A 230,686-nucleotide genomic window follows, 5' to 3' on the forward strand; every position below is an offset into this window, starting at 1 on the left:
CCGTTGCCTATTGGGAGCGCATCGCCGACGTACACGGCCTGGACCTCACGGTCGTCAACCCCACCATCGACCCGGCCTTCGGGTTCATGACCTTGGACTCCGACGGCAAGATCCGCATGGATTGCTCTTCGCCGTCCGCGATGGCCTCTCTGGTCGACGCTGTTGTAGGCGCCGGTGGGGCTTCCTATGACATCGCTACTGGTAATGACGCCGATTCCGACCGCCATGGAATCGTCACCCCAGATGCAGGCCTGATGAACCCGAACCACTACCTCGCTGTCGCTATCGAGTATCTGTTTAGCCACCGCGAGAACTGGCCGCAGGATGCCGCCGTGGGTAAGACCCTGGTCAGCTCCTCCATGATCGACCGCGTGGTGGCCCGCATGGGGCGCAAGCTGATGGAGGTTCCGGTTGGGTTCAAGTGGTTCGTGCCGGGGCTGGTCAACGGATCCGTGGGCTTTGGTGGAGAAGAATCGGCAGGTGCTTCCTTCCTTCGCCACAACGGGCAGGTCTGGTCTACCGATAAGGACGGTATTATCGCTGACCTGTTGGCGTCCGAAATCAAGGCAACGACCGGCAAGAGCCCGTCGGAGCGCTATAAGGAGCTAGCCGCGGAGCTCGGCGCCCCGCAGTACAAGCGCATCGACGCACCGGCCGATCGTGAGCAGAAGGAGCGCCTGAAGAAGCTCAGCGCTGACGACGTGGAGGCTACAGAGCTGGCGGGTGAGAAGATCGAAGCGATCCTTACCGAGGCGCCGGGCAACGGTGCGGCCATCGGTGGGGTGAAGGTAACTACCGCAAATGCCTGGTTCGCCGCGCGCCCGAGTGGCACGGAGGACAAGTACAAGATCTACGCGGAGTCCTTCAACGGCGCTGAGCACCTGGACCAGGTGCTGGAGGAGGCGCAGGTTGTTGTGGACGGCGTGCTCGGATAGATCCCCGGCCGCCCCAAGCCATTCACGGCGGGGGTTTGGCGAACCCCCGCTAGCCGCCGTTAACAGCGCGGTTTACTGCAGGTAAGCGTATTATCACGGGGTCAATTCAGGGTTTTGCCAGACTTCTGCGATAGTGTCTTGCCTTAGTAGACACTTCATCATCTTGAAAGGAACGCTCAGTGAGCCAGAAGATCAAGGCCCCTAACGCTTCTAAAGGGGGCAATGGCTTCCTGTGGGGAATCATTGCGATCCTCGTCATCGCGGCCGTGGCCATCGGTTTTATCGTGTACAACAACCAGCAGCACAAGGTCGATAACATCAGCCTGCCTAATGACAAGGTGAAGGTGAAGATGACGGCCGAGGACGCTACCGTCACCTTGGAGTCTGAGGACGCTGGGGACGATGTGCCGGTCGTCGAGGTTTTCGAGGACTTTAGCTGCCACTACTGCGCGCAGCTGGAGACTGCCTCTAGCGCCGACGTGAAGCAGGCGCTGGAAGACGGCAAGCTGAAGGTGAAGTTCCGCTTCTTGAACTTCCTGGACCGTGGCGACGAGTCCGGCCCTTCCACTCGCGGAGCAGCTACCGCTTGGGCAGTAGCTAAGAGTGGCAATGTGGACGCATTCTGGAACATTCACCGTCTGATGATGGACGAGCAGTCCACTGTCACCCGCCAGTGGGACTGGGATGACCTCGCCAATGCTGCAGAGAAGATGGGTGCGGACGACGGAGTGGTCGACAATATCCGCAACGAGTCCGTCAAGGACGAGGGCGCGAAGATCTCTCGTACGAACAATAAAGAGGTCGAAAAGCGCGAGGGCAAGGTCTCCTCGCCGCTGCTGTACAAGGACGGCAAGCGGTTCGATCCGCCGGTGAACTCGGACGAGAGTCTGGGCTCCTGGGTCCCGGTTGCGCTGGAAGGAAAGTAAAACCTTACCCCCAGCGCCGACCTGGCGATTTGGAGAACTCAATTCCAGTGTTGTAGTTTTAAGTCCGTTCGCTTCGCAGGGATAACCCGCAATAGGGGATCTCTTGAGTAGCAACGGGGCTATGGCGCAGCTGGTAGCGCACCACACTGGCAGTGTGGGGGTCACGGGTTCGAATCCCGTTAGCTCCACAGAACAGACAACCCCAGCTTGGTTACGAGCTGGGGTTTTTCGCGTGCTACGCTTGATTCATTGCTTCCCTGTGCCACCGACTCACCCTGCGCCAGAAACAGATTGTTTGGGGGTGGGGTCGGGCGTGAGGGCGTCAGAAAAACAAAGAGAGTGAGCACATGAACGGTCTTGGGGCGACGAAGCGCTTCGGCTTCACCTTCCTGGTGTTGTCCACGGTCGGGCTGATTTTCTCCGCGCTGATTATGCACGACAAACTGCAGTTGGCGCTGAATCCCGACTTCCAGCCTGCCTGCACTATCAACGAGGTGATCTCGTGTACCGATGTGATGGCTTCGGATCAGGCGTCTGTGTTCGGATTCGCGAATCCATTCATCGGGCTAATCGGCTTCCCCGTGACGATGACCCTCGGCGTGATGTTGATCGTCGGCGCCAAGCTGCCTCGTTGGATGTGGTACTGCGTACTCGCCGGACTGGCGCTAGGTGTTGTGTTCGTGCATTGGCTGGCCTACGCCGCGATTTACCAGATTGGCGCGCTGTGCCCCTACTGCATGGTCGTGTGGGCGGCGACCCTGCCGATGTTCGTGATGACGTTGGTGCACTTCCTGCGCGAGCAGCGACGCGAAGCGGGAGAGGATGTCCCGCACTCTGCGCTGGGGATGCCACTGCTGGTTGTTATCGCCTGGTTCCTGGCGTTTACCGCGCTGATCTTGGATCAGTTCGTTTTCTAGCTAGTTCGCGCGCCACCAGCTTTCGTGCGGCGCTGCTACTGTGCGCGCCACCAGCTTTCGTGTGGCGCGACCGGCAGGTGCCGCTTGTGGCGCGAACGGAACCACAGCTTCTCGATGTGGTCTGCGACCTGCGGGTCGATGTCGGCCGCGCCGTTGGTGCTCTCTAGGTAATCGTCCAGCTGTGCATATGTCACCCCCAGTGCTGCCTCGTCGGGGAGTGCGGGGCGGTCTTCCTCCAGGTCAGCGGTGGGAACCTTCTGCCACGTGCTGTCCGGGGCACCGAGGTGCCGCAGCAGTGCCGCCCCCTGCCGCTTCGTGAGCCCAGCCAACGGCACCAGATCCGCCGCGCCGTCGCCGTGCTTGGTGTAGAAACCGGTGATTGCCTCCGCGGCGTGGTCCGTGCCGACGACCAGCCCACCTAGTTCCCCCGCCAACGCATACTGCGCGATCATGCGCTCGCGCGCTTTGATGTTGCCCTTGTTGAAGTCGCCAACCTGTGCGATGTTGAGGGCCTCGCTGGTCGCGCGCGCCGATGCGTCGGTTGCTTCCTTGATGTTTACGGTGACACCCATACTCGGCTCGATAAACTTCAGCGCCACCTGCGCGTCGTCCTCGTCTGCTTGAACTCCGTACGGCAGCCGCACGGCGCAGAAACGGTAGGGCTGTTCTTGCCCTGCCTGCCCAGTGTGGGCAGTCTGCTGGTTGAGGCGCTCGACGGCCAGCTGGCATAGCCTTCCGGCGAGAGTGGAGTCTTGGCCCCCCGAGATGCCCAGCACCAGGGTGCGCACGCCCGTGGTTTGCAGGTAGTCGGTAATGAACTGCACGCGGTGCTCGACTTCCGCGGCCGGGTCGATGGTGGGACGCACTCCCAGCTCTGCGACGATGCGTGCGTGCAACGGCCGCGCGCTGGTCGGTTGGCTGGGGGAGTTGTCGGCGGAGGTGGGGTTCTGGTTTGGCTGGTAGGCAGAAGAGCTCATGGGATTGATGCTAACCCGGTAGGTGGCGTGCGTGCTGGTTCCGCCCGGATGCGCCCCGGGTAGGCTGCTTGCACTCATTTGGTTTTGAGGGAGTGGGTGGGTAAACTCATCGTTTGTGTTTGTGCCGGGCGGCATAAACGGGTCTTAGCCTGTTAGCCTGTACTGCCTGGCGATGTAAGAAAGTCGATGAGGAAAGGAGCGCCCGATGAAGGTCCGCAAGTCCCTTCGGTCGCTGAAGAACAAGCCGGGCGCTCAGGTCGTTCGTCGCCGCGGTAAGGTCTACGTGATCAACAAGAAGGATCCCCGCTTCAAGGCTCGCCAGGGCTAAGAACCGCTTGGGTTCCACCTTCCCCCGCCTCCTTTTCGGTGTTGTTTACACCGTGGAGGCGGGGGATTTTTCGTGCAAAATCTGGGCTTTGAAATTACAAGCATGTTTTTCATGTGGCTAGATGTAGTGGTGGGAAAATCCGCCACCTGCGAATACGCAAGATGTAACTACTATATATTGTGCTCTGGCTTTTAACCTGCCCCAAAATGTTGTGTTTTAGCGGTTGTCTTACACGCTTGTGATGTGTAGTCTTAAGCAAGTCAATGAGGGGCACGGTTCGCCAGCGCCCTGCCTGACGAACGCTTGCTAAAACCAACACCGATAGCGCCCACAAACCAGGAGAATGACAGCCACCATGATCACCGTCTACACCAAGCCCGCATGTGTTCAGTGCAATGCCACCAAGAAGGCCCTCGACAAGGCTGGTCTGGAATACGAGCTTGTGGACATCAGCCTTGACGACGAGGCTCGTGACTACGTCATGGCGCTGGGCCACCTGCAGGCTCCCGTGGTCGTCGCTGGCGAGGATCACTGGTCCGGCTTCCGCCCGGATCGCATCCGCTCCCTGACCGCTAAGGCCGCTTAACCCTCGCGTGCCGTTCCGCCTTCACCCTCCCAGGTGGGAGCTATTTTTGCGCGTGCCACTGTCTGAATGAGGCTCAATGCTAATCACGTATTTTTCCTCCACGACGGAGAACACCCACCGCTTCGTGCGCAAGCTCGGGCTGCCTTCCTCTCGCATCCCATTGAAGCGTAATGACGCCCCACTGCTCGTCGACCAACCGCATGTATTGGTCGTACCGACATACGGCGGGGGAGCGGGGATGACGGGTGACTATTCTCGACCAGTTCCAAAGCAGGTGATCAAGTTCCTCAACGTGGAGCAAAACCGCAAGTGGCTGCGCGGGGTGATTGGCGCAGGGAACATCAACTTCGGGTCGGACTTCGCCAAGGCTGGCGAGGTGATCTCCGCCAAATGCCAGGTGCCGTACCTGTACCGCTTCGAACTGATGGGCACGGAGGAGGATGTCCACCGAGTGCGCGAGGGGCTAGCCGAGTTCGAGGCCTCTCTGCGGCACGAGGGCCGGTGGAACCTAGCGAGCTGACATGGCAAGTGTGAAGCGGAGAATAGAACAACTGCTTTGCACCCGCCCCGCACATGTCCGGGGCACTGATTAGAATCGAAACGAATGCACGAGCGCGCGGCATTGTACTTAGCGCGAGTTTTTGAGGAGAACACATACACATGACTGGCACCGAGCTTGGCAAGACCGTTCAGGAGCCCGTTGACCAGCGGGAGCAGCTGGATTATCACGCTCTGAACGCGATGTTGAACCTGTACAACGATGCAGGGGAGATCCAGTTCGACAAGGATCGCGAGGCTGCAAACCAGTACTTCCTGCAGCATGTCAACCAGAACACCGTTTACTTCCACGATCTGGAAGAAAAGGTTAAGTACCTGGTGGACAACGAGTACTACGACCCCGAGGTGCTGGATCAGTACGAGTTCAGCTTTGTGAAGTCCCTGTTTAAGCAGGCCTACGCGAAGAAGTTCCGCTTCCAGTCGTTCCTGGGTGCGTACAAGTACTACACCTCCTACACACTGAAGACCTTCGACGGTCGCCGTTACCTGGAGCGTTTCGAGGACCGCGTGTGCATGGTTGCATTGGGGCTGGCGGCGGGGGATACCGAGTTGGCGTCCAACCTGGTCGACGAGATCATGGACGGCCGCTTCCAGCCTGCAACGCCAACCTTCCTCAACATCGGCAAGAAGCAGCGCGGTGAGCCGGTTTCGTGCTTCCTGCTGCGCATCGAGGACAACATGGAGTCCATCGGCCGCTCCATCAACTCCGCGCTGCAGCTATCCAAGCGCGGCGGTGGCGTGGCTCTACTGCTGTCGAATGTGCGAGAAGCCGGCGCGCCAATTAAGCACATCGAGAACCAGTCCTCCGGCGTAATCCCCGTGATGAAGCTGCTGGAAGATGCCTTCAGCTACGCCAACCAGCTGGGCGCCCGCCAAGGTGCCGGTGCGGTTTACCTGCACGCTCACCACCCGGACATCCTGCGATTCCTGGATACCAAGCGCGAGAACGCGGATGAGAAGATCCGCATCAAGACCCTCTCGCTGGGCGTGGTGATTCCGGACATCACCTTCGAACTGGCCAAGCGCAACGACGACATGTACCTGTTCAGCCCGTACGACGTTGAGCGCGTGTACGGCAAGCCGTTCGCCGATGTCTCCGTCACCGAGCACTACGAGGAGATGGTGGAGGATCCGCGCATCCGCAAGTCCAAGATCAACGCGCGTGCATTCTTCCAGACTCTGGCGGAGATCCAGTTCGAGTCGGGCTACCCGTACATCATGTTTGAGGACACGGTGAACAAGGCCAACCCGATCGAGGGACGCATTACCCACTCCAACTTGTGCTCCGAGATTCTGCAGGTCTCCACCCCGTCGGAGTTCAATGCTGACCTGTCGTACAAGCAGATCGGTGACGATATTTCTTGCAACCTGGGCTCGATGAATATTGCGAAGGCGATGGATTCGGAGGACTTCTCCAAGACCATCGAGACCGCCATCCGTGGCCTGACCGCCGTGGCGGACCAGACCTCCATCGACTCCGTGCCTTCGGTGCGTCAGGGTAACGACAACTCCCACGCCATCGGCCTGGGCCAGATGAACCTGCACGGATTCCTGGGGCGTGAGCACATCCACTACGGTTCCGAAGAGGCGCTGGACTTCACCAACGCCTACTTTGCGACCGTGATGTATGAGGCGTTGAAGGCTTCCAACAAGATCGCCCAGGAGCGCGGGGAGAAGTTCCACAACTTCGAAAACTCCCAGTACGCCACCGGAGAGTTCTTCGACCGCTACGATCCGGCCGAGTTCGCCCCCAAGACGGAGCGCGTGCGCCAGATCTTCGGCAACTCCAGCATTCAGGTGCCCACCGCGCAGGATTGGCAGCAGTTGAAGGAAGCTGTGCAGGCCCACGGCCTGTACAACCGAAACCTGCAGGCTATCCCGCCGACGGGTTCGATCTCCTACATCAACAACTCCACGTCCTCGATTCACCCGATCGCCTCCAAGATTGAGATCCGCAAGGAGGGCAAGATTGGCCGCGTGTACTACCCGGCTCCGTACATGACGAACGAGAACCTGGAGTACTACGAGGACGCCTACGAGATCGGCTACGAAAAGATCATCGACACCTATGCTGTGGCCACGAAGTACGTGGACCAGGGCTTGTCGCTGACCCTGTTCTTCAAGGACACCGCCACCACGCGCGACATCAACCGCGCGCAGATCTACGCATGGCGTAAGGGGATCAAGACGATCTACTACATCCGCCTCCGCCAGACTGCGCTGACCGGCACGGAGGTCGAGGGCTGCGTAAGCTGCATGCTCTAAGTGGGGGAGTGGCTGGAAGGTAGCGGTCAGGCTAGTGGCCTGACCAGCCTCCAATGAATATGAAAAAGCCGACCGGGAAGGATTCCCGGCCGGCTTTTTGTCTTTGGCCGTTGAGTGGCGGCCTTTATTGGCTATTAGCGGTTACCCAGCTCCGCGTCGATGCGCAGCAGGCCGGAACCATCGTTGCCCACCAGCTTGATGCGGTCGATAATGGCGCTAACGGTAGCCTCCTCCTCGATCTGCTCCTCCAGGAAGAAGTTCAGCAGGTTGCGGGAATCAATGTCGCCAACCTCGTCAGCGGTCTTCACCAGCTCGCGGATCAGGGCGGAGACCTTACGCTCGTGCTCGAGGGAAGCCTCGAAGGCATCCAGTGGAGTGGAGATCTTCAGGGAAGGCATCTCTACAGTCTCGATATCCACGCGTGCGTCACGGTCCAGTAGGTGCTGCGCGAACTTCTGCGCGTGCTCGCGCTCCTCGTCTGCCTGTGCCTGCATCCAGCTGCTCATGCCGTCGAAGGAGAGGCGGTCCAGCTCATAAGCCAGCTGCGTGTAGACCAGTGCAGCCTGGTGCTCGGCGGTGACCTGTTCGTTCAATTGCTTTTGAAACTTCTCGTTGATTTCCATGCCGCTTAACGTACCCAGGGTTCATCCAATCGGCTAGCAAACGCAGGCTATCCTTATATTATCAATGCAGGTCAGAGCACATCGCTTAGTCGGTGAGCCTGTCTTTACTTAGGTTACCCTGTAAACCAATCCTGACATGCTCTTTAGTTGGTGACGCCCCCAGCTCCGGGCTGAAATCGGCTCCAGTGCGCACTGAGGGCGTCAATAAGAAAGACCCCCAAAATGGGTGTAGTGACCGGGGGGTAGGCGCGTCGTGGAAACGGGGTACGATGGGGCGAAGTGCACAAGCTGAGGGTCAGCGAGAAATCAGCACGTTTTGTGAAGAAGGAGACACGCAAGCGATGAGTGCGCACGCACCCCACACTCCCGTACACCGCGTCGACGGCGATCCGGTATCCGCCATCAACTGGAACAGCATTCCGGACGAAAAGGACCTGGAGGTGTGGGACCGCCTCACCGCCAACTTCTGGCTGCCAGAGAAGGTGCCGCTGTCCAACGACGTGCCCAGCTGGTCCACGCTAAATGACATGGAGAAGCAGGCCACCATGCGTGTGTTCACCGGCCTGACCATGCTGGATACGATTCAGGGCACAGTTGGTGCAGTAAAGCTGATCGAGGATGCTGCCACTCCGCATGAGGAAGCCGTCTTTACGAATATCTCCTTTATGGAGAGCGTTCACGCGAAGTCTTATTCCTCTATCTTTATGACGCTGGCCTCTACGCCTGAGATTAACGACGCCTTCCGTTGGTCCGAAGAGAACGAGAAGCTGCAAAACAAGGCAAAGATCATTCTCGACTTCTATGAGGGCGACGATCCGATGAAGAAGAAGATTGCCTCTGTGCTGCTGGAGAGCTTCCTCTTCTACTCCGGTTTCTACCTGCCGATGTACTGGTCTTCGCATGCGAAGCTGACCAACACCGCAGACATTATCCGCCTGATCATCCGCGATGAGTCTGTGCACGGTTACTACATTGGCTACAAGTACCAGCGCGCACTGGAAAACGAGACTCCGGAGCGCCAGGAGGAGCTGAAGGAGCACACCTTCGACCTGCTGCTGGAACTGTACGACAACGAAGCACAGTACACCGAGGACCTGTACGACGAGCTCGGCTGGACCGAGGACGTGAAGCGCTTCCTGCGCTACAACGCCAACAAGGCGCTGAACAACCTGGGATATGAGGGACTGTTCCCGGCTGACGAGACTCGCGTCTCCCCGGCGATCCTGTCCGCCTTGAACCCGGGTGGTGACGAGAACCACGACTTCTTCTCTGGATCTGGATCTTCCTACGTAATCGGCAAGGCTGAGAACACCGTCGATGACGACTGGGACTTCTAGATAGCACCCCCGAAAACGTGGAGTCTGCTAGCTGAGCACTGTGCACGGCTATTGAAATGCGCGTTAACGGGATACTATGTAAGCATTCTGCGTCTGTTCGGGTCGGTTGTTGACGAGGCCGACCCAGCGGGAACAGGGTAGAGGAAACATTCTTTTGGGTGACCGGCTCAAAGAATCCTGTGGGTTGCTTAAGGCTCGCAAGAGGAAAAGGGCAGGTCACGCGTAGTCAGGAGGAACTAATGACCGCAGTAGCGCCTAGGGAAAGCCATGAGGTTTCCCCGGCTCGGCCTGCGCCTTTCGGTGAGGCACCGCGTGGCAGCCTCGCATGGAAGATGCTGACCACGACCGACCACAAGCTCCTGGGCATCATGTACCTAATCATGTCCTTCACCTTCTTCATGATTGGTGGCTTGATGGCCCTGCTGATCCGTATCGAGCTCTTCGAGCCGGGTCAGCAATTCCTGTCCAACGAGCAGTTCAACCAGCTGTTCACAATGCACGGCACGATCATGCTGCTGCTGTACGGCTCCCCGATGGTGTTCGGTTTCGCGAACTACATCCTGCCGCTGCAGATCGGCGCGCCTGACGTGGCCTTCCCCCGTCTGAATGCCTTCGGCTTCTGGATGACCACCGCCGGTGGTGTCGTTATGCTGCTCGGCTTCCTGACCCCGGGTGGTGCTGCTGACTTCGGTTGGACCATGTACATGCCGCTGGCAGACGCTACGCACTCTCCGGGTGTGGGCTCTGAGCTGTGGATCCTGGGCGTCGGCGTTGGTGGTATCGGTACCATCGCTTCCGCTGTGAACATGATCACCACCATCCTGTGCCTGCGCGCACCGGGTATGACCATGTTCCGCATGCCGATCTTCACCTGGAACATCCTGGTTACCTCTCTGCTGGTTCTGCTGATCTTCCCGCTGCTGACCGCTGCAGCCCTGGGTGTCTTCTACGACCGCAAGCTGGGTGGCCACATCTACGACGCCGGCAACGGCGGCGCTATCCTGTGGCAGCACCTGTTCTGGTTCTTCGGCCACCCTGAGGTTTACGTCCTGGCACTGCCGTTCTTCGGCATCGTGTCCGAGGTCTTCCCGGTGTTCTCCCGCAAGCCGATGTTCGGCTACGTCGGCCTGGTGTTCGCAACCCTGTCGATTGCCGCGCTGTCCATGGCTGTGTGGGCGCACCACATGTTCGTGACCGGCGCTGTTATGCTGCCGTTCTTCTCCTTCATGACGTTCCTGATCGGTGTGCCGACCGGTATGAAGTTCTTCAACTGGCTGGGCACGATGTGGAAGGGCCGTTTGACCTTCGAGACTCCGATGACCTTCGCCATCGGCTTCTACGCCACCTTCCTCTTCGGTGGTCTGACCGGTGTCATGCTGGCATCCCCGGCGCTGGACTTCCAGGTCTCGGATTCCTACTTCGTGGTTGCTCACTTCCACTACACGCTGTTCGGTACCGTGACCTACGCCTCCTTCGCTGGCATCTACTTCTGGTTCCCGAAGATGACCGGTCGCATGCTGGACGAGAAGCTGGGCAAGATCCACTTCTGGCTGGTTACCATCGGCTTCCACACCACCTTCCTGGTGCAGCACTGGCTGGGCAACATGGGTATGCCACGTCGTTACGCTGATTACCTGCCGACGGATGGTTTCACCACCCTGAACCAGGTCTCCACGATTGGTGCCTGCATCCTGGCGATCTCCATGATTCCGTTCCTGTGGAACGTCTTTAAGTCCTACCGCTACGGCGAGGTCGTCACTGTTGATGACCCGTGGGGCTACGGAAACTCCCTGGAGTGGGCAACCTCTTGCCCGCCGCCGCGCCACAACTTCAACTCCATGCCTCGCATCCGCTCCGAGCGCCCGGCGTTCGAGCTGCACCACCCGCACATGGTCAAGCGCATGCGCGACGAGGCTCACGTTGGTCGCCACTTCTAAGCGCACTTTCTAGTGACGCCCCCTCACCCGGCCACTGCCCAGCGCAGTCGCTAGGTGCCTGGCGGCTGACCCGGTCTTAAAATCCACACCTCAACTACGCGAGGTGTGGATTTTTGCATTTGCGGGGGAACAGGGTCGGGAGCCCTGGCGGGGGAGCTGGGCGGGGAAGAGCTTGCATGCCGGCCGCCGGCCTGGCTGTGCCGAGGGGCGGCCCGCCGCGCCGGCAGTCGGCTGGTGGGGCCCGGATTTTCCCGGAATGTCGTTAGATCGGGAATCTGTTTAATAGGAGTTGTTCGCAATAAGTGAAAGTACAGGTCAGGAGCTTGTGGAAAATGCAGGGTCCGATTTTGCTTACACAGAATCCCGATTCAACGACATTAGGCCGATTGTGGGCGGCGCAAGACAAGGGGGGGAGGCAGCTGGGTGGTGGCCGTGGGTAGATAGCGACGGTGACCAGTAGGTAACGCGGGGGAACAGGAATGGGGGCTCCCGAGTTTCAGTTATCACTTCTTGCGGGGAAGTGGGACAATATAGCCCGTGACTACCTCTGATAACGCCAACAACTCCAACGCTTCCGCCGACCAGCCCGCTGCTGCCCAGCCCACCGCTGCCCAACCTGCTGCTGCCCAGCACGCAGCCGGCCCAGCCAATGACCCGCACTTCGAGACTGCGCTCGAGGACACGCTGCAGGAAGGCCTCGCCCCCAGCGTCATTACCGTTACCGGACCCGACCGTCCCGGTGTATCTGCGGCCTTTTTCCGCGTATTGTCCTCCTACGGGGTACAACTTCTCGACATTGAGCAGTCGGTCTTCCGGGGGAAGTTGTCGCTGGCCGCTCTAGTGGGCGTCGGACAGGAAGACCTTGAACCGCTAGGCGAGGGGCTCAAAGAAACCCTGGCTTCCTACGGCATGCGCGTCAGCGTCGAGGCAGACGATAACCTTTCCAGCACCCGTCCGCACTCCACGCACGTGATGGTTGTGCTCGGCCGTCCGCTGACCGCGACGCACATTTCCCGTATCGGCCAGACCCTGGCCGACTACGGTGCGAATATCGACACGATCACCGGCATCGCGGATTACCCGGTCACCGGCCTGGAGCTAAACCTGACTGTCGCCAACCCAGCACCCGGCGGCGGCGTGCCGCTGCGCAAAGCACTTGCGACCCTTACCTCAGAGGTTGGCGTGGACATCGCCATCGAGCGTGCGGGCCTGGCCCGCCGGGCAAAGCGTCTCATTTGCTTTGACGTAGACTCCACCCTCATCCAGCACGAGGTTATCGAAATGCTGGCGGCCTACGCCGGCCGTGAGGAAGAGGTTGCCGCCGTCACCGAGCGCGCCATGCGCGGCGAGCTGGACTTCGCCGAATCCCTGCACGAGCGTGTGAAGGCTCTCGCCGGCCTGGACGCTGCAGTAGTGGAGAAGGTCGCCCACGACATTCAATTGACCCCCGGCGCTCGTACCACCATCCGCACCCTGAAGCGCCTGGGCTACAAGGCTGGTGTTGTTTCTGGTGGATTCATCCAGGTCATCGAGCCACTTGCCCGCGAACTGGATCTCGACTTCGCCCGTGCGAATACTCTGGAGATTGTGGACGGCAAGCTCACCGGCCGCGTAATCGGCCCGGTCATCGACCGTCAGGCTAAGGCTGAAAGCCTCAAGGAGTTCGCTTGGTCCAACGGCATCCAGCTGAACCAGACTGTCGCCGTCGGTGACGGCGCAAACGACATCGATATGCTCTCGACGGCTGGTCTAGGCATCGCTTTCAACGCGAAGCCCGCTCTCAAGGAGATCGCGGACGCCTCTGTGAACTACCCCTTCCTGGACCAGGTGCTGTTCATTCTGGGCATTTCTCGCCACGAGATTGAGGACGCCGACCTCCGCGACGGCACCTACCGTCGAGTGCCGATCGCCGAAGACTAACTGGCGCGCCCCACCTCTTAGGCCCGCGCGCCTTAAATCGAGCGCTCGCGGTCGCGAAGCTCGCGGCGCAGGATCTTACCCGTGGAGGACTTCGGAATGCCCTGCACGAACTCAACGATGCGGATCTTCTTGTAGGGCGCCACGCGCTCGGCCACGAAGTCCATCACCTGCTGCTCGTTGAGGCTAGAACCCCGCTGGGCCACAACAAACGCCTTCGGTAGCTCTTCGCCATCGGAGGCGCGGTGCACGCCGATCACGGCTGCGTCGGCAATCTCCGGGTGGCTCAGCAGTACGGCCTCCAGCTCTGCGGGTGGAACCTGGTAGCCCTTGTACTTGATCAGCTCCTTCAGGCGATCCACGATGTGGACATTACCCTCCGGGTCACTGTTCGCTAGGTCTCCGGTGCGCAGCCAGCCGTCGCCCGGCAGCGCCTCGGCGGTCTGCTCTGGCTTGTTCAGGTAGCCGGCCATAATCTGCGGGCCGCGAACCCACAACTCGCCGACCTCGGATACGCCCTCGCTGGGCAGCGGGATTTCCTCCAGGGTCTCCGGGTCCACCAGCTTGCTCTCGGTGTTGGCGCAGGGCTTGCCGATGGAGCCGCGGTTGATGTCCTTGGAGACGTTCGCATGCGCCAGCGGAGAGGTCTCGGTCAGTCCATAGCCCTGCTGCACGTGGATTCCCAGGCGCTTCTCCAGCGCCAGGGCCAGATCCTCATCCAATGTCGCGGCACCACTGAACACTCCGCGCATGTTCGATAGGTCGTAATTATCCACCATCGGGTGCTTCGCCAGCTGTACGGCGATCGGCGGGGCGATCAGCGTGAAGTTCACCTCAAATTTCTGGTGGTGCTCCAGGAAACTCTGCAGCTCGAAGCGCGGCACCACAACCAGTTCTGCGCGCTGCGCCAGCGCCAGGTTCACTAGCGCGGTCAGACCATAGATGTGGAAGAACGGAAGTACCGCGTACACCGTATCGTCCCGGCGGAGCAGATCGATGTCCTGGCCCTGCTGCACATTGGACACCAGCTGGCGGTGCATCAGGCGCACTCCCTTTGGCAGGCCGGTGGTGCCGGAGGAGTAGGGGAGTACCGCTAGGTCCTCGTCCGGGTTGATCTCCACTGCGGGGGCTGTGCGGCGCTCCGCCATGATCTGTTGCATCCCCTTGGAAGTATCCAGGAATACGATGTTCTCTTCTGCGATGCCTGCATCCTTAGCACCCTGAGACGAGGCGTCACCAAGCGCAGCAACAGTAAGCAGCATCTTCGCGCCAGAGTCCTCAATCTGCGCAGTCACGGTCTCCGGTGTGGACAGCAACGAAATTGGCGAGGCAACAGCACCGATTCGCCACAGGCCGTAGGCAGCGACGATGAAATTCAACGAATTGGGTAGATGCAGTGCCACCACATCGCCCTTTTCGATGCCCTTGGCGGCCAGCCAGCCTGCGGTGGACTCGATGTAGTTCTGCAGCTGCGCGAAGGTTGTTTCGGAGCCGTCGGCGATGTCGATGACGGCGACGCGGTCTTCTTCTTCCGTGGTGAGATTGCCGAAGACGTAGTCGTAGAGACCCAGCGGGCTGAGTTCGATGTCCGGGCGATCGCTCTTGATGGGCATTGCGTCGGGCTCCTATCCGTTCGCGGTTGTTTTGCCTCCACTGTAGTCTGCATGAGCTACGCCTGACATTACTTTTTATGTTTTGCGTCCCTAAGCTCCCGGTGCTGCGAACCAGTGTTAGTTAACGGGCTATTCATTCCACCCTTTCTATTGAACTGCATAGCTAATCGGGCATAATCTCTTAAAGTAATTCTTCTATTACTCGCGGGAACCTTCGCCGCCTCGCGTGCATTACACAACTGTCCTGAAGCAGGTTTTAGTGGTTCATCTGCTTCAGTGCGTTCTTTGTTGTTTTGCGGATGCTGGCGGAAGGAGGTGAACGATGAGCACGAAGAGTGATTCGATCGAAAACGGAGGACACATGGCTGGCCCGTCCGCTGACACCCAAGCAGACGCACCAATTCTTCCCCCACTGGAGGAACTGTTCGGCAACGAAGCGCAGGATCTGGACGACTTGTTTAACGCAATGTTCGACGTTGCCGTTGATCCGAACACCGAGATGCCCGAGGGAGAACTGATTCCCGACCTCGATTCCTTCCCGGAGGAAATTGCGGAAGCCCCTTCGGCAGATGAGGCTTCACATGAGGTCGACCTAGCGGACCTCGATGATTCTGGTTCTTTGACTGGTGACGCCACCTCGGCGGAGGATCTCCCCACTGATGCTTCGGGCGATGCCGCGGATACCGGCGCGGCAGAGCACGAGGATCTGGACGAGCTGGAAGGCTCTGACGACCTGAATGACCTCGCGGACCCTGCTGCAGACCTCGCGGACCCTGCTGCGGATGTCGCGGACTACGGCGAGGATGATTATGGTCACGACTACGGCGATGATCACCCAGATGATCTGACTGACCTCAGCGGAATGTAAGGGGGAGTCAGAAGTGTCTAACGGATCTAACACCCCACGGAAAGAACTCACCCGCGAAGAAGAGCGCGACCTGCTGGCCAAAGCCCATAAGGGCGACCAGCAGGCTTTCGCGCGTCTAGCGCGCCAGGCATGGGGCCGGATGTTCTCGGTCTGCCTCTCCATCACGGGCAACCGTGCTGACGCGGAGGATGCGCTGCAGAATGCTTTGACCTCCGCGTGGAAGAACATTGAGAAGTTCGATGGGCGCGCCCGGTTCTCCACCTGGGCCTACCGTATTGCTTCCAATGCGGCGCTGCAGATCGTGCGCTCCCGCCGGGAAGTACCGGAAGAGGACGCGGGTGTGGACGAGATTGCACAAACCCCGGAAGTTGGCTCGCAGGTCACCTCGGCAATGGTCGTGCGTCAGGCGCTAGCGCAGCTGCCGGATGATTTCCGTGAAGTCATCGTCCTGCGAGAATACACGGGCATGAGTTACCAGGACATCGCCGCCCACCAGGGGATTCCCATTCAAACGGTGAAGTCCCGCATCAATCGCGCGCGTGCGAAGCTGAAGGCAGCACTGGTGGAAGCTGGCGTCACAAGTGCATAAAGAATAAGACCCAGCCCCACAGGGAAGAGTCCCACAGCAAAGAGCCCCACACCATCGAGCAGTTCGTTCTCCGCTCGGTGGGTGGGGCTCTAACTTGTGTCTAAAGGCGCAGGGGTTGTTGCTGAAGTTCTTTAGTCCTGCGGCATCAGGTTGTAGAACTTCAACATCTCGATGGCCTCTTCTTTGGTGCTTTCAGGCTTGCCGGTGGACAGAACGACGAACTTTTTGTCGGGGTACCACACCGTCACGTTCGGGCTGGCGAAGTTGGCGCTGGGGTAGAAGATGATCTCCGGCCAACCGTTGCCGGCTTCCTGGATAGTCTGGCCCTTGATGGAAGAGTTCTTTCCGTGGTCGTAGATCTTCTGTGCATCATCGCCAGACTGCGTGTAGCGGAAGTTGTTGTAGATGAACTCTTCCTTGTGGTCCTCTAGGGAGTCGCGGCTGGGCAGGCAGGAGTACATGTCGATATCCAAGCCATCGTAGGCAGCGCCGGTGAAACTTGCCTTATCTGGATCTGTGTCGCAGCTATCGATGCGGTTGTAGAAGCCCGTCGGAGCGTAGTCCTTGACCTCCGGGAATATGGAAGCCAGCGGCTTGTACATATCCGACTCGTAAGGCTCCCGCGACGGACTATAGGGACTGGCCTCGGTGAATGGCGGGTTTCCGCCACTGCCGTTGCCACCGCCACCGTTGCCGCCGCCACCGTTGTCATCGCCGCCGTTCAATGTGACGAAGCCGATGGCCACCACTACTGCGAGGACGGCAACGCAAGCCGTGACAATTACTGGGGTGTTGGACTTCTTCGGCTTCGAGGAGCTTGTTGCGTGGGGACTAGCGAAGTTGCTAGCACCGTATGCATTAGCTGAGCTGGGCACGAAGGCGGCAGTCTGCGGGGAAGCATTGTAGGATTGCGACCCCTGGTTCTGTCCCTGGCCCGCGCGCGGCATGCCGGGTGGAGTCGCCGGGCCGGTTTGGCCAGGCTGACCGGACCGACTTGCAGCGGAGGCTGCCCCGGCACCCAGACCAGCGCCGGCGGCACCGGCGGCACCAGCGGCAGCGGCACTGCCGGAACTTGCACCACCGGGGCGCGAACCTGCCCCTTGAGACCCGTTCAGGCCACCGGTGAATCCGCGCAGAGTTGCGGCCAGCGCACCGCGGCTCACCACAGTCTTCGGGTCGTCGAGCGTCATGACGGTGCCGACCTCACCCAGTCGGTCCTGCACGAACGGAATGCGCGACGATCCGCCGGTCATGTAGATCGGGGTCTTTGTGGAATCGACGCCCGCCTGCGTCAGCGCCGCGCGGGTCAGCTCAACTCCGCGCATGATCGACTGCTCAATAACGTTATTGAACTCATCGCGGGTGATCAGAAGGTCGGTTTCTCCGTGGGGAGTGGAGACGCTGATAGTGGCCGAAGACGTATCCGACAGGATTTCTTTGGCCTCCCGAATGCTGGATTCCAGCGCGTGCACCGTGGTGATGGGCGCGGAGCGAACGAAGTCCGCTAGGTCGGGGTCGTCGTGCTCCAGCTGATCCAAAACCCAGCGGTACAGCAAGTTATCGATGGTGCGCCCACCCAGGCTGTTATCGCCCTTGGCGGCCACGACCTCAAAGTTGCCGTCTCCCTTTGCACGCAGCACTGCGATATCCAGGGTGCCGCCACCGAAGTCGAACACTGCGACGTGCGAACCGGACTGCACGGACTGCTGAGAAGCATAGTGGATAGCAGCTGCGCGTGGCTCGGACAGTACACGTAGGTTCTGCTCTGGCACTCCAGCGGCGACGGCGCTACGCTTCAGCTGCTCTACGGAGTGCGCCGACCACGCTTCAGGGTGAGTCAGCGTAACCGTCTCGGGGTCATGGTTGGCGTGCTGTGCCTTACCGGAGCGCAGCACGGTGGCGATCACGGAACCGACGACCTTCGTCAACGGCAGGTTGCGGCCAGCCAGCTGCACTTCGTCGTGGTCGATGTAGCGCTTGGGGCTCAGCAGCAGCCGGGAGGGATCGCGGCGGCCACGGGCCAGGGCGGAATCGCCGTTGAGCAGCGTAGGCTCGTCGTCGCTGGCAGCGTGTGTGCCGTGCGGAGCATCTAGGAACACAGCCGAAGGCATGATGTTGGAGCGGTGTGTCAACGCAAGGGCGGAGATCGCCCTACCCATGGGGCTCTGGTGGGCGGCAGCCGTATTCGAGGTACCGAAGTCGACCGCCAGATGCCATGCGTTAGTCATTTAAAGTACAGCTCCTGACAAGACATAAGTATTTAATAGCGTTTAAGGCATAAGTAGCTTACACTCTAGCGGCTTGGTTGGCCTTTAGTGCGTAGCTTGGAGAGCCGATTGGAAAGAACCCAAGAGACGTTCGCGAGCTTCATCCTCTGCGGCGGACAGTGGGGACATCGACATTTGCTGCATCTCAGCGATTTTATCCTCCAACGCTTGGCGGATTTGCTCCACCGGAGTATCGCGCGGCAGGTTTACAGTCTCTGCCGGGTGCCCAGCCGTCACGGCGGAGCGCAGCAGCGGCAGCAAGCGCGAATCCGGGGTGGAGGCGTAGGTGTTGCGGTAGCTGCGGTATAGCATCACAAAGTGCATGCCCGGCTGCGCCAGTGTCACCGATTGCACCCAGCGCACGTGCTGCATGTCCGGATGGTTGGAGGCCAGGTCGTCCAGCACGTCCAGCATTCGGGCAGCGCGTTGCAGTACGGCGAAGTAGGTGATGTCGCCGGTCAGCAGGTGAACCAGTTCCGAGACCCCGGAAGTCTCCACCATCCACTTAACCAGCGCCGGCGCTCCGCCCTCGGCGGCGATGCGGCGCCCGGCAAACACACCGTATTCGCCCATGACGTCCAGCAGGTCATCGCGGATGTTGGCGCTGCACTCCGGCACGATCTCCCGCGGATCCTCCGCCTCCAACAAGTCCAGCAGGCCTTCGCGGTCCAGGTGCGCCAGTGCACTCAGGTTGCGGGCCACCTCGCCGGTGACCTTACCCGTTAGAGCGGATTCGGCCATCAAGCCGGAGAGTGGAATGGTGCGCTGCACAGTGCTCATCAGTCGCTTCTGAATACTCTCGGCGTGCTGGCGGGCGTGCTGCAATGGATCGATAGGGCCAAATGCGCCGGAGCCGAAAGAGTCCGCTCTGGAGAGGATGCCGACGGTATTTAGGGGCGTCATTCCCAATTGGGAGAGGAACTGCTTCTCGTCCTCGCGCGGGGCAGAGTCCGACAGGAAGACAAGGCAGTCGGCCCAACCGCTGGCACGACGAGTGTCCTTCTGGCCGTCGACGAGTACGCGACGGGTGCGCTCCTCGTTCTCGACGGTCAAGGTGGCAGTACCGGGGGTATCGATCAACGTGAGTTCCTGCAGGCGCCGGTTGGGCAGGAACTGGTCCACGAAGTCCACCTGGTTCACCGGCACGGTCAGGCTATTCAGCGGGCCATTGTTCAGCGGCACGCGGATGACTTGCCCGTCGGTGGTGTGGATCTCGGCGCGGGCGGGTGCACCGTTGTGGTACATGCTCACCGCCATGGTGCACTCCAGGGCGCCTGTCGCGGCAATGAGGTTCTCCGTTAGTGCGTTGACCAGGGTGGACTTTCCGGATTTCAGGCGGCCGACCACTGCCACGCGCGGTGGGCGGGTGACCATGAGGCGCAGCTGTTCTGCGTGCCTCGCCAGGTCCGGCGAACCCCCACTCAAGGCATCAACGGCCTGGGTAAGAAGTAGCGTCAGGTCAGAGACGCGCTGGCTCAAATGCGCCGAGGCTGACTGGATCTGATTTCCCTGCTCCATTTACATCCCCGCCTTCGCGTGTTCCGCCATGCTTGCTGCGCCACGCCGAGTGCGTTTCAGCGCCGCCAGGTGCCCATCCAGTTCTTCGATGGTCTGGTTCACGATCTCCAGGTTCTTCTTCAGCCTGTTGATGGTCTGTTTGCGCTGTGCCTCGGATTCGCGGGCGATCTTCTGTGCGGATTCGATCTTGGACTGCAGGTTGCGCTGCTCCTGGCGGATTGCGGAGCGGTGGCGCAGCAGGATTTCCGTCCTACCGGTGGTGATCGCAATGTCGATCATGCGATTGATGGAGGTGCGGGTGGTCGCAATAGTCTCGCGGAGCCAGATAAGTAGGTGTTGCTTGCCGTTGCGCATTGCTCGGTAGCCCATGTTCACGCCGATCCAAGCCGCTGCGGCCACAGGGGCGAAGGGGATTACTACAGTCAGGGCGCCCGCGCCGACAATGCCCATCGTGAGCATCGACGGATCCACCAACCCAGTAGTCTTCTTCTCCACGTCGTGGCTGAGGGCGCTCGGCGGAGCCAGTGCAGCGAAGATCTGTTGCTGTACCTGATCCACCATGTCCTGGCGCCCCTGGAACAGCTGTGCGGCACGGGCGGTTACCTCACTGACCATGGCCATCACCATCTGCTCCATGATCTGGCGCAGCTCGATCTCAATTTGGCTGGTGAACACCTGTGGCTTGCTGCGCAACACGCGCATGCCTTCGCCGTTGATGCGGTTAGTCCAGCGCGTCTTTACGTCCGTCAGCGCCTCGTCCATCGCCGCGGAGACCTTGTTGCGGCTCAACTGGATGTCGCGCATGAACAGCTGTTCCCACTCGCTGGTGGCATCGCGGAACGCCTCGAGCTTGCGCTTCTCTGCTTCGAGCTCGCCGACTGCATCGCTGGTCTTGTCGTAGAGCTTGATGTCCCGCTCGATATCGGTGGTGATCGTGTGCATCGTCGACTTGGCGATCTCCAGTGCGGTCACCGTGCCGAGGTTGCCCGGCGAGTTCACGTGGTCGATGATCTGTTGGCGCAGCTCGGCGATGCCGCATCGTTGCTCGATCTGTGCTCTTTTTTCTGGTGACGCCGATTCTGCCGCGTCTAATGCCCGCAACGAAGACACTCCAATGACCGGGATGTCCAAACCGAGGTGTTCTGCGATGAGGCGCTGGTCGTCGGCGACGATGGAGCGCCAGCGCCGCACGTTCTTGTCTGTTTTGGTGACGGCCACGATCACGCTGCCGACCTGCTCGCGAGCGCGACGGAGAATATCCATCTCCGGGGCGGTGATCGGGGTGGAGGCATCGCAAACCATGAGCAGCACGCCGGCATTGCGAGCCTCCGCCAGGGAGGCTGCAACTGCGTGCTCGTCCAGGCCGCCCACGCCCGGAGTGTCGATGATGGTCACCTTGCCCATGCCGGAGTAAGGAACCAGCAGCTCGGCGGCGCTGGGCAGAGAGGCTACTTCCTTGCTGTCCTTCGGCGCACGGTTGATGGCGTCCACGGCTTCTTGGGTGACCCAGTTCTTAAGATCCTCAGGCTCGATCGGGTCGTACTCCGTGCCCCGCACCAGGCGCGCCAGCACGGGTTGGTCCGGATCCTGGTCGGGTTCCGTGTGGATGCGGATGGGGGCGCTGGTGGCGGTGATGACGTCCACCGGCAGCAGGTCGCGCCGACCGACTAGAGCGTTGATGAGGGAGGACTTTCCACGCTTTACCTCGCCGATGATGACCACTGCGGAGGTGCGGTACTTCGCATTCACGAGGTTTTGCACGCGATCCGCGGCATCGTGCATTTTGTATTTTCTGGCGATGGTGGCCCCGCGTTCGACGCTTGCCTGGGGGGATCGGCCCGCAGCGTTGGGGTAGGGGGTCACGGTGGGTATCGCCTTTCTGTGTAGTGCCCGGTTAATGCGCGGCGAGCGCACGGTAGTGCTCGGTAGTGCGCGAATGCCATTCTAGTATGCCGATAAATAGGTTTTTCGGAAGTGCAGTGTGAACCTCGTGTGTGCTTTCACCCCCGGAACTGCTTTCGGGATTCAATTATCAGAAATGTCTTTTTACTAGGGAGTTTGTGGGTTTTGGGGCGAGGGGGCGTCCATAATAAATACCCCCAAGGAACAACTTGTAGGGGAGGGGCATTCAATAACTGACAGGCAGCCAGGAAGAGCCTGAAGGATACTAAGAAGAACACTGAAAGGGAGTACACAATGTCCAACGAGAACCTGAACAACGGAAACACCGGCAACAACAACGGCCTCACCACCAACGACAACGCGGGCGCCCAGGATCACTCCCTGGGTCGCTGGGACGTACTGGACGCAAACGGCAACATGGTCCAGGGCAACATCGTCGGCGCACAGGACACCAACGGCGACGGTAAGGAAGATGCATTCCAGGTAGATATCAACGGCGACGGACGCCCGGACGGCACGGTCTACGACAAGGATGGCGACAAGGTGACTGACCGCGCGGAGATGGACTACGACCAGGACGGCATCGTCGATACGGTCTACGAGGACATCGACCGAGACGGAGTGATCGACCACATGTCGGTAGACACCACCAACGACGGCAAGCTGGACACCAAGGCCACCGACTACGACGGCGACGGTGTGACCGACAACGTGAAGATCGACTCCAACGGTGACGGCAACCACGACGTGACCGCCTACGACTTCGATGGCGATGGCAAGGTCGATAGCGTTGCCTACGACACCGACGGCGATGGGATCTCCGACTACTCCGAGTTCGACCACGACGAAAACGGCGTTGTAGACGGCACCAGCGGCGAGGTTCCGCCGTCTGCAGCTCAGCAGGCGGTGGGTGAGGGCATCTGGGGTTCCCAGTCCCAGAACGCAGCACCCCAGAACGCTGCACCCCAGAACGCAGCACCCCAGACTGAGGCTCCGGCTGCTGCAGCCCCTGCAGCTGAGGCTCCGGCTGAGGACAAGCCACAGGACAAGCCAGAAGCGCGCACCGAGGACACTGAGGCCGCTGAGGGCAAGGCAGAGGCGCCGGCCGAAGCTCCGGCAGAAGAGGCAGCTCCGCAGGGCGGCACGGACGCAGACCTGCAGTCCGCAGGCGCAGGCAACGCAGCCCCGAACGGCGGCGAGTACGTGGACCTGGATGGCGACGGCCTGGCAGACGGTGTCGCTTATGACACCAATAACGACGGCCAGATCGACGCACTCGAGATCGACACCACCGGCGACAACCAGACGGACACCGTCTTCGTGGACACCGATGGCGACGGCCAGGTTGACGAGCGCCACGTGGATACCGACGCTGACGGCTTCACCGACGAGGCTCTGCTGGATACCGACTTCGACGGCATCGGCGACACCAAGGTGCACGACTACGACAACGACGGCGTGTACGAGTCCTCCGAGGAGACCTACACCGAGGACGTCGCTCCGACCTTCGACGACCTGCTGGGCGGAGCTGGCGACAGCGCAGCCGCTGGCAACGACGGCGCGGACCTGGCCTAAGGCCTAGCCCCCCGGCCTCAGGTCCGGGCCTTGCCCCCGGCCCTAAGCTTCAACCAGGCGACGCAGTGCACCCCGCACTGTGTCGCCATTTTCCGTGTACCAGAAGTCCGGCATCGAACGGCGAATGTAGCTGCCGTAGCGCTTCGTGGCCAGCCGCTGATCCAGCACCGCCACCACGCCCCGGTCGTCCACGGAACGCAGCAGGCGCCCCGCGCCCTGCGCCATCAGCAGCGCCGCGTGGTTCGCAGCCACCTCCATGAACCCGCTGCCGCCGCGCTGGTCGGCGGCCTCCTGCCGGGCTTGCTGCAGCGGGTCGTCGGGACGGGGGAAGGGGATGCGGTCGATGATCACCAGAGAAAGCGACTTGCCCGGCACGTCCACGCCTTGCCACAGCCCGAGGGTGCCGAAGAGGCAGGCGGACTGGTTCTTGCGGAACTTCTCCACCAGCGTGGACATGGAGTCTTCGCCCTGCAGCAGAATCTCGTAGGGCACCACCGTGCGCAGCTGCTCGGCCATGTCCTCGGCCGCGCGCCGGGAGCTGAATAGCCCCAGGGTGCGCCCGCCGGCGGCGTTGATCAGCCGGGCGGTTTCGTCCACGGAGGCGTCGCTGGCGCGATCCCGCCCGGGCGGGGGCAGATGCCGGGCGACGTAGAGGATGCCGTGGGTGCGCGCGTCGAAGGGCGTGCCGGCATCCAGCGTGGGGGTGCTCTTCGGCAGCCCCCAGCAGCTGAGCATGGAGGTGAACTTGCCGCCCAGCGCCAGCGTCGCCGAGGTCAGGATCACCGTGTTCCGGCCGAATAGTCGCTGGCGCAGCAGGTCGGCAACGCTCAAGGGGGCGACCCGTACCACGTGCTTCGGCGCGCGCGGACCGGAGTCTGCGGTGTACCAGATGACGTCCTCGCCGAGCAGGTCCTCGTCATCCGCACTGGTACCCTCACCCACGCGCGAAGCGTTGAGGATGCGCACGCACGTATCGTTGAGTTCTTCGGTGGCCACGATCACCGCCAGGCGCTCGGCGACCTTCTTTGAATCATTCGCAAACTCGGAGGCGGGTATGCCGCTGACCTGCCGGTTCGTCTTCCACGCTGCGTCCCTTAGAGCAGCGAGCGGCACCTGTAGTGCCTCGGGTACGCCGGTCCAGCGCCCCTCGATGCCGGTGCCGAAGCGGTCGTTGTTTCTGGACGCCGCCGCCTCCGCCTTCAACGCCTCCGTCCACCTGTCGCCTGCTTCGGCCAGCTCGTCCCCAGCAGCGTCTGCGCCGGAGACGGCCAGCTTCGCGGCGCGTTTGGCCAGCACGGCAATGGCGGTGGGGGATAGTTCTGCGGTGGCGACGGAGGTGATGCGATCCTCCAGCTCGTGGGCCTCGTCTACGATCACTGTGTCGTGCTCCGGCAAGACTGGGGCGTCCACAAGAGCATCGATGGCAAGCAGGGCATGGTTGGTGACGACAACGTCGGCGTCCGCGGCGTGGGCACGGGCGCGTTCGGCGAAGCACTGCTCGCCGAAGGGGCAGCGGGTAGCGCCGAGGCACTCGCGGGAGGACACGCTGACCTGGCGCCACGCGCGATCGCTGACGCCCTGGGGGAGGTTATCGCGGTCGCCGTCCTCGGTTTCGCCGGCCCATTCGTGTAGGCGGGCGACTTGGGCGCCGGTGGCGGAGAGTTGGGAGGGATCCAGGAGGGACTCTTCGGCCTCTTCCACGCCGCTTTCGGTCTGCGCGTTTTGCACCTTGTTGAGGCAGACGTAGTTGCCGCGGCCTTTTTGGATTGCGAACTCGAGGGGGCGGGGCAGCTCCGGTTCGAGGGCCTTGGCCAGGCGCGGTAGGTCGCGCTCCACCAGCTGGCGTTGCAGGGCGATGGTCGCGGTGGAGACGATGACGGGGTAGTCGGAATCCATGGCCGCGGCAATACTGGGGATCAGGTAGGCCAGGGATTTACCCGTGCCGGTGCCGGCCTGGACGGCCAGGTGGTGTTCTTTGTCAATGGCCTCGGCCACGGCCTTGGCCATCTTCTGTTGGCCGGGGCGCGGGGCACCGCCGAGGTCGTTGACGGCGAGGCTGAGGAGGTCGAGGACGTTGGAGCTCATACGAAACTGTGCGAACCTTTGCGAAACTTCTAGGCCTTAAATGCGGCTGATATGGCGCACCTGCAGGGCGGGCTCGTCGCGGGTGAGAGCCAGGCCTTCCCAGGGCAGGCAAACTAGCTGCTTGGCGCAGTGCTCGCGGGATTCCTCGAGGGTGGGCAGGCCGTCCACGAGCTCGCCGTCGCGCACCATGGGGATGGTCAGCTGGGTGCTTTTCAGCCCTTCGGCCTGGGGCAGTTCCGCACCCAAGGGGAAGGTGACTTCCTCGACGGCCGTGCCGGAGGGGCGGCTAAAGCGGGCGGCATCCTTCGCCCCGCCGAGGCTGGCCTTGCCTCGGGAACGCTTGGCGACGGGCACGCCGTCTACCTCCACGAGCTTGTAGACCAGCCCCGCGGTGGGCGCCCCGGAGCCGGTAACGACGGAGGTGCCCACGCCGAAGGAATCCACCGGCTCGCTGCGCAAGGCGGCGATGGAGAACTCGTCCATGTCGGAGGAGACCACGATCTTGGTGTTCTTTGCCCCCAAGGAATCCAGCTGGTCGCGCACCCGGCGGGTCAGCACGCCCAAATCGCCGGAGTCGATGCGCACGGCTCCCAGTTCCGTGCCGCCGGCGGCAACGGCGTTTTCCACGCCTTGAGTGATGTCGTAGGTATCCACCAACAGGGTGGTGTCTGTTCCCAGGGCGGCGATCTGAGCCTTGAAGGCTGCGAGCTCGTCGGGGGTGCCGTCCGGGCGGGTGTGCAGCAGGGTCCAGGCGTGGGCTGCGGTTCCGGAGGCCGGAATGCCGTAGCGCTGCGCGGCCTCCATGTTGGAGGTAGCGACGAACCCGGCCAGGTAGGCGGCCCGGGCGGAGGTGACGGCGGCGTATTCGTGGGTGCGGCGTGCACCCATGTCGATGATGGGACGGTCACCTGCGGCGGTGACCATGCGGGCGGCGGCACTAGCCACGGCGGAGTCCATGTTCAGGATCGAAAGGATCACCGTCTCCAGAATCACGCACTCGCCGAAGGTGCCCCGAACCGTCAGGACGGGGGAGTGGGGGAAGTACAGCTCGCCTTCGCGGTAGCCGTCGATTTGTCCGGAGAAGCGGAAGTTGCGCAGGTATTCCAGGGTTTCGTCCCGCAGGAAGTCGATGCGATCCAGCTGCTGGTCGGTAAATACGAAATCGCGCACGGCCTGCAGTACGCGGGCGGTGCCGGCGATCACACCGTAGCGGCGCTCGTTGGGCAGGCGGCGGGTGAACACCTCGAAGGTGCAGGCGCGGTCGACAGTGCCGTCGAGGATCGCGGCCTCGAGCATGGTGAGTTCGTATTTGTCCGTAAGAAGTGCGGAGGAGCGGGTGTTGTTTTCGTTCACCCGCTCCATGCTAGTCCACGCCCCACCACGGACCCGGCAGCGAAGATGGCCGATGTGGGTATTCTGGAAAGCATGACTTCCCCAGCCGCTCCCGCTGCCACCCCTGTAGCGGACAAACTGCCAGAAACACTGACGGAGCCCAACCTGCCGTGGATGTGCATCTGTTGGGATGATCCGGTGAACTTGATGAGCTACGTGACGTACGTCTTCCAAACCGTACTGGGCTATTCGCGCAAGCGCGCCACGGAGCTGATGATGCAGGTCCACACTGAGGGTAAGGCCGTGGTGAGCTCGGGTGAGCGCGACAAGGTTGAAGGGGATGTGAAGAAGCTGCAGACCGCCGGGCTATGGGCGACGATGCAGCGGGCGGACGGGTAGGCGTCAATAAAGAAAGAAGGAACGAACATGCAGCCGTGGACGAAGAAGAACAGCCTGCTGCGCGGGACTCGCTTTAATACGCAGCTGGAGCCGCTCGAGCGCGAGATGTTGGGGGATTCGGCGGTGGCCGTCTCCGACAAGCTGATGGAGCGCGCGCGGACCGCCCCGAAGGACGAGCTGGCGGAGATGACGGGCATGGCCAGCGGGCATGCCGATGCGCCGAAGGATCCGGGGCTGGCGCGGCTGCTGCCGAGCTTCTTCCGCGAGGGGGACGAGGAAGTCGACGGCGATGCGGCGCTGACTCGCCAGCTGAACGAGACGGACATCATCAAGACGAAGCTGACGAACCTGCGCTTTGTGGTGGACTACCTGGGGCCTAATGGTTCGGTGAATGTTTCGCTGACGCAGGACGAGGTTCACCCGTGGCTGAGCGCGATCAACGACATTCGCCTGTACCACTCCGCGCAGTACGAGGAGTTCAAGAAGGAGCTCCTCGAGGGGGATGAGAATTCCGACCAAGCGACGGCGGCGCAGAATTACCTGGATTGGTTGGGCTACCACCAGGACAGTCTTTTGTCGGCGATGATGGGTGAATAATGAGCATAGAGCTGTTCGGCTGCCAGCCGGGGCCTGCGAATTCTCTGGCCGACGTGGCGGGTATTGGCGTGGGGCACGCGGTGTGCGAGGACGGCGCGGGGGATTCGGGCGTGACCATGATCGTCGCCCCGAAATCCGCCACTGCCAGCGTGGACGTACGTGGTGGTGGGCCGGGCACACGCGAGACGGATCTTCTGGCGCCGCACAACACGGTGCAGTCCGTGCACGCTATTGGTCTGTGCGGTGGTTCTGCTTTTGGTCTTGACGCCCTCACGGGGGCAATGGCCGAACTGGAGAGTAGGAGGATCGGCTTCCCTGTGTTGGGGCCGGAACACCCGGATAAGTTGGTGCCGATCGTGCCGGGAGCCGTGATTTTTGATCTGCTGCTGGGGCGCTGGGATTCGCGGCCGGATGCGGCCACGGGAGCATCAGCGACGGCGGCGGCGCTGGATGCTGTGGTTGGAAACGAGGCAAGCTGCGCGGCTGAGCGGGGCGCTGCAAAGCAGAGGGGCTCAGGGCAGGCGGCGCTGAACGGCAACGTCGGCGCGGGGCTGGGAGCCTCGGCTGGCGCGCTGAAGGGTGGCTTTGGTCAGGCCAGCGTCGTATTCCCCGAAGGCACCCCGCTGGCTGGGGTGACTGTTGCCGTGGGCATTGTAGTGAACCCGCAGGGTGCGGTTTTCGATCCGGCAACCGGCCTGCCGTGGGGCCTCGCCGCCGAGCTGGACGGGGAGTTTGCCAGATACGGACTGGCCGATGGCCTGGTTGATGGTGAGCCGCTGGGGGCTGAGGGCGTCAATAGATTAAAGAGCAAGAACGTGCTCGGCACGAAGATCACGGCGGACATGCTGGCGCCGAAGCTCAACACGACGATCGGGGTGGTGGCGACCGACGCGCCGCTGACGAAGGCGCAGGCTAAGAGGCTGGCGCTGGCGGGGCATGACGGGATCGCACGGGCGATTCGGCCGGCGCACATGCCGATGGATGGGGACACGCTGTTTGCGATGGGGACAGGGGAACATGGTTCGGGGGCTACTGGAGTTGAGAGGGGCGTCGATGATATTGGCATGAGCCTGCTTTCGGCGGTCGCGGCTAACACGGTGGAGCGGGCGATTGTGCATGCTGTGCTGGCGGCGGAATCGGTTTTCGGTGTGCCGAGCTGGCGCGACGTAGTGAAGGAGATGTAGTGAAAGGTGAGGACCGTGGCTGAATCTTCTGAGGCTGTTGAGATAGGCGTTCGGGTGGAACAGGCAAACAATGCGCCGATCGGAGTGTTTGATTCGGGCGTGGGCGGGCTGACGGTGGCGCGCGCCATTGTGGATCAGCTGCCGCACGAGAACCTGGTGTATATCGGGGACACGGCCAATTCGCCCTATGGGGACAAGCCGCTGGCGCGGGTACGTGAGCTTTCGATTGGGATTGCGGACACCCTGGCGGAGCGTGGCTGCAAGATGATTGTGGTGGCGTGCAACTCTGCCTCGTCGGCGTTTATTCGCGATGCGCGGGAGAGGTATTCCATTCCGGTGGTTGAGGTGATCCTGCCTGCGGTGCGGCGCGCGGCGGCGGCAACCCGCAACGGCAAGATCGGTGTGATCGGCACCCAGGCGACGGTGAGCAGTAGGTCGTATCAGGATCTTTTCGCGGCGATTCCGGGGGTTGAGGCGTATGCGCAGGCCTGCCCGCAGTTCGTGCCCTTTGTGGAGCGTGGCATGACTAGCGGGCGGCAGCTGATGGGGTTGGCGGAGAACTATCTGGCGCCGTTGAAGGCCGAGGGGGTGGATACCGTGGTGCTCGGGTGCACACACTATCCGCTGCTGGCCGGGGTGGTGCAGCTGGTGATGGGGGAGGACGTCACGCTGATTAATAGCGCGGAGGAAACGGCGAAGACTGTATATCGCACGCTGGCGGAGCAGGATCTGCTGGCGGATGAAGATCCGGGGCGGGCGGTGGACCTTTCCTTCGAATCAACTGGCGACCCGCAGAGGTTCGCGAAGCTGGCTGGGAGGTTCCTGGGGCCGGCGATTAGCTCCGTGTCTCAGATTCCGGAGATGGTGCGCTAGCGTTTAATGTTTTCTTATGTGGGGTGCCCAGGGGGGTGTCCCTATGTTTTTGTCAAGCGTTAGGCCGATGTTGACGAGAACAGTCTTGGGAGTAGGTTCTTAGGCGTGCCTAGGAGCCGACCAGCGTGTGCTGGTCGGCTCCGTCTTTGGGCTTTATGCGGCGACGGGGCGTGGCGGGATCTCGCGGAAGAACTCCTTGTTTTTCAGCATCGCGTAGATGACATTGCATCGGCGTCGTGCCAGGCAGATGACTGCTGCGTTGTGGCGTTTTCCTTCAGCGCGTTTGCGTTCGTAATACTGCCGTGACGGTTCGTGGCTGCGGATAACCGCGAATGCGGAGTAGAACAAGGCATTTTTCAGTCGTTTATTGCCTGACCGTGCTGGGAACTCACCTCTGATCGACGAACCTGATCGTCTAGTGACGGGCGCTATTCCAGCATAAGCAGCTAAGTGGCCAGCACTATCGAAGTCGGAGCCATCACCGATCGCAAGAAGGATCTGCGCTGCGGTCTTGATGCCGACTCCGGGCATACTCATCAAGACCTCACAAAGAGGGAAATCAGCGAGCATCTCTTCAACCTGTTCAGCGATGGTGTTTCGTTGCTCTTTGAGGGCCTTGATGTTTGCAGCCAGTTGAGGAATTACTAACTCGGCGGCATCGCTTCCAGGCACGGTGACTGATTGAGCTTTCAGTGCTGCAAAAATGTCGTCTACCAGCGGGGTGGGGTCTTTACGTGTGTGCTTGATCATCCAGTTCAACACTCGTTGGTATCCGGCTCTTTTTAGCCCCTGCGGTCCCTTGTAATGAATCAATAAATCCAGGATCGGCGTGCGAGTCAGGGTGCTACCAGCAAAAACTCGTTCCAGGCTGGGATAGATCTGGGTGAGGATACTGCGAAGTCGATTGACCGTGCGAGTGCAATCGCGGGCGATGTCATCATCGAAGCCGGACAGCATCTTTAGGGCGGAAAGTACCTCATCATTGCGGTCGACGGCACGTAGCGTGTGGGGCATTGTGCGGGCGGTGTCAGCGATGATGAATGCGTCGCGTTTGTCTGTTTTTGCACGCCCCGGATAGAGATCTGCAGCTTTGCGCATCGCAAGACCTGGCAGGTATCCGACTTCGCAACCGCAGTCCCGGGCTACAGCAATTGGTAGTGCGCCGATGGTGTTGGGTTGGTCGACGATCACGAGCACGGTGCCAAGCTCCTGAAGCTGGTGAAAAACGCCTGCTAGTTCGGATTCGAGTTGGGGCAACGGTTTGTCGAAGACCTTGTTGCCATCACGGTCTAGGGCGCAGGCGTGGTGTTCAGATTTGCCGACGTCTAGGCCGAGGAATATGTCGATGGAATGCTCCGGAGACATGATGAGCTCCTAGAAAACGAGATGGGTATGGCGTTGATCCAGTCGCTGGCGTCATGACCTTCGTTGCAAGCACCCACGTTACAAAGAGACCTAGTTTGAAACTGGCCGTGTCCCTATCAGCTGTCATCGAAAGTCCTGGCACCCGGCGGCAACACCCCCCGGATTATGGAAACTACAGGGCAAGTAAGCCATACCGGGACCAGCGACTATCCCCATTATCAGGGACACTCACAAGGTAACGGGTGGTTCTTGTGGGACCATTTTTCTGGTTGAACTTGAACCGTTAGCGCGGTTAAACTATTTGCGTACTCTTAGGCTGTTTTTCACTTATTGAACTGAGTTTTAGTGAGTTTTCAGCCTTTAGTAAGCGCCTGGTCTGCTGGGGATCTGACAAGAGGTAGGCGCACTTTAGCTTCAGGAAGGACTGAGGGATGAACTCCTCTAAGAACAAGGTTTCACGGCGGAATGCCCGTACTGGCGTTGCTGCACTGTCCGCCATCACTCTCGCGCTGGGTTCACTCAGCATCTTTGCTCCCAATGATTTCGCGCCCGAGGCCACCGCAGCCACGTTCACTGGCGGTATCCGAGACAAGTCCGGCGCGGTGGAGAAGGACGCACAGAAGGCCTCCGACCTGCCGGCCGGTTCGTGTGTTGTCTCGGAGAACGCTCCGCAGGGCAGCCAGGCTGGTTTCAGCTGGAATACCTCTGAGCCGTCTGCGACCAGCCCCTCGAAAACTCGGTGGGGTCTGAGCGTCTCCTTTGATAACTCGAAGGATCGCACATTCGCCGATTGGTACTTCACCAATACGGGGAACCTTGGCGCACTCTTGGATACCGGCGAGGTGCCTTCCATGGAGGCCGGCCAGACCTTCCTTGACAAGAGCGTCACTCACAAGGCCGACGAAAGCATCGTCATTGATGGTGCTCGCGCACAACGAAACCTGAATCTCAACGCAGAGATGACCGAGGAGGAGGTCAAGCAGTTCGCTTCGGCCACTGCCGACAATCCCGTGCGCTACGCCTGGCAGAGCAATTACAAGAAGGACAATCCTTCGGGCCTGAGAGCCACGCAAGGTCCCAGCTTGGCATTCAGCGCTACTGTAAACCCGTGGCCGAGCGAGAACATCGAATGTAACCCGATCACGGTGTCGTGGGAGAACTTTGAGAAGCACGTTATCGTCCCTGGTGAGCAAACTAAGGTCGGTAAGGTCAACGTTCCTGCTGTGCAGAACGGCGGCACTGACGACTCTATGTCCCGCATGGTTGTGGAGGCCTACGACGGCAACGGCCAGTTCATCGGCACCACGGACCCGGCAGTCTCCGGCGGTACACAGAACCTGCGTATCGACGAAGATGGCAATATCTTCTTCACCTGGCCGGAGTACCGCGGTACTGACTTGGCGACCGACAAGAACGTCAGCTTCTCCGTTCTGGCGAAGCCGCGTACCGTTGACCAACTCCAGGCCGCTGCTCACCACAACACCGGCGGCGAAGACGGCAGTGCCTTCGACAGCTCCAACTCGCTGGATCGCTACAACAAGGCGAACGTCATCGACTCCAAGGCGTTCTCCCTGGACGACACCGAGTACCACTCTCCGAAGTACGACAAGACGGACGCGTCGATCATCTCCGGTGTCGACAGCGCTACCGGCCCACTTGCTACCGAGCCCCAGAAGGTCACCTTCACCCAGACCCCGGACCTGATCAAGGACCTGGCAAAGAAGAAGGGGGATAACGGCTACGAGGCCAAGGTTGAGCTGGATGAGAAGTACGTCTACGACGGCTGGACCGTCGAGATGGACGAGAACTACAACGTCACTGTCACCGCTCCGGAAAACCCGAAGCCGGGTAGCTTTGCGCGTCCGAAGATCACCGTCGAGTACTCCAACGGCTCTACCGATGAGCTTGAGCTGTTCGTGGTTGTTGACCCGAACAATACCCAGGTCACTGACCTGGTGCGTCCGGGCCTATCCAAGGGAAAGCTGAATGAGGACATCACCGCACAGGTGGGCACCAAGTCCATCATGAAGGGCCACAAGCCGGTTCACCCGGCCAAGTTCGAGGTCGACCCGTCCACTGTGCCGGACGGCTGGACCGTGACCGTTGATGAGACCGGCAAGGTCACCGCGAAGGCGGATGACACCGTGGCGCCGGGCAGTATCATCACTCCGAAGGTGAAGGCCACCTACCCGGATGGCACCACCGATGAGATCGAGACCCAGTTCCAGGCGATCGTCGATATCAAGATCCCGACCTACGACACGGTGGCGAACAAGCCGAACGCGAAGGTCAGCCTGACTCCCAAGCTTCCTGAGCGCGGCCTGAGCGGCAACACGAGCGATGAGGCCCCGAAGCGCTACACCTTCAAGGACGGTAAGACCGAGTACACCCACACGGATGATAGCGGCACGTGGACCGTCAAGATCGACGAGAACACTGGCAAGATCACCACGACGATTCCAAAGACCGCTCCTGAGGGCTACATCCTCGATATTCCGGTGCTCGCCTACTACGACAACGCTGACAAGCCGCAGGAGGTCAAGGGCACCGTCGTCGTGCTGAAGAGCAACGTCGCTCCCGTGTACGAGGTGCAGACCACCGGCCCGAACCAGGCCGTGAACCACAACGTTCAGGACGCCCCTAAGGATTCGAAGTTCTCGTTCGGCAAGGATGAGAACGACCAACCGATCACCGAGCAGGAAGTTGACGGCTGGAAGTATAAGGTTGACCCGAATACCGGTGTCGTCACTTCCACTCCGCCAGCAGATGCCAAGCCGGGTGACCAGAAGACTGTTACCGTCACCGTCGAAGCCCCGGACGGGTCGACTTCGGTGGTTCCCGTCACCACTGTGGTGAAGCTGACCAATAAATGGGAAGCGGAGCCCTCCTACCCGGTACAAACGGTATACCCGGGCGAGACCGCCACGCTGCCAGTCGCTCTCAACAAGCCGGAGAACATCAACGTCGCGAAGGACAACCCGTACAAGCTGGGTGAAGTCCCTGCCGGTTGGAAGGCCACCATTGATGACAATGGTCAGATCACCGCGACCGCGCCGGAGACCGCGAAGCCGGGCGACAAGATTGACGTTCCGGTCATCGTGACCTACGAGGACGGATCGAAGGACAACACGACCGCTACCGTGAACGTCATCGACGTCCCGAAGCGTGAGGTTCCGTTCAAGGTCGAGTACAAGTACGACGACACCATCCCTGCCGGCACCTACAAGGTTGAGACCACGGGTGTTCCTGGCGCGGAGAAGATGAAGAAGGACGGTACCTGGGAACGCACCAAGGAGCCGGTCAACGAGGTCGTCGTCGTCGGCACCAAGCCTGCCGAGAGCGCCAAGGACGTTACGTGGAAGGTGCCAATCCCGTACCCGACTGAGGTTCGCGAGAACCCGGACCTGAAACCTGGTGAAACCCGGGTTGTCCAGGAAGGTGAGAACGGCGAGAAGACCTACACCGCTAAGTTCACCGCCAAGGGCGACAAGGCCGAGGTAGTCGAGGAAGAGACCACTAAGGAACCGGTCAAGCGCATCGTCGAATATGGTCCGGGTCTGGCTCCGAGCGAGCTGGTGACCAAGACCGAGAAGCCGATTCCGTTCGAAACTGAGGTTGAGTTTGATCCCAACCTGCCGGCCGGCGAGAAGGTCGTCGACCAGAAGGGTGAGCTCGGTACTGAGGTGGTGACCTCTACGCAGAAGCTTGTCGACGGTAAGCCCTCCGGCGACCCGACTGTGACCACCGAGCGCACGAAGGAACCGACGACAGAGAAGATCCGCGTCGGAACCAAGACCACCGGTGAGAACACCGAGACCTACAAGGCTGAGGCACCGTACAAGGTCGTCGTAAAGTACGACCCGAATATGCCTGCTGGTGAGTCGAAGGTGACTACCAAGGGTGAGCCGGGTGAGAAGACGGTGACGGTTAAGCGCGACATCGTGAACTCCAAGCCGGGCGATCCCAAGATCACCCAAGAGATCACCAAGCAGCCTGTCGACGAAGTCATCACCGTTGGCACCAAGCCGTCTGAGGTCTCTGAGAAGGTTATGTGGACCGCTCAGGTTCCGTTCGATGTTGAGACCCGTCCGAACCCGGAGTTGAAGCCGGGTGAGATCAAGGTTGTTCAGAAGGGTGTGCCGGGTGAGAAGACCTACACCGCGGACTTCACCGCGAAGGGCGACCAGGCAACGGTGACCCCGGAGGAGAAGCAGACCAAGGCTCCTGTCAACGAGATCATTGAGTACGGCCCTGCGGCCGAGGACACTTCTGTGGTGACCAAGGTTGAGAAGCCGGTTCCGTTCGAGACCGAGATCGTCTTCGACGACACCCTCGCAGAGGGTGAGCAGGTTGTGGACCAGCAGGGTGAGCTGGGTACCGAGGTTGTCACCTCTACCCAGAAGATCAAGGACGGCAAGCCAGACGGCGAGCCGACCGTGACCACTGAGCAGACGAAGGCGCCGAAGAACGCTAAGATTCGCGTTGGCACTAAGACCACCGGTGAGACCACAAAGACAGTCGAGGCCCAGATTCCGTTCGGGGTGAAGATTGAGTTCGACCCGAACATGCCTGCTGGCTCCTCCGAAACTGTCACCGAAGGCAAGCCGGGCAAGAAGACGATCACTGTGACTCAGAAGGTCACTAACTCCCAGCCGGATGGTGAGGCCACCGTTGAGGAGAAGGTCATCGAAGAGCCAGTTGATCAGGTAATCAAGGTCGGTACAAAGCCATCGGAGGCTAACGAGAAGGTCACTTGGACTGCTGAGATTCCGTTCAAGGTCGTAACCCGTCCGAATCCGGAGTTGAAGCCGGGTGAGATCAGGGTCGTCCAGAAGGGCGTTCCGGGTGAGAAAACTTACACGGCTGACTTCACCGCTAAGGGCGACCAGGCAACGGTCACCCCTGAGGAGAAGCAGACCAAGGATCCAGTCGACGAGATCATCGAGTACGGCCCGGCAGCTAAGGACACCACTGTGGTGACCAAGGTTGAAAAGCCGGTTCCGTTCGAGACCGAGATCATCTTCGATGACACTCTGGCAGAGGGCGAGCAGGTTGTGGACCAGCGGGGCGAGCTTGGTACCGAGGTTGTGACCTCCACTCAGAAGATTGTGGACGGCAAGCCTTCAGGCGACCCGACCGTGACCACTGAGCGCACAAAGGAACCGGTTAAGCAGATCATCCGCGTCGGTACGAAGCCGGAAGAGACCAAGCCGGTTTCTACGAAGGTCGAGTGGACCGAGATGACCCCATTCGAGACCGAGATCCGCGTGAACCCTGAGCTGCAGCCTGGCGAAACCAAGGTTTTGCAGGAGGGTACGCCTGGTGAGATCAAGCACACAGTCAATGTGACTGTGAATAACGGTGAGGTAAGCAAGGAAGAGTCTTCTGAGGAGATCAGCAAGCCTTCGCCGCGCATCATCGAGGTTGGCCCGGCAGAGAACCAGACCGAGCTGACGGACAAGCACACCGAGGAGATTCCGTACGAGACCATTGTTGAGCCCGACCCGAACCTCGAAGCCGGCAAGGTTGAAGAGGATCAGCCTGGTGTCGTTGGTGAGAAGGAAGTTTCCAAGACCTGGAAGCTTGTAAACGGTGAGCCTGTTGGCGAGCCGGAGACCTCCGAGACGATCACGAAGGAAAAGCAGGATCGTAAGATCCGCGTCGGCACCAAGTGCAACTGCGAGACCCCTGAGGATCCGGATAACCCGGATAACCCCGGCAACCCGGACAACCCGGATAACCCCGACAACCCGGATAACCCCGACAACCCGGATAACCCCGACAACCCGGATAACCCCGACAACCCGGATAACCCGAAGGATCCGGAGAATCCGACCGACCCGGATAACCCGAACGACCCGGATAACCCGAAGGATCCGGAGAATCCGACCGACCCGGACAACCCGAAGGATCCGAACAAGCCTGGCGGTTCCACTGGTTCGGTGACCCCGAAGCCGAGCCTGCCTGGCATCATCGGTTCCCTAGGAATCGGCGGGGCCATCGTGGGTAGCGGATCTCACGGTTCCACCCCGAAGCCGGACTCCAAGCAGCCGGGTACCCCGGGCAATCCGGGCAACGCAGACAAGCCGGGCACCCCTGGCAAGTCCAGCACCCCGAGCCAGCCGGGCTCCAAGGGCGGCACGTCCACCGGCAGCTCCGCAAGCAGCGGAAGCTCCAGCTCTCAGAAGCAGGTTGATAGCCCGCGGATGAGCACCCTGGCCTCCACCGGCGCGAACGTGCTCGGCGTGTTCGCAGTCGGCCTGGCGCTGATCATCGGCGCCATCCCGCTGCTGCGCCGCCGCCGCGAAGAAGGCGAGGCCTAACCGCCACTAGCGTTCAGCGCTAGCGCCTAGCGGAACAGCCAGTCCCGGCTAGTACCGCGAACGAAAGGGCGACCACCAACACAACGGTGGTCGCCCTTTCGCACATTTGCCACCGCTTCGTGGCAGAATGACAACTTATGGAACTGGTAGTGCTGGGATGCTCCGGAAGCGTCGAAGGGCCCGATAGCGCCGCATCGGGATACATCGTCCGCGACACAACCACGGCCAACCCCGACCTCCTCCTCGACTGCGGCCCCGGCGTACTCAGCGCCATGCAACGCGCAGAGGACATCGACCCCTCCGCCTGCCACGTCGCCTTCAGTCACATGCACGCCGACCACTGCCTAGACTTCCCCTCGCTACTCGTCTGGCGCCGGTTCCACCCCACAGCCTCCTCCACTCAACGCCACCAACTACTCGGCCCCGCTATCGCCCACCGCCACCTCTCCGCCGCTGGCGCCGACGCACCCGAGCGCCCCGACGACTTCACCGACACCTTCGACATCAACGTCTATAAGGTAGGCGAGGGTCTTTTTGACGCCACCACGTACCCAGCCCACCCCATCGGCCCATTCACCCTCTACGCCGCCACCGCCGTACACCCCACAGAGGCCTACCTGCTGCGCGTGGAAGACAACGCAGGTAACTCCCTGGTGTACTCCGGGGACACCGCCTGGACCGACAACCTGGCCCACATCGCAGCGGGAGCAGACGTATTCCTCTGCGAAGCCACCTGGGGCGAAAATGCAGAAGGCCAGCCCAGCGGCATGCATATCTCCGGCGAAGACGCAGGCCGTGCAGCACAGGCAGCAGGCGTGGGCAAGCTCGTGCTCACCCACATCCCACCGTGGGGCGATGCAGACGCAGCGGTCCGCGGCGCCGCCCGCCACTACGACGGTGAGATCCTCGTCGCCCGCCCCGGCATGCGCATAACTGTCAGTTAGGCACTTAACCATCGTCTAGGCGCCACAGCGCCAGGAAACCGATTGCGCAAGCATCGGCGGGTAGCCCGTCCGGGGCGACTAGTAAACTTAAGCCCCATGACGGAAACAAACGTAGAAAACACCTCCAACGCAGGCAGCAACTTCACCCGCGCTGACGGGCGCGCCACCAACGAGCTGCGCCCGGTGCGCATCACCCGCGGGTTCACCAGCAACCCCGCAGGCAGCGTGCTGGTGGAATTCGGCAACACCCGCGTGATGTGCACCGCCAGCGTGGAAGAGGGCGTGCCACGCTTCAAGAAGGATTCCGGCGAAGGCTGGCTGACCGCTGAGTACGCGATGCTGCCGGCCTCCACTCACGAGCGCATGCCGCGCGAATCCATGAAGGGCAAGGTCAAAGGGCGTACCCAGGAGATCTCCCGCCTCGTCGGCCGCGCGCTGCGCGCCGCCGTGGACCTGAAGGAACTGGGGGAGAACACCGTCAACATCGACTGCGACGTTCTGCAGGCCGACGGCGGCACCCGCACCGCAGCCATCACCGGCGCCTACGTGGCTCTGGCTGATGCGCTGGCCGTGCTGCAAGCTAGGGGCGTCGTACCAGGGCAACCGCTACGAGCACCCGTCGCCGCAGTATCCGTGGGCATCATCGACGGCGTGCCGTGCCTCGACCTGCCGTATGAAGAAGACTCGCGGGCGGACGTGGACATGAACGTGGCGATGACGGCCGAGGGACGCTTTGTAGAAATCCAGGGAACCGGAGAGAACGCGGAGTTCACTCGCGAGGAACTAAACACCCTGCTGGATCTGGCCGAAGGCGGCCTGCGTGAGCTCATCGAAGCGCAGCGGGCGGCGCTGGCGCAGGAACTCTAGATCAGCAGAAGCAAACGCGACAAGAGAAGGGGAGTAGCACCGTGCGGGTACTGGTGGCATCAAGGAACAAGAAGAAGTTGGCGGAGCTGAACCGCATGCTCGAAGCGGCGAACGTGACCGGCATCGAGCTCGTCGGACTGGGGGACGTGCCGGAATACCCGGAGACCCCGGAGACCGGCGCGACGTTCGTGGACAACGCGCGGATTAAGACCAACGACGGCGTGCGCCACACTGGCCTGCCGACGATCGCCGATGATTCCGGGCTGGCCGTCGACGCGCTGAATGGCATGCCGGGTGTGCTGAGCGCCCGGTGGTCCGGCGGCCACGGCGACGACAAGGCCAATAACGACCTGTTGCTGGCGCAGATGGGGGACGTGCCGGACGAGCGGCGCGGGGCGCACTTCGTATCCTCCTGTGTGCTGCAGCTGCCCGCAGAAGTCGCGGCAGAACGCGGCATGGAGACCGAGTACGCAGTGGAAGGGCGTTGGTACGGCCGAGTACTGCACGCTGAGCAGGGCGAGGGTGGCTTCGGCTACGACCCCCTGTTCGCCCCTGACGAGCTACCGGAAGGCCAGGAAGATCAGCTGGCGGGTAAGTCCGCAGGCGAGCTGACGGCGGAGCAGAAGGATGCCGTTTCCCACCGTGGCAAGGCCCTGCGCCAGCTGGTGGAGATCCTGGCGCAACTAGCGGATTAATGTGGCAGGGCTGGCGCCCAGCACGCCTCTAAGCACGGTACCCAGCGCACCGCCCTGTATGCGTGTCAGTGCGCCGCAGAGTTAGGCGCCGGGCGTATGCAACCCACGTATGATGGGGCAAGGTACAAGCTCAAACGTGTAACCCGCAGAACAACAAACCAGCGAAAGGATTCCCCGCGTGACCGCCCCCGGCACAGACAGCGACCAGGCCACTTTTAGCCCCACAAGCCCCAGCGGCATCGTGGCCGGGTCGCAGGCCGACCTCAGCTGGATGGAAGACGTGTACAAGTTCTTCCACCAGCACCCCGAACTCTCGGGAGCGGAGGAAGTCACCGCGCAGCGGATCGCTAAAGAACTAGAAAACTTCCCGGAGTGGGAAGTCACCACGAACATCGGCGGCTACGGCATCACCGCCGTGCTGGAAAACGGCGACGGGCCGACAGTGCTGATGCGCGCCGACTTCGACGGCCTGCCCGTCGCGGAGAAAACCGGCGTGGACTACGCCTCTACCTACTCGCAGCTCAACGCATCCGGCGAGCGCGTGGCAACGATGCACGCCTGCGGCCACGACCAGCACACCACCAGCCTGCTGGGAGCCATGCGCATCCTGACCGAAGAGCGCGCCCGCTGGTCCGGCACGGTGGTGGCACTGTTCCAGCCGGCCGAAGAGGCGTCCATCGGCGCGCACAAGATGGTCTCCGACGGTTTGGGCGGCATCATCCCCCGACCCGACGTCTGCCTGGCGCAACACATCGTCGCCGGTCCGGCGGGCCAGGTGTACTCCGCACCCGGCCCGGTGATGACGTCCTCCACCACCATCGAAATCACCCTCCACGGCCGCGGCGCCCACGCCTCCATGCCGCACCGTTCTGTAGACCCGGTGGTGCTGGCGGCCTCGACGGTGATGAAGCTGCAGACGATCGTCTCCCGCGAAGTCCCGCCGAATAAGTTCGCGGTGATCACCGTTGCCTCGGTGGAGGCCGGCAAGGCGAACAACGTGATCCCCGACTCCGCGAAGATCTCCCTATCCTGCCGCTTCTACGACGAAGAGCTGCGCCAGAAGTGCGTGGATGCCATCAAGCGTGTGGTGCGCGCTGAGGCGCTGGCCGCGGGTGCCGACCGCGAGCCGGATTTCAAGTTCGTTGGTTTGCTGGGCGCAACCGACAACGCCCCGGAGGTCTACGACGTTGTCCGCCCCCACTTCGACAGCACCTTCGGCGAGGATTCCCTAGAGATGGAACCCTGGACCGCCTCCGAGGACTTCTCCGTGATCCCGAAGTCCTTCGGCTGCCCCTACATGCTCTGGACCATCGGCATCACCCCGCGCCGCCAGTGGCAGCGCGCCGAGTCCGCCGGGCGGTTGGACATCGACATCCCCACCAACCACAACCCGGGCTTCCTGCCGGATCTATCCACCCTGCAGGTCTCCACGCGCGCGGCGGCTGTCGCGATCCTGGCCTGCCTGCAATCCGAGTGGGAGAAGCCGGAGGTCGAGCCACACGCAATGGGCGCGCCCGTGCCTACTGACGAGGAGATCGACGCAGTCGCCGTCGAGACCTCGCTGGTCGAGTAGCCACGCCGCTGCGCTCAGCGTTCGGCGCCGCGCCGCATCAGCTCTGCTGCCAGCGCGCGCTGCTAGTCCAGCTGGAACGCGGCCTTAACTTCGTCGCGGCGCCTCTTCTCCACAATGAAGCTCAAGAAAGGCACCACGCCCGCCAGCATCGTGGTAACCCACTTAGATGGCTCCCAACGCGCCTTCGTACCCAGATCCAGGCAGGAAATCACGTACACCATAAACACCAAGCCGTGCGCCGGGCCGATGTAGCTAAACCACTCCGGCGCGTTCTCACTGCCCAGGATCAGATACTTAACAATCATCTCCACCAGCAGAATCAGCAGCCAAATACCCGTCACCACCGCCGCCACGGAGTAAAACTTCAGCGACTTCGCCACGCGCGCCCGGCGTTCCGGGTGGATCGCAGGGGTCTGCTCGTTGGTCATTGCTTAGTGCCCTTTCTGGTCGTTGTTCTCGCGCTCTTTATTTTTGGACGCCCTCATGCGCGCCCGCTCGCGCCTATCATCCACCCAAATGTCCTCAGTCTCTTCGGCATGCTCTTCGGCCTGCAGAAAGTCCTCCGGCACCTCGGTCATTTCATCGGTCGGCAGGGTAGGGGCTGCTGGGGATTCGTCTCCCAGCAGGCGCTCCTTTTCGTATTGGATGTACTTGCGGTACGCCACGACGAAGAAGATGCCGAAGATCGGCCACTGGATGGCATAGCCCAGGTTCTGGAAGCTACCGCCGTTGGACTGCCAGCGATCCCACTGCCACCACGCCAGCAGGAGGGTGGCGATGACCGCCAGGACTAGAAAGATGATCTGGATGATGCGAACGCGCAGCGGAAACGGGTGGGCAGGTGCCTTACCGTCATTGTCTGAGTGTTCGTTCACACTGCAACATTCTACCTGTACTGCCTTTTGCGCCTAATTTCTTTTCATGCGGGGTCGCTTGGTAGCATGAAAGGGGAAACGCGGTTGTCCGCGTTCTTTTTGCGCCTGTGGCGGAATTGGCAGACGCGCTGGATTTAGGTTCCAGTGTCTTATGACGTGGGAGTTCAAGTCTCCCCAGGCGCACAGATTTTTAGAGCTCCTTGGCGATGCGCGCGACGTGGCCGGTGGCCTTTACGTTGTACTTCGCCACGGCGATCTTGCCTTCCTCGTCAATAACGAACGTGGAGCGGATCACGCCCTGCACGACCTTCCCGTAGTTTTTCTTCTCTCCGAATGCGCCATAGCTTTCCATGACCGACTTGTCGGCGTCCGAAAGAAGGGGGAAGGTCAGCTCGTACTTATCGCGGAACTTCTCCAGAGCCTCCACCTTGTCTGGAGAGATGCCAACCACGTCCACGCCCTGGCCGTTAAGCTTGGTGAGGGAATCGCGGAAGTCGCAGGCCTCGGTGGTGCAGCCGGGAGTATCGGCCTTGGGGTAGAAGTACACGATGACCTTGCGGCCCGCGTAGTCCGCCAGGCTCACATTCTTGCCGGAATCGCTCGGCAGGTTGAACTCCGGTGCCTTGTCTCCGACCTCAAGACGGATGGGCTGGTTTGCGGGGGTGTTGCTGTTATCAGTCATGCATCCCACCCTAGCGAAAGCGCCGTCGGGTGCGATCATTTACAATGTTCAGGTAGCACTTAAACGTTCGAATAAGGGAGAAACTTCCGTGGCCCGTAGCATCGATGCCATCCAGCGCGACATTGAACGCACCCGCAACCAGCTGGGACGGACGCTGGAGGAGCTGTCCGTCCGTGCGGATCCGAAGAACCTGGCGGATGACGCTCGCGGCCAGGCCGTGAACACCCTCAAGGAGCCGAAGGTGCAGATGGTCATCGGCGGCGTAGTCGCCGGTGTTGTCCTGCTGACCGCCCTGGCCGTCGGCTCCAAGCGCAAGGAAAAGAAGCAGATCAAGGAAATCCAGCGCCTGCTGGCCGCTACCCGCTAAGCCGGTAGCGTTGCCACAACTGGCACTACCCAGCCCCGCGAAGCTGGCCACTCTGGCTCTGCTGACCGTCCTGTCGATCGCCGCAGGTTTCGCCTGCGAGGCGGTGGGAGTCCCCGCCGCCTGGATCTTTTCCTTCCTGATCGTCTTCGGTATCTATGCCATCTTCAGCGACCGCCAGGTCAGCCCACCCAAAAAGGCGATGATCCCCTCCCAGGTGATCATCGCCCTTTTGTGTTCCTCGCCCCTGACCACCATCGATTTCGGCACCATTGTTTCCTATGCCGGGCCGACGGCCATGTCGCTGATCGTCACGCTGGCGGTCTGCCTACTGGCCTCCTGGCTGCTGGTGCGCATTCACCGGGTTGGTCCGGCCACGTCGGTGCTGGCCACGCTTGCAGGCGGCGCCAGCGCGATGGTGATGCTCTCCCGAGAGCTCAATGCGGACACGCGCTTTGTCACCCTCACCCAATACCTGCGCGTATCCATTATCGTCCTCACGCTCCCCGGGCTGGTCACGCTGCTCGGCCGCGTCGAAGGCGGTGAGGCAGATGCGGCCGAGAGGGCGTCAACAGGAAAAGAAAGCCTCCTCGACGGCCTGCAGACGAACTGGCAGGGCATAGTAGGCGCGGTGGTCGTGGGGCTGGCCGTGTGGGCGTTTACGAGGCTGACGGCGCGGTGGTTCAGCATCAGCTCGCCCTACCTGCTGCTGAGTATTGCCTTCGCCATGATCGGCGTGATGGTGTTTGGCGTGCCGCACGAGTTCATCGCACCGAACGGATTGCTGGAGAAGCTGGCGTACGCGCTCGTCGGCGTGCAGGCCGGCGGCACCCTGACGAAGGGCGCGCTGCGGCAATTCGTGAAGGCCCTGCCAGTGATCCTGGGCGTGATTGCCCTGATGATCGCCAGCTCTATCGGCACTGCCTTCGCCATCGCGGGCCTGTGGGACTTTAAGGTTCTGGACGCCTACCTCGCCACCGTGCCGGGCGGAATCTACGCCGTTCTTGCATTTGCGCACGACGCTGGCAGCCAGCCGATCGTCACGGTCATTCAAGTGATGCGCATGATCGCCATGCTGGTGGTGGGCGCTTACGCGCCGCAGATCATCCGGTGGGTGTTCGGCGCGGGCGCGGCCGACGGGCGGCCGGAGCCGCGCGAAACGCAGCGCTAGCGGGCTGCCGTTAGGGGAGCGCCAGGGGAGCAGGCCTGATGGCCTAGTGGTTAGGGCTGGGCGGGGGAGAGTGAGGCGGCGTCCGCAAGAATCTCCATCGACCGCAGCGACTCGGCCGTCGACGGCGACTGCAGCGACACCATGAGCTCGTCGGCTTGAGCGTGCGTGCGGAACTCCTCGAGGTATCGGCGGACAACATCCCCCGTGCCGACGGCGGAGTAGCGCAACATATCCAGGATCTGCTGGCCGGCGGGGGAATCGATGAGCATGTCCAGTTCCTCTTCCGTCAGACTGCGGCCCCGGCCGGCCATGACGCGCACGCGGGTACGACAGACCTGGCGGAACTGCTCCTCGGCCTCCTCCTGGGTGTCGGCGGCGGTGACGTTGACCGCGGCGATGACATAGGGCTCCGGGTGGCGCTCCGAGGGGTTGTAGTTATCGCGGTACACCTGCACCGCCTGCGTGAGGGCGGCCGGAGCGAAGTGGCTGGCGAAGCTGTACGGCAGGCCCAGGTGCGCGGCCAGCTGCGCGCCGAACAGGGAGGAGCCGAGGATGTACAGCGGTACCTTCGTGCCCATGCCCGGCACGGCCTCCACGCCGGGGATCTTGGAGGTGCCGTTCAGGTAGCCGTAGAGCTCGGCGACGTCTTGCGGGAATGTCTCTGCGGCGGAAGGCTCGCGGCGCAGGGCACGCAAGGTCATCTGGTCGGTGCCGGGGGCGCGGCCGAGGCCCAGGTCGATGCGGCCGGGGTGCAGCTCCGCGAGGGTGCCGAACTGCTCGGCGATGACCAGCGGGGCGTGGTTAGGGAGCATGACGCCACCCGCGCCCAGGTTAATAGTGGAAGTCTTCGCCGCGATGTGAGCGATGAGGACCGCGGGGGAGGAGCTGGCGATGGACTTCATATTGTGGTGCTCGGAGTACCAGATGCGCTCGAATCCGAGCTTTTCGGCCTGCTGGGCCCACTGGACGGAGCGGTCGAAGGCGTCTGCGGGGCGTTCGCCCTTGAAGACGGTGGCGAAGTCGAGGAGGCTCAGTGGGGCGAGGGAGCTTGCTGGGCTTTCCTCGTTCGCTGGGGTGTTGTCGTTCGCCTGGGAGCTTCCGTTCGCCGTCGTGTCCGTCATGGTGGGGTTGATGCCTCCTGTTTGGGGTTTGCGGGCCTGCACTGCTTTCGGCGCTGAGTGACTTACGTTGTCGGTGCGCTTGCGTTCTTAACTAACGACAACCGCGCTGACAGGGCGAATATTCCCGTTGGGGGAGGAGTGCATGTTCCGGTTGGGTGGGGAGGAGCGGCGCGAGAGGGTCGATTCCGGCGGAAACTACCCCGCAGCGGCCGACGATCGCCTGGCATCGGAGGGCAAATGTCCCAAATCTTCCACTCTACTTTTATAACCATTCTGTTTGCGCTGGTCAGAAGCTCTTGACGGAACCGTCAAATCGCCCAGAATCCCGAAAGTGGAAGATTTGGGACATTCGGCTCTTTAACCGTTTCCATAGCGGATACCGGGCAGGTGGCTTCACTTTGTACCCTTGCTGTTCCAAGAGCTTGATGGCAAGGTCCGGGTTCTTGCGGATCACGGTCTCCGCCTGTTTTGACAGGTATCGGTTTCTGCCTCGTTCTATGTGCTGTTGCCAACCGTCATGCGTCTGCGCATTGAATTCGTTGGCAAGAAGCTCAATCACATCTTCAAGGCAGACGCGAAAACGCTCATCTCCCATCGGATAATGAATATCTTGCTGTTGAGCCGCGGCATCATAATTTCCTGCTCTAGCAAGTAAGAGACCAAGGGGGACTGAGTCGGAATGAAACTGGAAGTGGCTGGCAGGCTTGTTACGAGAATTTCTGTCGTACTCGAAGCGAACTATCGGGCGATACTTTTGGCCAGACTGGTACTGAACTTTGAAGGTGCTTGACTCTATCGCCAGATGTTTCTTTGTTGAATTAGTGCATAGGCGGAATTCGCAGGCTAACTGCAGCTTGTTACTTTTCGAGCTGCCAATCTCAAGCTGTTTCGAGCGTTTGATTACCGCCCTAAGCGTTTCCCTGTTGATCTCGAATGCACTGGCTTTGATTTCCCCTACGAGGGTCGTGTCTAGGAGGGTAGCGATTTCTTGCGCGAACTCCGTGGCTTGTTCCTCGAAGGTTGCGCGATCCAATGTAATTAGCCTTCAATCAGCCAAGTGAGGGACTCGTAGCGATCCAGGAGGTCAGCCTCTTTGACTTCGAGCGCATCCGCTGCGCGAAGGCGACGCAGGCCATCCACACCGAGGGGGCCCATCTGCTTCACAACCTCGGCACGTTCAGCACGCAGCTCGGCGCTGGTCTGGGTGCGCGGAGTTAATGGCGTGGCCATAATCTCTCCAATCGTTGTGTGTGAGCGGTGTATCTGAAGTATATATCGCAGGTTGTACAACGCGGGGGACAATAGGGCGGGGTTAAGTAAAGAAAAGTGTGTCTTTTCCGGGCGTGTTGCGGTTATTTGATCCAGCCTTTTTGGATGCCGAGGTTGTGTTGGTAGCTGGTGTCGATGGCGGTGTCGTATTCTGCTGGTGCACCGATGTCATTGGTAGTGGCTGTGGTGTTGTGGGTGATCAGGTCTGTTGCTGTGGAAAGTGCGTCTTGACCCCATCGTTGGTCCCTGGCGATCTTGACCGGATCGTCAGGGACTTCTGTATGTAGATACAGCCACCAATCCATCACTGTGCGTTGATGCGGTAGTGATAGTCCGCGGTGTCTGCGGGCTAGTTCTTTTATGGGGGCGTTGATGCCACCTTCGAGGCTGTTTGTTGTTGCTGCAAGGTTGTCGGGGTCGATGGTTGTTGGTGGGGGTTGCAGGTAGGTAAACAGCAGGTCTCTGCGGTGCAGAGATAGCAATGATTGATAGGCCGCTCGGACGCGTTGGTGGGTGTAGACCTTGGTGTAGGCGCCGGTAGCAGGGTCTTTGATGGTGGTTTTCTCGTTCATCCATTCCCGGTAGGTGTGGTCGAATTCGTGCAGGTGGGCGACCCATGTGGATGCTTGGTCAAGGTCGGTGATGCGAGTGAGTTTCAGGGCTAGGCGGTAGAGGGTTTTGCCGGCATCGGTGCGGGGTTGCTGGTGGTGTGGCGGCGGACTGTTCGTTGGGCGTGGACGAGGCAGCGTTGGATGCGTGTTGTTGGCCAGCAGTGGTGGATGGCTGATTGGGCACCTTGTCCGCCGTCTGTGACTGCGATTAGTGGTGCGGCAATGGGGCGTAGGAGTTCGGTGTAGGCGGCGGTGGTTTCGTGTCTGGCCCAGGTCCAGTTGATGACGTGGGTTTTACTGGCTGCGATCAGGAGGCATCCGGACTTTAGATAGGTCGCGTCGAGGAAGATTTGGTCATGGATGCGGAATGAGTCGATGGTGGGTGTGGGGATGATCCACCAGCACCATCGGAATCGGTGGTGCATGGTTTGCCTGGTTACGCCATGGTGTGCGGCGAAGGTGGTTAGAGATTGGGTGCCGGTGGCCCATTGGATGAACAAAGCCATGGTGGCGGTATTTTTGTTGTGGGTTTGGGTGTTGCGGGTAAAGGAGTGTCCGCAGTGGGTGCAGCGCCAACGGGTGGTTGATTTGCTGGTGGTGCCGTTTTTCTTTGTGTTGTTGCCGCATAGTGGGCAGCTGGGGCGGTTGGTGGTCATCCTTTAATCCAACCGGTGTGCGGTTAGTGGGGTTGCTCGCAAATCGTGGACACGTAGTGGAGCTACCTAGTGGTTAGGCAGCTATTTCTTTTCTGCTGTTGATTGCGCCGGCGTGGTTCTCGAAGTCGACGGGGCTGACCATCCCGAGAGTGTCCGATTCTTTGTGTGCGGGGGGCTTGGGTTACAAGTAGTCCGCGAATCGGTCGGGGTACGCCACAGCTAGTTGGTTGATGGCTTGTTTCCACCCGGTGGCTTTCGCTCCTTCAATATAGCCGTTGCATTCGATGTCGCGTTTCGCTTTCTTCGCTCGCTGGGCGGCGCGCTTGTCTTCGATGTTGCAGATCATCAGCCACAGCGTTTTCAGCGCCGCAGTATCGTTCGGGAATTGCCCCCGGTTACGGGTAGCTTTCCGCAGTTCAGCGTTGAGCGACTCGATTGAATTGGTGGTGTAGAGCACCCGGCGTGCGGCCGGCGGGAACTGCAGAAACGGTATGAACCGCTCCCACGCGTCGCGCCAGACTTTGACCGACTGCGGGTATTTACGGCCCAGTTCACTGGCCTCGAAAGCATCAAGGCTGGCCCGGGCGGTGTCCTCGTTGGCGGCCGTGTAGACCTCACGTAGCGCACGGGAGACAGATTTGCGGTCCTGGTAGGACACCCACCGGTTCGCAGCTCGAATTAGGTGCACGATGCAGGTCTGCACCATAGAATTCGGCCAGGTTGCCTCCACGGCTTCCGGTAGACCTTTCAGCCCGTCGCAGCAGACGATGAACACGTCTTGGACACCCCGGTTGGCCAGATCCGCGCACACCGATGCCCAGAATGCAGCGCCTTCATTTTCAGCGATCCACAATCCCAAGATGTGCTTGATGCCGTCGATGTCGATGCCAACAGCCATGTAGCAGGCTTTGTTGACCACGCGGTGACCGTCACGGATTTTGACGCGGAGTGCGTCGAGGAAGATCACCGGGTAAAACTCGTCGAGCTGGCGGTTTTGCCAGATCATGACCTCGTCTAACACCGCATCGGTAATCGTGCTGATCGTATCCGGGCTCATATCCACCCCAAGCGTGGTTGCGAGATGGTGTTGAATATCGCGCACTGTCATCCCGCCGGCGTACAGCGAGACGATCATATCGTCGAGCTCTGTCAGCCGACGTGCGCCCTTGGGCACCATCTTCGGTGTAAACGTGCCGGCACGATCCCTGGGCACGGTCACTTCCACTGCACCGTAGCCAGAATTGACGGTCTTGGTGTACGACCCGTTGCGGTGATTGCTCTCCTGCGCGGCTTCCACCTGGGCTTTGGCCTTACGGTCGGAATGTCCGTAGCCCAAATGCGCATCCATTTCCGCCTGCAGACCAGCGTTGATCGATGCCTGCAGCAGGCCTTTGACCAAGTCGCTTGCATCATCAGCGGACGTCGACAGCTCGCTGATCAAGCTAGCGAGCTCAGGATTTTCCATCAGCTTCTCGCTGATCTCGTTGACCCTTGCCGGGTCATGGCCTTTCTTCGGTGACACAGCAGTCATTATCAGTGAAACTCCTTCTAGATCAGAGCCTCACACACAAACTTCCTGACACCCTCACCATCCCGAGTGCAGAGTGCCGGCGCCGGCGGTTGTAGACGACTTCAATCCAGTAGGCAACAGCCTTGCGTGCAGCATCACGGGTAGGCCATCGCTTACGGTCGTAGAATTCAGTCTTTAGCGTCGACCAGAACGACTCAGCCATCGCGTTATCGAAGCACACGCCAGTGCGCCCCACAGACTGAGCGATGCCCAGTCTGCGGCAGACCTCCCAGAGCTTCTCGCTAGTGAATTGCGTTCCACGGTCAGCGTGAAACACCAGCCCATCAGGAACGTCACCGCGCAGCGTATGCGCCATCCGCAGGGCCCGTTCAACCAAACTTGTGTCTTGAACACTATCCATTGCCCAGCCCAGTACCCTGCGGGAATGACCATCGCGGACCGCGCACAAGTACAACCATCCCTCGCTGGTGCGTAGGTAGGTAATATCCGACATCCACACCCGGTTGAGCTCACCAGTATCAAACATGCGCTTGACCAGGTCAGGAAGAGTTGACTTACGCTTGGCTTGAATCGTTGTCACCGGGACAAAGGCACGCGGTGAAATCCCTTCAATGCCCATCATGCGCATCCGCTTCGCCACAGTCTTACGGTTAAGCGAAATGTGGTAGCGCTCGGCGAGCTCTGCGGTGATCCGCGGAGCACCATAAACCTCATCAGAGTCTTTCCAAATCTGATGAATCTTACGGTCAACATCATCGTAAAATGCAACACGATCATCCTTTCCGGATAGTCGTTTCTGCTGCACATGGGCCCATTTGTAGTATCCAGACCGAGATACTTTTAATAGCCGTGCCATGCGCTTGATGCTGTAGTTCGCCTTCTCCTGCCGCATCAATTCGAACTTTTCTGCTCGCGTTGCTTCGCAGCGAAGAAGGCCGTCGCTTTTGACAAAAACTCGTTATCCATCTTGGCTTCTGCCAACTCACGGCGCAGACGAGCATTCTCAGCACGAAGATCAGCCTCACTCATCCCATCCGAGGCTCCTCGGCGTTCACGCTCGAGTTTGACCCACCGGCCCAAAAGCCCGGCGGAAACACCGATTTCCTTAGCCACATGAGCGATCGGGCGCTCTGACTCGATTACCAGGTTCGCGGCTTCACGCCGATACTCCGGCGTGTACTTCTTGCGCTGTTGACTCACAATGAACATCCTCTCCTACGGACACAAGATCCGTACAAATAGGGTGTCCACTAAACGAGGGTAACCTCATTAGCACAAATGTGGCCGGAGGTGCGGGATGGTGTGGGTAATAGCTTTCGGGGAGCTATTCTTTGGTGATTTGTGGTGTGTGGTCTGGGGTTATGGTGGCATGCGGACACACTTTTCTTTACTTAACCCTAGGGCGCGGCCGTTGAAGTCGACGAAGCCAAAGCGAAACCCTCGCCCGCTGGATAAGATTCCAAGCGAACGAGGGTTGAACTGTGGGCTATCAGGGACTCGAACCCCGAACCCGCTGATTAAGAGTCAGCTGCTCTGCCAATTGAGCTAATAGCCCGTGTTATTCGAAGCGCTGTGCGCCTCGGCAACGTGGAAAACTTTATACCCAGGTAGCGCAACAATACAAATCGCCTGGTCAGGGTGGGTAAATTGATGTGTTGTTTAAGCGGCTTATGTGACTGTCCACGTACAGAATTCGGGACGATACCCCGCGCTGTGTGTGGCAAAGAGACCGATCAATCCGCCCCCATACGCCCGCATCCGCAATGTGTTCGTCCGACCCGTGTGGCAGGGAGCACTCGGGCGGTTCGCCGACCCAATCACCGTTTATAACGTTTACGCTACGAACTGCCGGAACGCGCCGAAATAACTAACGCTCCCCTGTAGCCAAGCGATATGGTTTAGGACAGTCACTTTTACACACACTTTGCCTCTTCTTGGAGTTAGTCTTGCGCAACACCAAGGTTTTCGGAAAAACCTTTTCACGGATCACTGCGGCGTCATTAACCATTGCCCTAGCTGCCTTCACCGCGTCGTGCACAATCGACCGCAACAGCGACGAGCCGCAGATCAGTTCCAACGCCTCGACCGGTGAGAACGAGAAGAAGGAAGAAAACAAGCTGTCCTCCAACGTGAAGGACGGCGACACCGAAGTCGACGTCACCGAGCATGTGCAGGTCAAGGGCGACAAGAAGATCGACAAGGTCTCGCTGACCAACGACGCAGGTGAGGAAGTAAAGGGCAAGTTCAACGAGGACAAGACCGAGTGGACCGTCCCCACCAAGCTCGGCTACTCGCGCACCTACACGCTCACCGCGAAGTCCGGCGACCAGAAGCTCGAGCAGACCTTCACCACCATGACCCCCGGTATGACGCTCAACGGTGCCCTGGCCCCGCTTGACGGGTCGACCGTGGGCATCGGCCAAACCATCTCTCTTCGTTTTGACGCCCCCGTGGAAGACCGCAAGGCAGTGGAAGATGCCATCACCGTGGAAACCACGCCGAAGGTGGAAGGAGCTTTCTACTGGATCACGGCCCAGGAAGTGCGCTGGCGCCCCGAGAAGTACTGGAAGCCCGGCACCAAGGTCAACGTGAAGGCCAACCTGTACGGCACGAAGATTGGCGAGGGCGTGTACGGCGGCGAAGACCGCAGCGCGAAGTTCACCATCGGTGACGCTATGCGTGCCATCGTGGACGACAGCACCAAGATGATGACCATCAAGAAGAACGGCAAGACCGTGCAGACCATGCCGGTTTCCCTGGGGCGGGACTACCAGTACCCCACGCCGAACGGCAAGTACATCATCGGCGACCAGTTCGAGACACTGACCATGGACTCTTCGACGTTCGGCCTGACGGGCGCGGGCTCGTACGTGACGGACGTGCAGTACGCGACGCAGATGAGCTACTCCGGCATTTACATCCACGCTGCGCCGTGGAGTGTGTACGCACAGGGCAACACCAACACTTCGCACGGCTGCATCAACGTGAGCGTGGAGAACGCCGCATGGGTGTTTAACAACATGAAGCGCGGCGACATCGTTGAGGTGAAGAATACGCAGGGCGAGACCCTAAACGGCTCCGACGGCCTGGGTGACTGGAACATCCCGTGGAAGACTTGGAAGGCCGGCAATTCGGAGGGGTAGCTGGCGCTGGCGTGTGCTGGCCGGCCCGGCTCGGTGCCGTTGCCTAGCGGAGGCGCGCGGCGCGGGGGACTGCGCGCGCGATGATTTTCGCCTTTACGGCTCGCGGCACTTGCACGCGGGCCGTTTTTAGTTCCGCGACTGGGGCGCGGTCTAGCCGCTCGTTTAGCGCTGCGAATAGGTCGTGCGCGCCGAGAACACCCACACGGGCCGCTAGCGGCAGTAGGGACATGGTGTCGTGCGCCTGGGCGAGTTCTGCGCGGATCTCGGAAACCAGCTCAGCCTTCGACTCTTCGGTGAGTTTCGGCAGGTAAGAGCGGTTTAGCCCGACCGTGTCCTCCTGGTAGTCCCGCAGGAAATTCACCTTCTGGAAGGCGCTGCCTAGCGCGTAGGCGCCCTGGTCGGTGCGGGAGCGCTGCTCTGTGGTCAGCGGGCTCCCGGCCTGCTCGGCGTGCGTGGCGAACACCGCGTTGCACATCCACCCGATCACGCCCGCGGATCCGTGCACGTAGTCGGCAAGTGGCAAGGGGGTGGAGTTGGGGGCGTCCGAACGCATCGATGCGAAGAAATCGACCGTCCAGGATCGTTCGAACCCTGCCCAGCGCGCGGTGACGGCGAATGCGTGCGCGATGGGGTCGGTGCTGAAGCCGGTGTCTAGCGCGGTGAGGGTGGTCTGTTCGTATTCGTTGAGGGTCTTAGCGACGCCGCAGGCCGCCACGCCCAGCGCCTCAGCCGTACCGTCGACAATTTCATCCGCGATGCGGGCGAGCGCGTAGATGTTGCGGATGTGCAGCTTGATCGTGGGCGCGAGGAGTTTGCTGGCCAGGTAAAAGCTGGTGGAGTAGCGGCGGATGATGCGGGAGGCTGCGGAGGTAGAGGCCTGCGTGTACAGCGCGCCGGGGTCGTCGTGGATGCTGGCGGAGGGGTGTGCGGCGGCGCTGGCGCTGAAGCGTGTAGTGGCGCTGGCGCTGGTGGCGGCGCTGGGGTGTGCGCGGAAGGGGAGTTTGGGCAGGCGGGCCATGGAGATTAATGCTAGTCCACGGGGGTTCGGCGGCTGGATGGGAGGTGAGGCGGGGATCCCTGGACGGCAGCCGTGAATCCGGGGATTTTTTGGGGGTGCGGGGCCTTTAGAGATGCCCAGGGGAGGGCAAATGTCCCAAATTCCACGTATTAGAATATAATTATTCTGTTTGTGCAGGTCAGAGGGGGTGGGATTTTGGCGGAAATTCTGCATTTCGCAATAACTCGAAGATTTGGGACATTCGCCTTTTAGAGGGAAGGGCGAAGCCCGCTCGCAACCGCACATATCTTGGGGATGCAGGCGCTGCGAGCCCATACAGTGTGCTGAGGCATACCCGCTGAGGTGTGTGCGCTAAGGCGTACCCACTAAGGCGTGCGCGCTAGGGCATACCGTGGAATAAAGCGTGGTCCGAAGCGCTGAATATTAAGAAGACATCGAAGGAAACGGAAAAGAGAGGCAAGCATCATGAGCGCATACACCTACAACGTCACCGGAATGAGCTGCGGACACTGCGAAAACGCCGTCAAGGAGGAAGTTTCCAACCTTCCTGGTGTTTCGAACATTGAGGTCAGCGCCGACAAGGGGCTGCTGACGTTTGAGCACGACGGGGTAGCGGGGGAGCTGACGGATCAGCAGGTCATCGACGCGGTCGACGAGGCCGGCTACGAAGCCACCCGCGCGTAGCGTTCCGCCGCACAGGGCAGGGGGATGCGGAGGCGGGGGAGCGCGGCGAGGCGGATGCGCGCCCCAAGGGGAGCGCGCCGCCGCTAGAAGGGGCGCAGCTCCGCAATGCTGTAGAACTGGTGGCCCAGGAAAAGTAGCGCCGAATCGTCGGAGATTTCCGACACGTCTAGAACCTCCGCCGCCACCAGCGTAGATTCCCCCGCTTGGGCCGTATCCGAAATGCGTGCCCGCATCACGGCCCGGGAGTTGGGCAGTAGCGGCTCGCCCGTCTCGGCGGTCACCCACCCTTGAGATTCTGCGAAGCGGTCTGCGCCCGAGGCGGCAAAGGAGTGCGCGATGGGGGACTGGGCGTCATTAAGAAAGTGCACCAACATGCTGCTCGACCGCAACAATTTGCCTGCCGAGCCCGTGCGCTTCATCAGGGAGAAACTGATTGATAGTGGGTCGAGTGACAGTGAAGCAACAGATGATGCGGTCAGGCCGACGGGCTCGCCGTCGACGGTCGCGGTGATCAGCGTTACCCCCGCCGGATGTCCGCGGAAGACATCTCGAAACGCTGCTTCAAGATCGGTGTTACTCATTAGCATCACTAGACCTTTAGAAAAATTTGGGGTGACTGACGGGACTCGAACCCGCGACACCTAGGATCACAACCTAGTGCTCTACCAGCTGAACTACAGTCACCATTGCTGTTGAAAACAGCGGATTTCATGTTAGCCCACGCCCTGCGCCTTAACCAAAAGGCCAGTTCGCAAGGGGTAAATCTGAGTTAGATTGGGAAGCGCTCCGTCGCTGCCTTTGCCGCGGCTGTCGCGTCCGCGTTCGATGGGTCTGCCTCCACGAGCATCGCGCGGCGGTAGTAATCCAGCTCGCGGATCGATTCCTTGATGTCCGCCAGTGCGCGGTGCGCCATGCCCTTCGCGGGCTGGCCGTTGTACACGTGCGGGTACCAGCGGCGGGCGAGTTCCTTCAGGCTGGAGACGTCGATCATGCGGTAGTGCAGGTACTGGTCCAGGTGCGGCATGTAGCGGTTGATGAACTTCCGATCCGCGCTGATGGTGTTGCCGGCCAGCGGCGCCACGCCTGCGGTGGGCACGTGCTTCTTCACATAGTCGAGCACCTGCTCCTCGGCTTCTTCCAGCGTGATGTCGGAGGCGCGGATCTGTTCCGTCAGGCCGGATTCGCCGTGCATCTTCGTCACGACGGCATCCATGCGGGCGAGGTCGCGTTCGGTCGCGTGAATCACCAGGTCCAGCCCCTCGTCGAGCGGGGTAAGGTCCGCATCCGTCACAATCACCGCAATCTCGACGAGCACGTGTTGGTCCGGGTCGAGGCCCGTCATTTCGCAGTCGACCCACACGAGTCGATCGTTCTTGGCAACTTGGTTCGGGGTGGTGTTCACGGATGTTCCTTTCTGTTGTTGATAATTCTATGCCTTTTTGGTGACGCCCCCTCGGGATCAGTCGCTTTCGGTTGCCATTTGGGCGTAGAACTTACCCACGATCGGTGCGGTGACCTTCCGCGGCAGGTACGTGGAGACGAAGTTCATGGCCTTGGACAGTGGGCCGGGGACTACGCGGAGCTTGTTCTTGGACAGCGCGACCAGGGTGTCGATGGCGCAGTCTTCGTAGGTGGTCCAGAGGAAATCCGGGACGGCATCGTCTACTTCGGTGAGCTGCTCGTCTTCCTTGCGGGCTTCGCGCACTGGGCCGGGGGCCAATAGGGTGCACTTGATGCCGTGGTCCTTGAGCTCGTAGTGCAGGGACTCGGTGAAGGTGTTGACCATCGCCTTGGTGCCGACGTAGGTGGCGTTTCCGGGGATGGCCATGTTGCCGGCGGCGGAGCCGACGTTGACGATGCCACCCTCGCCGCGTTCCAGCATGCCGGGTAGTACGGCCTGGGTGAGTTCATATAGAGCGGTGGCGTTGAGCTCGAACTGCAGGCGCTCGTAATCCCAGTCGAGGTCCTTGAACTGGCCGAAGGTAGCAATGCCAGCGGAATTGATAATGATGCTGACCGGGGTGGTGCGCAGCTCTTCCAGCAGTTCCGCGCGGGCGGGCGCATCCGCCAGGTCGACGGAGCGGATCTGCACGTCGCGGTTCGGGGATGCGTCCGCAATCTCCTGCATGGGGGCTACGGTGCGGGCGACCAGGAGCAGGTCGTAGCCGCGCCGGGCGAGCTCCTCGGCGATGGCCTTACCGATGCCGGAGGAAGCGCCGGTGATTACGGCGTAGGAGCCCGGAGTGGGGGCGGGGAGGTCCAGCTCCGCGGACTTCTGGGACTTGCCCAGGGGGAGGGAGCGGAGGGCGTCAATAGGGTTAAAGCGGCTATTCGCAGTCATGGCTACAACCATAGCGGGCGGTGCGGACAGGGGGTCGGGGTTTAGGTGGCGTGGAGTATGGGGCGTGTGAAGCGTGGGTCGCGTTAAGCGCGGGAGGTGTGAACTTAGCCCGGCGAACTGAGCTAAGCGGTGTTAGTTTAATCACATGATTCCCGATATTCGCAGAGTTGGACAGCACGCCGCGCTGTATGCCCATGCGCGCTGTGAGCACATCATGGAACAGATCGAAGACCGCGTTGGCGATGACTGGGGAATTGCCGTAGGCGAAATTGAAGGCGAGCAGTACTACCAGTTTCAGGGGCGGGTTAAGCTCGCCAATGCTCGAGTGGAGCTAGTCGCTACCGTTGACGTGGAGTCTGCGACTCTTAAGTGGGAATGGGCGGATGAAGCGGCTGTTTCCGGAGCTGCAGAACTTGGTCGGCGCCTTGCTGCGGAAGTGATGCGCGAATGGGGTGAGGAACAAGACCTGCCAGGGTTTACGACCCCAGTTGTGCCTTACGAGGTTCCCGAGTGGGACGGCGATGAAGCTGAATCGGGTAGCGGGGAAGACACAGAAAATGAGGAAGGCGAAGAAGACGACGAGCTGTATGCGCAGTCAATCGCAGCGGCAGCCGTTTCGGAGGATGTAGGGGATAGCGCGTTCGAAATATTTGGTTCGCATGCTTGTTACGCAAGCATTCCGAGCGAAGACGAATCCGAGATCCGGATTTACTTGATGGATTCGTTCAACCCACCGATGGAGGAGACGGATCTGTCGGTGATGTTCGTCAAGTTTGACGCCATATTGTTGGAATGCGACGACCCGGTGTGGAGCATCGAAGGGATTGCGCATCAGCGCGAGGACTGGACGGTCGAGGAAATCGAGCCGGAGAACAAACAACGCGCGTGGAAGATTGCGGACAGCGAGGGACGCTACTTCGTGGTGGAGTTGAGCTTCAATGAAGACGGCACGATCGCAGAGCTTGGCAAGAAGGGGCTGCTTACAGAAGAAGGTGCCTGACGAAATCCGTCAGACACCCAAGCTAAGAAATGAAACCGGCGCCCCGGAAAAGAAAAACCGAGACGCCAGTTTGTCCATGGTGCCGCGACTGTAGTGGCAACGATGCCGCGACTTATAACAGCACTGCCTGAGCACATTTGAGGTGTCGATTATGCGCCCGTTTTCGTGTGCCGACTGGCCCATTGCAAAGTGCGTTTAAAGCTCGATGGTGCGATCCAGCGAAAGGCGCGAACAGAAGTGTTCATCGTGGCTGACGACGAGTAACGCTCCGCGGTAAGCGGAGAGGACGTCGACAAGCCAGTCCACGGTGGGGATATCCAAGTTGTTAGTCGGCTCGTCTAGTAGCAGGAACTGCGGTGCGGGGGAAGCAAGCAGCACGCGTGCGCACTCGGCACGGAACCGCTCGCCTCCGGAAAGTTGCCCCACTGGCGCGTGGACACTGTCATTCTGGAACAACAGTTGTGCTAGCTTGTCGCGGATAAACTGCGGGTCAGCCTGCGGATTGCTTTCCGCGACCAGCTCCCACACACTCTTGTCCGCTGGCAATGTGATGCGTTGACGTAAATAGCCGCGGGGAAGCGCATAGTCGACGTCGCCGCTGGCAATCCGGTTGAGAAACGTAGTTTTTCCCGCCCCATTGGCACCGGCGAGTCGGACGCGTTCGGGGCCGACGATTGTCAACAGCTCGCTGCTCAGAACCCGCGTGGCATTGGGAAGGCTGGTATCGGGAAGCTCGATGTGAACGTGAGTGTCCTCCCGCAACCTAAGTTGTGCTAAGTCATAACCTTCCCGAGCTTGTGACACCGAGGCTGCGGCATCACGGGCACGCTTGGCTGACGAGACCTGGGATCGGTTCTTATCATTTCCCATGGCCATACCAGGCTTGCGTTTGGAGGTAGCGAACTCTTTACCTCGGCGGGCGTTACGGGCAAGCCGTGTCTGCATCTCGGCACGTTGGCGAACTTCCTTGTGATAGGAGGCTTTGGCCTCACTTACTTCGGCCCGCACGGTTTCCTGTTCGTGGTCGATGGTTTGACGGTAGTGCTCAAAGTTCCCGCTAAACATACGTAATGATCCGTGATAGAGCTCAGCTATCTCGTCAGCGTGGTTGAGCAGCTCCCGATCATGCGAGATGACCACCATGGGCGCCGGGGAAGCGTCAATCATATGCAGAAGGCGCTCCCTGGCAGCGGCGTCGAGATTGTTCGTGGGTTCATCAAGAATGATCATCTCTGGTTGGGAGAAAAACAGCGCCGTCAGCGCCACAGCGACGGCCTCTCCTCCCGACAAGTTGCCGACGCTGCGAGAAAGGGAAAAGTTCAATCCCGACGCGCTAAGAGCGGCCTGGATCCTCTCCTTGAGATCCCAGTTGTCAGCAACGATGGCCGCGAGTTCCTCGGAGTAGTTGCCCGCTTCGATTTCCGCTAGGGCATCTAAAATCTCGCGGGCCTTGAATACGTCTGCGATGGTGTCGGTCACTTTGAGCCCTAGATCTTGGTGGGTTAATAGACAAAAAGTGTGTCCGCATCCCAGCATAACCGCAGAACACACCCCACAAATCACCGCATAATAGCTCCCCGAAAGCTATTCCCCACACCATCCCACACCTCCGGCCACATCTGTGCTAAACGCACACCGGTTGGATTAAAGGATGACCACCAACCGACCCAGCTGCCCACTATGCAGCAACAACACAAAGAAAAACGGCACCACCAGCAAAGGAACAACCCGCTGGCGCTGCACCAAATGCGGACACTCCTTTACCCGCAGCACCCAAACACACAACAAAAACGCCGCTACCATGACCTGGTTCATCCAATGGATCACCGGCACCCAACCACTGACACAGGGTCAAGTCCGGTGTAGTGGTGTAGCCGTTTGTGCTTTCGGCTCGATATGAAGTTCGGGGCTTGGTTAGGCGGTTAGCTGGTGGTGGTCGTCACGATGTTCTCCTGGGTGGTGCATGAGGTGCTTGGTGTGTTCGAGTGCGGTCAGTGACATGTAGCGTTTTTGTTGGATCCAATCGTCGTGTTGCTCGGCTAGGACCGCACCGACAAGCCGGATGATGGATTCACGGTTTGGGAAAATGCCGACGACGTCGGTGCGCCGGCGGATCTCTCGGTTTAACCGTTCTGTGGGGTTGTTTGACCACACCTTCGTCCAGACTGGTTTCGGCACTGCGGTAAACGCCAGTACTTCATCGAGTGATTCCTCCAAATACGCCGCGACGTGAGGGAATTTCGGCTCCAGTAGGTCGACAACTTCGCGGGCTTGAGCCCAAGTGGATGTGGCGTCAGGTTGCTGGAAGATTGTCTGGAACATCGCAGAGACCATCGGCCATTGTGTTTTCGGGACCTTTTCGTAGAGGTTCTTCGCGAAATGGGTGCGGCACCGCTGCCACGACGCATTGGGCAGCACTTCGGAAATGGCGTGCTGGATGCCTTCGTGGGCATCACTGGTGATAAGGAATACCCCAGTAAGTCCGCGGGCTTTTAAGTCCTGGAAGAAGCCTTTCCACGACGCGTTGGATTCCGCGGTGGCGACGTGCATGCCGAGCATTTCGCGATACCCGTCGGCGTTGACTCCGGTGGCAAGCAGCACTGAGCATTTGACCACCCGGCCGCCTTCACGGACTTTGATCGTGAGCGCATCGCACGATAAAAAGGCGTACCCGCCGGGGTCTAGTGGGCGGTTTTTGAAGTCTGCGACCATGTCGTCGAGTTCTTCTGACATGCGTGAGACTTGCGATTTCGACATGCTGGAAATCCCAAGTGTAGCCACCAGATCATTCATCCTGCGGGTGGAAACCCCCTTAAGGTAGCACGTGGCGATCACAGTCGATAAGGCTCGTTCTGCTCGTGAGCGGCGCTCTAACAGCCAGTCTGGGAAGAACGCGCCGTGGCGCAGTTTCGGCACCGCCACGTCGATCGTGCCGACACGGGTGTCAAGGTCGCGGTGGCGATACCCGTTGCGGTGGTTGACCCGCTCGGTGGATACAACCCCGTATTCGGCGCCGCAGACGGTGTCAGCCTGGGCGGAGAGGATCTGGTTGATAAACCCTTGCAGCATCTGGCGCATCAAATCCGGAGACGCTTGGGCCAGCAAATCATCCAGATAGGTTGTCGGGTCGATAGAATACGGTGCAGCGGTCATCGTCATAGGCCTTTCGGTGAGATGTGGTAGTTGAGTTGAAAGGCTAACTGGCGGTGGCCGCCCACTACTTTCCGGGATCCACCATCAGCAAGCGTTACACCACACTAAGGGACGCAACCCTGACACAGATTGCAGTTACACAAAACGTCTCAGCAAAAACACTGCAACGCCGCTTCCACTGGTGCTGGTGAGAGTGTCCGATTCTTTGTGTGCGGGGGGCTTGGGTTACAAGTAGTCCGCGAATCGGTCGGGGTACGCCACAGCTAGTTGGTTGATGGCTTGTTTCCACCCGGTGGCTTTCGCTCCTTCAATATAGCCGTTGCATTCGATGTCGCGTTTCGCTTTCTTCGCTCGCTGGGCGGCGCGCTTGTCTTCGATGTTGCAGATCATCAGCCACAGCGTTTTCAGCGCCGCAGTATCGTTCGGGAATTGCCCCCGGTTACGGGTAGCTTTCCGCAGTTCAGCGTTGAGCGACTCGATTGAATTGGTGGTGTAGAGCACCCGGCGTGCGGCCGGCGGGAACTGCAGAAACGGTATGAACCGCTCCCACGCGTCGCGCCAGACTTTGACCGACTGCGGGTATTTACGGCCCAGTTCACTGGCCTCGAAAGCATCAAGGCTGGCCCGGGCGGTGTCCTCGTTGGCGGCCGTGTAGACCTCACGTAGCGCACGGGAGACAGATTTGCGGTCCTGGTAGGACACCCACCGGTTCGCAGCTCGAATTAGGTGCACGATGCAGGTCTGCACCATAGAATTCGGCCAGGTTGCCTCCACGGCTTCCGGTAGACCTTTCAGCCCGTCGCAGCAGACGATGAACACGTCTTGGACACCCCGGTTGGCCAGATCCGCGCACACCGATGCCCAGAATGCAGCGCCTTCATTTTCAGCGATCCACAATCCCAAGATGTGCTTGATGCCGTCGATGTCGATGCCAACAGCCATGTAGCAGGCTTTGTTGACCACGCGGTGACCGTCACGGATTTTGACGCGGAGTGCGTCGAGGAAGATCACCGGGTAAAACTCGTCGAGCTGGCGGTTTTGCCAGATCATGACCTCGTCTAACACCGCATCGGTAATCGTGCTGATCGTATCCGGGCTCATATCCACCCCAAGCGTGGTTGCGAGATGGTGTTGAATATCGCGCACTGTCATCCCGCCGGCGTACAGCGAGACGATCATATCGTCGAGCTCTGTCAGCCGACGTGCGCCCTTGGGCACCATCTTCGGTGTAAACGTGCCGGCACGATCCCTGGGCACGGTCACTTCCACTGCACCGTAGCCAGAATTGACGGTCTTGGTGTACGACCCGTTGCGGTGATTGCTCTCCTGCGCGGCTTCCACCTGGGCTTTGGCCTTACGGTCGGAATGTCCGTAGCCCAAATGCGCATCCATTTCCGCCTGCAGACCAGCGTTGATCGATGCCTGCAGCAGGCCTTTGACCAAGTCGCTTGCATCATCAGCGGACGTCGACAGCTCGCTGATCAAGCTAGCGAGCTCAGGATTTTCCATCAGCTTCTCGCTGATCTCGTTGACCCTTGCCGGGTCATGGCCTTTCTTCGGTGACACAGCAGTCATTATCAGTGAAACTCCTTCTAGATCAGAGCCTCACACACAAACTTCCTGACACCCTCGTGCTGGTGGATCATCCCCACACCCACCATCGATACTTTCCGTATCTACGACCAGATCTTCCTGGACGCGACCTACCTAAGGTCCGGCTGCCTCCTTATCGCTGCCAGTAAAACCCACGTCATCAACTGGACCTGGGCCAGACAAGAAACCACCGCCGCCTACACCGAACTACTACGCCCCATTGCCGCACCACTTGTCGCAGTGACAGACGGCGGACAAGGCGCCCAATCAGCCATCCACCACTGCTGGCCGACAACACGCATCCAACGCTGCCTCGTCCACGCCCAACGAACAGTCCGCCGCCATACCACCAGCAATCCCCGCACCGACGCAGGCAAAACCCTCTACCGCCTAGCCCTGAAACTCACTCGCATCACAGACCTTGACCACGCAGCCGAATGGGTCACCCACCTGCACGAATTCAACCACACCTACCAGGTGTGGATGAACGAGAAAACCACCATCCGCGACCCTGCCACCGGTGCCTACAGCAGGGTCTACACCCACCAACGCGTCCGAGCGGCCTATCAGTCATTACTATCCCTACACCGCAGGGACCTGTTGTTTACCTACCTGCAACCACCACCAACAACCATCAATCCTGACGGACTAGCAGCGACAACAAACAGTCTCGAAGGCGGCATCAACGCCCCAATAAAAGAACTGGCCCGCAGACACCGCGGATTATCACTACCGCATCAACGCACAGTGATGGATTGGTGGCTGTACCTACATACAGAAGTCCCTGACGATCCGGTCAAGATCGCCAGGGACCAGCGATGGGGTCAAGACGCACTTTCCACAGCAACAAACTTGATCACCCACGACACCACAGCCACTACCAATGACATCGGTGCACCAGCAGAATACGACACCGCCATCGACACCAGCTACCAACACAACCTCGGCATCCAAAAAGGCTGGGTCAAATAACCACGACACACCCGGGAAAGACACACATTTTGTCCTTTAACCCATCTTGGTCTAGGTAGCCGATTTTAGGGGCCGTGACGGTACCAGAAGTGGGTTGATAGATGCCGGCCAACACCTTAGCGAGAGTCGATTTTCCTGAGCCATTAGCACCGACAAGGCCGGTGAAATGCGCGCCGAATGTGGCGCTTAAATCTGAGAAACAAGGAGTGCCGTCTGGCCAGGTAAAAGAGAGATGGGAAAAAGAAATATGCATGCCAAGTTCCGCCTTCGAGCCAACGATGATTAAGGGAGCGTCGAATTAGGAACGGATCTTCATAGGGCGAAACCGTACTTCAAACCAATCTGAGTGTCAATGCTCACTAACTGTAGAAGTGCGCATGATGGTCTGCTGGGGTACACCCCAAACGAACAGTTGTCCGAAGTCAGGACAATGGCGCCCCCGGCAGTGTCCGAAGTCAGGACATAGTTGACAACGTGTTCCAGGGAAAAGCGTTGTGACGGTTGTCAGATCAGCCGCGACATAATTGACAGTTAGCCACCGCAAAGCAAAAGCGGTGATGGTTGACACCTCAGCTGCGACATTGTTGACAGATGAATAGTCCCAACCGCAACCTCGCCATCGTCAAGGCAGTCCGCGAACAAGGCGAACCCGTCACCAAAGTCGCCAAACGCTTCAGAATCTCACGGCAACGTATCTACAAAATCCTGTCCCAGTTCGATGCCGGAGGCGCTGATGCCATCGCCCCGAAATCCCGCGCCCCGCATACCCACCCGCAAGCAGTACCAACATCTTTACGCAACCAGACCATCGACATGCGTAAGCAACTGGTCAGATCCGGTTTAGACGCAGGCCCTGAGACCATCGCATTCCACCTTCACCGCCAGGGGTTGCGAGTACCGTCAACGTCGACCATCCGACGGATCATCACCAACGCAGGCCTTGTCACGCCACAACCGCAGAAAAAGCCACGCAGTTCTTTCATCCGTTTCGAAGCCGCTATGCCCAACGAATGCTGGCAGGCAGACATCACCCACCTACACTTGCTCGACGGCACTCGACTCGAAGTCCTCGACTTCATCGACGATCACTCCCGTTACCTGCTATCGATCACCGCAGCAGCATCCTTCAGCGGACCGGCTGTTGCAGCTGAACTGCAACGCCTCATCGCCACCTACGGCCCGCCGGCATCCACCCTCACCGACAACGGACTCGTATTCACCGCCCGCCTAGCTGGAGCCAGAGGGGGACGCAACGCCTTCGAAAAACCCTCAACAAATACCGCATCCAACAGAAAAATGGCCGGCCAGGACATCCCCAAACACAAGGGAAGATCGAACGGTTCCACCAAACCCTTAAAAAATGGATTGCTGCCCAGGGCCTGACCCCCGGAAAGTAGACACGTCGGGGGTTAGCTATGCTGCTTGGGTCAGTGTAGCTGATGTGAGTGCTTCGAAGTCATTGGGGGCTAGAAGGTTGCACCAGGAGTGCCGTCTGCGGGTGTTGTAGCGCATGCACCATCGAAAGACTTCCTGCCGGCAGATAATGGGATTATCAAAGACTTTCCGATCACGTAGCACTTCACGTTTTAAGGTGGCGTTAAATGATTCTGCCAGGGCATTATCGGCACTAGTTCCCACCGCGCCCATGGATTGGCGTACACCAAGTTGGGCGCAGTGGTCCCTAAACGCCTGTGAGGTGTACACACTTCCATGATCAGAATGGAAAATAGCCCCGTCAAGGCTTCCGCGGACTGTGCTGGCATGGGACAAAGCCTCGATGACCAGTGAGACACGCATGTGGTCTGCGAGTGCATAACCTGCAAGTCTTCGTGAATAGGTGTCAATGACCGTGGCCAGGTACATGTTCTTACCGCCCTTACACGGCAGGTAGGTGATGTCGCCTACATAAACACGGTTCGGCTCGTCAGCGGTGAATGTACGGCCTACTAAATCTGGCATGACACGGTGACCAGGCTTGCGCCGGGTGGTGATGCATCGACGCCGTTTGCTAAAGCCTTTTAGCCCCATGGATTTCATGATGCGCGCAACCTTCTTATGGTTGATCGGGCCGAAGTCCGTATCGTCGTTGAGGCTTGCAGCGATGCGTTTAGCACCATAAAGCCCGTTCTCATCATCAAAGATGGCCTTGATTCTTGCACCAATAAGGGCATCGGAACATATCTTTAACCTGCGATTTTCGTGGGTGTTGACCCATTTATAAAACGAGGAGCGATTGAGCTTTAACACATGGCACATCCGCTTGACCGAGTACTCGGTTCGGTGGTCATAGACAAACTGGAAGCGGATCACCAGCGTGTCTCTTCGGCAAAATATTTCGCGGCCTTGCGCAGAATATCGCGTTCTTCGCGCAGCTTCGCGTTCTCTTTTTCTAGCTGGCGGATTCGCTCGGAATCAGTCGTCTCCTTGGCGTTGTCGCGCATGGCCTTCGTGCGGGCACGTTTGCCGGTGCCGTATTGCTGAAGCCAGGAGAAAAGCGAGGAACGATTGACTCCAAGCTCTGCTGAAGCCGCGTGAAGTGAAAGGTCCTCATTGTTTTCATAGAGGGCCACAGCATCACGTTTGAACTGTTCGGAATACCTAGGCATGGTGGTAGATTACCTTTCTTCCCAACCCAACCGGGCTGGATATCAGGTGTCTACCAAACAGGGGTCAGGTCCCCAATCCCCAGCGATCACCCTGGTCGAACTCCAACGGCAACTCGACACCTTTGCCGACTACTACAACACTGTCCGACCTCACCGAGCCCTCGGAAGACGGACACCACATGAGGTCTACACCACCGGCCCCAAAGCCGAACCCAACGACAAACCGGAAGAAGAATGGCGCGTCCGCAATGATGTCGTCACCCCAAACGGCAAGGTAACCGTCCGTTACGCAAGTAGGCTCTACCAACTTGGTATCGGGCGAAAATACACTGGCGAAACCATCCTTATGGTCATCACCGACAACCATGTCACCACATCATTAAAAGAAACTGGCGAGATCATCACCGAGCACTACATCGATACGTCTCGCAATTACCAAAAACCTTATTGGAAGAAAGGCCAACCACCCCTGACCTAAAAGCGAAACCGGCGCCTCGGAAAAAGAAAAACCGAGACGCCAGTTTGTCCATGATGTCGCGACTGAAGTGTCAACTATGTCGCGACTCATGACAAATGGCGCCCCCGGCAGGACTCGAACCCGCGACACATGGGGTAGAAACCCACTGCTCTAATCCACTGAGCTACGGAGGCATACGAGTAGATGATAATGCACGCGCCTGCGCGCTGAAATTACGGGGCGGCCATGCCGTAAGCGTGGCACAGCCGCGCAGGTCGGTGCCGGGGTATCGTGGCACTGATCTGCGGCCAAAATGTGCCACCACTGTGACGCAACGAACATCACAAAACCAGGAAGTTCACCCTGTCCGGGGCGGAGGGTAAGGTTCCAAACATGTCCTCCCAGGCAGATCAGGAAGCTAAGCAAGCAGCGCAAGCCAAGCCCGCGCAGGCGGAAACCAAAGCGAAGCCCGCGCAGGCGGAAGCGCAAGCCCCGGCCCAGCCCGCGAAGCTGGGCAACCCCGGCCTCGTGTATCTCATCGGTGCACTCGTCGCCGGGTGTTTCGGCGCGGTCATCGGCTACTCTTTCCTCGGCGAATCGCTCGCCCTGCTGGGCATTCCGGATCCCGGTCCGCTGACCACCATCGGTCTGCCCTTCGTCCGCGGCGCGGCGATTTTCATCGGCTGTCTGGGCCTCGGCGGGTTCCTCATGTCCGCCTTCGGCACGCCCCCGGACAAGCAGGGTTATCTCACCCTCGACGGCTTCCGTGCCGCACGCACGGGCACCTGGGGAATGATCGGTTTCGCAGTCCTGTCGATCCTGCTGATCCCCATGTACATGTCGGACATCTCCGGCAGCCCCCTCAAAGAGGTGCTCAAGCCCGAGTACTGGGGGATTGCGCTGGATCAGGTGTCGGCGTCAAAGGCTTGGCTCTGGGTTGCCATCTTCGCTGGCGTGGCCGGTGGGCTGTCTCTGCTCACGCGGAAGTGGATCTGGCAGCCGATCTTCCTGGCGCTGTCGGTCCTTTCGCTGATTCCGCTGGCGTTGGAGGGGCACTCCGCGGCGGGCGGCAACCACGACTATGGTGTGAACTCGCTGCTCTGGCACATCATTTGTGTCTCGCTGTGGGTGGGTGGCCTGCTGGCCCTGCTAGCGCACGCGAAGCGCCGCGGCCCGCACTTGGCTCTCATTGTTCAGCGCTACAGCATCCTGGCGCTGTTCTGCATCATCGCCGTTGCGATCTCCGGCTTCATCAACGCACTGCTGCGCGTCCACCTGGACGAGCTCTTCACCACCCAGTACGGCCTGGTCATCGTCGCAAAAATGGTCATGACGTTGCTCCTGGCCTGGTTCGGCTGGGAGCAGCGTTCCCGCATCATTCCGAAGCTGCGCGCCGGCGAAGGCGAAAGCGGCAAGACCACTAGCGCCCAGCGCAAGCCGTTCATCCGCTTCGCTGCCCTGGAGATCTTCATCATGGCCGCCACCATTGGCATCGCCGTCTCCCTGGGCCGCATCCCGCCGCCCATCGAGCAGATCGTGGACCTCACGCAGCAGGACGTACTGCTGGGCTACACCCTCACCGAGCCGCCGTCGATCTGGCGCTACTTCACCATGTTCCGCCTGGACCTCGTTTTCGGCGTGGGCGCGATCCTCCTGCAGGCCGGCTACATGTGGGCCTGGCTGAGCATTCGGAAGCGTGGCATCGAATGGCCCATCCAGCGCCTGATCTGGTGGACCGCCGGCAACGTCACCCTGCTGTTCGCCACCAGCTCCGGCCTTGGCATGTACTCCATGGCGATGTTCGGCCCACACATGCTGCAGCACGTGATTCTCTCCATGGCCGTGCCCGTGTTCTGGGTTCTTGGCGGCCCCATGACGCTCCTGCTGCGCGCCCTGCCTGCCGCCGGTCGAAACGGCGTGGCGGGCCCGCGCGAATGGTTGGTCGTGTTCATCAACAACCCGTTCTCGCGCTTCCTTACGCACCCAATCGTCGCCGGTACGCAGTTCGTTGTCGGCTTCTATTACCTCTATCTTTCGCCACTTTTTGACGCCATCGCGGGTGAGCACGCCGGCCACCTGTTTATGATGCTGCACTTCATCATCTCGGGGTACATCTTCTATTGGGTGATCATCGGCGTGGATGCTGCACCGCGAAACCTCTCGCCGTTCATCAAGATGCTGACCCTATTTGCGATGGTGACCTTCCACGCATGGTTCGGTATTGCGATGATGCAGATTTCCGAGCCGCTGAACGCAGAGTTCTACAGCCAGCTGGACTTCCCATTCCCAGTGGACCTGGACCACCAGCAGTACCTGGGCGGCAGCATTACCTGGGCTCTGGGCGAGATTCCGCTGCTGATTGTTTCCATTGCCCACGGGTTCCAATGGTTGCGCACTGACCGGCGCGAGGCCAAGCGCTTCGACCGCCGTGAAGAGCGCACGGGTGACGAAGAGCTGGAGGCATACAACGCGATGCTGGCTGGGCTCTCCAGCGGGCAGATCGATACCGGCAACCGCGCGTACTACGGCGATGACTACCACGACCAGGACGTGCAGAGCTCCCTGCACTCGGCCAAGCACAAGTCGCAACACAAGAATCAGCACAGAGCCGAAAGCCAGGCCCAGAAGAATCAGGCCGAAAGCCAGACCGAGAACAAGCAAACCCGCGAACAGTCGGACTAACGCACACCCCGCCTCAAACTGTCAACCCCCTACTTTTTAGCCTGTGGAAAACGCCCTTGATGGGCGGAGTTGTCCACAGGGTGGCGTCACGAAGAAAAAGAAAAATCCCGAAACGCGCTAACAATAAGGCCACGCGTCGGGGAACAAGCTTCGGTGCGACAACTAGGAAGGGGACAAGTCGGATGAGCAACAATCTGGCGCAGGCATATCTGGTGGGGAACGCGGTTGACCACCCGCAGATTCGGATCAAGGGGTTGGACGGCGGCCCCACACTAACCACGTTCCGCGTGGCGATGAACCACCGCTACCAAGGCGCGGATGGACAGTGGAAGGACGGCGACCCGTGCTACATGGAAGTCCAGTGCTGGGGTGCACTAGGCGATAACGTCAGCGCGACGGTGTGCAAGGGAATGTCCGTGATCGTCGTCGGGCGCATTGTGCAGAGCACGTGGGAAGCCAACGGTGAGGACGGCAAGTCCGTGACCCGCAGCGTGCTGCGCGTGCGTGCTACTCACGTGGGTCCGGACCTGAGCGCCCGAAATGTGCTGGTGAATGTCCGCAAGGCCGTGGAGCAGAACGCTAAGCAGAACACAGCACAGGGTGTTGGACAGGTCGCGGAGCCGGGTGCGGCGCCAAACCTCGGCGGTTCGCCCGAGCTTGTGAGTGTGGGCGCAGGTAGCCAGGAAGAGGAAGTGGAACCTGCGTTCTAAGCGCTAAGCTAGGCGCTAGACGGACGCTAAATGGCCGCTAAACGGTGAGGTCGACCTGGGTAGCTCGGGGGAGTAGCCCAGGTCGGCCTTTGCACGGTGGCACCACGTACACTGGGTGGGCGAATACATTGGGACACTAACCACGAAAGGTCAAAAGAGTTCACCGTGGGCGAGTTCATTTACACCATGAAGAACGTGCGCAAGGCGCACGGCGATAAAGTCATCCTGGATAACGTCACGATGGCGTTCTACCCCGGCGCCAAGATCGGCGTGGTGGGCCCGAACGGTGCAGGTAAGTCCTCCATCCTGAAGATCATGGCTGGCATCGACCAGCCCTCCAACGGCGAGGCCTTCCTGGACCCCGGCGCAACCGTCGGCATCCTGCTGCAGGAGCCGCCGCTGAACGAGGAAAAGACTGTTCGCCAGAACGTCGAAGAGGGCATGGGCGAGATCTTCGAGATCCGCCAGCGCTACGAAGAGATCGCCGAAGAAATGGCCACCAACTACACCGACGAGTTGATGGAAGAGATGACGGATCTGCAGGAGAAGATCGACGCTGCAGATGCGTGGGAGCTGGACTCCAAGATCGAGCAGGCTATGGAAGCGCTGCGTTGCCCTCCGTCCGATGAGCCGGTGACCCACCTCTCCGGTGGTGAGCGCCGCCGCGTGGCCCTGGCGAAGCTGCTGCTTTCCGAGCCGGACCTGCTGCTGCTCGACGAGCCCACTAATCACCTGGACGCCGAGTCCGTGCTCTGGCTGGAGCAGCACCTGAAGGACTACAAGGGCGCCGTCCTGGCCGTCACCCACGACCGCTACTTCCTGGACCACGTCGCCGGCTGGATCTGTGAGGTCGACCGCGGCAAGCTGTACCCCTATGAGGGCAACTACTCCACCTACCTGGAGACCAAGGCCAAGCGCCTGGAGGTCGCCGGTAAGAAGGACGCGAAGCTGCAGAAGCGACTCAAGGAAGAGCTGCAGTGGGTCCGCTCCGGTGCGAAGGCTCGCCAGGCGAAGAACAAGGCCCGTCTGCAGCGCTACGAAGAGATGGCAGCCGAGGCGGAGAAGTACAAGAAGCTGGACTTCGAAGAGATCCAGATTCCAACCCCGCCCCGCCTGGGCAACCAGGTGGTCGAGGTCAAGGATCTGAACAAGGGATTCGACGGCCGCACCCTGATCAAGGACCTTTCGTTCACCCTGCCGCGCAACGGCATCGTGGGCGTCATCGGCCCGAACGGTGTGGGTAAGACCACCCTGTTTAAGACCATCGTTGGCCTGGAAGAGCCGGATTCCGGTGAGGTGAAGGTCGGCTCCACCGTGCAGCTGAGCTACGTGGACCAGAACCGCGAGAACATCGACCCGGAGCAGACCGTCTGGGAGGTCGTTTCCGACGGCCTGGACTACATCCACGTCGGCCAGAACGAAATGCCTTCCCGCGCGTACCTGTCCGCGTTCGGCTTCAAGGGCCCGGACCAGCAGAAGCCTTCCAAGGTGCTGTCCGGTGGTGAGCGCAACCGCCTGAACCTGGCGCTGACGCTGAAGCAGGGCGGCAACCTGATCCTGCTGGATGAGCCGACAAACGACCTGGACGTTGAGACCCTGTCCTCCCTGGAGAACGCTCTGCAGCAGTTCCCGGGCTGCGCGGTCGTCATTTCGCACGACCGCTGGTTCCTGGATCGCACCTGTACCCACATCCTGGCCTGGGAGGGCAATGTTGCCGAAGGCCAGTGGTACTGGTTCGAGGGCAACTTCGAGGACTATGAGAAGAACAAGGTCGACCGCCTTGGCCCGGAGGCTGCACGTCCGCACCGCGTGACGCACCGCAAGCTGACCCGCTAGTCGGACAGCACGCTAAAGCGGCTCGGCGGCGCAGGCTAACCAATAGGCCTGCGCCGCGTTTCTCGCTTGAAGCCGTGTAACAACGTGAACCTGTGTGAAAGATGTGGCAATATTGGTTCACGAAACAAAAGTTACCTGTGAGGTTCTAAGCGAGGTTTGAAACGCAATGCCCTTCATCGAATACGAGGCCACTGGGACTCGCTGGCACACTTGCCACCGCGAGCTCCGCTGGTCCGACTTCGACCAATACCAGCACGTCAATAACGCCAAGTACCTGGAATTTGGCCAGGACGCGCGGATGGTCTTCCTCAAAGACGTGCTGATGGAAATGGACATTGCCGTGCCCCCGATGTTCGCCCGCCACACCACCATCGACTACCCATTCCCGCTTTCGCCGGGGGAGTCGGAAGTAGCCGTGGCCTCCTACTTCATCGACGTCGGGCGCAAATCCTGCACCATGCGCCAGGTCGTCCAGGATTCCGTCGGGCGGATCACCTGCACCATCGACGCAGTCATGGTGGGGATCGACGTGATGACCGGGAAGTCCCGCGAGTGGAGCGAGCAGGACATCGACAACATCAACCAATTCCTGATCCCGGAGGACCACGAGGTCGTCACCGACCGCGCCACCACCGCCGCGCGCTTCTAGGTAGCGCTTGTTGCGTCGTGTGCTTGCGGCCCGGCGCTGACCCGCTGACCCACAAACGCCCAGCCCGCGTGAGCTTCAGCCTTGGGGAGGGCTAAGGTGGGGGAACTATGGGCGTCACAATCGATCTACAGGGAACAATTAATTCGCGATCCGCGACCGCGGCCGTGAGTGCCATGCGGCGCGCGGGGGCGGTGATGAAACGCGCGCTGGTGATGGATCCGGGTGCGCTGGTGCGCCTAAGCGCTGTGGGGGAGCGGTCGACGGATCTTTTCATTTCGACGCCCCTAGGCTGCGTGGCTTCCGTGCGAGTGCCCGGACAGGTCGTCGGCGCCGGTAGTGCGCACTCTGGCAGTGGCGGCACGGTGGCCTATGCCAGCGACGCGCTGGAGGCGATCGTCGCGTTTGAGCCTGGTCAGCAGACCCTCGACCTGGGTGCGGAGATGGACCTGATGTGGGTTGGCTCGCCGCCTCCGCAGCAGGGATTCGAGCTGATCGATACGGTGCCGGGGGACGTGGTGCGCGGTCTGCACGCGGACATGGCCATGGAAAACGAGGCGAACTCCGGGCCGATGGGGATTGCGCGTAGCCTGCTGGAGCAGCAGGTGCTGACGGTGCAGCGAGGTAATGACGCCACCGCCTCCGTCGCCCTGGAGGGGCGAACCATCGCGGCGCTCGGCGGCCTGCGGCTAGTTCCAGAGCCGGGGGAGAAGCTGCGGGACTATGACTATGTGCGCGTGAGTGCCAGCGGGTCGTGGATTCGTATGGATGCGCTGGTAGGCAGCGTTTACGCGCCGCGCCCCGGCGGGCTGGCGCGAGTGCCCGGGCCGCGCTAGAGGTTTGGGGAGCCGCCGCACGTGGGCTGCTGCGGCGTGAACAACTTAGGCGCCGGTGTACATGTCGTAGCCCAACTTGGTGCTCATGACCACGACAACGATGAGTAGCGCGATGCGGACAAAGCCGGTTCCCTTGGTAAGCACCAGGCGCGCCCCAATTTGTGCTCCCGCCACGTTGAAGACCGCCAGGCCGAGGCCCAGTAGCCAGGGCACATGGCCGCCGATGGCGAATACGGTCAGCGCGCCCAGGTTCGTGGCAGTGTTGATGATCTTCGACAGCGCGGCAGATTCCACGAAGGACCTGCTTAGCAGCGCGGTGAATACGATGATGAGGAACGTGCCCGTGCCCGGCCCGAAGAAGCCGTCGTAAGCGGCGATAGCCCCCACTGCGAAGAGCGCGATGAGCCACCGACGGTGGCTCTGCGATGGGGCGCTTTGAGGTGTGCCGAAGCTGGGTTTGAGGGCGACATACGTGCCAACTGCCAGCAAGAGAATAATCACCAGAGGTCGCAGAACCTCGGAACTGAGTGCCGCTACCAGCAGCGCACCCGAGGCCGCGCAGACGAACGCCAGCGGGACTCCGTAGGCCACCAGGCGCCGATCTATCTTCTGGCGTACATCGGATGCGCGGAGCATACGCGCTGCGGCCGAAGAGGTGCCGAAAACCGCTGCTAACTTGTTCGCCGCCATTGCCGAGGCTTCGGGTGTCGCGGGCGCGACGATCAAAATGAGGGGGATGAGGACGAGGCCACCACCGCCGACGATGGCATCAATTAGCCCGGCGATGAAGGATCCCACTGCGAGGAGGGAAATTGCCTCGGCTGAGAGTTCAGCTAGCATCGTCAGATCTGATCGGGGGTGTTGACCAGCATGTGTGCGACCCGCTCCATGTGTTCCCACATGGCCGCGCGGTGTTCGTCGGGGAGCTGTTCCTTATCGATGGTGGCCATGGCGTTGCCCATGAGTTCCAGCCAGCGGTCGCGGGCGGCCGTATCGATGCGGAAGGGGGCGTGGCGCATCCGCAGGCGCGGGTGGCCGCGGCGAGCGTTGAATTCCGCAGGGCCGCCCCAGTACTGCACCAGGAACCAGCGCAGTCGATCCTCGGCGCCTTCGAAATCCTGTTCCGGGTACATCGGCGCGAGGATATCGTCGGTGCGGACCTGGCGATAGAACTCGTGCACGATGGCGCGGAAGGTCTCTTCGCCAACAGCGTCGTAGAAGCTAGAAGTCATGCCTCCAACCTTATCCGTTCTGCGATAACCGACGGGGCTAGTTGGGTGCAGCCACGCCCGTCGCAGGGGGCACAGTCCGACTCGCCGCATGGGCGTAGCCCCGGCGGCTACTTGTTAGCTGCGTCGAATGCGCGGGCGGCCTTGGCGCGCGCCACCCGGTCGCGGCCCTCGGAGAGCACGCGGCGCAGGCCACTCGGGGTGTCCTCCGCCTTCACCAGTTCGGCGATGGCGGAATCCGTTGCGTCGCTGTGATCCCAAGACGGGTAGATGCCCTCCAAGGTGCGCAGCGCCATCTCCGAGTTCAGGGACTTCCACCACTCCACGGCGTGGGCAACGTAGTCGGTGCTGAACTGCTGCAACAGGTCGGCGTGGCCGACGTGTACCAGGCCCGCGTTGCGGTGGCGCAGGCTCAGGTTGCTCTGCTGCGGGGCCTCCACGGTCAGGGCGCGCCAGACCTGCTGCTTGGTCTTCTCATCCGGCACGGAGGAGCGTGCCTGGAGCGCCAACGCCACACCGCTGGAAGACCTGTCCTGGGCCTCCTCGGCGGCAATGCGTGCCTCCACCTGCTCGGCGGTTTCGCCGGTGGCACGGGCCGCGGCGGTCAGCGCAATGATGATCGCCCAGCGCAGGTCCTGGTCCACGTTCAGACCCGGAATCACCTCGGCGCCAGCTTCACCCAGCAGCGCGCGAAGCACGTCCGCGGACTCCGCGGAGTGCACGCAGCCCACGTAGGCGCGGACAAACGCCAGCTGGGCCGGGCCTGCGGTCTCGCGCGCTGCAGCCAAAAACGCCTCGCGCAGCTGTGCCCAGCCCTCGTCCGCCCAGTCCGGGTCTGCGTAGTTCGCAGCCGCCGCGCGAGCCTGAGCCAGAATCTGCTCCAGCACCGCCAGCTCGGTTTCCTCAGCCGCGCCACCGGCAACCAGGCCAATGAAATCGCGCGCCCGCATCTGCGCGTTGCGCGTCATCTGCCATGCCGCGGACCACACAAGGGCACGCGCCATCGGGTCCGTAATGCGCACGATGCTCGGCTTGCCGGTTCCAGCGCCGTCGCTATTACCGCCGCCGATCGCAGTTGCCAGGGAGCCCTCATCCAGCGCCATGTTGCCGTAAGCAAGGTCATCGTCATTGACCAGAACCAGGTCGCCAGCGGGCACGCCCACCAGTTCTGGAACCTCGGTTCGCGCGCCGGAAATATCCAGCTCCACGCGCTTGGTGCGCTTCAGCACATCTCCGTCAAAGCTGTACACGCCCACGGCAATGCGGTGGGTGCGGGTCTCGCTCGCGCCGGGCTGCGCGCCGGACTGTTCCACGGCAAAGGAGCTGTAGGCTCCGTCGGCTACCTCAAAGACCGGCGTCAAGGTGTTGATGCCCGTCGTGCGCAGCCACTGGTCCGACCAGTCGGAAAGGTCGCGGCCTGAAGCCTTCTCCAGCGCCCCCAGCAGGTCTGCAAATGTCGCGTTATCCCAGGCGTGCGCCGCGAAGTGCGCGCGGATGCCCGCGAAGAACTCTTCCAACCCGACGTAGGACGCCAGCTGCTTCAACACGCTCGCGCCCTTGGCGTAGGTGATGCCGTCGAAGTTGGCCTCCACCGTCTCGATGTCGCCCGCGTCGGAGAACACCGGGTGGGTGGAAGACAGCTGATCCTGCGCATACGCCCACGCCTTCTCCTTGCTGTTGAAGGTCACCCACGCAGTGTCGTACTTCGTCGCCCCTGCTTGGCTCATGGCCGCCGACCAGGTGGCGAAGGATTCGTTCAGCCAAAGGTCGTCCCACCACTTCATCGTCACCAGGTCGCCGAACCACATGTGTGCCAGCTCGTGCAGGATCGTATCCGCACGGCGTTCGTACTGGTAGTGGCTGGCTGCGGAACGGAAGATGTACTCGTCGCGGATCGTCACCGCACCCGCGTTCTCCATGGCACCCATGTTGTATTCCGGGCAGAAGATCTGGTCGTACTTGTAGAACGGGTAGCCGATGCCGAACTTATCCGCGTAGTAGTCGAAGCCCTGCTTGGTCACCTCAAACAGCTCGTCGGCATCCAGGTATTCCGCCAGCGACTGGCGGCAGTACAGTGCCAGCGGAACGCGCATTTCCCCGCTGGTCTGCAGGTTCTTATCCTTTGCCGCCGCGGACTCGGGGTGCTCGGTGATCGTGCCACGCCACTCGTCGCGCACCACGTGCCACGGGCCTACGCAAAACGCAATGAGGTAGGTCGATAGCAGGTAATCCACGGTCGCACTGTGCTTTTTCTTATTGACGCCCTCAGCCTCCGCCACGGAAACCTCGTTATTCGTCACCACGGTCCACTCGGCTGGCGTGGTGAGCTCAACGTCATAGGTCGCCTTGATGTCCGGCTGGTCGAAGCAGGCGAAGACCCGCTTGGCGTCCGCAGTCTCGAACTGGGTGTACATGTAGGCCTGGTCGTCGCTGGGGTCGAAGAAGCGGTGCAGGCCCTGGCCCGTGGTGGAGTACGGAATTTCGGCCTCCACCAGCAGCTCGTGCTGGCCACTAGACAAGCCTTCGAGCGGAATGCCCGTGGTGGCGTCATAAGTAAAGTCCCCAAGTGCCGCGCCATCGAGCTCCACCCGCGACAGTGAGTCCGCACGCAGGTCCAGGAAGGTCGACCCGGCGCCGGAGGTGAAGGCAATGCGAGTCAGCGAGCGGAAGTGCTTATTCTCGGGCTTCTCGCCGCCGGAAAGATCCAGCTGGATGGTGTAGTGAACATCGCTGATGAGGTTGGCGCGATGCTCAGCCTCGGTACGGGTTAGGTTGATGGAAGTCATGCCGACCACCCTAGTAGGCACGCCGGACAGGGTGCCCGCGCCATGGCTAGAGTGGGGGACATGACCGATACAAAGAACCAGACCGTAACCATGTTCTTCGACGCCATCTGCCCCTTCGCCTGGGTTACCAGCCGCTGGCTGATGGAGGTCCAGGAGGTCCGCGACGTGGAGGTGAAGTTCCAGCCGATGAGCCTCTCCGTGCTGAATGAGGGGCGCGACCTGGACCCCGCCTACCGCGAGAAGATGGATGCAGCCTGGGCACCGGCGCGCGTGGCCACCGCGATTTGGCAGCAGCACCCGGAGAAGCTCTCCGCCTGGTACACCGCCATCGGCACCAAGATCCACAACGAGGAGCGCGCGGATGTAACCGACCCGCACGGCTACGACGAGCTGATCGCCGAGGCACTGGAAGAGGCCGAGCTGCCTGCCGAACTGGCACAGGTTGGCCACCTGGCTGCCGACGATGAAGGCTCTGTCGACGCGCCGCTGCGCGCATCCCAGGACAAGGCGATTGAGTTGGTGGGCGACGAGGTAGGCACCCCGGTAGTACAGCTGGGCGACGTGGCCTTCTTCGGGCCGGTCATCACCCGCATCCCGCGTGGGGAAGAGGCCGGCAAGATGTTCGATGCCTCCGTGACCTTGGCGGCGAACCCGCACTTCTTTGAGCTGAAGCGTTCCCGCACCGAATCGCCGGTGGCTGAGTAAGACATCCACGGTAAGACATCCACGGAGTAGCGCCCGCGAGCAGCCGGCAACCGGCTAGACTGGCAGCATGCGTATTTACCTAGGTGCAGATCATGCCGGTTTCGAGATGAAGAACGTGATCAAGGATCACTTGACCTCCAAGGGCTTCGAGGTTGTGGACTGTGGCGCCCACACCTACGACGCGAACGACGATTACCCGGCCTTCTGCATTGCAGCGGCCAAGTCCGTGGTGGAGGACGAGGGCTCGCTGGGCATCGTGCTTGGCGGTTCCGGCAACGGCGAGCAGATTGCCGCCAACAAGGTTCCAGGCGCGCGCTGTGCGCTGGCGTGGTCCGTGGAGACCGCCAAGCTGGCCCGTGAACACAACAACGCCCAGCTAATCGGGCTGGGCGGTCGTATGCACTCCGAGGAGGAGGCATTGGCGATTGTCGATGCTTTCGTCACTCAGCCATGGTCCGAGGCAGAGCGCCACCAGCGCCGCATCGACATCCTGGCTGAGTACGAGCGCACGGGCGAGGCCCCTGCGCTGCCGGAGAACTAAATAACTACTTCTCCGCGAGGTCTACTCGCGAGATTTACTTCTGCGCGGTGGTGTCCGACGAGTTCGGAGCGCCATCGCGTTTTTGCTGCCATTCCTTGACCACGTTGGAATCCCACAAGGTCAGCCCGTTGTACTTGGCCACTGGCCGGGGTGCGCGACCGCGGCCTGCGTAGCTCGTGAAGGTGCCACGAGCCGTGCCGGAGTACTCAGCGCACTGTGATGCGGTCCAGAGCTCCGTGCCGGTATTTTTGTCGACGATAATTGGTTCCATAGAACTAGTAATGTACAGCCCATAGGTAACCTGTACAATTGGAATCGCGCATTTGCTACACCTGCATACCCCCGCAACTATGCAGGTTGTGGGCTGTTTTTGCCCGTCGTGTCGGGGCGATTTTGCTGGATAGTGGGGTGTATGGTGTAACATCGCACAACGTAACGGAAGCTAGCTTCCTGTGGGAATGTCGTATAGTGGCTAATACCTCAGCCTTCCAAGCTGAAGACGCGGGTTCGATTCCCGTCATTCCCTCCAATCTTTTAAGGCAGTTCCCCCGAGTGCAGGTGTGCACGATGACGGGGGAGCTGCCGTTTTGTATTTCCCGGTAGCTTGCCAGTAAAGTAGCGGACGCAACGTTCCTTCGGGGGCATGCATAGATCGGGATATGGCGCAGTTTGGTAGCGCACTCGCTTTGGGAGCGAGGGGTCGCAGGTTCAAATCCTGTTATCCCGACATTTTTTATTCTTATTCTTTTTCTTTGTGACGCCACCCTGCGGTTCACCGGTTTGAAAAGGTGAAACGGGGTTTTGCGGACTGGATCGGTGGGGGCTCAAGCGATCCGTCTCGTGGCGAGGGAGGGGCGAAAAAGACACCCCAGCGTGATGTGCTTGACGGTGGTTCTATAAAATTGAGCACCGACCGTAAAAGCGCTGCGAGATGAACGAGAGACCGCGGTGCCAAAGAAGCTATTAATACACAGGAGTGTGCATTCGTGAAGAGCTCTGTAGAAAAGCTGAGCGCCACCCGCACCAAGCTGACGATTGAGGTTCCATTCGAGGAGCTTAAGCCAGAGTTCGACAAGGCCTACGCAACCCTCGCGCAGCAGGTGAACATGCCGGGCTTCCGCAAGGGCAAGGTTCCGGCGAAGATTCTGGAAGCTCGCTTGGGCCGTGGCGTTGTCCTGGATCAGGTAATCAACGAGATGCTGCCTTCTCGCTACAGCCAGGCTGTCGAAGAGAACGACGTGAAGGCTCTGGGGCAGCCGGAGATCGAGATCTCCGAGCTGGAGGACGGCAAGCACGTTACCTTCACTGCCGAGGTCGACGTTCGCCCGGAGATCGAGGTACCGGACTTCTCCGCAATCTCCGTTGAGGTTGCGCCGCTGAAGGCTGACGATGAGGCTATCGACGCGGAGCTGAAGAACCTGCAGGCTCGCTTCGGTACCTTGAAGCCGGCTGACCGTGCGGTGAAGAAGGGCGACTTCGTCTCCATCGACCTGTCCGCCACCATCGACGGCGAGACCGTTGACGAGGCCACCACCGAAGGCCTGTCCCACGAGGTGGGCAACGATTCCCTGATCGAGGGTCTGGATGACGCGCTGATCGGCATGAAGGAGGGCGAGGAGTCCACCTTCACCTCCAAGCTGGTTGCTGGCGAGCACGCTGACGAAGAGGCTGAGGTGACCGTCAAGCTCGGTTCCGTCAAGGAACGCGAACTGCCGGAGCTGGACGACGACTTCGCACAGCTGGCCAGCGAGTTCGACACTCTGGACGAACTGAAGGAGTCCCTGAAGGGCCAGGTCGAGCAGCAGCTGAAGAACACCCAGGCTGGCGAGATTCGCGACAAGGTTCTGGCCGAGGCTCTGGAGCAGACTGAATTCGAGCTGCCGGAGGGCGTTGTCAAGGAGCAGGTCGACGCACAAATCCAGCAGATCATCCAGCAGTTCGGTGGCGACGAGAAGGTCTTCGAGTCCATGCTGGCTGCCCAGGATATGACTCGCGAGAAGTTTGAAGAGGATGCACGCAGCTCCGCTGAGGATTCCGTGCGCACCCAGCTGTTCCTGGATGCCGTTGCGGACAAGGAGCAGCCGGAGGTTTCCCAGGAAGAGCTGATGGACCACATCGCCTTCACTGCAAACCAGTACGGCATGGATCCGAACCAGTTCATCATGCAGCTGCAGCAGGCCGGCCAGCTGGGCAGCCTGTTCGCTGACGTCCGTCGCGGTAAGGCTCTGGCGCTGAACATCGCCCGTACTTCCGTGAAGGACACCGACGGTGCGGATGTTGATCCGAAGGAGTACTTCGGCGACGTTGAGGCTGAGGACAAGGCTGACAAGGCTGAGGAGAAGCCGAAGAAGGCTCCAGCCAAGAAGTCCACCGCCAAGAAGTCCACCGCTAAGAAGAGCACGGCCAAGAAGTCGACTGCGAAGAAGTCCACCGCTAAGAAGTCGACTGCTAAGAAGTCCACGGCCAAGAAGAGCACGGCTAAGAAGGCTACGAAGTCTACGGCCAAGAAGTCCACTGCAAAGAAGACCACAAAGAAGGCAGCGGAGAAGAAGGAAGACTAAGAGCTCTGAGAGTTCTTCTTCACCGCCGGGATCTCCATGCGAGGTTCCGGCGGTTTTCTTTTTGCCCCCGCCTTTCCCGTTACTCGCTCCGGTGCGCAGCCACATCGTGCGCTGACAGCGAACAACCCCACCGGAAGGCGCGCTTTGTTGACGGGTGTGACTAGGCTGGGGCGCATACAAAAGAGAATTTTCGTAAAACTTTCGGCAAGGAGCGAAGTTGAGTTCGGAAACCCCAAACCATAGAGACTCAGTCTACGAGCGCCTGCTGCGCGAGCGAATCATCTTCCTGGGCAGCCAGGTTGACGACGAGATCGCCAACGAGCTGTGCGCCCAGATTCTGCTGCTGTCCGCAGAGGATCCGACGCGCGACATCAGCCTGTACATCAACTCTCCCGGTGGCTCCGTCACCGCAGGTATGGCGATCTACGACACGATGAAGTACGCGCCCTGCGACATCGCTACCTACGGCATGGGTCTGGCTGCATCCATGGGCCAGTTCCTGCTTTCCGCAGGCACGAAGGGCAAGCGTTACGCTCTGCCGCACGCTCGCATCATGATGCACCAGCCGTCCGCTGGTGTGGGTGGTACTGCAGCTGACATCGCCATTCAGGCAGAGCAGTTCGCCTACACCAAGCGGGAGATGGCGGAGCTGATCGCGGAGTTCACCGGCCAAACCGTTGAGCAGATCACCAAGGACTCCGACCGCGACCGTTGGTTTACTGCTGAGCAGGCCAAGGAATACGGTTTCGTCGACCACGTCATCACCTCTGCGAAGGAGAGCTAATACATGTCAGAGATGCAGATGCCAGAAATGCGATACATTCTGCCGTCGTTCGTGGAGCACTCCAGCTACGGCGCGAAGGAATCCAACCCGTACAACAAGCTGTTCGAGGAGCGAATCATCTTCCTGGGTACCCAGGTGGACGACGCCTCAGCCAACGACATCATGGCGCAGCTGCTGGTGCTTGAGGGGTTGGATCCGGACCGGGACATCACGATGTACATCAACTCTCCCGGCGGTTCCTTCACTAGCCTGATGGCGATCTACGACACGATGCAGTACGTCCGCCCGGACGTGCAGACCGTCTGCCTCGGCCAAGCCGCCAGCGCAGCGGCTGTGCTGTTGGCCGCCGGTACCCCGGGTAAGCGCGCTGCGCTGCCAAACGCCCGCGTGCTGATCCACCAGCCCGCTACCGGTGGTGTGCAGGGGCAGGTTTCCGACCTGGAGATCCAGGCGAAGGAGATCGAGCGCATGCGCAAGCTGATGGAGGAGACCTTGGCGCGTCACACCGGCAAGTCCGCCGAGCAGGTGCGCATCGACACTGACCGTGACAAGATCCTGACGGCCGAGGAGGCCAAGGAATACGGCATCGTCGACCAGGTCTTCGACTACCGCAAGCTGTCGGCGCAGAAGTAGCGCCCGGCAAACCCTAGCGACCCGCGGGGCTTTCAGCTTCGCGGGGATTCCGGCGTGGCGCGGTAGAATTGAAGGCCTATAAGGGTGCTAATCTAGCTGTCCCGCAAGTTACCCGATCTAAGAAAGCCTGATTTCCCGCATGCCTGAAAGCGCAGAGCTCCTGAAGTGCTCCTTCTGTGGAAAGAGCCAGAAGCAGGTCCGCAAACTGATAGCCGGCCCCGGTGTTTACATTTGCGACGAATGCATCGAGCTTTGTAACGAGATCATCGAAGAGGAGCTGCTCGCCGTTGATCCGGCTGAGAGCTCGGCGAAGCTGCCGAAGCCCGCAGCCATCGCTGAGTTCCTGGATAGCTACGTGATCGGCCAAGACGAGGCCAAACGCACCCTGGCCGTTGCCGTGTACAACCACTACAAGCGCATCCAGGTCGAGGAGTCGAACGCCACCGCCCGCCGCTCCGACGACGAGGTGGAGCTGGCGAAATCCAACATCCTGATGCTGGGACCGACCGGCTCGGGAAAGACCTATCTGGCGCAGTCGCTCGCCCGGATGCTCGATGTGCCCTTCGCCATTGCTGACGCCACCAGTTTGACCGAAGCCGGCTACGTCGGTGAAGACGTAGAGAATATCTTGCTGAAGCTTCTCCAGGCCGCCGACTTTGACGTTGCGAAGGCTCAGCGTGGCATCATCTACGTCGACGAAGTGGACAAGATCTCCCGCAAGTCGGAGAACCCGTCCATCACCCGCGACGTGTCCGGCGAGGGCGTGCAGCAGGCTCTGCTGAAGATTCTGGAAGGCACCGTTGCCGCCGTTCCACCGCAGGGTGGCCGTAAGCACCCGAACCAGGAGTTCATCCAGTTCGATACGAAGAACGTGCTGTTCATCGTGGCGGGTGCGTTCTCCGGGTTGGAGAAGGTCATTTCCGAGCGTCGCGGTAAGAAGGGCTTGGGCTTCGGTGCGGAGATCAGCGCGAAGTCCGAAGAGGATCCGAACCCATTCCAGTTCGTGGAGCCGGAGGATTTGGTGAAGTTCGGCCTAATTCCAGAGCTGATCGGCCGCCTGCCGGTGCTGACCCACGTCGGTCACCTAGACGAGGATGCTCTCGTGCGTGTGCTGACCGAGCCGAAGAACTCCCTGGTGCGCCAGTACCAGCGCCTGTTCGACATGGACGGTGTGCGCCTGACCTTCGAAGACGAGGCGCTGCGGGAGATCGCCCAGAAGGCGCTGGCGCGCGAGACTGGCGCCCGCGGCCTGCGGTCCATCATGGAAACCCTGCTGCTTCCGACCATGTTCTCTATCCCGGAAGATGAGGAAACCGGCGAAGTCATTATCACCGGCGCATGTGCGCGGGGTGAGGCGGAACCGACTTTGCTGACCCACGAAGAGGTCGCCAAGCGGGATAAGAAGAGCGCCTAGTCTTGATATAGGTCCGATGGCGCCGAGGGGGCGTCATCAACCTCTTCATCCTCGTGCCGTGCGTGGTGGTAGAGCGACGCGGCGACCGAGGAACCAATCACCGAAGAATGCGAAGCGTGGGTGTAGGACGCGCCCTGGTCGGTGGGCATCGTGGTGGTAAGGAACGCGATGACCGCATCGCACGTTAGATTGCGCAGGCCATCCTCGTTATCAGGGGCGGTTGGATCCATGCCGTACAGGGAGTGAAACGTCGGGCCCTGGGTGACGGCGAATGAACACAGTGCAGTGATGAGTGCATAGGTATCCTCCGCGGACACGCCGTTGCGGAAGGATCCAATATCGTGGCCACGCATCAGCACGCGATCCAGGTGCAGAACCACTGGGGAGTCCTCTAAAACGCCTATGCGGTGGACAAGCTCTGGATCCCCCAGCAGATTCTCCGCAACAATCAGGCGCACCGCGTCCGGGTGCGTAGCAAAGCGCGTGTAAGTGGCAGCCACGAACTTGCGCATCTCGCGGACCGGGGAACTATCCATCTCCGGGTTGTCATAACCATTCAGCGGCACGGGCCAGATGGAGGAGTGGGCATAACGCAGCGCCTCCTCGTACAGGCGAGCCGGGGAGTCCAACAATTCGCAGTTCTGAGGCAGACGTGCGGCCTGGGCGATGGCGACCAGGTGTTCAGGAGTAAATGCGGCACCGACCCGGATCGCGATGGTCACGGCGGTGTTCATGGCCTGGATATACTGCTGCTCTCCGAGGCCATACCAGGCCGCAGAGGCGGGAAGGTGGGGCTTATTCTGCACCAATTCAGTTTATCTATGAAGAGGCTGAACCTGCAGCAATGTGCAGCTAATTCAGGCGCGTGCGGGGGTGGTTTGAAGTGCGAGTGCAGTGAGAGTGCAGGGTGTCGGGCAGGTCATTACAGTAGGAAGAGGATCTAAGAAAACTCTCACAAACGCATTGCTTAAAGGAGCCCCGCGTGACCACAAACAACCAGAACGCCGTTACCGTCACCGTCACGGGTGCAGGCGGCCAGATCGGCTACTCCCTGCTGTTCCGCATCGCCAAGGGAGAGGTCTTCGGCGACCGCGTAGTGAACCTGCGTCTGCTGGAGACCGAGCAAGGCGTGCAAGCAGCACGCGGTGTGGCCCTGGAACTGGCCGACTGCGCCTTCCCTCTGCTGGGGGAGGTTAGCATCACCACCGAGCTCAGCGAGGGGTTCAAGGATGCCAACGCAGTCTTCCTGGTGGGCGCTAAGCCTCGCCAGAAGGGCGAGGAGCGTGCCGATCTGCTGGCCGCCAACGGCAAGATTTTCGGCCCGCAGGGAAAGGCAATTGCAGAGCACGCCGCCGATGATGTCCGCGTGATCGTCGTCGGCAACCCGGCCAACACCAACGCCGCAATCGTTGCTGCTCACGCCGAAGGCCTCGACCCGCGTCGAGTGACCGCGCTTACTCGCCTGGACCACAACCGTGGCTTGGCGCAGGTGGCAGACAAACTGGGCGTGGCTGTTCGCGGCCTGAAGAACATGACCGTCTGGGGCAACCACTCTGCTTCCCAGTTCCCGGACATTGCAGAGCTGACGCTGAATGGTGAAAAGGTCGCCGATAAGCTGGACTCGGCGTGGGTGAACGACGAGTTCATCCCGCGCGTAGCCAAGCGTGGCGCGGAGATCATCGAGGTCCGCGGGCGCTCCTCGGCAGCCTCCGCAGCAAGCGCCGCGCTGGATCACATGCGCGACTGGGTTAACGGCACCGCTGAGGGCGACTGGGTTTCCGTCGCGCTGCCTTCCGATGGCTCCTATGGCATCCCCGAGGGTCTGGTGTTCTCCTTCCCGTGCCGCTCCGTTGACGGCGAGTGGGAGATCGTGCAGGGCCTCGAGATCAGCCCGGCGCAGCAGGAGCGCATCGACGCAAACATCAAGGAGCTGCAGGAGGAAAAGGCCGCCGTGGTGGAAGCCGGCCTGCTGTAGCTTGCTGTAGCTTTGTATAGCTTTTTGGGCCAAAACTTTTTTCTGCATATCGCCACCCTGCCGTTCGGTTGGGTGGTTTTATGTTTGCATGACAAATCCCACTGAACCCACTGGACCCACTGATCCCACTCATTCCACGGACACCACAGCCCCGATCCACTCCCAACCACCCCAGCACTCGCTTTTTAGCCAGCTCAGCGCCCGCGCCGGGTGGTTGCTGCCCGCGATTCCCGAGCCAGTTCTGCGGATCTTTGGCTCCCGCACTAACTCCGACGGTGATCGACTGGATCCCGACGTGCGTGCCTCCAACCTGGTCACCGACCTTATGCACCCGGCGGACTATTCCCAGCAGCCTGTCGAGGAAACTCGTGCGGTAGTAGAAGACGCTGCGTACATGGCCGGTGGACACGTAACTCAGGTCGGCTCTGTGGTGGAGCAGCAGATCCGGGGCGTGCGCGTGCGCCACTATCGACCCACCGGTGCGGCCTCGCCGGATGAAGATCTTCCCACTCTGGTGTACTTCCACGGCGGTGGCTGGGTGGTCGGCTCCCTCGACTCGCACGATTCCACCTGTCGTTGGCTGTGCGAGGCCGCCCGCGTGGCCGTGCTCTCCGTGGACTACCGCCTGGCCCCAGAGCACCCTTTCCCCGCCGCGCCTGACGACTGCTGTGAAGTTGTTGATGCGGCGATGGCCGGCGAAGTTAAGGGCGTCAATAAGAATAGGGTGGCCGTCGGCGGCGATTCCGCGGGAGGCAACCTGGCCGCCGTGGTGTGCCTGCGCCGTAAGCGCGAAGGTCGGGAACAGCCACGCGCGCAACTGCTGTTCGTGCCGGTTACGGATCTTTCCAGGCTGGATACGCCCAGCCACAAGGAGTTCTCCAAGGGGTACTTCCTGACTCAGGCGCACATGCAGTGGTACCGCGACCAGTACCTCACCAACGACGTGCAGCGGCTGGACCCGGACGTTTCGCCTCTGCTCGCCGAGGACGTCAGCGGGGTGGCTCCGGCCTACGTCGCCGTCGCTGGTTTCGATCCGCTGCGCGACGAGGGCGTGGCTTATGCCGAGAAGCTACGGGAGGCAGGTGTTCCCGTTTCTTTCCGACGCCACCCCGGTTTGATCCACCCCTTCGTGAATTCTTCGGGTGTCTGGCGCAATTCCGCGCGGGCGTTGGACGAGGCTGCGGGTGTGCTGCGGGCGGCGCTTGAGATGTAAATGCGCAGTGGGTGAGTGGGCTGCAGGCGGGTTATAGGCGGGGTGTATGCCCTGTCCGGGCCGTCTACTAGACTTGGCAGACGTGAGTGACTCCAGTTCTAAGGCAAATGGCTCTAACCCAATTGGTGCCGACCGCTCGGCACAGCTACCCGCGGCATGGGATCCCGCCGCAGTAGAGGAAAACCTCTACCAGGGGTGGGTCGATTCCGGCTACTTTAAGGCCGATCCTTCCAGCGACAAGCCGCCCTTCAGTATTGTGTTGCCCCCGCCGAACGTGACCGGTCAGCTGCACATGGGCCACGCGCTGGACCACACGCTGATGGACGCGATGGCCCGCCGCAAGCGCATGCAAGGCTTCGAGGTCCTGTGGCTGCCCGGCTCTGACCACGCGGGCATCGCCACGCAGACGAAGGTCGAGGCCAACCTGAAGGAGACCGAAGGTAAGGACCGCTTCGACTACGGCCGCGATGCGTTCGTGGGGAAGGTCTGGGAGTGGAAGGACCAATACGGTGGCGTGATCCAGCGCCAGATGCGCGCCATCGGTGATTCCGTGGATTGGTCGCGCGAGCGCTTTACCCTGGACGATGGCCTGTCCCGCGCCGTACAGACCATGTTCAAGGAGCTTTTTGACGCCGGCCTGATCTACCGTGCGAATCGCATGGTGAACTGGTCCCCGGTGCTGCAGACTGCAATCTCCGACATCGAGGTTGTGTACTCCGACGACGAGGGCGAGCTGGTGAGCATCCGCTATGGCTCCCTGGACGATTCCGAGCCGCATGTGGTCGTGGCGACCACGCGCGTGGAGACGATGCTGGGCGACGTGGCCGTTGCCGTGCACCCGGAAGATGAGCGCTACACGGACCTGGTGGGCAAGAGCCTGCCGCACCCGTTCCTGCCAGACCGGCAGATGATTGTGGTGGCCGACGACTACGTGGACCCGGAGTTCGGCACCGGTGCCGTGAAGATCACGCCGGCGCACGACCCGAACGACTTTGCGATGGGGCAGCGCCACGACCTGCCGATGCCGGTGATCATGGACGAGACCGGCCACATTGCGAACACCGGCACGGAGTTCGACGGCATGGAGCGCTACGAGGCACGCGAGAAGATCCGCTTGGCGCTGGAGGAGCAGGGGCGCATCGTGGCCCGAAAGTTCCCCTACGTGCACAGCGTGGGCCACTCCGAGCGTTCCAAGGAAGCCGTGGAGCCACGTCTGTCCGAGCAGTGGTTCGTCAAGGTGGAAGAGCTGGCGAAGATGTCCGGCGATGCCATCCGCTCCGGCGACTCGGTGATCCACCCGTCCTCCCAGGAACCGCGCTGGTTCGACTGGGTGGACGACATGCACGACTGGTGCATTTCCCGTCAGCTCTGGTGGGGCCACCGCATTCCGATCTGGTACGGCCCGAACGGCGAGATCGTGTGCTGCGGACCGGACGATGAAGCCCCGACGGGCGAGGGGTGGTACCAGGACGAGGACGTGCTGGACACCTGGTTTAGCTCCGCCCTGTGGCCGTTCTCCACGATGGGCTGGCCGGAGAAGACTCCGGAATTGGAGAAGTTCTACCCAACAAGTGTGCTGGTGACGGGCTACGACATCCTGTTCTTCTGGGTGGCCCGAATGATGATGTTCGCCACCTTCGCCTCCAAGCACACCCCTGAGATTTTGGGTACGGGCAAGGACGGCCGCCCGCAGATCCCGTTCAAGGACATCTTCCTGCACGGCCTGGTGCGCGACGAGCACGGCCGCAAGATGTCGAAGTCCCTGGGCAACGGCATCGACCCGATGGACTGGGTGCGTGATTACGGTGCGGATGCGCTTCGCTTCACCCTTGCGCGTGGTGCCAACCCGGGCTCCGACCTGCCGGTGGGCGAGGATGCCGCACAGTCCTCCCGTAATTTCGCCACCAAGCTGTACAACGCCACCAAGTTTGCCCTGATGAACGGCGCGCGCGTGGGCGAGCTGCCCGCCCGCGAGACCCTGACGGATGCCGACCGCTGGATTTTGGACCGCCTGGAAGAAGTCCGTCAGCTGGTGGACGATGCGCTGGATCGCTACGAGTTCTCCTTGGCGAACGAAAACCTGTACCGCTTCGCCTGGGGTGAGTTCTGCGACTGGTACCTGGAGATCGCCAAGGTACAGATCCCGCGCGACTGGGACAGTGCCACGGAAGAACAGGTCCAGCGGGGCATTCGTACCCAAATCGTGCTGGGCCGCGTGCTGGACTCCGTGCTGCGCCTACTGCACCCCGCCATGCCCTTCGTGACCGAGACGCTGTGGAAGGCGCTGACCGATGGGGAAGAGGGCTACTCCGAATCCCTCGTCACCGCCGACTGGCCGACCGCCGAGCTCACCAACGATGGAGCGGAAACCGACGCCGACGCGGTACGCCGCATGGCGGACGTGGACAAGCTGGTCACCGAGCTGCGCCGCTTCCGTAGTGACCAGGGCGTGAAGCCCTCCCAGAAGGTGCCCGCCAAGCTGGACTTCGCCGCCGCTGACCTGGCCAACTTCGAGGAAGCCGTGCGCTCCCTGGTGCGCCTGGAAACCCCGGAGGAAGACTTCGCGGAGACCGCATCCATCGAGGTGCGCCTGTCCCAGGCAACCATCGCCGTGCAGCTGGATACCTCCGGCACCGTCGACGTTGCGGCGGAACGCAAGCGCCTGGAGAAGGACCTCGCGGCAGCTCAGAAGGAGCTGGACAACGCAGCGAAGAAGCTGGGCAACGAAAACTTCCTGGCCAAGGCGCCGGAGAAGGTCGTCGAAGGAATCCGCGAGCGCCAGCGCGTCGCGCAGGAGGAGTTCGAGCGTATCACTGCCCGCCTGGAAGGCCTGCCAAAGGCATGAGCGACGACAAGGTCGGGGATAGCTACCCGGAAGAGGTCACGCTCGACGATGCAGGCCTAGCCCTGCCTATCGACGGTGTGGGTGCGGATGAGGCCGAGGTGGCGTCAGTTAAAGAACGCCCCATTACGCCCGACGACCTGGCTGCACTGGCCGAGGTGGACGCAGAGCTGAATCAGCGCTGGCCGGAGACGAAGATCGACCCGACGCTCGAGCGCGTCGAGATGCTGATGGACCTGCTCGGCCATCCGGAGCGTGCATTCCCGGTGATTCACGTGGCGGGGACGAACGGCAAGACTTCCGTGGTGCGGATGATCGAATCGCTGATGCGTGCGTTCCACCGTCGCACCGGGCGGACTACCAGCCCGCACCTGCAGATCGTTACCGAACGCATCGCCATCGATGGCAAGCCGCTGCACCCGCGCGACTACGTGGACACCTGGCGCGACATCCAGCCGATGGTGGAGATGGTGGACGCGAAGAGTCAGGCCGAAGGCGGCCCACAGATGAGCAAGTTCGAGGTGCTGGTGGCCATGGCTTACGCGGCCTTTGCCGATGCGCCGGTAGACGTTGCCGTGGTGGAGACCGGCATGGGCGGACGCTGGGATGCGACGAACGTGGTGAACTCTGACGTTGCCGTGATTACCCCGATCGGGCTGGATCACACGGACTACCTGGGCGACACGCTAGAGGAAATCGCGGGCGAGAAGGCGGGAATCATCAAGGCCCGCTGGGATGCCGACGATCTGCTCACCCCGCCGGACAACGTGACCATCGTCGCTGAGCAGGAGCCAGAGGCCATGCGAGTGCTGCTGGAAGAGGCTGTGGCGAAGGATTCCGCCGTAGCCCGCGCGGGCAGCGAGTTCGGTGTGGTTTCCAGCCAGATCGCCGTCGGCGGGCAGACCGTGACCATCCGCGGGCTGGCTGGCGAGTACACGGACATCTTCCTTCCGCTCTCCGGCGAGCACCAGGCGCGCAACGCTGCCGTGGCTCTGGCGGCTGTGGAGGCGTTCTTCGGCGCCGGAGCTGAGCGCCAGCTGGACGTGGATACGGTGCGGGAAGGCTTTGCCTCCGTTGCCTCGCCCGGCCGCCTGGAGCGCGTGCGCTCCACCCCGAGCGTGTTTATCGACGCCTCGCACAACCCCCACGGGGCGAAAGCCCTGGCAGCGGCCATCGACCGCGACTTTGAGTTCCGCCGACTGGTCGGCGTGGTCGGCGTGCTGGGGGACAAGGACGCCCGCGGTATCCTGGCCGCCCTGGAGCCCGTGATGGACGAGGTCGTGGTCACGGAGGTTAACTCCCCGCGCGCCCTGCCTGTGGACGTGTTGGCCGAGTACGCGCAGGATGCCTTCGGCGAAGAGCGCGTACACGTGGCTGTGAACCTGCCCGGTGCTGTGGAGGTTGCCACCCAGCTGGCAGAGGACGATGAGGACGGCGTGCTGTCCGGCGCTGGTGTGCTGATCACCGGCTCGGTCGTGACAGCTGGGGAGGCTCGCACGCTGTTCGGCAAGGAACCTGCCTAGGCAGTCAACACAGGCGACCAGAACAGGCGCCGGCGGAGACAAGATGTTAAGAACTGGAAGATCTACCAAGGAGCTGCAGAATCGTGGCACAGAACCCGCATAACCGCATTAGGGCAGGGGAGGGCAGTGGGCACAGTGGGCACAGTGGGCAGAGCGAATACGGCCCGCTGGGTCCCGGCCAGGCCCCGGCAAACGATCCGCTGAAGGGGCTGCGCGGCGTGATGGCTGGCACGCACATTATGGAAGCCATCGTGATCCTGCTGGTGCTGACCGTCATCACCCGGGTGGATGGTGGTGCATCTGCCACGACCTTCAACATGGTTTACGTGATCGGCCTGGGCGCCGCGATGATCGTCGCCGCCTTCCTGCAGAAGGTCAGGTGGGCCGACTGGCTGAACATTGCCCTGCAGGTGTTGGCTGTTGCTGGCTTCATTGTGCACCCGGCGATGGGTGCGATGGGCGTAATCTTTGCGCTGTGCTGGTGGTACATCTACCACCTGCGCTCCAACCTGATGCGCCGCATGGCGCGTGGTCTGCTACCTTCCCAGCACCTCGACGAGGAAGGCAACGTGCGGCGCCCAGCTACCCCCGCTGACTAGACCCCGGGACGCCACATTTGCACCACCTTTAACATCGGTCACATTCACCTGGGGATACCCTTAAAGAGGGGTAAGCCTCCCTCTACCCCCGAATGTGGTTTATTATTCGATGCATGACGTTAACGCGCCGTGCATTTTTCCGCTCTTCCACTGCCTTGGGAGCCGCTGTTGGTGGCTCCCTTCTCTTCGCCAACCGCAACAATATGGGGGTCTTCTCCTCCGCCGACAATGCACTTCCCGGTGCAGATCCCGCCGGAGCCGCCGGCGCCCCGACCCTTGCGGAGCCAGAGGGTTTCACCGGGACGGGAATCGGCGTCAACCAAAAGGGCGAACTGCCCGGAGGTACCGGGTACCTCACGATCACCTTTGCTCCCGCAGCGACCGAGGCCACGCAGGCGACCCTGCGCTTCGAGTTCTCGGACGGGCGCACAGAGGACCGGGTGGTTCTGCCCGAGGCGCACGACCGCGAGGGCGATGATTCCGCACTGAAATCCGAGCCTGTAGAGCTGCCGGATGGTGCCACGGCTGTCTGGCTTCCCGGTGAGGTTAACGACCCGGCTACCCGCCTGTTCCTTCACATCGTGGAGGCCCCACAGGGGCAGGAAGAGCAGATTTTCGGGGCGGGCATTGCACCCTACGCGGCGCCCATGGGTCTACCCTCCAACCCGGCTGAACTGCAAAGCAGCCTGGAGACCGGAGCGGCGGGCCTAGCTGGCTCGCTAGCGCTGGCGGGCACTATTGCTGGGATCCTACAGTCCAGCGGTCTGGCCAATCCGGGTGTGCCGGCTCCGGGTGGCGGTAATGGCATCGGTGGGGCGAACGTGATCAACGGCCTGCGCGTGGTTTCCCGTCGCGAATGGGGAGCGAACGAGTCGCTCACGGGGTGGACTCCTCGCTTCACCCGCGCACAGCTCATCACCGTGCACCACACGGCAATGGCTACCCCGGTTAACGGTGACTATGCCGCGAATGTCCGCAGCATTTACGCCTTCCACGCTTCTTCAGCGAATGGTGGCCGCGGGTGGGGCGACATCGGCTACCACCTGCTGATCGCCCCGGACGGCACAGTGTTCCAGGGGCGGACCACCGGCACAGATGGCCAGGCGGTTTTCCAGTCCGGAAGCTTAGGCGCATCACCTATGTCCGTTACTGCAGGGCACGTGTACAACGCGAACGACGGCAACATTGGTGTGTGTCTGCTGGGCAACTTCATGCAGCAGGCGCCAACCCCCGCCGCTATCAACTCCCTCGTGCGCGTTCTTGGCCACCTGTGCCGTGGGCTGGGGCTGGACCCACGCGGCAGTGTGCGTTACGTGAACAACGCGGCCCGCCTGAATCTGACTCGCCGCACGATTACCGGCCACCGCGACTGGAGCGACGTTTCTACTGCCACTGCGTGCCCGGGTGACCGCGCGTATGCGCTGATGGATCAGGTGCGCAGCCGCGTGTAGCGCCAAGGCGTTGCGGCGCTGTAGTGCCGTGACGCCACGTGTAGAATTACTGGCATGACTGAACGCACTCTGATTCTGATCAAGCCCGACGGTGTTAAGAACGGCCACGTGGGCGAAATTATCTCCCGCATCGAAAAGAAGGGTCTGAAGCTCGTGGAGCTGGACCTGCGTACCGCTGACCGCGAGACCGCGGAGAAGCACTACGCTGAGCACTCCGACAAGCCTTTCTTCGGCGAGCTGGTGGACTTCATCACCTCCGCTCCGCTGGTTGCCGGCATCGTTGAGGGCGAGTCCGCTATCGCCGCTTGGCGCCAGCTGGCTGGTGGCACCCACCCGGTGGAGAAGGCCACCCCGGGCACCATCCGCGGCGACTTCGCCCTGACCGTTGGCGAGAACGTTGTCCACGGCTCCGACTCCCCGGAGTCCGCTGAGCGCGAGATCGGCATCTGGTTCCCGAACCTGTAAACAGCTGGAAAAATAAACCGCGGGCGCAGCGCGTCCGCGGTTTTTGTGCATCGGAGAGCTTCGGGCTAGCCGGCGTGCCGCTCCTGGAAGTCTTGGGAGCCTTCCTTTGTCAGCGTGACCCAATTCCTCGCTCCATCGGTAGAACGCAACTCCCGAATCTTCACAGCTTTGCCCTGCTCTACTAGCTTGTCCAGAGCCTCGTTCGCACTGCGAGTGGTCCATCCGTACCGCGAAAGATCCTCCTTCAAGGTATCGCTCAGGATCTGCAGCCCGCCCGGGACACATCGGCGGCAGTAGAGGAATGCCTGTAGCCACTCGGTGGGTTCCTCAATTCGCATTTCTCGCCCCAGCTTTTCCGGGTCGGTGTAGCGAGTGGGGCGCCAGGCGTCAAGAGTAACGACCCAGTACATCAACCCAACGGTGATCAGCGCGGCAATAGCGGCGAAGCCCCACCTGCCCTGGCTGCTGAACATGTTTGCGACCTGCGATATGCCGAATACGAGCGCAAGCACTAGCACCAAACGGCCTTCTTCCTTCCAGCTGAAGGGGGTGCGGGCGGCTTCGGCGTCTGACTTCATGGGGGAGTAGTCGTTGCCGCGCACGCCGCCCCGCCGCAGGTAGCGCCACCACACGACGCCAGCCAGGACGGCGGCGACGAGGATCCCCAGCGCTGGCAATGGTCCGGTGATCGGTGCGCAGAGGATGAACATCATCAGTCCGAAAATCAGCGAAATCACAAACTGCGCGGCTTTGCTGGGGCGCATGCCGTTTTGGACATCGGTGAGCACAGTCTGGTCGAAGGCAACGGAGGGCGACGATGGGTTGGGCATGGCGTTCAGCGTAACAGTCGCGCACTTGAACACAGCGTTGTCGGATGGGTTGTCGGATGGATTCGAGACGATGTGAGACAATGGGGTACAGATCGGGTGCCCACAACGACGATGCGGCATGGCGATCAGGAAAACTTTGAAGACTTTAAAAGGAGATTTCGTGGCGACTATCAGCCCGGAAATTGCAGCTCAGGCTGCGAAAATTGATCGAGACAGTGTGGGGGAGAAGGTTCGCGTCCACACCGTTGCCAAGCAGTTGGGGATCCGCGCGACGGACTTCCTGGGCGTTCTGGCGGACCATGGCATTGAGGGGAAGAAGACGGCCTCGTCGCTGACTCAGGCGCAGGTCTTTTCTGTTTTGGACGCCCTCAGTGCCAGCTCCGAGCCATCTCAGGCAGACGAAAAGCCTGCGGAGGTAGAGGCTCCTGCGGCCGAGAAGCCGAAGAAGTCAGCTAAGAAGGCGGCGAAGAAGGCTACTAAGAAGTCTGCAAAGCAGACTGCGAAGAAGCGGACGAAGAAGTCCTCTGAGCCTGCTGAGCATGCCAAGCCCTCCAAGTCTGTCGAGCCTGCCGAGCAGAAAGAGCAGGTGGAGCAGGCGGTAGAGGACGCTACTGAGGTGGCTCCTGAAGCGGTTGCTGAGGAGACTACTGAAAAGCCGGAGAAGAAGTCGGCCAAGCGAACCGCCAAGCGCTCTGTGAAGAAGACGGCGAAGCGCGCTGTAAAGAAGTCTGCCAAGAAGTCGCAGCAGGCCGAGGAACCAGAGCAGAAGCCGGAGAAGAAGTCGGAGCGGGCAGCAGCCCAGGTAGCGAAGCCTCAGGAAGAAAAGGCGCAGGAGGAGAAGGCGCAGGAAGAAGATTCCGAGCAGAAGCCGGTGCGGCGCCGTCGAGTCCGCCGAGTCGTACGCCGCGTAGGAAGTGCGCGCCGGGCGGAGGAGCGGGCGTCAGAAGAGAAAGCCGACGAGACCCCCGCGAAGAACGTCGCGCCCGAGGATCTGCACCCGGCCGAGCGCGCCACCGAAGATCTGGTGGACGAGCCGGTGAAGATGAAGGGCTCCACCCGCCTCGAATCGCAGCGCCGCTGGCGGGCAAAGAACCGCGACAAGAACTACAAGGCCATCACCCGCGCCGAGTTCCTGGCCCGCCGCGAGTCCGTGGAACGCACGATGATCGTCCGCGACTCGGAGCGCACCGATCGCAAGGGCATGATGACTCAGGTCGGCGTGGTGGAAGACGGCCAGCTGGTCGAGCACTTCGTGGCGGATGCGACGCACCAGTCTCTGATTGGCAACGTGTACCTCGGCCGCGTGCAAAACGTGCTGGGCAGCATGGAGGCAGCCTTCGTGGACATCGGCACGGGCCGCAACGCGGTGCTGTACGCAGGCGAGATGGATTGGCGTTCGCCCCACCTGCACTCCAAGAGCCGCAAGATCGACCAGGCGCTGCGCCCGGGTGATCAGATCCTGGTGCAGGTGCTGAAGGATCCGATTGGACACAAGGGTGCGCGCCTGACCAACCGCATTAGCTTCGCGGGCCGCTACCTGGTGTACTTTCCGGCGGGCACGACCGCCGGCATTTCCCGCAAGCTCCCTGCAGGCGAGCGCAAGCGTCTGAAGGACATCCTGGGTGAGGTAATCACCGGCGATGGCGGCGCAATTATCCGCACCGCTGCAGAGAATGCAACGGAAGAGCAGATCACTGAGGACGTGCAGCGCCTGGAGAAGCGTTGGCAGGAGATCCAGAAGCTCGAGAACAAGGAGCGCAACTCCAAGGGGTCCAAGCCGGTGACGCTCTACGAAGAGCCGAACATGCTGATCCAGGTCGTGCGTGATGTTTTCAACGCGGACTTCTCCGAGCTCATCATCGACGGCGATAAGTCCTGGCAGGCCGTGCGCGATTACCTGGGGCGCACCTCCCCGGAGCTGATGGACCGCGTACACAAGTGGAACCGCGGCAAGCACGACGGCCAGGATGCCTTCGCACCGTTGGACCTGGACCAGCAGCTGGAAAAGGCTATGGCTCGCAAGGTGTGGCTGCCGTCGGGTGGTTACCTGATCATCGACCACACTGAGGCCATGACGGTCATCGACGTGAATACCGGTTCCTTTGTGGGCAGCGGTGGCAACCTCGAGGCTACGGTCACGGAGAACAACCTGGAGGCGGCCGAAGAGATCGTCCGCCAGCTGCGTCTGCGTGACATCGGTGGCATGATCGTCGTGGACTTCATCGACATGCTGCTGCAGCAGAACCAGGACCTGGTGCTGCGCCGCCTGTCGGAGTTCCTAGGCCGCGACCGCACGCGCCACAAGTTGGGTGAAGTGACCTCGCTGGGGCTGGTGCAGTTGACCCGCAAGCGATTGGGTACTGGCCTGCTGGAGACTTTCTCCACCCCATGTGAGGCTTGCGATGGACGCGGGTTCATCATGCATCCGGACCCGGTGGAGCAGAAGGACCCGGAGCCGCGACGCGACCACGGGCACCGCAAGGAGCGCCAGCAGGCTAAAAACCAGGGCAAGAACCAGTCCAAGGGGCAGCTCAAGGAGCGAGGCCAGGGTAAGGCTCCGGAGCGTAGCCAGCGCGAGGATAAGCAGGTCGAGCGGACCCCGCAGACCGAGCAGACCGAGCAGACTCAGCGGCCACAGTCTCCGCAGGGCACTCGCCGTCGCGTGCGCCGTGTGGTTCGTCGCGGTACCCCGCTCGCTGCCCAGGGATCCGAGCGGCAGGAGGAGCAGCCGGAACCAAAGCAGGAGCAGTCACAGAAGCGGGGAGGTAACGCTAAGGCGCGCAACCGTGCCAGCGACATCGAAGGCATCGTCGCCAGCGCCCGCAAGCGGTCCGCCCAGGAGGATCCGGACGAGCCCTCGGCAGCCGACAACGCAGAGCGGCCGGAGCAGAATAAGGTCGCGGCTAACAGGGTGCGCCGTCGCCGCCGCGTAGTGCGTTCGGCGCACACGAACGCGCGCAGCGCTCGTTCTTCTTCGGGTCGGGACGCCCACTCTTCCGCCGCCAACCAATCCAGTTACGAGGAAGCGAAGCGCAAGTTCGAGGAATCCCCACGCCGGAAGCGACAGACACGAGGCAACTCTAAGTCTGATTTTGCCCCGCGACCGGAGGACTTCGGCGTCACAAACAATAACGCCGAAAAGGGCGGTGAAAAGCCCCGTTCGCGTGGCCGTCGCCGGCGAGTGGTGCGCAAGACGAACTAGTTCCGAGCGAAAGCAAAGGGATTTGGTTTTTAGCCCCCTGACCGGGTAGTCTTAACCAGTCGCTGTTCGTTCCGCCGGTGACCAGCCTTAACGCGCGCGTCGCCGGGGACTGCGCGAGTGCACTAGCTCCTAGCAAGTTGTGCTCGCACAGTGTGCACAGAAGTGCCCCGGGCGCTTTTGGGGAACGAACGCAGCTAAGCAAAAGTAACAGTCAGGATGCTTCCTTCCCGCAGGGGGCTGCCTGAGCCGATTAGAGAAATAAAGGGGTAGCCCTACATGTACGCGATCGTCAAGACCGGCGGAAAGCAGTACAAGGTTGCCGAAGGTGACCTCGTCAAGGTCGAGAAGATCGAGGGTGAGCCGGGTTCGTCCGTGGCTCTCACCCCGGTTCTCGTCGTCGATGGCGCAAACGTCACCACCGGTGACAAGCTGGCATCTGTCAACGTCAACGCTGAGATCGTTGAGCATGTTCGTGGACCGAAGATCCGCGGCATGCACTACCGCAACAAGACCGGTTACAAGCGCCGCTTCGGCCACCGTCAGAGCCTCACGGTTCTGAAGGTCACCGGTATCAAGTAAACTACCGAGACACTTCGATTTTCTTCCTTAAGGAGGGAGAGACTAATGGCACACAAGAAGGGTGCATCTAGCTCCAACAACGGCCGTGACTCCGAGTCCAAGCGTCTCGGTGTGAAGCGCTTCGGCGGCCAGCAGGTCAAGGCCGGCGAGATTCTGATCCGCCAGCGTGGCACCTCTTTCCACCCGGGTGAGAACGTCGGCCGTGGTGGCGACGACACTCTGTTCGCCCTGAAGGCCGGCGCCGTACAGTTCGCTACCAAGCGTCGTCGCCGCGTGGTGAACATCGTCGAGAACGAGGCAGTCGAGGCCTAAGCTCTCGCTAGCCTTCGCTAGCTCTTGGCATAGCTTCGGTTGAGCCCGCATAGAGCTTGAAAATCCAGTGGACGCACTAAGTGCGTGCACTGGATTTTTGCGTTTCCATACTGTAATGAAATCCTTCATATTAGCCATGAAAATAGCCCCGGCGGAACCGGGGCTTGTCTTGGAGTAGTCAATGCTACTTAAGACTCGGCGTTGAGTCCTCGACAGGGCAGATTACTGGCGTGCCATCATCGTCAAGCACCTTCGCCCGCAGTCCGTAGACCTCTTCCAACAGGCCCGGGGTCAGCACCTCGGAAGGTTGCCCCTGCGCCATTAGGCGCCCCCGGTGGAGCACAATAAGCTGATCACAGTATCGTGCCGCTAGGTTCAGGTCGTGAATCGCAATCAGCGCGATCGAATCCTTTTGGGATACCTCTCGGCGGATGAGCTGCAGCAGCTCCACCTGGTGCCGCAGATCCAGGGCAGACGTCGGCTCGTCCAGAAGTAGCACCTCGGGCTCGCGCACCAGCATTTGTCCCACGGCGACCAGCTGCCGCTGGCCACCCGACAGTTCGTGAACATAACGCGAAGCCAGGTGCGTAATCCCCAGCCGCTCTAGCACTGCGGCCGCTTGTTCCTGTGCGGTTGCGGTGGCTGCCCGGCGTGTCGATCGTTTCGTCGCCACGAGGATCGATTCGAAGGCCGTCAGGGAAGCACTGGACAGCAGGTCTTGCGGAACATAACCAATCGCGTCGCGCCGGTTAGTGCCGGATAGTTCCTCGCCGTTGCTGGTGACTCGGCAGGTGCCTGATGACGCCCGCTGTATCCCAGCAATCGTCTTCACCAGGGTGGACTTTCCCGCGGCATTGGGCCCCAATAGGCCGGTGATGGACCCCGGCTGGAAGCCGGAAGCGGATACTCCCTGCAGAACCGGATTCTTGCCGTAGCGGACGTGGATATCTTCGATAGTCAGCATGGGCTAGGACCCCCAGACCGTGCGTCGGCGGACGAACACCAGAATGAGGAAGAAAGGAACTCCCACCAAGGATGTGATGATGCCGATCGGCACCGCCACGCCAGGAACCGCAGTGATCGATACCGCGTGTGCAGCGGCCAGCAACAGAGCTCCGGCCGCCATGGATGCAGGGGCGAAGTAGCGCTGATCCTCGCCGACGAGCATACGGGCGACGTGGGGGCCGACCAGGCCGATGAAGCCGATCACGCCCGCGAACGCTACCGCGCTGGCTGCCAGTAGGGAGGAGACTATGAGTGTGGTGACGCGCAAGCGCTGGACGTTGATTCCCAGCGCCGCCGCGCGATCATCGCCTAGTCGTAGGGCAGTGAGCTTCCACGAATTCAGGATGGTGAAAGGAATCGCGACTGCCAACGCACCGAAGATGATGGCGTTAGACGTCCAGTTCGCGCGCTGGAGCGAACCCATCGTCCAGAATACGATCTGCTGCAGTGCCTCGGTTGTCGCGCGGTATTGCATCAGGGAAAGCATTGCCTGGAACAAGAACACCAGCGCAATTCCGAGCAGAATCATCGATTCTGCGCTGGCACCGCGCCACAATGAAGCGCCCGCCACGATAAATACCGCCACTAGCGAGGCCACCCAAGCCACGGCTGCGAGGTTGAACTGCGGGTTAGCCAGCACCGTCCAGCCCAACACAATGGATGCGGCTCCGCCGAACGCCGCTGCTGCGGAGATGCCAAGGGTGAACGGTTCCGCTAGCGGGTTATCCAGGATGGTTTGCATGTGCGCCCCGGATAGCGAGAGCGAGGCGCCGATGAGAACGGCCATCACTGACGCAGGCAGGCGTAGGTTCCATAGGACGGTGTGGGTGGTCTCATCGACACCGTTGGGGTCGATGAGTGCCTTCCATAGTTCCATCAAGCTCAGGTCGATGGGGCCGACGATCGTGGCGACGGCGAAGGCTGCGAAAGCAGCGATGGATAGCGCGAAAATGGCGAGGATTTTCCGCCTGGCCTGGCGACGATACTGTTGGACGACCGCGCTGGCTCCGGCCGGAAGCGCAACATCGTGAGCGTTGGATATCTCGCCTTCGTCCGTTGATGACTTGTCTGAAATTACAAGGTGGGACATGGGGGTTACTTCTTGGGGTTAGCTCTTGGTGGAGGTGAAGAAGGTTCCGGAGTACTCGAACGGCAGCCACCTCTTGTGGAAGTCTGCGAAGTCCTTCTCTGCGTCGAGGTCCTGGAACAGTTCAGGGTGCAACCATTCTGCAAACTGCTCAAGGGCGAAAACGTTAAACGGGGAATCGTAGAACTGGTGGTAGACCGCGTGTAGCTTGCCCTCCTTGGGAGCCTTCAACGAACTAAAACCAGGCGTGGCCAGCAGTCCCTTGAGAGTCTTCTCAGATACGTCGGGCTTGGCGGTGTAGCCGAGCTCCACGTGCGGCAGCACCTCGGGCTTTTCGGGATCCTTGGCCCATGCGCCACCGGTGGCAATGATCTGCTCTGGCTGTTCGGCAAGGACCTTCTCTGCGGTGAGATCCCCGGATTCCGTGTCCAGCAGGTCGTCGCCGATGTTCTTTCCGCCCGCAGCGTTGACCAGATCGCCGAGGTTGGAGTTCTTCACAGTGCCACAGCAGTCCTTCATACCCGCCGCGCGCCAGACCAGGGTCTTCGGCTTGTCTTTTGCCTTGTTTGCACGGTCAGTGACGTCCTTAACCTTGCCGGAGTAGAAGTCGTTGAACTCCTTGGCTTTATCTTCCTTGCCTAGCAGTTGACCGTAGAGGCTCATCGTCTTGGTGGTGTTCTCCAATGGCTTTTGGCGGAAGTCACTGAAGACGTATTTCAGGCCAGCCTGATCCATCTTGTCCAGTAGGCCGGATTCTTCGGCGGCCTTCTTGTGATCTAGGGAAAGTACGGTGACGTCCGGTTTGTGGGCAAGTAGGTTCTCAACGGTCACATCGCCCTTAGAAATGTTTCCAACGGTCGGGAGGTCGCTGTACTTTTTGTCTGCCTTGGAGAGTTTCTCTTCGAAGGTGGGAGCGGCGGAGTGCATGTCGGAGCCGATGGCCACGATGTGCTCCGTTGGGTTTTCCTTGTTCAAGATGGAGGTGGCGAATAGTCCGCGACCCTCTGCGAGGAGGATCTTCTCTGGGCGAGAGTCGAAGGTGACCTGCCGGCCGGTCACATCGGTGACGGTGATGGCGGAGCCGGACTTACTAGCGCCGGAAGAGCCTTCGTCGCCGGGGTTGGATGCGCCGCAGGCTGCGAGGCCGAGGGCAGTGGTTGCTGCTACGACGCCGACGCAGACTTTGCGAAGCGGAGAAAAACGCATTGTTAATCCTTACGTGAGGGGTGTGAGAGGCTGGGCCGAGCCCACTCTCATACTTAGCTTAGCCTTGCCAGTGGCAAGGGTAGGCTAACTATAGTTCACGTATGCCTATGGAGGAAACACAGGGTTCGGATTCTCCACCTTTTAGGCCGCTACCCCAAACACAGATAGACTCGGAGCTCGAAGTATTAATTGGGGCGAAAAGAAAGCAAGGGAAAGCTATGCCACAATTCGTTGATCGCGTAGTGCTGCATTTGCAGGCCGGTGACGGCGGCCACGGCTGCGCTTCTGTTCACCGCGAAAAGTTCGTCCCTCTCGGCGGCCCCGATGGAGGTAACGGCGGCCACGGCGGAGACATCATCTTGGAAGTCTCCTCACAGGTGCACACCCTGTTGGACTTCCACTTTCACCCTCACATCAAGGCTCAGCGCGGCAACAACGGCGCTGGCGATCACCGACACGGTGCGCGCGGGGAAGACCTCGTACTCCAAGTGCCGGAAGGCACCGTTGTGCTTAACTCCAAGGGCGAGGCAATTGCCGACCTGACAGGCAAGGGTACGCGGATGATCGTCGCCGCGGGCGGACATGGCGGGTTGGGGAACGCGGCGTTGGCGTCCAAAAGCAGGAAAGCCCCGGGTTTCGCGCTGCTGGGCGAACCTGGCGAGGCAAAAGACGTCATCCTCGAACTTAAGTCCATGGCAGACGTTGGCCTGGTTGGCTTCCCATCGGCGGGTAAGAGCTCGCTGATTTCCGTGCTGTCGGCCGCGAAGCCGAAGATCGCGGACTACCCGTTTACGACCCTGGTGCCGAACCTGGGCGTGGTCAACGTTGGCCACGAGGTGTTTACCGTAGCTGACGTGCCGGGCCTGATCCCCGGTGCGAGCGAAGGCAAAGGCCTGGGACTGGATTTCCTGCGCCACATCGAACGCACTGCCGTTCTGGCCCATGTCGTCGACGCCGCCTCGCTGGAAGCAGACCGCGATCCTGTTGCGGACATCAAGGCCCTGGAAAAGGAGCTGGCCAACTATCAAGAGGAGCTGGCCAGCGACTCCGGGCTGGGCGACCTGCGCGAACGTCCGCGGGTGATCATCCTGAACAAGATGGACGTGCCAGACGCTGCAGACATGGCCGATCTGCAGGAGGAAGAACTCAAGGAATTCGGCTGGCCGATCTTCCGCATTTCCACGGTTGCGCATAAGGGCTTGGACGAGCTGAAGTACGCGCTAATGGATATTGTGAAGGCCCACCGCAAGGCGAACCCCGTGGAGGAGAAGCCCGCGCAGGTCATTACGCCGAAGGGGCTGCGCAAGCGCTCCGGCGGACGGTTCGCCGAGTTCGAAGTGGAAGCGGATCCGTCCGCCGAGGATGCCTTCATTGTCCGTGGCGAGAAGATCGAACGCTGGATCCGGCAGACCGACTTCGAAAATGACGAGGCAGTGGGCTACCTGGCCGACCGACTGGCCAAGGCCGGTGTGGAGGAAGCGCTTTACAAGGCCGGCGCGGATGCAGGCAGCGAGGTAACAATCGGAGAGATCACCTTCGAATGGGACCCACAGACCGCCGCCGGTGTGGACGTGATGCGCAGCGGACGCGGCACCGACGTCCGCCTCGAGCAGAACACCCGCGCCACCCCGGAGGAGCGCAAGCGTGCCTCGCAAGCCCGCCGTGGCCTGATCGACGAGAACGATTTCGGCGATGGCGAGGTCGCAGAGCGCGAACGTTGGCAGGGGTAGCCAGGTTGTACCAAACGGCACAAGGCCGGGGAGTGGGCTGGCATACTGGAGAGTATGTCATCCTCCGATTCCGACATTGCAGACGAAAACGAGTTCAGTTCAGCCCAGTCCGCGTTTAGCTACGCAGGACCGGGGGAGATGACTCCAGAATTAGCCTCGCCCGTGCCTACCTACGGGCAAAGGCCCGTGCATGAGCCAGGGCCAGTAGTGCCTGCGACTTCCATCGAGTTTCCGGAGCCGGAAGCAGACGAAGACGATCCAGCGATGGGGCATGATTCCGATGTTCGTGCTGACATCGCCCACGCCCGCCGCCTGGTGGTGAAGATCGGCTCTTCCTCCCTGACCGACGACGATGGTCGTGTGGACCCGAACCAGATTGACATGATCGCCGACGCGCTGGAAGCGCGCATGGCGCGCGACACCGACCTCATCGTCGTCTCCTCTGGTGCTGTGGCCTGTGGCATGGGCCCACTGGAGCTCGCCCAGCGCCCCACCGACCTGGCTACCAAGCAGGCCGCCGCGTCTGTCGGCCAGGTGCTGTTGGCCCAGGAGTGGGCGCGTAGCTTCGCCCGTTATGGTCGTACTATCGGCCAGGTTCTTCTTACTGCTTCGGACGCCGCAGAACGCGACCGCGCACGTAATGCCCAGCGCACCATTGACCGCTTGCGCCAGCTGAAGGCCGTGCCGATTGTCAACGAGAACGATACGGTCGCTACCTCTGAGATGCGCTTCGGCGATAACGACCGCCTGGCCGCTTTGGTGAGCCACCTGGCCTTCGCGGATGCTTGCGTGCTGCTATCCGACGTGGACGGCCTGTACGACCGCAACCCGGCCGAGCCGGGCGCCCAGTTCATCGCCGAGGTGAAGAGTTCCAAGGACCTGAAGGGCGTGGCTGCCGGCGACGGCGGTCGCCTGGGCACCGGTGGTATGGCGGCGAAGGTATCGGCTGCCCGCCTGGCCTCCCGCGCGGGTGTGCCGGTGCTACTGACTTCCACGGAGAACATCGGCGCGGCCCTGGATACCGCGGAGGTCGGAACCTGCTTCTGGCCGGATCAGGACCGCCTGAGCGCTTGGAAGTTCTGGGTGCTCTACGCTGCGGATTCGCATGGCCAGCTGCACCTGGATGCCGGCGCGGTGCACGCAGTGACGGAGAATCACAAGTCCCTGCTGTCGGTGGGGATCACCAAGGTCGAGGGCGATTTCTCCCAGCGCGACGTGGTGGACCTGGTCGGGCCAGACGGCAACATCGTCGGCCGTGGCGAGGTGGCATACGATTCCGCCATGCTGCACGACCTGATTGGCCAGTCGACTTCCGACCTGCCGGAGTTTGCCCGCAGGCCGGTGGTGCACGCCGACTATATGTCCCATTACTCTAACCGGGCGCAGCTAAAGGGTTAGTAGGGGTGTGATCCCTTGGCCCGGAGGGGCTGAAGCCGCGTTAGCTGCGCGGCGGTGCCGTTGTGTGGCGAAGCAAGCCCCTACATGGACTTCGCATTAAAGGAAAGAACGCCTGCGCTAAGAGCCGTCATTCCCAGGCAGTTGATCCAGAATTCTGATCCGAGGAAGTTCGCCTTAATGTGAGCGATGATTGCGGAAAGGAAATAGCCCAGTACACCTACTGAGACGGTTGTCGCGATTGAAGCGTTGCCGGTAGCCGCACCGTAAACCAGTCCTGTGGCTGCGAGAGACTTGATCGCGATCAGCGTCCACCACCAATCTTCGGGGAACTTAACGCCCTCCAGGCAACGGCGTATGAACTTAGGCGGCTTGACGGAAATCAATGCGTCACCGGCGAGAACGGCTGCCAAAAGGTAGCTGCCGCCTGTTGCTAGGGAACTCATTCGGATTCCTTTCTACGAAAATCGAGGACAGAGCGGACAGAGCGATACATGAAAGTACGCCTAGTCTTCGGAGAAGCGAACCTTAAGCCACACTACTCTCAAAGAGCCAATGCTGATTCCGGTTTCCATGCAACATGGCGCAGCTTAGGGGCTAGTTCGCTAGCATGGGTTGGTATGACAAACTCCAACGAAGCTCAAGAGAACGCCCTTTCCCCGGAACGCCAGGCAGAACGCGACGAGGTTCTAGCCAAGGCTAAAAAGGCCAAGGAAGTCAGTTCCCAGCTGCTGCTGAACACCCAGCAGAAGAACGATCTGCTAGCAGACGCGGCAGATGCGCTGGAGGCTAACGCGGCTGACATCATCGCTGCCAACGAGAAGGACATTGCAACGGGCAAGGAGCGCGGCTTCGCCGACTCCCTGCTCGACCGTCTTGCGCTGGATACCGAGCGCATTTCCGGTATTGCCGGCGGCCTGCGCCAGGTTATTGGACTCTCGGATCCGGTGGGCGAAATCGTACGCGGACACACCCGCCCCAACGGCCTGCGCATGAAGCAGGTGCGCGTGCCGCTGGGTGTGATGGGCATGGTCTACGAGGCCCGCCCCAACGTCACGGTCGATGCTTTCGGCCTGGCCATCAAGTCCGGCAACGTGCCGCTGCTACGCGGCTCCAAGTCCGCCCGCCACACGAACGAGAAGTTGGTGCAGATCCTGCAGGATGTTGCTGAAAGCCACAACCTGCCGCGTGAGCTAGTCCAGTTGCTACCGTGCGATACTCACGACTCGGTGCAGGACCTGATTACCGCCCGTGGCCTAGTAGACCTGGTTATCCCGCGCGGTGGCGCTGGGCTGATCAACGCAGTGGTGCTGGGTGCTACCGTGCCCACCATCGAGACCGGTACGGGCAACTGCCACTTCTACATCGACTCCTCTGCGGACATCGAGGAAGCCACCAAGTTGGTTATTAACGGCAAGACCCGCCGCTGCTCCGTCTGCAACGCCACCGAGGTTGTACTGCTGGATTCCGCCCTGCCGGACCCGGACAAAATCTACGTCCTGCAGGAACTGCAGAAGGCCGGTGTGACCCTGCACGGTGAGAAGAAGCAGCTGGATCCGCTGATCAACGACGTCGTCCAGGCGGAAGAAACCGACTGGACCGACGAGTACCTGAGCTTTGACATTGCAGTGGCCATCGTCGACGGCGTGGAGGAGGCTGTGGCCCACATCAACCGTTATGGCACCAGCCACACCGAGGGTATTGCCGCCCGCGACTACAAGACCACCAGCTACTTCGAGCAGTACGTCGACGCAGCTGCTGTCTCCATCAACACCTCTACCGCGTGGACAGATGGAGAGATGTTCGGCTTCGGCGCGGAGATCGGTATCTCCACCCAGAAGCTGCACGCCCGCGGCCCGATGGGGCTGCCGGAGCTGACGAGCACCAAGTGGGTTATCAACGGCGAAGGCCAGGTTCGCCCCTAAGTGTGGCGATGGCGCTCACTTTGCCAGTTGAAAAGTGGGCGTCATAAAGAAAGAACAGCTACACCACGAGCGTAAGGCTCGCACCCAGCGCCAGTACCAGACACATCGGTATTTCCCACATGCCGACCTTCTTGGGCGTCCACTCGCGTGGGTTTGCCTTGGCGATCGGTGGGATCATTTTGGCGCGCAGGGCAGCGGCTGCCATCACCAGGATCATCAGTGGGCCGCTGGCGGTATAGCCACCGTCGATAACGGCCGCGATCGAGGTGATGAGCGTGATCAACAAAGCGATGCGGTGATAGCGCAGCGAAACCCGCTCGAAGGGGGCATTATCCCGCTCGCGGATGATCGTCTTCACATAGAAAATCGTGCCCGTGAAGTACAAGCCGATGACGAGGGTGGTTACCCAAATTGCGACGGGCGCCTCGCTGAAGAACCACGGCAGAATCGAAAAACCGCTGGCCGAAACAGCGACGATGTACATTAGGGCGCTTGCCACCGTGGTGGAGATACCGGAGATGAGGCTGCGGGGGCGCCTCCTGAAGACCTCCATCAGAGCTACCGCAATCAGCGGTACGAACGGCACGCACCACCACAGCAATCGGGGCTGCAGATACAACACAATCACGGTGAAAATGGCTGTGAGCGCACCGTAGGTCAACGTAGGCCAGAGGTATGCGCGACGGCGGGCAGGGGCGCGGGTCTTGAACCACAGGCCGAAAGCGAAGAAGGTGAAGTAGCCGAATACCCAGGCCAGAGGCATAAAAGTCAATGCCAACCACTGCACCGGATTGCCGTAGGACGGAGCGATAACGGCGGCGGTGATCAGACCTGTGGTGATTGGCAGAATGAGCATCGCCCATGCGCCGTGCTGGTTTGGAACCCACGCGTTTGTACTCATCGCTAGATCGGACACTCCCTGCTGTTTCACCTATAATTTGGGCGATCGAACGCCCACACATCCCCAGACTAGAATCTTCCGGCAGTCAATATAAAGACCGCAGACGGCCCGGAGAAAGAAAAGGCAGAATCAACAGTGCAGAACACCACCACACAGCCCACCCGGGTTGGCATCATGGGCGGCACGTTCGACCCCATCCACAACGGGCACCTGGTAGCCGGTAGTGAGGTTGCGGATCTGTTTGACCTGGATGTGGTGATCTACGTGCCCACCGGCCAGCCATGGCAGAAGAAGCACAAACAGGTCTCCGCGGCAGAGGATCGTTATCTAATGACGGTCGTCGCCACGGCCTCAAACCCTCGCTTCCTGGTTTCTCGGGTGGATATTGACCGCGGTGGGGATACGTACACCGTGGACACTTTGGCAGACATCCGCGCCCAATACCCCGAAGCCGAGCTGTTCTTTATCACCGGCGCCGACGCGCTGCAGAAGATCGTGACATGGCGGGATTGGGAGAAGATCTTCGACCTGGCGCACTTCGTAGGTGTGACCCGCCCCGGTTACGAGTTGCCGAAGGACGACGAGGGTAGCAACGACCCGCTATCGAAGGAAGTTGCCGCTGGGCGTTTGTCGCTTGTGGAGATTCCCGCGATGGCGATCAGTTCCACCGATGTACGTGAGAGGGCCACCAGCGGCCGGCCAGTGTGGTACCTGGTGCCCGATGGCGTGGTGCAGTACATCGCCAAGCACGGCATGTACGTTTCCAGCGAATAGCTGCTGGGTTGCTAAACTGGATGTGTTTTAAACCAATCATGAAGGGCTGAAATTTTTTGACTGCTACTGCAGATTCGATCGCGCTCGCCGGAGTGGCGGCGCGCGCAGCGGCCGAGAAGCTGGGGGAGGACATCCTGGTTCTCGATGTCTCGGACCGTTTGGCCATTACGGACGTGTTTGTCATCGTTAGCGGCGATAACGAGCGCATGGTGAACTCCATTGTCGACGAAGTCGAGTACGAGGTGGGCCAGGACGGCCCCAAGCCAACCCGTCGCGAGGGGCGCGGCGAGGGCCACTGGGTGTTGTTGGACTACGGCAACGTTGTGGTGCACGTTCAGCGCAAGGAGGAGCGAGAGTTCTACGCACTGGATCGCCTGTGGCGCGATGCCCCGCAGATCGAGGTTGAAGGCGTGGAGCAGGTGGACCGCGGAAGCAACTGGGATGCCGATGCAGAGGTGGACGTTCTGGAAGCCACCAGCATCGACGATCTACCGCTGGCTGGACCCGCCCCAGATGCAGACGAGCTGTAGAAGCTGACTAGTCTTCACCATGGGCGAGCGCAGGGTCTTTTTGGTCCGTCACGGGCAGACGGAATACAACGCCACGGGGCGTATGCAGGGACAGCTGGATACTGACCTGTCCCCGGTGGGTGTGCAGCAGGCTAAGGTCACTGCGCAGATGCTGGGCGATAGGCGCATCGCGCGGGTGGTCGCCAGTGACCTTAAGCGCGCCTACGATACGGCGTTGATCCTCGCCGAGCCTTTCGGCTGTGAGGTGACGACCGATTCCCGCCTGCGGGAGACGGACCTGGGGCAGTGGCAGGGAGCTTCGCGCGAAGAGGTTGACCGCGACTTCCCAGGCCAGCGTGCATATTGGCGCCACGATCCGCAGTGGGCTCCTCCGGGTGGAGAGACACGCCTGGAGGTTGCCGAGCGCGCCTTTGCCGTGATTGAGGAGATCATGGCGACAGATGTGTTCGACGAGGGGGATGTGATGATTGTTGCCCACGGTGGCACGATTGGCGCGCTTACTGCCCGTCTGCTGGACCTTCCGGTGCGCTACTATCCGGTGTTCACCGGTTTGGGTAATGCCTGCTGGTCGCAGCTGTTGGCGCGTCCTCGTTTTACTGGCGAGGCGGCGGGCACCACTCCGGTGGCGATAGACGGAAGTACAGTGCCACTGGTTCCTTCGAGCCGCGCCGACTGGTGGAAGCTGCCACAGTGGCATCTGGAAGGCTGGAACTTGGGCGTGGCCACCGACGCGAGCCCGGACGAGGGCGCCCTTCCGGGGGCTGCCCCTAGCTCTTTTGGTACTGACGCCACTCGTCCCAACCCGCACAACCCCAGTGAAGGCAGGTAGGTAGTGACTGTTCAGATCGTCACGGATTCTTCCTGCTGCCTGACGAAGGATCTTGCAGAGAAGGCCGGCATCACTGTGCTGGACCTGCACGTGGAGGGCGAAGGGGAAGAGCAGACGACTTCGAGCCTGAGCAGTCTGGAGCTGACCGCGAGCTACGCCCGCCTGATGGAGCGCGGCGGAGATGCTGGTGTGGTTGCGCTGCACCTTTCCAAGCAGCTTTCCGCAACATATGCCAATGCGTGCGTGGCAGCAGGCGTGTTCGACGGCCAGGTGAAGGTTCTGGATACCAAAAGCATCGGCATGGTGCTGGGCTTTGCTGCGCTGAGCGCCGCCGAGGCCGCGCGCGACGGGGCGGACCTGGACACCGTGGTGGCGGTGGCCGAGGAGTCCCTGAAGAACTCCTCGCTGTGGCTGTACGTCCACCAGCTGGACGTGCTGCGCAAGGGCGGGCGCCTGTCAGTGGGACAGGCGCTGCTGACCTCCACGCTGGCGATTAAACCGATACTGCAGGTGGCTGAGGGCAAGCTGACGTTGGCGGCGAAAACTCGCACCCAGGCTAAGGCAATGGATCGCGTGGTTGATCTGGTGCGCCGCCTGGTGATCGACGAGGCCGTGGCGGGCAAGGGAAACCCGCGTGATGTGCAGATTGCCGTGCACCACAGTGATGCCGAGGACCAGGCTGTGGACCTTTCGGCGCGGCTTGGTGAGATGATTGAGGAGCTAAATAGGCTGGAGGCTCCGCCCCAGCCGTCGGAGTCGCGCACACACGCGCTGCGCCGGCAGGTTCGGGTGGAGACCTGGAAGTCTTTGCCGCAGGTAGAGGTAAGTATCGTAAGCATTCCGCAGGTCTTGCAGTTGCACGTGGGCCAGGGGGCATTGGGCGTGGCTGCGACGCTACGAGGCACGGCGGACAGCGCCAATGAAGCAGAAGCAGCCGAAGCAAACGGAGAGGCGACCAAGGAAGTCAGCGATACGGCGTCCAGCGATAGCGAGTAACACGGGCGTTTATTCGTGGGTTATCCACAGGGGAGGGGTTCTCCACAGCTTCCTGGGGTTTCGATGCCCTAGCCGTGATGCTCGACGGATGGTTGTCTGTGGGGCATGATCTGATCGGCGCATGTCCACACGACGTATGCGGCAGAGTTCCGCTGACAAAGTTCGCGCCCGCGCTGAGGCTTTGGCCCAACCCATGCCGGAGCATGAACTCGCCAACGTTGACCTAGACACGCATACCGTCATAAGCAGCACTGCGTCCAGGGGGCTTGTCGTCACAGTGGTCTTGGCAGTTCTCATCAGCGTCGCATTTTTCGCCTGCCAACGGCAGGATTCGGACGACGGGGCAGGCGGCGCCGACATGCTGGCGACCACGAGCGGACCTGGAGCACCTGGCGGCGCCGCTGATACGGGCATGGGCGGCGCCGTTCCGGCAAGCGATACGGGGCAGGCCACAGCCGGGGATGGTAGTCAGTCTGACGAGCAAGCCGAAAGCCAGGAAGTCGTCGTGAGCGTGCAGGGGATGGTGCACCATCCGGGGCTGCTCCGGGTGCAGGCCACCACCCGGGTGGGCGAAGCCATAGAGGCCGCAGGCGGAGGTCTTCCCAAGGCAGTTGTATTGGGCATCAATCTGGCAGAGCCGGTCAGTGATGGAATGCAGATCGTTGTCGATGATCGCGGCTCGCGCGTGGTGTACGCCGGGGGTGCGCAATCCGCGCCGGGCGGGACCGCAGGAGCGGGCGCGGGCGGGGCGAACCAGGGTGGTGGGGCAGGCGGTGGTTCTGCGCGTGGGGCGGACGGCGCAAACGGCGCAGACGCCAAGGTGAACCTCAATACCGCTGACGCCACGCAGTTGGAAACCATAAGTGGCATCGGTCCTGCCACTGCTGAGGCCATCATCGATTGGAGAGAATCCAACGGTCCATTCACCAGCGTTGAGCAGCTCCTGGACGTCCGCGGCATCGGCCCAGCGAAGTTCGAAGCGATGCGCGATGCCGTCACTATCTAGCTCCTTTGCGACGGGGCTATGGACGTCCGCGGCACCGCAAGAATCGCCGGAGCCGTTCAGCCCGGAGGCTGTCACCAAAGCTCGTGGCGTCGATCTGCGGCTGGTTCCCGTCGCGCTTGGGTGTTGGCTTATGGTTGCTGCGATAATCCTGACCCGCAGCTTCTGGCCGCTTGCCATTGGAGGGTTCATCACGCTCGCCAGCTCCGTGTGGTGGTGGCGCGCCCGCCGCAGCTACGGAGCCCCGTGGCGTCGCCTTCTCGCGCGCACCCTCGCCACCGTCGGCGCTGTCGCCAGCGCGGTGGGCCTGGGCACGTGGTGGCGGATCTTTCTTATTGACGCCCAACCGCTGCTGCAGAATCTCTCCACCCAATCGGGCAGTGTGCAGCAGCGAGTGACGGTGGTGGGATTGCCGAAGCAAGTCGCGGAGGGGACGGTGCTGGTTCCCGTGGACGTCGACGGCCTAGGGGAGGTGCCACTCTTCCTGCGTCCCGACTTGGCCGGTGCTGAAGGCGACTTCACGGGCTTACAACCCGGCATGAGCTTCGACATTGCCGCCACCATCCGCCCTGCTCGCGGGGCGGAGATGGTGCCCGTCACTCTGTCTGCCACGCGCGCGCCGGAAAATATTAGCGATCCGGAGGGAATATGGGGTGTTACCGCCTGGCTGCGCCGAGGCTTCGACGCGCTGTGCGTGGACCTGCCGTGGGAAGCTGGGAAGATCCTACCCGGCATGGTGATGGGGGACGTCAGTATGCAGGATTCCACCCTACGCAACCAGTTCGCCGTCACGGGGCTAAGCCACCTTAGTGCGGTCTCGGGCTCTAATGTCGCAGTCGTTACCGGAGCCGCGTTGGTGCTGGCCACGGCTTGTCGGGCGGGGCGCCTCAGCCGGCTGCTGGTAGCAGCTGGTGCCCTGGTGGCCTTTGTGCTGCTGGTCGGCCCAGAACCCAGTGTGCTGCGCGCAGCAATTATGGGCTGCGTTGGGCTGGTGGCAGTGGCCTCGGCTCGATGGACGGATATCATCGCCTCCTTGAGCGCGGCCATCATCGTGCTGATGGTGCTTTCCCCAAGCATGGCCATTAGCTATGCCTTCGTGCTTTCGGTGGTGGCGACGGCGGGCATCGTTGTGGTTTTGCCTTGGTGGTCGAAAGCCGTGCTGGCCAGGATGCCGCTGTTTCCCTGGCTTCCGGCCCACGAACGGCCGACTCAACTGCAGGCGATGGTGGTGCGAATGGTTCTGGTGGCAATCGCAGCGGACTTGGTGACCATTCCGATCATCGTCCATATGACGGGGAAAGTCTCCCTGGTAGCGGTGGTCTGCAACCTTGCGGTGACGGTAGTGGTTCCAGTGATCACTGTGCTGGGGCTTATGGCTGCTCTGCTGGCGGCGATTTATCCACCGGTGACGATGTTGTTGGCCAAGATCATTATCGCGCCTGCTGTGCCTTGTGCTGCATGGGTGTTGCAGGTGGCCCGCATGGGGTCCGGAGCGCCGATGCTCGCCACCCCAGGAGGATGGGCATGGGCGGGGATCGCCAGCGCACTGTTGGCAGTTTTGCTGTTGAGCGTGCGCTATGCCCGTTACTGGCGAACACTCCGGTGGGGCTGGGCCACGCTTATGTGCGGGGTGCTGATGCTGGGTGTGTGGGGACGAGGGGGCGTCATAAAACTAGAAAGACCAGACGCACCCACGGCAATCAAAACAGGGCCAGTGGACCTACGCGGCAGGGAAGTGTTCCAGGTCCGCGATGATGACCAAGCGATGCGACAGCTACAAACGATCGACGCAGCCGTGGCGGAGAGAGGGGGAGCGCAACAGGTGGCTGTGGTCGTGACGCAGTGTGGGAAACCGCACGACAGGCCCAGCTTTATGCCCAACGGGGTGCCCGTGTACTACCCGTGCAAGGACAAGGTGGAGTTCCGTTAGAAGTCGCGCGCGCAGATCTGGCAAGATCGAACCCATGAACCGCCCCGAGCATCCCGCACCCATCAACCTGATCGTCGGCGGCGATGACTTCCTGGCTGAACGGCGTAGGCAGGGCATCGTCAACCAGGCGCGGGCCGCCAGTGGGGACCCGAACTTGCCGGTAGAGATGCGCAAAGCCTCGGAACTCAGTGCCCCCGAATTGGCTGAGCTGCTAAGCCCCAGCCTGTTCGCCGAAGACCGGATCGTGGTCGTCACAGGCGTGGAAGATACAGGCAAGGAGATCGTCGGGCTGCTAGAACAGGCGATCAAGGACCCGGCCGACGGGGTAGTGCTGATCATCGTGCACACCGGCAAAGGGCGCAATAAGAAGCTGGTGGATAGCTGGCCGAAACTCGGCGCGGTGGTATTCCAAGCCGGTGCACTTAAAGGCCGCGAGCAGTTGGCCTTCATCGACCAGGAGTTTCGCAGCCAGGGCGCGCGGGTAACCCGTGAAGTGTGCGAGCTGCTGCTGGACGTGGTGGGAAGCGATCTGCGCCAGCTGGCTAGTGCCATCAGCCAACTCATCGCCGACACGGACGGCCACGTGGACGCCGCGGCGGTGAAGCGTTACTACCAGGGCAAGGCGGAGGTCAGCGGTTTCGAGGTCGCTGACTACGCCATCGCGGGTAACGTCCGCGCCGCAGTAGCATTAGCGCGCCGGGCGCTACAGCTCGGCGTGGCGCCGGTGCTGTTGGCCAGCGCACTGAGCTCCGGGATCGCGGACATTGCGAAGGTGGCGGGCGCGGGCAACATCAACTCCCGCCGAGATGCGGCGAAGTTCGGAATGGCACCGTGGAAGCTGGACAAAACGATCCGCACCGCCCGGCGTTGGACCACGCCCATGATTGCGCAGGCGGTGCAGATCACCGCAGAGCTTGATGCGGGTGTGAAGGGACACAGTGCTGACCCTGACTTCGCAGTAGAGGACGCGGTGCGGAAAATTGCGCACATCGCTGGCGGGCAGCCAGCGCGTAGATAGTGCAGTGCTGGCGGACAGCCAGCGCTCAGATAATGCAGCGCTAGCGGGCGCTAAAGCCTTTCCACACGCCGCAGTGCACTGCATCGTCGTAGCGCGACTCGAAGTCGTACTCGCGGGTTTCCTCCCATGCGTCTACGCCGTCTTCTAGGTGGGAGCCGATTAGTGCTCCGGTTAGAGATGCGCGGGTGTTGCGGTTGCCCGGCCAGTTCACGGCCACGTGCAGGAAGTCGTGGGGGGCGTACTGATCCTGGTTATCCAGGTATAGCTGCGCCAACAGTAGGGCGGAGGCGGTGCAGGATCCGGCATCCCATCCGCGGCCCAGGATCTGGACAAACTTGCTGCTGTTGCGGTACAGCTCTTCGAAGTCGCCGCGCTGCAGGAATGGAGTTAGGTACTCATGTACGGCGCTGACGCGGGAGACCAGCTCGCTCAGTGGCACGTCGGGGCCGGTCAGATCCGTAATCAGAGCCTCGTTCAGGTCAGTGAGGATGTCCAGTTTTTCCTGGTTGGTCAGCAGGCTATCGTTATCGAAGTTCTCGTCGCCGGCCAGTCCTTCGGCAACATCGAGCAGGCGGGTCCCCTTCTTGGCGGACAACATGCAGGCCACCACCGCGCACGCGGCGCGAGCCACGCCTGAGTCGTGGGTCAGGATGCCCTGCAGGACGGACCAGCCCACGCCCTCATCGGCTGGTGCGAGCAACGCGCTGGCGGCCACGCGCATTACGGCACCAGATCCGCCGGAGTGCGTCGCCACATTGTCCCAGTGCTCCGGTCCGAGCTGGCACAGTCGATCCAACGACTCGGTGTTCGAGGCCCCAGGGAGCCGGTCGTAATCCGGGTCGTCGTGGTAATTGATGAAGTGCTGGCCGATGGCCTGCATGCCTTCTTCGCGGTCCAGATCTCCAGCGTCGATCTCCGCCATCGCGGCGCAAAGAGCCAGGGTCATTTGGGTAGCGTCGCTGATCACCAGCGAGTCGGGCAGTGGGGTGCGCTCGGGTTGTGGCGGGTTCAGGTATGGGTAACCCCATGCATCGCCGAGGGCGGTGCCGAGCAGGGCTGAGCGGAAGCGTTCCTTCATCCCTTAGTCGAACTCCTTTGAAACGTCTTTTGCAGCGATCGGCTGTGGGCTGTACCTAGCCCTTAATCTAGCCCTTAAGCTTAAGGCATAACGAAGACCCGCACCCAGGGAGGTTGTTGTTGTTGCTTTGTGACGCAACGTCTCAACCTCTGTGGAAGGTGCGGGCCTCGATTCAGGCAAGTACCGGTTAGAAACCTTTGGAAAACCTTAGGCCATCTTGTTGAAGCGTGCGGCCATGCCGGACTTCTTGTTTGCCGCGTTGTTGCGGTGGATGGTGCCCTTGGTTACGGCCTTGTCGTAGAAGCGGGAAGCGACGCGCAGCTGAGCCTCAGCGGCCTCCTTGTCGCCAGCCTCAACGGCGGCGTTGAACTTGCGGGTCTCGGTGCGCAGGCGGGAACGGATAGCCTGGTTGCGCTTGCGAGCGATCTCGTTGGTGAGAACGCGCTTCTTCTGCTGCTTGATGTTTGCCATGGTGGCGTGCCTCTTCTTTCAAAAAGTTTTCGGAAAAATCTGTCCAGGGGAGCGAACTCCCACCGCGGCCGCGCGGTCTCTAACACCCCACCCAAGGTCCTGAGGGGTGCGGCATGGCCGTGCAGTGCATCTCAACGAAGTCTTTGACAGCTTGCTGACAGCACCGTGAACTCGAGAAATGTTAGCAGCAGGGACAAATAAAAGGCAAAAAGCCTCTAACCCCAGCCGTATTCCTGGCGCAGCACGTTGGCGACTCGATCGAAACGGCGGGAAGGTAGCGGAATGCCGCGGCGTTGGATGTGGGTTTCCGGCACCTGCAGCACCTTATCTATACGTACCCAGCTATCCCGGTCCGCCCCGGAACTCCACGGCCCGGTGCCGATAGGGACCCAAGTAGGCTGATCCGCGAACTCCTCGCGGGAGGAAATCAGCAGGGTTAGAAGACGGTGGCTCTTGCGCCCGACTACCAGCACTGCGCGCCGTTCAGGAGGTATACCCTTCTTCGGACAGATGTCAGCCCACACAACTTCTCCTGCATCGGCCTGCCCGTCCATGTCCGGGATGTAGGTGACGGGGCGGGCTAGGTCACGGCTAGGGGTCTTGACTGTTTCGTCTCGGCTACCCGCCAAGCCGGCATACTCCGCCCCCATTCCCAGGTGTGCATTTAATTCCGTGATGCCACGCTTCAGAGCCTGCTTGCGCGTGAAATGGCGGATATAAAACCGCTGGAAAAACCTCTTGATGGCCCCAATGGGATTGCGGGATTTTCCCCGTGGGGGCGTCACATCCACAACACTTCCTTCGGAACCAGCCATAGGTGACAGGTTACCCGAACCATGTGCTCACAGGAATAAGGTTCGCAGCTAAACCCCGTCTGCTACTTCTGTGCCGATGCATAGTAGGGTTACGCATAAGCGAAAGAGGAGGGCAAATGGCAGCCAAGCAGAAGAATTACGCCACAGAGACGTTTACGGACCCAGAGAGGATCCGTAACTTCTGCATCATTGCCCACATTGACCACGGCAAGTCCACTCTGGCGGACCGCATTCTGCAGATGTCCGGTGTAGTCGAGGATCGCGACATGCGCGACCAGTACCTCGACAACATGGACATCGAGCGCGAACGTGGCATCACCATTAAGGCACAGAACGTGCGCCTGCCCTGGGTGCCGAAGACCGGCGCGCACGCGGGCGAAGAGCTGGTGATGCACCTGATTGATACGCCCGGCCACGTGGACTTCACCTACGAGGTGTCCCGCGCCCTCGAGGCGTGTGAGGGTTGCATCCTGCTAGTCGACGCGGCACAGGGTATCGAGGCGCAGACGCTGGCGAACCTGTACCTGGCGATGGAAAACGACCTGGAAATCATCCCGGTTCTGAACAAGATCGACCTGCCGGCAGCGGACCCGGATAAGTACGCCCTGGAGATTGCGCACATCATCGGCTGCGAGCCGGAGGACGTGCTGCGCGTATCCGGTAAGACGGGCGAAGGCGTTTCCGAGTTGCTGGACAGGGTCTGTGAGCTCGTGCCCGCCCCGGTCGGCGACGCCGATGCGCCGGCCCGTGCCATGATCTTCGACAGTGTCTACGACATCTACCGCGGCGTGGTGACCTACGTGCGCATGATGGACGGCAAGCTGGAATCCCGCCAGAAGATCCAGATGATGAGTACCGGCGCGACCCACGAAACCCTGGAAATCGGCGTGGTCTCCCCAGAGCCGACGAAGACCAAGGGGCTCGGTGTGGGCGAGGTTGGCTACATCATCACCGGTGTGAAGGACGTCCGCCAGTCCAAGGTGGGCGATACGATCACTTGGGCCGTCAACGGCGCGGAAACCCCGTTGAAGGGCTACCAAGAACCGACCCCGATGGTGTACTCCGGCCTGTTCCCAATCAGTGCCGACCAGTATCCGGACCTGCGCGAGGCTATCGAGAAGCTGCAGCTCAACGATGCCTCCCTGACCTTCGAGCCGGAGACTTCCGTGGCCCTGGGCTTCGGCTTCCGCTGTGGCTTCCTGGGCCTGCTGCATATGGAGATCACCCGCGCTCGCCTGGAGCGCGAGTTCGACCTAGACCTGATCTCCACCGCGCCTTCCGTGGTGTACCGCGTGGTCAAGGAGGACGGCAGCGAGGTAATGGTCCGCAATCCTTCGGACTGGCCGGGCGGCAAGATGCGCGAGATCTACGAGCCGATCGTGAAGATGACCGTGATCGTGCCGGCGGAGTTCCTGGGCGCGACGATGGAGCTATGCCAGTCCAAGCGCGGCCAGATGGGCGGCATGGACTACCTTTCCGAGGATCGTGTGGAGCTGCGCTACACCATGCCGCTGGGCGAGATCATCTTCGACTTCTTCGATCAGCTGAAGTCCCGCACTAAGGGCTACGCTTCGCTGAACTACGAGGAGGCCGGCGAGCAGCTGGCCGACCTGGTCAAGGTGGACATCCTGCTGCAGGGCGACCCGGTGGATGCGTTCAGCGCCATCGTTCACCGCGAGAATGCCCACTGGTACGGCAACAAGATGACCGTAAAGCTCAAGGAACTCATCCCGCGCCAGCAGTTCGAAGTGCCGGTGCAGGCGGCCATCGGCTCCAAGATCATTGCCCGCGAGAACATCCGCGCCCTGCGCAAGGACGTTCTTTCCAAGTGCTACGGCGGCGACGTTTCGCGTAAGCGCAAGCTGCTGGAAAAGCAGAAGGAAGGCAAGAAGCGCATGAAGGCCATCGGTTCGGTCTCTGTTCCGCAGGAAGCCTTCGTCGCTGCTCTGTCTACTGACGCCGACTAGGTTTATTGACGCCGACTAGGCTCAGCCGAGCTGTCGTACCGCCGCGGCCAGGCGGTTGATCTCGCCTAGGGAAAGCTCCTCGTCCGCGTGGGCGTTGCAGTAATCCAACAGGGTATAACCGGTGAGCTGCAGCTGGTTGTGCTTGGCCCACATGCTGCGCGCATAGGGCGAGTTGTTGTTGATCATTTTCATCATGTGCTTGCGCTCGCTGAGCAGCTCGAACTGCAGGTCGCGGCGCGCGTAGAGCGCGCGGTCCGGCGGGTTGATCAGCAAGGCGCCCAGCAATGCACCCATCGCCGCTTCGCAGTGGCCTGCAAGGCGGCGGTGGTAGTGGGCGTCCGACGTAGTGCGCCACAGCCACAAGAAGATAAACGAGCAGATAACCGCAACACACACCTCGGCGAGGCGGTCGATAACCACGTCGCCGAGTGGGCGGGCGAGAGAGTTGCCCATCATCAGCGCCATGGGTGTGGTGAAGATGACGGTGAACGCATAGTTCTTGACGATGAAGAACTCGGCGGCGAATTGGCAGACGGCCAACAGGAACAGCAGGGGGAGGCCGCCGATCTGGAAGGCATGGGCGATGGCGAACAAGCCGATGCCCAGCACGGATCCTAGGAGTCGGTGGACGCCGCGGATGGTGCCGGGGATTTTCTCCGGCCCCCACTGCAGGATCAGCAAAGCGGTAATCACACCCCAGTCAGGACGGTCCAGGCCCAGCCAGATGGTGAGGGCGCAAGAGGTCAGGCTGGCCAGCACCACCTTTTCCATGCTGAGCTCCGCATGGCTGTGGATGTTGAGCGAACGGCCGAAACGGTACTTGACCGACGGCTTGTGGTGCGGAATGGCAGTACGGGTGGGGTCGACCATGCCATTGGTATCGGAGAAGTCCTCGTCCGTATCCACGTAGCCTGCCTGCGCACTGGCCGCCATGAGTTTCTGGCGGGCCTGCTGTACCTGCACCACCAGGTCGCGTTGTGATTCACGGACGACCCTGCCCCCGGAGACGATGCCCGCGCCCATCAGAGTGGTCCACGCCTCGGAGAGGGAGGTGCGGGCCAGGTAGTAGTTGCCGGGGGTGGGGTCCTCCGCGAAGTCCGCCACCGCGTTGTTGAGGGTGCGAATGGCTCGCTGCTCCGGGCCGCGCGGATTAAACAGGGCGGGGAACATGCCCACGATGATGGCGACGAACGCGCCGAACAGGGCCCAACCGCCGATGGCTAGCGGGTTGAGGTCGTTGCGGGCGATCATTGTGGCACCGCCGGAAACCATGACGATGAAGAAGCCGCCCGGTGGCGGCAGACGCAGCGCGTTCTGGGCGTAGGTGAACACGCCGGAGAGGAAGGTGCAGTACACACCGGCGATGAGTAGCCACCAGTGCGAGCCGCCGGAATCCATGTGCTCCCACATCATCTTGCCCAGCCAGGCGGCGATGGTGGGGCAGGCGGCCAGCAGAGCGGCGGAGAACGCCATCACCTTCAGACGGGTTCGGTACGGAAGGTTGCCGCCGTAGATGACGGTGAACGCGCCGCCAGCAACCAGCAACATTGCGTCGGTGTGGCCCAGTGACCATGCGATAGTGCCGGGGATCAGCAACGACAGTGCGGCCCGCAACCCACCAGCCCAGCCCGACGCCTTCGAGTTGAAGGTACTGAACAGCTCCCACGCGCTTGGACGCTGGGGGATGGGGAACTCCGCGGGGTTACGCGGAGGCTTTGGGGATAACGGTGATGGCGAGGAGGGCTGCTTGTCGGGGCTGGTTTGGCTCACTGTGTCTTTGTTTTCCCTCGTATACGTCGGCGAAATAGGGCATTCCAGGGACAGTCAAGGAGGCAGTCCCTTGGGGACATTCACAGTGTAGTCCCCGAAATCGAACGATGAGCTGTGGGCTGTCCGGAGCAGTGCCTACACTGAGATCCATGAGTTTCAAGGAACCGCAGCGCCCGGGCGAAAAGGATTACCTTGCTGGTTGGATGCCCGATGAAGACCCACACGATGGGCAGGTCGTGCGTACCTCCGATGAGCAGGATCTGGAGGCTCGCCGAATTCGGTTGTCGAAGTACCGCCCGAATACCGCGAAGAAGGTTGCGGCGTGGCTCGCGCTGATCTTGGGTGTGATTATGCTGTTCGGGATCCTATCCGGCTCGATGGAGGGCGTTGATGGAGCCCTGAAGATCCTCCTGGCGGTGCTTTATTGCCTCATGTTTGCCGGCCCGGCGCTGTTTTGGATGTATGCGAACAACCGCGACACCAAGGCGGTTCGGCAGTGGGCGGCCACGGAGTCCGACTACCGGGAAGTGTGGGAATCTTTCGACTCGGCAACGAAGTCCATCTTCGCGCGACCTTCAACGGCCGACGAACTGCCCCTGCTGCCGAAGCGTCCCTGGCTGTGGATCTGGATCGCGGAGTTTGCGGTGATCGCTACTGCCGGTGCGCTGACCCCGGCCTAGCGTGCGCCTGATCCGTGAAGGGCGCGGGGGAGTCCTACTGGGGAGTGGCGATTGTGAGGTAGTCGAACCACATCTTTTGCTTCAGGGCGAAGTCTGCCCCAAAGTCGTAATCGTTCGATTTTCCTACCTGACAAGTTAGAGTGCTGCCGTCCGAGCCCACGCGGCAGTCCATCGCATGAGTATCACCGGAATCGGGGTCAGTGACCGTGATGTTCGCATGGGGTACAGTACTACTTCGCTTTAGGGATCAATGCAGCCCACGTAGGCGTACCAAATACCACTGATACGGAGATCTCAAAGGCATGACCATAACCTCGGCCCAGCTTGACGCTGTCATTGCCGCAACCCGCCACATCCCCGAATCAAACTTCACCGCCTACCGCGGTGGTTACCCCCAGGAGATCAGTACAGCCCTTATCGATGCTGTGTTCTCAATCCAGGCCCAATACGACTCCGCTACACCTGGCAAAGGCGTCAGGAACCGCGTGCAGGCCTTCCGTTCCGCGAACCCGAGTGCGATTAATAATCTGTCGGCACTGATCGACTTGGGCACTGAACACGTAGTGCAGATGATGAGGAAGGGAAAACCGGACGCCGCTTGAAAGCGGGGGCAGTACTTGAGGCTGCTGCCGGATACGTGGCTATCGGGGTGAACAATGCCACACGTCGATTGCCTCCGAGTATGCCTGGCTCGAGATATGAGGAAAGTCCGGGGAGTTCGCATCTCTTTCACGGCACGTCGCATCGCACCCCTCTCCCGGCCGCTCACCTACTCCATATATAAGAAGAACAGATATAGCGCTGAATAGACTGTCGACAAACAGCCATGCAGAATAAGCTCAGGAACCTTCCTGCATATTTACAAGATTTCCCAACTATTCAACCATTTTTCATCCCCAAAGGAACTATCTTGCGCTAAGTCTATTTCTAACCATTCACCACAGCGAAAGATGACCCAACATGGCCAGACCATCTCGCACTATCACCACTCTCCTATTCGCCCTCACCCTCGGCATCGGCTTCACCCCCACCGTGCAAGCTCAGCCCGCACAACCACCAGCAGCCGCCAGCACACCAGGCGACAACAACGCCGATTACGTCGCACCCGGGCGCGAAGATCTCGAACCGGCAGAACCAGGCTTCGACGACAACAACGTAGATAACCAAGCGGGCAAAAACTGGCACCCCACCATCAACCCCAAAAGCAAAGTCATCCCAGGACAGATGCGTTCCGATAAAGAAGAAATCCCTGGTGGTTTCACCAAGGAACAGGCCAACCGCGCCGAGGTCCAAGAAGCTAAAGAACAGGCCACACAGGCACGCTCTGGGATCCAGACTTTTGCCGTTGTCGATACGTGCCGAACGTACTGGCCCAGCCCGTTCAAGGTCTGCGGAAAGATCCGCGAAAAGTACGACTCCCTCGGCGGACCACAAAGCTTCCTAACCTGGCCAAAATCCGACGAACTGAAGGTTCCCGATGGTGTGGGGCGCCGCAACGAGTTCGTCAACGGATTCATCTACTGGCACCCTAATACCGGTGCTCATTCGATCACCACGCACTTCTCTGTCGCTTGGGCACGTATCGGATGGGAACGTGGACCGCTAGGTTACCCCACCACTGACGAATTTGGCCTGTCTGGCAGTATCGGGCGTAAGCAATCCTTCGAGCACGGCCACATCTACGGCTCATTGGCAGGACTGGCCACAATCCACGGGGCGATCTACGACAAGTGGGTGCAAACCGGGGCAGAAAAAGGCCCGCTTGGCTACCCCACAGGTGATGAAACAAAAACCCCTGACGGCATCGGACGGTTCCATAACTTCACCCGCGGGAAGATCTACTGGCACCCACAATATGGAGCACATAGCGTTGTGGGAGCACAGCAGTTGATCTGGGAAGCGAGCGGACGTGAGCAAGGTATCTATGGATACCCTACTTCCGAACAATTTTTGGACAGTAAAGGAAATGTTGTTCAAAACTTCTCAAAAAGTCGACTGGATCTAAGTGTGTACCTAGGAAACACCGCCACTACACGAGTGGGAGAGAAGCTACTTAACGATAAACTAGTTGCTCTTTATCCTGAGTTGGCCAGTGGGGGGAATGTGGAGATAGGCGCACGAAATGTCCTTGTTGCCAATGCAGAAACTAGAGATTCTCGTGTAGTGGGCGGAAAAGAGGTAGTGACAATCATTCCAGTCCCTAGCTACTATTTATATGACTGGCATAGAGGAAATCTAAACGACTACTGCACATCTAGCCCTGATGAATACTCTGGAGGAGTAAAGAATGCAGATTTCAGAGGACCTTGCGCTATTCATGATATGTGCTACCAGGCTGTTTCTCGAGGAGAAAGGACCCAATCATTTTGTGATGAAAGGTTCCACTCGCAGCTATTGCTAACCTGCGAAGGTGTATACTCACGATACAGTGTAGATAGGTATCGGTGCGGAAATGTAGCCCAGGTTTACTATCAAGTCGTAAAGAATGCTCCTCATGATTTTTAAGGAATGATTAATTTGATAAAGCGCATTCTTTTCTTGCCGATCATTGAACTTATTCTTATTTCTCTGTCCTTGTTTGGCTTATCAAGATGGATCATAATGCCTTTTTATGACCCATCTTACGGTACGGAGAGCCAGTTTTTTGATTCCTTCAATCAATCTCTTGTAATAATCTCGGCAATTTCTGCCCTTTTGGGCATTTTTCTTGCGGTAATTGTCCCAAATAAAATCGCTACAGGGTGGGCGATCATTGCCGCTGGAGCGGTGGCTGTCGTACTTGTTAAAAGCATGGAAGACAATAGCCCTAACATTGGCGGAGGTCTCATATTTTTAGTCGGCGAAGTCCTCCTGTTGGCAGGGTTCTCTATGGTCGTTAGGTTCTATTTGATTTCTCTATTAAGATAATCCATACTGTTTGACTACTGCTATAATAGGTTAGATTATCCAAGTCCGCTATCGATATGATCGACCTGACCATGGTCTCCTTAAGCCAAATCCGTAGTTCGCGTTGGCTTGCCAAAGCGGCTATACAGCGTTGTTCGCCCTACCTTCAAAACGTCGTGCGACTTCCGCTTTCGGTACACCAGCATCCACCCATGCATGCGCCTGATCAACCTGCTCCGCAGTAAGCGCGCGGGCACGACCTTTGTACACCCCTCGCTCGAGCAATCCCCTCGGCTTGACGCTCCCTAATGATTGAGCGTTCAAATTCCGCCACCGAACCCAGCAGCCCGAGCATCAGCTTGGCGATCGGGGTGGAGTCCTTCGAGTAGATCTGTCCCTCCTTGAGGAACTCCACCGACACCCCTTTGCTGACTAACTCGTCAACAATGGCATACAGATCCGTTAATGACCGCGCGCACCGATCCATCGACGGCGACCACAAGCTGATCCCCCGCACGGACATACCGCATCGCTTCATCAAGACTAGGCCACTTTCGTGAACCACCACTAGCCCTATCTGTGTAATAGGTGAAGACCTTCTCCGCCTTGAGTTGCTCAATCTGGCGATCAAGATTCTGATCTTTCGAGCTCACCCGGGCATAACCCACCTTTTGCCCCGAGATCACACCCAACTGTTCCGTGATCTCTAGAGGCAGTGACGGTTCTGTTCCGTTAGTCATGGAGCCAACCCTAGCCAACAGGAAATCTTGTCATTCACAAAGTGTTCGCTTGGGGTACAGCCGTCACGTTAGGGTTGCTAGACCTATAGGCGTAGGTGGGTTTCAATGCCTCTGCGTAAATCGCATCAGCGAACTCGCATGATGTTTGGAGAGGAACGCTGATCTCAGCGCCATTTGCAGTGACCCCGCAGTCATTTCGCGGGTAAGCACTTCCCCGTTGGAAGAGGGACGTTTGCGTTTGCCTCGCGTCGGCTCAGCTGCGCGGTTGTTGCTTTCTGTGGCAGAGCTGTGACCGGAACCGTGGTTTGAAGCCGGTGGGGTGGGGTTGGGGCCGGACTTCTTGGTGGACTTAGCGCGTGTGGTTTCGTCTGCCTTGTCGTCCTTTTTAGAGGCCTCACCCTTAGCTGCCGAATTCTGCTGTGCAGAGGCGTTGGCGGCGCTGCCTGAGTCGGCGGCATCGTTGGAATCTTCAGATCCGCAGGCGCTTAACCCCATCGTGGCGACGGTGAGTGGAGCTAGGGCAGATATACGCTTCATGAAAACGTCCTTAAGTAAAGGAATGAGTCGTATTAATGAAGAAGCCTAGCGCTTCCGCTAGTCATTCACAGTGAGAACGACCTTTCCCAGCGCGTGCCCCGACTCGACCTCTTCGTAGCCCTCGGCAGCGGCGCTGAAGGGAAGCTCCCTGCCGATTACCGGGCGCATCGCACCCTCCGCCACCAAGCGGGCGAGCTCTGCGAAGCGCTCCTGGGTGCGGACTCGAGTGATGCCACTGCCACCCAGGCGGGTGGCCAGCTGTTTGTCGGCAGCGCTGCGGATCGCGCCCTCCGGCGCAAGGTGCGCCAGCCCCTCCAAGACCTCGCCGCCGACGAGGTCCAGGATGCCGTCCATCGGCGGAACTGTGACGTGGGAGCCAGTCTTGCCCAGCTCCGCGGTATCCATAAACCGCGCGCCCAGGCGCTCTACCAGGACCTTCTTACGGGCGCTGGCGATGCCGATAACCTCAATGTCGAAATGCCGCGCCAGTTGCAGGGCATGCGTTCCCACGCCGCCGCCCGCGCCGATCACCAGCAGGCGGGCGCCCTCATCCGGCCAGGTCTCCAGGTCGTGCAGTTCCGCCAAAGCGTCATAGGCGGTTCCGGCGGCCGCGGGGAGGCAGGCGGCATCCGTCGCCTCTACCCCGCTGGGGATAGCTGCGGTCGAGGTGGCGTCCAAAAGAACAAAAGAATCACTCGCAGCACCAGTGCTGGAGAAAGCCGAGCCAAAGACGCGATCACCTGGCGAAAACCCGGTGGAAGGGTCGGCCTCGATGACGATGCCAGCGGCCTCGCGGCCCATGGCCATGGGGAAAGAGACCGGGAAGGAGCCCTGGCGCTGGCCGTTCCGCACTTTAATATCGCCGGGGTTCAGGCTGATCGCCGTGGGGCGGATCAGCACGCTGCCGGGCTGCCAGGTGGGGTCGGCGACGTCGAGGAAGCGGGTGACCTCGGGGCCGCCGAAGGAATCAAAGCCGAAGATACGCATGATTCCCATGGTAGGGCGCTGCTAGTTCTTGGCGAAGCGGCGCATGAGGAAAGCGAATAGAGCGCCGGAGATGTTGTGCCACACGGCGGCGACCGCACCGGGGATGGCGGCCTCCGGAGCCCAATACTTGCCCGACATGCCAGAGGCCAGGCCAGCGGACTGCGTGGCGACCTCGATGGCGGTGGTACGGCACACGGCGGGGGATTCGCCGGTGGCGCGGGCGGCGAAGTAGCCCAGGATGTAGCCGATGAGGTTGTGGATGATGACGGCGACCAGGACGGTTACGCCGACGTTCATCAGCGTCTCGGAAGACTTAGCCACTGCGGGGAAGACCACGCCACCGATGGCGATGATGGACAGCCACGGCAGGACTGGCAGCAGGAACTGGACGATGCGGTCGAAGATCACACGGATGACCAGGCCGCCGATGACGGGCAGCAGCACGGTCTGGACCAGGCTCCACGCCATGGACTTGCCATCCACCGGGGTTTCCTCGCCCGCGAGCAGCAGCATGATCACCGGGGTGACGATCGGGGAGAGGATCGTGGAGACGGAGGTCATGGTCACAGACAGGGCAACGTCGCCCTTCGCCAGGTAGGAAACCACGTTGGAAGTAGTGCCGCCCGGGACGGAGCCCAGCATGAGCAAACCGATTGCCAGCATTGGGTTCAGCCCCAGCAGCTTGGCAACGGCTACAGCACCCAGCGGCATGATGACGAACTGCGCCAGCACGCCGATGAAGATCGGCATGGGGCGCTTGATGACCAGTGCGAAGTCGGGCAGCGTCAGAGTGAGGCCCATGCACAGCATGATGATGGCGATCATCGTGGAGATGTGTGCTGCCAGGGGAGTGAAGGTGCCCGGGCTGGCCAGTGCGAGGCCCGCGCCAATCAAGATGAATGCGGGGAAGGCCCACACGGCAATGGTGGCGGAGCGTTCCTCAGTTGCATTGGTGGCATTGGTGTTTTCCGCGCCGGTTTGAGGCGCTTCTGCGTTCTTCTCTTCGGTCGTCATGTGACCAGTATATGAGATTGGAATCTCAAAATATGAAATTCGGTGGGAAAGCCTGCCGTGAAAGGGGGTAAGGGCATTGGTTAGAGTGGTTCTCATAGCCCGCGCAGCCGGTTCCGCGCCCAGGCTCGGACCAAAAGAAGGAGCGACCATGAACCAACCCCGCACCTGGTTCACCAGCGACCTGCACCTCGGCCACCCCTTCGTTGCTGAATTACGTGGCTATGGGTCCAGTGGAGAGATCGACGCGGATGTCGAGCGACATGACGCAACGATCCTGAATAACCTCAATAACGCTCTGGCTCCGGGCGACACGCTGTGGGTTCTAGGCGATATCTCTTCCGGATGGGGGCCACAGGAAGAGCGAGCGCTGGATCTGCTGGCCCAAACCTTTTCCGGCCTGGACGTCACCGTTCACTTGATCGCCGGTAACCACGACACCTGCCACCCGCTGCACGCCGACAGTGCCGAACGGCAGCGCAGATTTCTGGAGGTTTTCGATTCCGTGCAGCCCTACCAGTGCGTCGTTCCGTGGGATCCGGACGGCGACGGGGTGGCCGATAACGAAGACCTAGCCAAGAAGGCCGATACCGAGGTCGCCTGGCTGTGCCACTTCCCGCGCCCTGGTCAGGATCATGAGGGTATGGAGTCTCGCTACGACTCTCTACGCCTGGACGTGCCATACGTCATTCATGGCCACCTGCATTCCGCGTCGCCGATGACCGGTCCTGGTCAGGTCGATGTCGGAGTGGATGCTTGGGGGCTGCACCCGGCTCCTTATGAGGAGGTTATGGAGCTGCTTTACCGCGACGCATAGTGCTCAATGCAGGTGCGTAAGTACCTATCTATGTATATTTATGCTGTGCATGGTGACGCCTACTTCTCGGCGCACGACAACCTGAATAAACGGGACTTGAGGTTATGACGTTCAACTTTTCCCAGTACACCTACCGCCCGCGGCATGCGGCTAAGGATTCACGCTCTGCCGCGAAGGGCATTGCAACTGCGGCTCTGACGGCCTCCATTGGTGTGGCAGGGTTTGCCGCTCCGGCGAATGCTGCGCCTGCAGGGCCACCCGCCGGCTCGCAGCTTCCGCCGTTGCCACAGGTTCAACTGCCCCCGGCGCCGCAGCTCCCACCTTTGCCTCCGGTTCCGCAGGCCGTGGAGGATGCGCTGAACCAGCTGGGAATGTCCGCCAACCAGATCCCGGGTTCCTCCGCCCCGCAGCGACCGGCGCCGCACCGGCCGGCACCGAACAACGGCTACAAGGTGCGCACGATCCACAACGTGCCTGCCCGTACCTCGATGGCCGTGGTGACTAACAATGGTATTGCCAAGACTCCAAACGCTGACGAAGCCCGCCCGGGTCTGTCCATCGTGAAGCTCTACATGGCGGATTACGTACTGCGTTACGGTGACCACAGCAACTCGGACCGCTACCTAACAGAGCGCATGATTCGCTTCTCAGACGACGGCGCTGCCTCCAAGATCAACCGCAAGTACCCGCGAGCCATCAGCACTATCGCCCGCGAGTACGGCCTGCGTAACACCCGAGCTGCTGCACACTGGGGTAACTCCTATACTTCCGCGACGGACACGGCTCTGTTCTTGCACAACCTGCGTATCCGCCACCCACGCTCCCTGGTGTTGCACTGGATGCGTACTGCCAGCCCCGTGGCTGCAGACGGTACCCGTCAGGACTGGGGAACGGTGCACCTGCCGGGAGTCAACGGCACGAAGTGGGGCTGGTCCGATTACGGTCGCCAGACTTTGGCCTCGGCTTCCTTCGGCAACGGCTACACGGTGGCTTCCTTCTCCTGGGGCGGCCGTGGGGTACAGAACGCAGATACTCGGGCAGCAGCTGGGTACCTGCGATAGTCTTAATCCTCGAAGTGCAGAAGGCACGTAAAAGGACTGAGCTCGGCTCCTGGCACGGAAAGTTTTAGGAAATGGCACCACAGGACAATAATCCCTTCAATAGCGGCGGTAACGGCGCGGACAGGCAGAACGCCGACGATCCGACCGAATACTTGGGGCAGGCCAAGCCAGAAGGCTCGAATGCAGAGCCCCCGCAGTACCGTCGCCAGGATGATCAGAACACGCAGGTCTTCGGGGCCTCCGGTGCCGGTAACGCGCAGGGCTACCAGAACCCGGGCAATCAGGGGTATGGCGCGCCCGGTTTCAACCCTCAGGGCGGCTACGGCCAGCAGGGCTATGGGCAAGCGTCCTACGGCCAGGCTGGTCAACAGGGTTACGGACAGTCGGGCCAGCAAGGCTATGGTCAGGCAGGCCAGCCCGGCCAGGCAGGCCAGTCGGGTCAGCCCGGATATGGTCAGCAGGGATACGGCCAGCAAGGTTTTGGTCAGCAGGGATATGGGCAGCAGGGATATGGCCAGCCCGGCCAAGCATATGGTCAGCCTTTCGGCCAACCTGGTCCCAACGGCTCCAACGGACAGGGCGGCAACGGCAACGTAGCCAAGATCGTCATCGGCCTACTGGTTCTCATCGCGCTGGTAGTTGGCGGCGTACTGATTTATAACTTGGTTTCCAGCGACGATGACGAGGGCAAAAAGCCCAGCTCTTCCACGTCCGCGCCTACGGATACGACGGGTGAGAATGACGAAGAGACTTCGAGCAACCAGAGTGAAGACAACCCTCTGACTTCGCTGCCTAGCCCCTCCGGCATTACTCTGCCCTCTGACTTCCCAAATATGTCTGATTACGAGGATCAGCTCGACGACAGTTTGCAGGATCTTGAAGAGATGTTGAGTAGCCTGACCGAGAGCCCCAGCGACCCCACCGGAAATCCCAGCTACAACTAAGGCCAGTTACGACTGGGCGCAGTCATAACTAGATCGGCTACGGCGGAGCTAAAACTTAGGGCTCTAACGTCAAACAAAAACAAGAAACCCCCAGGCGGACTTAAAACCTGGGGGTTTCTTGCTGACGTTTCAAGAGGAGAATGACCGTTCGTATGTGGATCCTTTCTGTCGACCACTGAGAACTAATCTAAAGCGCCTTCCTGGAAAAACCCTGTGTACGGTCTGCAAGGTCGCTACGCATTAAATAGGCTTTTCCCGCAAACGTTAAACACCTGGTCAAAGGGCATAAGGGCATCCGCGAAGCCAAACAATCTGGACGTGAAGGTCATGATTGTCCGGGAGAAAGGATAGGGTATTGCAAGACCTACGCACGTTCGAGCATGAAACTGGGGAGTGATCCCGCCATGGAAGGCGAAAAATCTACAGCCGCGGCAAACGCGGAAAAAGTAAAGGTTGATCCACTAATCTTCTGGGTTGCCTTCGGCTTCATCGTCGCCTTTGTTGGCTACGCGATCATCTTCAAAGACAGGGCCGCAGAAAGCCTGCAGACCGGCGCTAACTGGCTGCTGGAGAACTTCAACTGGCTGTACATCGGCAGCATCTCCCTGGCCTTCCTTTTTCTGATGGTTCTCTTCGCCTCCCGCTTCGGCCGCATGCGCCTGGGCGTTGAAGGCGAGCAGCCGGCATTCCGAACCTTGTCCTGGTTCGCGATGCTCTTCGCCGGCGGCCTGGGCTCCGTGTTGATGTTCTACGGTGTGGCCGAGCCGATGAACCACGTCGTCAACGTACCTATGCAAGATGCGGAACCGATGAGCCCCGAGGCCATCGGCGAAGCCATGGGATTCACCTTGTATCACTTCGGCCTGCACATGTGGGTCATCTTCGCGCTGCCTGGCCTGGCTCTGGGCTACTTCATCTACAAGCGCCACCTGCCGCCGCGCGTATCAAGTATCTTCGCACCCATCCTCGGCGCCCGGATCTATTCGTGGCCCGGAAAGCTTATTGACGCCCTGTCTATCATCGGCACCGTTTTCGGCATCGCGGTTTCGGTCGGGCTCGGTACGCTGCAGATCAACTCTGGCCTAGCCAAGGTGTTCGGTGCGGACACCGTCGCGTGGGTGCAGATCAGCATCCTTGTCGTCATCGTGGTGGCGTCGTCCATCTCGGTTTCCACGGGGCTGTCGAAGGGCATCAAGTGGCTGTCCAACATCAACATTCTCGCGGCAACTCTGCTGATGGTGTTCGTACTGCTGACCGGCCCTACACTGCTTTTGCTGCGCGGCACGATGGATGCCACTAGTCTGTACGCGGAGTATCTGCCGAAGATCATGTTCTGGTCTGATTCGCAGCAGGTGAACCCGGGCTGGCAGGGTAAGTGGACGGTCTTCTACTGGGCGTGGACGATCTGTTGGTCGCCTTTCGTGGGCATGTTCGTCGCCCGCATTTCCCGTGGCCGTACCGTCCGCGAGTTCATCGGCGGCGTGCTGTTGCTGCCGACCGCATTCACTATTGTTTGGTTCTCTGTCTTTGGATACGCCGGCCTGGATATCGAAAAGAAGGAGTCGGGCGTGCTGACCAAGCCGATCGTGGAGGACGGCGATCCCGCTACTGCGCTGTTCACCTTCTTGGAGCATTTCCCGTGGACTCTAGCCATTAGCATCCTGGCACTGTTCGTAATCGCCATCTTCTTCGTCACCTCCATCGACTCCGCTGCGCTGATCAACGACATGTTCGCAGCCGGTGAGGAGGGCAAGACTCCGCTGATGTACCGCTTGCTGTGGTGCATCATGATCGGCGCTGTCGCAGGTGCCATCCTGATCATGGCTCCGGATTCCGGCATCGACGCACTGCAACAAACTGTGATCATCATTGGTTTCCCGTTCGTGCTGTTCAATTTCGTCATGATGTTCTCCCTGGTGAAGGGAATGAATGATGACTCGGCTGCACGCCCTGAGCCGCCGAGCCGCCAGTGGGGTAAGACCGACTCTGCGGAGAAGCTTGCAGAGCACGAGGCTCGCCCGGCGCCTGGCTATGACAACGAAGGCAACGAGCACGCTCGCTTCGAATACGACGCAGAAGGAAACCTCGTCATCCCTGGCAACGTGCGCATCGAGGGCGACCTGGGAATCGTCGGTGACGTGGACAATGACGCCGAAGTTGCCCCCGCGCGCCTGATGTACGACCAAGAAGGCGAACTGATTACGGACGAGCCGACTGAACCCGAAGGCTCGGCGGACGATGAGGGCGTCAATAAGGAATAGATCAGGAAATGCGTTAAGCACAATCGCACCTACAACATCGGTAGGCTGGATCTAGTACGAATAAACCTATAAAAAAGGAGTGACCATGGTTCAGCGTGTAGGTGTTATCGGTGCAGGTCTGATGGGATCTGGCATCGCAGAGGTCGCCGCCAAGGCTGGCAGCGACGTGCTGGTTTGGGAGGCCAAGCAGGAGTTCGCCGATGCGGGTAAGGCTCGCATCGAGAAGTCCCTGGAGAAGGCCGTCAGCCGCGGCAAACTGTCCGAGGAGGACCGCGACGCGGCACTCGGCCGCCTAACTTTCACCACCAAGCTCGAGGACTTCGCTGACCGCGAGCTGGTCATGGAAGCCATCATTGAGAACGAGGACGTCAAGAAGGACGTCTTCGCCAAGCTGGACGAGATCGTCGAGGACAAGAAGGCTCCACTGTGCTCCAACACGTCCTCCCTGCCGATCCAGACCATCGCCAGCGCAACTAAGAACCCGGGCCGCGTGCTGGGCCTGCACTTCTTCAACCCAGTTCCGGTCCTGCCGCTGGTGGAGGTCATCCCGGCGCTGACCACCGACGAGGACGTTGTTGAGGTTGCCCAGACCTACGCCACCGAGAAGCTGGGTAAGCAGGCCATCCGCGCGAAGGACCGCTCCGGCTTCATCGTGAACTTCCTGCTGGTGCCGTACATGCTTTCCGCTGTTCGCATGGTGGAAAACGGCGTGGCAACTCCGGAGGACATCGATACCGGCATGAAGCTGGGGGCCAACCACCCGATGGGTCCGCTGACCCTAGCAGACATGGTTGGTCTGGATACCTGCGCCTTTATCGCAGACGTCATGTACAAGGAGTTCGGTGACCCGAGCTACGCCTGCCCGCCGCTGCTGCGCCGCATGGTCACCGCAGGTCACACCGGGCGCAAGTCCGGCAAGGGATTTTACGAGTACAATTAACCCCACAACGCCCGCTGGGTAATTCGAAGGCCGTGACCGCGGCTCGGCCCGGTGGGCGGACCCAACGAAAGGAAAGGTCACTACATGTCCATTGACGATCTGAAGAACAAGGCAGAGGGTGTCGCAGGTCAGGCCAAGGAGGCTGCCGGCGAGGCTACCAATAACGACGATCTGGCCAACGAGGGTCGCGCAGACCAGACCAAGTCCGACATCAAGGACAAGGCCAACGAGCTGAAGGACAAGGCTTCTGACGCTGTAAACAAGGTTCTGGGCGACGCTCAGAAGTAAGACTTAAGACGACAAAAGTCCCGGCTGGAGGATTCCAGCCGGGACTTTTCTATTGCCGGGGGGAGCTCCGGCGCGCTGGCGCCAGGGAGGCTTTACAGCGCCTGGTCGACGACCGCTGCCGCGCGGTCGACGATCTCCAGCGCCCAGTTCAGCTGCTCCTCAGTGGTGATCAGCGGCGGAGCGAAGTGCAGGCGGTGGCCGGAAACCATCGGCCAGATGCCGGCCTTCTTCAGCTCGGCGCCGAACGCAGCCATGGCCTCGCCACCCATCGGGGTCTTGGCCTCCTGGTCGCTAACGAACTCGATGGCCCAGAAGAAGCCCTTGCCACGGACGTTGCCCACGCTCGGGTGGTTCTCCGCGATCTTCTCCATTGCCGGAGCGATCACGCGCTCGCCCAGCTCGGCGACCTTCTCGAAGATGTTCTCCTCGCGGTAGACCTTCTGTGCCGCCAGGCCAGGCGCGGCAGCCAGGGGGTGACCGGAGTAGGTCAGGCCGCCCGGGTAAGGCTTGTCGGCGAAGCGCTGGTAGACGGCCTCGTTCATCATCACGCCACCCAGCGGCGCCATGCCGGAGTTCACGCCCTTGGCGAAGGTAACCAGGTCTGGCTGCAGATTCTTGCCGCCATGCTCGTAGGCGAACATCTTGCCGGTACGGCCGAAGCCGACCATGACCTCGTCGGCGATGTACAGCGCACCATGGCGGTCGCAGATCTCGCGCACACCCTGCAGGAAGCCCTCCGGCGGGACGATGATGCCGCTGGAACCCACGACGGACTCGATCAGCACGGCAGCCACGTTGTCCTCGTACACCAGGGTTTCCTCCAGAGACTGGAGAGCGCGAGCGCACTCTTCCTCCTGCGTGGAGGAGTAGAAGGCGCTGCGGTACAAGAACGGGCCCCAGAAGTGCTTCACGTCGCCGTCAGTGGTGGGGTTGCCGTGGCGGCGAGCCTCACCGGTGGCCATAATCGCGGAGCCGGTAGCGCCGTGGTAGCTGCGGTAGGCCGTCAGGATCTTGGACTTGCCGGTAGTTAGGCGCGCCATGCGGATGGCGTGCTCGATGGCGTCCGCGCCGCCGTTGGTGAAGAACACGTGGGAGAAGTCGCCCTGCGCCTGCTCCACGATCTCCTTGGCCAGCTCGCTGCGCACGTCGTTGGAGAACGCGGGGTTCTGGTTGGTGATGCGGGTTGCTTGCTGCTGAATTGCCTCTACCAGCTTCGGGTGCGCGTGGCCCAGGTTGGCGCTGACCAGCTGGCTGCCCAGGTCCAGGTAGCCATTGCCCTGATAATCGTAGATCCACACGCCCTCCGCGTGGCTGAGCGGCTGCGGGTTGATCTTCTCTTGCGCCGACCAGCTGTGGAATACGTAGTTGCTGTCGTTGTCGCGTACCTGTCGCTCTGCGGCCGTTGCTTCTTCGGTGCCGACGCCCACTTTTGAGCCGTCGAAGGTAGTGAACTCGGTGATACTAGGGGGGAATTCAGTCATTCTCCCAGGCTACTCCTGTGAGTTGGCATCAGCAGCGGAAGTGCTGTCTAAGCCGAACTCTTCATCGTCCTCGGCGCCCGGTTCGCTGAATCCGAAGCGCTTCAGGCGTGCCCGGTCGGCGGCGGAGGAGGAGCTGGTCAGCTGTAGCAGCTCGTTGTAGATTCCGCCGCTGGTCGCGAGCTCGGCCGGGGAGCCGACCTCGCAAACATGCCCCTTGTCCAGGGTGACGATCTTGTCCACGTCGGCGATGGTGGACAGGCGGTGGGCGATGACGATGGTAGTGCGGCCCACCATCAGCTCGTTCAGTCCGGCCTGCACCACGCGCTCGGCCTTGGTGTCCAACGCGGAGGTGGCCTCGTCCAGGATCAGCACGGGGGCGTCCTTCAGCATCGCGCGGGCCACGGCGATGCGTTGCTTCTGTCCACCGGAAAGGCGCAGGCCGCGCTCGCCAATCAGAGTGTCGTAGCCGTCCTTGAAATGCATGATGAAGTCGTGAGCAAAGGCGCGCTTTGCCACTGCCTCGATCTCCTCATCGGTCGCGTCGGGCTTGGCGTAGGCAATGTTTTCCCGCACCGTGCCGGAGAACAGAGCGGGTTCCTGGAACACCACACCTACGGAGCTGCGCAGCTCTGCGGCCGTCATGTCGGCCACGTCCTTGCCACAGACCTTGAGCTGCCCCTCGGTGGGGCGGTACAGGCCCAGCAGCAGGTTCACCAGGGTGGACTTGCCGCCACCGGATTCGCCGACCAGTGCTACCTGGTCGCCCTTTGACGCCTGGAAGGTGACTTCGTGGATGACGGGCTCGCCCTTGAGGTACTCGAAGCTCACGTGGTCGAAATCGATCACCGGGCCAGTTTCTGGGGCGGAAAGTTGCGGGCGCACGGCCTGGTCGACGTCTTCCTGGGAGACCAGCATCGGCCCGCCCGGACGGGCGGCCTCCAGCAGGGGAGCGGTGGCCGAGGGCTCCTCTAGCTCTTCCATGGTCTCGAAGTACTCGCGGGAGCCCGCGGCGGCGCGCTGGGCGGTATCCACCATCCAGCTCATCATGCCGGCTGGCTGGCGGGCCATCACTACGTACTGCAGTAGTAGAACCATGTCGCCGAGCGTGAAGTCGCCGTGTAGGGTGCGCCAGAACAACATCAGGTAGATGGCGAAGAAGATGATGTTCATCCCGCCCATGCGCAGGATGTCCATGAAGTGCCACCAGCGGGATTGTTCGCGCGTTAGTTGGATTGTGTCTGCAAAGTGCTTCTGGAACAGCCTAAGTTCGCGCAGCTCAGAGACGAAGGACTTCACCACCTTCACCTGTCCGATGACCTCCGCGAAGCGTCCCTGGGCCACGTCGATGTGCTCGTTCTTTTCCTTCTCCCACACCATCCACTTTTTGGAAGTCAGCATGGTCAAGTACAGGTACATCGGGAAGATGATGGCCAGCAGAAGCGCCAGCGGCCAGTAGTAGATCGCGGTGATGACTAGGATCATCACCACTGTGATCAGCATGGAGAAGAAGTTATTGGCGAAGGACTTGATGAAGTCCGTCAGCCCCAGGATGGAGCGATCCAACCGGGAAATGATGGTGCCGGTGACCTGCTTGTCGTAGTAGCCCTGCGGCAGGGCCAGGAGTTTGGCGTAATAGCGGTTGGAGAGGATCTGGCGCATCCGCATCGCCATCACGTCTCCGAACCAACCACCGATGTTGCGGATGATGGTGTTCGCCAGCTCCACAGCTAGTAGCCCGACCGCTAGCCAGATGACGGTTTTCGTGGCGTTCTCAATGGCGGCGTCGGAAGCGCCACCACCGCCGACGGTATCCACAATGGTGTCGGTGGCCAGCTTCACCAGGAAGGGAGTGGCCAGCGCCAGCCCCGCGGTGACGAGGCTGGCGATCATCACAATGATGTAGAACGGCCACAGTTCCTTGGTGGAACGCAGGATTCGGCTAAAGGCTTTAATCACACCTAGCCAAGTTAATTGTTCGCATGCTCCTTAGCGAATTCCGCGATGCGGTCCAGGGCCTCGTTCAGGATCTCCCGGGACGTTCCGAAGTTGATGCGCACATGCCCCGCGCCCTGGGCGCCGAACATGGTGCCTTCGTTGAAGGCCACGCGGGCTCCTTCCAGCAGCTTCTGGCCCGGGTTGTCCGCTAGTCCCGGGACCTCACTGAGATCCACCCACAGCAGGAAGCTGGCCTCGGGGCGGATGAACTTCGCGCCGGGCAGCACCTCCGGCAGGCGGCGTTCGAGCAGATCCAGGTTGCCTTCCAGGTACTCCAGCTCGCTGTCCAGCCAGGCCTCGCCGTCCGTGTAGGCGGCTTCGGCGGCGACCTGCCCCAGAGTGGAGGCAGATCCGGTGCGCAGTGGGCTGACCTTCGCCATGGCCGCGCGGTCGTCCGGGTTGGTGAAGATCATCTGCGCGCAGTGCAGACCGGCGGTGTTCCAGCCCTTCGAGGTGGCCAGCACCGTCACGGTTACCCGCGCAGCGGTCTCGCTGAGCGTGGCCAGGGGAGTGTGCTTGTGCGGCGCGTAGACCACCGGCGCGTGAATTTCGTCGGAGATCAGGCGCACGTTGTACTTGGCAGCCAGTTCCACCAGCTTGGCCAGCTCTTCGGGGCGCCATGCGCGGCCCAGTGGGTTGTACGGGTTGCATACGATCATCGCGCCCACGCCAGCCGGGTTGTCGGTGCTGGCGAAGGCAGCCTCCAGGGCCGCGTAGTCGAAGGCCCACTCTTCGGCGCCATTCTTTTTCACCTTGGTCATCTCCACCTCAACCTTCGGGCGCTTCACTGCGCTCGGCACGTCGAAGAACGGGTGGTAGCTGGGCACTGGGACGATCACGTCTGAGCCCTGGGGCGTCAACTCGTCGATAGCCGTGGCCACACCCTTGACCACATCGGGCACCAACCGCACCCACGTCGGCTCGATCTGCCAACCAAAACGGCGATCCAGGAAGCCGGCCAGGGCCTTCTCCACGGACTGGTTACGGCGCTCGTAGCCGAAGTATTCACGGTCCACGCCAGACTGGATGGCCTGCTTGACGGCAGGGCAAGTGTCGAAGTCGGTCTCGGCGACCCACAGGGGGAGGACATCCTCGTCGTAGACGGTCCACTTCATCGTCCCGCGAGCGCGCAACGTGGCGAGGCCGGGAACTGATACGGCGGAATCCTGCGGGCAAGTGTTCTGGGTGTTCTCAAGGTTGTTGTTTTGGGTGGTTGCGTTCATAGCCTCCCACCCTAGCACTCTAGACAGAGCTGTCTAGTCACTGTCTGGTGTGGTACCCGAATCAGATCGAATAGAGCCCTAACGGCTCGGGTACAGCTCCGGATAATCCTCCCGAATCTGCCGGTAGGCATCCTCCGCCACCTCGCGAGTCACCTCACCCTGAGCGGATGCATCCATATCGAAGCGCCGCACCAAACGTCGCGAACCATAGCGCGGCCACTCCGGATCTTCCCCGCGGGCGAAACGCGAGACGATCCCGTGAAACTCCGTCGCCAGCGGCTGCAAGCGCTCAGCGGCCGACTCGCCGCAGAAATACTTCACTGTTTTGGGCGCGACCGTGAGGGCGTCAAAAACCAAAGGCAGATCCGCGCAGTGCCAGGCCGATTGGCTCCCGTGAAACTCATAAGCCCAGCTCGTATCGCGTTTCTCCTCCATGATCGCCACGGCCCAGCGTTTGATGGCCGAATCACCGATGGCCATTCCCACCGGACGTGGTGACGCCCACCGCACCCGCGCGCCCAGCTTCCATTCCGCGTAGCGTCCCAGCGCCTTGGCCGCTTGCCGCACCAACGGGTTTTTGGAGCTCAAGCGCTTGTCGATGGCGCGGGCGAAAGGCATCTTCGTAAACTCTTCGCGCAGGGTGCCGATCAACAGCGGCACGTCGCGCATTTCGCTGGGCCGGAAAGGGTAGGGACCCACGGCGCAGTCCGAACCGTAGAAGCGGGCGTAGCGCCGATAGGCACGCTGCAATTGTTCGGGGGAGAGGCTGGACAGGTGCTCGCTGGTCAGCGGGCCGCCGAGGACCGCGCGGGCGACGTGCTCGCGGCTCGGCCAACCCTCGCGCGGGAACCCGGGGCTCAAGATCACCGCGCGATGCACCAAGCCCTCTGTCCGCGGGTTGCAGAGCGTCCAGGCCGTCAGCGCGCCGCCGGCAGACTGGCCCATTAGCGTGACCTGCTCCGGATTCCCGCCAAAGGCTGCGATGTTATCCCGCACCCAGCGCAAAGCGACCACGATGTCCTCGGCGCCACGGAAGTACTCCGGCTCGGTATTCGGATCCGCTGAAGCGTCCACGTCGGCGGGGTGATCCTCGTCCAATAGAGGCAGGAAGCCTTCCAGGCGGTAGCGGTAATTCAGCGAAACGTATACGAAACCTTCCTCGGCGAAGCGGACCCCCTGGTACCAGAGTTCGTCGGCGAAGCCTTCCTCGTAGCGACCACCGTGGATGAACACGATTACGGGTGCCGCAGGTTTGGTGCTGGCTGTGGGGGTGGAGTCAGATCCAGACTTGGCCTTGGGGTGGAAGTCAGACTCGATGATGGAAGGGGGTGCGTCGACCGGGCAGGTGATGGATAGGGACTGGCGGTGGGTGGTGGTAGAGGGGGCGCCGAAGAAAGATTTAAAAGGGACGGCAGGGGAAGGAGGGGCGAAGCGTTCGCCCGAGGCGTAGGGGATGGACTCGAAGCGGAGTACGGAACCGCGGAGGAAGCCACGTTTGCGACCCTGTTTGATGGCCACATCAACGTAGTTGTTGGCCTCAGGGATAGAGTGGGGGATCATGGATTACCTCCAAAACGCTTCCGAACTGCCTTATGAACTGCCCGACTTCGCGGCAATCGACCTTGCCGAGCTGGTGCCTGCCTTCCGCACCGCGCTGGTGGATCACGCCGCGCAGATCGCGGCGATCGCGAACAACCCTGAAGCTCCCACCTGGGAAAATACCGCCGAGGCGTGGGAAGAATCGGGGCAGATGCTGCAGCGCGTGCTGGCCATTGTTTTTAATTATACGGGCGCAAATGCCACCGATCAGGTGCGCGAGATTGAGGCGACGATCAGCCCAGAGTTGGCGCGGCACTTCAGCGAAATCTGGCTGAACCGGAAGCTGTGGGAGCGCATTTGCGACCTGCCCGAGCAACCGGAAGGCAGCGAAGAGGAAGCCCTGCTGCGGGAGCTGAAGAAGAGCTTTATTCGCGGTGGTGCCGAACTGGACGATGCGCAGCGGGAAAGCCTGCGCGACATCGACGCCCAACTGGCGGAGCTGACCACCGCCTTCGGCGCGCAGCTGCAGACCGCCACCGAAGACGCGGCGGTGCTGCTGACAGACGAGGCCGAGGTCGCGGGGCTGAGCGCGGCGGACAAGGAGTACTTCGCCAAGGCCGCCAACGAACGCGGGGAGGAAGGCTGGCTGATTCGCCTGGGCCTGCCGAGCATCCAGCCGGTGCTGGAATCTCTTGAAAACCCGGCCGCGCGCGCGAAGGTGCACGAGGCATCGCTGAACCGCGCCGCCGGCAGCAACGAGGCCACACTGCTGCAGATCGTGCGCCTGCGCGCCCAGCGCGCCGAGCTGCTGGGCTTTGCCAATCACGCCGAGTTCGTCGCCGCCGCCGAGACCGCCGGTAGCCTCGCGGCGGTCGAGGATCTGCTGAATCAGGTGACGCCCGCCGCCGTGGCGAACGCGCACGGAGAGTACAAGCGGGCGCTGGACAAGATGGCCGTGAGTGGCACAGAGCCCTCAGCGGGTACAGAGAGCGCAGCGGGTACAGCGGGGCTGAGCGGGGCCGACTGGCCCTACTGGGATGCCCAGCTGCGCGCAGAAGAGCTGGACGTCGATGAAGCCGAGCTGAAGAAGTACTTCCCGCTGGAACAGGTTATGGTCGACGGTGCCTTCTTTGCCGCCAAGCGCCTCTACGGCATTGACGTGCGGGAACGCACCGACCTCGCCGGCTACGCGCCGGGCGTGCGGGTATGGGAAGTCACTGAGGGTGAAGAGTCGCCCGTCGGCATCGGCCTGCTGCTGACCGACATGTACGCCCGCCCCACCAAGCGCGGTGGCGCGTGGATGAACTCCTTCGTCGAACAATCCAACCTGCTGGGCAAGGCCCCCGTGGTGGTCAACGTCATGAACATCGCCGAACCCGCCGAGGGCGAGCAGGCGCTGTTGACCCTCGACGAGGTGCAGACCGTTTTCCACGAGTTCGGCCACGCCCTGCACGGCCTGCTCTCCGACGTGCGCTATCCCACGCTGTCCGGCACAAATGTGCCCCGCGACTTCGTGGAGTTTCCCAGCCAGATCAACGAAAACTGGGCTTTAGAGCCCGCCGTACTGCGCAACTACGCCCGCCACGTGGAAACCGGGGAAGTTATCAGTGGCGAGTTCGTCGATGCGATCCGCGCCCAGGCGAAGTGGGGGCAGGGCCTGGCCACCACCGAGTTCTTGGCCGCCTGCTGGTTGGACCTGGCCTGGCACAAGCTCTCCGCCGCGGAGGCGGAGCAGCTCGCTGCCACGGACGATGCCGCCGCCCAGGTGGAATCCTTCGAGGCCGAAGCCCTGGAGCGCGCCGGGGTGGACGTCAACGGCGCGCTTGCCCCGCGCTATCGCTCGGCTTATTTCAACCACATCTTCGCCGGCGGCTACTCCGCCGACTACTGGAGCTACCTGTGGGCGGAGGTGCTGGACGCCGACGGTTTCCAGGCCTTCGTCGACACTGGCGCTGCGGTCGGTGAGTCCGGTACAGATTCTAATGACGCCACCGCCGACCTCGACGACGACGATGTTCGCTTCGCGGGCGAGCGTTTCCGCCGCATCATCCTCTCCCGCGGCGCTAGCATCGACTTCGAAGATGCATTCTGGATGTTCCGTGGCCAGCAGCGCAGCGTGCAACCGCTACTTGACCGCCGTGGGCTCAGTCAGGGGTAGATGATGGAATGGCTTATCAACGCGCCGGTGTGGATCCAAACCCCGCTAGTGTTCCTCGCACTATTCGTGGTTTGCACCGTGTTGGCCTTAGTATGGCAGGTGATTGCGCTGCGGATTTTCCCCGCCAGCGCGGAAGAAGAGCGCGTGCACGGTGCGCTATCGCTGCGTGATATGTGGGCGAGCCGCAGCTCGGTGCCGCTAGACGATGGCACCAGGCGACCAGAAGTAGCCAGAAACAGAGACAAAGACAGAGAGGACTAGCAGCCGATGAAACACCATTCCAAGGTGCGCCAGGCGTTGGCCCTGCTGCTGGTTCTGCTGCTCGTAGCCTGGCTGGCCACTAGCGTTTTCTAGCCCAGCGCGCTCCCAGCGAGCGCGCTGCTAGCCCTCGCCGCGGGTGGCGGCTAATACGTCGCGGGCCAGCGACAAGTCCGCCAGATCTTCCACGAGCACCGGGTTGCCCTCGCCATCGCACAGCGGAACGCGCCAGTTTGGATACAGGTCCTGCGTGGTGCCCGGCTGGTTCTGCGCGCGCAGGTCGCCCACCAGATCCACTAGCGCGGCGCAGCGCAGCAGCGACGGGGTCTGCGCAATGTAGCGGTGCATGGCGCGCAGGATGTACGAAACATCCGGGCGGCGCTCACGCCCGTGCCGCGGATCGTCCAGCTCTTGGTGTAGGTCGTTGAGGAAGTAACCCTCACAGTCCATGCCGTGGAAGCCACCGTGTCGGGCGATGGTACCCAGCACGTCTACTTGCCAATTGGCATCCTCGGCGAATTCGTCGTCCGCGCTGCGGGTCAAAACCCCCAGCTCTTCGCGCAGGTCGATGTGACCGCCTCGCAGGTAGCTGGCGGTCGGAGGTAGGTCGTGTGTGGTTACGGAGGTCAGGCAGGTACGGCGGTAGGCCTCCGGCGGCTTCGCCCCGTTGGCGTCACCCTCAAACCACACGATCGAGGTTCCCATCACCCCGCGGCTGGCCAGGTAATCCTGGACCCAGGGTTCGAAAGTGCCCAGATCCTCGCCGACCACCACGGCACCGGCGCGGTGAGCTTCCAGCACCAGGGCGCCGACCAGAGCCTCGTGGTCGTAGGTGACGTAAGTGCCGAGCGTCGGCGATTCCATCCGCGGGATCCACCACAGGCGGAAAAGCCCCAGTACGTGGTCGATGCGGATGCCACCGGCGGTGCGCAGGATCGTACGCAGCATGTCGCGCCACGGGCGATAGCCCTCTTCAGCCAGCTTCCAGGGGTGCCACGGCGGCTGCGACCAGTCCTGCCCCTGCTGGTTGTAGCCATCCGGCGGGGCGCCCACGCTAGCTCCAGGCGCCAGCACGTCGGCCAGCGTCTGCGAGTCCGCGCCGCCGGGGTGCACGCCCACGGCCAGATCTGCCATCAGCCCGATGCTCATGTGTTCGGTCAGGGTGTTTTGAGCGTGCAGCTCCTGCTCCTGGCAGAGCATCTGCATCCAGGCGTAAAAGTCGCTAGTCAGCGCCGGATCGTTGGCTGCGCGCTCGCACCATTCGGTGAAGCCCACCAGCCCCTCGCCCTCGCGCTCGCGGAAGGCACGCAGCTGTTCCGCACGCTCGTCGCCGATCCCTGCGGAATACAACAGGTGAAGGGCTTTGATTTTGGACGCCACCACGGGGTCCCGATCCAACAAATCAGCCGTGTGGTTGCGCTTCTTCAGCGGGGCAGCGAGCTGCTCGATCTCCGTGTGTAGTTCGGGGTGTGCCGCGTACTCGGGTGTGTTCTCTACCCGGATGTAAATGGGGTTCGTGTAGCGGCGGGTGGTGGGCAGGTAGGGGGAATCCTCCACCGGGGGAGCTGCCTCTGCCGCGTGCATGGGGTTCCCCAGTACGAAGTCCGCCCCGCCGAGCTTCTGCAGGGAATCGCTCAGAACCTCGAGTGTGCCGTAGTCGCCGATGCCCCAGGCGTCCTTGTCACGCAGGGAATACAGCTGCGCCATCACTCCGGTGCGCGGGGCATCCGGTAGCTCCAGGGATTGGGGAGAGACCAGCAGGGTCGAGGTAGCCTCCGTGGAGTCGGCGCGAGCCTCGAGCTGGTGCCAGCCGGCGGGCAGGGCGGGCAGCTGGAACGTAGCCGTGCCGAAGGTGGTGGCGGTGTCTTCGGCGCCGACGGTGATGGGGTCCACCCATTCGTTGAGCTGTTCCAGCTCGATCGTGTCGCCGTCTTCAGTATGGACCTGCACCTGCAGGGATTCGCCGTCGATGCAGTGGACATGCAAAGTGCGCGGGCGGTCGGCGATGGCGGTGATAGTGGGGGCGATCATACGGCTGTAGCGGGTGTGCAGTAGATCCTCGATGGCCGCCTGTGCAATCTCTTCGGTGAGGGCGTCGGGGTCCTCGGGCAGATCCAGTCCCAACTCGCGGAGCGCGAAAAGTACAGTGCTGCTTTTCACATCCACCCGCTGGCCGTCCTGGCCGGTGTACCAGGTGGCCACGCCGCATTCGGCAGCCAGTTCGTTGAGGATTGCGTTGACATCGGGGGCGATCTGTCCGCCGGGTTCCACAGAGCTAGTCACAACTGCCATTGTGCAGGTTGAGCAGAGCTTCTTCCACTCTTTTGAGCAGAGTTCGAAGGGGAGTGGAGGGGAGTGGGAGGATGCCGGGGTTAGCGTTGGCCGGATATCGCGGTACATTTTTACCGAAGGTTCGGCGTGATCTACACCACTCATATATGGTTGTAGAAGTATTAATCACGTTGAAGTGACGGGCGATCCAACCCAAGATGCGCCCGTTTTTCATGTAAAGAACCAGGTCAGGCAACTGTCAGGACATGAGCAAAGGGAGCAGCATGACGGAGTACACCTCTGAAGCCCTGTACACGATCGACGAGCACGAGACCTGCCTAACGGCAGTTCGTGACCTCGGCACCGAATCCCCAGACGGGGTGCTGTTTAAGCGTCCGAAGAACTTCGACTGGGTGGACGTCACCGTCTCCCAGTTCCTGGACGATGTGTACTCGGTAGCCAAGGGTCTGGTTGCCAACGGCATCGAGCAGGGTGACCGTGTGGTCATCATGTCCGACACGCGCTACGAGTGGACCGTGCTGGACTACGCCATCTGGGCTGCCGGCGGCATCACCGTGCCGATCTACCCATCTTCTTCCACCTCCCAGTGTGAGTGGATCGTGGGGAACTCCGGTGCGAAGCTAGCGATCTCCGAAAAGTCTGGCCACACTACCCGCCTGAAGACGTTCGTTAAGGAAGGTGACCGCCCAGAGGGTGATAGTTCCGCGCACCTCAACCGCGTGCTTGAGATCAACAGCGGCGCCATCGACATCCTGGTTAACGACGGCAAGGAAGCTGGCATCGGGCAGGACGTCCTGGAAGAGCGCATCGCCAACACCCGCCACGATGACGTCGCCTCCATCGTTTACACCTCCGGCACCACCGGCCGCCCGAAGGGCTGCAAGCTGACCCACCACAATTGGCTGGCTGAGGCTCGCGCCATCCTGACCCACCCGGTCGGCCGCGCCGCTGCTTTCGGTTACCGCAAGCTGACGTTCCTGCCGCTGGCTCACGTGTTCTCCCGCGCGATGGCACACGCTGCCACCGTCGGCGGCGCTACCCAGACCCACTGGAGCGACATGAGCACCCTGGTTGCCGAGTTCCAGCGCACCAAGCCGAACTTGATCTGCTCTGTGCCGCGCATCTTTGAAAAGGTTCACGCGGGCGTGAAGGCCAAGGCCACGGACGGCGGCGGCGTCAAGGCCAAGATCTTCAACTTCGCAGAGCGCGCCGCGGTCGACTACTCGAAGGCGCTCGATACTGACGAGGGCCCGTCGCTGAAGCAGAAGATCGACCGCGCTATCGGCGACAAGCTGGTTTACTCCAAGGTCCGTGAGGCCATGGGCGGCGAACTGGACTACGCGATCTCCGGCGGCTCCGCACTGAACCCGGAGCTCATGCACTTCTTCCGTGGCGTGGGCGTGAACCTGTACGAGGGCTACGGCCTGACCGAGTGCACGGCCGCAGCCTGCACTAACTTCGCCCCGGACAACATCATCGGCACCGTCGGCCGCCCGTTGGGTGGCATCACCGTCAAGATCGCCGACGACGGCGAGATCCTGCTGAAGGGCGACATGGTTTTCGCTGGCTATTGGGAGAACGAGGAAGCTACTGCGGAATCCTTCACTGAGGACGGCTTCTACCGCACGGGCGACCTGGGCAAGCTGCTGCCCACCGGCCACCTGAAGATCACCGGACGCAAGAAGGAAATCATCGTCACCGCCGGCGGAAAGAACGTCTCGCCTGGTCCGATGGAGGACATCCTGCGCTCCGCCCCGCTGATCTCCCAGGCCATGGTCGTGGGCGATGACCAGAAGTTCGTTGGCGCCCTGATCTCCCTGGACGAGGAAGCCGCCAAGAAGTGGAAGGAAAACAACGGCATCGCCGAGAACGTCTCCATCCGCGAGCTCGCGAAGAACCCGGTTCTGCGCTCCGAGATCCAGGATGCGATCAACGAGGCCAACGCCACAGTTTCTCACGCAGAGGGCATCAAGAAATTCCGTATCGTCCACCGCGACTTCACCGAGGAGAACGACGAAGTCACCCCGTCGCTGAAGTTGAAGCGCTTCGTTGTGGCGAAGAACTTCGCCGACGATATCGCCTGGATTTACAACTCAAAGTAAGTTAAGAAATCCACTCCACGACACCGGCCACGCCTCCGCGTGTGGCCGGTGTTCTTGTTTTAGAGTTGTCTGCGGTATCAACCAAGACATGGGCTTTGACGGGCCCAGGGGAGAGGAGAACGCGTGCACTACGATGCTGCCCTGCGCGTTCGCGAGCTCACCCAAAATATCTACGACATTGGCGACGAGATCGCCGATTACATCAACCACGTCTCCCAAGCCATCGCCGATTGGGATGCCGACCTGGTGGAAGACTGCCTGCTGGAGCTGGAAGAGATCGTTGCAGAGGGACGCGCTGAGGTGCGCCCCGGCCTATCGGAGCTCAACGGCCTGCGTCAGGCCTTCGTCTCCGGCGTGCGCGCCGGCAGCATGTCGGGCGTGACCCCCTCGCGTAGCCCGCGCGCCCTCGGCGGCAGTGTCGCGCACAGCAGCGACTACCCGCACCCCGGCCGCACCTTGAGCTTTATGCACAGGAAGCCCGGTGCGTCCGCTCGCCGTTCTCTTTCTGACGCCACCACCCCAACCGCCGCCGGCACCAGCGACCCGCGCAGTGCCCGTGGCGCGGAGTTCGCTGATACTTCCGCCGAGCACGCGCCGGCGACGATGGCCTCCACGGCCTCCTGGCGCATGTGGCTGCGCGAGCAGGCCGAGCGTATCCGCGCGGACCTGCGCGAGGTGGAGGACTGGGTGATCAACCAGACGCAGTGCGCCCTGGAATCCCAGTCCGTGCTGCTGCCGCAGGCATACGTGAAGGCCGAGCAGCGCACCATCGAGCTGGTGGGCCACTGGCGGGAGGTCATTGCCCACCAGCCGGAGCTGGCCGCGGGCATGCGCGGCGAGGCGCCGCCGGAGTTCCTGGCAGAGCGCGCCCGGGTGGAGGAGATCGTCGGCCGCCTGCAGCGGCGCAAGCGCGGCACTGCTGTCTAGCACCAGTACCGCCAGCACGGCTAGTACTATGCACGTAGTATGCATGGCCTTTATATCCACGTCCCCTTTTGCTCCACCCGCTGTGGCTACTGCGACTTCAACACGTACACCCCGCAGGAGCTCAGCGCGGCCGACGGCAGCGCTGTGGATGGCAACACCATCCCTGGCTACCTGGATGCCCTGGAACGCGAACTGGAGGTCGCCGCCGAGGTGTGGGATTACCCCGGCGAGGTACAGACCGTCTTCTTCGGTGGTGGCACGCCCTCCATGTTGGGCCACGAGGGGCTGGCCCGAGCGCTAAATGCTGCCCGCCGCACGATCGGCCTGGCAGCAGACGCGGAGGTCACCACCGAGGCGAACCCGGAATCCACCAGCCCGGAGTTCTTCGCAGGCTTGCGCGAGGCGGGTTTCAACCGCATCTCCTTAGGCATGCAGTCCGCGATGGGGCATGTGCTGAAGGTGCTGGAACGCCAGCACACCCCGGGCCGCCCGATCGAGGCGACCCGCGAGGCCAAGCGAGCAGGCTTCGAGCACATCAACCTGGATGTCATCTACGGCACCCCGACCGAGACCGATGAAGACCTGCGGCGCACCCTCGACGCCGTGCTGGAGGCCGACGTCGACCACGTTTCCGCCTACTCCCTGATCGTTGAGGACGGCACGGCCATGGCGCGCAAGGTGCGGCGCGGCGAGCTGCCCGCCCCGGACGAGGACACTCTCGCTGATCGTTATGACGCCATCGATGCCCGCCTGCGGGATGCCGGATTTAACTGGTACGAGGTCTCTAACTGGGCCAAACCCGGCGGTGAATGCCAGCACAACCTGATCTATTGGCGCTCCGGTCAGTGGTGGGGCGCCGGGCCCGGCGCCCATGGATGCGTGCGGCTGCGTGGGGAGGGGCACAGCGAGTCTGGCCTGGTGAGGCTGGTGAATGCGAAGCGTCCGGCGACCTATTGGGATGGGCTGCTGGGGGAGGCCGAAGGGGCGTCAACAGGAAAGGATGGCCTACCCGTGCCAGGGTCGGTGGTGACGACAGAGCGCCTCACCAACGACGACCTGCGTACCGAACATGTGATGCTGCAGTTGCGTTTGGCTGAAGGGCTGAAGCTAGTCGGTAGTGATGAGAACGCTGAGCTGGCGCAGGTGATCGAGCGCTACACGGGCCTGGGCCTGCTGGATAAACACGGCGAGCGCCTAAGATTGACGGATAAAGGGCGCTACCTGGCCGACGGGATCGTCACGGACATTGTGTTGGCGCTCGGGCTTTAAGAGCCAATCGAGGCTGATCGGACTCACGCGAGGAGTGAAGGATTTGTCGAGCGGAACGGAACACAGAAGAAACCAAGTGCTGCGGGCGATCGTCAGCGATTTCATCGCCTCGCACGAGCCGGTGGGCTCGAAGATGCTGGTGGATCGACACCAGCTGGGCGTTTCCTCCGCGACGATCCGCAACGACATGGCAGTGCTAGAGGCCGAGGGGTACATCACTCAGCAGCATGCCTCCTCTGGACGCATCCCCACGGTAAAGGGCTACCGGCGCTTTGTGGACGGGATCCACGAGGTCAAGCCGCTGAGTACCCCGGAGCGCCGCGCGATCCTGGACTTCCTGGAACACGGTGTGGACCTGGAGGACGTGCTGCGCCGTAGCGTGCAGCTGCTATCCCAGCTGACCCGCCAGGTGGCCGTGGTCCAGATGCCGGATCTGCGGCGCGGGCGGGTGAAGCACTGCGAGCTGGTGAAGCTGGGCAGCCACCGCATCCTGCTGGTGTTGATCACCGACACTGGGCGCGTGGACCAGCGCAACGTGGACCTGGGGCAGCCGATCAGCGACGACGACCTGCCACGGTTGCGGGACCTGGTGAATTCCGCGATGGTAGGGCGCACCCTCGACGATGCGTGCACGAATATCGCTGCCCTAGCCAACGAGGCTAAGGGCAACAGCATGCCCGAGGAACTGCGCGACGTGGCGCTTGTGGTGACGACCGTGCTGGTGGAGACCCTGCTGGAGCGCCCGAATGACCGCCTGATCCTGGCAGGTACACCCAACCTGATGCGCACCAGCGAGCTCAGCCCAGTGGTGGAGGCCCTGGAAGAACAGGTGGTGGTGCTGAAACTGCTGAATAGCGTGCGCGACCTGCAGGTGCAGGTGAGCATCGGTGAGGAAAACGAGGACGAGGAGTTGCGCGGTGCCTCCGTCGTATCCGCCGGCTATGGCAATGCCAATGCGGTGCTCGGCGGCATGGGTGTGGTGGGGCCAACCCACCTGGACTACTCCGGCACCATTTCCTCTGTGACGGCCGTGGCGCACTACGTCTCGCGGATTTTGAGCGAAGAGTAGGAATAGTAGGATAGTGCAGTTGGTTAAGCACTAAAGACTGCAAGCAACTCAAAGACAGACGTGAAAAGGACCCGCTGAACGTGGCTCGAGACTATTACGGAATCCTCGGTGTGGATCGCGACGCTACGGACGCCGAAATTAAGAAGGCGTACCGCCGCCTAGCCCGCAAGTACCACCCGGACGTCAACCCTTCCGAGGAGGCCGCGGAGAAGTTCCGCGAGGCCTCCCTGGCCCAGGAGGTACTGACGGACCCGCAGAAGCGCCAGATCGTGGATGCCGGTGGCGACCCGGAGGAGCAGGGCTTCGGCCAGCCGGGAGCCGGCGGATTCGGGGGCTTCTCCGGCGGCGGCCTGGGCGACATCTTCGACGCATTCTTCGGCGGTGGCGGCGGGGCACGCGGCCCGCGCGAGTCCCGCGTGCGCCGCGGCAACGATGCCCTGGTGCACTTGGAAGCCACGCTGGAGGAGATCTACGCAGGCATCGACCGCGAGATCACCGTGGAAACCGCTGTGCTGTGCGATGTGTGCGACGGCTCGGGATCGGCCTCCAAGGCAGCGCCGGTGACCTGCCCGACATGTCAGGGCGCGGGCGAGGTCATGGAGCTACAGAATTCTATGCTGGGCCGCGTGCAGGTGCGCCGTGCTTGCCACCGCTGCGCGGGCACCGGCGAGATCATCCAGGATCCCTGTGAGAACTGCGCAGGCGACGGGCGCGTGCGCGACCGCCAGACCCTCAAGGTTTCCATCCCCGCTGGTATCTCCGACGGCATGCGCCTGCGCATGAGCGGCAAGGGTGAGGTCGGACCCGGTGGCGGCCCCGCCGGCGACCTGTACGTGGAAGTGCACGCTACCGAGCACCCGTATTTCATCCGCGAGTCCGATGACCTGCACGTGAACTTGCAGGTACCGGCGGTAGACGCGGCCCTGGGTACCTCCGTGGAGGTCAAACTGCTGGACGATTCCATCGCCACCGTGGACGTCGCGCCGGGCACTCAGCCGGATGCCACAATCCGCCTGTCCGAGAAGGGCATGCCACACTTGCGCCGCGAGGGCCACGGTTCCCTGATCGCCCACGTGGAGGTCATGATCCCTACCGACCTCAACCACAAGCAGCGTGACCTGCTGGAGAAGCTGCGAGAAGCCAGCTCCCAGAACGCTGGCGTGGCTTCCAAGGACGAGTCCCATAGCGGTTTCTTCTCCCGCCTGCGCTCGAAGTTTGGCCGTTAGCCCATGACAGATCCGGTGTTCGTCCACCCCATTCCCGAGCCGGTTGTTGTCGGCGATCGCTTCCGTTTGACCGGTGCGGAGGCCAAGCACGCCTCCGTCAAGCGCCTCGAAGTGGGCGAGGGGTTGGTCATCACCGATGGCGCCACACGCGCGGTGCAAGGTTCTTTTCTTGGGGACGCCACCGTGGAGGTCGCTGACATTCTTGAGCTTCCCACCCCGAACCCACGGGTGACGGTAGTACAGGCGATTCCAAAGTCAGACCGGGCGGAACTGGCCGTGGATCTGGCGGTACAGGCGGGCGCAGATCGGATTGTGCCGTGGGCCGCCCGCAGGGCTATCGCAAAGTGGGATGGCAAGGAGGCTAAGGCCCACGCGAAATGGGACAACGCAGCCCGCGCGGCGGCTAAGCAGTCCCGTCGCCTGCAGATCCCAGAGGTGACGCAGCTGGTGCGCAGCCCGCAGGAGCTGGCGCGGGTGCTGGGGCTGGGGGAGGCCGGCACCGCTGCGAGCGGTGTCGGTGGTGGCAGCGGCACCAGCACCGTCCGCGTGCTGGTGCTGCACGAGGAGGCCACCGAGCCGTTGCCCGCGGCCGTCAGCGCGGCGGTGAATGGCGACGACGCCAACGGCAGCGAAGCTGCCGCAACCGAGATCGCCCTCGTCGTCGGCCCCGAGGGCGGCATCAGCCCGGAGGAACTCGCCGAATTTGAGCAGCTGGGAGCCACCCCGGTCCGCCTGGGGCCGGAAGTTCTGCGCACCGCCACCGCTGCAGCCGTGGCGCTGGGAGCCATCGGCGCTGTCACGGACCGTTGGCGGTAGGATCGATACACATGACGTCACCCAACTCCGCTAGGTCACCGCGCCCCCGCGTAGCCAGCTCTACCGTGGAGCTCGACCCGGAATCGGTTCTGGACGTCGCCGGCCCGGCAGATGAGAACCTGCGGGTGCTGGAGCACGCCTTCGATGCGGACATCCTGACCCGCGGCAACCGCGTGACGATCCGCGGCGAGGCCTCCGAGGTATCCCAGGCGCGCCGCGTGTTGCAGGAGATGATCAACCTGGTCAGCCGAGGCCACGCGGTGGATCCAGCTGCCACGAAGCGCGCGATCACTCTGGTGGAGGAACAAGCCCCGGCGCTGGTTTCCAGCAGCGACTCCGCACCCATCGTCTCCTACCGTGGCAAGACGGTGCGTCCGAAGACCCCTGGCCAGCAGGAATACGTGGAGGCCATCGACGAGGACGCGATCGTATTTGGCATCGGTCCAGCCGGTACGGGCAAAACGTATCTGGCCATGGCCAAGGCCGTACAGGCCCTGCAGGCCAAGGACGTTAATCGGATTATCCTGACCCGCCCGGCCGTGGAGGCAGGGGAGAAGCTGGGTTTTCTGCCCGGCACGCTGAGCGACAAGATCGACCCCTACTTGCGCCCGCTGCACGACGCGCTGCGGGAAATGGTGGACCCGGAGACGATCCCCCGGCTGATGGATACCGGCGTGATTGAAGTCGCGCCCTTGGCCTACATGCGCGGCCGGACGCTTAATGATTCCTTCGTAGTCCTGGACGAGGCACAGAACACCACCCCGGCGCAGATGAAGATGTTCCTGACCCGCCTAGGGTTTGGCTCCAAGATGGTGGTTACTGGCGACTTGAGCCAGGTGGATCTGCCGAACCGCCAGGAGTCCGGCCTGAAGGTTGCCCGCCAGGTTCTGCAGGGAGTGGATGGCGTGTCGATCATTAACTTGGATTCCGACGACGTCGTGCGCCACCGGTTGGTCTCCAAGATCGTGGAAGCCTACGGCACCTACGAGCTAGACAATGAGATCTAACGGAGATCTAACGGAGATCTAGCGGCAATCTAGCGGCAATCTAGCGGAAATCTAACGGCAAGCACGAACTACCAAAGGCAAGCATCCCATGAGCATCGAAGTTTTTAACGAATCCGGCCGCGGCGAGGTCAACGAGGAAGAGCTGATCGACGTCGCCCGCTACGCACTGTGGACCCTCGACGTTCACCCGGCAGCCGAGCTATCTATCCACATTGTCGACCTGGAAACCATCGAGGACCTGCACGTTAGGTGGATGGATCTGCCCGGCCCTACCGATGTGATGAGCTTTCCGATGGACGAATTGACGCCGGGTTGGGGCCGCAAGGATGCGGCGGAACCCTCCCCGGCGATGTTGGGCGACATCATGCTGTGCCCCGACTTTGCTGAAGGTCAGGCGACCCGTGCAGGCCACTCCCTGGCCCACGAGCTTGACCTGCTGACCGTCCACGGGGTGCTGCACCTGCTGGGCTTCGACCACGTCACCCCGGAAGATGAGCAAAAGATGTTCGCCTTGCAGAATGAGATCCTGGCTAATTGGTATGACTCCCAGGAGGAGCGCGGCGTGAGCTTCGCTCCGAAGCCGACTGGCGCCGGGGCCTTCCCCAGCGCTGCGGACCGCGACGACACTCAAAACTAGAAGCTTCGAAAGATGACGATCGACATCCCCTTATCCATCCCGTTTGCGATCCTTGCGCTCTTCTTAGGCGGTGTGCTGTCGCTGGTGGAAACGGCAGTGTCATCGCTCTCCGCAGCGCGGGTGGAGAACCTGGTGAAGGAGGATCGCCCGGGTGCTGCCCGACTGGAGCGGGTGCTCGAGGGGCGGGCTGGCCACATTAACCTGCTGGTGCTGCTCCGCACCATTTGCGAGGTCTCCGGCGCGGTGCTGGCCGCCGCCGCCTGCGTGGAGCTGATGGGTTCGCGCGGCTGGGCATTCGCCACCGCCATCGTGATCGTCACGCTACTGACATTCATTCTGATCGGCGTGCTCTCCCGCACGCTCGGTCGACAGAACCCGTACACCATTAGTCTGGCGACTGCGCCGATTCTGCTGGGGCTATCCAAGCTGCTGGGGCCAATCGCAAAGTTGCTGGTCGGTGCCGGTAATGTGCTGACGCCCGGCCGGGGTTTCCGCAACGGCCCCTTCGCCTCCGAAATTGAGCTGCGCGAAATGGTGGACATCGCCTCCGAACGCGGCGTTGTGGAGATGGACGAGAGGCGGATGATCCAATCCGTCTTTGACCTCGCCGACACCTCGGCGCGCTCCGTGATGGTGCCGCGGCCAGAGATGGTGTGGATCGAGGCCGATAAGACCGCCGGCCAAGCCACCAGCCTGTGCGTGCGCACCGGTCTTTCCCGGCTGCCCGTGGTGGGGGATGACGTGGACGACATTGTGGGCGTCATTTACCTCAAAGACCTCATTGCCGAGACCTATCACATGACCGACGGCGGCAGCTCCATCCGCGTGCGAGACTGCATGCGGCCCGCCGTGTTCGTACCGGATTCGAAAAAACTGGACGACCTGCTGGAGGACATGCAGCGCGACCAGATTCACATTGCCATGCTTATCGACGAATACGGTGCCGTGGCGGGGCTGATTTCCATCGAGGACATCCTGGAGGAGATCGTCGGCGAGATTACCGACGAGTACGATACGTCGGAGCAAGCGCCGATCGAGCCGCTGGAGGACGGCAGCTACCGGGTGCAGGCGCGCCTGTCGCTTGAGGAGCTCGAGGAGCTATTCGAGGACGTGGAGTTCAGCGATGAGCAGCACGAGGAAGTGGATACCGTCTACGGCCTTGGGGCCTTCGAGCTGGGCAGGGTGCCGATCCCAGGGGCGGAGATTTCCACAGCCGGTCTGCATCTTCGCTACGAGGGCGGACGCGACCGCCGTGGGCGCGTGAAGATCCGTACCGCCGTGGTGACTCGCGAACAGCAGCCTGAGGGCACTGTTGATGCCGACCGCGATGGTGGGGCTGCGGAAGGGACGGCCGTGGCGGCGTCCACAAGAAACAGTGGCCAAGATAAACCCCAAGATAAGAGCGCTAGCGATAAAGCACAGCAATAAGAGATACTTGATGACCATGAACGATCCTTACATCCCCGAAGATCCCTTCGACCCGGGCGCAGGAATGCCCGAAGGGGCGGGCGTGGCGCCTGAAGAGATGGAAGTGCCGGAGGAATACCGTGCCCCCGAAGGCTTCCGCTCCGGGTTTGTCAGCTTCGTCGGCCGCCCAAACACCGGCAAGTCCACTCTGACGAACGCGCTGGTGGGGGAGAAGATCGCCATCACCGCCGACCAGCCGGAGACCACCCGCCACCCGATCCGTGGCATTGTCCACCGCGAGGACGCCCAGATCATTTTGGTGGACACCCCCGGCCTGCACCGCCCGCGCACTTTGCTCGGCGAGCGCCTGAACGAGGTAGTTAAAGAGACGTACTCGGATGTGGACGTCATCGCCATGTGCGTACCCGCAGACGAGAAGATTGGCCCGGGGGATCGCTGGATTGTGGACGCCGTTCGTTCCGTCGCACCGAAGACCCCGCTGATCGGTGTGGTGACCAAGTTGGACAAGGTTTCCAAGGATCAAGTCGGCGCGCAACTCCTGGCGCTGCACGAACTGCTGGACGGGGCGGACGTGGTGCCGGTTTCTTCCACCAAGCAGGTACAGCTGGATGTGCTGCTGGATGTGCTGCGCGACCAGCTGCCGGAGGGGCCGAAGTTCTACCCGGACGACCACGTGACTGATGACGACCGCGATACCCGCATGGCGGAGCTGATCCGCGAAGCTGCGCTGGAAGGGTTGCACGAAGAATTGCCGCACTCTGTGGCCGTGCAGATCGAAGAGGTCGTGCCGAACCCGCAACGCGAGGGCGTGCTGGACGTGCACGCGGTGATTTTTGTGGAGCGCGAAGGGCAGAAAGCAATTCTGCGAGGCAAGGACGGTCGGCGCCTGTCGCGCATCGTCCACCGCTCGCGGCTGGAAATCGTGAAGATGCTGGACCAGAACATCTACCTGGACGTGCACATTAAGGTGGCGAAGAACTGGCAGTCGGATCCGAAGCAGTTGGGGCGGATGGGGTTCTAGGGGTACTTCCCCTGTGCGCGGAAGCGAAGTGCGATACGTTGGTTTAGACCTTGATTTTGAACATTCGTGGCGCACACCGCGCCCCCTAACCAGGCGCATGGCTTGCGTCGCTAAGAAAGGCTACTAGTGACAACCCCGTCTAACCCCTACGGTTCCGATGATTCCGGCAAGCACTCGGCGGACGGCGCTGGCTATGGCGCCGGCGACAACGGTGGCTTGAACAACGGTTTCGGCCCGGATCAAACCCCGGATCAAACCCAGGACTATTCCCAGGGCTTCGGCCAGTATGGCCAGGATCCGTACGGTCAGCAGGGCCAGTACTCTCAGCCAGGCGCTTATGGCCAGCAGGATCCCTTTGCTCAGCAGAACCAGCCGCAGGGCGCAGCCGACTTCCAGGCTTACCCGAACCAGCAGATGGCGAACTCGACGGGCGCTGATAACGACGGTTTCTTTTCTGCCCTGTTCGACTTCAGCTTCACCCGCTACGTCACCCCGTCCGTGGTGAAGGTGCTGTACATCCTGTTGATGATCGTTGTTGGCCTGTTTGTTCTGCTGGGCATCATTGCCCTGTTGGCAGCGATGGCGCAGGACGCTTCCGCAATCCTCCTGGCGCTCATCGGCATCCCACTGGTGCTCCTCGGCGCCGTTGCATGGCTGGCGTTCTACCGCGTTGGTCTGGAGGTCGCTGTGTCCATCATCCGCACTGCGCAGTCGGTGCAGTCCATCGACGAGCGACAGGCGCGTACTTCGACCAACGGGAGCTAGCCGATGGGAAACGAATCTTTTCTTTCTGGGCTATTCGACGTTAGTTTTCAGAAGTACACGACCCGCTCATTTCTGCGGGTGCTGTACATCATCGCCATGGTTGTGATCGGACTGTACCTGCTGTTCTCTTTGATCGGAACCTGGACCGGCAGTTCTATCCTTGACTTCTCCGCATATAGTGATAGCACCGTTCAAGGTGAGAATAAGTACGAGTTCTCCATGGGCGGTGGGGATTCCGTTGGAGGCAAGTTGATTTCCTCCGTGGTCTCGATCTTCCAGGCCATCGTCAACCTGGCGACTGTTCGTATCGTCTTGGAGGTTTTCGTGGCTCTGACCAACACGGCCGCCGCTTGGGCCCGTATTAAGCAGCGAGGCATGTCCGCTTAGCCTGGCTTAGTCCAAGCTGGTCTACGCCCGAGCACTTTTGGGCAAGCGCTATACTTGCTGCCTATGAGTAGAAGGTCTCGTCCCAGCTTTCGGGACGAGGCCTTTGTGCTTCGCACCTACAAGTTGGGCGAGGCCGACCTGATTCTCGTCCTGCTCACCAAGGACAACGGCCTGATCCGCGCCGTAGCCAAGGGTATCCGCAAGACCCGTTCCCGTTTCGGTGCTCGCCTCGACCGATTTTCCTGCGTTGACGTGCAGATTTACCCCGGCCGTTCCCTCGCTAACGTCACCGATGCCGCCACTGTCGCTACATATGCTTCGCCCATCGTCGCCGATGTTGATCGCTTCTACGCGGGCGCGGCGATGTTGGAGATGGCCCAGGTTTTCGCCGCTGAGCCTTCGTCGGCGCGCTCGATCTTTTTTCTTCTGGACGCCGCACTCCAGCAGCTAGCCACCCAACTAACCACCCCAGCCCTCCCGCCGGTCAGCGTGGCCGACGAGTTCGTACTACATGGCCTGGAAGTCGCCGGCTGGGAGCCCAGCCTGGTCGACTGCGCACAGTGTGGCAAGCGCGGCCCCCACCGAGCATTCCACCCAGGGGCCGGGGGTGCGGTGTGCGTGACGTGCAGGCCTCCGGGTGCGTTCACGCCCCCTTCGGCGGCGGTACACGCCTTGTGGCTGCTGAAGAAGGGGCGTCACGAACAAGCAGCCCAAATACTGCGCGACGAGCAGGGGCAAGACATCGCGGCACAATCGCACCGCCTGCTGCTGGCCCACGTGCGGCAGCAGCTGGAAGTAGGCTGCCCGGCTTACGCAGCGCTATAGGGTCAATGGTGCGCGTGTGGCAATATAGTACGGGTGAGTAGCACTGAATATCCGCACGTGGACCGTTCCGAGATTCCGCCGGAGCTCCGCCCGAAGCACATTGCGCTGGTGATGGACGGCAACGGGCGCTGGGCTGAGGAACGCGGCATGGTCCGCACTGAGGGGCACCGCCGCGGCGAGGCTGTGCTGATGTCTTTGGTAGAGGAATGCATCGAGCTTGGGGTGGATTACCTCTCCGCCTATGCGTTCTCTACAGAAAACTGGCGCCGGTCGGCTGACGAGGTGCGCTTTTTGATGGGCTTCAACCGCGACGTGCTGCGTCGCCAGCGCGACTACCTGAACAGCCTCGGGGTGCGGATCCGCTGGGTGGGCCGCCGCCCGCGCCTGTGGCGCACCGTGATTGCAGAGCTGGAGCAGGCCGAGGAGCTGACGAAAAACAACACGACCATGACCTTGGGCATGTGCGTGAATTACGGTGGCCGGGCGGAGATCGCGGACGCGGCGCGCTGGATCGCCGAGGACGTGAAGGCCGGGAAGTTGAAGCCCCGGCAGGTGAACGAGAAGACGTTTGCACGTTACTTGGACGAGCCGGACATGCCGGACGTGGACCTGTTCCTGCGACCATCGGGCGAGATGCGAACCTCGAACTTCCTGCCGTGGCAATCCACCTACGCCGAAATGGTGTACCAGGATGTGCTGTTCCCGGATTACACGCCGAACCACCTGCGGGCAGCAGTGTTGGAATTTGCGAAGCGCGATAGGCGCTTTGGAGGGGTGAAGTGAACAGCGTGAACGGTGCGAACGAGGCGGATGCTGTCGAGCAGCCGCAGCCGACGAAGCGCCAAATCGCGCGCTGGCAGCAGTACCTGGCCAACGAGCGCGCTGAGGGCGCCGTGTACCGCGAGCTGGCGCGCAAGAAGACCGGTGAGGAACGCGCCATCCTCCTGGGACTTGCGGAGGCAGAGGCGCGCCACGAGGCCTATTGGAAGAACCGCCTGGGCGAATACGTGGGCCTGCCCCGCAAAGCCAGCCTCGATACCCGCATGAAGGCTTGGATGGCGCGACGCTTCGGGTCGGTGTTCGTGCTGGCTCTGATGCAATCATCGGAGCAGCGTAACGAATACATTTCGGATGCGGACGCCGCCGACCAGCTTGCTGCGGACGAGGCGATTCACGCCGAGGTTGTCCGTGGCTTGGCCGCGCGCGGGCGCGCCCGCATGTCTGGGGATTTCCGCGCGGCGATCTTCGGCGCGAACGATGGCCTGGTTTCAAACCTGGCGCTGGTGCTGGGCATGGTCGGCACGGGTGGATCCTCCCACCTGGTGCTGGTCACCGGTATCGCTGGCCTACTGGCCGGCGCGCTGTCGATGGCCGCGGGCGAGTACGTGTCCGTGACCTCGCAGAAGGAACTGCTGGGCGCGAATGCCCCGGATCCGAATGCTAGCCGTTCGCTACCGAACCTGGACGTGAACCAGAACGAGCTGGCACTGGTGTACCGCGCCCGCGGCATGAGCGAGCAGGAGGCTGCCGACCGAGCCCGCCGCGTTTTCGATTCCATCATCGAGACGAACCAGCCGGTGGGGGAGCAGGCCTTCGATGCAGAGAAGGTCGGCACTGTGTCCGCGCAGGGCGCCGGGGAGAGCATGGTGGAGCACGCGGCCCCCGAACACGAGGATGCCGGCTCTGGCTTGTCCGCCGCGATCTCCAGCTTCTTCTGCTTCGCGGTCGGCGCGTTAATCCCGGTGCTGCCGTACATCTTCGGCCTGTCGGGCTCCACCGCGGCGATTGTCTCCTGCGTGATGGTGGGCTTGGCCTTGATGTTTACCGGCTCTGTGGTGGGCCTTTTGTCTGGTGTGGGGCCGGGCCGACGCGCCTTGCGTCAATTAATCATTGGCTTCGGCGCAGCCGGGGCGACGTACCTGCTCGGGTCGCTGTTTAACGTCTAGTTCTAGATCTGAGCCCGCAGCTAGCTGTGGCTGGCTAGCTGGCGGACTTCTTCTGGCAGTCTCCACACAGGCCGAAGATCTCGGCGGTGTGGCCGGACTTTTGGTAGCCGAACTTCTTGGCGGTTTCCGCGGCCCAGTCCTCGACGGGGCCGCCGTCGATCTCCACGGTACGGCGGCAGGAAGTGCATACCAGGTGATGGTGGTGGTCGTCGGTCGCGCAGGCGCGATAGAGCGTTTCGCCAGAATCGTCGTAAAGCGTATCGATAGTGCCCGCTTCCGCCATCTGCTGCAGTGTCCGGTACACGGTGGTCAGACCAACCTTGTGGTCCTGGGCTACGAGCTTCTCGTGGATGTCTTGGGCACTACTGAACGTGGTGAGCCCCTCCAGCAGCTCCGCCACCGCGCGTCGTTGGCGGGTGTTGCGCTGGCCGATCTTGGGAAGTTTGTTGGTAGCTGGGTTGCTCACCGTGAGCTCGCTCCTTGTGCTTCTGGAAGTGTGCTTTGGACGTGCTTTAGACGTGCATTGAAAGCGCTCTAAAAGTGACTTAAATGTGGGTTGCGTGGCTAACTAATGCTGTTTTGCGGCAGATAACCTGCGGTAACTACCAACATTAGGACTCTTGCCGGTAATTTTCAATAAGTTTTCGATAAGTCCTCTAAGGCTGGCGCTAGTGCGCCACCCCAAGCCTTAAACGCCACAGCGGTGGGACGGAAAAATATGCCCAATTATTGTGCTCCGGACGCTTGACTTTCTAGAAACTCCCGGGCTAGATTTAAGGCAGTTCCCTTGGGAGTGTGCGTAATCCCCCCCCTCGCAGCTTCCAGCTAAAGGGAACAGGCCCCATTCTCTTTGTGAGGAAAGCGTGGCCGGGACCCGCGGTATTTACCCCCCCTAACCGCGGGTTCTTTTTTATCTTTAACCCTTTTTATGAGGGTTAAGTAAAGAAAAGTGGGTTAAGGGTCAAAATGTGTGTCTGGCTCGGCGTGTCGCGGGGGTTAGATTTGGCCTTTTTGAATGCCGATTGAGTGGGTGTAGTCGGTGTCGATAGCGTTGTCGTAGAGGGCTGGGCGTCCTGTTTCGTGGTCGGCTTGGTTCTCGGTTTGGGTCAGGGTGGATACTTTGGCGAGTTGGCCCTGGCCCCAGTCGGACTGCCTGGCGATTCGTACTGGATCGTCAGGCAGTTCCGTTTTTAAGTAGAGCCACCAATCCAGCATGCGGCGTTGTCGTTCGCCTGATCTGCCGCGGTGGGTTCTGGCGAGCAGTTTGAGCTGGGCGTTGATGCCGCCTTCTAAGCTGTTGGTGGTGGATTTGATCCGCTCGGGCGCAAGGACTCCTGCTGGCGGGTTGAGGTAGACAAACAGCATCTCGGACCGCCAAAGATGGTTGAGGCTGTTGTAGGCCTTGCGCACGTTGTGGTGGGTCCACACGCGGGTCCATGCACCTGTTTTGGGGTCTTTGATCATGGTTTTCTCGTTCATCCATTCCCGGTAGATCGTTGAAAACTCGTGCAGTTGCACACCCCACGCGGCGGCTTCATCCAGTGTGGTGATCCGGGTCAGTTTCAGCGCAAGTCGGTAGATGGTGCGCCCGGCATCGGTGCGTGGGTTGGTGGTGGTGTAGCGGCGGACCACGCGTTGGGCGTGGACGAGGCAGCGTTGAATTTTCGTAGTCGGCCAGCACTTTTTGATTGCGCTGTATGCGCCTTGGCCGCCGTCGATGACGGCGATGAGTGGGGCTTCGATGCGTTCAAGCAGCAGTTGGTAGTCGCGGGTGGTTTCGTGTTTGCACCAGTGCCAGGCGATCACGTGGTCGATGGTCGCCGCGACGATCAGGCAGCCACCGGCGGTGTAGGTGCCATCGAGAAATACCTGGTCGTAGATCCGCTTGTGGTGGCCGGCGGTGGGGTCAGGCACATCAACGAGCCAGCACCACTTGAAGCGCCGCTTCATGGTGGCGCGGCTAACACCGTTTCGTTTGGCTAGGTCGTCGAGTGATATTGCGGTGGTGCAATGCTCGATGAACTGGGTGAACACTGCCGCGTTGGTGATGTCGTTTCGACGTTTGACGCTGGAGGCGCCGCATTGTTTGCAGCGCCATCTGGTGGTGCCTTTGCTGGTGGTGCCGTTGCGTTTCATTTCACCGCCGCAGTGGCAGCGTGGTTGGTTCTTCGACATTGCGACACCACACCACGCCGCGCATAGCACATCACGGCTGCCACACCGAGGATTTCCCGTCGGGGGCTAGATATATGCTTCCGGAGCATATACTTTCCGGAAACCTACAGGTCAATCCGTGAAAATCCGCGATTCCGGACACACTTTTTGACCCTTAACCCAAAATTTGCTAGATTTTCCAGAATGATCCCACCGCCGCGCAGAATGAAGACGTACAGCTGGTTCGTCCCGCCCGTCCCACCAGCGGACGATCCGGCGCGGCTCCACCCAGCACGCTGGAGCAGCGGGAACCGCGTGGTCAGGGACATGGTAGGCGCATACCCGGGCGTGCTAGTGCTGCACATTCTGAGCTACCTCATCGGCTCCGGCATCGCCGCGTTTGTGCCGGTGGTGGTGGGCATGATCGTGGACGGCCTGGTGGGGGAAGAAAAGTTCAACGCATGGTGGCTCTTCGCAGTATTGGTCGGCATCTTCATCATCCAATTCATCGGCGAGGAAACCGGCGACGGCCTGGCCACAGCCTCGGTGCGCCGCGTGACCCACAACGCGCAGCAGCACCTGTCCTCGGGCGTGCTGCGCCACGGGGCAGGGGCGATGAGCCCCGGCACGGTGCTCAACACCATCGACGCGGACGCGAACACCGTCGGTCGATACCGCGAGCTGCTGTCGTTTCCGCTCATGGCCATCGGCTACGCGGTCGGCGCGATGGTGGCGATGTGGTCGGTCTCCCCGTGGATCTCGCTCGCGATCCCGGCGAGCGCGCTGATCATCGCCCTGTTCGCCGCGTGGACCGCGGGGCCGGTGACGCGGGTGTCGCTGAAGCGTCGCGCCGCGGAGGCGGATGTGGCTGGCTTGGCCACGGATGCGTCGCAAGGCATCCGCACCGTCAAAGGCCTCGGCGCGGGTGCAACCGTGGCAACACGTTTTCACGCCGAAACGGCGAAGGCGAAGCGCTTGATGCTCACGCACCTGCGTGTGGAGGTGTGGCTCGGTTTCGCCAGGTTTTGCGTGGCGTGGCTGTGCAACCTTGGCATCGTGGGCTTGAGCGCGTGGATGACGCTGCGCGGGGAGATCACCCCGGGGCAGCTGACATCCGTGGCACTGTTGGTGCCGCCTGTGTTGGACATGGCGGGCTTCGCGTTCGGCGACCTGGCCAGCGGGTGGGGCAGGGCCGTGGCGAGCGGTCAACGCATCGAGCAGCTGCACCACGCGGGCGATGACGCGGCGGGGCCTGAGCCGACAGACACCCCGGTCCCAGGCGCGGGTCTGTGGATTCTCGAGCCGGCGGAGCGTTCCTACGCCACCGCCGCCGCGTGGGCGCAGCGCGCAGACGTGCTGTTCCCGCCGCACACCGTCAACGTGTTTGAGGGCACCATCGCAGACAACGTGAACCCGCGCGGGGATGTGCCGGAGGACGTCGTCAAGCAGGCGCTCGCCGCCGCCCACTGCCAAGACATCCTCCGCAGGCTCGGCGGCATAGACGCAGGCGGCGAGTTGCCGGACGCACCGCTGGGCGAGGCCGGCCTGAATCTCTCCGGCGGGCAGCGGCAGCGCGTCGCGCTTGCTAGGGCGCTCGCCGCCGACTCGGACGTGCTCATCCTGGACGACCCGACCACTGGCCTCGATTCCGTGACACAGGCGGACGTCGTGGCAGCCGTCGCCGCGCTCAGAGCAGACAAAACCACCGTGGTCATCACCGGAAACGCCGCGTGGCAGCACGCTGGAACCGAATTGGAGGTGGCGTAAATGGCGCGCGAATACGAACGCACTGACGCGGTCGCCCCCGCGAGCGTGAAGGAGACCTTCGCGTACCTGTCTGCGCTACCCAACGCTCTGGACAAGCGCTGGTGGGCGGGTTTGCTGATCATCCAGGCGCTGATTGTCGCTGTCTACACCACGCAGTCGAACCTGTTCGGCCGTAGCGTCGACCCGCTCACCGGCGGATCAGTGCCACTGCTGGGAACCGGCACCCGCGCCTTCGTTTTGACCGTCGGCCTGGCGTTGGCCTGCATGCTCGTCGAGATGTTCTTGCGGGCGCTGGGCAATTATGTGGTGGGCCAGAAAGTCGCCCGCGCGTCCATCGACCTGCGCCGCCGCTGCCTCGACGCGATCCTGCGCGCACCAGTGCCGCGGGTGATGGAGCTCGGCACCGGCAACGTCATCACACGCATGACCAAGGACATCGACGACGTCGTCCAAACCATCACCGCCATCGGCTCGCGCGTGCTCACCACCGTGTTCGTCTTCCCGATCACGTTCATCGGGCTTTTGCTTATCGACGTCCGCTTCGCCCTGATCCTGCTTCTGATCTGCATATGCACCTACCCGTTTGCCCGCGCGGTGGTGCGCGCCATCCCCGGCGCGTCCAATGCGGTGAGCGTGGCGGAAGCACGTCGCAACGCAGTGTTGCTGGACACCGTCCGGGGCCTGCCCACGCTGCGCGCTTTCGACTTGGAGCGCTGGGCGTTGGCCCGGATGCGGCGGACCTCCTGGGGTGCGGTGGAAGCTGAGATGGACCGCGTGCCCTGGTTCACCCGCCTCATGGGAATCGGCCAGGTCGCCTTCGCCGCGTGGGTGCTGCTCACGCTTGGCGTCGGCGCGTGGCTCGCGACGGCCGGTGCCATCAGCCCGGGCCAGGCGAGTGCCGCCGTGTTCATGGTCTTCCGCGCCGAGGTCACGGTGTTCAACGCCCTGTTCTTCGTCGGCGAGCTGCAGAGCGCGGCCACCGCAGTGGGCCGCGCGGTGAGCCTGGCTAAGCTTGCGGACGGTCGCGACGCCACGGCCGTACCGGCGGACCTGACCGAGCCTGTGAATGTGGAAGTCGAGCACGTCTCGTTCGCGTACCCAGACGGCGCCAACGTGCTGGACAACCTCACCGTCACGCTCGAGGCAGGAACAACTACCGCACTGGTGGGCACCTCGGGTGCCGGCAAATCAACGCTCGCCGCGCTCATTGCGGGGCTGGTGGAGCCCACGTCTGGGTGCATCCGGGTAGGCGCAGTAGATACCTCGCAGGTCAGCGACACCTGGACCGCCAAGAACGTCACCCTGCTCACCCAGGACGTCCACCTGTTCGCCGGCACCCTGCGCGAGGACCTCTCGATGGCTGCGCAGGGCGCGACCGACGCGGACCTGCTGCGTGCGCTGGCAAGCGTCGGAATTGATCCGGAAGGCACCCAGTTCGCGCGCCTGTTCCCGAAAGGACTGGACACCGCCGTCGGCGCGGGCGCGGAGGACCTACCCCCGGAGGTGGAGCAACAGCTCGCACTCGCGCGCGTGGCGCTGTCGGGCCCGAAGGTGCTCATCCTGGACGAGGCCACGGCGGAAGCCGGCAGCGATGCCACCAACGCGCTGGAAGACGCCGCCGCGAGGATTACCGCGGACACCACGGCGCTGGTGGTGGCGCACCGCCTAGACCAGGCGGCGGCCGCGGACCGGATCCTGGTCATGGACGCCGGGCGCATCATCGAGGACGGCACCCACGCTGAGCTCGTCGCCGAGGGCGGGAGATATGCGCAACTGTTCGCCGCATGGAGTGGCGGCGGTCACTAGCTCTCCGGTAGGAATGGGGACATGACTGCTAACTATGTTTCCGACCGTTTCCCCGGCCCCGACCCGTACGCCCCGCTTGCGGACGTGCCGTCCTTCGACATCGCCTCCGAGGACATCGTCGACGGCGAGCGCCTCGCCGATACGCTGGCCGGCGACAACGCCACCAGCCCGCAGCTGTCCTGGTCCGGCGCCCCGGAGGGCACCAAGACGTACGCTGTGACCTGCTTCGACCCGGACGCGCCGACCGCCTCTGGCTTTTGGCACTGGTCCGCGTTCAACATCCCGGCTGACGTCACCGAGCTGCCCGCCGGCGCGGGCGCGAAGGACGACCTCGGGGTTGGCGCGGTGGTGCTCACCGGCGACAGCGGCGTGCAGGGATACTACGGCGCCAACCCGCCGGCCGGCCACGGCCCGCACCGCTACCTGTACGCCGTCCACGCGGTGGACACGGAGTTGCCCGCGGACGAGATTGCCAACCCCACCCAGCTCGGCTTCAACCTGAACTTCCACTCGCTGGGCCGGGCAATCATCTGGGGCTGGTACGAAAACCAGTAAGATTCGCCGAATGGTTCCAGTGCAACTCCGCGTCGGCGGCGCGTTCATGGGCATCGCACTCGTGCTCGTGCTCTACGCCGTGCTGGCGCTGCTTCGAGGCGACGCCGCGTTCCCCGTCACCCCGCAGGTGCTCTCCGTCATCGCGGCGGTGGCCATCGTCGGCGCCTTCGCCACCTACAACACCAAGCAGCAAGGCTCGCGCACCCAGGTGGGCTCGCTGCTCGCGGCCGTGGTGCTCATCGGGCTCGGCTTCATCGCGCCGGACACTGAGCTGATGGCCACCACGCCGTTCTGGCTGATCGGCTGGGCGCTCGCCGCCGGACTCTGCGCGGTTGTGCTGCGCCGCAGCGCAGCCGGTCACGCTTAGAGCGCTTTCCACTCCAGCCCGCTGCCCACGGCCTGCTCAATCGAGTCCAGGCCGTGGGCTTTGATCTGCGCGGCGATCCCGCGGTGGATGCCGCGGATCCAGCCCAGCCCGCCGTAGATGAACGGCGTGTAGCCCTGCAGCAGGCTCGCGCCCGCGGCGATGCGCTCCCACGCCTGCTCGGGCGTGGAGATGCCGCCGACGCTGACGAGCACCAGCTTGTCGCCCACGCGCTCGTTCAGGCGCTTGAGCACCTCGAGCGAGCGCTTCTCCAACGGGGCTCCGCTGATCCCGCCCGCGCCCATCTTCTCCACCTTGGCAGCGGGCGTTTTCAGACCGTCGCGGGAAATGGTGGTGTTGGTGGCCACGATGCCGGCCAGGCCCAGCTCGACGGCGAGGTCGGCGACGGCGTCGATGTCGTCGTCGGAAAGGTCCGGCGCGATCTTCACCAGCACCGGGGTGGTGGTGGTGGACTTCTTCACCACCTCCAGGATCGGGCGGAGTTCCTCCACCGCCTGCAGGTCGCGCAGACCCGGCGTGTTGGGGGATGAGACGTTGACCACCAGGTAGTCCGCAAGCTGGCCCAGAAGCGTCGAGGTGGCGCGGTAGTCCGCCACGGCATCTTCGGAGGTCTTGTTCTTGCCGATGTTGATGCCCACCACGTCGCGGGAGCGCCGCGCGCGGAGGTTGTCGGCGACCACGAGCGCGCCCTTGTTGTTGAAGCCCATGCGGTTCAAAATCGCCTTGTCCTCCGGCAGGCGGAACAGACGCGGCGTGGGGTTGCCCGGCTGGGACTTCGGGGTCACGGTGCCCATCTCGGCGTAGCCGAAGCCGATCGCGCCCCAGGAGTCGATCGCCTCGGCGTTCTTGTCAAAGCCGGCCGCCAGCCCCAGCGGGGCGGGAAAATCCACGCCGAAAACAGTTTGGTGCAGCACCGGGTCGTGCACGCGCACGGCCTTTTCCATCACGCGGTTGACCGGGGTGACCAAGTGCAGCGTCTGCAACGCGCCGCTGATGATGCCGTGGATGCGCTCCGGCGGCAGCAGGAACATGAGCTTGAGTGCGCGGTCGTAGAGCGTCATGGGTTTTCTCCTAGTTGCTCTCGGTTTGGTCGGCGGGGGAGACGATCTGGATGCCGTCGCCGGATGCGGAGGCGGCGACCACGGTGCCGTCGTCAAGCGTAATGATGCTCTGGGCATCTGCGACGGTGGCGAAATGCTTGCGCTTCACCGGAATGCCCTGGGAGATGTCGTAGCCGGTGGCGGTGTTGCTGGCCAGCGAGCTGACCCAGGCGAGGCGCTGCGCGGGGTCCCACGCGGCATCCCAGGGTCCTTCCGGCACGGGCGCGGACTGCTGGAGGCGGATGATGTCGTCGGTGGTGTAGACGTGGAGCTGACTACCGGTGGAATCCGCGGCCAGCACCAGGCCGTGCTCGCCGCCGCGCACCTTGCCCACGCCCAGGCCGACGCGCAGGGTGCCGCCTTGGCGCGCGCCGTTCCAGTCGATGTCCTGGATGGTGGTGTCGAAGCGGTTGGTGCGCACCACCGAGTCGCGCTGGCCGTCCACCTGCACCGCCTGCAACTGGTCGGTTTCGCGTGCGACGTCGATGGTGTCTTTGAGCTCGCCGCCGTCGAAGACCCAGATCTTGCGCTCCGAGTCGCTGCCTGCGAGCACCTCGCCTGTCGACGCCACCGTGGCCGCCGTGACCGGCTTATCCGTGGCGATAGTCTCCTCCCGGTCTCCGAAGAGCTTGATCTCGCCTGCGCAGGCGAGCGCGAAGGTGCCGGCGTTGGCGGAAGCCTCGCCGCAGGATTGGTCCAGCTCGTGGCGGGCGGCCTTGCCCTGCTGAATCTCCTCGAGGGTGCCGATAGTCAGCGCGCTTGAAGTGCGAACGCCGATGCGGCCGTTCGTTTCGTCCACATCGCTCACCGGCTCGAAGTCGACCAGGTCGCCCGCCGGGTCCGACGACTGCGGGGACTGCACCGGCTCAGCGCTGCCCATGTTCGCAGCTGCCTCTCCGCCGGCTTCCTCGATCTTGGCAGAGGGAGACGCGCCGCAGGCGCTCAACGCCAGGGCAGCCGCGACTGCACCGGAAACTGCGACAAAGCGGAGGCGGGAACTGGGGGCAAACAAACGAGCATTCACAAGGTTAAAGCCTAGCAACGCGCCCGTCGCGTACCGCGATGGCTAAGCGGGCGGGGTAGTGTCTTTCGCCATGACTGATCCCGCCACCACAATGTCCTGGGTCCAGGTGATCGTCCTGTCTGTTGTCCAGGGCCTCACCGAGTTTCTGCCAGTGTCTTCCTCGGGCCACCTGCGCATCGTCTCCCAACTGTTTTGGGGCGAAGACGCCGGCGCCAGCTTCACCGCCGTGATCCAGCTGGGAACGGAGCTTGCCGTGCTGGTCTTCTTTGCCAAAGACATCTGGCGCATTCTCACCGCCTGGTTCGCCGGCCTCGCGGACAAATCCAAGCGGAACTTCGACTACCGCATGGGCTGGATGGTCATCGCCGGCACCATCCCGGTCGGTCTTGCAGGCGTGCTGCTCAAGGACTTAATCCGCGAGAACTTCCGCAACCTCTGGATCACCGCCACCGTGCTAATCCTGTTCTCGCTGGTGTTCATCCTGGCCGAGCGCCGCGGCAAGAAGACCCGCGGCTTCGAGGAACTGACCATGAAGGACGCGGTTCTGATGGGCCTGTGGCAGTGCCTGGCGCTCATCCCCGGTGTGTCGCGCTCCGGCGGCACCATTTCCGGCGGTCTGTTCCTCAACCTCGACCGCGAGGTTGCCACCCGTTTCTCCTTCCTGCTAGCCATTCCGGCAGTGCTGGCCTCCGGGCTGTTCTCCCTGCCTGATGCTTTCGACCCCCAGGCGGGCCAGGCGGCGAGCGGTTTGCAGCTGCTCGTCGGCTCCGGCATCGGCTTTGTGGTCGGCTACATCTCCATTGCGTGGCTGCTGAAGTTCGTGTCCAACCACTCGTTCGCGTGGTTCGCCGCCTACCGCATTCCGCTGGGCCTTTTGGTCATGGCGCTGCTCGGCACTGGCGTGATGGCCGCCTAGTTGTAGGGTTGTCCGCATGCATGCATGGCCCGACCCGTCCGTACCCGTAGTCGCCGGCACCCCGGTGCCGCTGAAGCTCTTCGACACCGCCGATCAGCGCGTCAAAGAAGTAGACACCACCCCGGATGCGAACGGGGAGGTGGGGATGTACGTCTGCGGCATTACCCCGTACGACTCCACCCACCTCGGCCACGCCGCGACCTACCTCACCTTCGACCTGGCGCAGCGCCAGCTGCTCGCCAACGGCCACAAGGTCCACTACGCGCAGAACATCACCGACGTGGACGACCCGCTGTTCGAGCGCGCCGAGCGCGACGGCGTGGACTGGCGCGAACTCGGCACCAGCCAGATCAACCTGTTCCGCAGCGACATGGAGATCCTGTCCGTGATCCCGCCGCGCGACTACATCGGCGCGATGGAGTCAGTCGACGAGGTGATCGCGATGGTGCAGCAGCTTCTCGACGCCGGCGCCGCCTACGAGCTCGACCAGGGCGACATTTACGCCTCCATCGACGCCACCGAGCAGTTCGGCTACGAGTCCAACCTGGACCGCGCCACCATGGAGGAGTACTTCGCGGAACGTGGCGGCGACCCGGATCGAGAGGGCAAGCGCGATCCGCTGGACGCGCTGATCTGGCGCGGCCACCGCGAGGGCGAGCCCGCCTGGGACTCACCGTTCGGCCCGGGCCGTCCGGGCTGGCACGTCGAGTGCTCCGCGATTGCCACCAACCGCCTGGGCAGCCACTTCGCCATCCAGGGCGGCGGGTCTGACCTGGCGTTTCCGCACCACGAGTTCTCCGCGGCCCACGCTGAGGCCGCGCTAAAGGTCGAGCGCATGGCCGGGCACTACGTCCACGCCGGCATGATCGCCCTCGACGGTGTGAAGATGTCCAAGTCCCTGGGCAACCTCGTGTTCGTGCACAAGCTCTCGGAGGCAGGCCACGACCCGTCGGCGATCCGCCTGGCTGTTTTTGCGGGCCACTACCGCGAGGACCGGGACTTCTCCGACGCGATCCTGGCCGAGGCCGAGGAGCGCCTTACGCGTTGGCGCGAGCAGCTCGCCGGCGAGGTTTCTGAGGCGGAGGCGACGGAAGTCGTCGATAAGCTTCGCGCGATTCTTGCGGACGATCTGAACACCCCGGAGGCACTTTCGCTTCTCGACGGCGCAGCCGGCGACTGCAACCAGATCATCGCCACCGCCCTCGACGGGCTGCTCGGGGTGCGCATTTAGCGCGCCTCACGCACAATGGGCCCATGAGCGCAGCTGCGGACAACTCGATTCGGGCCCAGTTTCAGCCCGAGGTAGACGAATTCATCGACGACCTGAACACCTTCGCCACCGGTTCCTACCTGCAGGACGAGGACAAGGACCTGTGGGAAGAGCCTTTCGACCCGGCGGTGCTGCCGGATTTGAAGAAGCGGCTTGAGATGTTCCTTGACGCCCTCGATCTGCTTGGCGACGACCCTGAGGGCGACGCGCTGGTGAAGGTCGTGGCGCCGTTCTACGAGAACCTCGAGGAGTTCAACGAAAAGCACGCCAACGCGGTGCTTGAACCGGAGGAGAAGGCCGACATCGAGACCTTGGTGTTCCGTGCGGCGGCCGCCACCGGCGCCACGGACGAGGCTCTCAACGAGCTTCCGGAACTTGAGTAGGCCGAAGGCCGTCCTCTGGGACATGGACGGCACCCTCATCGACACCGAACCGCTGTGGGGTAAGGCCACCTTCGAGCTCGGCGAGCTGCTAGGCCGCCCGCTCACCCCGGAGGTGCGCGCTAGAACCATCGGCGGCAGCTTCCCCAACACCTTGAGCGTGGTGGCCGAGTGGGCGGGCTACGAGCTTAAAGACGGCGACCTGGAGCGTTACCGCACCTGGATGTTCGACGGGTTAAGGGTCAAAATGTGTGTCTGGCTCGGCGTGTCGCGGGGGTTAGATTTGGCCTTTTTGAATGCCGATTGAGTGGGTGTAGTCGGTGTCGATAGCGTTGTCGTAGAGGGCTGGGCGTCCTGTTTCGTGGTCGGCTTGGTTCTCGGTTTGGGTCAGGGTGGATACTTTGGCGAGTTGGCCCTGGCCCCAGTCGGACTGCCTGGCGATTCGTACTGGATCGTCAGGCAGTTCCGTTTTTAAGTAGAGCCACCAATCCAGCATGCGGCGTTGTCGTTCGCCTGATCTGCCGCGGTGGGTTCTGGCGAGCAGTTTGAGCTGGGCGTTGATGCCGCCTTCTAAGCTGTTGGTGGTGGATTTGATCCGCTCGGGCGCAAGGACTCCTGCTGGCGGGTTGAGGTAGACAAACAGCATCTCGGACCGCCAAAGATGGTTGAGGCTGTTGTAGGCCTTGCGCACGTTGTGGTGGGTCCACACGCGGGTCCATGCACCTGTTTTGGGGTCTTTGATCATGGTTTTCTCGTTCATCCATTCCCGGTAGATCGTTGAAAACTCGTGCAGTTGCACACCCCACGCGGCGGCTTCATCCAGTGTGGTGATCCGGGTCAGTTTCAGCGCAAGTCGGTAGATGGTGCGCCCGGCATCGGTGCGTGGGTTGGTGGTGGTGTAGCGGCGGACCACGCGTTGGGCGTGGACGAGGCAGCGTTGAATTTTCGTAGTCGGCCAGCACTTTTTGATTGCGCTGTATGCGCCTTGGCCGCCGTCGATGACGGCGATGAGTGGGGCTTCGATGCGTTCAAGCAGCAGTTGGTAGTCGCGGGTGGTTTCGTGTTTGCACCAGTGCCAGGCGATCACGTGGTCGATGGTCGCCGCGACGATCAGGCAGCCACCGGCGGTGTAGGTGCCATCGAGAAATACCTGGTCGTAGATCCGCTTGTGGTGGCCGGCGGTGGGGTCAGGCACATCAACGAGCCAGCACCACTTGAAGCGCCGCTTCATGGTGGCGCGGCTAACACCGTTTCGTTTGGCTAGGTCGTCGAGTGATATTGCGGTGGTGCAATGCTCGATGAACTGGGTGAACACTGCCGCGTTGGTGATGTCGTTTCGACGTTTGACGCTGGAGGCGCCGCATTGTTTGCAGCGCCATCTGGTGGTGCCTTTGCTGGTGGTGCCGTTGCGTTTCATTTCACCGCCGCAGTGGCAGCGTGGTTGGTTCTTCGACATTGCGACACCACACCACGCCGCGCATAGCACATCACGGCTGCCACACCGAGGATTTCCCGTCGGGGGCTAGATATATGCTTCCGGAGCATATACTTTCCGGAAACCTACAGGTCAATCCGTGAAAATCCGCGATTCCGGACACACTTTTTGACCCTTAACCCAGAAAAGTGTGTCTTTTCCGGGCGTGTTGCGGTTATTTGATCCAGCCTTTTTGGATGCCGAGGTTGTGTTGGTAGCTGGTGTCGATGGCGGTGTCGTATTCTGCTGGTGCACCGATGTCATTGGTAGTGGCTGTGGTGTTGTGGGTGATCAGGTCTGTTGCTGTGGAAAGTGCGTCTTGACCCCATCGTTGGTCCCTGGCGATCTTGACCGGATCGTCAGGGACTTCTGTATGTAGATACAGCCACCAATCCATCACTGTGCGTTGATGCGGTAGTGATAGTCCGCGGTGTCTGCGGGCTAGTTCTTTTATGGGGGCGTTGATGCCACCTTCGAGGCTGTTTGTTGTTGCTGCAAGGTTGTCGGGGTCGATGGTTGTTGGTGGGGGTTGCAGGTAGGTAAACAGCAGGTCTCTGCGGTGCAGAGATAGCAATGATTGATAGGCCGCTCGGACGCGTTGGTGGGTGTAGACCTTGGTGTAGGCGCCGGTAGCAGGGTCTTTGATGGTGGTTTTCTCGTTCATCCATTCCCGGTAGGTGTGGTCGAATTCGTGCAGGTGGGCGACCCATGTGGATGCTTGGTCAAGGTCGGTGATGCGAGTGAGTTTCAGGGCTAGGCGGTAGAGGGTTTTGCCGGCATCGGTGCGGGGGTTGCTGGTGGTGTGGCGGCGGACTGTTCGTTGGGCGTGGACGAGGCAGCGTTGGATGCGTGTTGTTGGCCAGCAGTGGTGGATGGCTGATTGGGCACCTTGTCCGCCGTCTGTGACTGCGATTAGTGGTGCGGCAATGGGGCGTAGGAGTTCGGTGTAGGCGGCGGTGGTTTCGTGTCTGGCCCAGGTCCAGTTGATGACGTGGGTTTTACTGGCTGCGATCAGGAGGCATCCGGACTTTAGATAGGTCGCGTCGAGGAAGATTTGGTCATGGATGCGGAATGAGTCGATGGTGGGTGTGGGGATGATCCACCAGCACCATCGGAATCGGTGGTGCATGGTTTGCCTGGTTACGCCATGGTGTGCGGCGAAGGTGGTTAGAGATTGGGTGCCGGTGGCCCATTGGATGAACAAAGCCATGGTGGCGGTATTTTTGTTGTGGGTTTGGGTGTTGCGGGTAAAGGAGTGTCCGCAGTGGGTGCAGCGCCAACGGGTGGTTGATTTGCTGGTGGTGCCGTTTTTCTTTGTGTTGTTGCCGCATAGTGGGCAGCTGGGGCGGTTGGTGGTCATCCTTTAATCCAACCGGTGTGCGGTTAGCACAAATGTGGCCGGAGGTGCGGGATGGTGTGGGTAATAGCTTTCGGGGAGCTATTCTTTGGTGATTTGTGGTGTGTGGTCTGGGGTTATGGTGGCATGCGGACACACTTTTCTTTACTTAACCCTTTTATGACGCCCCTTTGGCCAGTTGCCGCGGCGACTGCAGCGAAACGCCAGGCGCCCCACCCCGACCGTTGGCTTTCACCTTGAACGGGTTAGAATGTTGGGCACAATAGCTGGAAAGCGAAACCTGCATTTCCTGCACGAACACCTCGACCAAGGAGACACGCCAACCATGGCAAGCACCATTGATTCCGTCGTCAACCTAGCCAAGCGCAGGGGGCTGGTGTATCCCTGCGGCGAGATCTACGGTGGCACCCGCTCTGCCTGGGATTACGGCCCGCTGGGTGTGGAGTTGAAGGAGAACATCAAGCGCCAGTGGTGGCGCCACATGGTTACTTCCCGCCGCGATGTTGTGGGCCTGGATTCTTCCGTGATTCTGCCGAAGCGCGTGTGGGAGGTCTCCGGCCACGTTGAGGTGTTCACTGACCCGCTGGTTGAGTCCCTGCACACCCACAAGCGTTACCGCGCGGACCACCTGCTGGAGGCTTATGAGGAGAAGCACGGCCACCCGCCGGCAAATGGTCTGGCCGACATCAACGATCCGGAGACCGGCCAGCCCGGCGCTTGGACCGAGCCGAAGGCTTTCTCTGGTCTGCTGAAGACCTTCCTGGGGCCCGTTGACGATAAGGAAGGCCTGCACTACCTGCGCCCGGAGACTGCGCAGGGTATCTTCACGAACTTCAAGAACGTGATGACCACCTCCCGTCAGAAGCCGCCGTTCGGTATCGCGCAGGTTGGTAAGTCTTTCCGTAACGAGATCACCCCGGGCAACTTCATCTTCCGCACCCGCGAGTTCGAGCAGATGGAGATGGAGTTCTTCGTCAAGCCGGGCGAGGACGAAGAGTGGCACCAGTACTGGATCGATGACCGCCACCAGTGGTACATCGACCTGGGTATCAAGCCCGAGAACCTGCGTCTTTACGAACACCCGAAGGAGAAGCTGTCCCACTACTCCAAGCGCACCGTGGATGTGGAGTACGCCTTCCACTTCAACGGCTCCAAGTGGGGCGAGCTCGAGGGCGTAGCCAACCGCACCGATTACGACCTGCGCGTCCACTCCGAGGGCTCGGGCGAGGACTTGAGCTTCTACGACCAGACCACGGAGGAGCGTTGGATCCCTTACACCATCGAGCCCGCCGCCGGCCTTGGCCGTGCGATGATGGCCTTCCTTGTTGACGCCTACACGGAAGAAGAAGTACCGAATGCGAAGGGTGGCACGGATACCCGCACGGTGCTGAAGCTGGACCGTCGTCTAGCTCCCGTCAAGATCGCCGTTCTGCCTCTGTCCAAGAAGGAAACGCTGACTCCGACCGCGGAGAAGATCGCCGGCCAGCTGCGTGGCTTCTGGAACGTGGATTACGACACCTCCGGCGCTATCGGTCGCCGCTACCGTCGCCAGGACGAAATCGGCACGCCATTCTGCGTGACCGTCGACTTCGACACTCTCGAGGACAATGCCGTGACCGTCCGCGAGCGCGACACCATGGAGCAGGAGCGCATCAAGATCGAGGATCTGCAGAGCTACTTCGCTGAACGACTGGCGGGCTGCTAAGCATGTCGGCTGACATTCGCTGGGGCCTGCCGAGTGACGGGCACACGTTCCCCATCTACGAAGGCCCCAGCAATGACCTCGTGAAGGTGGCGGAGTTCGCCGACGAGCGCGGCGTCACCAACATCCGCTTCGGTGGTGACACGTGGCAGTTGCACAACCCCGACGACGGTGACGCTTCCGGCAGCGCTGTGGACAGTTCTGCAGGCGCTGAGTCGCGAGGCGGTGGCGTCACAAAGAATGGCTGCACCGCTTCGGCGACGACCCAGACGGGCACCTGGACGGTGACCGGCAACGGCAAGAGCTTCGGAAAGTCGGATCGCTACGAGGTGCAGGCCGACCGGCACCACGTGACGATCATTGCGGAGACGAAGAAGAACTTCGTGCTGGATATCGACGGCGAGAAGGTAGGGCAGTTCACCAGCGAGAACCGTGGCTTGCGGAACCTGCACGTGGAGTTCGAAGGGGCGGGCGAGAAGCTGCCGATCGATGTGCGTGTGTTTATTTCCTGGGCGGCGCGACTGTGCATGGAGACGCGGATGATCAGTTCTTCGTGGGCGATCACTATTGCGCTGTTGCTGTGCATTCCGATCGTGGTGCTCTACTGGATTGGGTTTATCTAGAAACCTGATTGGGTTTGGTTTTTTCGGGGGGGTGTTCCTATATAGGTTGTCAACCTAGCGGGTGGAGAAATTGGGGGCGGATTCTCTCTGCGGGGTTGTTTGGTCGTGTTGTTTTCGGGCATGGCTGCTAGCCGACTGGGATTTTACCCGGTCGGCTATCTTTACTCTTAGTGTCTAGGCTGCTAGGTCTTCCTGTGATGGTGCGGGATCGTGGTAGTGCTTGTGGTTGCGCATCATGGCGTAGAGGACGTTGAGTCGTCTGCGGGCTAGTGCTACTACTGCGGCGTTGTGTCTTTTGCCTTCACGGCGCTTTCGTTCATAGAATTGCCGGGAACGCTCGTGGAATCTGATGGATGCAAAAGATGATTGCCATAGGGCGTTCTTTAATTTTTTATTGCCGGCTCGGTTCAGTGAGTTCGACATGATCGAGGTCCCGGACTGGTTTGTCCGAGGTGATAAGCCAGCGTAAGAGGCTAGGTGCCCAGCTGTCGGGAAGTCGGTCATGTCGCCCGCGGTCATGAGAATTTGTGCTGCCGTCTTTGGTCCGATTCCTGGCATGGATAGCAGGATTTGAGTGTGGGGGATGTCGTTGATGAGCTCGATGACTTCCTGCTCGATTTGTGTGCGGTGCTCGAGCTTTAAAAGCGCGTCCTTCGCCGACATTGCTACGCCCATTTCGGCATAGTGTGCACCAGCAATGGCAACTGTTTGCTCAGAGATGGCAGCGAAAATGGCATCGAGGACAGGTTCAGGATTGCGTGCCTTATAGCGTCGAGCGAAGGCAGTTGCCTTGGCCTTTCCGAGGCGTTTTATCTTGGTCGGTCCGCCGTAGCGTGCAAGTAGGTGCAGAACCCACTTGCGGTGAATTATCTGACCGCGAAGGGCCTGTTCGAATTGCGGGTAGCAGCCTACTAGTGCACTTCGAATCTGATTGATGAGCCTGGTGTAGGAGCGCGCTAAATCTTCGTCGATACCGTTGAGGACCTTCAACTGGAGGAAGGCTTCTTCGACGCGGTCGACGCTGCGGAGGGATTCCGGAAGGTTCTTTGCAGCGTGGGCGATGATATAGGCGTCCCGGATATCAGTTTTGGCATTGCCAGCGTGGATGCGCGAGAGTTGACGCATAGCCAAACCGGGAAGGTAGCGCACGTCGATCCCGAGTTCTTGAGCAACCGCGACAGTTAGTCGACCAATGTTATTGGGCTGGTCCACGACGACAAGGACCTTGTGGTCGTGTGCGCTGAACGCTGAAAACAGTGCGCGCAGGGATTTTTCGTTTTGGTTGATGCGCTTAGATAGCACCTGGGTGCCGTCGATATCTAAGACGCAAGCGTGGTGAAAGTATTTACCGACGTCCATGCCGATGACATAGTCGTAGGTCATGCCAGACCTCCTAGCGAATTGAATGAGTATGGGACTTATTTCATCGCTGGTGGTCGGACATACTTCACGCTGGCATCCACATTACTTTGAGACCTCGCACATTCTGTGCGGGTCAGGTTCCTATTAGCAGTCTGGAGTATGCCACTGCCTTCGGCGGCATCACCCCCCGGATCATTTTCAGACAGGGACGAAAACAAGCCATACCGAAGCCAGCGACTAGTTCCACTGCCCCAAGGCAGAAGGAACGCAGACAAACATAACCTGCCCCAGCATGGGGCTAGGAGTACGAATCCTGAGTTCCTTCAAGCGGAACTGCCAACAACGTAATGGGATTGGGGTATCTCAAAGCTGCATGTCGAGGGTTAATCCAACCTACGTAGGTAGCAAGAGTTCAACCTTCGTTAACTTTCTGTTCAACATTAAAACTCGTTCTTTTTACCTCCATCGGACAAGGTGGCTCTGTCTGACATCTTGACGCTTTGGAGGAATCTTGTCGACGACAACCGAAACGGCCGCGCCATCGTCGGCCGCGGGCATCACCCCTGTGCCCGAAAATGAGAATAATACGTGGTGGCACCTGTTTTTCGGCGGTCTTATGGCCGTCACCTTGGTGACATTCAGTCTGTGGGCTCACGACTACGTTGGTGAAAACGCCAGCTTGATTGTTCTGCTGACCACCATCATTTTCGCCGTGTTCATGGCGTTCAACATCGGTGGTAACGACGTTGCGAACTCCTTCGGTACCTCCGTGGGCGCCGGCACGCTGAGTCTGAAGCAGGCTCTGGTTGTAGCCGCTATCTTCGAGGTTTCCGGTGCCGTGCTGGCTGGTGGCGAGGTTACGGATACGGTCCGTTCCGGCATCGTTGACCTGGGTGCTATCGACAACCTCGAGCCGATGAACTTTGCCTACATCATGATGGCCTCCCTGCTGGGTGCGGCCGTGTGGCTGCTGGTGGCGACCCGCATGGGCTGGCCGGTGTCCACCACGCACTCCATCGTGGGCGGCATCGTTGGTGCGGCTTTGACCGTCGGCTTCATCACCGGCACTGGCGGCTGGTCCATGGTCCAGTGGGGCGAGGTTGGCAAGATCGCCATTTCTTGGGTTCTGTCTCCGGCACTGGGCGGCATCGTTGCATACCTTCTTTATGGCGCGATTAAGCGTGGCATCTTGGTCTACAACGAGCTGGCGGACCAGCGCCTCGATGAGATCAAGAAGGAAAAGAAGGAGCTGAACATTCAGCACAAGATCGCCTTCGGTCAGCTCAGCGAGGAAGAGCAGCTGGCTCTGACCGATGCGATGATTCGTGACTCGACAACGATGCGCGAGCACGACTTCACTGAGGAGGACCTGGAGTCCGATTACTACAAGAAGCTGCACCGCATCAATAAGTCCATTGAGGACGTTGAGGCGCACCACGCTCTGGATACCTGGGTGCCGATGCTGGCCGCAGTTGGTTCCATCATCATCTCCGCGATGCTGCTGTTCAAGGGTCTGAAGAACATGAACCTGGAGCTGTCCAGCCTGGGCAACTTCCTGATCATGGGCATGGTGGCAGCCGTTGTTTGGATGGCTGTTTACATCTTCTCCCGCACCCTGAAGAAGCAGGCGCTAAACCGCTCGACCTTCCTGCTGTTCAGCTGGATGCAGGTGTTCACCGCATCTGCATTCGCATTCAGCCACGGCTCCAACGACATCGCTAACGCGCTTGGACCGTTCGTTGCAGTGCTGGATGTGTTGAAGACGAACTCCATCTCTGAGGAGTCCGCTGTGGCTCTGCCGGTCATGGTTGCCATGGGTGTTGCCTTGATTGCTGGCCTGTGGTTCATTGGCCGCTTCGTTATCCGCACCGTTGGTTCCGGCCTGACCAAGATGCACCCGGCCTCTGGCTTTGCTGCAGAGCTGTCTGCAGCTGCCGTGGTTATGGGCGCATCCGTGCTGGGTCTGCCGGTTTCCTCCACCCACATTCTGATTGGTGCTGTTCTGGGCGTTGGCCTGGTTAATAAGGATGCCAATTGGGGTCTGATGAAGCCCATCGCCCTGGCTTGGGTTATCACTCTGCCGGCTGCTGCGATCATCTCCAGTGGTACCGTCGCGGTTCTTCGCGTGATCTTCTAAAGCTAACTGCTTGCCGCTGGCTTACCTCGGCTGGCTGGCTTGCTACTGCAGGCTCGGCCTGGCTGAGGTTGCTAGCCCGGCCAGCTGACCTAAGGCGCTCGCCCCCCTCTGGGCGGGCGCTTTTTTACTGCCCGGAGAATGCGGGGGCGCCAGAATGTGGGGGCCTGCTCGAGTCGATCCGAGGTTTGGGGCCTCTGTCTTGGCGGGTCTGAAAGGGGCGAGGTCTTCTGGCTTGGCGGGTCTGAAGGGCTGAGATAGGCGTAAATGTCGTTAAAGTGGGAATCTGCAAAATTGAATCCGGATTCCAATTTCTCAGCAACTCGCTGACCTGCAGGTTTGCATATGTGGAAATAGTTGCCAATAACGTATTCCCACTTTAGCGACATTTAACGGAATTCAGGGTGGGGCTAAGCCCAGTATCCCAGCCAGAAGTGGGAGGAGACTCGGCTGGAAGCTGGAGAAGTCGCAGCTAGCCGACCGGCCCCGCCCCAGCTGTTAGTTGAAGGAGACGCAGCTAGAAGCTGGAGGAGCCGCTGCCGCCGAAGTCTCCACCGCCACCGAAGCCACCACCAAAGCCACCGCCACCAAAGCCGCCGCCGAAACCACCGTTGCCGCTCAGCAGCGAGCCCAGCACCATGCCCGTCACAAAGTTGCCGCCGCCACTACCGCCGAACCCGCCGTAGCCGCTGTTGCGACGGTTGAAGTCGTCGATATCCTTACGCGCCTGCGCGCTGGCCTGCTGCGCCAGCTGGCTAGCCCGCTGGGCTGCCCGCAGCGCCCGCTTCGGATCCTCCGTCCGCAGCTGCTCAGCTTCATCCAGAGCAGTCCGCGCGGCCTGAGCCGCCGTGCGCGTATCCACGCCGATGATCCGCCGACGGTTCTTAATCAGATCCTCCACAGCCTCCAACCGCTGTGAGGCATCCATGACCGTCCGATCCACCATGTTCACAGTCCGGGCAAAGTCGCTGGCCTTGCCGCGCGCCTCGTCGAGCTGAATGTCCAGTACACCGTCGGCTTCCAGCAGTTGGGAGTAACTGCCTAGCGGATCCGAAGAACCTTCAGCCCGCGCCTTCTCCAGCGCCTCGCGGGCCTGCTCTACGGCCTCGTACAAGCCCTTCCGGTCCAAGTCAGCGCCGGACCTATCCAACTGCCCGGCCTCCGCAATTTCCTCTTCCACCTCGGTGATCAGCGCGGGCAGGTTGGACTGCGCCGACCGCAAGTGCTCCTCCGCACGCTCCACGGCCAGCAGCTGCGAATCCGCCTGCTGCAGTGCCATGCGCGCGGCACCAAGTGCGTCGATCAGCCCGCCTTGCTGCCCGGCTGGCTTGTCCAGCAGTCCGCGTGCAGAGTCCAGCGCCTTTTCGGCCTCCGCCAGCTCGTCCTCGGCAACATCCGGGTTTTGGCGTACAGACTCCAGCAGCGCCGGGTCCACGCGAGTTTCGGCATCGCTGAGAATCTCCCGCGCATTCGGAATGCGGTTGTGCAGACTGATGCTGGTCTGGCGGAGCTTCTCCACCAGCTGGGGCGCATCCATCAGCTTCTGCCGTAGCTCGGCAAAGCGCGCGGCCTGCCCGTCCAGGTTGTCGTCTGCCTGCCCACAGGTAGACACGATTTCGATCAGCAGGTCGCGCTGTTCTGGCTCGGTGGTCACCAGCCCGGAGCGTAGCCGCTCGTTCATGCTGTAGGCCTTGTTCAGAGTCGTGCGGCTGTGCTGCAACGCCTTGGCTAGGTCGCGGGTGCGCTCCTCGCCGAACTCTCCGCGCGCGACGGCTAGCTCTTCATCGCCCTTGCGGATGGATTCGTCGGTACTGTGCAGTTCCTCATCCGCCAGCTCGCGCAGCACCTCAGTGGGCTGCTTGTACAGGTCGTCGATGTTGCCCGGGTCGATCTCGCGAGCGGTTTCTAGTTGCTGCGCGTGCGTCTTCTTCCTATTGCGGCGGGACCACGCAAAGGCACCGGCACCCGCGCCGACCACACCGACGGCTCCGGCGCCCATCCATACCTTTGATGCCGTGGAGGTCTTGCCCGCCAGCTTGTCCGCCGCGGCCTGCGCGCCCCCGGCCCAATCGTCGTCGGCGAAGTGCTCCCGTGCCGCGTCCTGCAGCTTCTCTGCCTCGCTAGTCTTTACCTTCGGCCCGGCGGCGTAGCCGATCTGCCGCGTTTCGGTGGCCACTGCCAGCACAATTACGTTATCGGTGCCGTCCTGTTCCCGCAGCTGCTCGGCCATCGTATTGATGCTGTCTGCCGCAGTCGGGACGAAGACGACGTAGAGCTTCTTGCCGGATTCTTTGGTTGCTTCTTTTAATGACGCCGAAATGTCCGCTTTTTCCTGTTCAGACAACACCCCGGACTCGTCAACGAGCTGGGACGTTAGCTGTACCTCGCTGGTGGCAGTGGCGGCTGGGGCCGAGGGGGCGTCAATAAGAAAAGAGCCAAATCCGAGGACGGCGCCGGCAGCTAGGATTGCCAGGAAGCGAGTGGTGGAAAAAGTCGGTTTCATACAGCCCACCTTAACGAAAAATACAGGGGAAACCGCGTATGGTTTTGCGCATGGCTAAAGCACGGCATCCGGTGAAGCGCGTGGTGAAGTATGTCCTCATCACGCTGTTAACCATCCTCTTGGTGGCTGCGGGTGTGTTTGGCGTGACGGCTTTCCAGGTGTGGCACTTTGCACGGGCGGACGACAGGCGCCCGGCCGACACGATCTTTGTGCTGGGGGCGGCGCAGTATGCAGGCAGCCCATCAAACTGGTTCGCATCTCGTCTGAATCACGCAGCGGAGCTGTACAAGCAAGGTGTGGCGCCGACGATCGTCACCGTGGGCGGAAAAGCAGAGGGCGACCAATACACCGAGGCGGCTGCGGGCAAGAAGTACCTGGTGGAGAACTTCGACATTCCAGATTCGGCGGTAGTGCCGGTGGAGGAAGGCGCGGATACGCTGAAATCCGCGGAGGCGTTCGCACAGGTGGCGAGCGAAAACGGTTGGCGGACTTCCGTGGTGGTGACGGATCCGGAGCACTCGCTGCGAGCTACCCGGATGGTGCGCGATCAGGGATTGGATGCGTGGGCGAGCCCCACCCGCCAGGGGCCTTCGGTGTTCACCCGAAAGTCGCAGGCCAACTCGATCCTGCACGAGACGTTGGGCATGCTGTATTACGAGGCAGTAGAGAAACGCCGGTAGTTGAGCGCCGTTAGAGAAGTGAGAAGAGGACATGCGTTACCCCTATAGTGATCACGACGAGCAGCGGCGGCTGCCGGATCGGCCGAAGACCCTGGGGCTGCCCGGGGCTGTGGTGGACGGGCGCGATAGCTTCGACCGAGACCGGGCGCGCGTGCTGCACTCTGCGGCGCTGCGGCGGCTGGCGGATAAGACGCAGGTCGTGGGGCCGGGATCGGGGGATACACCGCGTACCCGCCTGACACACTCGTTGGAGGTCGCGCAGATCGCCCGTGGGATCGGCAAGACGTTGGGTGCGGACCCGGACCTGACGGAGCTGGCGGGGCTGAGCCACGACATTGGCCATCCGCCGTATGGCCACAACGGGGAGCGTGCGCTGGATGAGGCTGCCGCCGACTGCGGAGGCTTCGAGGGCAACGCGCAGACGCTGCGCATTCTTTCGCGTTTGGAACCGAAGGTGCTGGGGGACAGCGCCGTCGGTGCTGGCACTGATGCAGGCGCCGTGCCCGTCTCCTACGGCCTGAACCTCACCCGCGCCAGCCTGGATGCAGCCTGCAAATACCCGTGGGGGCCGGTCGACGAGCACGGCAACAAGCGCGCCAAGTACTCCGCCTACGCCGAGGACGTGGAGACTCTCAAGTGGATCCGCGAGGGCGCGCCCGAGGGGCGGAAGTGCCTGGAGGCGCAGATCATGGACTGGTCCGATGACGTCGCGTACTCGGTGCACGACGTGGAAGACGGCATTCTTTCCGGGCGCATCGACTTCGGCGTGCTGTGGGATCTGGTGGAGCTAGCCGCGCTGGCGGAGAAGGGCGCCCGCGTGTTCGGTGGCACCCCGGAGGAGCTGCTGGAGGCTGCCGACCGCCTGCGTGCCATGACGTTGGTTTCCCGCGCAGCTGATTTCGGCGGTTCGATGCAAGACCTCGCAGCACTGAAGGCGATGACCTCGGAGTTGGTTTCCCGCTTCGTCACCGCCGCCGTCACGGGCACCCGCCAGCAGTTCGGCGAGGAGGCACTTGGTCGCTACGCCGCCGATCTGGTGATCCCCGAGCCCGTGCAGGCGGAGGTTACGCTGCTGAAGTCCGTCGCGGTCCTGTACGTCATGGACGAGGCCCAGCATCTGGCCAACCAGCAGCGCCAGCGCGAGCGCATCTTCCGCGTCACGGACTACTTGTGGCGCGGCGGCTCGGGCGCGCTGGACCCGATGTTTTCTTCGTGGTTTGACGCCGCCGCCTCCGACCGCGAAGCACGCCGCGTAGTCATCGACCAGGTGGCTTCGCTGACGGAATCCCGGTTGGAGCGGCTGGACAAGCGCGCCAGCGGAATCAGCGCCGCCTGGGCCTAAGCGGCCTAGTCCTCCGCGTCGGGGATAGAGCAGAAGCTCTCGAAGTGGTCGGACGTGTAGTACCACACATCCGGGTCGGTTTCAGTGCCGCCACCGACGACGATGCGGCGCTCGCCCCGGTGGTTAAGCCCCGGGGTCTTCACGGTGTATTCGCGGTAGTAGTCGCCCTTCTCCTTCGGTAGTAGGCCTTCGTAGTTGCCGAAGTGCTTGCCGTCGGCATCTCCGTCGTCCGGCGGGGCTCCCTGCAGAATGTCGTCGATCTGCTTCTTTGCTTCCGGCGGGAGGGTGTCAACGGCGCAGGTGTCGGCGTCATTGCTAGAAACACCAGAAGCTGTACCGCCGTTTCCGTCGGCTCCATCGTCGCCTTGCAGGCCGAACCAACCGGCCGCGACGATCGCCGCGCCGACAACCGGCGTGGCGTACTTGGCCCACTTCTTGGGCACGAGGCTATTCGAAAGGCCCTGCGAACTTCCCTGAGACATAGGGAAGAGTTTAGAGCACGCGCAGTGGCAGGCGGAGGGCGGCCGGGGCGTCGTCCGGAACGATTGGGTTGTTCGGCTGCACAGGGTTGATGCGGCGGTAGCCCTCGGACTGCGGCGGGCGCGGGTCGGCCTCGCCCTTGTTCGGCCACATGGCGGCGGCGCGCTCGGCATTCGCGGTGATGGACAGGGAGGGGTTCACGCCCGGGTTCGCGGTGATGGCGGAACCGTCGGTGATGAACAAGCTCGGGTAGCCCCAAGCGCGGTGGTAGGGGTCCACCACGCCGTGCTCGGGCGAGGAGCCGATCACGCAACCGCCCAGGAAGTGCGCGGTCAGCGGGATGTTGAAGACCTCTGACCATACGCCGCCAGCAACACCCTTCGGCAGCATCTTCGCCAGGATGCGGGTGGCTGCGTTGCCCTCGGGGATCCAGGAGGGGTTTGGCTCGCCGGTGCCCTGTTCGGAGCTCAGCATGTTGAACGGGCCGATCTTGCGCAGGAACGTACGCAGGGAGTTATCGCGGGTCTGCATCACCAGGTTGATGACGGTACGCTGCGACCACTTGTTTAGGTTCACCAGGCGAGGGATCGCCTTGTATTGCAGGAAGATTTGCTTGATGAACTCCAGGAAACGGGGCTGTAGCTTATCGCCGTCGGTCATGAGGGTCTGCAGCAGGCCCATCGCGTTGGAGCCCTTGCCGTAGCGCACCGGCTCGATGTGCGTATCCGGGGCGGGGAAGTAGGAGGAGGTGATGGCCACGCCCTCGGAGAAATCCATGTCGGGGGAGTAGGTCGAACGGTTCGCACCCAGCAGCGCCTCGGAGTTCGTGCGGGTGAGGTGGCCCAGCTTGTCCGACAGCTTCGGCAGGTTGCCGTTGGCCTTCTGGCGGTGCAGCAGGTTCTGAGTGCCCCAGGTGCCCGCGGCGACGACGAGGTTATCTGCGGTGAAGGTGCTGGTCTGCGGGTTGCGCTTGGTGATCGGCCCGGTCTGCTTGGCCTGCACCGTCCAGGTGGTGCCATCGAAGGTGATGTCGGTGACGGTGGTGCGGTCGTGGACTTTCGCCCCGCCCTTCTCGGCCAGGTATAGGTAGTTCTTCAGCAGGGTGTTTTTCGCACCGTGGCGGCAGCCGGTCATGCACTCGCCGCACTCGTGGCAAGCGGTGCGATCGGGGCCAACGCCACCGAAGTATGGATCCTTCACAGTCTCACACGGCTTACCTTCGAGCCCGACCTTTTCTCCAAAGAAGACTCCGACGGGCGCCATGCGGAATGTGTCGCCCACGCCCATCTCCTCGGCAACCTTCTTGGAGTACACGTCGGCGGGGGTCATGGTGGGGTTCTCCACCACGCCGAGCATCTTTTGGGCTTGCTGGTAGTAGGGGGTCAGCTCGTCTTCCCAGTCGGTGATGGTGTTCCACTGCTTGTCGTTGAAGTATGCCTCGCCCGGCTGATACAGCGTGTTCGCGTAGTTCAGCGAGCCGCCGCCCACGCCCGCGCCAGCGAGGATCATCACGTCCTTGAGCAGGTGGATGCGCTGGATGCCGTACAGGCCGATCTGCGGCATCCACAGGAAGTCCTTGAGGTGCCAGGAGTTCTTGGCAAACTCTTCATCCTTGAATCGGCGGCCGGCCTCGAGGATGCCGACCTTGTACCCCTTCTCCACCAGGCGCAGAGCGGTGGTGGAACCGCCGAAGCCGGAGCCGATGATCAGCACGTCGTAGTGGGTAGATGCGTTTCCGGTTGTCGACGAGGCAGCTTGCGGAGCAGCCTGCGCGTTGGCCTGCGAGTCAGTCATGGGAGTGGTCCTTCGTGTTAGTGCAGTGTGACGTAGATCCTATTTTGAACACGTTAGTGCTCGGCTCTGCCGCGGTGTGTTGTTTGTAGAAAATAGGTTGTGGCGCATCGCCGCTCTAGGACTAAAAGGGGTCGCTGCGGGGTTGTACTAGCATGTGGCTATGGCTAAGGGCAGGATTCCGGAGCGGGACATCGAAGCAATTCGAGAGCAGACCCCCATCGAAGAAGTAGTGGGGGAGTATGTGCAGCTCAAACCGGGTGGCGTCGATTCCATGAAGGGTCTTAGCCCCTTTAAGGACGAAAAGACTCCCTCGTTCCACGTCCGCCCGAACCACGGTTATTTCCACTGTTTTTCCACGGACCAGGGCGGTGACGTTTTCAAGTTCCTCATGCTGATGGAACACATGTCCTTCCCTGAGGCCGTGGAGGCGTGCGCCGAACGCATCGGCTACCGCATCAACTACGAGGGCGGCCGGCCTGGCAATCGGGAGGAGCCCGGCACGCGGCGCAGGTTGGTCGCCGCGAACAAGGCGGCCTTTGAGTTCTACCGTAAGGAATTTCTTGGTGACGCCGAAGGCGCGGACGTTGCTCGCAACTTCCTGATCGAGCGCGGTTTCACCATGGAACACGCCGAACAGTTCGGCTGCGGGTATGCACCGGCCGGATGGGATCGGTTGACCAAGCACTTGCAGCAGAAGGGCTTTACGTTCAAGGAGATCGAAGCGGCGGGTCTGGGCCGTATGGGGAAGCGCGGTCCGATCGACCGGTTCCACCGCCGCCTTTTGTGGCCGATCCGTTCCGTCAGTGGGGACGTGATCGGCTTCGGCGCCCGCAAGCTCTTCGACGACGACAAGCTGGGCAAGTACCTGAATACGCCGGAGACAATGCTGTACAAGAAGTCGAAGGTGCTGTTCGGCATTGACCAGGCGAAGCGGAACATCGTGGCCAAGCACCAGGCTGTGGTGGTGGAGGGCTACACGGATGTGATGGCCATGCACGCCGCCGGAGTGGATACCGCGGTGGCCGCGTGTGGCACGGCCTTCGGTGCGGAGCACCTGTCTGCGCTGCGGAGGTTCATGCTGGACGACCAGTTCTTCCGTGGAGAGATCATCTACACCTTCGACGGTGACGAGGCCGGGCAGAAGGCGGCCATGCGTGCCTTCGAGGGCGACCAGCAGTTCTCTGGACGCAGTTATGTGACGGTCGCGCCGGGCGGGCAGGACCCGTGCGATGTGCGCATCAAGCGCGGCGATGCGGCCGTGCGCGAGCTGGTGGCCTCCCGCATTCCGATGTTCGAGTTCGTGATCCGCACTCTCATCGCGGACTACGATACGGCCAGCATCGACGGGCGCGTGCACGCCCTGCGGCGCATCGTGCCAGTGCTGGCGGGGATTAAGGACGACGCGTTGCGGGACGAGTACGCCCGCCAGGCCGCAGGCTGGGTCGGCTGGGATAACCCGAACGACGTGCTGGATCAGGTGCGCAAGGAGGCGCGGAAGTCCGGCGGGCAGCGGCCGAAGCTGGAGTTGAAGACCGGCGTCGGTCCTGCTGGCGCTGGCGGCGCTGGGGCCGGTGCGGGCTCGGCTGGCGCGGGTAGCGCAGGCACAGGAAGTGGGGGCGGCCCCAACCTGCATGTGGTCAAGGGCATGGAGCGCCCGAACCCGAACGACGACTACCTGGAAGGCCCCCGCGAGGTCATGAAGCTGGCTTTGCAGGAACCACAGCTGGCTTCCACCATCTTCGACCTCATGCCCCCGGAGAGCTTCGTGCACCCGACATACGTGGCGATGGCTGAGGCTGTGGCGTCATTAGGTGGGGCGGCGAACAGCAACGGTGGGGCCGGATGGATCGAAAGAATCGCGGCACAGATGAAGGACCCGATGGGGGCGGCGGTGGTCTCCGAGCTGGCGGTGGAGGACCTGCATTGCCTGCCGGAGAGGCTGCCGTACTATGCGGATGCGATTATGGCGCGGATGCAGGAACGTTGGGTGGGCAGCGAGATTGCGGACATGAAGTCCCGGATGCAGCGTATGCGCCCCGACCTGCAGAAAGAGGAGTATAACGCGCTGTTTGCGGATGTGATTGCGTTGGAGAAGTACCGCCGCTCGCTGCACGAGCGGGCCTCGGACTTCGGCGACTTTACGCGCTAGGAAAACCGTTTGGAGAACTACGCGCTAACGCTTCTTCTTAATTCAAACCCTGTAGCGCCACTCGATCGCGGTTCCATCGGTCAGCATAAGTGGCCGAAGTTCGTCATCGTCCCCGACTTCGAATACCTCCGACTAACCAAGTTGGGCGAGGACTCCTGGGCACAAACGTTCACCGTTGACGAGCTACCCGACCGTATTGATCAACTGATCTTCCTCGCTGGACAAGAAACCATCACCACAGACGAAGAGTAAACCTCCCCTCCACACATCCAGGATGATTTCATCCCCCAGTCACCAATTTTCCTTTCAAAGGAAACCTCTGGTGCTACTGTCAGATCTAACCACTCACCGCAGCGAAAGATGACCACCATGGCTCGACCATCGCGCACCATCTCAGCCCTCCTTTTCCCGCCATCCTCAGCATCGGTTTCGCCCCGGTTGCGCAGACCCAACCTGCTCAGGCACCAACAGTCACTAATGCTCCTACCGATAACAACGCCGATCAAGTTGCGCCCGGACACAGGTTCTCCAATGAATAAACATGGCATCGAGGCAACTATTTCACTAGCTCAGAAAATGGCCGCTACTAGGGGGTGGGATGAAGATAGTGAATACCTCCAGCCACGGGCCGTTCCCATCGCGGACGTAGTTGGAGACTTCATGAAGCCCTCAGAGGATTTCAGCGTGGAACTTAAAGGAACCATCTGGCTCGACACATACTCTGATTCGAAAGCATTTACATTACTAGCTTCGCCCTTAACCAGCCTGTTTGAATACACCATTGAGGGGCGCGATCCCCGTTCAAACCTTGATCTACTCCCGACGCCTTGGTCAAACCCTCACCACGGTTCTACGCAGGGTAACCGCACCTACGTTCCAAGAGGCGATATGCACACTCCGCCCTCGTTGGTGTTCTTCCAAAGACTTCCAATATGGGGGCAGATCAACAGCTCTTCACCAGAACGCCTAGTTCCCACCGAGGCGTGGTATCTACCAATTGGATTTACCATCGTTCGATGCACATCTCTCGATGGTTTCAGTGCAACGGACATGATTATTGACCACTGGGGCCGCTACCTTGTCTTTTATAGGCAAGTCGTCAACGAAGAAAAGGTAGTGGAAATGCGTGTCACCCAAGCGCAGCGTAAACAAGACCCGCGAAACAGTCCTTTAGTTCGCAACTATTAGTCGCTTAAATTCTTTCACCCGCAGGTAGTCCAAAGCACCTCTTTTCAAGTTTCGATTGTTTCGTGATCCGGCGCTTTGCGGCCGTCTCGTGTGGAGGCGCTGTCGCGGTACTACGCCCGCAATGTGTGGCGTGATACACCGAGGAGCTCACCGACTTCCTCGTAGGCGCGTTGCAGTGAGCAGGACTCCAAGCGGACCATTTCGATGATCTGATGGACCGCCTTCTCCTTAAACTCGACGGAATACTTTCTGGGCAAAGTGCCTCATCCTTCCTTACCTGAGGTAGGAACTAAACCCAGGATGATTCAAACGTCCTTACGCACCCCAATAGCCCGGTTGCGGGCAAGGAATACTCGTTCTGTTGTTATAAAACTTATATCCTTGCCATATTGCGCGGTCAGCCTTCGGAGTTTGTCAACGCCCAACCGCGGGCTGCTTCACGGCGCTTCCAGAAGTGCTGATAAATACCAGGAACACCGTAAAGTTCGTCATGTGTCCCCACCTGGCTGACCTGACCATGGCTACCCAGTACCACGATTTGATTCGCAGATTGAATGGTATCAAGTTTGTGGGCAATTACAATGAAGGTAGAGTCTGCGCGCAGGGCTTCCATAGAAGCCAGAATGTTCGCTTCGTTTTCGGCATCAAGGGCTGAGGTAGCCTCGTCGAATATTACGATGGGGGCATTCTTTAGTAGTGCACGGGCTACCGATACCCGCTGGCGCTCGCCACCGGAAAGGAGCCGGCCGCCTTCGCCCACCGGGGATTGCCAACCGAGTCGTCGGGCAATCGGGGTTACACCAGCAAGATCGGCAGCATGATAAACTTCTTCGTCGGTAGCATCGGGGCGGCCAACGCGGATATTGGCGATTAGCGAATCATCGAACAGATAAATGTCTTGGAAAACCATGGATAATTTGGACATTAACTGTTCCGTGCCCAACTGGCGAATGTCAACCCCATCGACGAATACAGTACCGGAATTGACATCCCAGAAGCGGGAAATTAATCGGGCAATGGTGGTCTTACCGGAGCCAGACGGGCCAACAATTGCAGTGACGGTTTGTGGTGGAACCTTAAAACTCACATCGTTTAGCACATTTTTCTTATCGTAGGCGAAGGTAACATTGCTAAGTTCCACACTGCCGGAGCCATCACCTGGGGTTGGTTCTGTCGGCTCTGGCAGGGACGGGGAATCGGTAATCGCCGATGTTTCGACAATGGCCACGCGCCCGACGTCCAGAGCTACATAGGCATTGCCAACCTGCTCCAATGAACGGGTAAACCGCAAACTAATACCGATCACGGCAACGGTTTCTAGTGGTGACATTGCCCCATCGATAGCCAAACTGGCAACTATAGTAATGAACGAGACGATGAATGCCTGTACTACTAAGCCATTGAGTAGCAATGCGAATGTGGATTGCCATAGTTCGCGTACCCGTGCTTTGTGATCGTTTTCTAGTGCTTCGTGGAGTAAACTGAAGTTTTCAGAACGACCTGCCGCGCGAAGTGCCGGTTGGCGACTGGCAAATTCGACGACTCTATTGGAGAGCGCTTTATTCGCTGGAAGTGCCCGATCGGTAGCTTTTTCACGAATCCAACCTGACAGCTGCATGATGGCTAGGGAGAAGGGGGCAATAACCAGAAAGATCAGGCCCAAGCGCGGATTCCAAATCCACGCACCGACCAGTAGCGTAATCAGTGCTGCACCATCACGGAAAATAGTGCCTTGTTGATGGGCGATTACCTCACCGGCAGCCATGTAGCGTTCCGATACTAGGCGAGACAATCCACCTGTTTTCGACGGGCCGAACCATCCGAGGGGAAGGTTAGCGAGTTTATCGCCGATCACCTGGTGAGCAGTGCGTAGAAAGTCCAGCACTGTGTGATAGGAGAACATGGTGGAGAAAAACCGCAGTACAAAGGCTATAACTGCGATGGCTAGCAATGTCCACAGCCAGGGGGTAATAGGGGAGCCGGCAACAAGTGCTTTCGTTAGCGGTACTAGCACGAGGATCGCAAGGCCGTCGAGGAGGCCGATGAGCAAGGATAGGAATACAAACCATTTACTGAGGCGCTGCCCCTGTGGAGTTAGCAATTTGGCTAGGCCACGTAGAAGTAGTGGATCATGCAGACGCGAACGGGTTGACTTCGATGGTGCATTAGACATTGGTAGCCTCCTTGACAGGATCAAGCTCGATTACTTGGTCGGCACCCTTAACGGACTCTGGTTTGTGTGCGATGACCAGCACAGTCTTATCTGCTACAAGTTTGGTTAGCGCCGCTTGAATTTCCGCCTCACAATCGGGATCTGTAGCCGCGGTGGCCTCATCGAGAATCAGGATGACTGGGTCGGCCACAATCGCCCGGGCAATAGAAATGCGTTGTTGTTGACCACCTGATAAGAAAGTTTCGTCGCTGACAATGGTGTCCAGCCCAGCTGGTAACGCGCGAATATCTTCGGCGATGTGTGCGGCCTCTGCGGCTTGCCAAATTAGTTCATCGGAGGCATCGGGCTTAGATAAGCGAATATTATCGCGAATGCTGGTGCGCAGTAGATATGGATCCTGCAGTACGAAGGCAACAGTGCGGTAGAGACTGGCAAAGGTTAACTCGCGAATATCGATACCGTCGATGGTGACCTGGCCGGAATCCGGATCCTGGAACCGCGCCAGCATTGTGGCTGCGGTGGATTTACCAGAACCAGAAGGCCCGATGAGTGCGGTCACGGTGCCGGGTTCCAGTGTTGCGTTGAAGTTATGCAGAACCGGGTGGGTGGAATCATAAGCAAAGCTCACATCGTGGAACGCCACCTTCAAGTCGCGCTTGTCGGTGACTAACTCAGTAGTTCCCTCTTTTACTAGGGGAATGTTCATGACATCATCTAGACGCCGTGCAGCATTACCGGCTAGCTGATAAGCCCACATCATCATACCAACGGTTTGAATAGTCCCTGGAATAATCAATGCGATGAGGGTTGTGGCAATGACCTCTGCCACAGTTACTTTGCCAGCATTGATGAGTAATACACCACCGCCGACATTAATGATGAGGATGACCGGTACGGCAATGACGGATTCAGAAATAGCACTGAAACGCAGCAATGGTTTTACCCACTCGTAGTAAAAATCAGCGAATCGGAATGCTGCATCCCGGTAGCGAGCATGAGCTTTACCAACGGTTCCGAAAGCCTTCACTACAGAAATTCCTTCAGTGAATTCCACGGCAGTGGCAGAAACCTTAGCGAGGAGGTCATCCATTTCGGCGGTTTTGGTTCCCATATCCTTCATGGAATAGGCCTGTATAGCTAGGTAAATGGGTACTGTGGTGATTGAAAGTAAACCCAGTCGCCAATCGAGAATGAAGGCATACACTAATAGTGATAGGGGAGTCACAATCGCAGCGATCCGTTCGACAGGTGCGTGAGCGGTGAGAGTGTGCAAGGTTAATGTGTCATCCTCAACGGCTTTGCGAACCTTACCGGAAGTGGTCTGGCTAAACCATGCCAACGGTGCTTGAGAGATACGATCTACGATCTTGCGCCGGTTAATGCCAACCAGTTTTGCATCTGCTAAGTGGGTGGTGAGAAGCGCTAAAAAGTATAGGAACAACTGCCCCAAAAAAGCAGTAATAAGCCACTGTGCGATTTTTCTGACATGGACCACATCTCCATCAAACAGTGCATTGCCCATTGCTACTAGTGCAACATAAGGCGCCACGGCGAGTACTGAGGACAGTAATGCGAGGAATTGTGCACCATAAATTATTGGTTGCACGGGGGAGAGGAGTTTCTTCAGGGCGACTTGGCCAGCTTTATACCTATCGCGGGCAGCATCAGCCAAGGAAGAATTCTGTTTTTCTTCTTTTACATTGTCCATGTCAGATATTGCTTTCTATTGTTTCGTTGTCATCATTCATGTCAATGATTCGGGTTGCAGATTCGCTAGTGTACTAAAGGTAGCCTAACCTTATCTTTCTCTTGTTTTGTGTGCAAGGGCCTGACCCCCGATGCGTCTACTATCCGGAGGTCAGGCCCGAAGTCAGCGACCCACCACTGATCAGGTCGCTGAGCCTGGGACCAGGCCCGTTGAATACGATCCGGGAAACGCTGCGCGGTGGGATCAGCAATGGTGGTACGCGTGGTCTTACGTCGGAGCACCCCCGCGATTCCAAGGATCTTCATAAGGTGCTGCACCTGGTCACGGCCGATGTTCCAACCAGCCCGGTGGGCGGCTTTCCATAGTTTGCGTCGCCCGTAGACCCGCCGATTAGCCACCCATAGCTCAAACAGCCGGTGCGCGGCATACGCCTCGTCTAGCTCAGCGGCGGTGGGACCGAAACCACGGGACTGGAAGCGGTAAAACGTTGCAGGTGAAATGGTGTATTCATGCTCGTTGAGCACGCGGCATGCCCGCTCGATGGAATACAGGTGCCGGTGAGTGCGGAGGAAATCTACAATCACTTCAGTTTGCGGTCGAGCTCCGCCTGAGCGAAAAAAGCTGAGGCCAGTTTCAAAATTTCATTGGCTTCTTTAAGCCTGGCGTTTTCTTTGCGCAGGGTGATAAGTTCCGCGTCTTTTTCTGCAGCGGATTGCTCAACGGCCACGACTGTCTTCTTCTCTTCCACACGTACCCAGTTGCGGATAGTGGATGTTTTGATACCGATGACCGCTTCGACGGCGCGAAGCGCGGCTGCCTTGGATTCGGCACCGTCAGCAAGCTCCTCGAAATTGAAGCGTCCTGGGTTTAGTTCCTACCTCAGCTTAGGAAGGATTGAACTATGCCTAGAAAGTATTCCGTTGAGTTTAAGGAGAAGGCGGTCCATCAGATCATCGAAATGGTTCGCCTGGAGTCCTGCTCACTGCAACGTGCCTACACGGAAGTCGGTGAGCTGCTTGGAGTATCTCACCACACGTTGCGGGCTTGGTACCGTGACAGCGCTTCAGTACGTGATGACTCTGACGCGTCAGGCGGCGAGACAATGGAAGAAGAGCTCGAGCGTCTGCGCCGAGAAAGCCGCGAACTAAAAAGAGCAAACGGGATTCTTAAGACTGCTTCGGCTTTTTTCGCAGCGGAACTCGACCGACCCACGACCAAATGATCTCCTACATCGACACATATAAGGATCAGTTTGGGGTCGAGGCCATCTGCCGAGTCCTTAAACAAGCAGATCGTGGATTCATCACCTCACGCGGCTACCGCAAAGCCACCACACGTGTTCCCAGCGCAAGGGCCTTAAGCGACAGCCTTCTCATCCCAGAGATACAACGTGTGCATGCGCAGAATTTCTCGGTCTACGGCATCCGCAAAATGTGGCACGCGATGAACCGTGAAGGCCTTCATATCGGCCGCGACAAAACCGCTCGATTAATGAAACTAGCAGGTGTTTGCGGCCGCAGACGTGGACGAACCCCCGTGACAACGACTAGCCCGAAGGCACCGGATTATCGCCCAGACCTAGTACAGCGAAACTTCCGTGCACAAGCACCAGGAAGGCTGTGGGTTGCCGACATTACTTACGTTCGCACCCTGTCAGGATTCGCCTACACCGCGTTTGTCGTGGATGTCTACAGCCGAAAGATTGTTGGTGTTGCTACACGCTCGACGATGCGTACCGATGCGCTGCCCATGGAGGCTTTGGAGCATGCGTTAACGACTGCAGGGCGAATCCATGGAAACCAACTGATTCACCATAGCGATCGGGGCAGCCAGTACGTGTCACTGAAGTATTCCACCGCTCTCGCGGAATCCGGAATCCGGCCGAGTGTCGGAACAGTCGGAGATTCTTATGACAATGCTCTAGCTGAGACCGTCAACGGTCTCTACAAGGCGGAACTGATTCATGCCCAAGGCCCGTGGACATCGGTCGGAGAAGTCGAACTGGCCACCTTGCGGTGGGTGCATTGGTGGAACACTAAGCGGCTTCACGAAGCTTTGGACTACGCCACCCCACAGGAAGTAGAAACCGAGTACTATCTCACCCAGCCCATCAACACAGGGGCATAAAAGAAGCGGAACTAATCCCAGGACGCTTCAGTTCGCCGCACACAGCGATAGTTCCTACTTTCTCGTAATTGCGTAGGAGGTATCGTACCCACAAGCCGTGTTCATTTAAAGGGGTTCTTTGGCGCCCTCTTGGGCGATTCAATGCGGTCATTTGGGTGCGCATCATCCGCCTCGACGATGGTGTGGCCCTCGCCTAGGGAATCGCGGGTGGAGCGGTTCAGGTCGCGCACCTCGTGCATGCGCGGCTCCGGATCCAGGCGGTTGGCCAGAGCCTTACGGCCGGAACGCACAACGGCCTTGGTGATGTCCGAGTTCACTGCGGACTGGTAGCCGCGGCGGATCTGCTCATAGCGGCGGCGGCCGGCCTTCGTGCCCATCAGGTAACCCGCGGCGGCTCCGACGACGAGCTGAATCATGGTGGCTCCTTGGTTTCTTGCCTTGGTTGCTGCATTAATGCCGTTAGTGCCCCAATCCTACGCGAAGCTCCCGACGGCGCCGAACGGGGTGCTGGGCCCGACACCGCCCAGCGCTGCCTGGTGCTGGGCCCGACGCCGCCCAGCTCTGGCCGGCTGCCGCTTTTCTGAACCGCCCGTACAGTGGGTGACATGACTACCACTGTGAAAGCTGTAATTTCCCGCGCAAAGAACGACCCCGTCGAGCTGACCGACATCGTGATCCCCGATCCGGGCGAAAATGATGTGATCGTCCGCATCCAAGCTTGCGGCGTATGCCACACCGACCTGGCCTACCGCGATGGCGGCATTACGGACGACTACCCGTTCCTGCTGGGCCACGAGGCCGCTGGTGTGGTCGAGCAGGTAGGCGACCGCGTGACGCACGTGGAGGTCGGCGACTATGTGGTGCTGAACTGGCGCGCCGTGTGTGGCCAGTGCCGCGCCTGCAAGAAGGGCGAGCCGAAGTACTGTTTCGATACTCACAATGCGTCGAAGAAGATGACACTCGCCGACGGCACTGAGCTGGAGGCTGCTCTGGGCATCGGCGCCTTCGCTGAAAAGACGCTGGTCCACGAAGGACAGTGCACCAAGGTGAACTCCGAGGCCGACCCTGCGGTCGCGGGTCTGCTGGGATGTGGCGTCATGGCCGGTCTCGGCGCCGCAGTGAACACCGGTGAGGTCAAGCGCGGCGAATCCATCGCCGTCATCGGTGTAGGTGGCGTGGGCATGGCCGCGATTGCCGGTGCGGCTGTTGCGGGTGCGACGAAGATCATTGCTATCGATATTTCTGACGCCAAGCTCGCCCGCGCCAAGGAAGAGTTCGGCGCTACCCACACGATCAACAGCTCGGGGCTTTCGGACGATGAGCTGGTGGAGAAGGTCCAGGAGATCAACGGTGGATTCGGCGTGGACGTAGCGGTGGACGCCGTGGGTCTGCCGCAGACGTACAAGCAGGCCTTCTACGTGCGCGACCTGGCTGGCCGCGTGGTGCTGGTGGGTGTGCCGACTCCGGACATGACCCTGGAGCTGCCATTCCTGGATGTGTTTAGCCACGGTGGTGCGCTGAAGTCGTCCTGGTACGGCGATTGCCTGCCGGAGCGCGACTTCCCGATGTACGTGGACTTGTACCAGGAGGGCCGCTTCCCGCTGGATCGCTTCGTGGACGATCGCATCAGCATCGATGGCGTGGAAGATGCCTTCGAGAAGATGAAGCAGGGCAAGGTTCTGCGCTCCGTGGTGGAGTTCAAGTAAGCAAGCGCGAGAGATAGAAGCCCGAGAGATACAAGAGGAAGCATGAGCGAGCAGAAGTTCGAAAACCCGCAGATCGAGCAGTTCGAGACCTCCGGCAAGTTCCGCCTGGATGGCGGCGAGTGGGACGTGGACAACAACGTCTACCTGCTGGTTAACGGTGACAAGTGCATCGTGGTGGATCCGGCGCACGACGCGCAGGCGGTGATCGACCACGTGGGGGGCCGCACCGTGGAGGCGATCCTGCTGACCCACGCGCACAATGACCACTGCGAGCTGGCGCCGGAGCTTGCTGAGAAGTGGGGCGTAAAGGTCTACCTGCACGAGGACGACCGGATGCTGTGGGAGGAATCCAACGGCGACGCGCCGTTTACCCCGATCGACGTGGAGGATCCGCTCTGGGCGGAGTGGAGTGTGCGCCTGTACCACACGCCGGGACACTCGCCGGGTTGCATCGTGGTGGAGGTTCCGGGGCAGCATGCGCTGCTGTCCGGCGACACGCTGTTCAACGGTGGGCCGGGTGCGACGGGGCGGAAGTACTCGAGCTTCCCGAGGATCATTGAGTCTCTGCAGTCCAAGGTGTTTATCCTGCCGCACGATTTGAAGGTGTACCCCGGCCACGGCGATACCACCACGGTGGGCGCTGAGGCTGCGCGTATCGAGGAGTACATCGAACGTGGATACTGATACCCCCTAAGGGTATACTGGGGGCATGGCTGTAATAGATCTTGATATCACGGGCATGACCTGCGCCTCCTGCGCTAACCGCATCGAAAAGAAGCTGAACAAGCAGGAGGGCGTGACCGCCACCGTCAACTACGCCACGGAAAAGGCGCACATCGAAACGGAGGAGGGGGCGGCTTCCGACGCGGACTCCTACATCGCCATCGTGGAGAAGCTCGGCTACGGCGGCAGCGTGCCTAAGCCGGAGAAGCCCGCCGGCGACGACCCCGCCGCCAAGGAGCTGCGCGGCCTGAAGCGCCGCCTAGTGGTCGCCGTCGTGCTGGCCACCCCGGTGATCCTGCTGGCGATGATCCCGCCGCTGCAGTTCGACTACTGGCAATGGGCCAGCTTTGCCCTGGCGACCCCGGTGATTCTGTGGGCGGGGTGGCCTTTCCACAAGGCCACGTGGGTGAACCTGAAGCACGGTGCGGCGACGATGGATACCCTCATCACCGTCGGCACCTCGGCGGCCTATCTGTGGTCGTTGTATGCGCTGTTCTTCGGCCATGCGGGTGAGCCGGGCATGCGCCACGGCTGGTCCATCCTGAACCATGCGGGCGACCCGATGGGGGACATCTACTTCGAGGTCGCCGCGGGCGTGGTGACCTTCGTGCTGGCGGGTCGGTACTTCGAGAAGCGCTCCAAGCAGCGCGCGGGGGATGCCATCCGTGCGCTAACGGACATGGGCGCCAAGCAGGTCACCGTGCTGCGGGAAGGCACGGACGGCGCTGGTGCAGGTGTGCAGGAGCAGCTGATTCCCATCGAGCAGCTGCAGATCGGCGACCGCTTCCTGGCCCGCCCTGGCGAGAAGATCGCCACGGATGGCCGCATCCTGGACGGCACGTCCGCCATCGATCAGTCCATGCTCACCGGCGAGTCCGTGCCCGTCGATGTTGGCCCCGGCGACGAGGTCGCGGGTGCCACCATCAACACCTCCGGCCGCCTGGTTGTGGAGGCCACCCACGTGGGCGAGCAGACGAAGCTCGCGCAGATGGCGAAGCTGATCGACGAAGCCCAGTCCGGCAAGGCCGACGTGCAGCGCCTGGCCGATAAGGTCTCCGGCATTTTCGTTCCGGTCGTCATCGCGATCGCGCTGATTACGCTGCTGTTCGCGGGCTTTAGCAATGCGGTCGCGGTGCTGATTATCGCGTGCCCCTGCGCCCTTGGTTTAGCGACGCCCACAGCCCTGCTGGTTGGCACGGGTCGCGGGGCCGAACAGGGCATTCTGATTCGCGGACCCGAGGTTTTGGAGGGCGCGCACGCCATCACCACCGTTGTGATGGATAAGACCGGCACGGTAACCACGGGTACCATGCGGGTAGTCGACGTGCAGCCGACAGGCGGCACCCGCGAGGAGGTGCTGCGCGCCGCTGCGGCGGTAGAGGCGTACTCGGAGCATCCCATCGGCCGAGCCATTGCAGAGGCCGGCCGGGAGGAGATCGGCGGCCTGCCGGAGGTCTCCGGATTTAGGAACCTTCCTGGACACGGCGTGGAGGGAACCGTCGAGGGCCAGGTGATTCGGATTGGCCGTGGGGACGAGGGGGCGTCCACAAATAAGGCAACCACAGTCAATGTGAGCGCGGATGGGCGGGCGATCGGCACCATCAGCGTGGCCGATACGGTGCGCCCCACCAGTGCCGAAGCGGTGCGGAAGATGCATGAGATGGGGCTGAAGACTGTGCTTCTGACCGGCGATAATCAGCAAGTGGCGGACGCCGTGGCGCGCGAGGTTGGCATCGACGAGGTGATTGCCGGGGTGATGCCGGAGGACAAGGTGGCGCACATCCGCTCGCTGGAGAACGTGGCGATGGTCGGCGACGGCGTGAACGACGCGGCGGCGCTGGCGAGCGCGGACCTGGGCATCGCGATGGGTTCCGGCACGGACGCGGCGATTGAGGCGGCGGACATTACCGTGATGCGCGACGATCTGCTGGCCGTGGCGGATGCGCTGCGGCTGGCGCGCAAGACGCTGCGGACGATCAAGATGAACCTGTTCTGGGCGTTTGCCTACAACGTGGCGGCGATCCCGCTGGCCGCATTCGGGCTGCTGAACCCGATGCTGGCCGGTGCGGCGATGGCGCTGTCCAGCGTGTTTGTGGTGAGCAACAGCCTGCGGTTGAAAGGATTCAAATAATGCACGGGTACTTGAGTGATAAGGAGCGCTACCTGGCGCGGCTGAAGCGGATCGAGGGGCAGGTGCGCGGGCTGCAGCGGATGGTGGATGAGGAGCAGTATTGCATCGACATTCTCACGCAGGTCACTGCGCTGCAGTCTGCGCTGAAGGGCGTGGCGCTGGGGTTGTTGGACGACCATATGAACCACTGCGTGCGGCACGCCGCGGAGGCCGGGGGAGAGGAAGCCGAGGAAAAGCTGGCGGAGGTATCCCAGGCCGTGAAACGGCTGGTTCGGTAGGTTGCTGGGGTGCGGGGGCGCAGGGGCTGCGCTACAGGTGGTCGATGGCGTACTGGGCCTGGTCGTCGGTGAAGCCGGAGTTAGTCTTTAGCATCTCGAGCAGCTCTTCCTCGGGTAGGGGAGAGCCTGTTTCGTTGAGCTTGCGCGCGCAGTTGAGAGCCTGCTGATTCCAGTCGGGATCGAGCTTTTCGATGGCCGTGGTGATTTGATCGTCGGAGTAGCCCTGGAGCTGCAGGTTCTCGCGCAGGCCCTTTTCGGAGAGGTTGAATTTGAGGGCGGTCATGGCGGCATCGTTGGCTTGCCGCTGGGTTCTGGGAGCGTCGGTTGGCTGGGCGATGGCCGTGCTCTCAGTGGATTCCATGGCGGTGCTGCCGGTGGCCTCGCTTTCGGACGTGGGGTATTGGTTGAGCTCGCTTTGTGGGGCATTGGATGCCTTGACAGGCGCGTTGGCCGGCTCCGTGGCCGGTGCCGTGGTCGAAGTGCTGTCTGGACGCTGGTGCGCGGAGGCTGCAGCGGGTTGCGTATTGATGCTGTGGCTGTGCTCTTTGCTGTTGGCTACGTGCCAGATCGCAGCGACGAGGATGCCGACCAGGACGATGGCGCCGATGAAGATCAGTGCGAGGCGGCCGTTGATGGGGTCTTGGAGGGATTCTTTCTGGGGAGTGTTGTCGGGGGAGGGCATCTAACTAAAGTCCTGGTACTCGTTGCTGGGTGCGTGTTGGGTACTTGCGGGCGACGTGCGCGGCGCCTGTGTGGGAGGCGAAGGCACAAAGCCCGGTCGTAGTAGTAGATGCGGCAGGGAGGTGTTTTGTTTCCGCGGGGGTAGGTGAGTTTAGGAGTCCTCTATTCGGCGCCCGTTGGCAAAAACACTCGCCAATGTGACCAAATCAAATCCAGCAATAATGCTTGCGCTGATTACGTATCCCAAAAAGGCTAAGTAGCCACAAAGGACTAGGACTGCGATTACTGCGGTGAGGAGAACGGGGTCGTTTCGGAGCTGCTCAGAGCTGATGCTCGTACCAATGCTGCGTTGAGTGAAGTCTTCGGCGCTGGAGGTGGCATTAGGCTTTGCATGCGGCGGTACGTCGCGGCGCCCTGTAGATCGAGGATGCTGCCCACTCCCGTCAGGAACGCCCGGCGTTTGCTGGGGTTCGTGGTCGTCATGGTTCATTACCTTACCCTTCTGAGCTCGCTTGGTGAATACTTGTGGTGGTTGAGAACAGGTGTGAGTGTAAGGCAACGACAAGACAAGTCAGCACATAATCGAGTATTAGTTCGATTACGTGGCGAAGTTTTGAAGGTTATAGCGCTTCCGCTCCAACGCGGCAAACCCCGATCTTCTGCGTAGTGCAGCCGATCGGGGCTTGTAAGTTGCTCCCCCAACTGGGCTCGAACCAGTGACCTTTCGATTAACAGTCGAATGCTCTGCCAACTGAGCTATAGGGGATTAAGTTGTGCGAGCTTGGGAGTTAATTCCCTTGCCCTGTGCAACGAGATCATACTCTATATGCCAACGGTGCAAACAGACAAATCGGCTGTTCAGGGGCACATTTCTGAGGGGTAGTTAGGGGTGCGGTAGGGATTCGATGTATCGAAAGCGGGGTATATGAGTGCCCGCGCCGGGCGGTGTGGTTGAATCTTTTGTGAGCAAGCCGCTCAGTTGGAGTGGCTTGGCTTTGCTGGGGCTATAGCTCAGTCGGTTAGAGCCGCGGACTCATAATCCGCTGGTCGCGGGTTCGAGCCCCGCTAGCCCCACAAGATTACGGGAAAGGGCATGCCGGAAGGGGTGCTATGTTCGCCGTCTGACTGGAATGCTTCCTGTCTGGCGCTTTTCCAGATGATGTCTAATGACGCCGTCACTCCAACAAATGTCGCCCTCAAAGCAGCTGGGAAGGTTCGGCGCGCCATGGTTCACATTCACGAGGGCGGCCACTTTGACCCGTACGTGGAGCCTCTGTTCTCGGAGATTATTGAGGAGCAGCTAGCTTTCCTGCGGAAAGAGGTTTCGGTGGGAGGCGCCCTAGCGTAGGATTCTTAGAGATGAGGTAGCGGGTAGCCGAAGTTAGTTACAATCACGTTTTTAGCTACCGTGCGGTAAAGCGGAGAGGATCGTAAGATGCGTGCGGATCCCTCGATGGATGTATTCGAAGAATTTCTTTCCCGTTATGGAGAGCAGTTCGTCACTGCAGGGATTGACCACGCCTTTACTCCCGCCTTAGGGGGAGAATTCGAATATGCACTCGAGAGTGCGGTCTACTACTCGGTCGAAGGTGGTGTGTTTATCGCGCCTGACATGTTGGATAAGATCCTCGATCTCTTTTCACCTGGCAGTAACCCAGGCGAATGCTTACGGAGTTTCCTAAAGGAACATCGTCCTGATTATGTGAGAGTATCAGAAGATCAGTAACCACGATCTTTTCAATTTAGTTTCGTTTCTTTCTATTGAATTTCTTTGCTGTTAAGCATTGAATAGAAAGCTTTCTTCATTTTGGAGGTCGTCCCGCCTTTCAGGAGCGGTGAATGCTGGTGATCCGTGGAAATCGCGTCAAGATAGCACTCCCTGAGGCTAATCCCCGCTGGCGCGGGGAGCACCAGGAACAAGCCTTCTTCCACTGGGACCTGGACGGCTCATCCCCGCTGGCGCGGGGAGCACTGTGTGAACCTACATAACGGCAACCGGATCGACGGCTCATCCCCGCTGGCGCGGGGAGCACTCATGGCACTCTCTGACACTGAACAGCGCGAACGGCTCATCCCCGCTGGCGCGGGGAGCACGTCTTAAACACGTTCGCCGCCGCGCTCCCCTCCGGCTCATCCCCGCTGGCGCGGGGAGCACCTGACACTGGCCACCCCGCCGCACTCAAACACCGGCTCATCCCCGCTGGCGCGGGGAGCACGCGCGACGAGTCCAATCAAGTGCTGAGCGTTGCGGCTCATCCCCGCTGGCGCGGGGAGCACCCTAGGGAGGTGATGACATGGCAGATCGAAAGAGGCTCATCCCCGCTGGCGCGGGGAGCACTCCGCCGAAGAGCTGCCGCACTTCTCGATCGGCGGCTCATCCCCGCTGGCGCGGGGAGCACGACCGGAGCGCCGGGTTAATCACACCGTACGCAGGCTCATCCCCGCTGGCGCGGGGAGCACAGAGCCTTACGCGCCTCCGCTAGCGCCTTCTCCTGGCTCATCCCCGCTGGCGCGGGGAGCACCCAGAATTCCCAGAAGCCACAGCCTTCTGGTACGGCTCATCCCCGCTGGCGCGGGGAGCACACCGTGGCGGGTTTTTATCCCGGTTGCGTTCCAGGCTCATCCCCGCTGGCGCGGGGAGCACCCAGAATTCCCAGAAACCACAGCCTTCTGGTACGGCTCATCCCCGCTGGCGCGGGGAACACTTCTCGTCACCATCGCCAAGCGCGTCAGTAGTCGGCTCATCCCCGCTGGCGCGGGGAGCACATCTCGCGGCGTAGTCGGTCACCGGGCGTGCCCGGCTCATCCCCGCTGGCGCGGGGAGCACGTGTTTCGACGCGATATGGGGTTGCAGCACTCAGGCTCATCCCCGCTGGCGCGGGGAGCACATCTTGCCGATGGACTCCTTAAAGCTTTTAGCCGGCTCATCCCCGCTGGCGCGGGGAGCACCCAACTCCAAAACCTTCACCTTCACCGAAAAACGGCTCATCCCCGCTGGCGCGGGGAGCACACCTCATCCAAACCTCAATCGACCACGGATGCCGGCTCATCCCCGCTGGCGCGGGGAGCACTGGCTACCTACACGGCTGAACTACTACATCGGCGGCTCATCCCCGCTGGCGCGGGGAGCACCTGCCGAGGGTACTAGGGGCGTAGCGGTCGACCGGCTCATCCCCGCTGGCGCGGGGAGCACACTTTCAAGGGGTTGCGCGACGGGCTAGATACCGGCTCATCCCCGCTGGCGCGGGGAGCACCCCCGCACACCACCAGGGTCACCCTTATCGCCCGGCTCATCCCCGCTGGCGCGGGGAGCACGTCGATGGCGTTTGCGGAGCAGGCGCGGAAGACGGCTCATCCCCGCTGGCGCGGGGAGCACGGCCACACAGCACCGGGGCCACCGTAACGCTGCGGCTCATCCCCGCTGGCGCGGGGAGCACATTAAGGAGATGGTGGAGAAGGGGTGGGCGGACGGCTCATCCCCGCTGGCGCGGGGAGCACCGGAACCCGTCGATGCCGGTTTGGATCGTTTGCGGCTCATCCCCGCTGGCGCGGGGAGCACATTAAAGAGATGGTGGAGAAGGGGTGGGTGGACGGCTCATCCCCGCTGGCGCGGGGAGCACAGCTTCTTGCCTTCCTTGCGGGTGATCGCGTCCGGCTCATCCCCGCTGGCGCGGGGAGCACTCCTTCGGGATGCGGCGCAGTTCATCCCGCACTGGCTCATCCCCGCTGGCGCGGGGAGCACCAACCTTCACCGCACCCCATAACCCCGGCCTCGGGCTCATCCCCGCTGGCGCGGGGAGCACGAGCAAGCCCGCGAGGACAAGGCAGGCCGCTACGGCTCATCCCCGCTGGCGCGGGGAGCACTGCGTGAGGTTAAGCCGAAGGTCTTTAAGACCAGGCTCATCCCCGCTGGCGCGGGGAGCACCGCGCCCAGCGCAGGGGCGATAACCCTATACACGGCTCATCCCCGCTGGCGCGGGGAGCACCGACCGTCCGCCGTCACCACCCACCCCTTGCCCGGCTCATCCCCGCTGGCGCGGGGAGCACTGCACCTACATCACCTCTAAGGCCACGGTGGTCGGCTCATCCCCGCTGGCGCGGGGAGCACGCATTCTTAATGCCCTCCCATGCAGCCGTGGCCGGCTCATCCCCGCTGGCGCGGGGAGCACCTACAAGCTCGGTGGAGGAGAAGATTAGGGCGAGGCTCATCCCCGCTGGCGCGGGGAGCACCCCTTAACCTTGTCTGTGAGGCCGTCGATAGCCGGCTCATCCCCGCTGGCGCGGGGAGCACCCCAATATGTCAACGCGCGAGACAATACGCTCCGGCTCATCCCCGCTGGCGCGGGGAGCACCTCAAGCTCATCGGCGAGTTCGCGGTGGTCGCCGGCTCATCCCCGCTGGCGCGGGGAGCACACTCTCTGAGCTGTGGTTCTTTGAGCCGTTGGGCCAATTCTACTTCAGCTTGTTTTCACCACCGCCTACCGGACTAGCGAACGATCACCGACGCTTTACCTCCTCCGCGCATTACTCCATCCGCGCCGCCTCGTCGAAGCTGCCCGGTTGTTGGGGCGCGTAATCAAGTTCACCCCATCGAAATCAGTTGGAACCCAGTTATGCCGGTGAGTCTTGAAATCAAAGCCCTGCTCGTTTGCTGCCTGGAACACCATGATCGCTCGGCCATCATTCACCAGGTCGCATGTTCGCTCCCACACCTGGTCGCGCACCCTGGCACTGGGGCGCCCTACGAACACACCTGGAGAAATCTCCAACAGCCACCTTGTGAGGTCACCGCGAAGACCCGCAGGACATGCAGATACAACCAAGACCATCATCTGATTGGCCCATCGTCTGACCAATTGCGTTTGGAAGCCACGACCTCCAAGTCCGACCACAACACCAGCTCAGCATCAATATTTTGAGCCTCGGAGCTCATCTCCATTAGGAACATCAGATCCCGAATCATGGTCGGTATAAGGTTCTTCTTCACCACATAATCGCGGATCACCCTCCGAATGTTCACATCGGCGGTCAGCTCGTTCTCCGCAACTGCATCAAACGCCGCTGGAATCGAAATCTCGGCCTTGTACAGATCCGCAATGTCGTAAACAAAAGCCCGTTCCGTGCCTTGGTGAATTACGCCTAAAGAGGGAATGAACCCCAACGACGCGATGACCGCATGAGCCACCCCGTATAGGGCTGCATTCGCCGCCGTCAGGGTTCGGTTAATCGGGTCGCCACTGGAAAAACTCTGCGGATCATACATCCGCTTCTTCCATGGCACTCCCGTGCGCTCGGCCTCCGCTAGGTAGACCTTCTTCATCCGGGATCCCTCGCGACCACGTAGCTGCGCCATTGTCGCACGTGAAATATCTTCGCCAGGGAAGCGCATGGCGTACATCTGTCTGGCACAGAAAAGCCTGCGGCGCTGGTTGCTTACTATTGACGCCTGCGCCTCCGCCGCTGCCGAAGAATTCGATAGCGAACGGCCGGATGCGTAGTAGCGCACGCCCTTTTCTCCAACCCATACGACAGAAACCCCGGAGTCTCCCAGAAGAGCCATCGCCGCATATGTCACCTTCGTACCGGGGCCAAGCAGTAGGGCCGCAATACTTGCCGCAGGTACATGGGTGATGCCGCGTTCATCTGCGAAGGTAACTGCGTTGTTGTCACGATTGACCACGCATCGCTCGGCGTACAGAAAGGAAATCCGATCCTGCACGCGCGGAAGGATCGGACGATCCATGGGTGACTTTGAGGGGTGCGGCGCCATAGCTCAGGCCTTAGCTTGTCTTGCTCGGGGTGGGCTTAGCCAGAGTCAACAGGCCACAACCATAGGCTTTACCCCGGCCAATTCCCTCGACGAGTGACTTCTTAAATGTTTCAACGTCGTCGATCTGCAAAGTGCCGCGGTATCGCACCGTGCCAATCACAACCTGGCGGCCTTTCGGATTCTTCGCCAGCTTCGAAAAGCGCAGTGTCTTCCGCTCCACGATCAGGGTCTCCAGTGGGGTGAATCCACAGCTTTTAGCCTTGGTGTTAAACCATTCCAACTGTGCAGCCTCGCCCACCAGCGCGGTAAGTTTGCCTCGAGTTCCCCGTGGAGAGCCGGGAGCCTTCTTGGCCGCCACAGGGTTTAGCACGACTTCGTAATGCCACTGTTGGCCATCCGCGAGGGCTTCCAGCAGGCGGTTGTAGCTTGCTTTCTGTGGATCGTGTTCGGAACCGGTTTGCTCGGCGATCTTGGTCGGATCGCAGCTATCTGGTCCGACGATGTACACAAAATGTTCGTCGGCTCCCCGAGTTTTGCCGTCGTGGCGCCAGAGAATTCGTTCTTTATCGCCGACTTCCTTGGGGAAGCAGCTCAGAACTGCCGCGTGCATCGCCTGCGGATTTCCCAGCAACTTTCGTGCTTGACGACTGCTGGGGTTGAGGTGAAGTCGAGTGAAGGTCGTCATGCCTGCATCACCGCCTCCATAAATGGGTCGTTGGTCGAACCGAGGTCATTCTCGACGGGCACCCCGGTCTTGTCTTGGACGACGTCTCGCCAGCCATACTCCCGGTGCTCTTGAGAGAAGGAGATTGGTACGTCGCGTCTGGCTATGCCGGTTTCACCCTGTGTGGCGTCACGAAAAATAGGCAGCGAGAGCTTCGGTGCCCGAGTTTTCCTGTGCGCGCGGGTAGCCTGCCAGTCGGTTGCGCGCAGTGCGTCGACGGCCGAGCCGCGGAACGTACCGAGGTAGAGGTTCGGGGGAGCGGGGCACGAACGGCGCCCAAGGAACAACGGGAAACGGGGGCGCTGGACGGCGCTGGCGAGTTCGTCGATGAAGGAATCATTGTCCGATTCGACGGCAGCGACGAACACAGCATCCTCAAGGTAGTACCGCGTGACCAGGTTCGCGTTGTCCTTTGGCCTTTTCTGCCACGGCTGGGCGGTCTGGTAATCCCGCAGTAGGGAACCAGGCTGATCTACGCGAACGGCGAACGTTAGAGCTGCAAGGTCTTGCAGGTCGTCAGTGCGCCGGCGCCCTTGTGCAGCGGCTAGAAGCCCCAGCACACCGGACTTGGTGGGCACCTGTTCGGTTGCGCGTTGCTTGAATCGGCTACTGACACCCCACGATTGCATGGGGCCAGAGAGCCTGAGTAGGAGGGTGGAAGGCATTAGCGCTCCTGAGTGGCAGCTTCTGCGACAGCTTCGACGAGCTCGGGCAGAGTGGTCTTCTTGGCCAGATCGATCTCGATGAAAGCGTCGGCCAGGTCGCCCAAGGACATCACAAAGGCGGCCTGTGGGACGAAACCGTAGGTATTTTGGATCTGCTCGGCTTCGCGAGCCAGACGATCAGCAGCGGACTTGCGGCGGCCTTGGTTGTTCTCGGAGACTACCGGTTCCTCGAAGGCGTTGACTAGGGAGATGGAGCGGTCATTTCGGACGGTGACGTACACGAGCTCCGGCACACTGTTGTGTGCGAAGGTGTTTTGTTTACCCGTGGGCAGCGACGTGATGAAGCTCTCTGTGAAAGCCTTGATGGCTTCAGCCAGTACGCTCTGGTCACCTAGGTTCTCCGCCAGCGAGTCAACGTCGAGAGTAGCGAATCGGTAGAGGGTGGAGGACATCATCTGTACGGTGCCCATCATGGCTGCACCGACTTCTTCGTCGGCTTCCACCATGTCGTCGACAGCGGTGTAGAAGTCGAACTCCGGCTCGGATTCATGCACGCCAATAGCGTGTGCGACCTGGACGGATGCGTCGACGTTGAAGTCTGGAGCTTCTGCGACCATACGGCCGAACATGCTGATGTCCACGCCATGTTCTTGGTCGAACAGCACAGATACTTCCCTCTTGGGGAACTTATTTTCTTCGCGGTGGTCGATTGCGTACTGGGCCAGGTTACTCACCTGTCGGACGCTTAGGAAGAGCAAGTACCCGAGTTCAGATTTTTGTTCTACTTCCTCACCTTCAGCCTTTGCGGTCTTCCTCTTGGTCAGCTTGAAGCCCGCAGCGGTGAAGACCTTCTCGGAAAGGGTGGTTGCTTCGGCCTCTTCGATGGAAGTATCCAGCTCTTGGATGCGGTCTGCGACCAGCTCGATTGCGCGACGGGTTCGGTATCCCACGAAGCCAGTGGGGAACTTCTCGCCGAAATCCTTGCGGATGGCACGCTTCCAGGCTTGGGAGGAAACACGCTGGCGTGGTGCACCGCCGAAAATTGCAGTCTTCGGAGCGCCCGTATCGTCACGGTTAATCAGGCTCGGTGGAAGGGTTTGCAGGGCGTGGAAATCAATGGTGATGGACATGGAGAGATTCCTTTCGAAATGAAGAGTTTTAGTTTTCTTGGGTAGTAGCGGAGCCGTCGATGTCGCGCGGGTAGCGTGCAAAGGCGAAGTCGCGTCCCCACCGCAGTAGCACGCCATTGCGAGTACGTGGGTTCGAGAGCTTGCGCAGATCTGCAGCGAACCAGCCGTAGTTAAAACGGAGGTCGTTGGATCGGAGCAGCGAAATGAGGGAGCGGGTCTGGATCAGTCGGGACTGGGCGGTGCGAGCAAGCACCAGCGCGTCGAAGCGACCCTTGATAGATTTCGACTCGCTGGTCTGAGCTAGACGGCCACAGGCACTGGCAAACGAATGGGATTCATCGTGTACCTCGTGAGTCGCGCCCTGCATGTGGAGCGCGAAGAATGTAAGCGCGTGAAATGCTGCCTCCTCGGATGGGGAAGGGGTATCACCACGTCCAACCTCCTTCTCGGACAGAAGTACAACTAGGGAAGAAAGAACGCTTTCAAAAACTAGGGGGTTTTTGTCTACGGGCTGGCCAGCCGACTTCCGAAGTTCAGCGAGCGTGCCGCGAGCCCTGGCCTGGTTGGGGTATCCAGTCCGGCCGAGATAGTCGGCCTGAAGCTGGCTACAGGTGGCAGCGACCGCTGAGCTCAGCCGTGGCCGGTCATCAGTTGTTTGGTCCATGATTTTCCTATTCTTGGTGTATGTAGTGCTGAAAGTTGAAACGCTTAGCGCGGAACGGTACGCGGAAGAATTTCACGGAGCTTCCTCTGCAGCCAGTTCATGACTGTTCCAGCGGATACGAAGCGTTCATCATCGTTAGATTCGATGATTCTGCCGACCAGTGCCTTGGGGCCGGCACCAACGAGAAGCACGTCTGCGTGTTCTAGGACAGCGTTGCGTACCGTCATTTCCCAAGCTTTCAGCCGGGGCTCTAGGTCTGCGCCGTGCAGAGATTTCATCCATTCGCTGAACTTCGGCTCTAGCTCGGCTAGGAGGGTGTCCGTTGCAGCTGGCTGGAATTCGTAGTCCCCACCCGCCGCCTGAAAGAGCTGACCTGCAAAGCTGCCCAGCATTGTTCCAGCCTGGCTAGTCGCTGCTGCTAGGTTGAGAACTGCCTGACGTTGATTGAGCGCCGACTTTGGAAGAATCTCGAGAGGCAACTCGATTTGAGTGCTGATGCTAATGCCTACGACTGCGCTATTTGGCCCGTACTCCATGGACGTCATGGAGACGTTCAAAGTCTCCGGCAGGTCAACCTCATTCTCCTTGAGATAAGCAAGCTGGTCGATCGTCTTAGGACGTTTAGGTGCTCGGTTTTTAGCGTCGTAAACCGGGTCGGTTTCCAACGCGATCAACGGTTCCAAGCTGCGCCACATTGTCCGCTGAGAATCGAGAGGCTTGGGGTAGTAGACGTCCAAAGTCTTCGTGGACTTGTTCTTGCTGAAACGGTAGGGCGTCATCGGGTCGTCCTGGACATTCGCATTTGCATTGGGAATGCGGTCCCCGTTGGAGACAAGAACTTGAGTGATCAGTCCTCCATCCGGGAAGAGACGGATGCGCCTGGATTGCCAGGTCAGAATTTCAGCCGGCCCCTTGGGATAGATTCCATCCTTGTTTGCAGGATCCAGACGTTGAGCGGAGGTGTCTGGTTCGCGTTTCCACACGGGATGGTCATTCTTTGCTTGGAGAGCTCCACCAGTGGTGTTCAATGCCAGAGTTTCCTGGAGGTTTTCCCCAAGAATGATCGTTGCAGTGATAGCGCCGGTCCAACCGGTGCCGATTGGGTAACCCCTTCCGCCCTTGACGCGGGGGTCACCAACGGCACCAGACTTGATCCCAGAATAGTCGTAGGCCTGCACGTAGATCAGCCAGCGAGCGGCCTCTGCATAGGTGAGTGACAATGCGCCATCGCCAGCTCGGAGCGTGAAGTAGTCGTCTTCAAAATCAGGTACGATCCGGCGCACATCGGTAGTCGCGTTCTTGCTCGTATGCAGGTCGGCAACCTGCATGAAAGGTTGCTTTGGGTCGAGAAGATCAAAACGGTCAGCGTAGCGCTCCAGATAGTTCAGCACGGTATTGTCTGGTTCGTTCTCCGCAGCGGCTTCCAGCCTGTCGGGAATCCATTCAGCCATATCCAGTTCTGTACCTGGATCGCTAAGCAATTCCTGGCGATGTGCGCACCAGTAAACCGTTAGAAGCAGGCGATAGATGGCGACGTCCTGCAAAGGGCTGTCACCACGAATTGATGCGACTGAATGGGAACCGTCGAAGATCTCGCGCAGGCTGAGCTCTGCAGCGGAGCCATCGGTCAGCGTAGTGAGAATCCACGGCTGATCGAGGAGGCTAAAGCTCTCCGTCACGATAGTTCTTCCTTTCGTGTGTAGTTCTGCTGTGTACTTTCGGTATGCCATTGCGGGCATTTCCCTTTCTAGGGAGGCCGAAACAGCTTTTCATTTGCCCCTAAAGCTACTTGTGAATCAAACATTTCATGCGCCATTCCGCGATCCAGGGAACCCCTCGGTTCGCAGGCCGAGGAGTTCTGAATAGTTAATCTTCACGTCCGCCAAGGTGGCCCCAAGGTTCTGGTCTAGGCGTAGCGCTACTTGTCCCCGGAGGAGGTAGTGGTCCTTCCATCCTTCTGGTGTTTGGTCTTCCAAAGCATCGACTGTGCGATCCCACACCTTGTCGGAGCGTGTGAACATCGTGGGTAGACGAACAGTGGAAGCAGCAAGCTGAAAGGCTGTATCGAAGTTAGGGATTGTCGTGTCTTCCACTACACACTCCGGTTGGTCGTTGTTCAGTCCGGGGAGAGGGCGATAGCCGTATTCATCATCGACGATCGGAATGATCTCGATGCTGTTATCGGCATCGCGGACGGAGGCCGTGGCCTTGATCTCCTCCTCTGAGCGATCGTGAACGAGCATCTCAAAGAGTGAATCCAACCGTTTGCCCGTTTCATCGGGGCTTGGTATCCGGAAGACCTTCGATCGTGACTTATCGGAGTCGTCCTTACCTCGACTACTTGTTTTGGATTCCTCCCATCGAGCTGCCCACGCTTCCGGAAAGTTATGATCCGCGTCGAGGTCGTACGCTCTTTGAACTAGTTGCGGAACATCGGAGGGGCGTCGGAATCCCGTCTCCACCACCTCTGTAGAAAGCAGTTGGTAAGTCGTGAGCAGCAACGCATCGTCGTAGATGTATTCTGTGCCGGTATCCCATATGGGAACTGGGGTCGTTTCCTCGACACCGCGAATGTAAATGCGCGCATCACGCAGTTTCTCCGGTCTATCGCTGTCTGGCCTCTGGTGACGGTGCAAGCGCCCAGCCCGCTGAATAATCAGATCCATTGGTGCGATGTCGGTGATCAGTGCGTCAGCGTCGATATCAAGGCTCTGCTCCAGGGTCTGTGTACCGCATACGATGCGCAGGGGAGGGCGCCCTTGTTTTCTTTGTGACGCCGGCCCCAGCTCGTTGAGGAGGTCTTCCTCGTGACGAGCGCGATCGAGTCCGGTGAATGCGGAGTGGTGGAGGCGAACCTCATCGGGAAATACCGAGTCCAGAGCCGTGAAAGCCTCTTGTGCACGCTTGATGGTGTTGCAAATGACAAGAACCACGCCGCCGTCGGAACAGAGCTCGGTGACGAGTCGCGTTAGTTCCTCAACGGAATCATCGATGATTTCTACTTTGGCGTGCATGTCGTCCGGACGTGGAGTGACGGCTTGTTCACTGACGCCTTCTTCAGTCACAAGAGTGAGAAGTGGATAACCTTCACCGGCTAGGGCGAGGTCATTCTTATGCATCTGGCCACCGTAGGCAGTAACGAGCTCCTTTTTGCGGCTGGTCGGCAAGGTGGCGGACAGGAGGATTACGGGAACGCCATATGCGGCGAGCCACCGCAAGGTTTCGGCGAGATATTCGTTGGTATAGGTCGAGTAGGCGTGAACCTCGTCGAAGATCGGACCTGACCCCTGTTTGGTAGACACCTGATATCCAGCCCGGTTGGGTTGGGAAGAAAGGTAATCTACCACCATGCCTAGGTATTCCGAACAGTTCAAACGTGATGCTGTGGCCCTCTATGAAAACAATGAGGACCTTTCACTTCACGCGGCTTCAGCAGAGCTTGGAGTCAATCGTTCCTCGCTTTTCTCCTGGCTTCAGCAATACGGCACCGGCAAACGTGCCCGCACGAAGGCCATGCGCGACAACGCCAAGGAGACGACTGATTCCGAGCGAATCCGCCAGCTAGAAAAAGAGAACGCGAAGCTGCGCGAAGAACGCGATATTCTGCGCAAGGCCGCGAAATATTTTGCCGAAGAGACACGCTGGTGATCCGCTTCCAGTTTGTCTATGACCACCGAACCGAGTACTCGGTCAAGCGGATGTGCCATGTGTTAAAGCTCAATCGCTCCTCGTTTTATAAATGGGTCAACACCCACGAAAATCGCAGGTTAAAGATATGTTCCGATGCCCTTATTGGTGCAAGAATCAAGGCCATCTTTGATGATGAGAACGGGCTTTATGGTGCTAAACGCATCGCTGCAAGCCTCAACGACGATACGGACTTCGGCCCGATCAACCATAAGAAGGTTGCGCGCATCATGAAATCCATGGGGCTAAAAGGCTTTAGCAAACGGCGTCGATGCATCACCACCCGGCGCAAGCCTGGTCACCGTGTCATGCCAGATTTAGTAGGCCGTACATTCACCGCTGACGAGCCGAACCGTGTTTATGTAGGCGACATCACCTACCTGCCGTGTAAGGGCGGTAAGAACATGTACCTGGCCACGGTCATTGACACCTATTCACGAAGACTTGCAGGTTATGCACTCGCAGACCACATGCGTGTCTCACTGGTCATCGAGGCTTTGTCCCATGCCAGCACAGTCCGCGGAAGCCTTGACGGGGCTATTTTCCATTCTGATCATGGAAGTGTGTACACCTCACAGGCGTTTAGGGACCACTGCGCCCAACTTGGTGTACGCCAATCCATGGGCGCGGTGGGAACTAGTGCCGATAATGCCCTGGCAGAATCATTTAACGCCACCTTAAAACGTGAAGTGCTACGTGATCGGAAAGTCTTTGATAATCCCATTATCTGCCGGCAGGAAGTCTTTCGATGGTGCATGCGCTACAACACCCGCAGACGGCACTCCTGGTGCAACCTTCTAGCCCCCAATGACTTCGAAGCACTCACATCAGCTACACTGACCCAAGCAGCATAGCTAACCCCCGACGTGTCTACTTTCCGGGGGTCAGGCCCATCACCACTTTCCCAGCCAGCGCCAGGTGGCGCAGCATGGAGTGTCGAATTTGAAGCGCCATCATGAGAACCTGGTCGATGGTTCCGACCACGAAGTTAGACAGTAGGCCGTTCTTGCGGCCGGATAGCCAGTCGGTAGCGATGACAGTCCCGTGGTCAGCACAATCCTCGCCGATGTCGCTGTAGCGGAGCTTGCGGTAATCCTTATTGAGGCGGTTCTTGCTGTGAGCTAGGTAGAGAGACGACACGGCAGAATTTTCAGTGATGTTCTCCACCCAGCAAGAAAAGCGTTTGAAAAGGCCGTTTGCCGTTGCCATTGTGGGTGCCGCCAGAATCGCGCCGCTGGCGTGATTGTGCTGGGCGAAAAGTAGAGCCGCCTGGAGGGCTCCTTCAGTTTTTCCTTCTCCGGTTGGAGCCTCGATTATGAGTAGAGTCGGGCCGGGAGAATTAGAGTTCAGTAGTTCTGCAACTGCGAATTGCACGGGGCGTGGGGTGGCGCTTTCTGGCCAAGCAAAGCTCACGCGATAGTTCTCGGCAATCTGAGTGGGGTCTTCGCTGAAGTGTTTGAACTCGGTGTGGAGATCGAACTTAGCTTTTGCCATTCCCAGCTTGATGCGATCGGCTTGGGAACCGCTAAAGCGAAGAGGGAAGAAATCCGTGTTGGAGGCCAGCCAGTCGCACATCACCGTGAATCCGGTGATGATTTGAATGGCTGTTGTTGGTGGCTTCCCTTCTAAAGCGTCAAGGGCAGGTTGGACGTGAGCGGTAGAGGCGAGAGTATCCAGGATCTCATCGACGGCGCTTTGCCACTCGGGAGGGTAGCTATTGACGAAAGTGGTGACTGCCTTCCGGCCAGCCGCGGTGAGCCAACCATGGTGAGCTTCCACCGTTTGGGTGAGTGACAAAGCAACGGGAGCTTTGAGTCCATGTGTCTTTAGCCAGCGCTTCAGCAGTTCCCGAGAATAGAGCGGGTGGGCGAGGTTGGCGACATCTTCATCGGGAGTAAGATCCGGGATAGGAATGCCAGCGTTTTCGAGTGGGTAGAGCAAAGGCGCGTTTGTTTCGGGGGAGCGAAGTTTACGTAAGAACGGGCCGGATATCTTCCCCACATCATGGGCAGCTACGAGGAAAACGGCGAGTGAACGGATGTGTTCAGGGGAGAGCCGTGTGCTGCGGCTGAGGAAGTCCTTGGTCTGTGGGGAAAACCAGGTATCCCAAAGATGGGTTGCGACCGCGCCGGAATCGACCATGTGCTGAACGAGGGACATTGGTCCATGCTCGTCTCCCGATTTAGCTAGGAATGCGCTGGCTGTGGGGGAGAAGCTGTCGACTAAGTCGTTCCAGGAATCTAAATCGAACAGTGGTGCGCTGTGGGGGTCTGTCATGTCCGTTGGCTTTCGTAGTGTTGTGTTCTACCAACAAAGTTAGCAAGGATGCCGTTACCTTGCAATGCCAAGTTCGGATTAAAATAAAGCGCGCCGTGAGCTGGGTGGAGTCTGCAGTTTTGTAGGGTGGGGAGCTAGTGATGCCCATGTCTCCCAGCGCCAGCTGGGATGAGCCGTTGGCTTTGCACGGTTCAGAACATGGGATCACATGCTCCCCGCGCCAGCGGGGATTTCTTAGATGTCAGTGCTCAGCGTCTACAGCCCCAGCCCCTCAATCCCGTGCACCGTTACCGTCTCGGATAGCGCAACGCGGCCCGGGGCGGTCTTGTACACCGGGCTGGATTCATCGGCACGGCCGAACGTCAGTGCAGTCACCAGCTTGTACTCCTCATCCACGCCCAGGAACTCGCGCACCGTCGGCGCCAGCAGGGAGATCATGCCCTGGGGCACCCCGTGGTAGCCGTGTGCAGTAAGGGAGAGCAGGAAGTTCTCCGCGTACGTCCCCTGGTCGAACGCCGCCCGAATACGGTCACCGATTGGCGGGATGAACATCAGCGCCGAGTACGGGGCGCCGAAGAATCGCAGGTTCTCGCGGACGAACTCGGTACGCGCCTCCTTATCCTCGCGGGCAATGCCCAGCAGCCCGTACATCTTCGCCGCCAGCTCCTTAGAACGCTGCGGGTGTACGCCCTCGCCGTAATCCACAGTGAAGTCGGGGTTAAGTCCGTTGGTATCGAACTCCTCGATCAGTGCGGCACTCAAGTCCCTCAACTTTTGGCCACCGATCACGTGGACGTTCCACGGCTGCGTGTTGGAGTTCGAGGGCGCGGACTGGGCGTCCAGCAGAATCTCCTTGATGTCCTCTGCCGGGATCTCGTCCGGCAGGAACGCGCGAGGGGAGTGGCGGTTGCGTATAAAATCAGAAAAATTCATGCTCGCCACCGTACGCTCTTTTCTGTCCTCAACACCGGTCACCGATGCCTGCTTCAAGCGATCACGTGGATGGTCAATTATCGCCTTTAACGAGTTCAACCTAAGGGCGTCAATAAGCCGTCAATAAGACAACAACAAGCAGCAGCAGTGAGTCATCTTGCTTTCATTTCATAAAAGTGACCTCCGTTACTTATTATTTGGAACATGTCTGAACCCACTGTTTCCAAACCAATGATTGAACTCAAGGGAGTGAACAAGCACTTCGGCGAGTACCACGCTCTTCGGGACATCAACCTCGAAGTATCAGCAGGCCAGGTTGTCGTGATCCTTGGACCCTCCGGATCCGGCAAATCCACGCTGTGCCGCACCATTAACCGCCTAGAGACCATCGACGATGGCGAAATCCGCATCGACGGTGAACTGCTGCCGGAAGAAGGCAAAGACCTGGCCAAGCTCCGCGCAGAGGTTGGCATGGTGTTCCAGCAGTTCAACCTGTTCAGCCACATGACCATTCGCGATAACGTCACGCTGGCACCCACCAAGGTCCGCAAGGTCAGCAAGGAAGAGGCACGCAAGACCGCCGAGAAGCTGCTGGACCGCGTGGGCATCGCCGCCCAGGCCGACAAGTACCCGGCACAGCTATCCGGTGGCCAGCAACAGCGCGTAGCCATCGCCCGCGCGCTGGCCATGGACCCGAAGGTGATGCTCTTCGACGAGCCGACCTCCGCCCTCGACCCCGAGATGATCAACGAGGTCCTGGATGTCATGACCGACCTCGCCAAGGGCGGCATGACCATGGTGGTTGTCACCCACGAGATGAGCTTTGCTCGCCGCGTCGCGGATCGAATCCTGTTCATGGCCGATGGCGCCATTGTTGAGGACGCCGACCCGGAGACCTTCTTCACGAACCCGCAATCCGATCGCGCCAAGGACTTCCTGGCGAAGATCGTGAACCACTAGTTCGGGAAGCGAGTTACACATGTCTACCTTCAAAAGCGCACTCAAGCGCCTCACCGCTGCAGTGGTTGCCACCGCAAGTGTGGTGGCGCTGACCGCGTGCGGCTCTGGCGGTGCCCGCGACCTGCTGGCGGATATCGAATCCGGCCACGTCGTGATGGGCACCAAGTACGACCAACCGAACCTGGGCGAGCGCACCCCGGACAAGCAGTTCGCCGGCCTGGACACCGACGTATCCCGCTACGTGGTGGAATACATCGCGAAGAAGCACGGCTGGGCCACACCAGAAATCGAATGGCGCGAAACCCCCTCCGCGCAGCGCGAGACCCTCATCAACAACGGTGAGGTCAACATGATCACCGCCACGTACTCCATCAACAAAGGCCGCCTGAAGGCCGTGGACTTCGCAGGCCCGTACGTGGTCACCCACCAGGCGCTGCTGGTTCGCGAGGATTCCGGCATCAACGGCCTGAACGACATCGCGCCAGGCACCCGCCTGTGCTCCGTGTCCGGCTCCACCCCGGCACAGAAGGTGAAGGACGCGCTGCCAGAAGTGCAGCTGCAGGAGTTCGACACCTACGCCGCGTGCGCGGAAGGCCTGAAGCAAGGCGTGGTGGATGCAACCACCACCGACGCGACCATTTTGGCTGGCTTCGCGCAGCGCTACAAGGAGCGATTCGACGAAGACTACAGCGTCATTCAGCTAAAGAACGACGACGGCAGCTTCTGGACCAACGAAAACTACGGCATTGGCCTGCCCAAGGGCGACGACAAAGCCAAAGCCGAGGTCAACGAAGCGCTGAACGAAATGCACGATTCCGGCGAGTTCCAAAAGATCGTCGCCAAGAACCTGGGCGACAACGTGGATATCGGCGAAAAGCCAAAGATCGGCGACCTGTCGTTCGTCGACGAGAAGTAGAAAGGAGGAACGCACTATGAACCCCGAACTATGGTCCGAGATGAAGCCCGAACTGCTCCCAGCATTTTGGGTGACCGTCAAGTTGACGTTCTTCTCCGCGGTCGGATCGCTGATCTTCGGCATTATCCTGACCGCCATGCGCGTGAGCCCCGTGGGCATCCTGCGTAACCTGTCCGCGTGGTACATCAACATTGTTCGTAACACCCCGCTGACGTTGATCATTCTGCTGGCCTCCATGGGCCTGTACTACAACCTGGGCTTGCTGCTGGCGGTGGAGAACGATTCCTTCATCGAAAAGCAGAACTTCCGCCTGGCAGTCCTGGCCTTCGTGGCCTATACATCCTGCTTCGTGGCGGAATCCCTGCGCTCCGGCATCAACACGGTGCCCTTCGGCCAGGCCGAGGCCGCCCGCTCCTTGGGGCTTAGCTTCGGCCAGAACTTCCGGCACGTGATCTTCCCGCAGGCCCTGCGCGGCGCGATCGTGCCGCTGGGTAACACCCTGATCGCGCTGACGAAGAACACCACCATCGCCTCGGTGATCGGTGTGGCTGAGGCTTCCTTGCTGATGAAGACCCTGACGGAGGACTACGCCAGCGACATTCTGGTGATCTTCGGCGTAATCGCAATCGGATTTATCATTTTGACGCTGCCTACCGGATTGTTCTTCGGCTGGGCAGGTAAGCGATGGGCGGTGAAGCGCTAATGACTACACGTGCAACAGTTCTTTATGACGCCCCAGGCCCGAAGGGGCGCAGGCTCAACTCGATCCTCACGGCGATCACCGTCGTAGTGGTCGCTGTGATCCTCGTCCTGGTAGCGATGAAGCTCAACGAAAAGGGCCAGTTCGAATCTGCAAAGTGGTCCTTCTTCCTGGAGGGCAGCACATGGACGACCTACATCATCCCGGGCCTGATCTCCACGATCGGCGCGGCTGTGGTCTCCATCGTCTTGGCGATGGCCATCGGCGCGCTTCTCGGCGTGGGCCGACTGTCTCCCTCCGCACCCGTGCGCTGGATCTGCGGCATCATCGTGGAGTTCTTCCGCTCCATCCCGGTGCTGGTTCTGATGCTGTTCGCCTACGCGGTGTTTTCCCTGCTGCAGCTGGTGCCTTCCAGCTGGCTGGGCTTTTCCGCAGTGGTCTTCGGCCTGACGATGTACAACGGCTCCGTGATCGCAGAGACCCTGCGCTCCGGCATCCAGTCGCTGCCGCGCGGCCAGCGTGAAGCAGCGATTGCACTGGGCCTGAGCCACCGCCAGTCCATCAATCTGATCCTGCTGCCGCAGGCCGTCGCCGCCATGCTGCCGGCGATCATCTCCCAGATGGTCATTGCCCTGAAGGATTCCGCTCTGGGTTACATGATCGGTTTCGTGGAAGTGGTTCGTTCTGGCCGTCAGCTGGGCGAGTACTACGGCGCGATGATCCCGGCCCTGCTGTTGATCGCAGTGATCATGATCGTGATCAACATGATCCTGGCGAAGTTGGCTGAGCGCATCGAGATCCAGCTGCGATCCGGCCGTGCCCGCCGCAACATCGTGGCCAAGGTTCCGCACCAGAGGGAGCAGGGAATCGACACCAAGGACAACGCCTACGTTGACTGGCGCGCAGAGGGCCACGAGGACCTCCGCACCACCTTCGAGTAGCCGCGTCGCGCCGGGCTGGCCCAGCGCTGCCAGGGCGGGGCAGGGGGGGGAGCTAGCCCAGCGCCTCCCATAGGCGCTGGTTGAAGCCATCCCAGCGCTGCTTGGCCCAGTCGCCGAAGTTCTCATCCGTGAGGACGACGGCGGCTTTTTTATTGCCCCCACTCCGGTCGATCCACAGGAACGTCCCCGACTGGCCGAAGTGCCCCGCCACCGATTCAGGCATTCCCTCGCCCAACCAGTGCGGCGACTTCTCACCGTGCAGCTCAAAGCCCAAGCCCCACGGGCAGGGCTTCTGCATTCCATAGCCCGGTACCACCCCGGACAGCTCCGGCCACTGGGGCTCCAGCGCATCGTTGAGGGTGGAGGGGGCGATGACTGTGGGCGTCAAAAATTCAGAACACAACACCGCAAGGGCATCGACCGAGGCAGAAAAACCATGCCCCGCGCTGCCCTCGACCTTCACCTCGATGCCCAGAGGCGCGCACACGCCCTCGGCCACGTAATCCGCGAAAGGCATGTCGGCCTCCGCGGCGATGAAGTCCGCCAGCACCTCGTAGCCCGCCGAAGAGTAGATCCGGCGGGTACCGCGCGGCTTCTCCGGAGTGCGGTCGCGGAAACTAATGCCACTGGTGTGGGCCAGCAGCTCGCGGACGGTCGGCAGGTCGTCGAACTCGGGCAGCAACTCGGCGGGGACCTGCTGGTCGAGCTCGAAGGCGCCCTCCTCGACGGCCAGCAGCGTGGCATAGGCGGTGATCAGCTTGCTCACGCTGGCCAGGGGGAACTGCGCGGACGTGTCGCCGAAAGTTGCGGTTTCGCCACCCCACAGCGCCGCAGCGGCCACGTTGTCGACGGGCCAGTCCTGCAGCTCGGCGAGTACGTCCTCTACCTCGCTGCTCACTTATCCACCAGGCCAACCAGCTCGTCGATGGTCTTCACTCGGTTGATGTCCTCGTCCGGGACCTCCACGCCGAACTCTTCCTCCAGGCGCACGGCGATGTCCATTAGGGACAGCGAGTCGATGTTCAGGTCGTCGCCTAGGCGCTTGGAGCCCTCTAGCTCCTCGCGCTCGATGCCCGTCGCATCTTCCACGACATCCAGCACGATGCTGCGCTTGTCCTTCTCGTCTGCGCCCGCCGAGCCGTCCTTGCCAGCCTTGCTCGTACCGCTCTTGTCGGCGCCGTCCTTCTTCAGCTTCTTCGACAGCGCCGCAGCCAGCTGGTTGTTTTGTTCAGCCATGATCGTTCCTTCTCCTGCCACTCCATATTCGCCCGCACGCGGGGCGCTAAGCTAAAAGCCTTGCGGCTAAAGCTCCAGCGCACTCCCGCATCGCGCGGCCGTTTGTACACTCATCCTAACAATCTTGCGAAGGTCATTCCTATGCGTCCCGTCACCGCCGTCCGCAACCTCGCCAGCATCGTGTTGCGCGACCCTCCCGCCGTACCGGGCTTGCCGCGCGCACGCTGGATCCATCGCCTGACCATGGACGACGGCACTAAGGTCGCCGTCTACGAGGTGCGTTCTTACTCTTTTTCTTTTGAGGACGCCCCCTCGTCCGCCCCTACAACCCTGATCCTCGTGCACGGCTTCAACCTGACGGCGGCCTCCTGGTTCTTCCAATTGGCTGCACTGCGTGAGCAGCCGAACTTGCGCATCCTGCTGCCGGATTTGCGCGGCCACGGCGCCAGCGAGGATGCTCCGGGGCTGGACATTGAACGCACCGCCATCGATCTGGCGGCGACCATCCGCGAGCTCGCGCCGACGGGCAGGCTGATCCTGGCGGGCCACTCGATGGGCGCTATGACCGTCCTTGGCGGTCTGCGATACCTGGATGAGGCCGACCTGCAGCGGGTTAGCGGCATCGCGCTGATCAACGGCGCGATCGATACCTTCGCCTCTGCGGGAGTGTCCCAGATTCTGCATTCTCACCTGGTGCGGGCGACCCGCTGGCTGGGCTCCAAGAGCCCCAGTCACCTGGAATGGACGAAGTCGCTGGTGGAGTGGGCCATCAAGCCAGTCATCGCGGCCTTCATCTACCACGGCTCGCTGGACGAAGGGGAATCCGATAACTTTGACGTCCTGACCTTCCACGCCAACGAGATCGCCGGGACGTCCATGCGCACGCTGCTGGGATACCTGGACGACCTGACCGAGCACGACGAGCTTGCCGCCGCCGAGCTATTGGCGGACATTCCCGGCGAGATCCTGGTCGGCGCTATGGATGACGTCACCCCGCCCAGCCAGAGCAGACGCATCCATGAGCTCTGGCCCCGTGCCGATTTCCACGAGTACCCGGAATCCGGGCACATGCTGCCTGTCGAGCGCCCGGAGGACGTCACCCGGGCGCTGCTGAACCTGCTGGGCTAGTTGGTTGCAGTCGGGTCGTCGATCTGGAACCGCTTGGCGGCCTCCGCAGCCACGGAGCGCTCGATCTTGCCCTCGCGCGCCAGTCCCAGTAGCACGCCCACCACGATGGACTCCGCGTCCACGTTGAAGTACCGGCGCGCTGCCTGGCGAGTATCCGCAAAGCCAAAGCCATCGGCACCCAGCACCACGTACTCGCCCGGCACCCACTTGCGCACCTGCTCGGCCACAGTGGTGGCGTAGTCGCTCACCGCCACGAACGGACCCTCTGCAGCCTCGAGCTGCTGGGTGATAAACGCCGTGCGGGGTTCCGCAGCCGGGTCGCGCAGCTGCTCCAGCTCCACGGCCTGGCCATCGCGGGCCAGCTCGTTCCAGCTGGTCACCGAGAACACGTTTGCGTCTACGTCGAACTCCTTCAGCAGCTCCTTTGCCTTCAGAGCTGCCGTCATGGCCACGCCAGAGGCCAGAATATTGGCCTGCAACTCCGCTGAGCCCGAGGCGGCGTCATAAAGGTAAATACCCTTGTGCAGCCCCTCCACGTCGAGGTTCTCTGGCTCCGCCGGCTGGTGGATCGGCTCGTTGTATGCGGTGAGGTAGTAGATCACGTCCTCGCCGCGGCCATCGTTGCTGTTCTCGCCGTACATGCGCTCGATGCCACGGTGCACGATGTGGGCGATCTCGTAGCCGAACGCCGGATCGTAGGTCACCACTGCAGGGTTTGTGGACGCCAACACAGGGGAGTTGCCGTCCATATGCTGCAAGCCCTCGCCTGTCAGCGTGGTACGGCCCGCGGTGGCTCCGATCAGGAATCCGCGAGACATCTGGTCTGCCGCCGCCCAGATTTCGTCGCCGACGCGCTGGAAGCCGAACATCGAGTAGAAGATGTACAGCGGGATCATAACTTCGCCGTGGGTGGCGTAGCTGGTGCCAGCGGCGATGAAGGAAGCCATTGAGCCGGCCTCCGAGATGCCCTCGTGCAAAATGTGTCCGTCTGTGGCCTCGCGGTAGGAGAGCATCAGGTCGTGATCCACCGGCGTGTAGTTCTGGCCGTGCGGGTTGTAGATCTTCAGCGTCGGGAACCAGGAATCCATGCCGAAAGTACGCGCCTCATCCGGCACGATCGGCACGATGCGCTTCTTCAGCTCGTCGTCGCGCATAAGGTCCTTGAAGACGCGGACCAGCGCCATCGTGGTGGCGACCTCCTGCTTGCCGGAGCCCTTGCGGGCGAGCTTCGCGATGGAAAGATCGGGCATCTTCAGCGGCGTGAACTTCTCCCGGCGCTCCGGCAGGAAGCCGCCGAGTTCCTTGCGGCGGTTCAGCATGTACTGGATCTCTTCCGCGTCCTCGCCGGGGTGGAAGTACGGCGGCAGGTACGGGTCCTTCTCCAGCTCCTCGTCGGAGAACGGAATGTCCTGCTTGTCGCGCAGGATCTTCAGATCCTCCAGCGCGAGCTTCTTCATCTGGTGAGTTGCGTTGCGGCCCTCGAAGTTGTGGCCCAGTCCGTAGCCCTTAATGGTGTGCGCCAGGATGACGGTGGGCTGGTCCTTGGTCTCCATTGCACGCTTGTAGGCGGCGTAGATCTTGCGATAGTCGTGGCCGCCGCGGCGCAGGTGCCAGATCTCCTCGTCGGTCATGTCCTCGACCAGCTTGGCCGTGCGCGGATCCTTGTTGAAGAAGTACTCGCGGACGTAGGCGCCGTCGTTGGCCTTGAAGGTCTGGAAGTCTCCGTCTGGGGTGGTGTTCATAGCCTCGACCAGAGCACCCTCTTCGTCGCGGGCGAAGAGCTGATCCCACTCGCGGCCCCAGACGACCTTGATGACGTTCCAACCGGCGCCGCGGAAGAAGCTCTCCAGCTCCTGGATGATCTTCGTGTTACCGCGCACTGGGCCGTCCAGTCGCTGCAGGTTGCAGTTGATGACGAAGGTCAGGTTATCCAGGTTGTTGATCGCGGCAGTTTGGATCAGGCCGCGGGATTCCGGCTCGTCCATCTCACCATCGCCGAGGAATGCCCAGACGTGCTGCTGGGACGTGTCCTTGATGCCACGGTCGTGCAGGTAGCGGTTGAAGCGGGCCTGGTAGATGGCATCCATGGGGCCCAGACCCATGGAGACGGTCGGAAACTCCCAGAACTCCGGCATGCCATGCGGGTGCGGGTAGGAGGGCAGGCCGTTGCCAGGCTTAGAGGCCTCTTGGCGGAAGGCATCCAGGTCTTCCTCGCTTAGGCGGCCTTCCAAGAAAGCGCGGGCGTACATGCCGGGGGAGGCGTGGCCTTGGAAGAAGATCTGGTCGCCGCCGCCCGGGTGGTCCTTGCCCCGGAAGAAGTGGTTAAGGCCGACCTCGTAGAGCGGGGCCGCGGAGGCGTAGGTGGAGATGTGACCGCCCACCCCGATACCCGGGCGCTGGGCGCGGTGAACCATGATGGCCGCGTTCCAACGGATCCAGCGGCGGTAGCGCTTCTCAATCTCCTCGTCACCCGGGAAGTCGGGTTCCTGGGTGGTGGGGATGGTGTTGACGTAGTCAGTGGAAAGCAGGGGAGGTAGGGGGACGCGCTTGGCGGTGGCGCGCTCCAGTAGGCGCAGCATCAGGTAGCGGCCGCGATCCGGGCCTGCGGATTCCAGCAGCCCGTCGAGGGAATCCATCCACTCCTGGGTTTCCTCCGGGTCGGAATCGGCCAGGTAAGAGGCCACTCCGTCTCGGATCAAAGCAAAATTGCTGGCATCGTATGCGCTGTTGTTTTCTTCTGCCGAAGTGGACATTGGTTCGTCCTCCTAAGATCCGCGGGTTGTGGGGCGCCCTTGTTTTTAGGCCCCTTGTGGCTTCCACAGTACGTCAAAGTCGCGTTAGAAAACCTCCGTTGGAAGCCCGACTATGTTAGGTTCAAAAATGAAGTTTTTTAACCACACCAGCTGCGATAACTGCAGGGACGTGTAGCGGTTGTGATACGGCCACTATGCGCTGGCGGTTAGCCGACGGGCTGGTTTTCTTAGAAAGGTACGAAATAACAGTGGCAATGGCCCCCGGTTCGGCTTCGAGCCCTGCAGGCTCCGCTGGCGGTGCACAAGGCAATGGCGCGAAGGATGCACAGCGCGCGCAGTCGCAGAATGGACACGGTTGGGCGGATCTGCTCAACATCGAATCCGACAGCTTGATCCAGGAGATCGGTTGGGACGAAGACTGCGATAACAGCATCAGCGAAGCCCTGGAAGACGCTATCGGCGATGCCCTGTTGGATATCGACACTGACGAAGTGGTTGATGTCGTACTCCTGTGGTGGCGTGACGAGGACGGCGATCTGGTAGACGGTCTGGTCGATGCGACCCGCAGCCTGGGAGAGGACGGCCGCATCTGGCTGATGACCCCCGCGAAGCTGGATGCCGGACGTGTGGAGCCAGGCGTGATCGCCGAGTCCGCCCAGCTGGCAGGCCTGGTGCAGACCAAGTCGGAGCGCCTGCGCGACTGGCAGGGCGCCTGCCTGGTTTCCTCCGGCACCAAGCGCTAGCCCTGTAGGTGCCGGGCAGCTCAGACATCGCGCTGAAAAAGGCGTGTGATGCTGTCTGTACCGGGCGCCACCTGCGGTTTCGTTATTTCGTGGGTGGGCGTGCTAGAGTCATTATCGCTTCAAACGAAGCACAGTTTCTTTCTTAGAAACAGCTCGCGCCTTTAGCTCAGCTGGAAGAGCAGCTGGTTTACACCCAGCAGGTCGGCGGTTCGAACCCGTCAGGGCGCACCAAAATTTTTACCGCCTCGTGGCCCCTTCGGCCGCGGGGCTATTTTCGTTCTCGGCTCCGCCTATTTGGCCGCCCCGCTGCTCGGGGCAATAATGGAGCACATGGCATCCTCGAAGCGCAGCGGCTGGCGAAACTTCCTCACACCCGGATGGGTCATCACCGCCATCCTGGTCCTCGCCTTCACCTACGCCGCATTCAGCTTCCTAGCCCCCTGGCAGCTGGGGAAGAACAAGGATAAAAACGCCTTCAACCAGCGCCTCGAACAATCCCTGCAAACCGATCCCGCACCAATCACCGATGTGATCCCGGGCGATGGGGGCTCAGTGGGCGTCGAAAAAGAATGGACCAGAGTCGCACTACAGGGCCAGTTCCTGCCGGACAAAGAGGTGCTGCTGCGCAACCGCCCGGTGGAATCGGCTCATTCTTATCAAGCATTGACGCCCTTTCGTCTCGACGGCGGACAGACCGTTTTGGTGCATCGCGGGTGGGTTGCCGTGGAGGGGGATGGGGCCGCGCCTAAGTTGAAGCGGGCGCCGGGAGATCACGTGAAGGTGACCGGGTTTATCCGCATGAGCGAGGCTGTGCCGGATGCGAAGCCGACGGAATCTCAGGGATACACGCAGGTCACGGGCATGTCGACGAAGCAGATTTCCGAGGTGACGGACGAGGAGCTGGCGGCGGATTATGTGCAGCTGGATTCGGAGAGCGTCGACCGCCTGAACGGCATGGCCGGTGGCGATGCTGGCGATGGAGATGCTGAGGCAAATGCCGGTGCTGACGGTGGTGCCGACAGCGGAGATGATGGCGATGATGCTGGTGTCAGCGGTGGTACCGACAGTGGAGAAGACGGCGATGCGCCGGATCTGCAGGCGCTGCCGTTGCCGCACTTGGATGGTGGCACGAACTTGTCCTACGGAATTCAGTGGATTGCGTTCGGCATCCTGGCGCCGGTGGGCTTGGGTTGGTTTGTGTATGCGGAGATGCGCGAGCGTCGGCGTGAGCGCGAGGAGAGCGCCGAAGTCGCCCGCCTGAATGCCCAGATCACCGATGGTGCCGGTGGTGGAGATGCTGGTGTTGACGGCGCTGGTGCTGGGGATGCGGCTGGCAGTGGAGCCGGTGCGGGTGCTGGCGGTGCTGAGGGTGCTGGCGGCGCTGGCGGTGGGGCAGGCGACGTTGCTGCTAAACCCAAGCCGGCCGACTCTAAAAAGTCGGAGCCTAGTGGCGCCGAGAAGCCGAAGTCTCGGAAGCGTTCTGATCTCACCGACCGCTATGGAGGCACCCGCTCCCGTTTCGAGGAGCGCCGCGCGGAAAAGCGCGGCCGGGAGCGCTTCTAGTCCCTACAGGTCGCCGGCCCGGGCCCAGGAATGTTGGGTCGGCCCGCGGAATGTTTGTCTCCCGGACTGAGGAATGTCGTTAGATCGGGAATGTGCGAGGGCTGCCGTCCGCGAATGTCGTTAGATCGGGAATACGTCAACGCCGACGGAGCACCAAGATTTTTCAAAACTCTCTGACCTGCGGGTTTGTGTAGATGAAAATAGTTGGCATCAACGTTTTCTCGTTCTAGCGACATTTGCCCATCTAACGTGGCTGAATATGCCCGCCCCGGAGACATTTGGCCACCTGGAGTGGTTGAGAATGCCCGACCCCGGCGGCAATCGGTGGGGCGGGAAGGGCTAAATGTCGGAAAAGTTGCAGAACGGAAAATCAGCAATCGGTCGGCGCGCAAACAAAATGCTCTGACCTGCAGGTATGTGTTAGTGAAAATTGCCTGCAATGACGTTGTGCAACTTTTCCGACATTTAGGTGCCAGCGGTGGCGTTTTGAGGTCTGCGCGGACGCTGTTCTGCAACTCTGCCGAGCAGTAAGCGGCGGAAAGGCCTCCGGCCCCAGCTATCCCGGCGCCCGCGTCCGCAGGACTATCGCCCCAGCTGCTCCCGCACGTACTCCACGATCCCCGGCACGGCGGCCTCAATCTGCTGTCCGACCTCGGTAAAGTCCGAGCGGTGGCCGTAGTAAGGGTCGGCGACTTCGGCACCGGCGGGGGAGTTGGCGTCAAAGCTACGGAACAAGCGAATGCGCTCCGGGGCAACACCCGCGTTGCGCAACCCGCGCACATGCCCGTCGTCCAT

The 230,686-nt window shown here is 61.1% G+C and carries 198 protein-coding genes, 10 tRNA genes, 7 pseudogenes and 1 CRISPR repeat array (2 of these 216 only partly in view); of the genes and pseudogenes, 127 read left to right on the top strand and 88 right to left on the bottom strand.

Features of this window, described 5'->3' with window-relative positions; all coding sequences use genetic code 11:
• The 4 genes from pgm to CJEIK_RS02475 form a co-directional block, all read left to right on the top strand.
• Positions 1-935 carry the 3' portion of a phosphoglucomutase (alpha-D-glucose-1,6-bisphosphate-dependent) gene (gene pgm, locus CJEIK_RS02460; RefSeq protein WP_005294303.1) on the top strand. Its footprint begins 721 nt before the window's first position, so only the last 935 of its 1,656 coding nucleotides appear in the window; its start codon lies off the left edge, out of view; it ends in the stop codon at positions 933-935.
• Positions 936-1,114: 179 nt separating this feature from the next.
• Positions 1,115-1,861, top strand: coding sequence for a DsbA family protein (locus CJEIK_RS02465; RefSeq protein WP_005294301.1), 747 nt, complete (start codon positions 1,115-1,117; stop codon positions 1,859-1,861).
• 115 nt (positions 1,862-1,976) lie between these two features.
• Positions 1,977-2,049, top strand: a tRNA-Ala gene (locus CJEIK_RS02470).
• 159 nt (positions 2,050-2,208) lie between these two features.
• Positions 2,209-2,778 carry a vitamin K epoxide reductase family protein gene (locus tag CJEIK_RS02475; RefSeq protein WP_005294299.1) on the top strand — a complete coding sequence of 190 codons (570 nt, stop codon included), beginning with the start codon at positions 2,209-2,211 and terminating at the stop codon, positions 2,776-2,778.
• A 35-nt stretch (positions 2,779-2,813) separates the two neighbouring features.
• On the opposite strand, the gene nadE is transcribed toward CJEIK_RS02475, so the two are convergent.
• Positions 2,814-3,755 (bottom strand): ammonia-dependent NAD(+) synthetase, encoded by a 942-nt coding sequence (gene nadE, locus CJEIK_RS02480; RefSeq protein ID WP_005294297.1) that lies wholly within the window; start codon positions 3,753-3,755, stop codon positions 2,814-2,816.
• A 205-nt stretch (positions 3,756-3,960) separates the two neighbouring features.
• Here nadE and ykgO point away from each other — a divergent pair, with 205 nt between their 5' ends.
• The 4 genes from ykgO to nrdE all read left to right on the top strand — a co-directional run bounded on the left by ykgO (position 3,961) and on the right by nrdE (position 7,492).
• Positions 3,961-4,083: a type B 50S ribosomal protein L36 gene (gene ykgO, locus CJEIK_RS02485; protein WP_003852698.1), complete on the top strand. Its 123-nt coding sequence runs from the start codon at positions 3,961-3,963 to the stop codon at positions 4,081-4,083.
• A gap of 355 nt (positions 4,084-4,438) precedes the next feature.
• The gene (gene nrdH, locus CJEIK_RS02490) at positions 4,439-4,669 is read left to right on the top strand and encodes a glutaredoxin-like protein NrdH (RefSeq protein ID WP_011273153.1); all 231 of its coding nucleotides are present in this window, start codon (positions 4,439-4,441) and stop codon (positions 4,667-4,669) included.
• 76 nt (positions 4,670-4,745) lie between these two features.
• A complete protein-coding gene (gene nrdI, locus CJEIK_RS02495) occupies positions 4,746-5,189 on the top strand; it encodes a class Ib ribonucleoside-diphosphate reductase assembly flavoprotein NrdI (RefSeq protein ID WP_005294171.1) in 444 nt (147 codons plus the stop codon).
• Between the two features lie 140 nt (positions 5,190-5,329).
• The gene (nrdE, locus tag CJEIK_RS02500; RefSeq protein ID WP_005294168.1) at positions 5,330-7,492 is read left to right on the top strand and encodes a class 1b ribonucleoside-diphosphate reductase subunit alpha; all 2,163 of its coding nucleotides are present in this window, start codon (positions 5,330-5,332) and stop codon (positions 7,490-7,492) included.
• Between the two features lie 134 nt (positions 7,493-7,626).
• Here nrdE and CJEIK_RS02505 read toward each other — a convergent pair whose 3' ends face one another.
• Positions 7,627-8,115: a ferritin gene (locus CJEIK_RS02505; protein ID WP_005294164.1), complete on the bottom strand. Its 489-nt coding sequence runs from the start codon at positions 8,113-8,115 to the stop codon at positions 7,627-7,629.
• A gap of 341 nt (positions 8,116-8,456) precedes the next feature.
• On the opposite strand from CJEIK_RS02505, the gene nrdF reads away from it, so the two are divergent.
• The 3 genes from nrdF to serB all read left to right on the top strand — a co-directional run bounded on the left by nrdF (position 8,457) and on the right by serB (position 13,309).
• Entirely contained in the window at positions 8,457-9,452 is a 996-nt protein-coding gene (gene nrdF, locus CJEIK_RS02510) for a class 1b ribonucleoside-diphosphate reductase subunit beta (RefSeq protein WP_005294160.1), read from the top strand.
• A gap of 239 nt (positions 9,453-9,691) precedes the next feature.
• On the top strand, positions 9,692-11,389 hold the full coding sequence (gene ctaD, locus CJEIK_RS02515) for an aa3-type cytochrome oxidase subunit I (protein WP_034964806.1): 1,698 nt from the start codon (positions 9,692-9,694) through the stop codon (positions 11,387-11,389).
• Between the two features lie 537 nt (positions 11,390-11,926).
• The gene (gene serB, locus CJEIK_RS02520) at positions 11,927-13,309 is read left to right on the top strand and encodes a phosphoserine phosphatase SerB (protein ID WP_005294155.1); all 1,383 of its coding nucleotides are present in this window, start codon (positions 11,927-11,929) and stop codon (positions 13,307-13,309) included.
• A 32-nt stretch (positions 13,310-13,341) separates the two neighbouring features.
• On the opposite strand, the gene CJEIK_RS02525 is transcribed toward serB, so the two are convergent.
• A complete protein-coding gene (locus CJEIK_RS02525) occupies positions 13,342-14,919 on the bottom strand; it encodes an AMP-binding protein (protein ID WP_005294152.1) in 1,578 nt (525 codons plus the stop codon).
• 322 nt (positions 14,920-15,241) lie between these two features.
• Here CJEIK_RS02525 and CJEIK_RS02530 point away from each other — a divergent pair, with 322 nt between their 5' ends.
• Together CJEIK_RS02530 and CJEIK_RS02535 are read left to right on the top strand one after the other, a co-directional pair.
• Complete coding sequence (locus CJEIK_RS02530; protein WP_005294149.1) at positions 15,242-15,787, top strand: hypothetical protein; 546 nt, start codon at positions 15,242-15,244, stop codon at positions 15,785-15,787.
• Between the two features lie 13 nt (positions 15,788-15,800).
• A complete protein-coding gene (locus CJEIK_RS02535; protein WP_005294145.1) occupies positions 15,801-16,376 on the top strand; it encodes an RNA polymerase sigma factor in 576 nt (191 codons plus the stop codon).
• Positions 16,377-16,507: 131 nt separating this feature from the next.
• Here CJEIK_RS02535 and CJEIK_RS02540 read toward each other — a convergent pair whose 3' ends face one another.
• The 3 genes from CJEIK_RS02540 to CJEIK_RS02550 all read right to left on the bottom strand — a co-directional run bounded on the left by CJEIK_RS02540 (position 16,508) and on the right by CJEIK_RS02550 (position 21,943).
• Positions 16,508-18,604, bottom strand: coding sequence for an Hsp70 family protein (locus tag CJEIK_RS02540; RefSeq protein WP_005294142.1), 2,097 nt, complete (start codon positions 18,602-18,604; stop codon positions 16,508-16,510).
• An 84-nt stretch (positions 18,605-18,688) separates the two neighbouring features.
• Positions 18,689-20,161 (bottom strand): GTPase, encoded by a 1,473-nt coding sequence (locus CJEIK_RS02545; protein ID WP_005294140.1) that lies wholly within the window; start codon positions 20,159-20,161, stop codon positions 18,689-18,691.
• Positions 20,162-21,943 carry a dynamin family protein gene (locus tag CJEIK_RS02550; RefSeq protein ID WP_005294137.1) on the bottom strand — a complete coding sequence of 594 codons (1,782 nt, stop codon included), beginning with the start codon at positions 21,941-21,943 and terminating at the stop codon, positions 20,162-20,164. It abuts the gene before it with no gap.
• Positions 21,944-22,357: 414 nt separating this feature from the next.
• Between CJEIK_RS02550 and CJEIK_RS02555 the strand changes: the two genes are divergently transcribed.
• Complete coding sequence (locus CJEIK_RS02555) at positions 22,358-23,638, top strand: hypothetical protein (protein WP_005294135.1); 1,281 nt, start codon at positions 22,358-22,360, stop codon at positions 23,636-23,638.
• Positions 23,639-23,680: 42 nt separating this feature from the next.
• Here CJEIK_RS02555 and CJEIK_RS02560 read toward each other — a convergent pair whose 3' ends face one another.
• Positions 23,681-25,723 (bottom strand): ATP-dependent DNA helicase, encoded by a 2,043-nt coding sequence (locus CJEIK_RS02560; RefSeq protein WP_077536225.1) that lies wholly within the window; start codon positions 25,721-25,723, stop codon positions 23,681-23,683.
• A gap of 36 nt (positions 25,724-25,759) precedes the next feature.
• Positions 25,760-27,085 carry a nicotinate phosphoribosyltransferase gene (locus CJEIK_RS02565; RefSeq protein ID WP_005294128.1) on the bottom strand — a complete coding sequence of 442 codons (1,326 nt, stop codon included), beginning with the start codon at positions 27,083-27,085 and terminating at the stop codon, positions 25,760-25,762.
• Positions 27,086-27,148: 63 nt separating this feature from the next.
• Here CJEIK_RS02565 and clpS point away from each other — a divergent pair, with 63 nt between their 5' ends.
• The 4 genes from clpS to murI are packed head-to-tail and all read left to right on the top strand — an operon-like array spanning position 27,149 to position 30,108.
• Entirely contained in the window at positions 27,149-27,454 is a 306-nt protein-coding gene (gene clpS, locus CJEIK_RS02570) for an ATP-dependent Clp protease adapter ClpS (RefSeq protein ID WP_011273166.1), read from the top strand.
• Between the two features lie 27 nt (positions 27,455-27,481).
• A complete protein-coding gene (locus tag CJEIK_RS02575; protein WP_005294124.1) occupies positions 27,482-28,051 on the top strand; it encodes a DUF2017 domain-containing protein in 570 nt (189 codons plus the stop codon).
• Positions 28,051-29,235, top strand: coding sequence for a P1 family peptidase (locus CJEIK_RS02580; RefSeq protein ID WP_005294122.1), 1,185 nt, complete (start codon positions 28,051-28,053; stop codon positions 29,233-29,235). Before CJEIK_RS02575 ends, CJEIK_RS02580 begins: the two co-directional genes overlap by 1 nt.
• A 15-nt stretch (positions 29,236-29,250) precedes the next feature.
• The gene (gene murI / locus CJEIK_RS02585; RefSeq protein ID WP_050760828.1) at positions 29,251-30,108 is read left to right on the top strand and encodes a glutamate racemase; all 858 of its coding nucleotides are present in this window, start codon (positions 29,251-29,253) and stop codon (positions 30,106-30,108) included.
• Positions 30,109-30,261: 153 nt separating this feature from the next.
• Here the strand turns inward: murI and CJEIK_RS02590 are convergent, their stop codons facing one another.
• Positions 30,262-31,473, bottom strand: coding sequence for an IS110 family RNA-guided transposase (locus CJEIK_RS02590; protein ID WP_011272946.1), 1,212 nt, complete (start codon positions 31,471-31,473; stop codon positions 30,262-30,264).
• A 431-nt stretch (positions 31,474-31,904) separates the two neighbouring features.
• Between CJEIK_RS02590 and CJEIK_RS02595 the strand changes: the two genes are divergently transcribed.
• The 5 genes from CJEIK_RS02595 to CJEIK_RS02615 all read left to right on the top strand — a co-directional run bounded on the left by CJEIK_RS02595 (position 31,905) and on the right by CJEIK_RS02615 (position 41,875).
• Complete coding sequence (locus CJEIK_RS02595) at positions 31,905-37,796, top strand: G5 domain-containing protein (RefSeq protein ID WP_273658159.1); 5,892 nt, start codon at positions 31,905-31,907, stop codon at positions 37,794-37,796.
• Positions 37,797-37,933: 137 nt separating this feature from the next.
• The gene (locus CJEIK_RS02600) at positions 37,934-38,740 is read left to right on the top strand and encodes an MBL fold metallo-hydrolase (protein WP_005294111.1); all 807 of its coding nucleotides are present in this window, start codon (positions 37,934-37,936) and stop codon (positions 38,738-38,740) included.
• Between the two features lie 96 nt (positions 38,741-38,836).
• Positions 38,837-39,607: a ribonuclease PH gene (gene rph, locus CJEIK_RS02605; protein ID WP_005294109.1), complete on the top strand. Its 771-nt coding sequence runs from the start codon at positions 38,837-38,839 to the stop codon at positions 39,605-39,607.
• 41 nt (positions 39,608-39,648) lie between these two features.
• A complete protein-coding gene (locus tag CJEIK_RS02610; RefSeq protein WP_005294108.1) occupies positions 39,649-40,302 on the top strand; it encodes a non-canonical purine NTP pyrophosphatase in 654 nt (217 codons plus the stop codon).
• A gap of 178 nt (positions 40,303-40,480) precedes the next feature.
• Entirely contained in the window at positions 40,481-41,875 is a 1,395-nt protein-coding gene (locus CJEIK_RS02615) for an amidohydrolase (protein ID WP_005294106.1), read from the top strand.
• Positions 41,876-41,937: 62 nt separating this feature from the next.
• Here the strand turns inward: CJEIK_RS02615 and CJEIK_RS02620 are convergent, their stop codons facing one another.
• Positions 41,938-42,303 carry a DUF3817 domain-containing protein gene (locus CJEIK_RS02620; RefSeq protein WP_005294103.1) on the bottom strand — a complete coding sequence of 122 codons (366 nt, stop codon included), beginning with the start codon at positions 42,301-42,303 and terminating at the stop codon, positions 41,938-41,940.
• Positions 42,304-42,306: 3 nt separating this feature from the next.
• Positions 42,307-42,750, bottom strand: a complete 444-nt coding sequence (locus CJEIK_RS02625; RefSeq protein WP_005294100.1) for a hypothetical protein — start codon at positions 42,748-42,750, stop codon at positions 42,307-42,309.
• 101 nt (positions 42,751-42,851) lie between these two features.
• Here CJEIK_RS02625 and CJEIK_RS02630 point away from each other — a divergent pair.
• Positions 42,852-42,933, top strand: a tRNA-Leu gene (locus CJEIK_RS02630).
• Between the two features lie 7 nt (positions 42,934-42,940).
• Here CJEIK_RS02630 and bcp read toward each other — a convergent pair.
• The gene (bcp, locus tag CJEIK_RS02635) at positions 42,941-43,432 is read right to left on the bottom strand and encodes a thioredoxin-dependent thiol peroxidase (protein WP_005294095.1); all 492 of its coding nucleotides are present in this window, start codon (positions 43,430-43,432) and stop codon (positions 42,941-42,943) included.
• Positions 43,433-43,520: 88 nt separating this feature from the next.
• Here bcp and CJEIK_RS02640 point away from each other — a divergent pair, with 88 nt between their 5' ends.
• Both CJEIK_RS02640 and CJEIK_RS02645 read left to right on the top strand, forming a co-directional pair.
• Positions 43,521-43,799 (top strand): DUF3618 domain-containing protein, encoded by a 279-nt coding sequence (locus CJEIK_RS02640; RefSeq protein WP_011273177.1) that lies wholly within the window; start codon positions 43,521-43,523, stop codon positions 43,797-43,799.
• 10 nt (positions 43,800-43,809) lie between these two features.
• Positions 43,810-44,967 (top strand): AbrB family transcriptional regulator, encoded by a 1,158-nt coding sequence (locus CJEIK_RS02645; RefSeq protein WP_005294089.1) that lies wholly within the window; start codon positions 43,810-43,812, stop codon positions 44,965-44,967.
• A 50-nt stretch (positions 44,968-45,017) separates the two neighbouring features.
• On the opposite strand, the gene CJEIK_RS02650 is transcribed toward CJEIK_RS02645, so the two are convergent.
• From CJEIK_RS02650 to CJEIK_RS02680, 7 genes and pseudogenes are all read right to left on the bottom strand, one after another.
• Positions 45,018-46,088 (bottom strand): LLM class flavin-dependent oxidoreductase, encoded by a 1,071-nt coding sequence (locus CJEIK_RS02650; RefSeq protein ID WP_005294082.1) that lies wholly within the window; start codon positions 46,086-46,088, stop codon positions 45,018-45,020.
• Between the two features lie 286 nt (positions 46,089-46,374).
• Positions 46,375-47,121, bottom strand: coding sequence for a hypothetical protein (locus tag CJEIK_RS02655; protein ID WP_005294079.1), 747 nt, complete (start codon positions 47,119-47,121; stop codon positions 46,375-46,377).
• 5 nt (positions 47,122-47,126) lie between these two features.
• Positions 47,127-47,318 (bottom strand): hypothetical protein, encoded by a 192-nt coding sequence (locus CJEIK_RS02660; RefSeq protein WP_034964797.1) that lies wholly within the window; start codon positions 47,316-47,318, stop codon positions 47,127-47,129.
• Between the two features lie 122 nt (positions 47,319-47,440).
• Positions 47,441-48,624, bottom strand: a pseudogene (locus CJEIK_RS02665) (IS256-like element IS3503 family transposase).
• Between the two features lie 181 nt (positions 48,625-48,805).
• Positions 48,806-50,155, bottom strand: coding sequence for an IS256 family transposase (locus CJEIK_RS02670; protein WP_005297400.1), 1,350 nt, complete (start codon positions 50,153-50,155; stop codon positions 48,806-48,808).
• Positions 50,156-50,177: 22 nt separating this feature from the next.
• Positions 50,178-51,364 (bottom strand): IS3 family transposase gene (locus CJEIK_RS02675; protein WP_115597290.1). Its coding sequence is split into 2 segments (ribosomal slippage): positions 50,178-51,103 and positions 51,103-51,364, totalling 1,188 coding nucleotides; the frame shifts between segments, so codons are not numbered across the junction.
• Positions 51,365-51,637: 273 nt separating this feature from the next.
• A tRNA-Lys gene (locus CJEIK_RS02680) sits at positions 51,638-51,710 on the bottom strand.
• A gap of 391 nt (positions 51,711-52,101) precedes the next feature.
• Here CJEIK_RS02680 and CJEIK_RS02685 point away from each other — a divergent pair.
• Positions 52,102-53,298, top strand: a complete 1,197-nt coding sequence (locus tag CJEIK_RS02685; protein ID WP_034964795.1) for a L,D-transpeptidase — start codon at positions 52,102-52,104, stop codon at positions 53,296-53,298.
• A gap of 43 nt (positions 53,299-53,341) precedes the next feature.
• On the opposite strand, the gene CJEIK_RS02690 is transcribed toward CJEIK_RS02685, so the two are convergent.
• Positions 53,342-54,316 (bottom strand): squalene/phytoene synthase family protein, encoded by a 975-nt coding sequence (locus tag CJEIK_RS02690; protein WP_005294068.1) that lies wholly within the window; start codon positions 54,314-54,316, stop codon positions 53,342-53,344.
• A 465-nt stretch (positions 54,317-54,781) separates the two neighbouring features.
• Here CJEIK_RS02690 and CJEIK_RS02695 point away from each other — a divergent pair, with 465 nt between their 5' ends.
• A complete protein-coding gene (locus CJEIK_RS02695) occupies positions 54,782-55,000 on the top strand; it encodes a heavy-metal-associated domain-containing protein (protein WP_005294065.1) in 219 nt (72 codons plus the stop codon).
• Positions 55,001-55,083: 83 nt separating this feature from the next.
• Here CJEIK_RS02695 and CJEIK_RS02700 read toward each other — a convergent pair whose 3' ends face one another.
• The 4 genes from CJEIK_RS02700 to cmrA all read right to left on the bottom strand — a co-directional run bounded on the left by CJEIK_RS02700 (position 55,084) and on the right by cmrA (position 57,263).
• Positions 55,084-55,581 carry a flavin reductase family protein gene (locus CJEIK_RS02700; RefSeq protein ID WP_248623854.1) on the bottom strand — a complete coding sequence of 166 codons (498 nt, stop codon included), beginning with the start codon at positions 55,579-55,581 and terminating at the stop codon, positions 55,084-55,086.
• 27 nt (positions 55,582-55,608) lie between these two features.
• Positions 55,609-55,684 (bottom strand) — tRNA-His (locus CJEIK_RS02705).
• An 85-nt stretch (positions 55,685-55,769) separates the two neighbouring features.
• Positions 55,770-56,402 carry an oligoribonuclease gene (gene orn / locus CJEIK_RS02710; RefSeq protein ID WP_034964791.1) on the bottom strand — a complete coding sequence of 211 codons (633 nt, stop codon included), beginning with the start codon at positions 56,400-56,402 and terminating at the stop codon, positions 55,770-55,772.
• A 57-nt stretch (positions 56,403-56,459) separates the two neighbouring features.
• A complete protein-coding gene (gene cmrA / locus CJEIK_RS02715; RefSeq protein WP_034964847.1) occupies positions 56,460-57,263 on the bottom strand; it encodes a mycolate reductase in 804 nt (267 codons plus the stop codon).
• 223 nt (positions 57,264-57,486) lie between these two features.
• Here cmrA and CJEIK_RS02720 point away from each other — a divergent pair, with 223 nt between their 5' ends.
• Complete coding sequence (locus tag CJEIK_RS02720) at positions 57,487-58,341, top strand: DUF6882 domain-containing protein (protein ID WP_005294054.1); 855 nt, start codon at positions 57,487-57,489, stop codon at positions 58,339-58,341.
• 195 nt (positions 58,342-58,536) lie between these two features.
• On the opposite strand, the gene CJEIK_RS02725 is transcribed toward CJEIK_RS02720, so the two are convergent.
• Positions 58,537-59,820, bottom strand: coding sequence for an ATP-binding cassette domain-containing protein (locus tag CJEIK_RS02725; RefSeq protein WP_256639586.1), 1,284 nt, complete (start codon positions 59,818-59,820; stop codon positions 58,537-58,539).
• Between the two features lie 172 nt (positions 59,821-59,992).
• On the opposite strand from CJEIK_RS02725, the pseudogene CJEIK_RS11345 reads away from it, so the two are divergent.
• Positions 59,993-60,187, top strand: a pseudogene (locus tag CJEIK_RS11345) (transposase-like zinc-binding domain-containing protein); the annotation flags it as partial.
• A 68-nt stretch (positions 60,188-60,255) separates the two neighbouring features.
• Here the strand turns inward: CJEIK_RS11345 and CJEIK_RS02735 are convergent.
• Entirely contained in the window at positions 60,256-61,494 is a 1,239-nt protein-coding gene (locus CJEIK_RS02735; RefSeq protein WP_011113078.1) for an IS256-like element IS3506 family transposase, read from the bottom strand.
• Positions 61,495-61,719: 225 nt separating this feature from the next.
• The gene (locus CJEIK_RS02740) at positions 61,720-63,069 is read right to left on the bottom strand and encodes an IS256 family transposase (protein ID WP_005297400.1); all 1,350 of its coding nucleotides are present in this window, start codon (positions 63,067-63,069) and stop codon (positions 61,720-61,722) included.
• A 60-nt stretch (positions 63,070-63,129) separates the two neighbouring features.
• On the opposite strand from CJEIK_RS02740, the pseudogene CJEIK_RS02745 reads away from it, so the two are divergent.
• A pseudogene (locus CJEIK_RS02745) lies at positions 63,130-64,059 on the top strand (IS256-like element IS3509 family transposase); the annotation flags it as partial.
• Between the two features lie 46 nt (positions 64,060-64,105).
• Here the strand turns inward: CJEIK_RS02745 and CJEIK_RS02750 are convergent.
• Positions 64,106-64,312: pseudogene (locus CJEIK_RS02750) on the bottom strand (ATP-binding cassette domain-containing protein); the annotation flags it as partial.
• A 338-nt stretch (positions 64,313-64,650) separates the two neighbouring features.
• Between CJEIK_RS02750 and CJEIK_RS02755 the strand changes: the two are divergent.
• Positions 64,651-65,435 (top strand): annotated as a pseudogene (locus CJEIK_RS02755) (IS481-like element IS3514 family transposase); the annotation flags it as partial.
• Positions 65,436-65,472: 37 nt separating this feature from the next.
• On the opposite strand, the gene CJEIK_RS02760 reads toward CJEIK_RS02755, so the two are convergent.
• Positions 65,473-66,665 (bottom strand): IS3 family transposase gene (locus CJEIK_RS02760; RefSeq protein WP_370510474.1). Its coding sequence is split into 2 segments (ribosomal slippage): positions 65,473-66,383 and positions 66,383-66,665, totalling 1,194 coding nucleotides; the frame shifts between segments, so codons are not numbered across the junction.
• 70 nt (positions 66,666-66,735) lie between these two features.
• Between CJEIK_RS02760 and CJEIK_RS02765 the strand changes: the two are divergent.
• Positions 66,736-67,143, top strand: a pseudogene (locus CJEIK_RS02765) (integrase core domain-containing protein); the annotation flags it as partial.
• A gap of 96 nt (positions 67,144-67,239) precedes the next feature.
• On the opposite strand, the gene CJEIK_RS02770 reads toward CJEIK_RS02765, so the two are convergent.
• Positions 67,240-67,316: transfer RNA gene (locus tag CJEIK_RS02770), tRNA-Arg, on the bottom strand.
• 199 nt (positions 67,317-67,515) lie between these two features.
• Here CJEIK_RS02770 and CJEIK_RS02775 point away from each other — a divergent pair.
• The 5 genes from CJEIK_RS02775 (at position 67,516) to CJEIK_RS02795 (ending at position 73,832) form a co-directional block, all read left to right on the top strand.
• Positions 67,516-69,804 carry a bifunctional copper resistance protein CopD/cytochrome c oxidase assembly protein gene (locus tag CJEIK_RS02775; protein WP_005296535.1) on the top strand — a complete coding sequence of 763 codons (2,289 nt, stop codon included), beginning with the start codon at positions 67,516-67,518 and terminating at the stop codon, positions 69,802-69,804.
• A 182-nt stretch (positions 69,805-69,986) separates the two neighbouring features.
• Positions 69,987-70,514: a single-stranded DNA-binding protein gene (locus CJEIK_RS02780; protein WP_005296533.1), complete on the top strand. Its 528-nt coding sequence runs from the start codon at positions 69,987-69,989 to the stop codon at positions 70,512-70,514.
• Positions 70,515-70,679: 165 nt separating this feature from the next.
• On the top strand, positions 70,680-72,350 hold the full coding sequence (gene ettA, locus CJEIK_RS02785; RefSeq protein ID WP_005296530.1) for an energy-dependent translational throttle protein EttA: 1,671 nt from the start codon (positions 70,680-70,682) through the stop codon (positions 72,348-72,350).
• 166 nt (positions 72,351-72,516) lie between these two features.
• Entirely contained in the window at positions 72,517-72,999 is a 483-nt protein-coding gene (locus CJEIK_RS02790) for an acyl-CoA thioesterase (RefSeq protein WP_005296528.1), read from the top strand.
• A 107-nt stretch (positions 73,000-73,106) separates the two neighbouring features.
• The gene (locus CJEIK_RS02795) at positions 73,107-73,832 is read left to right on the top strand and encodes a DUF8185 domain-containing protein (RefSeq protein ID WP_005296525.1); all 726 of its coding nucleotides are present in this window, start codon (positions 73,107-73,109) and stop codon (positions 73,830-73,832) included.
• A gap of 45 nt (positions 73,833-73,877) precedes the next feature.
• Here the strand turns inward: CJEIK_RS02795 and CJEIK_RS02800 are convergent, their stop codons facing one another.
• The 3 genes from CJEIK_RS02800 to pepN all read right to left on the bottom strand — a co-directional run bounded on the left by CJEIK_RS02800 (position 73,878) and on the right by pepN (position 77,847).
• The gene (locus CJEIK_RS02800; RefSeq protein WP_005296522.1) at positions 73,878-74,672 is read right to left on the bottom strand and encodes a TSUP family transporter; all 795 of its coding nucleotides are present in this window, start codon (positions 74,670-74,672) and stop codon (positions 73,878-73,880) included.
• A 2-nt stretch (positions 74,673-74,674) separates the two neighbouring features.
• Entirely contained in the window at positions 74,675-75,064 is a 390-nt protein-coding gene (locus CJEIK_RS02805; RefSeq protein WP_005296520.1) for a globin, read from the bottom strand.
• Between the two features lie 107 nt (positions 75,065-75,171).
• Positions 75,172-77,847 carry an aminopeptidase N gene (pepN, locus tag CJEIK_RS02810; protein ID WP_005296518.1) on the bottom strand — a complete coding sequence of 892 codons (2,676 nt, stop codon included), beginning with the start codon at positions 77,845-77,847 and terminating at the stop codon, positions 75,172-75,174.
• Positions 77,848-77,889: 42 nt separating this feature from the next.
• Here pepN and CJEIK_RS02815 point away from each other — a divergent pair, with 42 nt between their 5' ends.
• Positions 77,890-78,552: a mycothiol-dependent nitroreductase Rv2466c family protein gene (locus CJEIK_RS02815; RefSeq protein WP_005296516.1), complete on the top strand. Its 663-nt coding sequence runs from the start codon at positions 77,890-77,892 to the stop codon at positions 78,550-78,552.
• 67 nt (positions 78,553-78,619) lie between these two features.
• Positions 78,620-79,093 carry a ribose-5-phosphate isomerase gene (locus tag CJEIK_RS02820; protein WP_005296514.1) on the top strand — a complete coding sequence of 158 codons (474 nt, stop codon included), beginning with the start codon at positions 78,620-78,622 and terminating at the stop codon, positions 79,091-79,093.
• A gap of 34 nt (positions 79,094-79,127) precedes the next feature.
• Here CJEIK_RS02820 and CJEIK_RS02825 read toward each other — a convergent pair whose 3' ends face one another.
• Positions 79,128-79,364, bottom strand: a complete 237-nt coding sequence (locus CJEIK_RS02825; protein ID WP_005296513.1) for a hypothetical protein — start codon at positions 79,362-79,364, stop codon at positions 79,128-79,130.
• A 183-nt stretch (positions 79,365-79,547) separates the two neighbouring features.
• Between CJEIK_RS02825 and CJEIK_RS02830 the strand changes: the two genes are divergently transcribed.
• From CJEIK_RS02830 to clpX, 6 genes are all read left to right on the top strand, one after another.
• Positions 79,548-79,622: transfer RNA gene (locus CJEIK_RS02830), tRNA-Gly, on the top strand.
• A gap of 124 nt (positions 79,623-79,746) precedes the next feature.
• A tRNA-Pro gene (locus CJEIK_RS02835) sits at positions 79,747-79,820 on the top strand.
• Positions 79,821-80,079: 259 nt separating this feature from the next.
• On the top strand, positions 80,080-81,654 hold the full coding sequence (tig, locus tag CJEIK_RS02840) for a trigger factor (protein ID WP_005296511.1): 1,575 nt from the start codon (positions 80,080-80,082) through the stop codon (positions 81,652-81,654).
• Positions 81,655-81,871: 217 nt separating this feature from the next.
• Positions 81,872-82,438: an ATP-dependent Clp protease proteolytic subunit gene (locus tag CJEIK_RS02845; RefSeq protein ID WP_005296509.1), complete on the top strand. Its 567-nt coding sequence runs from the start codon at positions 81,872-81,874 to the stop codon at positions 82,436-82,438.
• Between the two features lie 3 nt (positions 82,439-82,441).
• A complete protein-coding gene (locus tag CJEIK_RS02850) occupies positions 82,442-83,071 on the top strand; it encodes an ATP-dependent Clp protease proteolytic subunit (protein WP_005296507.1) in 630 nt (209 codons plus the stop codon).
• A 139-nt stretch (positions 83,072-83,210) separates the two neighbouring features.
• Positions 83,211-84,485: an ATP-dependent Clp protease ATP-binding subunit ClpX gene (gene clpX / locus CJEIK_RS02855; protein WP_005296505.1), complete on the top strand. Its 1,275-nt coding sequence runs from the start codon at positions 83,211-83,213 to the stop codon at positions 84,483-84,485.
• On the opposite strand, the gene CJEIK_RS02860 is transcribed toward clpX, so the two are convergent.
• Complete coding sequence (locus tag CJEIK_RS02860; protein ID WP_115597328.1) at positions 84,482-85,291, bottom strand: hypothetical protein; 810 nt, start codon at positions 85,289-85,291, stop codon at positions 84,482-84,484. The two genes, clpX and CJEIK_RS02860, sit on opposite strands and share 4 nt — an antisense overlap.
• Positions 85,292-85,467: 176 nt before the next feature.
• On the opposite strand from CJEIK_RS02860, the gene CJEIK_RS02865 reads away from it, so the two are divergent.
• The 7 genes from CJEIK_RS02865 (at position 85,468) to ndk (ending at position 94,553) form a co-directional block, all read left to right on the top strand.
• Positions 85,468-86,460 carry a malate dehydrogenase gene (locus tag CJEIK_RS02865; RefSeq protein WP_005296501.1) on the top strand — a complete coding sequence of 331 codons (993 nt, stop codon included), beginning with the start codon at positions 85,468-85,470 and terminating at the stop codon, positions 86,458-86,460.
• 88 nt (positions 86,461-86,548) lie between these two features.
• Positions 86,549-87,673 (top strand): alpha/beta hydrolase, encoded by a 1,125-nt coding sequence (locus tag CJEIK_RS02870; RefSeq protein WP_115597288.1) that lies wholly within the window; start codon positions 86,549-86,551, stop codon positions 87,671-87,673.
• A gap of 46 nt (positions 87,674-87,719) precedes the next feature.
• On the top strand, positions 87,720-90,518 hold the full coding sequence (locus tag CJEIK_RS02875) for a valine--tRNA ligase (protein ID WP_005296497.1): 2,799 nt from the start codon (positions 87,720-87,722) through the stop codon (positions 90,516-90,518).
• Positions 90,515-92,038 carry a bifunctional tetrahydrofolate synthase/dihydrofolate synthase gene (gene folC / locus CJEIK_RS02880; RefSeq protein ID WP_005296496.1) on the top strand — a complete coding sequence of 508 codons (1,524 nt, stop codon included), beginning with the start codon at positions 90,515-90,517 and terminating at the stop codon, positions 92,036-92,038. The genes CJEIK_RS02875 and folC overlap by 4 nt, the downstream gene beginning before the upstream one ends.
• A 107-nt stretch (positions 92,039-92,145) precedes the next feature.
• On the top strand, positions 92,146-92,637 hold the full coding sequence (locus CJEIK_RS02885) for a DUF4233 domain-containing protein (protein WP_172544898.1): 492 nt from the start codon (positions 92,146-92,148) through the stop codon (positions 92,635-92,637).
• Between the two features lie 113 nt (positions 92,638-92,750).
• Positions 92,751-94,088, top strand: a complete 1,338-nt coding sequence (locus tag CJEIK_RS02890; protein WP_248623875.1) for a peptidoglycan recognition protein family protein — start codon at positions 92,751-92,753, stop codon at positions 94,086-94,088.
• A 54-nt stretch (positions 94,089-94,142) separates the two neighbouring features.
• Positions 94,143-94,553 (top strand): nucleoside-diphosphate kinase, encoded by a 411-nt coding sequence (gene ndk / locus CJEIK_RS02895; protein WP_005296491.1) that lies wholly within the window; start codon positions 94,143-94,145, stop codon positions 94,551-94,553.
• 65 nt (positions 94,554-94,618) lie between these two features.
• Here ndk and CJEIK_RS02900 read toward each other — a convergent pair whose 3' ends face one another.
• Entirely contained in the window at positions 94,619-95,383 is a 765-nt protein-coding gene (locus CJEIK_RS02900) for a hypothetical protein (protein ID WP_143336402.1), read from the bottom strand.
• A 160-nt stretch (positions 95,384-95,543) separates the two neighbouring features.
• Here CJEIK_RS02900 and CJEIK_RS02905 point away from each other — a divergent pair, with 160 nt between their 5' ends.
• The 3 genes from CJEIK_RS02905 (at position 95,544) to rpmA (ending at position 99,476) form a co-directional block, all read left to right on the top strand.
• Positions 95,544-98,585: an Rne/Rng family ribonuclease gene (locus CJEIK_RS02905; protein ID WP_034965269.1), complete on the top strand. Its 3,042-nt coding sequence runs from the start codon at positions 95,544-95,546 to the stop codon at positions 98,583-98,585.
• Between the two features lie 276 nt (positions 98,586-98,861).
• Positions 98,862-99,164: a 50S ribosomal protein L21 gene (gene rplU, locus CJEIK_RS02910; protein ID WP_005296481.1), complete on the top strand. Its 303-nt coding sequence runs from the start codon at positions 98,862-98,864 to the stop codon at positions 99,162-99,164.
• 45 nt (positions 99,165-99,209) lie between these two features.
• Positions 99,210-99,476 (top strand): 50S ribosomal protein L27, encoded by a 267-nt coding sequence (gene rpmA, locus CJEIK_RS02915; RefSeq protein ID WP_005296479.1) that lies wholly within the window; start codon positions 99,210-99,212, stop codon positions 99,474-99,476.
• A 184-nt stretch (positions 99,477-99,660) separates the two neighbouring features.
• Here rpmA and CJEIK_RS02920 read toward each other — a convergent pair whose 3' ends face one another.
• The 3 genes from CJEIK_RS02920 to CJEIK_RS02930 are packed head-to-tail and all read right to left on the bottom strand — an operon-like array spanning position 99,661 to position 102,774.
• Positions 99,661-100,440, bottom strand: coding sequence for an ABC transporter ATP-binding protein (locus CJEIK_RS02920; RefSeq protein ID WP_005296476.1), 780 nt, complete (start codon positions 100,438-100,440; stop codon positions 99,661-99,663).
• A gap of 3 nt (positions 100,441-100,443) precedes the next feature.
• The gene (locus CJEIK_RS02925; protein WP_005296474.1) at positions 100,444-101,571 is read right to left on the bottom strand and encodes a FecCD family ABC transporter permease; all 1,128 of its coding nucleotides are present in this window, start codon (positions 101,569-101,571) and stop codon (positions 100,444-100,446) included.
• An 18-nt stretch (positions 101,572-101,589) separates the two neighbouring features.
• Positions 101,590-102,774, bottom strand: a complete 1,185-nt coding sequence (locus CJEIK_RS02930; RefSeq protein ID WP_005296471.1) for an ABC transporter substrate-binding protein — start codon at positions 102,772-102,774, stop codon at positions 101,590-101,592.
• A 218-nt stretch (positions 102,775-102,992) separates the two neighbouring features.
• Here CJEIK_RS02930 and obgE point away from each other — a divergent pair, with 218 nt between their 5' ends.
• Both obgE and proB read left to right on the top strand, forming a co-directional pair.
• Positions 102,993-104,504 carry a GTPase ObgE gene (gene obgE, locus CJEIK_RS02935; RefSeq protein WP_005296468.1) on the top strand — a complete coding sequence of 504 codons (1,512 nt, stop codon included), beginning with the start codon at positions 102,993-102,995 and terminating at the stop codon, positions 104,502-104,504.
• A 138-nt stretch (positions 104,505-104,642) separates the two neighbouring features.
• Positions 104,643-105,902 (top strand): glutamate 5-kinase, encoded by a 1,260-nt coding sequence (gene proB, locus CJEIK_RS02940; protein ID WP_370510488.1) that lies wholly within the window; start codon positions 104,643-104,645, stop codon positions 105,900-105,902.
• Positions 105,903-105,982: 80 nt separating this feature from the next.
• Here the strand turns inward: proB and CJEIK_RS02945 are convergent, their stop codons facing one another.
• Positions 105,983-106,345 carry a DoxX family protein gene (locus CJEIK_RS02945; RefSeq protein WP_005296465.1) on the bottom strand — a complete coding sequence of 121 codons (363 nt, stop codon included), beginning with the start codon at positions 106,343-106,345 and terminating at the stop codon, positions 105,983-105,985.
• A gap of 174 nt (positions 106,346-106,519) precedes the next feature.
• On the opposite strand from CJEIK_RS02945, the gene CJEIK_RS02950 reads away from it, so the two are divergent.
• Positions 106,520-107,824, top strand: coding sequence for a glutamate-5-semialdehyde dehydrogenase (locus CJEIK_RS02950; RefSeq protein WP_005296463.1), 1,305 nt, complete (start codon positions 106,520-106,522; stop codon positions 107,822-107,824).
• A gap of 58 nt (positions 107,825-107,882) precedes the next feature.
• On the opposite strand, the gene CJEIK_RS02955 is transcribed toward CJEIK_RS02950, so the two are convergent.
• Complete coding sequence (locus CJEIK_RS02955; protein ID WP_111712238.1) at positions 107,883-108,725, bottom strand: YwiC-like family protein; 843 nt, start codon at positions 108,723-108,725, stop codon at positions 107,883-107,885.
• A gap of 135 nt (positions 108,726-108,860) precedes the next feature.
• Here CJEIK_RS02955 and nadD point away from each other — a divergent pair, with 135 nt between their 5' ends.
• The 7 genes from nadD to holA all read left to right on the top strand — a co-directional run bounded on the left by nadD (position 108,861) and on the right by holA (position 115,805).
• Positions 108,861-109,499, top strand: coding sequence for a nicotinate-nucleotide adenylyltransferase (gene nadD, locus CJEIK_RS02960; RefSeq protein ID WP_077536129.1), 639 nt, complete (start codon positions 108,861-108,863; stop codon positions 109,497-109,499).
• Between the two features lie 56 nt (positions 109,500-109,555).
• Positions 109,556-110,029 (top strand): ribosome silencing factor, encoded by a 474-nt coding sequence (gene rsfS / locus CJEIK_RS02965; protein WP_005296457.1) that lies wholly within the window; start codon positions 109,556-109,558, stop codon positions 110,027-110,029.
• A 19-nt stretch (positions 110,030-110,048) separates the two neighbouring features.
• Positions 110,049-110,858: a histidine phosphatase family protein gene (locus tag CJEIK_RS02970; RefSeq protein WP_005296455.1), complete on the top strand. Its 810-nt coding sequence runs from the start codon at positions 110,049-110,051 to the stop codon at positions 110,856-110,858.
• Between the two features lie 3 nt (positions 110,859-110,861).
• Positions 110,862-111,854: a DegV family protein gene (locus CJEIK_RS02975; RefSeq protein WP_005296453.1), complete on the top strand. Its 993-nt coding sequence runs from the start codon at positions 110,862-110,864 to the stop codon at positions 111,852-111,854.
• 121 nt (positions 111,855-111,975) lie between these two features.
• Positions 111,976-112,860 (top strand): ComEA family DNA-binding protein, encoded by an 885-nt coding sequence (locus tag CJEIK_RS02980; protein ID WP_034965265.1) that lies wholly within the window; start codon positions 111,976-111,978, stop codon positions 112,858-112,860.
• A 130-nt stretch (positions 112,861-112,990) separates the two neighbouring features.
• On the top strand, positions 112,991-114,787 hold the full coding sequence (locus CJEIK_RS02985; RefSeq protein ID WP_005296449.1) for a ComEC/Rec2 family competence protein: 1,797 nt from the start codon (positions 112,991-112,993) through the stop codon (positions 114,785-114,787).
• A 34-nt stretch (positions 114,788-114,821) separates the two neighbouring features.
• Positions 114,822-115,805 (top strand): DNA polymerase III subunit delta, encoded by a 984-nt coding sequence (holA, locus tag CJEIK_RS02990; protein ID WP_005296447.1) that lies wholly within the window; start codon positions 114,822-114,824, stop codon positions 115,803-115,805.
• Positions 115,806-115,845: 40 nt separating this feature from the next.
• Here the strand turns inward: holA and CJEIK_RS02995 are convergent, their stop codons facing one another.
• The 3 genes from CJEIK_RS02995 to CJEIK_RS03005 form a co-directional block, all read right to left on the bottom strand.
• Entirely contained in the window at positions 115,846-116,883 is a 1,038-nt protein-coding gene (locus CJEIK_RS02995; protein ID WP_005296444.1) for an ADP-ribosylglycohydrolase family protein, read from the bottom strand.
• Between the two features lie 207 nt (positions 116,884-117,090).
• On the bottom strand, positions 117,091-117,354 hold the full coding sequence (gene rpsT / locus CJEIK_RS03000) for a 30S ribosomal protein S20 (RefSeq protein WP_005296442.1): 264 nt from the start codon (positions 117,352-117,354) through the stop codon (positions 117,091-117,093).
• Positions 117,355-117,569: 215 nt separating this feature from the next.
• The gene (locus tag CJEIK_RS03005; protein WP_005296437.1) at positions 117,570-118,169 is read right to left on the bottom strand and encodes a type II toxin-antitoxin system PemK/MazF family toxin; all 600 of its coding nucleotides are present in this window, start codon (positions 118,167-118,169) and stop codon (positions 117,570-117,572) included.
• A gap of 116 nt (positions 118,170-118,285) precedes the next feature.
• Here CJEIK_RS03005 and lepA point away from each other — a divergent pair, with 116 nt between their 5' ends.
• Entirely contained in the window at positions 118,286-120,136 is a 1,851-nt protein-coding gene (lepA, locus tag CJEIK_RS03010) for a translation elongation factor 4 (RefSeq protein ID WP_005296435.1), read from the top strand.
• Between the two features lie 21 nt (positions 120,137-120,157).
• Here lepA and CJEIK_RS03015 read toward each other — a convergent pair whose 3' ends face one another.
• Positions 120,158-121,906 (bottom strand): FUSC family protein, encoded by a 1,749-nt coding sequence (locus CJEIK_RS03015; RefSeq protein WP_077536261.1) that lies wholly within the window; start codon positions 121,904-121,906, stop codon positions 120,158-120,160.
• Between the two features lie 149 nt (positions 121,907-122,055).
• Between CJEIK_RS03015 and CJEIK_RS03020 the strand changes: the two genes are divergently transcribed.
• From CJEIK_RS03020 to CJEIK_RS03035, 4 genes are all read left to right on the top strand, one after another.
• Positions 122,056-122,586 carry a hypothetical protein gene (locus CJEIK_RS03020; RefSeq protein WP_005296429.1) on the top strand — a complete coding sequence of 177 codons (531 nt, stop codon included), beginning with the start codon at positions 122,056-122,058 and terminating at the stop codon, positions 122,584-122,586.
• A 302-nt stretch (positions 122,587-122,888) separates the two neighbouring features.
• Positions 122,889-123,188 carry a hypothetical protein gene (locus CJEIK_RS03025; RefSeq protein WP_005296425.1) on the top strand — a complete coding sequence of 100 codons (300 nt, stop codon included), beginning with the start codon at positions 122,889-122,891 and terminating at the stop codon, positions 123,186-123,188.
• A gap of 358 nt (positions 123,189-123,546) precedes the next feature.
• Positions 123,547-125,091: a secreted protein gene (locus CJEIK_RS03030; protein ID WP_005296422.1), complete on the top strand. Its 1,545-nt coding sequence runs from the start codon at positions 123,547-123,549 to the stop codon at positions 125,089-125,091.
• 12 nt (positions 125,092-125,103) lie between these two features.
• Entirely contained in the window at positions 125,104-125,493 is a 390-nt protein-coding gene (locus CJEIK_RS03035) for a hypothetical protein (protein WP_143336417.1), read from the top strand.
• A 205-nt stretch (positions 125,494-125,698) separates the two neighbouring features.
• Here CJEIK_RS03035 and CJEIK_RS03040 read toward each other — a convergent pair whose 3' ends face one another.
• The 5 genes from CJEIK_RS03040 to CJEIK_RS03060 all read right to left on the bottom strand — a co-directional run bounded on the left by CJEIK_RS03040 (position 125,699) and on the right by CJEIK_RS03060 (position 128,750).
• Positions 125,699-126,010: a recombinase family protein gene (locus CJEIK_RS03040; RefSeq protein WP_337955988.1), complete on the bottom strand. Its 312-nt coding sequence runs from the start codon at positions 126,008-126,010 to the stop codon at positions 125,699-125,701.
• Positions 125,913-126,212, bottom strand: a complete 300-nt coding sequence (locus CJEIK_RS03045) for a recombinase family protein (protein WP_115597286.1) — start codon at positions 126,210-126,212, stop codon at positions 125,913-125,915. Before CJEIK_RS03045 ends, CJEIK_RS03040 begins: the two co-directional genes overlap by 98 nt.
• Positions 126,213-126,314: 102 nt before the next feature.
• Positions 126,315-126,749, bottom strand: a complete 435-nt coding sequence (locus tag CJEIK_RS03050) for a hypothetical protein (protein ID WP_143336418.1) — start codon at positions 126,747-126,749, stop codon at positions 126,315-126,317.
• A gap of 57 nt (positions 126,750-126,806) precedes the next feature.
• Positions 126,807-127,736, bottom strand: a complete 930-nt coding sequence (locus CJEIK_RS03055; protein WP_248623874.1) for an NADP-dependent oxidoreductase — start codon at positions 127,734-127,736, stop codon at positions 126,807-126,809.
• A gap of 21 nt (positions 127,737-127,757) precedes the next feature.
• Positions 127,758-128,750 (bottom strand): bile acid:sodium symporter family protein, encoded by a 993-nt coding sequence (locus tag CJEIK_RS03060; RefSeq protein WP_005296408.1) that lies wholly within the window; start codon positions 128,748-128,750, stop codon positions 127,758-127,760.
• A 148-nt stretch (positions 128,751-128,898) separates the two neighbouring features.
• Here CJEIK_RS03060 and CJEIK_RS03065 point away from each other — a divergent pair, with 148 nt between their 5' ends.
• The 6 genes from CJEIK_RS03065 (at position 128,899) to CJEIK_RS03090 (ending at position 135,058) form a co-directional block, all read left to right on the top strand.
• Entirely contained in the window at positions 128,899-129,564 is a 666-nt protein-coding gene (locus CJEIK_RS03065) for a metallophosphoesterase (protein WP_005296406.1), read from the top strand.
• Positions 129,565-129,668: 104 nt separating this feature from the next.
• Entirely contained in the window at positions 129,669-130,625 is a 957-nt protein-coding gene (locus CJEIK_RS03070; protein ID WP_005296402.1) for a hypothetical protein, read from the top strand.
• A gap of 71 nt (positions 130,626-130,696) precedes the next feature.
• Positions 130,697-131,569 carry a hypothetical protein gene (locus CJEIK_RS03075; protein WP_005296399.1) on the top strand — a complete coding sequence of 291 codons (873 nt, stop codon included), beginning with the start codon at positions 130,697-130,699 and terminating at the stop codon, positions 131,567-131,569.
• 404 nt (positions 131,570-131,973) lie between these two features.
• Positions 131,974-133,830, top strand: coding sequence for a BCCT family transporter (locus tag CJEIK_RS03080; RefSeq protein WP_034965327.1), 1,857 nt, complete (start codon positions 131,974-131,976; stop codon positions 133,828-133,830).
• Positions 133,831-133,915: 85 nt separating this feature from the next.
• On the top strand, positions 133,916-134,770 hold the full coding sequence (locus tag CJEIK_RS03085; RefSeq protein WP_005296395.1) for a 3-hydroxybutyryl-CoA dehydrogenase: 855 nt from the start codon (positions 133,916-133,918) through the stop codon (positions 134,768-134,770).
• A 90-nt stretch (positions 134,771-134,860) separates the two neighbouring features.
• Positions 134,861-135,058 (top strand): CsbD family protein, encoded by a 198-nt coding sequence (locus CJEIK_RS03090; protein ID WP_172457317.1) that lies wholly within the window; start codon positions 134,861-134,863, stop codon positions 135,056-135,058.
• 92 nt (positions 135,059-135,150) lie between these two features.
• Here CJEIK_RS03090 and CJEIK_RS03095 read toward each other — a convergent pair whose 3' ends face one another.
• The 4 genes from CJEIK_RS03095 to CJEIK_RS03110 all read right to left on the bottom strand — a co-directional run bounded on the left by CJEIK_RS03095 (position 135,151) and on the right by CJEIK_RS03110 (position 141,317).
• Entirely contained in the window at positions 135,151-136,518 is a 1,368-nt protein-coding gene (locus tag CJEIK_RS03095; protein WP_198407940.1) for an aspartate aminotransferase family protein, read from the bottom strand.
• Positions 136,519-136,548: 30 nt separating this feature from the next.
• Positions 136,549-138,495 carry an ABC transporter ATP-binding protein gene (locus CJEIK_RS03100; RefSeq protein ID WP_005296388.1) on the bottom strand — a complete coding sequence of 649 codons (1,947 nt, stop codon included), beginning with the start codon at positions 138,493-138,495 and terminating at the stop codon, positions 136,549-136,551.
• A gap of 11 nt (positions 138,496-138,506) precedes the next feature.
• Entirely contained in the window at positions 138,507-139,757 is a 1,251-nt protein-coding gene (locus tag CJEIK_RS03105; protein WP_005296385.1) for a MalY/PatB family protein, read from the bottom strand.
• Between the two features lie 78 nt (positions 139,758-139,835).
• Positions 139,836-141,317, bottom strand: coding sequence for a carboxylesterase family protein (locus CJEIK_RS03110; RefSeq protein ID WP_005296380.1), 1,482 nt, complete (start codon positions 141,315-141,317; stop codon positions 139,836-139,838).
• Here CJEIK_RS03110 and CJEIK_RS03115 point away from each other — a divergent pair.
• Both CJEIK_RS03115 and CJEIK_RS03120 read left to right on the top strand, forming a co-directional pair.
• Entirely contained in the window at positions 141,316-143,454 is a 2,139-nt protein-coding gene (locus CJEIK_RS03115; RefSeq protein WP_005296377.1) for a M3 family metallopeptidase, read from the top strand. The two genes, CJEIK_RS03110 and CJEIK_RS03115, sit on opposite strands and share 2 nt — an antisense overlap.
• Entirely contained in the window at positions 143,455-143,715 is a 261-nt protein-coding gene (locus tag CJEIK_RS03120) for a hypothetical protein (RefSeq protein ID WP_005296374.1), read from the top strand.
• A 120-nt stretch (positions 143,716-143,835) separates the two neighbouring features.
• On the opposite strand, the gene CJEIK_RS03125 is transcribed toward CJEIK_RS03120, so the two are convergent.
• Entirely contained in the window at positions 143,836-146,004 is a 2,169-nt protein-coding gene (locus CJEIK_RS03125; protein WP_005296371.1) for a 4-alpha-glucanotransferase, read from the bottom strand.
• A gap of 263 nt (positions 146,005-146,267) precedes the next feature.
• Here CJEIK_RS03125 and CJEIK_RS03130 point away from each other — a divergent pair, with 263 nt between their 5' ends.
• The 15 genes from CJEIK_RS03130 (at position 146,268) to CJEIK_RS03200 (ending at position 161,429) form a co-directional block, all read left to right on the top strand.
• Entirely contained in the window at positions 146,268-148,106 is a 1,839-nt protein-coding gene (locus CJEIK_RS03130; protein ID WP_034965251.1) for an AMP-dependent synthetase/ligase, read from the top strand.
• 123 nt (positions 148,107-148,229) lie between these two features.
• Positions 148,230-149,033, top strand: a complete 804-nt coding sequence (locus CJEIK_RS03135) for a hypothetical protein (RefSeq protein WP_005296367.1) — start codon at positions 148,230-148,232, stop codon at positions 149,031-149,033.
• A 39-nt stretch (positions 149,034-149,072) separates the two neighbouring features.
• A complete protein-coding gene (gene hemW / locus CJEIK_RS03140; RefSeq protein ID WP_005296365.1) occupies positions 149,073-150,302 on the top strand; it encodes a radical SAM family heme chaperone HemW in 1,230 nt (409 codons plus the stop codon).
• Positions 150,303-150,345: 43 nt separating this feature from the next.
• Positions 150,346-151,371 (top strand): heat-inducible transcriptional repressor HrcA, encoded by a 1,026-nt coding sequence (gene hrcA, locus CJEIK_RS03145; protein WP_034965323.1) that lies wholly within the window; start codon positions 150,346-150,348, stop codon positions 151,369-151,371.
• 80 nt (positions 151,372-151,451) lie between these two features.
• Positions 151,452-152,597 carry a molecular chaperone DnaJ gene (gene dnaJ, locus CJEIK_RS03150; protein ID WP_005296360.1) on the top strand — a complete coding sequence of 382 codons (1,146 nt, stop codon included), beginning with the start codon at positions 151,452-151,454 and terminating at the stop codon, positions 152,595-152,597.
• 3 nt (positions 152,598-152,600) lie between these two features.
• Positions 152,601-153,413 carry a 16S rRNA (uracil(1498)-N(3))-methyltransferase gene (locus tag CJEIK_RS03155; RefSeq protein WP_005296358.1) on the top strand — a complete coding sequence of 271 codons (813 nt, stop codon included), beginning with the start codon at positions 152,601-152,603 and terminating at the stop codon, positions 153,411-153,413.
• An 11-nt stretch (positions 153,414-153,424) separates the two neighbouring features.
• Positions 153,425-154,420, top strand: coding sequence for a PhoH family protein (locus CJEIK_RS03160; RefSeq protein WP_034965245.1), 996 nt, complete (start codon positions 153,425-153,427; stop codon positions 154,418-154,420).
• An 88-nt stretch (positions 154,421-154,508) separates the two neighbouring features.
• A complete protein-coding gene (gene ybeY / locus CJEIK_RS03165) occupies positions 154,509-155,057 on the top strand; it encodes an rRNA maturation RNase YbeY (RefSeq protein ID WP_005296353.1) in 549 nt (182 codons plus the stop codon).
• Between the two features lie 12 nt (positions 155,058-155,069).
• The gene (locus tag CJEIK_RS03170; protein WP_005296350.1) at positions 155,070-156,485 is read left to right on the top strand and encodes a hemolysin family protein; all 1,416 of its coding nucleotides are present in this window, start codon (positions 155,070-155,072) and stop codon (positions 156,483-156,485) included.
• 64 nt (positions 156,486-156,549) lie between these two features.
• Positions 156,550-157,506, top strand: a complete 957-nt coding sequence (era, locus tag CJEIK_RS03175) for a GTPase Era (RefSeq protein ID WP_172457316.1) — start codon at positions 156,550-156,552, stop codon at positions 157,504-157,506.
• 126 nt (positions 157,507-157,632) lie between these two features.
• On the top strand, positions 157,633-158,271 hold the full coding sequence (locus CJEIK_RS03180; RefSeq protein ID WP_005296346.1) for a DUF4282 domain-containing protein: 639 nt from the start codon (positions 157,633-157,635) through the stop codon (positions 158,269-158,271).
• Positions 158,272-158,274: 3 nt separating this feature from the next.
• Positions 158,275-158,658 carry a DUF4282 domain-containing protein gene (locus CJEIK_RS03185; RefSeq protein ID WP_005296343.1) on the top strand — a complete coding sequence of 128 codons (384 nt, stop codon included), beginning with the start codon at positions 158,275-158,277 and terminating at the stop codon, positions 158,656-158,658.
• Between the two features lie 63 nt (positions 158,659-158,721).
• Positions 158,722-159,483 carry a DNA repair protein RecO gene (gene recO, locus CJEIK_RS03190; RefSeq protein WP_005296341.1) on the top strand — a complete coding sequence of 254 codons (762 nt, stop codon included), beginning with the start codon at positions 158,722-158,724 and terminating at the stop codon, positions 159,481-159,483.
• Between the two features lie 111 nt (positions 159,484-159,594).
• Positions 159,595-160,266, top strand: coding sequence for an isoprenyl transferase (locus CJEIK_RS03195; RefSeq protein WP_231913436.1), 672 nt, complete (start codon positions 159,595-159,597; stop codon positions 160,264-160,266).
• A complete protein-coding gene (locus tag CJEIK_RS03200) occupies positions 160,263-161,429 on the top strand; it encodes a VIT1/CCC1 transporter family protein (RefSeq protein ID WP_005296334.1) in 1,167 nt (388 codons plus the stop codon). Before CJEIK_RS03195 ends, CJEIK_RS03200 begins: the two co-directional genes overlap by 4 nt.
• 34 nt (positions 161,430-161,463) lie before the next feature.
• Here the strand turns inward: CJEIK_RS03200 and CJEIK_RS03205 are convergent, their stop codons facing one another.
• Together CJEIK_RS03205 and CJEIK_RS03210 are read right to left on the bottom strand one after the other, a co-directional pair.
• The gene (locus CJEIK_RS03205; protein ID WP_034965242.1) at positions 161,464-161,895 is read right to left on the bottom strand and encodes a Fur family transcriptional regulator; all 432 of its coding nucleotides are present in this window, start codon (positions 161,893-161,895) and stop codon (positions 161,464-161,466) included.
• 530 nt (positions 161,896-162,425) lie between these two features.
• Positions 162,426-163,604 (bottom strand): IS256-like element IS1249 family transposase, encoded by a 1,179-nt coding sequence (locus CJEIK_RS03210; RefSeq protein WP_005323424.1) that lies wholly within the window; start codon positions 163,602-163,604, stop codon positions 162,426-162,428.
• Positions 163,605-163,787: 183 nt separating this feature from the next.
• Between CJEIK_RS03210 and tetA the strand changes: the two genes are divergently transcribed.
• Genes tetA through CJEIK_RS03230 form a run of 4 tightly spaced genes read left to right on the top strand, consistent with a single transcriptional unit; the run spans position 163,788 to position 168,078 of the window.
• A complete protein-coding gene (tetA, locus tag CJEIK_RS03215) occupies positions 163,788-165,350 on the top strand; it encodes a tetracycline efflux ABC transporter TetAB subunit A (RefSeq protein WP_345908514.1) in 1,563 nt (520 codons plus the stop codon).
• The gene (locus tag CJEIK_RS03220; RefSeq protein ID WP_005296326.1) at positions 165,351-167,156 is read left to right on the top strand and encodes an ABC transporter ATP-binding protein; all 1,806 of its coding nucleotides are present in this window, start codon (positions 165,351-165,353) and stop codon (positions 167,154-167,156) included.
• A 21-nt stretch (positions 167,157-167,177) separates the two neighbouring features.
• Positions 167,178-167,711, top strand: coding sequence for a YbhB/YbcL family Raf kinase inhibitor-like protein (locus CJEIK_RS03225; protein WP_005296323.1), 534 nt, complete (start codon positions 167,178-167,180; stop codon positions 167,709-167,711).
• A 10-nt stretch (positions 167,712-167,721) separates the two neighbouring features.
• Positions 167,722-168,078 carry a hypothetical protein gene (locus CJEIK_RS03230; RefSeq protein ID WP_005296320.1) on the top strand — a complete coding sequence of 119 codons (357 nt, stop codon included), beginning with the start codon at positions 167,722-167,724 and terminating at the stop codon, positions 168,076-168,078.
• On the opposite strand, the gene CJEIK_RS03235 is transcribed toward CJEIK_RS03230, so the two are convergent.
• Together CJEIK_RS03235 and CJEIK_RS03240 are read right to left on the bottom strand one after the other, a co-directional pair.
• Positions 168,075-169,157 (bottom strand): quinone-dependent dihydroorotate dehydrogenase, encoded by a 1,083-nt coding sequence (locus CJEIK_RS03235; protein WP_005296318.1) that lies wholly within the window; start codon positions 169,155-169,157, stop codon positions 168,075-168,077. The two genes, CJEIK_RS03230 and CJEIK_RS03235, sit on opposite strands and share 4 nt — an antisense overlap.
• 10 nt (positions 169,158-169,167) lie before the next feature.
• Positions 169,168-170,220 (bottom strand): YncE family protein, encoded by a 1,053-nt coding sequence (locus CJEIK_RS03240; protein WP_011273072.1) that lies wholly within the window; start codon positions 170,218-170,220, stop codon positions 169,168-169,170.
• 70 nt (positions 170,221-170,290) lie between these two features.
• Here CJEIK_RS03240 and CJEIK_RS03245 point away from each other — a divergent pair, with 70 nt between their 5' ends.
• Genes CJEIK_RS03245 through CJEIK_RS03260 form a run of 4 tightly spaced genes read left to right on the top strand, consistent with a single transcriptional unit; the run spans position 170,291 to position 173,093 of the window.
• Positions 170,291-171,136, top strand: coding sequence for an undecaprenyl-diphosphate phosphatase (locus CJEIK_RS03245; RefSeq protein WP_005296312.1), 846 nt, complete (start codon positions 170,291-170,293; stop codon positions 171,134-171,136).
• Positions 171,137-171,152: 16 nt separating this feature from the next.
• Positions 171,153-172,367, top strand: a complete 1,215-nt coding sequence (gene mshC, locus CJEIK_RS03250) for a cysteine--1-D-myo-inosityl 2-amino-2-deoxy-alpha-D-glucopyranoside ligase (RefSeq protein WP_005296309.1) — start codon at positions 171,153-171,155, stop codon at positions 172,365-172,367.
• Positions 172,368-172,390: 23 nt separating this feature from the next.
• Complete coding sequence (locus CJEIK_RS03255) at positions 172,391-172,789, top strand: hypothetical protein (protein ID WP_005296305.1); 399 nt, start codon at positions 172,391-172,393, stop codon at positions 172,787-172,789.
• A complete protein-coding gene (locus CJEIK_RS03260) occupies positions 172,782-173,093 on the top strand; it encodes an HAD family hydrolase (RefSeq protein ID WP_225746010.1) in 312 nt (103 codons plus the stop codon). Before CJEIK_RS03255 ends, CJEIK_RS03260 begins: the two co-directional genes overlap by 8 nt.
• Here the strand turns inward: CJEIK_RS03260 and CJEIK_RS03265 are convergent.
• Both CJEIK_RS03265 and CJEIK_RS03270 read right to left on the bottom strand, forming a co-directional pair.
• Positions 173,064-174,242, bottom strand: coding sequence for an IS256-like element IS1249 family transposase (locus tag CJEIK_RS03265; RefSeq protein WP_005323424.1), 1,179 nt, complete (start codon positions 174,240-174,242; stop codon positions 173,064-173,066). The genes CJEIK_RS03260 and CJEIK_RS03265 overlap by 30 nt on opposite strands.
• A gap of 193 nt (positions 174,243-174,435) precedes the next feature.
• On the bottom strand, positions 174,436-175,620 hold the full coding sequence (locus CJEIK_RS03270) for an IS256-like element IS3503 family transposase (protein ID WP_011018353.1): 1,185 nt from the start codon (positions 175,618-175,620) through the stop codon (positions 174,436-174,438).
• A 322-nt stretch (positions 175,621-175,942) separates the two neighbouring features.
• Here CJEIK_RS03270 and CJEIK_RS03275 point away from each other — a divergent pair, with 322 nt between their 5' ends.
• Both CJEIK_RS03275 and CJEIK_RS03280 read left to right on the top strand, forming a co-directional pair.
• Positions 175,943-177,322 (top strand): glycine--tRNA ligase, encoded by a 1,380-nt coding sequence (locus CJEIK_RS03275; protein WP_034965238.1) that lies wholly within the window; start codon positions 175,943-175,945, stop codon positions 177,320-177,322.
• Between the two features lie 2 nt (positions 177,323-177,324).
• A complete protein-coding gene (locus CJEIK_RS03280; protein ID WP_005296295.1) occupies positions 177,325-177,942 on the top strand; it encodes a hypothetical protein in 618 nt (205 codons plus the stop codon).
• Positions 177,943-178,116: 174 nt separating this feature from the next.
• On the opposite strand, the gene CJEIK_RS03285 is transcribed toward CJEIK_RS03280, so the two are convergent.
• The gene (locus tag CJEIK_RS03285) at positions 178,117-179,325 is read right to left on the bottom strand and encodes an IS110 family RNA-guided transposase (protein WP_005297392.1); all 1,209 of its coding nucleotides are present in this window, start codon (positions 179,323-179,325) and stop codon (positions 178,117-178,119) included.
• A 535-nt stretch (positions 179,326-179,860) separates the two neighbouring features.
• Between CJEIK_RS03285 and CJEIK_RS03290 the strand changes: the two genes are divergently transcribed.
• Positions 179,861-181,441 (top strand): inorganic phosphate transporter, encoded by a 1,581-nt coding sequence (locus CJEIK_RS03290; RefSeq protein WP_049780542.1) that lies wholly within the window; start codon positions 179,861-179,863, stop codon positions 181,439-181,441.
• Between the two features lie 514 nt (positions 181,442-181,955).
• Here CJEIK_RS03290 and CJEIK_RS03295 read toward each other — a convergent pair.
• The gene (locus tag CJEIK_RS03295; RefSeq protein ID WP_005296290.1) at positions 181,956-183,941 is read right to left on the bottom strand and encodes a TPM domain-containing protein; all 1,986 of its coding nucleotides are present in this window, start codon (positions 183,939-183,941) and stop codon (positions 181,956-181,958) included.
• Between the two features lie 38 nt (positions 183,942-183,979).
• Between CJEIK_RS03295 and CJEIK_RS03300 the strand changes: the two genes are divergently transcribed.
• Together CJEIK_RS03300 and CJEIK_RS03305 are read left to right on the top strand one after the other, a co-directional pair.
• Entirely contained in the window at positions 183,980-184,621 is a 642-nt protein-coding gene (locus CJEIK_RS03300) for a YdcF family protein (protein ID WP_005296288.1), read from the top strand.
• A gap of 31 nt (positions 184,622-184,652) precedes the next feature.
• Positions 184,653-185,963 carry a deoxyguanosinetriphosphate triphosphohydrolase gene (locus tag CJEIK_RS03305; protein ID WP_005296286.1) on the top strand — a complete coding sequence of 437 codons (1,311 nt, stop codon included), beginning with the start codon at positions 184,653-184,655 and terminating at the stop codon, positions 185,961-185,963.
• Positions 185,964-185,968: 5 nt separating this feature from the next.
• Here the strand turns inward: CJEIK_RS03305 and CJEIK_RS03310 are convergent, their stop codons facing one another.
• Positions 185,969-186,445: a guanyl-specific ribonuclease gene (locus CJEIK_RS03310; RefSeq protein WP_005296284.1), complete on the bottom strand. Its 477-nt coding sequence runs from the start codon at positions 186,443-186,445 to the stop codon at positions 185,969-185,971.
• Positions 186,446-186,455: 10 nt separating this feature from the next.
• Positions 186,456-188,237, bottom strand: a complete 1,782-nt coding sequence (locus CJEIK_RS03315) for a GMC oxidoreductase (protein WP_005296282.1) — start codon at positions 188,235-188,237, stop codon at positions 186,456-186,458.
• A gap of 160 nt (positions 188,238-188,397) precedes the next feature.
• Between CJEIK_RS03315 and dnaG the strand changes: the two genes are divergently transcribed.
• The 3 genes from dnaG to CJEIK_RS03330 all read left to right on the top strand — a co-directional run bounded on the left by dnaG (position 188,398) and on the right by CJEIK_RS03330 (position 191,574).
• Complete coding sequence (dnaG, locus tag CJEIK_RS03320; RefSeq protein ID WP_005296279.1) at positions 188,398-190,386, top strand: DNA primase; 1,989 nt, start codon at positions 188,398-188,400, stop codon at positions 190,384-190,386.
• Positions 190,387-190,395: 9 nt separating this feature from the next.
• Positions 190,396-190,638 carry a type IIL restriction-modification enzyme MmeI gene (locus CJEIK_RS03325; protein WP_005296277.1) on the top strand — a complete coding sequence of 81 codons (243 nt, stop codon included), beginning with the start codon at positions 190,396-190,398 and terminating at the stop codon, positions 190,636-190,638.
• A gap of 279 nt (positions 190,639-190,917) precedes the next feature.
• Positions 190,918-191,574 carry a hypothetical protein gene (locus CJEIK_RS03330; RefSeq protein WP_005296276.1) on the top strand — a complete coding sequence of 219 codons (657 nt, stop codon included), beginning with the start codon at positions 190,918-190,920 and terminating at the stop codon, positions 191,572-191,574.
• A gap of 113 nt (positions 191,575-191,687) precedes the next feature.
• Here the strand turns inward: CJEIK_RS03330 and CJEIK_RS03335 are convergent.
• From CJEIK_RS03335 to CJEIK_RS03355, 5 genes and pseudogenes are all read right to left on the bottom strand, one after another.
• Positions 191,688-191,831, bottom strand: a pseudogene (locus CJEIK_RS03335) (IS3-like element IS3501 family transposase); the annotation flags it as partial.
• A 140-nt stretch (positions 191,832-191,971) separates the two neighbouring features.
• Complete coding sequence (locus CJEIK_RS03340; protein WP_034965234.1) at positions 191,972-193,747, bottom strand: ABC transporter ATP-binding protein; 1,776 nt, start codon at positions 193,745-193,747, stop codon at positions 191,972-191,974.
• Positions 193,740-195,455: an ABC transporter ATP-binding protein gene (locus CJEIK_RS03345; protein WP_005296270.1), complete on the bottom strand. Its 1,716-nt coding sequence runs from the start codon at positions 195,453-195,455 to the stop codon at positions 193,740-193,742. Before CJEIK_RS03345 ends, CJEIK_RS03340 begins: the two co-directional genes overlap by 8 nt.
• Positions 195,456-195,520: 65 nt before the next feature.
• A complete protein-coding gene (locus CJEIK_RS03350) occupies positions 195,521-196,039 on the bottom strand; it encodes an IS3 family transposase (RefSeq protein WP_005296268.1) in 519 nt (172 codons plus the stop codon).
• Entirely contained in the window at positions 196,036-196,203 is a 168-nt protein-coding gene (locus tag CJEIK_RS03355; protein ID WP_005296265.1) for a transposase, read from the bottom strand. The genes CJEIK_RS03350 and CJEIK_RS03355 overlap by 4 nt, the downstream gene beginning before the upstream one ends.
• A 153-nt stretch (positions 196,204-196,356) precedes the next feature.
• Here CJEIK_RS03355 and CJEIK_RS03360 point away from each other — a divergent pair.
• A protein-coding gene (locus tag CJEIK_RS03360) for an IS3 family transposase (protein ID WP_111712228.1) occupies positions 196,357-197,582 on the top strand; the annotation gives its coding sequence in 2 pieces (ribosomal slippage) (positions 196,357-196,636 and positions 196,636-197,582; 1,227 coding nt in all).
• A gap of 101 nt (positions 197,583-197,683) precedes the next feature.
• On the opposite strand, the gene CJEIK_RS03365 is transcribed toward CJEIK_RS03360, so the two are convergent.
• Positions 197,684-197,998: a hypothetical protein gene (locus CJEIK_RS03365; protein WP_005296256.1), complete on the bottom strand. Its 315-nt coding sequence runs from the start codon at positions 197,996-197,998 to the stop codon at positions 197,684-197,686.
• A 189-nt stretch (positions 197,999-198,187) separates the two neighbouring features.
• Between CJEIK_RS03365 and CJEIK_RS03370 the strand changes: the two genes are divergently transcribed.
• The 4 genes from CJEIK_RS03370 to CJEIK_RS03385 are packed head-to-tail and all read left to right on the top strand — an operon-like array spanning position 198,188 to position 202,420.
• A complete protein-coding gene (locus CJEIK_RS03370; protein ID WP_005296253.1) occupies positions 198,188-199,288 on the top strand; it encodes an S-(hydroxymethyl)mycothiol dehydrogenase in 1,101 nt (366 codons plus the stop codon).
• Between the two features lie 42 nt (positions 199,289-199,330).
• On the top strand, positions 199,331-199,972 hold the full coding sequence (locus tag CJEIK_RS03375) for an MBL fold metallo-hydrolase (RefSeq protein WP_005296250.1): 642 nt from the start codon (positions 199,331-199,333) through the stop codon (positions 199,970-199,972).
• A gap of 25 nt (positions 199,973-199,997) precedes the next feature.
• On the top strand, positions 199,998-202,142 hold the full coding sequence (locus CJEIK_RS03380) for a heavy metal translocating P-type ATPase (protein WP_005296247.1): 2,145 nt from the start codon (positions 199,998-200,000) through the stop codon (positions 202,140-202,142).
• Positions 202,142-202,420: a metal-sensitive transcriptional regulator gene (locus CJEIK_RS03385; protein WP_005296245.1), complete on the top strand. Its 279-nt coding sequence runs from the start codon at positions 202,142-202,144 to the stop codon at positions 202,418-202,420. The genes CJEIK_RS03380 and CJEIK_RS03385 overlap by 1 nt, the downstream gene beginning before the upstream one ends.
• A 31-nt stretch (positions 202,421-202,451) precedes the next feature.
• On the opposite strand, the gene CJEIK_RS03390 is transcribed toward CJEIK_RS03385, so the two are convergent.
• The 3 genes from CJEIK_RS03390 to CJEIK_RS03400 form a co-directional block, all read right to left on the bottom strand.
• Positions 202,452-203,102, bottom strand: a complete 651-nt coding sequence (locus tag CJEIK_RS03390) for an Ltp family lipoprotein (protein WP_005296242.1) — start codon at positions 203,100-203,102, stop codon at positions 202,452-202,454.
• A gap of 281 nt (positions 203,103-203,383) precedes the next feature.
• Positions 203,384-203,584, bottom strand: a complete 201-nt coding sequence (locus CJEIK_RS03395) for a hypothetical protein (RefSeq protein WP_155115500.1) — start codon at positions 203,582-203,584, stop codon at positions 203,384-203,386.
• Positions 203,585-203,794: 210 nt separating this feature from the next.
• Positions 203,795-203,867, bottom strand: a tRNA-Asn gene (locus CJEIK_RS03400).
• A gap of 234 nt (positions 203,868-204,101) precedes the next feature.
• Between CJEIK_RS03400 and CJEIK_RS03405 the strand changes: the two genes are divergently transcribed.
• The 3 genes from CJEIK_RS03405 to CJEIK_RS03415 all read left to right on the top strand — a co-directional run bounded on the left by CJEIK_RS03405 (position 204,102) and on the right by CJEIK_RS03415 (position 204,827).
• Positions 204,102-204,175, top strand: a tRNA-Ile gene (locus CJEIK_RS03405).
• A gap of 82 nt (positions 204,176-204,257) precedes the next feature.
• Positions 204,258-204,449 (top strand): hypothetical protein, encoded by a 192-nt coding sequence (locus CJEIK_RS03410; protein WP_005296236.1) that lies wholly within the window; start codon positions 204,258-204,260, stop codon positions 204,447-204,449.
• Between the two features lie 87 nt (positions 204,450-204,536).
• Entirely contained in the window at positions 204,537-204,827 is a 291-nt protein-coding gene (locus CJEIK_RS03415; protein WP_005296234.1) for a hypothetical protein, read from the top strand.
• A 156-nt stretch (positions 204,828-204,983) separates the two neighbouring features.
• A CRISPR array of direct repeats spans positions 204,984-207,514; the repeat unit is 29 nt; unit sequence CGGCTCATCCCCGCTGGCGCGGGGAGCAC.
• 95 nt (positions 207,515-207,609) lie between these two features.
• Here CJEIK_RS03415 and cas2e read toward each other — a convergent pair.
• The 8 genes from cas2e to cas3 form a co-directional block, all read right to left on the bottom strand.
• A complete protein-coding gene (cas2e, locus tag CJEIK_RS03420; RefSeq protein WP_077536150.1) occupies positions 207,610-207,933 on the bottom strand; it encodes a type I-E CRISPR-associated endoribonuclease Cas2e in 324 nt (107 codons plus the stop codon).
• The gene (gene cas1e / locus CJEIK_RS03425; RefSeq protein WP_034965228.1) at positions 207,930-208,871 is read right to left on the bottom strand and encodes a type I-E CRISPR-associated endonuclease Cas1e; all 942 of its coding nucleotides are present in this window, start codon (positions 208,869-208,871) and stop codon (positions 207,930-207,932) included. Before cas1e ends, cas2e begins: the two co-directional genes overlap by 4 nt.
• A 10-nt stretch (positions 208,872-208,881) precedes the next feature.
• Positions 208,882-209,556, bottom strand: a complete 675-nt coding sequence (cas6e, locus tag CJEIK_RS03430; protein ID WP_034965226.1) for a type I-E CRISPR-associated protein Cas6/Cse3/CasE — start codon at positions 209,554-209,556, stop codon at positions 208,882-208,884.
• Positions 209,553-210,260: a type I-E CRISPR-associated protein Cas5/CasD gene (gene cas5e, locus CJEIK_RS03435; RefSeq protein WP_005296216.1), complete on the bottom strand. Its 708-nt coding sequence runs from the start codon at positions 210,258-210,260 to the stop codon at positions 209,553-209,555. Before cas5e ends, cas6e begins: the two co-directional genes overlap by 4 nt.
• Entirely contained in the window at positions 210,260-211,390 is a 1,131-nt protein-coding gene (gene cas7e, locus CJEIK_RS03440) for a type I-E CRISPR-associated protein Cas7/Cse4/CasC (protein WP_005296213.1), read from the bottom strand. The genes cas5e and cas7e overlap by 1 nt, the downstream gene beginning before the upstream one ends.
• Before the next feature lie 28 nt (positions 211,391-211,418).
• On the bottom strand, positions 211,419-212,054 hold the full coding sequence (gene casB, locus CJEIK_RS03445; RefSeq protein ID WP_005296210.1) for a type I-E CRISPR-associated protein Cse2/CasB: 636 nt from the start codon (positions 212,052-212,054) through the stop codon (positions 211,419-211,421).
• Between the two features lie 44 nt (positions 212,055-212,098).
• Positions 212,099-213,733, bottom strand: coding sequence for a type I-E CRISPR-associated protein Cse1/CasA (gene casA / locus CJEIK_RS03450; protein WP_248623873.1), 1,635 nt, complete (start codon positions 213,731-213,733; stop codon positions 212,099-212,101).
• A gap of 126 nt (positions 213,734-213,859) precedes the next feature.
• A complete protein-coding gene (gene cas3 / locus CJEIK_RS03455) occupies positions 213,860-215,356 on the bottom strand; it encodes a CRISPR-associated helicase Cas3' (protein WP_172544882.1) in 1,497 nt (498 codons plus the stop codon).
• 46 nt (positions 215,357-215,402) lie between these two features.
• Here cas3 and CJEIK_RS03460 point away from each other — a divergent pair.
• Positions 215,403-216,595 (top strand): IS3 family transposase gene (locus CJEIK_RS03460; protein WP_370510474.1). Its coding sequence is split into 2 segments (ribosomal slippage): positions 215,403-215,685 and positions 215,685-216,595, totalling 1,194 coding nucleotides; the frame shifts between segments, so codons are not numbered across the junction.
• Between the two features lie 16 nt (positions 216,596-216,611).
• Here CJEIK_RS03460 and CJEIK_RS03465 read toward each other — a convergent pair.
• Both CJEIK_RS03465 and CJEIK_RS03470 read right to left on the bottom strand, forming a co-directional pair.
• Positions 216,612-218,018, bottom strand: a complete 1,407-nt coding sequence (locus CJEIK_RS03465; RefSeq protein WP_115597284.1) for a CRISPR-associated endonuclease Cas3'' — start codon at positions 218,016-218,018, stop codon at positions 216,612-216,614.
• 255 nt (positions 218,019-218,273) lie between these two features.
• Entirely contained in the window at positions 218,274-218,951 is a 678-nt protein-coding gene (locus CJEIK_RS03470) for a nitroreductase (RefSeq protein WP_077536246.1), read from the bottom strand.
• A gap of 231 nt (positions 218,952-219,182) precedes the next feature.
• Between CJEIK_RS03470 and CJEIK_RS03475 the strand changes: the two genes are divergently transcribed.
• Genes CJEIK_RS03475 through CJEIK_RS03490 form a run of 4 tightly spaced genes read left to right on the top strand, consistent with a single transcriptional unit; the run spans position 219,183 to position 222,468 of the window.
• Positions 219,183-219,911 carry an amino acid ABC transporter ATP-binding protein gene (locus CJEIK_RS03475; protein ID WP_005296196.1) on the top strand — a complete coding sequence of 243 codons (729 nt, stop codon included), beginning with the start codon at positions 219,183-219,185 and terminating at the stop codon, positions 219,909-219,911.
• Positions 219,912-219,930: 19 nt separating this feature from the next.
• Positions 219,931-220,827, top strand: a complete 897-nt coding sequence (locus CJEIK_RS03480; RefSeq protein WP_005296194.1) for a glutamate ABC transporter substrate-binding protein — start codon at positions 219,931-219,933, stop codon at positions 220,825-220,827.
• Between the two features lie 16 nt (positions 220,828-220,843).
• Complete coding sequence (locus CJEIK_RS03485; RefSeq protein WP_005296192.1) at positions 220,844-221,530, top strand: amino acid ABC transporter permease; 687 nt, start codon at positions 220,844-220,846, stop codon at positions 221,528-221,530.
• A complete protein-coding gene (locus CJEIK_RS03490; protein WP_011273283.1) occupies positions 221,530-222,468 on the top strand; it encodes an amino acid ABC transporter permease in 939 nt (312 codons plus the stop codon). Before CJEIK_RS03485 ends, CJEIK_RS03490 begins: the two co-directional genes overlap by 1 nt.
• 52 nt (positions 222,469-222,520) lie before the next feature.
• Here CJEIK_RS03490 and CJEIK_RS03495 read toward each other — a convergent pair whose 3' ends face one another.
• Together CJEIK_RS03495 and CJEIK_RS03500 are read right to left on the bottom strand one after the other, a co-directional pair.
• Positions 222,521-223,366: a serine hydrolase domain-containing protein gene (locus CJEIK_RS03495; protein ID WP_005296187.1), complete on the bottom strand. Its 846-nt coding sequence runs from the start codon at positions 223,364-223,366 to the stop codon at positions 222,521-222,523.
• Positions 223,363-223,704: an acyl carrier protein gene (locus CJEIK_RS03500; protein WP_005296186.1), complete on the bottom strand. Its 342-nt coding sequence runs from the start codon at positions 223,702-223,704 to the stop codon at positions 223,363-223,365. The genes CJEIK_RS03495 and CJEIK_RS03500 overlap by 4 nt, the downstream gene beginning before the upstream one ends.
• A 141-nt stretch (positions 223,705-223,845) precedes the next feature.
• Here CJEIK_RS03500 and CJEIK_RS03505 point away from each other — a divergent pair, with 141 nt between their 5' ends.
• Positions 223,846-224,832 (top strand): alpha/beta fold hydrolase, encoded by a 987-nt coding sequence (locus CJEIK_RS03505; RefSeq protein ID WP_005296184.1) that lies wholly within the window; start codon positions 223,846-223,848, stop codon positions 224,830-224,832.
• On the opposite strand, the gene aceE is transcribed toward CJEIK_RS03505, so the two are convergent.
• Positions 224,829-227,585: a pyruvate dehydrogenase (acetyl-transferring), homodimeric type gene (gene aceE / locus CJEIK_RS03510; protein WP_005296181.1), complete on the bottom strand. Its 2,757-nt coding sequence runs from the start codon at positions 227,583-227,585 to the stop codon at positions 224,829-224,831. The two genes, CJEIK_RS03505 and aceE, sit on opposite strands and share 4 nt — an antisense overlap.
• Before the next feature lie 248 nt (positions 227,586-227,833).
• On the opposite strand from aceE, the gene CJEIK_RS03515 reads away from it, so the two are divergent.
• The 3 genes from CJEIK_RS03515 to CJEIK_RS03525 all read left to right on the top strand — a co-directional run bounded on the left by CJEIK_RS03515 (position 227,834) and on the right by CJEIK_RS03525 (position 229,891).
• Positions 227,834-228,328 carry a DUF3052 domain-containing protein gene (locus tag CJEIK_RS03515; RefSeq protein ID WP_034965220.1) on the top strand — a complete coding sequence of 165 codons (495 nt, stop codon included), beginning with the start codon at positions 227,834-227,836 and terminating at the stop codon, positions 228,326-228,328.
• Between the two features lie 155 nt (positions 228,329-228,483).
• Positions 228,484-228,559 (top strand) — tRNA-Val (locus tag CJEIK_RS03520).
• Between the two features lie 90 nt (positions 228,560-228,649).
• A complete protein-coding gene (locus CJEIK_RS03525) occupies positions 228,650-229,891 on the top strand; it encodes an SURF1 family cytochrome oxidase biogenesis protein (RefSeq protein WP_005296177.1) in 1,242 nt (413 codons plus the stop codon).
• A 582-nt stretch (positions 229,892-230,473) separates the two neighbouring features.
• Here CJEIK_RS03525 and CJEIK_RS03530 read toward each other — a convergent pair.
• A protein-coding gene (locus tag CJEIK_RS03530; RefSeq protein ID WP_034965217.1) for a low molecular weight protein-tyrosine-phosphatase crosses the window boundary here: on the bottom strand, positions 230,474-230,686 show its end. Its footprint extends 324 nt past the window's final position; only the last 213 of its 537 coding nucleotides appear in the window; its start codon lies beyond the right edge, outside the window; the stop codon is at positions 230,474-230,476.

The sequence above is a fragment of the Corynebacterium jeikeium genome, assembly GCF_028609885.1.
GTDB lineage: Bacteria > Actinomycetota > Actinomycetes > Mycobacteriales > Mycobacteriaceae > Corynebacterium > Corynebacterium jeikeium.

Bases quoted from the DNA above. Each gene is read 5' to 3' on its own strand.
- CJEIK_RS03065 (WP_005296406.1), top strand. From the start codon at position 128,899: ATGAACCAACCCCGCACCTGGTTCACCAGCGACCTGCACCTCGGCCAC.
- tetA (WP_345908514.1), top strand. From the start codon at position 163,788: ATGATCCCACCGCCGCGCAGAATGAAGACGTACAGCTGGTTCGTCCCG.
- nrdF (WP_005294160.1), top strand. From the start codon at position 8,457: ATGAGTGCGCACGCACCCCACACTCCCGTACACCGCGTCGACGGCGAT.
- CJEIK_RS03185 (WP_005296343.1), top strand. From the start codon at position 158,275: ATGGGAAACGAATCTTTTCTTTCTGGGCTATTCGACGTTAGTTTTCAG.
- CJEIK_RS03365 (WP_005296256.1), bottom strand. From the start codon at position 197,998: ATGATTCAGCTCGTCGTCGGAGCCGCCGCGGGTTACCTGATGGGCACG.
- mshC (WP_005296309.1), top strand. From the start codon at position 171,153: ATGCATGCATGGCCCGACCCGTCCGTACCCGTAGTCGCCGGCACCCCG.
- CJEIK_RS02475 (WP_005294299.1), top strand. From the start codon at position 2,209: ATGAACGGTCTTGGGGCGACGAAGCGCTTCGGCTTCACCTTCCTGGTG.
- CJEIK_RS02560 (WP_077536225.1), bottom strand. From the start codon at position 25,723: ATGAGCTCCAACGTCCTCGACCTCCTCAGCCTCGCCGTCAACGACCTC.
- CJEIK_RS03470 (WP_077536246.1), bottom strand. From the start codon at position 218,951: ATGAATTTTTCTGATTTTATACGCAACCGCCACTCCCCTCGCGCGTTC.
- CJEIK_RS03170 (WP_005296350.1), top strand. From the start codon at position 155,070: ATGACGATCGACATCCCCTTATCCATCCCGTTTGCGATCCTTGCGCTC.
- CJEIK_RS02650 (WP_005294082.1), bottom strand. From the start codon at position 46,088: ATGACGGACACGACGGCGAACGGAAGCTCCCAGGCGAACGACAACACC.
- CJEIK_RS02565 (WP_005294128.1), bottom strand. From the start codon at position 27,085: ATGGAGCGGGTGAACGAAAACAACACCCGCTCCTCCGCACTTCTTACG.
- CJEIK_RS03285 (WP_005297392.1), bottom strand. From the start codon at position 179,325: ATGACCTACGACTATGTCATCGGCATGGACGTCGGTAAATACTTTCAC.
- CJEIK_RS03115 (WP_005296377.1), top strand. From the start codon at position 141,316: ATGGATTACCTCCAAAACGCTTCCGAACTGCCTTATGAACTGCCCGAC.
- CJEIK_RS03045 (WP_115597286.1), bottom strand. From the start codon at position 126,212: ATGACTAACGGAACAGAACCGTCACTGCCTCTAGAGATCACGGAACAG.
- CJEIK_RS03040 (WP_337955988.1), bottom strand. From the start codon at position 126,010: ATGAAGCGATGCGGTATGTCCGTGCGGGGGATCAGCTTGTGGTCGCCG.
- CJEIK_RS03080 (WP_034965327.1), top strand. From the start codon at position 131,974: ATGGAAGGCGAAAAATCTACAGCCGCGGCAAACGCGGAAAAAGTAAAG.
- CJEIK_RS02795 (WP_005296525.1), top strand. From the start codon at position 73,107: ATGGGCGTCACAATCGATCTACAGGGAACAATTAATTCGCGATCCGCG.
- CJEIK_RS02695 (WP_005294065.1), top strand. From the start codon at position 54,782: ATGAGCGCATACACCTACAACGTCACCGGAATGAGCTGCGGACACTGC.
- CJEIK_RS03280 (WP_005296295.1), top strand. From the start codon at position 177,325: ATGTCGGCTGACATTCGCTGGGGCCTGCCGAGTGACGGGCACACGTTC.
- CJEIK_RS02995 (WP_005296444.1), bottom strand. From the start codon at position 116,883: ATGAAGGAACGCTTCCGCTCAGCCCTGCTCGGCACCGCCCTCGGCGAT.
- rpmA (WP_005296479.1), top strand. From the start codon at position 99,210: ATGGCACACAAGAAGGGTGCATCTAGCTCCAACAACGGCCGTGACTCC.
- CJEIK_RS02550 (WP_005294137.1), bottom strand. From the start codon at position 21,943: ATGCACGATGCCGCGGATCGCGTGCAAAACCTCGTGAATGCGAAGTAC.
- CJEIK_RS03220 (WP_005296326.1), top strand. From the start codon at position 165,351: ATGGCGCGCGAATACGAACGCACTGACGCGGTCGCCCCCGCGAGCGTG.
- CJEIK_RS03340 (WP_034965234.1), bottom strand. From the start codon at position 193,747: ATGTCTAATGCACCATCGAAGTCAACCCGTTCGCGTCTGCATGATCCA.
- CJEIK_RS02920 (WP_005296476.1), bottom strand. From the start codon at position 100,440: ATGCTGACTATCGAAGATATCCACGTCCGCTACGGCAAGAATCCGGTT.
- CJEIK_RS03500 (WP_005296186.1), bottom strand. From the start codon at position 223,704: ATGGCTGAACAAAACAACCAGCTGGCTGCGGCGCTGTCGAAGAAGCTG.
- CJEIK_RS03105 (WP_005296385.1), bottom strand. From the start codon at position 139,757: ATGAACGCAACCACCCAAAACAACAACCTTGAGAACACCCAGAACACT.
- nrdI (WP_005294171.1), top strand. From the start codon at position 4,746: ATGCTAATCACGTATTTTTCCTCCACGACGGAGAACACCCACCGCTTC.
- CJEIK_RS03110 (WP_005296380.1), bottom strand. From the start codon at position 141,317: ATGATCCCCCACTCTATCCCTGAGGCCAACAACTACGTTGATGTGGCC.
- CJEIK_RS03395 (WP_155115500.1), bottom strand. From the start codon at position 203,584: ATGACGACCACGAACCCCAGCAAACGCCGGGCGTTCCTGACGGGAGTG.
- CJEIK_RS02825 (WP_005296513.1), bottom strand. From the start codon at position 79,364: ATGGAACCAATTATCGTCGACAAAAATACCGGCACGGAGCTCTGGACC.
- CJEIK_RS03465 (WP_115597284.1), bottom strand. From the start codon at position 218,018: ATGACAGACCCCCACAGCGCACCACTGTTCGATTTAGATTCCTGGAAC.
- CJEIK_RS02870 (WP_115597288.1), top strand. From the start codon at position 86,549: ATGACAAATCCCACTGAACCCACTGGACCCACTGATCCCACTCATTCC.
- CJEIK_RS02575 (WP_005294124.1), top strand. From the start codon at position 27,482: ATGCAGCCGTGGACGAAGAAGAACAGCCTGCTGCGCGGGACTCGCTTT.
- CJEIK_RS03275 (WP_034965238.1), top strand. From the start codon at position 175,943: ATGGCAAGCACCATTGATTCCGTCGTCAACCTAGCCAAGCGCAGGGGG.
- CJEIK_RS03125 (WP_005296371.1), bottom strand. From the start codon at position 146,004: ATGGCAGTTGTGACTAGCTCTGTGGAACCCGGCGGACAGATCGCCCCC.
- recO (WP_005296341.1), top strand. From the start codon at position 158,722: ATGAGTAGAAGGTCTCGTCCCAGCTTTCGGGACGAGGCCTTTGTGCTT.
- CJEIK_RS02505 (WP_005294164.1), bottom strand. From the start codon at position 8,115: ATGGAAATCAACGAGAAGTTTCAAAAGCAATTGAACGAACAGGTCACC.
- CJEIK_RS03380 (WP_005296247.1), top strand. From the start codon at position 199,998: ATGGCTGTAATAGATCTTGATATCACGGGCATGACCTGCGCCTCCTGC.
- CJEIK_RS02720 (WP_005294054.1), top strand. From the start codon at position 57,487: ATGATTCCCGATATTCGCAGAGTTGGACAGCACGCCGCGCTGTATGCC.
- CJEIK_RS02875 (WP_005296497.1), top strand. From the start codon at position 87,720: ATGCCCTGTCCGGGCCGTCTACTAGACTTGGCAGACGTGAGTGACTCC.
- CJEIK_RS03050 (WP_143336418.1), bottom strand. From the start codon at position 126,749: ATGAAGCGTATATCTGCCCTAGCTCCACTCACCGTCGCCACGATGGGG.
- CJEIK_RS02555 (WP_005294135.1), top strand. From the start codon at position 22,358: ATGTCCAACGAGAACCTGAACAACGGAAACACCGGCAACAACAACGGC.
- ctaD (WP_034964806.1), top strand. From the start codon at position 9,692: ATGACCGCAGTAGCGCCTAGGGAAAGCCATGAGGTTTCCCCGGCTCGG.
- CJEIK_RS02600 (WP_005294111.1), top strand. From the start codon at position 37,934: ATGGAACTGGTAGTGCTGGGATGCTCCGGAAGCGTCGAAGGGCCCGAT.
- CJEIK_RS02790 (WP_005296528.1), top strand. From the start codon at position 72,517: ATGCCCTTCATCGAATACGAGGCCACTGGGACTCGCTGGCACACTTGC.
- CJEIK_RS03020 (WP_005296429.1), top strand. From the start codon at position 122,056: ATGAGTTTCAAGGAACCGCAGCGCCCGGGCGAAAAGGATTACCTTGCT.
- CJEIK_RS02595 (WP_273658159.1), top strand. From the start codon at position 31,905: ATGAACTCCTCTAAGAACAAGGTTTCACGGCGGAATGCCCGTACTGGC.
- casB (WP_005296210.1), bottom strand. From the start codon at position 212,054: ATGGACCAAACAACTGATGACCGGCCACGGCTGAGCTCAGCGGTCGCT.
- CJEIK_RS03245 (WP_005296312.1), top strand. From the start codon at position 170,291: ATGACTGATCCCGCCACCACAATGTCCTGGGTCCAGGTGATCGTCCTG.
- CJEIK_RS03330 (WP_005296276.1), top strand. From the start codon at position 190,918: ATGAATAAACATGGCATCGAGGCAACTATTTCACTAGCTCAGAAAATG.
- CJEIK_RS03375 (WP_005296250.1), top strand. From the start codon at position 199,331: ATGAGCGAGCAGAAGTTCGAAAACCCGCAGATCGAGCAGTTCGAGACC.
- CJEIK_RS03225 (WP_005296323.1), top strand. From the start codon at position 167,178: ATGACTGCTAACTATGTTTCCGACCGTTTCCCCGGCCCCGACCCGTAC.
- CJEIK_RS02700 (WP_248623854.1), bottom strand. From the start codon at position 55,581: ATGAGTAACACCGATCTTGAAGCAGCGTTTCGAGATGTCTTCCGCGGA.
- CJEIK_RS03415 (WP_005296234.1), top strand. From the start codon at position 204,537: ATGCGTGCGGATCCCTCGATGGATGTATTCGAAGAATTTCTTTCCCGT.
- CJEIK_RS02955 (WP_111712238.1), bottom strand. From the start codon at position 108,725: ATGAGTACAAACGCGTGGGTTCCAAACCAGCACGGCGCATGGGCGATG.
- clpX (WP_005296505.1), top strand. From the start codon at position 83,211: ATGCCTGAAAGCGCAGAGCTCCTGAAGTGCTCCTTCTGTGGAAAGAGC.
- CJEIK_RS03370 (WP_005296253.1), top strand. From the start codon at position 198,188: ATGACTACCACTGTGAAAGCTGTAATTTCCCGCGCAAAGAACGACCCC.
- rplU (WP_005296481.1), top strand. From the start codon at position 98,862: ATGTACGCGATCGTCAAGACCGGCGGAAAGCAGTACAAGGTTGCCGAA.
- CJEIK_RS03070 (WP_005296402.1), top strand. From the start codon at position 129,669: ATGACGTTCAACTTTTCCCAGTACACCTACCGCCCGCGGCATGCGGCT.
- nrdH (WP_011273153.1), top strand. From the start codon at position 4,439: ATGATCACCGTCTACACCAAGCCCGCATGTGTTCAGTGCAATGCCACC.
- CJEIK_RS02980 (WP_034965265.1), top strand. From the start codon at position 111,976: ATGTCCACACGACGTATGCGGCAGAGTTCCGCTGACAAAGTTCGCGCC.
- CJEIK_RS02900 (WP_143336402.1), bottom strand. From the start codon at position 95,383: ATGCCCAACCCATCGTCGCCCTCCGTTGCCTTCGACCAGACTGTGCTC.
- pepN (WP_005296518.1), bottom strand. From the start codon at position 77,847: ATGACTTCCATCAACCTAACCCGTACCGAGGCTGAGCATCGCGCCAAC.
- CJEIK_RS02540 (WP_005294142.1), bottom strand. From the start codon at position 18,604: ATGACTAACGCATGGCATCTGGCGGTCGACTTCGGTACCTCGAATACG.
- CJEIK_RS03505 (WP_005296184.1), top strand. From the start codon at position 223,846: ATGCGTCCCGTCACCGCCGTCCGCAACCTCGCCAGCATCGTGTTGCGC.
- CJEIK_RS02805 (WP_005296520.1), bottom strand. From the start codon at position 75,064: ATGACTTCTAGCTTCTACGACGCTGTTGGCGAAGAGACCTTCCGCGCC.
- CJEIK_RS02525 (WP_005294152.1), bottom strand. From the start codon at position 14,919: ATGCCCATCAAGAGCGATCGCCCGGACATCGAACTCAGCCCGCTGGGT.
- CJEIK_RS02670 (WP_005297400.1), bottom strand. From the start codon at position 50,155: ATGACTGCTGTGTCACCGAAGAAAGGCCATGACCCGGCAAGGGTCAAC.
- CJEIK_RS03155 (WP_005296358.1), top strand. From the start codon at position 152,601: ATGACAGATCCGGTGTTCGTCCACCCCATTCCCGAGCCGGTTGTTGTC.
- CJEIK_RS02850 (WP_005296507.1), top strand. From the start codon at position 82,442: ATGTCAGAGATGCAGATGCCAGAAATGCGATACATTCTGCCGTCGTTC.
- CJEIK_RS03475 (WP_005296196.1), top strand. From the start codon at position 219,183: ATGATTGAACTCAAGGGAGTGAACAAGCACTTCGGCGAGTACCACGCT.
- CJEIK_RS02945 (WP_005296465.1), bottom strand. From the start codon at position 106,345: ATGAGTTCCCTAGCAACAGGCGGCAGCTACCTTTTGGCAGCCGTTCTC.
- hemW (WP_005296365.1), top strand. From the start codon at position 149,073: ATGCATGGCCTTTATATCCACGTCCCCTTTTGCTCCACCCGCTGTGGC.
- CJEIK_RS03385 (WP_005296245.1), top strand. From the start codon at position 202,142: ATGCACGGGTACTTGAGTGATAAGGAGCGCTACCTGGCGCGGCTGAAG.
- CJEIK_RS02735 (WP_011113078.1), bottom strand. From the start codon at position 61,494: ATGACCGCTGCACCGTATTCTATCGACCCGACAACCTATCTGGATGAT.
- rph (WP_005294109.1), top strand. From the start codon at position 38,837: ATGACGGAAACAAACGTAGAAAACACCTCCAACGCAGGCAGCAACTTC.
- cas2e (WP_077536150.1), bottom strand. From the start codon at position 207,933: ATGATGGTCTTGGTTGTATCTGCATGTCCTGCGGGTCTTCGCGGTGAC.
- nrdE (WP_005294168.1), top strand. From the start codon at position 5,330: ATGACTGGCACCGAGCTTGGCAAGACCGTTCAGGAGCCCGTTGACCAG.
- CJEIK_RS02580 (WP_005294122.1), top strand. From the start codon at position 28,051: ATGAGCATAGAGCTGTTCGGCTGCCAGCCGGGGCCTGCGAATTCTCTG.
- CJEIK_RS02590 (WP_011272946.1), bottom strand. From the start codon at position 31,473: ATGTCTCCGGAGCATTCCATCGACATATTCCTCGGCCTAGACGTCGGC.
- CJEIK_RS03025 (WP_005296425.1), top strand. From the start codon at position 122,889: ATGACCATAACCTCGGCCCAGCTTGACGCTGTCATTGCCGCAACCCGC.
- CJEIK_RS03130 (WP_034965251.1), top strand. From the start codon at position 146,268: ATGACGGAGTACACCTCTGAAGCCCTGTACACGATCGACGAGCACGAG.
- lepA (WP_005296435.1), top strand. From the start codon at position 118,286: ATGGCAGCCAAGCAGAAGAATTACGCCACAGAGACGTTTACGGACCCA.
- CJEIK_RS03255 (WP_005296305.1), top strand. From the start codon at position 172,391: ATGAGCGCAGCTGCGGACAACTCGATTCGGGCCCAGTTTCAGCCCGAG.
- CJEIK_RS03410 (WP_005296236.1), top strand. From the start codon at position 204,258: ATGATGTCTAATGACGCCGTCACTCCAACAAATGTCGCCCTCAAAGCA.
- CJEIK_RS03075 (WP_005296399.1), top strand. From the start codon at position 130,697: ATGGCACCACAGGACAATAATCCCTTCAATAGCGGCGGTAACGGCGCG.
- CJEIK_RS03085 (WP_005296395.1), top strand. From the start codon at position 133,916: ATGGTTCAGCGTGTAGGTGTTATCGGTGCAGGTCTGATGGGATCTGGC.
- cas5e (WP_005296216.1), bottom strand. From the start codon at position 210,260: ATGCCTTCCACCCTCCTACTCAGGCTCTCTGGCCCCATGCAATCGTGG.
- proB (WP_370510488.1), top strand. From the start codon at position 104,643: ATGACTCCAGAATTAGCCTCGCCCGTGCCTACCTACGGGCAAAGGCCC.
- CJEIK_RS03310 (WP_005296284.1), bottom strand. From the start codon at position 186,445: ATGTCTCAGGGAAGTTCGCAGGGCCTTTCGAATAGCCTCGTGCCCAAG.
- CJEIK_RS02930 (WP_005296471.1), bottom strand. From the start codon at position 102,774: ATGCGTTTTTCTCCGCTTCGCAAAGTCTGCGTCGGCGTCGTAGCAGCA.
- dnaG (WP_005296279.1), top strand. From the start codon at position 188,398: ATGGCTAAGGGCAGGATTCCGGAGCGGGACATCGAAGCAATTCGAGAG.
- CJEIK_RS03265 (WP_005323424.1), bottom strand. From the start codon at position 174,242: ATGTCGAAGAACCAACCACGCTGCCACTGCGGCGGTGAAATGAAACGC.
- CJEIK_RS02820 (WP_005296514.1), top strand. From the start codon at position 78,620: ATGCGTATTTACCTAGGTGCAGATCATGCCGGTTTCGAGATGAAGAAC.
- CJEIK_RS03485 (WP_005296192.1), top strand. From the start codon at position 220,844: ATGAACCCCGAACTATGGTCCGAGATGAAGCCCGAACTGCTCCCAGCA.
- era (WP_172457316.1), top strand. From the start codon at position 156,550: ATGCCCGAAGGGGCGGGCGTGGCGCCTGAAGAGATGGAAGTGCCGGAG.
- ybeY (WP_005296353.1), top strand. From the start codon at position 154,509: ATGAGCATCGAAGTTTTTAACGAATCCGGCCGCGGCGAGGTCAACGAG.
- holA (WP_005296447.1), top strand. From the start codon at position 114,822: ATGAACCGCCCCGAGCATCCCGCACCCATCAACCTGATCGTCGGCGGC.
- obgE (WP_005296468.1), top strand. From the start codon at position 102,993: ATGCCACAATTCGTTGATCGCGTAGTGCTGCATTTGCAGGCCGGTGAC.
- CJEIK_RS03030 (WP_005296422.1), top strand. From the start codon at position 123,547: ATGGCCAGACCATCTCGCACTATCACCACTCTCCTATTCGCCCTCACC.
- CJEIK_RS03160 (WP_034965245.1), top strand. From the start codon at position 153,425: ATGACGTCACCCAACTCCGCTAGGTCACCGCGCCCCCGCGTAGCCAGC.
- cas1e (WP_034965228.1), bottom strand. From the start codon at position 208,871: ATGGCGCCGCACCCCTCAAAGTCACCCATGGATCGTCCGATCCTTCCG.
- CJEIK_RS03005 (WP_005296437.1), bottom strand. From the start codon at position 118,169: ATGGCTGGTTCCGAAGGAAGTGTTGTGGATGTGACGCCCCCACGGGGA.
- CJEIK_RS03480 (WP_005296194.1), top strand. From the start codon at position 219,931: ATGTCTACCTTCAAAAGCGCACTCAAGCGCCTCACCGCTGCAGTGGTT.
- cas7e (WP_005296213.1), bottom strand. From the start codon at position 211,390: ATGTCCATCACCATTGATTTCCACGCCCTGCAAACCCTTCCACCGAGC.
- CJEIK_RS02800 (WP_005296522.1), bottom strand. From the start codon at position 74,672: ATGCTAGCTGAACTCTCAGCCGAGGCAATTTCCCTCCTCGCAGTGGGA.
- CJEIK_RS02690 (WP_005294068.1), bottom strand. From the start codon at position 54,316: ATGGCCCGCCTGCCCAAACTCCCCTTCCGCGCACACCCCAGCGCCGCC.
- CJEIK_RS03060 (WP_005296408.1), bottom strand. From the start codon at position 128,750: ATGACGACCGAAGAGAAGAACGCAGAAGCGCCTCAAACCGGCGCGGAA.
- CJEIK_RS03120 (WP_005296374.1), top strand. From the start codon at position 143,455: ATGATGGAATGGCTTATCAACGCGCCGGTGTGGATCCAAACCCCGCTA.
- CJEIK_RS03270 (WP_011018353.1), bottom strand. From the start codon at position 175,620: ATGACCACCAACCGCCCCAGCTGCCCACTATGCGGCAACAACACAAAG.
- CJEIK_RS03345 (WP_005296270.1), bottom strand. From the start codon at position 195,455: ATGGACAATGTAAAAGAAGAAAAACAGAATTCTTCCTTGGCTGATGCT.
- CJEIK_RS03055 (WP_248623874.1), bottom strand. From the start codon at position 127,736: ATGCGTATCTTCGGCTTTGATTCCTTCGGCGGCCCCGAGGTCACCCGC.
- CJEIK_RS02740 (WP_005297400.1), bottom strand. From the start codon at position 63,069: ATGACTGCTGTGTCACCGAAGAAAGGCCATGACCCGGCAAGGGTCAAC.
- CJEIK_RS03210 (WP_005323424.1), bottom strand. From the start codon at position 163,604: ATGTCGAAGAACCAACCACGCTGCCACTGCGGCGGTGAAATGAAACGC.
- CJEIK_RS03390 (WP_005296242.1), bottom strand. From the start codon at position 203,102: ATGCCCTCCCCCGACAACACTCCCCAGAAAGAATCCCTCCAAGACCCC.
- CJEIK_RS02890 (WP_248623875.1), top strand. From the start codon at position 92,751: ATGACGTTAACGCGCCGTGCATTTTTCCGCTCTTCCACTGCCTTGGGA.
- CJEIK_RS03525 (WP_005296177.1), top strand. From the start codon at position 228,650: ATGGAGCACATGGCATCCTCGAAGCGCAGCGGCTGGCGAAACTTCCTC.
- CJEIK_RS03235 (WP_005296318.1), bottom strand. From the start codon at position 169,157: ATGACGCTCTACGACCGCGCACTCAAGCTCATGTTCCTGCTGCCGCCG.
- rpsT (WP_005296442.1), bottom strand. From the start codon at position 117,354: ATGGCAAACATCAAGCAGCAGAAGAAGCGCGTTCTCACCAACGAGATC.
- CJEIK_RS03195 (WP_231913436.1), top strand. From the start codon at position 159,595: ATGGACGGCAACGGGCGCTGGGCTGAGGAACGCGGCATGGTCCGCACT.
- CJEIK_RS02815 (WP_005296516.1), top strand. From the start codon at position 77,890: ATGGCTAGAGTGGGGGACATGACCGATACAAAGAACCAGACCGTAACC.
- CJEIK_RS02620 (WP_005294103.1), bottom strand. From the start codon at position 42,303: ATGACCAACGAGCAGACCCCTGCGATCCACCCGGAACGCCGGGCGCGC.
- bcp (WP_005294095.1), bottom strand. From the start codon at position 43,432: ATGACTGATAACAGCAACACCCCCGCAAACCAGCCCATCCGTCTTGAG.
- CJEIK_RS02545 (WP_005294140.1), bottom strand. From the start codon at position 20,161: ATGGAGCAGGGAAATCAGATCCAGTCAGCCTCGGCGCATTTGAGCCAG.
- CJEIK_RS03300 (WP_005296288.1), top strand. From the start codon at position 183,980: ATGGTTTTGCGCATGGCTAAAGCACGGCATCCGGTGAAGCGCGTGGTG.
- CJEIK_RS03295 (WP_005296290.1), bottom strand. From the start codon at position 183,941: ATGAAACCGACTTTTTCCACCACTCGCTTCCTGGCAATCCTAGCTGCC.
- folC (WP_005296496.1), top strand. From the start codon at position 90,515: ATGAGCGACGACAAGGTCGGGGATAGCTACCCGGAAGAGGTCACGCTC.
- CJEIK_RS02970 (WP_005296455.1), top strand. From the start codon at position 110,049: ATGGGCGAGCGCAGGGTCTTTTTGGTCCGTCACGGGCAGACGGAATAC.
- CJEIK_RS03305 (WP_005296286.1), top strand. From the start codon at position 184,653: ATGCGTTACCCCTATAGTGATCACGACGAGCAGCGGCGGCTGCCGGAT.
- aceE (WP_005296181.1), bottom strand. From the start codon at position 227,585: ATGTCCACTTCGGCAGAAGAAAACAACAGCGCATACGATGCCAGCAAT.
- clpS (WP_011273166.1), top strand. From the start codon at position 27,149: ATGACTTCCCCAGCCGCTCCCGCTGCCACCCCTGTAGCGGACAAACTG.
- CJEIK_RS02985 (WP_005296449.1), top strand. From the start codon at position 112,991: ATGGTTGCTGCGATAATCCTGACCCGCAGCTTCTGGCCGCTTGCCATT.
- CJEIK_RS02660 (WP_034964797.1), bottom strand. From the start codon at position 47,318: ATGGCCACGCCATTAACTCCGCGCACCCAGACCAGCGCCGAGCTGCGT.
- cas6e (WP_034965226.1), bottom strand. From the start codon at position 209,556: ATGACGACCTTCACTCGACTTCACCTCAACCCCAGCAGTCGTCAAGCA.
- CJEIK_RS03230 (WP_005296320.1), top strand. From the start codon at position 167,722: ATGGTTCCAGTGCAACTCCGCGTCGGCGGCGCGTTCATGGGCATCGCA.
- CJEIK_RS02530 (WP_005294149.1), top strand. From the start codon at position 15,242: ATGAGCACGAAGAGTGATTCGATCGAAAACGGAGGACACATGGCTGGC.
- CJEIK_RS03490 (WP_011273283.1), top strand. From the start codon at position 221,530: ATGACTACACGTGCAACAGTTCTTTATGACGCCCCAGGCCCGAAGGGG.
- CJEIK_RS02925 (WP_005296474.1), bottom strand. From the start codon at position 101,571: ATGTCCCACCTTGTAATTTCAGACAAGTCATCAACGGACGAAGGCGAG.
- nadE (WP_005294297.1), bottom strand. From the start codon at position 3,755: ATGAGCTCTTCTGCCTACCAGCCAAACCAGAACCCCACCTCCGCCGAC.
- CJEIK_RS02780 (WP_005296533.1), top strand. From the start codon at position 69,987: ATGAGCAACAATCTGGCGCAGGCATATCTGGTGGGGAACGCGGTTGAC.
- ykgO (WP_003852698.1), top strand. From the start codon at position 3,961: ATGAAGGTCCGCAAGTCCCTTCGGTCGCTGAAGAACAAGCCGGGCGCT.
- CJEIK_RS02775 (WP_005296535.1), top strand. From the start codon at position 67,516: ATGTCCTCCCAGGCAGATCAGGAAGCTAAGCAAGCAGCGCAAGCCAAG.
- ndk (WP_005296491.1), top strand. From the start codon at position 94,143: ATGACTGAACGCACTCTGATTCTGATCAAGCCCGACGGTGTTAAGAAC.
- CJEIK_RS02950 (WP_005296463.1), top strand. From the start codon at position 106,520: ATGACAAACTCCAACGAAGCTCAAGAGAACGCCCTTTCCCCGGAACGC.
- CJEIK_RS03315 (WP_005296282.1), bottom strand. From the start codon at position 188,237: ATGACTGACTCGCAGGCCAACGCGCAGGCTGCTCCGCAAGCTGCCTCG.